We start from the raw sequence: 178,715 nt of genomic DNA on the forward strand, positions 1-178,715 counted from the left end.
TATTGTAAAAATATTAAAGAAATTAAAATAACTAGGTGTTAGCATAATAATACTTTTACCTAGTTATTCTTAAATAATTTAATTCTAAAATTTTTATGGAAGTTTACACAAAATTCTTGACAGACTCGATTATTCACATTGTGTTTAATTTATTTTATATAATATTTTTGATTCTTATTAGGAATTTCAATATTTATCTTCATGTTTTTTTCAAGATAATCCCATGGTTCATCTTCTGGTGATTTCTTTTCTGTAATATCTCTATAGGCTTCCTTAATTCCATTTTTAACAGACCATTTAATAACAAAATATAATGCAATTAAAATTATAATAGCAGTTCCACCACTAATGCCCAATTCTTCCCAGATAATAATACCTTCCTACTAAATTTCATTTAGTAATTAAATTCATTCATAGTTTGTTTTAAAAGAATGTAAATATATATTCGCTAAAACTTTATTTAGTACTTAAGTACAAAGTATTAAACTAACTGATTATTAACTTTTAGAAGATAATTTGTAAATTAATTTTTATGTAACAAACTTACTTTTTATATTTATAGCTAATAAGTTTTAACTGGGATAGTACATCATCTGTGAAATTATCTAATTCATTATTGTTCAATTCATTTATATTAATTCCACAGAAACTTGTTATTACAGGATGTTTTAATATAAATTTTATAATAATTTCTGGAGTTTCAAATAAATTATTTAAAGAACTATATTGAGATTTAATATAATCATGTATGTAATTTATTTTAACATCAGGATCTTCTTTTATTGCCTCTCTTATATCGCGAATTTCTTCTTTACTTAAACCTGTAATTTGCAGTTTTATGAATCTTTCTATCTCTTCATTAATTTTATCTTTATCCTGAAAAAAAGCCATTGGTACACCACAAACAGAGGCTATTGAATTTAAAATTACAAAACTAGGATAAGTTCTTCCAGATTCAATATCTCCAATGTAGCTTTGAGATTTACCTATGTCATTTGCTAGCATTTGTTGAGTATACCTTCTACCAATTGTATCTGATTTTATTGTTCTTGCCTGTTTTACTAATTCTCCAAGTTCCTTTTTGGTAAGAGCCATAATAATCACCACCTTTTGGAATATGTTTTTGGAACATATAATATGTTCATTATAACGTCATTAACGTTTGAGTGTCAATAGAATAACGTAAACACAAATGAAAACAAGAGTAAATTGAGTGAATTTAAGGATAATTTGCAAAAATTACAAAATATGCTTGCTAAATAGATTGTAAAAAAATAGGTGAAATGTTATATTGAAGTCAACGCAAATAACGTTTGAAATTTAACGTAGCTATAATTTAAAGGGAGGGTAGCTTACTAATGGATAATATAATTAAAGGTTTACCATGGAATAAAAAGTTAGAGATTTTAAGGGCTGTTAAAGGATGGACGCAAGTAGAAGCAGCTAAAAGATGTAATACACATCAAAAATTATATTGGAGTTGGGAAAAAGGTAAGACTCATCCTAGTAAAAAAAGCCAAGCCGCTATAGCAAGTGCATACGATGTTGAGGTTGAAGACATATTTCAAGTTTAGAAAATATTTATATTGGAGGAGAAATATGATGCAGGAATATTTGTATACAGTTGAAGAAGTAGCAACTATTTTAAAAGTAAATAAAAATACTGTATACGACTTGATAAGAAGTGGACTTTTGATAGCTCTTAAATTAGGAAGACTCAAAGTTACAAAGACAACATTGTTGAAATTTTTAAGTGATTATGATGGAAAGGATCTATCAGATTTAGATAATATAAAAGAGTTAAGTTTTTGATAATCTTTTGTTTATGCCAGAAAGCTGTATGTTAATTTACATAGAAAACATTAAAGACTAAATAAATTATTGGGGGATGAGAACTATGATAAAGAAACAAGTTGATAAGTTTGGTGTATTGTTAACAGTAGAAGAAATGGCAGGTGCATTAGGTATAAGAGAAGAGCAAGCTTATAGGTTAATATGTCAAAATGCTTTTGAAGTCCTGAGGGTGGGGACTATTATAAGAGTTCCCAAAGTAAAACTAGTACAGTGGAGTAGTAATCATATAAGTAATTACGAAGCTAAGTAAATAAAACTAAGTAGGAGTTTTAGTAAGTATTTTAAAGGGGTGATTAAAATTAGTTACAACAGAGCTTGGAGAAAAAACACTAATTATATAATAGGGATGATATGCAAAGCGGTTAATGACTATAGAGCACCTAGATATGAAATTTATAAAATTGTACAAGCTAGAACTAACCGTAATTTAAGAACTGAACTAAAAAGATTCAAGGATAAAGCATTAATAAAAGGAATGGCTCCACCACATGCAAAACAGCTTAATTTTTTAGATTTAATTGAAAGAGACTGTGAGCTTAGGGAAGTATACAGTCAAGCAGTTAATGAAATAGCAGTTAAGTATGGAGTTAGTATTTAAATTTTTTAGTTATGCAAGTTCCTTAATTAGTTATTTATTATTTATATTTAATTGGAGGTAGAGTTAATGGCTAAGTATAGACAAATTTATACTGAATTTTGGAATGATGGTTTTATTTTAGATCTTACGCCAGAAGAAAAGTATTTTTACCTTTATTTAATGACAAATCAAAAGACAAGTCAATGTGGCGTTTTTGAACTTCCAAAGAGAATAATAGAAACTGAAACTGGATACAACAGAGATACTGTAGATAAATTATTGAAAAGGTTTACTGAGCATGGAAAGATTCAGTATTGTAACGAAACTAAAGAAATAATGATATTAAATTGGGTTAAATATAACCAGCCTAATAATACTAATGCAATAAAATGTGTTAATAAGGAGCTTAAAAATATAAAAAATAAGAGGTTTATTAATGCATTTTATCTGCAATGTAAGAAGCAAAATTTAGATGTTGTAAGTATCTTTGAAGGAACTGAAGATGAAGCCAATAAAGTTGATGCTGAGTATTATGAAGAATGTCAGGTTGATGATGGTGAGTTTGAGGATATTTGTGATGAAGACTATGAAAGTGAGGAAAATCAACAGGTTGAAGATTTAAAAGGCTCTTTTGAAAGGGGCTTAGTAGGGGCTTGTAAGGGGCTACCAAGTAATAAAGTAATAAGTAATAAAGAAGAAATAATAAGTAATAAACAAAAAATAAAGAATAAAAAACACAAAATAAAAAACAATAAACAAAAAGTAAAAAGTAATAGTAATAAGAGTAATAAAGAAAAACAGAGATGCGATTATGAAATTGAAAATAAAGAACATGAAGAAGCAAAATACAGTGAAGCAAAACATAGTGATTGTGAAGAAACTAAAGATACAACTATAACTGCAACCTCAACTGCGGCTAGTAAAGCCGAGTTTAAAGATATAATAAGTGTTTTTGAAAATAACATACACCCCATGGTTCCTATGGAGTATGAGAAAATTATAGATTGGAGTAGCAAGTTTAGTTGCGATGTAATTATTATGGCGATAGAGGAGGCAGTAAGTAATAACGTTAGAAACATGAGGTACATAGAGAGAATCTTACATGCTTGGCTTTCTAATGGCATAACTACCATAGAGGAGATTAAATCATGCAAGAGAGAGTGGGAGAATCGAAAAAAGTTTAATTCTAAAAACAGTTTTGTGGATCAGTGGAATTATTCTGGACAGAGAAATTATGATTATGATGAACTGGAGAAGAAGCTACTAGGGCTAGATAGTACAGAAGATGAAGAGTGTGGATAAGAATTAGAAGTTAATATTACATAAGGGCTAAAAAATATGGATTATATTATAATTTTAGACAATAAATTGGTTAATATGATATAATATTACTGGAATATTACGTTAAAAATGTATTAACATCCATATGGTTTAACTTATGAGCAAGTAATAGAGATATTAAATAGTTTAAAAGAAGCAGGATTTCAGTGGGATAGCAAAAGTTAATGTATGTTTATGTGGAATTGGTCTAATCATTATTAATACAAATAAATAAAGTAATAATATTTACATAGATAGGTTGGACTAGCTTTCTATCCGATGTCTAACCATTCTAATACTCCCATCGCACTCTGTGAAAGCGATTCGCACCAAATCGAAGATTTGGACTCTCTGCTTTTCTTTAAAGTGGGAGTAAAGGATGGTATGCGACCCTGGATAACGGTTTACCCTAAAGGATAACGACTTCTAAGGAGTAAAACTCCTAAGAATTCTGTTAATATATTTCAGATGGAGTAAAAACTCCACCTGAAACCAAGAACCATGTTTATGACAAGGCATTGTGATAAAGAAAGCTTGTCCAACCTTTAGACCCTAGAGGAATACCTAAGAATACCCCAACGGAATGCCTAGCTGATGTAAGTTTAACCTGGAGAGCAGCGGAAGCTTATATTTGCATGAGCGGAGATAGGACCTAAAAGGAATACTGCTTGGGGATTGCGTGAAAAGCTGGGGCTTTTGACGCAGATGGTATACATATTACATTATGGTTTATAGGTGGGGTATGTCTATAATGGGAAGTTCGTAGAGACCCAAGACTTTAATAATTATGAATACCTTTAAGAAGTATAGAGGGATAAATAATGAGTAACGAATTAATGAAAAAAGAATTTGAGAATGCAATTCAGCTAAAGTATAAAATAAGTTCCAATAGATAATGCAAATGCTGAAAGCAAATACATAGTTTATCATTCTTCAGTTAGATATAAATATGAAGATCGGCTGAAATTGAAACATCCTGATGCAGATAATATGTACATAGAAAAAATGTAGATGAAAATATAAAGGGGGGGAGATCATATGGGACTATCAGATGCACATAAGGGGTATGAATATCAAGACTTACTAACTTCATATTTTATTATTAATGACCTTCTCAAAGGCAATTCTTCACAGTTCAAGGTTGACATCAAGGAATACGATGATGATAAATTCGATGACCTTACCGTTATTAATAATAATGAGGTAGTCAAACGACAGATCAAGTATAGTGATGATAAAATGATAGCAAAAGGTGATTTCTCATCTATAGATTATGACCTTGCGCTAGATGTATTATACAATTCATGGAAAAAATTAGATTGTGAAAAAGATGTAACAATAAAAATACTCCTTGCATGGGATTATAATGATGATATTGATTTTTTAGAAGAGGTAGGAAAAAGCAACGATTTTACATCTTCAAACGTGAAACAATACAGGATTAATATAGAGAAAATTTGGTTTGTGGGCGAAGAAAGACCAATAAGTTCTTGGAGACGGTTAAGAAATAATGTGGCCAATATATCTAGGGATAATTTTAAAGAATTTCTCCAAGACTTGAAAGTAGAGCTATGCCTACCAAAAGCAAGCTTAGATATAGTAAATAAAGGTGAAATGGAAAGGATTACTGTCGAATGTCTAAAGGATTTTGGAATAGGAACTTATCCGAACCATGAAATATCTCCAGAGGGTGTTCTTCTGAAGTTGATGAATATAGTTAAGAATGCAAGGGCTAACCAGAGAACACTAAAAACGGATCAGGTAGTTAGTGCTTTGGGTTTAGTTATTGGTTATGGAAACATAGAGCAACTATTTCCTGTTGATTCAAGTAGTAATATCTATGACGAAAATGCATTTGGAGAGTTCTACTCAAACATCTGCAAGAACAACAAGACTATATTAATTGGTGAGCCAGGATCGGGGAAATCATGGTTTGTTACTAATTTTATCGAGTACCTTAAATCACAAAATATTCTATTTGCTAGGCATTATTGCTATACAAGTTTGGATGATATATTTTACACAGGCAGAATCACTTCTAATATATTCCTGGCAAATCTGATTAATGATATTATGCTAGTCTGTCCAGATTTAAAGAAAATAAAGACATCGAGGTTTGGTGTTGACGAAAACGAACTTCAATCACTAATTGATCATATTGATAAAGAGATTGTCTTAATAATAGACGGTCTTGATCACATCGAGAGGATCAAGTCATCTCATGAATCTACCGTTGCGTCAAATAAGACTGATATCATAGAGATAATCAAGAGAATTAATGTGCCTACAAAAGTGAAAATTGTCGTTGTATCACAACCTATTTCAGAAGTATTAGAATTATGTGAGCAAAACTATAAACTCATTGAAATTGAAAACTGGGATACAAATACAATTGGTAGATACCTTGAAATTAGAGGTGTTGATAGGTATGAAGAAGCAGGTGAAGTGTCATTAAGTAGTTATTTGTTTAATAAGAGTAATGGTAATCCTCTGTACGTTACTTATTTGGTCAATGAACTTTCAAAGTCCGGTGTTCTAGATTCATGGGTGGATACTCTTGCTTCAATTCCAGACTATAATGATGATTTAAAGGGTTACTACGGCTATTTGTTAGAACAGATTGATGAAGATCATAAAGTAGTATATGTATTATCGGGAGCATCTTTCTATTTGAGTATTGGGGAACTAAGGGCTATAACTGGTTTAGGCAATTATGTTGAAAAGAGGATAAAGATACTACGCAGCATACTTAAGGAAAGTGCTGTAAACGGTGGATTCATAATTTACCATGAAAGTTTCCGACGATATATACTAGAATTGCTCGATGGGAATGGGCTCTCAATTTATGACAATATATATAAAGACCTTATCGTGTGGCTTGAGAGTACAGGTGTATATAGCAATATTAAGGCGTTCAACAATCTATTCAGGCTGTTATACGAATCAGGCCAGTATGAGAGGCTATTGGAATATGCTGACATGGAGTTTGTTAGTGAAAGTTTCTTTAGAGGTTATGGATTTGATGTAATAAAGAAAAATTCGGATTATTTTGTGAAAGCCGCTGCTAAGGAAAAGTCATTTTCAAAATTGGTGGTGCTTTCAGAGTTATCCAATATAGTGCTGAATGCAGAATTCGACTATGAGATATACGAGGAAAAGTTCTCAAGGTGCATTGGACAAATACATGGATTTCAATGGTTAAGTAAAATGCTTATCTATGAAGGAAAAGCGAGCATGCCTTTGAAGGAAGGATTGAGAGTTTGTTACTCCTGCTCACGTAACTTTGTTACTCCACTGTGGGAAAAATATATAAATGGATTGCTAGAGAAGAATAAATCTCACAAAAACCTCAATGCGGATGAACGAAAAGAACAACTGAAATATTTGACAGCTGCAGCGATTGATATGGATAGGAACCAAAATGGTGTAGTTCGTTATGCAACTGATAGTGAATATATAGAATACATGAAAATTGTACTGGATGAGTATGCCCATAGAGGCAGATTAGATGAACTCATCTCACTTCTTACAGATATGGAATTAATGGAACAATGGCGTGGGTTGATAGAGGGGACTGACAAAGGGAGGTTAAATGAAGAATATGTAAAAGATATTCTCAATACAGTCAAAACCGCTGATAGTATTTATGGTGATACAGAAAGTAAAGTTAAATACTTAGTTGCAAATGCTATGAAGATTTATGAAGCATATTCTAGTGATGTAGATGCACTGGTTGAAGAAATCGCTGATTTAAGTTGGTTTCACAATTGGATTATCTTTGTATTTCAAGCCAGTGTGCTTGAGGAAGAAAGCGAAATCAAGGGAGATAAATTAGTAGAACTTTATTCGAATTTAAACCGGGTAACAGCGGTAGCAAATCATGGGATACGCACCATGGACTTATATGGTCTAAGACAAGAAATTTATGATACTATCCAGAAACCATTGAGAAGTGTCATTTTATGCAAGACTGAATGGGAGAAAATTCTTAGTATAATTGTTGAATCTTCAAGTGATACAATGGTAACTTTTCAAAATGCAATGATGGGTCCATTAACGACTGATAGGTTATTTGAACTGGTTACAGAGATATCTAATAATGAAAACTATGACTTTGTGTTAAAGCATTTTGGTGAGGTGACTGAAGAGCAGAAGACAAGAAGAATACATATGGATTTAGCCGATTATTATATGCAGAAGTCCATTTTCTTGTATAAGAATAGAAATGAACAACAGGGAATCCATGAATTTCGCAATGCTATAAGAATGATAATGTCATATGGCCAACATGGAGATAGAACACTTAGCAGGTTAATGGATACAGTTGAAGATATTTACGGCATAGATTCAGAAAAAGGCAGAAAATGCATAAAGCGATTAGGTGCAATGTCCGTTGCGGTAGTAAGACAAACTGATGGAAAAGAAACAAGTGATTATCAGAATGAGTGGTCACAATTGTTGTGTAAATATGAGCCAGAACTGGCATTGAAGAAATTCATTGTAGATTCGGAAATTTATAAACGATCTTGGCTATGTGAGAATACACTAGAGACAATACTTACTGATTGGCTAACGCCAAGGTACTCAAGAATTGGGAACGCACTGCTTAAGACTATGCCCGATAAAAGTAGCAGTGATTTTATACAGGCTTACCTTAATAATATTGCAGTGATAGACAAGGAAGAAGAGGTGCTTTTGGCAAGAACTTCCGTTGTTGATCTGATAAGCAAATTTAAGTTTAACGATGATGCATATGAAGTTGAAGAACGGTTTATAGAAACTGTAACAAGTTTATGCGAAAAATATGGTATTGATTGTAATTTGATTGAGTCTAAAGGGTATCCAGTAACATCTTCTACTGATAAAGATAATCACACCCAAATCACAGAATCGTTTGGTGATAAAGGTGTAGATGAGAAGAACATATATGAAGTTTTAGGCTTTATGAAATCATATGGATATTCTGAAGAGGTAAACAGTGTTGTAAAGACATATTTGGTAAATAACGAAGAAGTATCGCAAGAGGTTATGTTTGTTATTAATAAACTTGTTAATTTTGCTTTTGAAAGTCCTGTATCTAGAAAGTATTCGAATATTCAAGAGAGAGTAATCTGTCTAGGGGAAATGGATGAAATTATAGATGGTGTAAGGGCATATTTAAATCTACGAATATATCTTACTCAAAAGGACGGATGGTACCATAAATATAGAGGTTATGAGTTTTTCATGAAGGCTTATGATCTAGATAAAAAGTTGACTATTGATTTATATTTTGAGTATTTTGGGAGTATGTATAAGCCTTTTGAAGGTGTTAACGGATTATCTGATAACATTATAAATATGCTATCAGATATTGATGAGTGGAGAGAAGAAGTACCAGCCTTGTGGGACTTGGTTTGTGACGTAATTGATTTACGATTGAGTTGCAGAGAAGAGATTGAATGGGAGAAAATTGAAGAGGAATTTGAAGGATACTGCATTGATGAGTTGTTACATCATGTATTATTAACGAGATTGAGATATGGAACAGCAGATATACATAAGTCGGTTTTTGCCTCTCTCGAAACATTACTTATGCAAGATGCTGAGCGGGCTATGTTTATAAAACCATTTAAGCGGGTTTTGGAGAATCATTCTAAGTATATTAATTTGAGCATTGCTATGTTGATTCAATTAGTTGAAAATATGTACTCTTATGAGGAAAGAGAGGAATATCAATTAGTGAATCTTGATGATTACATTTGCATCAATGCATATGGAGATGATGGATTCCTATTAAAGCTCTTGGTGAGTGGCGAGATGGAGAAAAGAGTAAAACCAAAGGTTCAGGCTATTGATCAAGGATTTAATGATTTTATTCTGCGAGACTTCAAAAGTATAGACCCAAGATATAAGTTGCTTGAAGATAGGGGCGTATCGGTTGACGAATATATTCTGGGATTCTTTAGTGAACTTCATAGTGAAAGCAATATGAGGATTTTATCTGACACATATATGGATAGCACATCTAGTTTATTGATGGATAATATCCAGATTCATAGTGATTACCTAAAGGCCATTGGGAATGCGGTTATAAATTTTTTATGTTGCGGAAAAGAAGATGGGAATGTTTTTGCAAGATTGAGAAGTCTTGAAGATAAAGAATATTTTTATCACAGTATAAGAGAAGATGTATTACTGCTAAATGCAATTAGTAATTCAGCAATAGCAAGGCCTAATGAAATCCCACACCCGACGGATGTAAAGAATAGCATGTCTTGTGTAGATGAAGGAGACTGGATTAGGTTAGCATATATTGAACGAGAATATGTGTATGCGGAAGATTTATGGAGAGCTAAGCGTATTGGTGATAACTGCAAGATCTACCAGACATGTTCTGCTGTGGGTTTTGGTAAAAGTAAAAGGCTGCCTTTATATTATGATTCCTATAGAGGTTCTGTTCTTGATCATATATATCCTAAATATAAGTGTAATCCAATGGGTCTTAAGGGCAAAAAGGTCGTTGTTTTTACTGATGCGAGTTTAGGATATAACCCATTTATGACATATTATCGATATGATTATTTAGCACTTACTTTTGAAGTTCTTAGTTTATTGGAAATAACAATGACAAGTACTGATAAAGGGTTAATTGGAACAGATTCAGAGGGAAAATGCGTTCTTAAGTATCAAAATTGGTGTACGCATAAACATTTGACTGGTGAACAGGAAAGAACTCCTGTATTAAGAGGAAGTCAACTCCTCGTATCAAAAGAGATTTTTGATAAGTTGATAAGTGAAATTGCACATGAACCATATTGTCATACCATAAGTGAATTAATTTTTGGCGAATAAGTTTATGGATATTGTTATGAAAACTATTTTTAAAATTGGCGCATTTATTATTACTCTCTTATTTTCGATTTAATGTTTGGATAGGTTACACTTAATGGGACAATTATATTATGGTCATTTAAAATATATTTCCCCTTCCACCAAGGAACCAGTGGGTCTTAACACATAATTTTTGTCTAGTCAAGGCATCCTGTAAGTGGAAACATAAAAACATTTAAACTGCATGAAATGAGTATCGGGTATAGATAATATCTAAAGTTACAAATTTCCAATTATCCATATAATTATAGATGGTTTGGAAAATGAGATAGAAAGCTAATTGAACATCAAAGCTAACGGGTTAGAGTTTACTGCAGATTGTAGTTGATGATCATCAATATGCGTATATATTTCAGTTGTAGCAACACTTTCATGACCAAGGATTTGTTGTAGGGAACGGATATCTACTCTACCATACTTATACATAAGGGTAGCTGCTGTATGTCTTAGTTTATGGGTTGATATAGCTTTTGGGTCAAGCCCAGAAGAGATAACATATTTTTTTACAATATTTTGGATAGCCCTTGTAGTAATGCGGTTATTATTTCTAGATATAAATAAAGCATTATCAGAAATATTGATGGAACTTCTAATATTTAGCCAATCATTAATAGCTTTGTTAGCAGCAGGTGTTAGAAAAATTTTACGTTCTTTATTCCCTTTACCGACTACAGATAAAATATCATTGTTTACTTGGTCTATGTTTAAGCTAACTAATTCAGATAATCTTAATGCACAATTAAGAAAAATAGTTATTAATGATCTCTAGGAGACTTTCTACATTCAAGTAATAAGCGAACAGATTCTTCTAAGGTAAGATATTTAGGTATTCGCTTTGGTAATTTTGGTGTTTCTAATTCTTCAGCAATATTATTATCAATAACATGCGCTTTAGTTTTGAGATATTTCCAGAATTGTCGAATAGAAACTATTTTTCTTGCACGGGTTCCAGCAGAAGCATTTAATGTTTTTTGACAATATGTAATAAAAGAATACATTTCATTAAGAGTAATAGATTTTATAAATTCTAAATCTACTTGAGAAAAGTTTTTGTTGATAACATTAATATTACGAGAATCTAGAATATAACTGAAAAACATAAGTAAATCGGTACGATATTCCAAGAGCGTGTTTTCAGAACGATTTTTTATAACAGAAAGATAGCCTAGAGACTGTTCAATTAATGAACAAGTTTTATTTGATTGCATATTTAACACCTCGGTAGGTATTATTGACATAAATAATATGGAATAAACAGTGAAAGTTTTTTTGAGGTAAATAACGATTGGAGGTACCCATAAATGAAATCGCAATTATACCTATACCACGATTTAAGAAAAAAATATACTAGGGATTTAAAACAAATAAAAGAACTGTTTTTTGAGAGAATTCAGCCCATTTTCTCAGACGCAGAAAAAGAGGCAACTGCGTACCAGAATCAGCTATGGGATAATCTAATGAATCAGCCATGTTACGATGAAGAAAGTATAATTGATCCCTCAAATTTTGTTGAAACAGTTCAAGAAGCTGGTTTTGAGAAGTACGAAATACTTTCTTTAATGCAGTATCGGAATATCAGCATATGGATATGTTGCATGTGTCAAGTATGGGAACAACAGCTGTTTTCTTTCATATATCATGAAGCTCTAAGTGAAGGAATTAAATATGCTGAGTCTGATTTGAAACGGGGCTTTGCGTTTTCAAAATATGTATTTGAATGGCATCAGCAACCATTTGAAACACTTGCTTGCTGGCCAAAGATAAAAGAATTAAGGGCCCTTGTAAATGTAATTAAGCATTCTGAAGGTGATTCAGAACAAAAACTTAGGAAAATTAGACCGGATTATTTTGTGCATGATACAGGAATTGATAAATATGATCTGTTGTCGCTGTACCATTCCACGCTGTTGGAAGCTACGTTACAAATAAAAGAAAAAGATCTTGTTGAATATTATGATGCTCTTATTGCATTTTGGAATGAACTGCCTGAGCGGATGTATACGAAGGATGAACTTTGAAGTTTAGCTAAGTGATTTTGAGTTACATGAGTCTTTCTTTCATACACATTAGGCAAATATGTCTTATTTGTTTTATGTAGAGGTGATTAAATGAGTGATACAAGCGATTTGATGAATGTTATTGTAGATTATATTAAAGGATATAAGGATTATAATGTACCAAGCGTATGTAAAAAGTATAATATTGAGTGTGATAGCAATTTAGATCCTATGAATAGCAGGAGAGTTTATATTGAAAGTGGGTTAATAAAAATTTCTTTTAGTAAGCTACGGGAACTGGCTAAAACAATTATATTAGAAGAGTGTGATCCTGTTTTTGTTAAAAAGGTTGATCCATATTTGAATGATAATTTTTTTTCTATCTCTATGATAACAAGACGGAAAATCATTAATTGGCTGTCAAATCAATCGTTAATTGAAGGAAAGTTGCGTATTGATGAGATGCTTTCTTTATCATGGAATTTAGAGTGTATACCATCTTCTTATGGACATAAAAATGCTAATGAAGATATACTTCAACATATGGTTAGGAATGATGATTTGAGTTACAAAGAAATGTTTGAAGTTGTTTTAAGTGCTATGTATGTTTCAGATAAAAAGTTTATTGATTTGATTCAAACAATAGTTCATCCAAGAATTAGAGAAGGTTTTGAACAAAAAACGTATGTTGATAAATTAAATAATTTTTTAATAAAAGACGGATACAAACTAATTAATACTAAATCTATTTCAGGAGAACCAATTTTTACAGTTGAGAAAATTTCACAAGGAATAGATGGTAAAATAAAAAATTTGATTTTTGCTGCATACGGAACAAAACCAGATATTGTAATAGAAGACTCCTTAACTAATGATGTTAAAATTATCGGTGAAGAAAATAAATGCTTAGTTTATACATTGCCTATTTCAAATGAAGGCTTAAGTTGGCATGATTTAGTTACATGGTGGAACAAAGGAAATGAAGAATATGAACTATGTGTGGAACAAGAACTGTTTAAGAGAATGGAGTTATCTTTAGATTCTGAACCAGAGAAGATGTTTATGAAAACTTATTATAATAACTTACATAAATTAAAAAATAATAAATTACCCGCCCTCATTCCTCAAATATATTGCCACTATGATCCTAAATCTGCAAAAATGAGAAATGGGCAAATATACGTTCATCAAAGAATGGATTTCTTGTTGTTGATTTCAAACAATAGAAGAGTTGTAATAGAAATTGATGGTAAACAACACTATTCTGTTGGTGATAAGTCTTCTCCTGAATTGTATAGTAAAATGGTAGAAGATGATAGAAAATTAAAATTTTATGGATATGACGTTTTTCGATTTGGCGGTTTTGAATTTGTAAACACTTCTGAAATACAGAGAAAAATAGTGCAATTTATTCAAGACTTATACAAATATTACGATTTGATATAAGGGTTTTTGATTTATATTGTTGGTTATATACTTAAAAGTATATTGTACGTTGAAGATGAATTTAAAGAATTATTTATGTAAAAAATACATTTTAATCAAAGGATTAATTTTCTTGTAGAGTATTAGCATTTAAGAATAAATCTAGGAAATATAAGTAAAGAATACTATGAAGAAGAAGTAATAGGGAAGCTTAAAGAAAAAATATCAAAAGAGAGAAAGTTTGATTAATTCTAGCGCTAAACTGTAGAACGCTACTGTTTGAAAAATGATAAATAATAAAGATAAAAAATCTTAACACTTTTCCTTAGTCTAAATACCTATTAGGCTAATAATGAGAATTTGAGAACAAAGAGGAAAACGGAGGATATTTTTATGTGCAATGTTAAATCAGATATTGGAGCAAAAGCTGCTTGGAAAGGGTTCTCTTCTCAGACAACCTATATTGCATATAGGTTAATGCTGTTAAATGATAAATATAACTTTTACCCAGAAAAAGTTGAAGATTTGATGGTTAAGAATGGTGATTCAATTGCTGAGCTAGTTCAAATTAAAAATTTGAGCAACAAGTTGGCTTTATCAAGTTTTTCACCTAAAGCTGATGATTCTTTTTTTAGAAGAGCATTAGCAAACAAAAAAAACAATGAAAGCTTTACTTTGAAAGTTGTATCATTTGGGGAGATTGGGGATGAGCTCCAAGGACTTATTAATAAAGATGAAGACCACATAAGTAGTATCAAGGCTAAATTACTAAGTTACAAATACAGTGAAGAAGATATAAACTGGATATTTTCAAAATTATTGATTGAAAAAGTTGATGAAGCTGATTTAAAAAAGGAAATATACAAAGTACTGGAAGAGAAAATAGAAACGATGGCGGCACCTCAAGTAGCTTTTGATACACTGATTTGTTATGTTTCTGATCTTTCACGATATTCAAAATATACTTCAAAGGAAGAATGGAACAAAAAAATTGATAATTATGTGAATGATATTGTTGCTATTAAAGGAATGTGCTCTCAGTATGGAAGAACTATAATTAATTTAGCGGAGTATAAGACTCAACAATCCACTGAGGAACTCACTTCTGAATACCAATTAGGTGTAAATACTCATCCTCAGCACATAAGAAATAATTTAGATATAATTAGAGATAAGTGGTTAGATAGAATAGAAAATTGTTTTCAAAGAAATAACAATGTTGTAATCATAAAAGGTGCCTCTGGACAAGGGAAATCCTCTTTGGCATATAGGTATTTAATCGATAACTATCCTGAAAATTATGTTTTTGTGGTTGAAAAAGTTGTTGATTCGCAACAAGCTATTGATATTGTAGCAGCATTAAATGGACTATCTGTGAGTAAGCAAGGTAATAGCATTGTTTATATGGACGTTTATCCTTATGATAAAGAATGGTTATGGATTGCTGAAGAGATTAGTAAACGGGGAATAAATATAAAACTACTTATAACAATTAGAGAAGAGGACTATAATCGATCGGATATTGATTTTAATAAGATTAGATTAGAAGTGATTGACCTTTATTTTGGAGAAGCTGAAGCAAGAGAAATATTTACAAAATACAACTCGCCGTATTTCCTTAATTTTGAACAAGCATGGGAAAAATTCGGTGAGATAGGTCCATTTATGGAGTTTATGTACCTATTAAATCAATCAGATACTCTAACAAACAAACTTAAAGCTCAGATTAATAGAATTGCAACAAATGAGGAGAACGCTGATGAATGGTTAAATGTTTTGCAAGTAATATGTTATGTTAGTAAGAATAATTTAAAGATTAACTTACAGAGATTGCTTAGTGATTTGACTTGTAAACAAACAAGAAAAATGCTACAGCAATTTGAAAATGAATATTTAATCAAAATAAGCAGTGATAATAGGTATGTTGAGTGTTTACACGCGGTTAGGGCAGAAATTTTATATGAAATTTTAATTAAAAACAGCCTGATGGATGAAGAAATTATGCTAATTCACTCGCTTAACTCAGTAGACGAATTTTGTCAATCAATGCTTGTTAGATACTTTTTTAATCATAGTAACATTGATGAGTTCATTGATAAACTAGATGAGATTAAAGTGTATTCATGGACTAGTTGTGCGAGCCTGTTGAGTGGATTCTTGTGGTTAGATACTTATAAATTTTATAGAAAAAATAAGGAGAGCTTTAAACAAGGTAATAAGCTAACTTCAGATAATTTTACTATATTCCTAGGTGACACAACTGGCTATTTAGAATTTGATTATTCAGAAATTATCAATCCACTCAGAGCAATTAATCCAGTTAGAGCTCAAAAGATAGAAGAGTTAATTAATAATTTACCTGAAAATAAAATTAACTATCATTACACTGATTCTTTTATAAACAATATTAAAGCTCAATTAAATACACTAGATGTGTTATCAACAGATAATTTATCTGAAGTTGGCTTTGTTTTATTTTGGCTAGCACAAAGGAATGTTTTTATAGAAGATGCATCGTATAAAAATATAGTAAATAATTTATCAAAATACTCAGTTGATAGTCTTTTGGATTTTCTAGTTGGAGTTCAAGTACAAAATAGAATGCAACTGTATGATACAATAGTAGAATATTTAGCTCCAATAATATGTAATAGATATAGTATTATTCGATTGCAAGATGATAAGACCTGTATTGAAGCTGACTTTATTGAAAATGTTTTTGTAGGAAACTTGGAATCAAATAGCATTGGAATGAATGAAAGAGTCATGACTGTTGTAGGGATATTACGTAGATTATTCTTTAATAGGGAGAGCTATAAAGTTCAAGCTATAGGCACGGAGATTATAGAAGGGATTAAAGTCCCAGATACACATAAAAATATATCTTCTAGAAATTTACCTTTAGTTTGGATTACGCAAATGAATGGGTGGATTATTAAACTTGACGATTATGAGAAAAGAACTGGCAACTGGAACGATTTTATAAGTGTGGTAAACACTGATCGCAACAGTATATTAAGTTTCGCCAAAATGGTATCTGATGCTATTTGTTATTTTTATAAAAAAGAGGGGAGTCTTGAAAAATTCTTATCTTGTGAATTTAAGGAAAAACATAGATTGATGGAGCAAATATCAACTAAAGTTTATAAAACACCAAAGTGTGCAAATGATAGGTATGGATTAACCTTAAGCAAAAATAAAGTAGACTTACCTGAGGTTCTTAAAATGTATAATGCAGGTGACTCAGAAAAAGATATTACTTCATACGTAAATAAGTATAAAACTTCCTTTACAAATTTCTCAAACCAAATGGTTACTCTTGTGAAATCACGTCATGAGAGAGGTATAATAGATGAGAATGGTAGACTATCATTGATTAATATAAATGCATCTGTATCTGACTTAGTTAAAATGCAAAAAAAATTTTCTGAATTATTAGTGCAGAATGATGGTACTATAAACATCGAAGAGGAGTATGAGCAGTTACTTTTGCTATCTGTTATTTGGGACTTTTTATATAATAATGAAGTGAGAAAAGAAAGTTCTCTTTTATATGACTGTAAGCAAATAATCAAGAAAAGCCGTAGGAAGATGAACAATTTCTTTAGTAAAATTTTTGGAACTTATACAAGTAGAGAAATTAATCGTGTTGGTTCAAGAATATATATTTCTTTAAATGCAGAATTAGCTGAAAAATTTTCTGAGCAATTATATCTTCAATTTAAAAAGGAATTTTTCGATACAAAAGTACTCTCGATTGGAAGTTTGTTTTTAGAAGACTTTGCTGATTCGATTATCGTTACAATACCATTAACTAAAGATACTATCGTTGGAGGATTTAAAATCGATCTTCAGAGTTTAATTAATTGCCAGAACGTTGAAAAATTTCTACTCTTTAGACAGCCCTTAGATAAAAGTGAGATAAGCGCAATAAATAAGAATTCCTTTGACGAAGAAAACGTAATGTTTAATTCATACAGAGTTATCGGTAACCTTAGCGCTTTATCATTATTTTATAATCACACTACTGCTGTTATAAAATATTTAAAATCATTAAGCCAAGATACAATTATACAAGAAAAAACTTTTTATAGTTGGCAAGAAGAGGGTTCAAAATTTCATCGTCAGGTTCTACAAGAAGTTGTCGATTCGCTTGACAAATTAAAAAATATTGTTCCTGATCAGTCGTACGAATCATATCTGGTCATTCTAACGTTGTTGAATGATTATAAAGAAACAAGTGATAGCATTGTTTTAACAGAAGATATAGAATCTGTTAGTGATTTATTAAATTCAGCCATTGAATCAATTACAGAAGTACTGGAGAGTTGCACTTTATGATAATAAAAGTGTTTTGTATAAAATAACTTCCTATTATTCATAAAATTGGACATGTTATATTTATAGTAATTAGGCTAATAATGTACAGCTAATATGGATAATAGGAAAAATTAAATTTAAGAAATGTAGTGCTAAAGCTTAAAATAAACTAGCTATGATTTAGAATTATGTAGAAAATGCTTAAATAATTTTGTTACATTAGAATCATAAATATTAATTGTGAGGTGTAAAAAAATGACAATGCCATATGAAATTAAGATTGCTATAAATAATGTATTAGCTTGTGAAGAACCAATTGAAGCATTGTATACATATGTTAACAATCAAGATTTTCTTCGTGATTGTAGATTTATTTTCTTTTCGGATGAATACGGTGCGGATATTCCGTATTTTCTTAAAAGTCAAAAAATAAATAATTTTAATATACATTGCTTAACAGCTTCTAGTAAGATGTTAGTAATTGATAGAGATACATGTGATGAAATGTTTAGAACGGGTAAAACAACATATGCTATTGATACATGTATTGCACTAGATACACAAACAGTTAGTTATTTAAAAGATATTTTTACAGAAAATCCAACAATAATAAATGAAAAGTCAAAGTATTTTATTGATTATCTATTAAGAAATGATATTAATTTTGACTATTCTTTGTACATGTTGGAAAATTCAAAAAAGTTAAACAATAAAGAAGAAATTATAAAAACTTATGGGAATTTACTAGCTTGTGAGCGATTTAAAAATTTAGATATGCAAAAGTTTTTAAATCAAGGGTTAATTAGTTATACAAAAACAAATGATGAGTTGAAATTATTAACTGATGAGATATTTTATACTATGAATAATAAAGGTAAATCTCTAGAGTCAACACCTTTTGATGAGCGTTATAACGCAATAAAGGCATTATTGTTAAAAGTAGCTATTATTGAGTTAGCATATTCTAAAAAGGGAATAAAGTATAAGATTAACTTGTTATTTGAATTTATTAACAATGAAATAGGGGTTATTTTTGAAAGAGAAATTGCAATCAGTTATTTATTCTTTTCACATGATAAAAGAGTTGAAAAGTTCTTTAAAAAAGTCAAAATTAATTGTTTAGATATTGTTAAACATATATCTGGAATGGCGTGGGATCTGTATCATTTGCGACATTTAGAATATTTAATGGCAACACTTAGACCGTTAAATGCAAGATATGAGTTATACTCAATTATTACATTTGATTATGGATTACAGGAAGTGTTAGAAGTATATCCAATAAAAAAATGTGCAATTTATAATGGAATGTTTCTACCTGTATTTGAAAATCCTCTATATGAATTAATCAAAGAAATAGATAATTTACAAAGTTTTATTCGTTCTACGAAAGCAGTTCGAATCACCGCATTTAAGAAAGCAAATTACAAAAATCTAATAAATAATTTAGAAAAAGAGTTAACTGAATTAATACGAATATAATTAGTCTTGAAAAAACAATTAACACACAATAATAAAAAAAGTCTATGGTATATCTATTGCGGTAAAATGTATCATATATAATGCGAATTTTTTAAGTAGACTAGAACTTGCCATTATCCATATTAGGTACAAGCTTTTAATATCTATAATGAGAAGTTAGTTAATTAGTTAATATTATTTTAATTAAGTCAGATTTTACAGGAGGTAATTATATTGGGAAGCATAATAATTAAATAGAAACAGAAGATTCAGTTACTGCATTACTTGGGGAAAAAGAATTAGAAATATTGGATTGCTGTGACGATTATATACTAGCTGAATGTAATATTAACGATTTAAATAATATAGAAATAAAGAATTTTCCAGAAAAATTATCTCTTAAATTACATGATTCACACGGGTTTGGAACATTTCTTTTTTATGAAGTGCAAGCTAGAAAATATAATGAAAAAATAAGTTTAGAATTTATTTGTCATACTCCTAATAAATATTGGGATGGTAAATGGGGGCTTGCAACATATTTAGAAGCAATAAGGAAACAAGTAGATTTTGAGGAGTGCATTGATATAAGTGACATTGAACTAAAGGATGATTGGAAAACATTATCATTAATTGTTTACTATGATTTACCGAATAGAATGGATTCATGTATAACAGATGCAAGTAATAAAATTAAAGCTTTAGTTAGAACAGCAGAAATAAGTCTTGGAAGATTTACTTGGAAAAATGAATATGAACAAGATGAGATATTATTTTGTAAAGAGATAATAACACCATTGTTACGAAGAATGAAATTTTTAAATGTTCGTTTTAATCATGGAACTAAGGAATATGGAAAGGATTATACCTTTTCTGAGTTGACACCTTTTGGCGATTTAAGGCACTATGGATTACAAGCAAAAGCAGGAAATTTGAGTGGCGGAGTAAATTCTCAAATTGATGAAATTATTGGACAAATTGAGGATGCGTTTAATATGCCCTATCATGAAATAGGTTCAAAGGATGAAAGATTTATATCAACATTCATAGTAACGATAAGTGGGAGATTTACAGAAAATGCAAAGGAAAAAATAGTACAAAAAATTAAAAAAGGATTAATTGGATCTGTATATTTCTTTGATAAAGAAAAGATATTTGAGCTTATTGAAAAATATTGGACTACGGTTTAGGAAAAATTAAGTATATTTAAATGATTTGTAGGTAAGAACCCAAGAAAAGAGTTTTTAATACTCTTTTCTTCAAATTACGAGATGTTAATATTTTTAATAATCCTAATCCACATTAGGCTAGTAATTAGAAGTTAAAGCACATAAAAGATTTATAATTTTTAATATTTTATTTAAAAAGTGTTGTCAATGTAAGAAAAAATGTATTAAAGATATTGGAGAAAAATTTATAATAAAATTTTAGTAACTTTAAAAATAGCCTAAGAAATTGTTTTGATATTTAAATATAAAATTATTCAAGTGAAATGCACTATTATAGTTAAGTAAAATTAGTATGACTAGGGAGAATATATATGAGAAAACTCATTACCATAATGAAAATTCAAATTTCTTTATTTTCAATTTTTATGTTTGGTATAATGATACAAAAGTTAAATTTAAAATTTATAAATTTATACGGAGTAAAAATACCAATTGATTATAATCAAATATATACATTGTCTATGGGGCTTTTAACAATCCATGCTACAATATCCATTTTAGTATTAGCTATTTATCAAATTACTTTAACATTAAAAAATGAAAAAGTTAATATTTCCAATTATTATAACTACATTTTTTTAAAAAAAAAATTAGTTTTATTTTATAGGTTCTACGAAATATTTATAATAATTTTAGGTTCTATATTTATAAACATTTTTTTTGCTTTGACCAATAATCTATCAGCACTAATTTCAACACTTTGCTTATCAACTATTCTAATAGTTACTTTATTTTATAAGACTGTAAATATAATAAGTGATGAGAGAAATTTGAGAAATGGAATTTTAAATAGCATCAGTAGTGATTTTCTTAGTCTTTTAAGTAAAGAAATGACCCCAAAGATCAATGTGTTTGAAGAGAATGAATTAATAAAAGTATTTGAAGAACACAGTCATATATTATTTACAGCGATAAATGATATAAAACTGTATAAAGAAAAGAAAGAAATAAAAAAAATTAAGGAAACTTTTGATTTTTTAATAAGATTTAAAATAAACCAAAAAGATAATTTAGAGTATAAGTTTCTTACTAAACTAAAGAAGGTATCAAATAATAGATACAATTTTCATGAATATAAGGAAATTTTTATTCTGCTGCATGATGGTTTTTTAAAATATTTTGTTTTTAGTCTACATGAAGAATATGAAGAGGGACTTATCATACTGTGGGAAGAGTTGAGAAAGTATGAAGATTTATTTTTTAAGCTTAATAGTTTCGATAGTAAATTCTTCGATAAAAATACTATGTATGATAATTATGATTTAATAGAAAGAATAATCGAACCTTATAAAAATGAACATCTTGTAGTAGTTGTAAGAATTGATGATGAGGAAATATCTGATAATTATGACAAAGTACGTAGTTTAAAAGAAAGAATGAAAATCTTAAAAAAGATAAATTGGGAACAGTTAAATAGTTTCAGTTATTATCATATATCTAAAAAAATAATTACTTACTTATTTTACGGATTAGATAGGAATAAATCAAAATACATATTGGAGAATTTGGGTTTTATACTTGATATGGAATTAAAGGGTAATAAAATAATAAAAAATGAGGAATATGTAGATTTTTATACTGAGTACATCTTAAAAGTGATTGATTTTAATAAGGAAAATCCAGAAGAACATATATATATTCACAACTGCTTAACACATATTGCATATCATTGCTGCAGAGAGAGAAAAGAAATAATAATTGGAATAGCATTGAATTTAATCAAAAATCAACATGAAAAGCATCTTTATGTAATAGTTGAGTATTTACAGAAATATCTTAGTTATGAAGATACAAGTGATATTTTTATGTATATTATCTTCTTTTTATTTGAAGAATATTTAAAAAATAGCAACAAAGAGGCATATCAATATAAACAATTAATGGAATATAAAATTAAGCATCATGTTAGTAAATTTGATAAGAATCCCATTATGTCTATATATGAATTAATAAATAATAGGAAGATAATGAAACTAATAATTGATAAAGAAATTAGTAAAATAAATATTAATACAGATGAAGAATACCTATCATCTCTTATAAAATTTTATGTTTATTATATTAGTATGTATGATGAAAAGGCAATAAGTAATTATTTGGTAAAAATTAAAAATGACTCTGAGAAGGTATATATTTTATTAAAAAATGTATTATATGAGAAAGAATTAATCGATATACTTAAAGAGATTAGCTCATGGTGTAGTGGGGATGTACTTAAACAAGATAATTTAAATTCGAATAATATTGAAGTTAATTTAAGCCAAGTAAAACATGCTTTTCAGAAAGTTGAGAGTAACCCACAGAGAAATTTAAATAAATCTAAAAGAAAGAGAAATGGTTCTAAAAAATAAGAAGTATGCTCTTTCAATGAACTATATTTTAAAATTGTGACATTCATTATATATTAAAAGTAAAACTATTCAAGACAATGTGTTAAATTCCCATTATCCATACTAGGTACAAGCTTTTAATATCCATAATGAGAAGTTGGTTAATTAGTTAATATTATTTTGATTAAGTGAGATTTTACAGGAGGTAATTATATTGGGAAACATAATAGTTAAAGATGTTGAGGAAAATAATTTATCTTATATTAGTTATCCGAAAGATAATACTGTATATATTCTTGCAAGTCGAGAAGGTAAAGGTGAGAATATTGAAAGTTTTACAAGTGAATCTTTTGATTTTTATAAATATATTAAGAATTATAAAGATGATATTGATATAGAGTTGTACTCAGATAGCAACGAAAAAAATATTCGAATACTTCATTCAAAAGAAATATGGTTACCAATACTATATTTTGTATTGCATGATGTAAGTTTACCTTTGACTATTAATTATGTTTTTGATTATTTAAAACATAAATACGGAAATCAGTTAAAAGAAGATAATATAATTCATTTTTGTGCAGTAGTAGAAGATAGAAAAACTGGTAAAAGAAAAGAAATCAAATATGATGGTCCAGAGAATGTTTTTAAATCAAATTTCGATAAAATAGATATTACAAAAATTATGGGTGATTAATAATGAATGTAGAATACAAAATGTTAAATATGAAATTTAAATTACTTTATTATTATGCTAATCGAAATTTATATAATGAACTTATGCAATTATTGAAAGAATTTATTGATATATCTAAAAAAATAAAAGAAAAATTTATCAAAGAACGTAATGAAGAACAAGCTAATAGTTGGTATTTGCATGAAATATACTTTGAAATGTTTAAATTTTATGGACAAACATTAAAATTAATAAATAATAATGAATTTATTGAATCGTGGAATCAATTGCAAAATGCATTGGATTGCTTGGAAATTCTCGAAAAATTTGAAGATGATTACACTCTCCCTGATTTATTATTTTTTAAAAATCAGTTAATTGAATTAGAAAAATTATATACTTTTAGAGTATTTTTTAGCGTAGGAGCTATTTTTAAAAGTATTAAGTGTTCAATATGTGGTTATCAGGTATATGATATACGTTGTAAACATATAACTGGACAATTATATATGGGAAAGTTAGCACAAAGAGTTCTTGCTGAGGCTGTCTTAGATGAAGTATCAATAGTAACAAATCCATATGACAAAAGGTGTATAGCTATACCAGAAAATGGATATGAAAACTCTCAGTTCGAAATTCTAAAAATGTTTATTTCAAATCATAAACATATTTTATTATGTTTTAAAGCTACAGTTTACATTAAATATAAAAAAGAAGTATTAAGTAGAAATGTCCAGTGTACTTGCGGAAGTGATAAAAAATATAAGTATTGTTGTGGTTCTTTAGACAAGAGAAAATATAATCATTTACATATTGATTTTTTAGATATTCATAAACTAAATGATGAGTTTTGCTTTGATTAAGACAATGAATTTAATTTTATTCTTACTAATTGAGGTGAATTACATAAAGTATCAAAAGTATACTTTGATAAGTATAGTTATATAATTGAATATTGATTTGTGTATGAAATGTAATGAGAGGAATAAAAATTTCGTGATACATTGTTAAATAAAGTTTTTGCAATTATCCATATTTGGTACAAGTCCTAATATCTAATAATGTATAGTTAAATACATATAGTTGGTATTTATTGTTGAGTAAAATTAGAATGAGTTGCGGTTAAAAGAGTAGAAAATGATTTATAAAGATAAATCATTTTCTAGAGTTTAATGGTGATCCTCTCATTCATCTGTCTTTTATAGTGATAAGAGGATATTCACTACACTTGTCTTGAATACCATAGTTAGTCAAAGTACATAAAAATATTCGATAGTTGAGGAGGATTATATGAACGATAAAATTTGCTATTGGTGCGGTGAAAAAGCTACTTCAGAGAGCATGTTCCGCCTAAATGTTTGTTTCCAGAAAATAAAGATGTAGGTAATATATTAAAGCAATCATATAGGGATAATTTAATTACTGTTCCTTCTTGTGACAAGCATAATAGTAAGAAAGCACATAATGATGAATATTTAATGGCATGTTTAAGTGGTAGAGTAGGTAACAATTCTGTAGCATATATTCATAATAAGACTAAAGTTAAGCGTGCATTGGAAAGAAACACTTCTTTATATAAAATAGAAAAAGATGATGTATTAAAAATTGCTAATAAGAGTTTTCCTATTCAGTGTGTTACTGTAGATAATTTAAGACTAATACAGTCTTTTGAAGCTATAGCAAGGGCATTGTATTATTATGAAAAAAATAAAATTTTTATAGGTGAATGCACAATGGTATCAGATATATTTATTGATTGTAATGATAAACGGAGTGCATATTATATGAAGCAAATGATAGCACTGATTGAAAAGGAGCAAATAAGCTGGGAAACAAAAGTAAAGGGAAGTAACAGAGATGTATTTGCCTACCAGTTTAGTCCTATGGACGGATTTAAATGTCAAACATTAGCATTAACCTTTTATAAAGGAACAAAAGTCTATGTAGCAATGTCAGAAATGGACAAAGAGCTTAAAAAGAAAACAAAACCACAATTCGATTTTCTCATTGATGCAATTTTAGGAGATTATCAAGAATAATTGATGGGTGGGCATTTAAAAGAATAAAACCATGGTTAGATGCCTTGCCAAGCAATAAATTGGTAGAGAATATATAAATTGATGGGAAAATGAAGAAGTAGTAGTTGAAGAATATCAGTAATGGAAAAAGGTAGTGTGTATTTGCTTTACATAACAACATGTTTACGATACCGTCTTAGTAACCGAGTCGGTGTCGTGAACAAAAATCGTTATAAGATATTAAAGAAAGTGAAGTGGAGGAGTTAAAGTGAAATATAAAATTCGCTCAGTTGCAGAATATCTTTCATTAATTGAGCAAAAGGGATTAACAAATTATATTTTTAGAGGTCAGAATGAACCATATTGGGGAATACAGGCAAGTGGATTCAGGCCTTATATGGGAAGTTGGTCAACTGATAGGTTTTATGACTTAGATCAAATGACTACGGATTTTTATAATAAAGTTACTCGACATCTCACAGAAGAAGAGAAGAGGCACTTTCTCGCTTATTCTCAACATCACGGCTTACCAACAAACTTAGTTGATTTTTCGTACTCACCATTAATAGCATTATTTTTTGCGTGTTATGGAAAATCTAGTCCAAAGTTTTCACTTGAAGAACTTGTTAATAAAAATGCTTATGAAGCTATTGAAGATTTAAAAAATAACAAGTCTACACAAGGTATGTTAATCCATAATATTATAAATCTACTACAAAAAGATTATTATTCACAATATTCTCAGATTTACCTTATTTTAAAAGAAAAACTAATAGATGCTACAGAAATCATGGTGGAATATAACAATAAGAATATATTTGATTTGATTGAGAATAATAGCAATGTACAAGTTTGGCTATGCAATGAGCTTGAGAAAAAATTATTTAAAAATCCAGACCTAGTAACTGAGTGGTTAACTAATATTATCACAGTATACGAAGAGAATAAGATTTCTGTTATCGAAGGAGTTCATCAACTACCACCTTTATCAGATGAGAAGCATAAGAATGATTTAAAAAAATACAAAATAAAAATTAAAAGCCAGAAATCTAAGAATAATTCAATCAAAGAATTATTCATTTATCTAAAAGATAAAATTTATGATGAATCTATCACTCATGCTGACATGTATCATATGGAATCTTATCAGATTGAATATGCAAAAGTTGAGAGCTTGGCTGCTAAAATATATTTAGCTTTAATAATCAATATGATTCAAGTAATTAAGAATTCTCATTTGAAAGTTTGGTTTAAACTAGACGTGTACTTTTCATATAATCCGCCAGAAATTTTCGATAGAATATCAAATCAAAAGGGAATTTTCATTAATCAACCTTATGTTTATGAAATTGATGATATGTATAATTATGGGAACTTAATTTATCAATATATCGAGCCCGATATTACTATCGAAGTTGATGAATACAATAAGATACTTGCGGAGTTAAATTATTTAGGAGTTAATTCTGGAAGTGTGTATAACGATCTTGATAATGTAGCAAGAGCTGTGAAGTACACGCATGATCAAAATCTTTACAATTACAAAGTTAAAGTTGAGAAATTTGACTAATCAGGTTCCCGTTATCCATATAACTGGACAAGTTATGACTATACCCATTAGTCTAATAACAAGAAGTCAAAGTATATAAAGATTTTATTTAAAAAGTGTCGTCGATATAAAAAACTGTAAAATAAAGAGTGTTTGTATAATATGCAGACAAATAGTAATTTATTTAAGATATGGTTAGAGGAAGCAAGGATAAAGTTAAGGGACTAGAAGATGAATTTGATAAGGATATTTTACATAATAGAACATATAATTTTTGATAAATATTATATAATGGGAATATACATGAGAGGAGATAATAGAAAATGTTATTAGGATTATTCAAAAAGAAAAATAATATAATATCAAAATCGCATGAACAGAAAATTGAAGCTCAATCAAAATCTAAAATTTATGATCAAATGTTGAAATTTGAACAAGAATTTGAAAGAAAATATAACTTAACAGAAAAAGTTGACTTCCAATTACTAAATGATAAGCTAGATAGAGAAAGCGTAACTCAATTTATAGATCAGAAATGTTATGTAAAGGTTGGAATAAAAGACTATGAAGATCAAGAGTATTTAACAGATAAGCAATGTAATCACATCAGAAATACAATAGTACATGAACTTATACATTGTAGGAATTATTTTAGTTTATCAGTAGATACCAGAGTAAAAATAAGCCAAAATCTTAGAACAATAAATCATTGGGCTAGAATGCTTTTAGATGAATATAGTGCATATAAAGAAGCTAATGAAATATATCCTGAAACAGTGGATGAATTAAATTGTTCAGAGGGAAAATTGTTTACTGCTTTTAAACGAATGTATGCAGGAATATTAATTAAAGCAACTGATGAACAATTTTTTGAAGCATTTTATGATAATTGCAGTGCATTGATAACAATAAGTATAGTTAATAAGGAGTTTCCAACTATAAAAGTAGAAAATAGAAATTACAATAGAGCTTGTGAAAGTTTTCTTAATGCTCTCAAAGAAGCCTATTTAAAAATGCCTTTGAATTTTGATGAATATAAGGTATTGGGAGAAGAGTTGCTTAAATGTTTAAGCAGTATGGCTCCTAAAAATGAAATAGAAACATTTAAATTAAATACACATATAAAATTTTAGTAATAAACCTAATATGGTACGTCATAAAACAAATTCCAATTTAAGGTTGAGTATTATAAATAGTAAATTTATCAAGTTGTTTAGTATTAAATTATGAAGAAAATTTATAAACTATACAATGTACAAATCAGAATTTAGATAGGAGGAGAACAGATTGTATTTGTGGACGGTTCAAAGAAAAGAAGTAATAGAAACACTTATAAAAATTGGAGAATATTATCCTGATATAGAGAAGTCAAAAGGCTATAGTGAAATGAAACTTGTCTATCCAACATTACTGGAAAGTTTTAATGTTTTGAATAATAGTTCTTCTAAAGGGATAATATTTGGGTTTTATAAGATAAATGGCGGAAAAATTTTTGAAACTATAGAAGATTTATATAACTATTTGTATAACAATCAAGAAGTATCTGCTGCGTTTAATTTTTGGAATGCTAATTCCACGATTTTGCGTATTAAAGTAGATGATAATATAAATATTATGCCTATGGAATTTAATGATATTATAAAACTAAGCATGGGTAAAACCAAGGATATTGAAAGAATTTCTATGCTATATAACTCAATAAATGATTTTAATGCCGATATATATAACATCATAACCTATATGAATAAAGGTAGGAGTAACCCGTATACATTATTTAAAAGTTTTATAGAGGGGCATTATCCATACTTAAAGATAGAAAATATTTTAGGAGTATATCCCAACTTAGATTTACAAACAAGTATGAAAGAGCATGATATTAAATTATTTAATTTATCTGATGAATCAAAGAAATTAAAAGAATTAATTTGCAATCATTAGATAGATGTATTTGAATACAAATTCCAATTTGTTTGATGGAACAAAACTAGTAAAATGTGTGGTTTAGTTAATGAATATTTTTCTTAATTTGTGACATTTTCCATATTGGGGATGTACATAATATCTATATTTATTAACTTCCCATTATCCATATAATAGGAATGGGAATAGCATATTTATTTGAACATCTAAAGTATAGATTAAATGCATAAATAAAATCCCAGTAAGTTTACTTAGTGGGATTTTTTATAATAATAAAGAATTTGATAGCAACCATCTTCTCAAAAGTGGAATACCTTCTCCACTTTAGCATTTTCAAGGTCTATATCTTCTCCCATCAAAACCTCTACATCACCATCAAAGAAACTTTCATCATAAGCAGTTTTATCTTCTCTACTATCACATATTTCTGAATAAGGTAGAGAAGATTTTTTATGTACTTTTACAGTTTCTAAATTTTTATCTTGTTTCATTTTAAAAATCACCTTTCTTTTAAATTATTTAAAACAAAATGCCGTACAATATATACGGCATTTTATTTTATGGGGATGGAACTATATTTCAAGCTCTTCTACAGTAGTTTCAACTATGCTGGCAGCATCTTTTCTTTCAAGCTCTCCGTTTTTAGTTGCAAAAATGTTCTTGGCTATAATTGTATCCATAGCTTTTGATACTTCCTCAGCATCTAATACATCTTTTACATTACCAACTCTTATTGAAGCTTTAGATCCATTCTTAGTTAAAAAATTCATTACTAATACTTTCATTTAAATTCCTCCTCTCCAATATTAAATTAACTAAATTTCAGTTTTGTTTTAAAATAGTGTTGTTTTTTACACTCTTTTAAAACTTCATTTAGTATTCCTAAGGCTATGTTTTAAATTGTTGAATCATTATAATGAAAATCTACAATTCTTATTTAGTATAACTTTTGTAGCGTTAAAAGCTTTATATGTTTGAGCGTTAGAGAGTTTATAAAAGCTTAGCTGCTTAAGTTATACTAAATCTAGAATTGTTTTTGAAATTATACGAATTCAAGAATTTATTAAATATAGCCTAGCTTTCAGTAATTAAGTGAGTATTCTTTCTGAATATCTCAACAACAGGGTCAGGTAGAAGACTTCCAAGTGCCATTCCAACACTATAGATATCTTCATCAGCAGCCATAGTTCTTACATTGTTAAAAGTTTGAGTCTTAAAAACCTCTTTTCCTTTATCATCTTGTCCCAAATGATATTTTAGGAATAAAGAAGATTTTATGTTTGTTGATTTAGCCATATTTTAGCAGCTCCTTTCTTTTATTTAGTTGTTTCAATTAGTATATATGTCTTTGTAAGTGGTATTTACTGGTCGCATATAAAAAAGTTGTTTTTCTATGTTAAAAGAGTTTATTACTTCTGCTAAATCTCTAATAGTAGCTGTAAGAGCATCTATCTTTTTTTCAAAGTGTAGAAGTAGGTAGATTGATAGTGTCATTGGAAAACCTATATTATTGATTATATTTATAATTTCATCCATATTTATCACCTCTTATATTTATATATGAAGAAGAAGGATATGTTTAATAAATTGTTTAGGTCGTATAATTTCAAAAATATATTAAATAAATGGTTTCCACAGATATAGAAAAATACAAAAAAGTATAAATTAATACATATTAAGATATTAATTTAATCATTAAGGCGTGAAAATAAAGATAATTTAAGAAAATGTAAAATACTATTTAACAAAATGTGGTATTGTAGTATAATATAGTTAAAGAATTGCAAAAAAGGTGGTGTTTTAGGTGGAAGAGTTTATAAGGAAAGCAAAAAAAGGGGATAGGGCAGCTATGGTTGACATCATAAGTAAATATAAGAATCTTATTTTAAAAAGGGCCTCTTATTATAAAGTACCTGGATATAATTTTGAAGACCTTGTTCAGCATGGTTATCTTTCGGTTATTAAAGCAGTAAGAATGTACAAGCTTGGATCTAATTCTTATAATGGATATATTATAAATGCTATTAATCTAAACTTCGCTGCTCTCTTAAAAGGAAATATAAAACACTATAGAGAAGTTCCAGATGAAAATATATTAAACAAAGTTAAAGAGTATGAATTTACTATAGAAGATGAAGTTATAGCTTATGATGAAGTTAAAAGGATTTATAAAGCAATAGACAAACTAGAACCACTAGAAAGAGAAATTTTAGAAGGATACTACTTAAATGATAAGAGGATTAAAGATATTGCAGAAGATAAGGAAATAAAGTATCAAAAGGGCATTAAGATTAAAAGACAAGCATTGAAAAAACTTAAACATATATTAAATGAAGAAAGCACATAAGCAAGCAGCTTATAGGCTTTAGAAATTTTGGTGCCCTTTTAGGGTATATAGTTATAATGTAGTAAAAATTAATATAGTTAGATAAAATTGACAAGCTTATAACTTGTCTTGCTATTTTTTATAGCGTGCAGGTTATAAGCTTGTATTTATTTAATCCTCAAAACTTGATTTGAATATATTATATCTGATGATAGAGCATTTAGTTTTTTTAATCTAGACACACTTAAATTATATTTTTTAGATATAGCCCATAAAGTGTCATCTTTTTTTACAGTATAGCTTAAAGCTTTAGAGCCTAAAGTAGCATTTTTTATTTCAGTTAATGGGTAGTTAGTTCCAGGGCAATCTGTTGAAGCAATTTCGTTATGTCCTTTAATAATGCCTATATTATATTTTTGGCATAAGTATCTACATAAGTTTATTACAGATTGTTTTTGTGAGTTTGGCATATGTTCTTTCATGTAATCTCCTTGAACAGAAATTCCAAGAGTATAATGATTATGATGTAAACAGTGAGCACCTAAAGTGTCTTCGGGTCTTCCTCTAAATATCTTACCTCTCTTATCTACTAAGAAATGATATCCTATACCGCTCCAGCCTCTTTCATTTTTGTGGAAGTTATGCACGTCAAATACATTCCAAGTTTTATGTTGGGTATGATGAAGCACTATTGCTTTTGTTGATGATCTGGGACTTAGTGGTCTAAAATTTAAATTGGTTTCGATAATGTTCATGTAATTACCTCCATCATTAATTAAAGTTTGTGGTTCTAAACTTATATATGGTTGGGAAAGTGAGAGTGTAAATGAAAGATTAGATTTAGAGGATAGATATAAATTATAGAAAGGTTAAAGAATTTTATAAGATGATTTTTTTCAATATTGTTATGATATTTATATTATTTTATAAATTATTTTCCCAGTTACAATTTCATATAAAATCCTGTTAAAGCTTGATATTAAAGAGCTTACGAGCTCTTTAATAATTTTTTTGAAAAATTCATAAACGCCTGGTAAAAAAATAGGTAATCCATTGAAAATACAGGCATTTAGGTATATAATAAATTTAAAGAATGGCTTATTTACAGTGGTTGAACCTTAACATAGGATGTATTTAAATGAGAACATAAAAGTCATACCACACATGCAAGAAGATGTTGAACCTTAACATAGGATGTATTTAAATATAGTTGATAATAAATTAGCGCTAGGTGTATATGTGTTGAACCTTAACATAGGATGTATTTAAATGAGATTTTTAGGATCGGGGGATATAGATTGGCAATGGTTGAACCTTAACATAGGATGTATTTAAATCTACTATAGCAGTTCATGATGGTAGAAAACATGTTCCTGTTGAACCTTAACATAGGATGTATTTAAATAGAAATTATTGGAAGAAATTTTAAATAAAATGGGTGTTGAACCTTAACATAGGATGTATTTAAATTAATTTGATTCAACCCCATTATAATTAAATTTAATTGTTGAACCTTAACATAGGATGTATTTAAATTCTAAACTCATCCTTCCAAATAGGTATAATTTCCTCGTTGAACCTTAACATAGGATGTATTTAAATTCATCTAACACATATTTATATTCATACTTTGTTTGTTGAACCTTAACATAGGATGTATTTAAATTGGGAAGGATGGGTTATAAAACTGATTATCCACTTGGTTGAACCTTAACATAGGATGTATTTAAATATGATATAAAGTTTATTATTATGAAAGTATGATTTGTTGAACCTTAACATAGGATGTATTTAAATAATATTTCAGTTGTTGTCATAAGATCTCTGGCTATGTTGAACCTTAACATGAGATGTATTAAATATAAGAAATAAAAGTGTCACCACCTCTATTTCTAAAGAATCACTAAGGTAATTAAAAACCGCTCACCATGCAAAAACACCCATCGTGAGTATTTTTTAATTTATAATGGGCTAAAGCCTAATTGTTCCAGTCGAAACCTTCTCCAGTACAAATATTAATAAGGGCAAAAGTTATTTATTCTAAAATAAAAATCAAACAGTATTTAGGGAGTTTCCGCTTCCACTTAAGAGAAGTAATAATGAGTTAAAATGGACAAGCTTTTCACCTATATGCTCTGGAGCAATAACAATGCAGTTAGGTCAAAAGCTTATCCATTTTTTATTTATCCGTTGTCTAGGTGCTCTAACACTTTAACTTTTATAAGTTAAGGTGAAGAGCACCACGACACTGGATTAGTTCAGCTAAACTAAATAGGAATTTACAAATCCTATTTAGTAAGATTCACTTTATCCGCCTGTAGGCGATGTTAGCGTCATGAGCCACGTCTTGGACTTATGACTTATCATATAAACAATAGTTTATTTTTGGCATAGTAAATTTTTATGTATAAAAATATATCATTAATATGCAATTAGAATCAAGATTTGATTTAATTAGTTTTAATATAGTTTATTTAAGAAACGGACGAAAAAGTGGTTGAAAATTATAATTAAAATTTATTATTACAACCTAAATATATAAGGTTAGTGGTTTTAGTTTATTATAAGATCTCTATACGAAATATATTGAGTGTTTAATTTAGAATGAATTTTGTTATATAACAATAAAAATTTAAAGTTTAATATTGAAATTCATAGTATAATATAGAAATTACTACACAGTTTAAATAAAGTGCGTAGCAAATATGGTACAACAAGTTATGACAAAATCGTACCATGTTATGACTTACAACTAAAGTTACAATACCTGTTTTTTATATGAATTTACATGTTAAATATGATATTTATGGAGGTAGTATAATGAAAGTATTGGGGATAGTAGGGAGTAGAAGAAAAAATGGTAATACAGCATATTTGGTGCAGCAAGCACTAGATGCAATTGAATGCAAAAAAATTGAAACTGAATTGATTTTTCTTGGAAATTATAATATTAGAGGGTGTACTGGGTGTGAAGGATGTAAGGACACATACAAATGCGTAATAATGGATGATATGCAGAAATTATATCCACGTATACTAGAGGCAGATGCTATTATTATAGGTTCACCTACATACTTTTATAATATAACCTCAGATATGAAGGCTTTTATTGAAAGGTTTTATTGTTTTCAAGTCTTTGCAGAAGATGACCGTTCAGTTTGGTCAAGTATCAATGAAGTATTAGGAGGAAAATATGCTGTAGTTATATCTATCTGTGAACAAAATGATGAAAAAGATATGGGATTTACTGCTGAAGCTATGAGTAAACCTCTTGAAGGTTTAGGGTATAGAGTAGTAGAGACTGTTAAAATTCTAAAATTGTTTAAAAAGGGAGATGTACTGCAAAATCAAGATGCTTTAGATCAAGTAAAAAGGGCTGGAAAAAAGCTAGAAAAAACGATTAGGCTAAGAAAAGAAACAGAGGAAAAACTTAAATTATATGTAGAGTAGATTAAAAAATGAAGCAGCAAAGACTATATTTAAAGGAGAAAATTTAATAGATTTATATTACTATGTGAACGAATTTAATTTATACAAATATCAAGATTATGTTCATTTTATTGATGAAGTTTATAAATCGGAAGCTAAATATATATCTAAGTTTTTGCTTTAATAATTATATAAAGAACAAACTGTGCAATAGTGTGTAAGATAATTACACACTTTTTTTGTTGTAAAAGATTGATTTTGCATACATATGTAATGGCATACAATTTGCTGTGAAATATATAACAAATGTTTATTAAATAATTCATAGTTGACTGTAAAATTATTAGTAAAAAAACTTATATTAAATTCTAAAATAAATTATGTATTAAATAATAATTAATATTTTTATAAAAACTTATTTTATTCTAGGATTAATAGAGATAATTTTTTGATGAATTAAAATTTAAGATTTATATAATTTATATATTTTTTTGTGGATTGTGGAATTTTATTATCTCAAAATGCTCTAAATAGGGTTATCTATGCACATAAAGGAAATGAAAATATAGCAGTATTAGGATATTTATATGGATTTGATGAATATTCAGAGAATACATACATTATATGTTCTCAAAATTAATAGAAGAGTATAAGCATGGAAACATTAAGCCAGAGGCTCAAGAATGTTTTTGTTATATGGATAGGAGAAGTAAAATGAAAGTTTTAGTTAGTGATTTGGATGGTACATTAATATCCACTGTAACCAAACAAATAGAGTTAAATGATATTAAAGGAATAAAGAAATTTCAAAATAGAGGGAATGTGTTTATTCCTGCTACTGGTAGAGGAGTAGTAAATTATAGTAAAGCAATATCAAAATATAATATTCCGCCACATGATTATGCAATTTTATCTAATGGTTCGGTTATTATTGATAAAGAATTTCATGTTATAAGAAGTAAAGGCTTGAATATACAAATAATTAATAAAGTTATTCCAATATTATTATCTATAGATTTTTCTAAAATAGTTGAAATTACAATGGTTGAAATAAATCATAATTATACATTTAACACCTTAAAAGATCTAGAATATGGAATAAGTAATTTAAACAAAGAAAAAGTATTAACAATTAGTTTAGAATTCAAGTCAACAACTCACCGAAGAAATGCTGAAACTAAATTTCGTAGTCTTAATAATTTGTATTTTGAATTATTATGTAATAATCAATTTATAGATATATTGCCCAAAAATGTTAATAAAGCAGAGGCCATTAAATTTCTTTTAGATAATTATATAGTGGGGCATAAAGAACTTTATACAATAGGTGACGGAGAAAATGACCTCTGTATGTTTAAAATGACTAAAAATAGTTATACATTTAATAGAGTAGATACTATTATAAAAGAAGAGGCGAATAATATAATAGATAATTTCTCTGATATAATGAAACTTATTATGTAGTAATAAATTTTATTATATTTTAATAGTAGAAATACAAAAAATGCAAGGGATTCCTTGTGTTTTTTAATTGTCTAAAATTTGTGTTTTTTATTGGAAAGAAAGCTAAATACCTATGTTTGTAATGGTTGTGAAACTATTGGTAAATGCTTTTCAATTTACAAAGTGGCATCTCGTGTTACTATTGAGGCAGAAAACATTTACCTGGATATTAATGTATAAAAAAGTATTCATCTATTGACAAAATGTAATCAGTAGATTACAATACAAATGTAAACAATTGATTACATTTTGTTAAGGAGGTAATACCTTGATACGGAATCGAATTAAGGTTTTGAGAGCAGAGCGTGATTGGACTCAAGCTGATTTAGCTGAAAAGGTAGGTATTTCTCGCCAAGCAGTTATATCAATTGAGAAGTATAAATATACTCCCTCATTAGAATTAGCTTTCAAAATTGCAGAAGTTTTTAATGTTTCAATCAATGAAGTTTTTGAACACAAGGAGGGTGAAAACGATGAATGAACAAACTACTATAGTATTTTTCCTTATTGTTGGTACTATCATTACTCTTTTTCTTTATATATGGAAAGCTAAAAAGGAGATTAATTATAAAAAAGATGAACGTTGGCAATTTATCCAGAACAAAGCTAATAATGTGGCAAATTATTCAAACCAAATCTTGATAGTATTTGTAGTTGTTATAGATATAATAGCAGCATTTTCTGATGTTCAAATGACCTTTACATTAGATAGAATTATAACATATGTTATAATATTCATAGGGTTGCGAAATGCGATAGAATTATTTGCATTAAAATATTTTGATAAGCGAATGTAAACATATTAGTATTAACTAATTAACCTTGTTTGCACTGTGAAATCTAAAATGATATACTAAAGAAAATACTTTAATAAAGTATAGAGGTGTATGATGACAAAAAAAGAAGTTAATAACATGGAAGTAAAAAAGAACAATAGAAATCGTATCTTCCGATATATTTGTAAGTGTGACAAGACATCCAATCCAGAGATTTCTTACGAGTTGAAGATGAGTCTGCCTACAGTGACCCAGAATACAAAAGAGTTAATGGAACGCGGGCTAATTGAAGAAGTAGGAGAGTTTCAATCTACTGGTGGAAGGAGAGCAAAGGCGTTATCTGTTGTTGCTGATTCCAGATTAGCGGTTGGTCTTGATATTACTAAAAATCATGTTGAATTGCTGTTGACGAATCTTACAGGAAAGATTCTAAAATATGATCGTTTCGATTATCCATATAGTGTTGAGGATGAGTATTATCGTGAGATAAACAAAAGGCTGGAGGGCTTTTTGGATGAGAGTGTCAAGGAACGGGAAAAAATCCTTGGGATCGGAATTTCATTTCCGGGAATTGTAAATTTACAGGAGAAAGTGGTTTCATATTCTCATATGTTGGGTTTGAAAGCATTACCTCTTGCGGAAGTAAGTCGTTTTTTCGCTTATCCTTGCTGTTTTCTTAATGATGCTAATGCGGGAGCATATGCGGAAGGTATTAATAAGGAAATCCAAGAGAGATTTTTCTATTTATCATTAAGCAACACAGTGGGAGGTGCGATTTTTAATTGTAATGAGTTGATTCAGGGAAAAAATTTCCGATGTGGAGAGGTTGGGCATATGACAATTGTTCCAGATGGAGTTAACTGTTATTGTGGAAAATCAGGTTGTCTGGATGTATATTGCTCAGCAAGATATCTTTCTGATGCTACGGGTGGAAATTTGGCTCTTTTTTTTGCAGAATTGGAAAGAGGAGAAAAGGAAATCACAGATATATGGGAAAGATATACTACATATCTATCAGTAGCTATTAATAATATACATATGGTTTTAGATTGTGACATTATTCTAGGAGGATATGTAGGCAGCTATATAGAAAGCCATATTCAGGACATAAGGCAGAAAGTTTCGCAAAGAAATACATTTGCAGAGGATGGTATGTTTGTAAGAGGATGTAATTATAAAATTGGTGCGGCAGCTTTAGGGGCAGCGCTAAAGGTAATAGAATCATTTGTTGAACAGGTGTAAGGTTAAAAATAGTGGTTCAAAGAGAGAGCTTGGAATAAAGGGCTCTCTTTTTTTATTGCACAATATGCTAATAGAAGCATAGAATTTTTTGTATATATAGAAAAAATTTAAAAAGGGTTCTATTGACAAACGTTTACATATAATATAATATAAACACATAATAAAAGTGTTTTATTAAGTATAAATAAAAGTAGGAAAATAAGGGGGATACATCATGAAAGGTAAAATGAAAGTTGCAGTTATGCCTGAAATTGGAAAGATTCAATTAGAGGAGCGTGACATTCCTAAACCAAAAGATGATGAGGTGCTAGTTAAATTAGAATATGTAGGTATTTGTGGAAGTGATCTACATTATTATGAAACAGGGGCTATTGGTGATTTTATTGTTGAACCACCTTTTGTTCTAGGGCATGAGCCAGGTGGAACTGTGGTGGAAGTAGGGGAAAATGTAAAACATTTAAAGATTGGAGACCGCGTTGCACTAGAACCGGGAAAGACTTGCGGACACTGTGAATTTTGTAAAACAGGTCGTTATAATCTTTGTCCAGATGTGGTTTTCTTTGCTACTCCTCCTGTAGATGGAGTTTTTCAGGAATATGTTGCTCATGAGGCGGAGCTTTGTTTTAAATTACCAAACAATGTAAGTACCATGGAGGGAGCACTAATTGAACCTTTAGCAGTAGGATTTCATGCAGCTATGCAGGGAAATGCTAAGGCTGGACAAATAGCGGTGGTTATGGGAGCAGGTTGTATAGGATTAGTAACGATGATGGCATTGAAGGCAATGGGAGTTTCTAAAGTGTACGTTGTGGACATTATGGGAAAACGTCTTCAAAAAGCGCTAGAATTGGGAGCAGATGGGGTTATTAACGGAAGCACAACAGATGTGGTTCAAAAAATCATGGAACTAACAGATGGAAAGGGCTGTGATTTAGCAATTGAAACGGCAGGAACACAGGTTACAACGATACAAGCTATGCACATGATTAAGAAGGGCTCTACAATTGTGCTTGTGGGTTACAGCAAAAATGGAGAGATGAACCTGCCTATGGGCCTTGCACTGGATAAGGAACTCACATTTAAAACTGTATTTCGTTATCGTCACATCTACCCAATGGCTATTGATGCAGTTGCTGCGGGAAAAGTAAATCTGAAAGGCATTGTGACAGACGTATTTAAATTAGATGAAGCACAGAAAGCTATGGATTACAGCGTGAATAATAAATCAGATATTGTAAAGGCAGTCATTCGCATTTCTGAAGAAAAATAGGCATAGTATTTGAAATTTTATGAAAACACCTTCGGAATAATGCTTTATGATATGTTCGGGGGTGTTTTTAAAGAGAAAGGGCGGTATTTTGTACCATAGATGAAAAGGCAAATCGAGCGGCATTTATAAACGAGGAGGATTAAAATGGAAAGCAAACAAACTAATATAAAAGTACCATTAATCAGTAAAATTGCTTATGGCATGGGAGATGTGGGATGTAATTTCAGTTGGATGTTTGTAGGAAATTTTCTTATGATTTTCTATACAGATGTGTTTGGTATTAGTATGAGTGCTGTGGCAGGTCTTATGTTGTTTTCTAGATTTTGGGATGCTATTAATGATCCGATAATTGGAAGGTTAAGCGATAAAACAAATACCAGATGGGGAAGATACCGACCATGGCTTTTATTTGCGGCACCATTGACTGCGGTTGTATTGATGTTGACGTTTTGGGCTCATCCTGACTGGTCTTCAACGAATAAAATTATTTATATGGCAGTAACTTATTGCATCTTGGTATTGGGATATACTTGCGTAAACATTCCTTATGGGACATTGTGCGGAGCAATGACGCAGAATATTGAAGAACGTGCAAAAATTAATACATCTCGTTCTGTTAGTGCCATGGCTGCTATTGGTGTTATTAATATTATAACGGTTCCACTGATTGATGCGCTTGGCAAAGGAAGTGATAAAAAAGGATATCTTCTGACTGCTGTTTTATACGGATGCATTTTTGCTCTTTGCCATATTTTCTGTTTTGCTAAAACAAAAGAAGTGTTGGAGATACCGGAGAAGCAAAAAATATCATTAAAAACACAATTGGTAGCTGTAGTAAAAAACAGACCATACATGATTGCGCTTGCTGGACAGTTCCTCTTTGGTATGACCTTTTACGGAAGAAATGCAGATATGTTGTACTACTTCACTTATGTGGAAGGAAATAAGGCATTATTTAGCACTTATTCTTTCTGCATTATTATTCCGTCTATTATTGGTGCAGCTTGTTTTCCAATTTTGTTTAAGCTTACAAATAACAAAGGTAGATCAGCATCTATATTTGCGCTACTGACAGGAATTAGCATGTTTTCTATGTACTTCTTTACAGTAGGAGAGTCACCTTTTCTATTTTATGTGTTTTCATGTATTTCACAGTTTTTCTTTTCAGGGTTTAATACTTCTATTTATGCCATTATTCCAGACTGTGTGGAATATGGGGAATGGAAAACGGGGCTACGCAATGACGGATTTCAATATGCATTTATATCATTAGGAAATAAAGTCGGAATGGCGATAGGAACATCTTTATTAGCAGGCGCTATGGGAATGTGTGGATATGTGGCAAATCAGCAGCAGAATCAGGAAGTGATTGCAGTAATAAAGCATTCATTTACAACAGTTCCTGGGGTTTTATGGATTGTGACATCTGCTGTTTTATTTTTCTATCGTCTAAATAAGGACTCTTATAACAACATTTTAAGTGAAATTAAGCAGAAAAAGGAAGAAATACATTGTGAATAATATGTCAGAATTGAAAACTATTATTTTGGAGGTATCATATGTTATATATTGGAGTTGATCTCGGTACATCAGCCGTAAAGTTGCTGTTAATGGATGAAACAGGAAAAATCCATAATATTGTTTCGAAGGAATATCCGCTGTATTTTGTGCATCCAGGATGGTCAGAACAGAAACCTGAGGATTGGTATGCACAGACACTAGCGGGAATCGAAGAGTTGATTTCAAACTGCAAGAAGGGAGATATTGCTGGCATCAGTTTTGGAGGACAGATGCACGGCTTGGTTGCCCTTGATGCGAAGGATAATGTTATTCGTCCGGCGATTTTATGGAATGACGGAAGAACTGGAAAAGAGACGGATTACCTGAATCAGGTAATTGGAAAGGAAAAACTTTCCGAGTATACGGCGAATATTGCGTTTGCTGGATTTACTGCACCGAAAATCCTATGGATGAAGGAACAGGAGCCAGAAAACTTTGTACGGATAGCGAAAATTATGTTACCAAAGGATTATTTGGCGTATCGCTTAAGTGGAGTGCATTGCACGGATTATTCTGATGCTTCTGGAATGTTGCTTCTTGATGTAAAAAATAAATGCTGGTCAAAAGAAATGATGGAAATATGCGGTGTGTCTGAAGAACAATTACCGAAGTTGTATGAGAGTTACGAGGTTGTGGGAACGTTACAGCCAGATATTGCAGGAAAACTGGGATTGTCATCAGATGTAAAAATTATTGCAGGAGCTGGGGACAATGCGGCTGCCGCTGTCGGAACCGGAACGGTGGGTGACGGTATGTGCAATATTTCCTTGGGAACCTCTGGAACGATTTTTATTTCTAGTAAGACTTTTGGTGTAGATAAGAATAATGCATTGCACTCTTTTGCTCATGCAGATGGATATTACCATCTGATGGGGTGTATGCTGAGTGCTGCCTCATGTAATAGGTGGTGGATGGAACAGATTTTGAAGACAACGGAATATGTAAAAGAACAAGAAAATATTGTAAAATTGGGTGAAAACAAGGTGTTCTATTTGCCGTATCTGATGGGAGAACGCTCACCGCATAATGATCCCAAAGCGAGGGCAACTTTTACCGGAATGACGATGGATACCACCCGTGAGGAAATGACACAGGCAGTGTTGGAAGGTGTGACATTCGGTCTGCGGGATTCCCTAGAAGTTGCAAGAAGTTTGGGAATTAAGATTGAGCGCACAAAAATTTGCGGTGGCGGAGCTAAAAGTATGCTGTGGAAAAAGATTATTGCAAATGTGATGAATCTTACAGTAGATGTGATTGAGAGTGAGGAAGGACCGGGTTATGGTGGTGCCATTCTTGCGGCAGTAGGATGTGGTGAATTTTCTTCTGTGGAAGAAGCAGCAGGAAAACTTGTAAAAATCATTGATACCATAGAGCCGGAACCGAAGTTGGTAGAAAAATACGAGGAACGGTATCAAAAATTCCGTCGGATTTATCCTACAATGAAAGAACTGTTTCATACACTAGCAGAAAATAAATAAAAAACTGTGTATAAAAATATTAGTATAATAGTACAAAAAAATGTTCACATCAATAAGTTATTTTGATATAATTTTCAACAGTTGGTATTTAACACACGTTGAGACGGTAATAAGGCTTAAAAAGAAACACAGCTAGAAGTATTGGTATAACTAGGGTTACAAAATGGTGAAAATAGTATATGTTTCTTGATACGTGGTTAGGAAACAGAGAGAAAAGAAAATATAGCTGGGGAAAGCCCTTGAGTGTAGAGGACGCACTTGAGGGCTTTATTTTTTTAAGAAAATATATTTATGAGAAATATAGGAAATTTTTATGGTAAAATCTATATTATACTAATTTTATATAAATATAAATTATATTACCATTAGATATGCAGAGGGTGCAGTCAAATCTGTATTAGTTAATGCTTATGAGAGAAATAGAAGGGCACGCCAAAAGTGTTTAGACTATTATGGATGTAAATGTAGTGTATGTGGCATTGTATTTGATAATGTATATGGGGATATTGGAAATGGATTTATGCATGTCCATCATTTAAAAAAGGGAAACGGCGGTTTTGATTGTTATTTCAAAACCGCCACATGGCCATATTGAGGCCGCAAAACATCATCTGCTACAACTACGTTTTTTTATTACCACAGGACAGCATTAATTTGTAATTTAAATTACTTCTGTAGAGTGGATTCCGTATTTTCAATGTCTAAATTGCCTTTTGGGGCCATTACGAATCACTTGAAACCAATCACGCAGATGTTTTTTAAAAAATTTATATCAACTCAATATCAGTTTTAAATCAAGACATATCATCTCGAAGTGCGTCAATGATATTTTCTTTTTTTATCTTTCGAGTGGCATAAAGCATTGTAATGAACACTACAAGGAATACGCTGAATATGCTGATTCCGATACTACCCCAGGGTAACACAAAATCGATATCGTTGGCACCGCCGCTGACCATCCCTTTGTAAATCAGCCAAGAAGAAATTATCGCTATGGGAAGACCCAAGAGCAACGCCTTCATACCATAAAAGGCACACTCGAAATTCATCATCTTTTGGAAGTCCCTTTCAGACATTCCAACAGAGCGGAGCATAGCAAGTTCTCTCCTGCGTAGTTTAATATTTGTTGAAATCGTGTTGAACACATTGGCAATTGCAATCAGCGAAATCATAATTATAAAAGTATATGCAAACACGTTGGCAATGAATATCATATTGCGGTTATCATCAAGCATTTTACACATATTGTACAGGTTGTAGTTGGCTGTAATTCCCTCAGATTGAAGCATCCTTTTCATTTTAACCACCGACTGTGTGGCATTCTTTGACTTAAAGGTTAAGCCCTTAATAGCCACATGGGTATCATTGGTTTCAAACTTCTCTTTTAGCGAATAGGGAGCCATCATCCTAAAAAAGAACGGATTCTTCGCCTTGGAGTTTTCTAGGATCGGGAGTGTATCAGGTGGCACGGTTTCCACAAACTTAATCCTCACGTTTTGCCCCTGTTCCATCTTCGGCTTGCCATTTATTTCGGGAGCTATGGTAAAATTCATGGAAGAACTTTTGAACATATCAATAGATGTGTCAACCTCCTCCTTCCGATTGCCTGCCATGTGGCGTGGCATTTTGGCAACGGCGATCATTTTTGCGTTTTTACCAGTATATTCCTCTGAGGGCAAGCCCAAGTTTTTAATAATATTCAGATAGGTGCTGTTATCAAGAAACTGGATTTCCATTGGCAGATTAACCGTTTCCTCCGGCGAATGTGAACCCGCGTATTCCCAGTAATAGTCTGAAAGATCCTTTGCTTTGGCAGCACATGAATACTTCATAAGCGCTTGATATGAGCTTTCGTAAATCCCGTCAGCGGTTTTTAGTTTGTCGTAAAGCTGCAACATTTTGCTATCGTCCATGTCCTGCGTGGCCAAACCGATGTCATAGGTAGTAAATGCTACTGCCCGCTCCGACGCCTGTTTCAAATCCGTTACAAAAGCACTGGCTGATATAAACAGCACTACGCTTAAAACAAGCGATAACACAATGCTGCGATAGCGTTTCTTGTTTCTTTTAAAATTCTTTAGAGCAAGGGTTCCCTCCAAACCATAAATACGCTGAGCAAATTTTGATATTTTTATGGCCTTGGCTTCAACTTTGACCTCGTTTGTTTGACGAATACATTCCATCACAGGGGTGCTTGCGGCCTTCCTTGCTGGAATATAAGCTGAAATTAAAATAGTAACCATACTGACTACTGCTGCAGCTACAATGGCTGGGACAGATACCGTCAAGGTTAAAGGTACGGTGTCGTATAGAATGCCCCCAAAATTTTTGGCTACAACGGAAAGCACAAGTCCAATGCTGCCTATGCCAACGATAACGCCAATGGGTATGCCGACTGCACTGATACAAAGCCCTTCAAACAATACTGAATTTCTCAGCTGTTTTTCCGTAGCTCCCACCGACGATAGAATCCCGAACTGGTGTGTGCGTTCATTTAGTGAAATATTAAACGCGTTATAAATCAAAAAAATGGACCCAATCATGATAATGACCACTACAATGCCGCCAACGGAGTACAGAAGCGTGTTGAATATATTATCATCGGAAAGGCCCATGAATCGTAGAACATTATCGTTGAAGGCGTAAGTATAGTTTTTAGCTGTGCTGCTTGCGTAAGCGTGAACACCACGGGGCTTTTTAAGACTAATAAATAGACTAAAGTTGTCCCCTTTATATTGTGAATCTGCTTTCGTTATCAAGGTATATCCAGGTGAAGAAGATTCCTCAAAACTGGGTCTTTGGCAGATACCCACAACTGTGTAAGTTCTCTTATTTTGTGGCACAAGAGTTTCGCCTTTGGAAGTGTAAGGGTCATGTTGACCAAGATTTTTGTTGCCATTCATACGACTTCCAACAGCAAGTGAAAGGGTCTGGCCTACCGAAAGTTTGACTCCACCGTTTGCTGCCACGCTGCCGGAAACAAGAATTTCCCTACTGTTTTTTGGCAATCTACCTGAAACAAGGGTTATAGGCAATGTATCAAAGGCTTTCTTGTTAAATCCAGCTATAAAAAGATAGGGCTTTTTGGGGTTTTTCCCTTGGTCAAGTTTTGCATAACCGATATTTTCAAATGCCGCCGCGTTAGCTACTTCCTCGTCGTTGGTTCGTTCCTGCACGAAAGAAGAAGGGACGTTCAAAAACTCAACGTGCCAATTGCCGTATTTTTGAGCCGCACCATTTGCCATATAGTTCAGTAGGGAAATTCCAAAGGTAGCCACTGCTGTAATCATGGCAGCAGACAAAATAACTCCGATAATCGTTACAAGGGTTCGTGTGCGGTTCTTTTTCAGTCCTTGCAGAGCGACTTTGTTAAAAATGTTCATTATTGTGTCACCTGTCTTTCATCTCGAACTACTTTACCGTCTGTTATACCGATAATACGGTCTGCCTGTAGGGCAATATCTTCATCATGTGTAACAATGATAAGGGTCTGATGATATTTTTTATGGCTTTCTTTTAGTAGACGGATGATCTCCTTCCCATTGCGGCTGTCCAAACTGCCAGTTGGTTCATCCGCCAGCATGACTGCCGGTGCGTTCATCAAAGCGCGACCGATTGCAATACGTTGTTGCTGGCCCCCGGAAAGTTGATTCGGCAAATGAGTTTTACGATTTTCTAGTCCAAGCAATTTCAACAAATCATTTAGTCGTTCCTCGTTGATCTTTCGTTTGTCCATCAGAATGGGCAAGGTGATATTTTCTATTACATTTAAAGTAGGAATCAGATTATGAAACTGGTAAATCAGTCCCACCTGACGCCTGCGAAAAATGGCAAGTTTTTCATTGCTTTGGGCATATATATCCTGCCCGTCCAAATACACTTTTCCGCTTGTTGGAACATCTACACCGGCGATGGCGTGAAGCAGTGTGGATTTACCGGAGCCAGAGGAACCAATGATTGCGGTAAACTCTCCCTTTTCGATTGTAAGCGAAACATGATCAAGCGCGGTGACCTGGTTTTCGTCCTTACCGTAGACTTTGCATAAATCTTCAATTTTTAAAAACTCCATTATGTGAGCCTCCTTTTTTTATGTCTTACCCATATAATAGAACTTTAAGCTTACGTTTCAGTGACTTTTAGGTGAGAGATTTGTCACTTTGGGAAACGAATGGAAAATATGGCGCCGCCTTGAGGGTGATTTTTGGCGGTAATAGTCCCTCCCTGCCGTGTTATAATCATCTTGCAAAGAGCCAATCCGATTCCATATCCTGTGGCGTCTGAGTTTTTTCCACGATAGAACCTTTGAAACAGGCAGGGTAAATCTTCTTTTTTAAAACCCGGGCCGCTGTCGTGGATGTTAATATGGGTAAATAGGGGATTGTCTTCACAAATAATATCAAGTTTCCCGTTATCGCCTGCACTTTCCATACAATTTTTCAGGACATTTTGAATTGCTTCTGAAAGCCAGTTTAAATCTCCTAAAATCTTGATACCTTTTGGCACATCAATTTGCAAATCAATATTGTGCAGTTCCATGGGAATTAGAAGCGGGTGAAGTGCGGTATTTATCAAGTGGTTCACATGGATTTCTTCTCTTTTAAAAGCCACAATGCCCGCGTCCAAACGGGATAATTTCAAAAGTGAAGTAATCAGCCAATCCATTCGTACAAGTAATTCCTCCATTTCCCTTAGTAAATTTTTACGCTCATTTTCATCAGGGTGATTCTCTAACAATGACAGAATGAGGTTCACTGATGTGAGTGGGGTTCGGAGTTGGTGAGCTATGTCAGCCAGTGAATCGGCAAGATGTTCTTTTTCTTTTTTCAGTGCATGGTTTTGCTCTCGAATACGTAGCGTCATTTTTGTTATCTCGCTTTGCAGAATGGAAAGTTCCCCTTCCTCCGATTCACCAATATACAGATGCTCAGCATTATGAAGCACAAGATCAATTTGATCTGAAATCTGCGCAATGCTTTTATAGCGGGCTTTGGTAAAGGCAAAAAACGCTGTGCCAAAGGCGGTGGCAGAAGCAATGGAAAGGATTCCCGCCGCCACATTGATTACAAATCCAAGCATTACAACGGCAGCGGTCATTAAAGAGAATAAAATGACAAACTTCCGAAACTCTCTATTCCGAAGCATACTCGCCCCCCAATCTATACCCAGTCCCGCGAACGGTCAGAATGATTTGCGGGTTTGCTGGGTCGTCCTCTATCTTCTGCCGCAAACGCTTGATGTACACGGTTAGTGTATTGTCATTGACAAACTCGCCCGCTGCATCCCACAATTCGTCAAGTAGCCTGCCCCTGGTGATAATGCTTTTTGGGTTGCTAATAAACACCAGCAACAAGCGGTATTCTAGTGCTGAAAGAAAAACCTCTCTGCGGTCCTTTTTCACGACGCCACTTGCTGTATCGACATGAAGCCCGCCAATTTGAAAATCCGATGGAGAACGTCCGCTTTTTCGCAGGGCGGTTCCGATTCGCGCAATCAATTCACGCGGACGAAAAGGCTTGGTGATATAGTCGTCCGCGCCCATGTTCAGCCCGGTAACAACACTAGCCTCATCACCAGAAGCCGTGAGAAAGATAACGGGAATATCTTGTGTTTCTTTGATTTCCGTGCAAACCGTAAAGCCATTTCCGTCAGGCAAAGAAATATCTATAAGCGCCAAGTCAAACTTATTTCCACCAAGGGCGGCAAGGGCGTCAGCCTTTGTAGGAGCGTGAGTGACCGTAAATCCCTCCGATTGGAGCAAAAGTATAAGGTTTTTAGCGATTGCCTTATCGTCCTCAACCAAAAATATCCGTTTCATTTATTTTCACCATCCTTTAATTTACTGCTCCTATATCGTCCGTCAGCTGGTTTTTCAGCGTCAATCGGAACAAGCCATGTATTCCCCATTTTTTTAGCTCCCTTAATCCGTCCAGCAGAGCAATAGTACACTACCATTCTGTCTGTAATTCCCCAGTTTTTCGCTGCTTCTTTTGTTGTTATATAATCCACGCATAACACCTCCATAATTTTATTATATTTCTTTTGACGGAAATATACAAGTTAAGGTATAAAACAAAAAAAGAGCAAGCTCAGCCAAGTCTTGGCAACGCCCTCAGGGGTTATTAACAATTTGTTTTGCTAATTGATTTGATGTTTTTCTAATAATCTTTGTTATCTAGCAATGAAATATCATTAACTATAAATTAAATGTACACGGGAAATTTTTGACGCTTACAAAACTATATGTCTAAACGGGACTAAACAATGTCAATATAGAGCGTACAAATTAATTATTATGGTCTAAACTAATATTAAAGATAAAAAGATAATGATTCTCATTTAAAAGTATTAAGGAAGAGTTTATTTTATTAAAGATGATTAATTATTTTATATATATAACTTTAAAATAATGAATGAAAGTAGAGGCGGTAATATTATGAACTTAGTTATTAATTAAAAATAAAAAAGTAGATTATTAATTTACGATAATTAAAAATTAGAAAAATTTAAATAAAGAGGAGATTAAAATGAATAATAGAACAAAATTACTTACAGAATCACCATTTAAACTTATGATTTCATTAAGTATACCAGCTGTTTTAGGTATGCTGGTAGTAGGTCTTTATAATTTGATGGATGCGGTATTTGCAGGGCAATTGATTGGTTCAACTGCGATGGGAGCTATCTCAATTTCATATCCATTCACATTAATTAATAGTGGAGTGGCAACGCTTATAGGAGTTGGTTCTGCATCAGTATTATCAAGAGCTATTGGTAAAAAAGATAAAAAAACAATTGATTCAATTATGGGAAATCTTATAATGGTTGTATCTATATTGTCACTTATAATTACTGTAGCTGGCATTATTTTTACAAAACAAATACTCTCAGTTACTGGTGCTGAAGGTGAGATTTTAAATAGTGCTATTCGCTATCTTAGAATTATATTTATCGGTTCAATATTTGTGAATCTTTTCCAAAGCGCTAATATGGTAATGAGAGGAGAAGGAGCATTAAAACAATCAATGATGATTGTAGGTAGTGGAGCTGTTTTAAATATAATTCTTGATCCAATCTTAATAAGCATATTTAATAAAATCAATATGGGAATTGAAGGTGCTGCTTATGCTACTATAATTTCACAATTTATACAAGCTGTTATTACTTTAATGTATTTTATAAGAAAAAGTGAAAATTTAAAAATTAATAAAATTAAATTGGATATAAATATTTTACCTGAGATATTTGCAGTTGGACTTTCAGCAATGCTTATGCAAGTAATGACATTATTATATCAAACATTTATTTTTAATAGTGCTGCAAAATATGGTGGAGGAACTTCTCAAATTTTATTAGGAGCTGCATTAAGAGTTCAAACATTTGCGTTTATTCCATTATGGGGAATCAGTCAAGGTTTCCAACCAGTTGCAGGTACTAATTACGGTGCTGGAAAATATGATAGAGTAAAAACTATGACATTAGTGTTTATTGCAAGTGCACTTGTATTATCTTTAGTTTTCTATTTACCAGTTGAAATTGCACCAGGAGCAGTTTTATCATTATTTATTAAAGAACCTGATATAATTCAACAAGGAGTATCTAATTTTAGAATTATGTTTAGTACTTATATTTTTCTTGGAATTTTCATAATGGTTGTTACTTTATTTCAATCATTAGGAAAAGCTAAAAAAGCAAGTATTGTAGTACTATTACGTCAAGTAATACTTTTTATTCCTCTTATTATGACTTTACCAAAATGGATGGGTATTAAAGGGATTTGGATGGCAATTGGATTAAATGATGGTATACTTGTTTTAATTACTGTTTGTATGATGATGTTTGAATTTAAATCTTTATCATCAAAAACAAATACTGAAGCAAATGCTGAGGTCGTTTAAGGAATATGAAAGAAAATAGTAGACGTAAGATATGATTCATATTTTAAGGAGAATGTATAATGCAAGGAATAGATATTGTTCAAGATCATGAATTTTTAAATAGAGTCTCCTCAGTTGAAAAATGTGATAACGATGGTTATAGAACTATATATAAAATGGATTGTAATGATGGCCTGGGATTAATGACAGTATACAAAGTATTTACAGGTATTGAATTAGTATATAATGAATTTGAAGCAACAACTTGTTTGTGTGATTTACCAGTATACGACAATATAATTGAAATAAATCATTGCAAAGAAGGAAGAGAAGAATGTAAATTACTTGATGGAAGTTCTTTATATATGGGTGAAGGTGATCTTTCTATTAATATGATGAGTAACCATGCAGATACAATTGGTTTCCCACTTAAGCATTATAAAGGAATTTCTGTTGTTATATATATGGATGAAATTATTAATGAAGTACCTGAAATTTTAAAAGATGTTAATATTGACATATATAGTTTAAAAGAGAAATTTTGTAATAATAATAAATGCTTTATTATGAGAGCTAAAGATAAAATTGAACATATATTTTCTGAGTTGTATTCAGTACCAGAATCAGTACAAAAGGCTTACTTTAAGTTAAAAGTTTTAGAGCTTTTAGTGTTTTTAAGTATTACAGATACTTCAGAAGAGAAAGAGAAAGAATATTATTCCAATGAGCAAGTAGAGCGAATTAAGCAAATAAAGAAATTTATTACAGAAAACCTACAACACAGATATACAATTGAAGAATTAGCGAAAATGTATTGTATAAGTTCTACAACTTTAAAAACATATTTTAAAGGAATATATGGAATTTCAATTGCAGCATATATTAAAGAGTATCGTATTAAAAATGCAGCAATAAGTTTACGACAAACTAAAAATAGCATAGCAGATGTGGCTTTAAGTGTCGGATATGAAAGTCAAAGTAAATTTGCAGCTGCTTTTAAAAAAATTATGGGTATAAGTCCTTTGGAATATAGAAAAAAATGTTTAGAAGATATATTATCACAGCGCTAGTATTTATTTGTTTTAGAAAAAAGTGGTGGTACTTAACTATAAGGTCAATTCTAAAAAATGAAAAGTATATTGGGGATGCACTTATGCAAAAATCATTAACTTAAATCGGGGTTGTTATGATTAAAGTTAGCAAGGTTATATTAAATGTGTAACTTTGCTTTTTTTATATTCAAATTTAAATGGCAGTAAGTAATAGATTGATATGCATTCTTGACAAGAAAACTTTCAAACTAATGGACTTAGAGTTCTAGATGAAGTTATAAGTTGCTTTATTACAGAAAAACTTAATGTAAATACAGGATTAGATGCGGAAGCCTATGATGGAGAGTATGCAAGAATTGCGAAGAAAATAGAAATCTTAAGGGAAAAAAGCAAAGAATTCAGGAAGCAAAATTTAATTTATTTATAATATAGGATATAATATAAATAAAGTAGGTATATTTGGAGGTGTTGTAATGGATGAGAAAAAATTAGAATTTGCCATATTTTGTATTGAAAGTTTAGCAGAAAAACTAGAAATGAATTCTGCAAAAATATATGAAATTATTAAAAATACAAATACTTTGGATGAGTATATTATCCCTTGTTATGAGCCATTACATTCTCAAAGCAAACGATATATAGTAGAAGATTTAATAGAAGTATTAAAAGAAAGGGGAGCATTAAGTTGAGAGTATATCATGGATCTTACTTGATAGTAGATAATCCCCACATATCTTTTTCAAGAGATGCATTGGATTTTGGGAAAGGTTTTTATGTAACAAGAATTAAAGAGCAAGCAATTAATTGGACAAACAAATTTAAAAGAAGAGGGAAAAAAGGATATTTAAATATATATGAATTAGATATAGAAAAAGTTAAGGAAGCGTATAAAGTTAAAGAGTTTTTGAGTTATGATTTAGAATGGCTAGATTTTATATTGGAATGTAGAGCTGAGAGTCATATTTATTTAAAATATGACATGGTAGTAGGTGGAATAGCTGATGATAGGGTATATAATACAATAGAGCTTTATCAGGATAAATTAATAGAGAAAGATGAAGCATTAAAGAGATTAAAGTATTATAAACCTAATCAACAGATGTGTATAATAAATCAAGAGATTATTAATAAATATTTAATTTATGAAGGAAATAAGGAAGTGTAGAATATGTTAGCCAATAAAATATTATTACAGTCTTTATATAAAAATATAATCCTAGAATTTTCAAAGAGAACTAATAAAGATTTAGAAGAAAGTATGAATTGTTTTTATGAATCAGAGCTTTATCAATTGGTAAGCGAAGGTGTAGGAGATTTACATTGCAAAGGGGTTAAATATCTAACAGATGAATTAATGTTAGAGTATGGAATTATTAATCATAAGAGTTATCCAAAGGATTTAATTCACTAATATTTAATCTTAAATAACAATTGAAAAAGCCATTACTTAGAAAAATTCTAAGTAATGGCTTTTTTTAGTGTATAAATTTAATTGTTATTAACACAAAACTTAAAAAATATATAATAGTAAAATATTATGAAGAAAAGAATATAAATAAAATAAACTTATAGAGAAGATATGTTATTTATTGACATTATACTTATATAGTGATAACATGAAGAAGACTTCATGTGAAGCTTGCTTCATGTTATTTGGAGGTGTATAGGTGAAAAATAGAGTAAAAGAACTGCGAACAGCTGCAAATATGACACAACAGCAGCTTGCTGATTTAGTTTTTGTTTCTTCGAGAACGATTATTTCACTTGAAAGGGGGCAGTACAATCCGTCAATTATGCTGGCATATAAGATAGCTTGTGTTTTTAATACAACTATTGAGGACTTATATTGTTTAAAGGAGAATTTAGAAAATGAAAAAAAGAATATATAATAAAAAGAAATTCTGGAGTGGTATAGTATTTCTAATATTAGCAGCAATAAGTATTCCATGTACAATTACACGTTTTAATAATTTAAATACTTTAAGAATCATCAAGTCTGTTGTACTGGATACATTTTGTATTCTATTTGGAGTAACAGAAGTATATAGAAGTTTGAGTAGCAAGTGTACAAAAGAAGATGAGCAAAATGATGACGAGCGAGAAAATTTAATTAATATGAAATCAAAAAGCAGGGCTTTTGATATTATATTTTTTATTTGTGCTGCAATTACAATACTATGTGCAATTGCGTTGGGAGTAACAAAGAATAATATGTGGGGCGGTATTTTTATTGGTATATGATGATGGATTATTTAAAAATGACTTACCCTATGTTATAATTTTGAATATAGATAAAGCATTAAGGAGGTGGCAATTTGGCTCAGCAATATACCAGAAAAATGATTCGTGAGGTATTTATAAAGATGTTGAATGAGCGTCCACTTAGCAAGATTACAGTTAAGGATATTGCTACAGCATGTGAGATAAATAGAAATACTTTTTATTATTACTACACAGACATATATACACTTTTGTCAGAGATATTCCAAACAGAACTTCAGATAGTAATTGATGAATATAATGATACACTTTCCTGGGAGGAGAGTTTTATTGTAGCTGCCAGATTTGCTTTGGAAAACAAAATAGCCATTTATCATGTATATAATTCCATGCAGAGAGAAGAACTAGTGAACTATATATATAATGTATCAGGAAATGTGATGATTCGGTATATTGAAAAAGTAAGCGAGGGCATATCAGCTTCTTTGGAAGATAGAAAACTGATTGCTTCCTTTTATCAGTGTGCCCTCACTGAAATGGTAGTACGCTGGATTGCTGCCGGAATGAAGGAAGACCCTGATACTATCGTTAGACGAATTGGACAGCTCTTCAATGGAAACATCGAATTGTCCCTTAAGCGAAGTGCTGATTTAAATGATGTCTAGTAAAAAGGAATAGGAGATCCCTTTTTACTAGGCATTTCTATATAAATGCCTAAAAATTAGACGAATAAGCTGCGGTGTTTAAATTTCGAACACCGCAGTTTTTTTATCTAATGAAAAAGACACAAAAAAACTATATTATAGACTTATACAGATCCTATAGATATAATAAGTATTCGCAAAATAAAGGGGGAGTTAATAATGAAATTAAAGACACATGATGATAGACTTACACTTACAAATGGAAGTTATCACGCTTTAGTAAATGCAAGAAAACCTAAAGGAATTGAAGATAAAAAAGCTTATTTAATCGGTACTGGAATTGGAGCTTTAGCTGCTGGTTGTTTTTTAATTCGTGATGCTCACATGGATGGAAGTAAAATTACCTTCTTAGAACAATTGGACATTCCTGGTGGATCTTTGGATGGAGAGGTTCGTCGAAATATGAATTATGTATCACGTGGCGGACGTGAAATGGGTCATCATTTTGAGGTTTTATGGAGTTTATTTAGTTCATTACCATCTACAGAAGACCCTAATATGACTGTTTTAGATCATTTTTATTATACAAACTATGATGATCCAAACTTTAGCAATTGTCGTATTACTAAAAAACAAGGTCAGCGTCATGATAATGGAAAATTCAATTTAGGTCAAGACTTGGCAAAAGAATTAGCTGCTTTTGTAAATATAACAGATGAAGAACTTGAAGATAAAGCTATTGAAGATATTCTTTCTGAAGAACTTTTAAACACTGATTTCTGGACATATTGGAGAACAATGTTTGCTTTTGAAAATTGGCATAGTGCTTTAGAAATGAAATTATATATGACTCGTTTTATTCACCATGTTGGCGGATTACCAAATCTTGAGGCTTTACAATTTTCAAGACATGATCAATACACTTCATTTGTAAAACCTATGGTTAAATATTTACAAGATCATGGTGCTAAATTTGAATATGGAGTTACTGTTGATAATGTTGAGTTTTCAATTTCAGATGATAAAAAGGTTGCAAAGAGAATAGTTGCAACAGATAAAACTGGAAAGAATATCTCTATTGATTTAACAGAAAACGACTTAGTATTTATCACTAATGGTTCTATGACTGAAGGTTCAGGATATGGTGATGACAACACTCCTGCACCATTTAATAGAGAGCCAAAAGGATGCTGGAATCTGTGGAGAAACATAGCAAAACAATCAGATGAATTTGGAAAACCAGATAAGTTCTGTACAAATACAGAAAAATCTAATTGGGAGTCTTGTACAGTAACTTGTCATGATGAACGTGTTCCTGAGTACATTGAAAAGATTACAAAACGTTCACCATATGGTGGAGGCACTGTAACAGGCGGAATAGTTACAGCTGTTGACTCTTCATGGTTGATGAGTTGGACAATAAACCGTCAAGAACAATATTACGGACAACCAGAAAAAGATGTTGTTGTTTGGGTATATGGTTTATTCTCTGATGTTCCTGGAGATTATATTAAAAAACCTATGAGAGATTGTACTGGTAAAGAAATTACAAAAGAATGGTTATATCATATAGGTGTTCCTACAGATAAAATTGAAGAATTAGCAGGATCATGTAGCGCAGTTCCTGTTATGATGCCATTTATCACATCCCAATTTATGCCTCGTGCAGCTGGAGATCGCCCATATGTTGTACCAAAGAATGCAGTAAACTTTGCTTTCCTTGGACAATTTGCTGAAACATTGGATGATCCAGGCCGTGATACTGTATTTACTATAGAATACTCAGGACGTACAGCTATGGAAGCAGTATATGTTTTAACTGGAGTTGAAAAAGGAGTTCCTGAGGTGTTTTCTTCAAGATATGATGTCCGCTATTTATTAAATGCAGGTGTATGTTTATTAGATGGAGAAAAACCAAAACTTGATTTACCACCAATGACTAAACGTAAAATTTTAAAACAAGTAGCAGGAACAGACATTGAAAAGTTATTAAAAGAATATGGAATTATTTAACAACATTTACAGTTAGATAATTTGATTAAAATCCCGATTTTTTAAAAAAGTCGGGATTTTATTTATTGTAGTTATTATTCATTTAAGAGTAAATGTAGTTGAAGTAGAGAGATTAACAGGAACAGAACGTGGAAATGGTGGATTTGGATCTACAGGAGTTTAAAATATATAAAAGAGCAATAAAACTTGTCCAGTTTTTGAAAGATGTTTAATATATTACAAAACTGGACAGGTTTGTGCTGCTATTTATGTCCTTCTTCTGGGACAATGCAAATGAATTCTAGGTCTGTATTGCTAATATTCATAAATTGATGTGTTTTTCCTGCTGGTACATATGCAAATGAGCCAGATTCTATAGAATTATCTTTTCCATCAAGATGAAGAGTCCCATTGCCGCTAATAATATAATTTATATGAGGCCAGGGATGAGCATGTTTTGGAGTGAAACCGCCTGCTTTTAGTTTGAATAATCTCATTACATAACCTTCCCAGCCTTCTTTAGGAGAAATAAGGACTTTCATAAATGCATTTTTAACACCAACATTATCAATTTCAATTTCTTCCACCATAGATTTATGTGAAACTATCATGAAATTACCTCCTTGTTTAATGTAATTGTGGTAATGTTTGTATTTATTATAACTACAGCTTAATTATATCATTAAATAAAAAGCTATTAAAGTGATTATTACCATTGCTTTACATAATTGTAATAAGATTAAGAATAAATTAAAAACATGTCCGATTTTTACAATGAACCTTCAGTAGCTTATGAAACAGAGATTAAAAGATACAAAAGGAGCATATGAAAAGCCTTTAGAAAATAAGGTTCCTAAATGTTAGTTAAAAAGAAATATGACAGCTTTGATGTAGGTCAATTAGGTTTTATTGTAAACTGCATAATATTATTTATAGGGATGCTGTTAATATGAAATTTAATAGAAACATATTATGAGGCTACAACTGCTTCATTAGAAAATAAGAGTATGTTTTATAAATTTATGATCACATAGCATATATAGAAAACATGCATTCAAATTATTTATATAATAGGGTATAATAATTATATAAATAGTTTAAGGTGGTGTTTTTATGAATACGGCTAAGGAGATACTATTTAATCTTATTGAAGAAATACCAGAAAATGAAATATCAGAGGTTATAGATTTTATAGGATACTTAAAATTAAAGAGAGAAAAAGAATTATATAAAGATTTGCAGAGAGCAAGCGAGAGTAGTTTGGATTTTTGGAATAATGATATAGATGATGAGGTGTGGAGTGATGTATAAGCAAGGAGATATATTACTTATACCTATTCCTTTCAGCGATTTAACATCAAGTAAGAAAAGACCTGTTCTAGTATTATCTAATTACCAGTATAATTGTAAAACAGAGGATATAGTTGTTGCAGCAATAACTTCTAATTTGCAATCAAAAGACTACTCAATTCAATTTACAAATAATGATTTAATAGAAGGATCGCTTAAGGTTACTTCTTGTATTAGAGTAGATAAAATATATACATTATCTAAATATATAGTAGTTAAAAAATTTGGAAGTGTGAAAAAAGAAATAATTGATAAGATTAAAATTCAAATCGGTGATTTATTAAAAGAAGAGATTAAATAAAGTGTTATTTATAACAAAGAACATCTATCTATAAATGGTAGGTGTTTTTGTTATTGATAAAAAGCAAAAATTATATTTAATCGTAAGCGTCAAAAATTAAGTACCTAGAAAACACGTCCTCTCATTGATAAACTTAAGTAAAAGATTATCAATGGGAGGTTTACTTATGTATAGAAAATTAGATAATGATACCTGGGAGGAATATTTAAATAAATTTAACTCTATTAAAGATACAATAACAGTGAAAGATTTCTGTGCTGAAAATAACCTTAATAAGAGTCAATTTATAAATAACTTTATTGATTATGTTGAAAGAGAAATAAAAGATGCTCTTCCAAGAAGTCCGTTAGGTAAAGCACTTGATTATGCTAAAAAGCATTTACCAGGATTAAAAAATGTATTATTTAGATGGTTCTTTGGAAGTTGATAATAATGCTGCTGAAAGAGCTATTAAACCTTTTGTAATAGGCAGAAAAAACTTCCTTTTTGCAAATACTGCTAAAGGTGCAACTGCAAGTAGCAATATTTATAGTATTGTTGAAACTGCCAAGGCTAATAATTTAGTTGTAGAAAGGTACTTAGTCTATCTATTTGACAATCTATTAAAGATAGATATACACGATAGCGAAAGCTTGGAGAATCTTATGCCTTGGAATGATAAGATTCCTGAAAATATGAAAATTAAAGATAAGAAATAAAATTAAGCCTAGTAAAGTTTTTGTATTGCCTTACTAGGATATTTTAATACTATTTTTGAAATTATTGAAGGTGCTAAAACTTTGACGCTTACGTAAAAACTTACTAAAACTAGCAATGTAATAAAAGATATATTGACTAGAGAGGTTGGAATGAACTTGATAGCGTGGGTAAACTTGTTCCATTAGGAATATTGACCACGAAGCTACCATCTTCTATAAGTGGTGATAGTTCACAAAATATATTAAATTTCTATTGAAATGAAATTAGCATATGTTATAATTATACCTATGAGGGGTATGATGAAAAAGAGGTGAAGATTATGAAAACTTAAAGTAGTTAAGAGTATTTTTATAAAAGTAATCTTATTTATAGATAAGAATATATCTGGTGAATTTTTATAAGCAAGTAACTTTTGATGTATCTATTGTTCTAGAAGATAAGTATATTAAATATGGAAATGTATAAGATATTAATTTATGGGATAAATATAATTTATAGCAGAGTAAAAATAACTTTAATAATTAGTTTATATATGGATAACGTTAAGTCGGTTAATGATAATTATCACAGTATGTATATGAAAGTGTAAATGAAAGTCTTTAATTAAATTTTAATTCTATAGTAACAAATATAATAAAAGATTTGGAGGAAGAGTAATGATTAAAACAGATATACTAGTAATTGGAGGAAGTGCAGGGGGAATACTTACTGCTACAACAGCTAAAAAAGTATATGCAGATAAAAAAGTAGTACTTGTAAGAAAAAATAAAACAGTGATGGTTCCTTGTGGGATACCATATATATTTGGAACATTAAAGGATACTAGTAAAAACAGAATACCAGATGCAATGCTTATAAATGCAGGGGTAGAACTTTTAGTAGATGAAATTATAAAAATTGATAAGGAAAACAAAATTGCAATTTTAGCAGAAAATGAAGAAATAGCTTACGATAAGTTAATAATTGCAACAGGTTCACTTCCGATTATACCTAAATTTATTAACGGATATGATTTAAATAATGTATTTGCAATTTTAAAAGATGAAGAGTATTTAAATGATATTTTAAATAAATTAGTAAATATGAAGGATATAGTAGTTATAGGTGGAGGGTTTATAGGCGTAGAATTTGCTGAGCAATTAAAAAAGGATGGTAAAAATGTAACTATTGTTGAAGTAGCTGAAAAATGTTTATGGCAGGCTTTTGATAATGAGATTTGTGATATTGCTGAGCAAGAGATGAAAGATAATAATATTGATGTTAAGAGCGGTATTAGAGTAAAAAGCATATTAGGAAATGATAAAGTTGAAGAAGTTGAACTTGAAAATGGAGAAAAAATAAAAGCTGATGCAGTTATTTTAGGTATGGGTGTTGTTCCTAATTCAAGTATTGCAAAAGAAGTAGGTATAATGGTCAATGAAAAAGGTGCAATAGTTGTAGATGAATATATGAGAACTAGTGAAAAAGATATTTTTGCAGTAGGAGATTGTGCTGAAAAGAGATGTTTCTTTACTAATAAAAATATTCCAATATTACTTGCATCTACTGCAGCTATGGAAGCAAAAGTAGCAGCTTCCAATTTATATGGGTTGAGGTATGTAAGAGAAAATAAAGGAATAATTAGTGCATTTTCAACAAAAGTATTTAATAAATCCTTTGCGGCTGCTGGGTTTACAGAAAGAAGGGCAAAAGAAGAGGGGTTTGAAGTAATTATAGGAAAATCTACAACTATGGATAAACATCCAGGTTCACTTCCAGAAACAAGTAAATTAGATTTAACTCTAATATTTGTAAAAACTTCTGGAGTATTAATAGGGGCACAAATATCTGGAGGAGAAAGTGTTGGTGAAATGATTAATATATTAAGTTTAGCAATACAGAAAGGTTTAACAGCGAATGAACTTAATACTTTCCAAGTTGCTACTCATCCATTACTTACAGCATCACCTGTTTCATATCCAATAAATGCAGCAGCTCTCGATGCATTAATAAATATAAAATAGAAGTATATCCTATAAATTGGAGATTAGTTAAATGAAACAATTTTGGAATTTAATAATGTTAATGCAGAAAAAATTAGTAATAAGTATACCAATATTTATGATACTAGGAATAACAGTAGGTAGCATATTTAATGTATCCTTTTTAAAACAATTGATAATGCCTTTTACATTTTTAATGGTATATCCTATGATGGTTACGTTAAACATAAAAAGCTTATTTAAACAATCAAATAATAAATTACAAATAATAACACAAGTAGTTAATTTTATAATAATGCCTCTTGTTGGATACTCAATAGCAAAGATTTTTTTTGGAGATAATATATATCTTATATTAGGCTTATTATTAACTTCGTTGTTACCAACATCTGGAATGACTATTTCTTGGACTGGAATGGCTAAAGGTAATATTAATGAAGCAATAAAGATGACAGTTATAGGGTTATTATTAGGAGCAGTTTTAACACCAATTTATTTAAAGGTATTTTTAGGAACTTCTATAGATATACCATTAACAGATATATTTAATCAAATTATAATGGTAATTTTATTACCAATGGTAGCTGGATATATTACTCAACATTTTCTTATTAAAAAATTTGGTAAGGAAAAATATGAAAAAGAATATAAATCAAAATTCCCTTTATTATCTACATTAGGAGTTGTACTAATAGTTTTTATAGCTATGGCATTAAAGGCACAAGCTTTATTAGGAAATCCAATGCTTATTTTAAAAGTTTTAGTACCATTGATACTTTTATATTTATTTAATTTTATTTTTAGTACAGTAATTGCAAGAATGATATTTAAAAAAGAAGATGGAATTGCATTTATTTATGGAACTGTTATGAGAAATCTTTCAGTTTGTTTAGCGATAGCTATGACTGCATTTAAGGAGCAAGGAACAGAAGCGGTAATAATTATATCCTTAGCATATGTAATACAAGTACAGTCAGCGGCTTGGTATGTAAAATTAACTGATAAATTATTTAGTAAAAGAAATTTAAAGGGGAAATAATTAAATAGTAAAATATTATGAAGAAAAGAATATAAATAAAATAAACTTATAGAGAAGATATACTTAGAGTATAATTTTAGTATGCAAAGATAGTAGTAATTACTGCTTAGAAAAATTAAAAGGAGATACAAAAAGTATCTCCTATGTACATAATATACCCATTATAATATAAGTTGAGAAGATTATATTATAATGGGTATATTATGTACATTACAAGTTTAAACGATAAAGAGATAACTTTCAATGATTTAGAGAAAAAAATAGTAGACAATGCAGCTAATGTATCCTATAGAAATACTTCAAGTAATATTAAAGAGTTAACAAATCAAGTAGCTTGGGCTAGTTTTGATAGTAGTAAAAAATTTAAAGAGCTTAGTGATGTTAGTATTGCTGAAATGTATATGCAAAAATTGAATTTAGTATGAGAAAAGATGCTAACTCTGAACGATACATAGATTATAAAAGGAATTTTACAAATACAGATATGAAATATAACTTTTCTGTGATGTAGTTCTATGATTTGTCTTAATAGTAATTGTTTAATATGTTTCAGAATAGATTTTACTCAGTTGGAAAAACTAATGTAAATGAAACAAAAGCATAATAAGGAGGGTTTGATTATGGAAAATTCAATGTTTTGTTATCAATGTGAGCAAACATTAGGTGCTAAAGGCTGTGTAAAATCAGGTGTATGTGGAAAAAATCCTACTGTTGCTAATTTACAGGATGTACTGATTCATGAATTAAAAGGTATTGGTTTTTATGGTCAAAAAAATTTAGAGAAAGGGTTAAAGATTAGAAGTGAAATAAATAAATTTGTGGTAGATACTATGTTTGCTACTCTTACTAATGTTAATTTTGACCCAACTAGATTTGTAGAGTATATTAAAAAAGCTGAAGAAATAAAAGAAGAACTTAAAAATGCAGTTGGTGAAATTGAAAATGTGCCTGAAGGAGCAAAATACAAAGCACCAAACACTATGGAAGAAATGGTAGAAGATGCGAAGAATGTAGGTATAATGTCTGATGAAAATTTAGATATGGATATACGTTCTTTAAGAGAACTGTTAATATATGCATTTAAAGGAATGGCTGCTTATGCCCATCATGCTTACATACTAGGTAAATTTGATGATGAAGTTAATAACTTCTTTTATAAAGGCTTAGCTGGTACTATTGATGATAGCTTAACTGTTGAAGATTTATTTAATCTAAACATGGAGCTTGGTAAAACAAATTTTAAATGCATGGAAGTATTAGATTCTGCTGTTACCAGTTCTTTTGGTAATCCTGAACCTACAGAAGTATTAGTTACAAAGAAAAAAGGGCCTTTTATTATAGTATCAGGCCATGATTATAAGGATTTAAAGGAACTTTTAGAACAAACAGAAGGCAAAGGTATAAATATATATACCCACTGTGAAATGCTTCCTGCAAATGCATACCCAGAATTGAAAAAATATAAGCATTTAGTTGGAAACTTTGGGGGTGCATGGCAGAAACAACAGGAAGAATTTGACGGAATTCCAGGATGTATATTAATGACTACTAACTGTATACAAAAACCAAGAGATAGCTATAAAGATAGATTGTTTACAACAAGTATAGTTGGAATGCCTGAATGTCCGCATATTGAAGAAGTTAATGGTAAAAAAGATTTTACTCCTCTTATTGAAAAAGCATTAGAATTAGGCGGATGGCAAGAAGATGAACATGAAAAGAGAATTCCAATTGGCTTTGCACACAATACTATTTTAAGTCATGCAAATGAAATTGTAGAGGCAGTTAAAGATGGTAAAATCAAACACTTCTTTTTGATAGGAGGCTGTGACGGTGCAAGGCCAGGCAGAAATTACTACACAGAATTTGCAGAAAAAACTCCAAAGGATACTATTATTTTAACTTTAGCCTGTGGTAAATTCCGTTTCAATAAACTTGATTTAGGAACAGTAGCAGGTTTTCCAAGAATACTTGATTGTGGTCAATGTAGTGATTCATATTCAGCTATTAAGGTTGCTGTTGCATTAGCAGAAGCATTTAACTGTGGAGTAAATGACTTACCACTTTCATTAGTTCTTTCTTGGTATGAACAAAAGGCAGTTGGTATACTTCTTACATTATTATCTTTGGGAATTAAAGATATTCGTCTTGGACCAACACTACCTGCATTTATTACACCAAATATATTGCAAGTATTAGTTGACAAATTCGATTTAAAACCTATTTCAACCGCTGAACAAGATTTAGAAGTGATTTTAGGACAACAAAGTTAATTACTATTATAGTTTGGTGCTGTTGTATTAAGAAATTTATTTACAATATATTATAGAGTTTATTAGGGAGCTTCAAAAAATTCATTAGTCTATTTTTATAGTCTATTTACTGATAAATTGAGTATTTTTGAAGCTTCGTTGGATTTATTATTTATTTTACCATGACTTATTAATTCGACAACTTCATATTTTTGTGGGTAATTTATGTATTAGTTAATGCATCCATATCTAATATTGTTATAGAATTTGCGTCATATTGTATTAAGCCATCTGTTTTCATTTTACTTAATTCTCTAGAAAGAGAAGTTCTTTGTATTCCAAATTTTTCAGCTAAGTCTTTCTTAGTAAATTCTAATTGAATCACATTACTTTTTTGGACATGACTTTCATAAATTAGAAAATCAATTATACACTGTCTTATAGATTTGAAAGATAGTGTTTTTATTTTATCTGTTAAGATTAGCGTTTTATCTGAGAGTGACTGAAGAAAATTAGTTAGAAAAGTGGTATTGCTTTGGCAGATCTTTATGATTAAGTTCTTTTTTAGATGAAGAATCGTTACATCAGTTTTTGATAAAACTGTCATTGGATAAAAGTTTTTATGTGCAAAGAGTAAATTTCCACCTATTGTATGATTATTAGTAAAATCGCTTATTGATATATAATTTCCTTTAGTATCGATTCCTTGGATTGAAACAGTGCCCTTTAGAATGATATCCAAAGTTGTACATTTTTCATTTTGAAAGTGTATAATAGAGTTTTTTTTATAGTCTTTAAGAAAGTAAGTATTTTTTGAAAATAAATCATGAATTTCTTGAGATGAAAGTGATCCGAATAACTCTGTATGTTTAAGTATCTGAATAAAGTCTAACATAAATTATTTCTCCTTTTTTAAGATTAGTTACACTGGTAACTGATTTTAATTTTAAAGCACTTTATAATATAAGTAAAGATATTGAAAGGAGAAAATAAAATGGATTTTATTACGTTGGGTCTTTGGATATTTACAGTGATTTGGTTTATAAGTTCTATCATAAAAGATAAAAATAAAACTTTCAATGCTATTAAAATGTCAAGTGGATTAATGAGAAATATGATAGGAGAAATTATAGGAATACTTTTTTTTATCGGTCTAATACTTACTTTTATTCCACCCGATACGATTAAGTATTATTTAGGACAATCAAATACTATTGTATCAACAATTGTGGCAGCGTTTGTAGGAAGTATTACTTTAATACCTGCTTTTGTTGCATTTCCATTAGTTGGATCTTTTGTAAATGCAGGAGCAAGTATCATTCCTATAGTGGCATTTTTAACAACTTTAACAATGGTTGGATTTGTTACGTTTCCCCTTGAAAAGAGAGAGTTTGGGGTTGAATTTGCATTAACAAGAAATATATTAAGTTTTGGATTTGCAGTTATTATAGCATTTTTAATGGGGGTGATTATGTGATTTTAATTATAAAAAAAATTAAAAACAATATGTTTTTGACTTTAGTTTTTATAGTCTATGTATTGTTAACAATCTTTATACCTGAGAAAGCATTTCAATCTTTTAATAATAGCTTATATTATATGAAAGAAATGCTCATAATAATGCCTGTAATATTATTATTGACTTCCCTCATTGAAGCATGGGTTCCTAAAAAAACAATAGAAAATGCATTAGGGGAAAAGTCAGGGGCTAAAGGAATATTATTTTCTTTTTTACTTGGAAGTTTTTCCGCAGGACCTATCTATGCAGCTTTTCCTGTTTGTAAAACGCTTCTGAAAAAAGGAGCTAATGTTTTAAATATTGTAATTATTTTAAGTGCTTGGGCTGTTATTAAGGTTCCTATGCTTGCTAATGAATCTAAATTTTTGGGTCCGAAATTTATGGCAGTTAGATGGGGACTTACCACAATAGCTATTTTGATAATAGCATGGATTTCTTCAAAAATAGTAAAAAAAGAAGAAATTCCCGTAAAGGAATCAATGGAAAAAGAAGAAGCAGTTCTTAATGTTAATAATAAGTTTTGTATTGGATGTGGTTTATGCACAAAGGTATCACCAAATCATTTTATAATGGAAGATAAAAAAGCAAAAGTAAATAAAAAAATTTTAAAAACACAAGAAGACGAAAAAATTAGATACGTAATAGACAAATGTCCTGCAAAAGCAATCGAGTATAGTTAAAAAAAATATAAAATCTGTTGAAAATAAAAAAGGCATCAAAAACAATTGTTACGTATATATGTTTGCTTATATGATAATATATATAAGATAAAAAATTTCAAGAGAGAAGGAGGAACCTAAGTGGTAGAAAAGGTTTACAATATGACGAATAGCAATGATAGAACAGTGGAAATGCTTATTACAGATGAAAATGTACATTACTTACACATGATTTTTAATAAAGAGGAAGGACTTCCAGAACATTTTTCAAATTCTACTGTGTATATGACTGTACTGAAAGGAACATTATCTATAGGACTAGATGAACAGGAAGTTCATGAGTATAAGCAGGGAAGTGTTTTAAAGATTCCATTTAAAACTAAAATGAATGTTGGCAATAAGCATGATGAAATTTTAGAGTTAATTGTTGTGAAAGCACCAGCTCCAGTTAAGTAAAAAGGCAATTAATAATGGAATTTGGTAAAGTAAAATTAGAATAGAAACAAAAGGGGTATCCAAAAACAAAAATAGTTTTTAGATACCTTTTATTGTTAGATACTTAAGAATAATTAAAAGTGTAACAAAGGATACCGAATTAAAAAATGCTTAATGGTAAACTAATAGTGTATAAAGGATGTTACAGGAATAGGAGATGGATTAATATGAGTAATAAATACTTTAATATAAAAGATACATTATATGATATAACGGAAAAATATAATGAAGCCATAGAATTACTAGTGTCTTTAGGCTTTAGTAATTTAAAAGATGAAAATATGAGAAAAGTTTTTGGAAAATCTATTTCATTAGAAGAGGCTTTAAAACTAAAAAAAATAAATGTAGAAATTTTTGTGGCTGAACTTGTGGATAAGATTAAAAAGAATGAAGATAAATTATCCATTAAAAAAGATACTGTGAAAATTTCAGGAGTATTACCTTGTCCTGTTAGAGTTCCATTAACAGAAGCTTTTGAAGAATGGTTAGCTGATAAAAATTTGAATTTAGATTATGAATTGAAGGCGGCTTCTATGGGGATTGATTGGTTAAAAGATACTTTAATAAATCAATCAAAAGAAGAATTGCCAGATATATTTATATCCGCAGGTTTCGATTTATTCTTTGACAAAAAATTATTTGGTAAATATAAAGCAGAAAATATTTTTGAAGATATAACAGACATAGAACAGTATAATGATGATTTTCATAATGAATATATAAAATTAGAAGATCCTAATAAACAATATTCAATTATAGGTGTTGTACCGGCTGTTTTTTTAGTAAATGAGAAAGAATTAAAAGGAAGACAGATGCCATCAAGCTGGGAAGATATATTAAAAAAAGAATTCCAAAACAGTGTGAGCTTGCCAGTTGGAGATTTTGATTTATTTAATGCAATTCTACTTAATATATATAAAAACTATGGTGAGGATGGGGTGAAAAAATTAGGAAGGTGTTTACAAAGAAGTATGCATCCATCAGAAATGGTTAAATCCCATATAAAAAAATATGATAAACCAGTAGTTACTATAATGCCGTATTTCTTTACTAAGATGATTAAAAAAGGAGAACCTATGATTCCAGTATGGCCTAAAGATGGAGCTATTATTAGTCCAATATTTATGTTAAGTAAGAATGAGAAAAAGAAAGCATTAAAGCCAATTGTTGATTTTTTTGCTTCAAAGGAAGTAGGAGAAATTTTATCTCATAATGGAAAATTCCCCAGTGTTAATCCTAAAGTTAATAATATGATAACAAAAGAAAACAAATATATGTGGCTTGGTTGGGATTATATAAAAGAACATGATATAAGTAGTTTAATAAAAAAATGTGAAAATATATTTAATAGTGCTGTAAAAGGAGATGAGCGTGTATGAATTTAGTAACCATATCAGGGCCTCCTTCTTCAGGAAAGACTTCTGTAATATTAAAAACCATAGAAGCTGTTAAAAAGAGAGGCTTAAAAATAGGAGTAGTTAAGTTTGATTGTCTGTATACAGATGATGATATTTTATATAAAAAAGCCGGAATACCGGTTAAAAAAGGATTATCAGGTTCATTATGTCCAGATCATTATTTTGCAAGTAACATAGAAGAAGTTGTTAATTGGGGAATAAAAGAAAAACTAGATTTACTTATAACTGAAAGTGCTGGATTGTGTAATAGATGCTCTCCTTATATAAAAGGTATAAAAGCAATATGTGTTATAGATAATTTAAGTGGTATAAATACGCCAAAGAAAATAGGACCTATGCTAAAAACTGCTGACATTATAGTTATAACAAAAGGTGATATTGTATCTCAGGCTGAAAGAGAGGTTTTTGCTTCTAGAGTCAATTCAGTAAATCCTCAAGCAATAATTATCTTTGTCAATGGGCTTACAGGACAAGGTGCTTTTGAACTTAGTACTCTTATGTATGATAAAGAGTTAAATATTGAAACTGTTAAGGGACGAGAATTAAAATTCCCAATGCCATCTGCACTATGCTCATATTGCTTAGGAGAAACAAGAATAGGAGAAGAATATCAAATGGGTAATATAAGAAAGATGAAAATAGGTGATGACAATGATTAGAATAAATGAATTAGAAACAAAAAAAATTAAAGATCTTGAGAAAAAATACCCTTTTATATTATCTTTCTTTGAAAATAATAAATTGGATGTAAAAGGTTATGAAGAATATACGTTTCAAGAATATTTAAATCATTTTACTCAAGAAGATATTGAAGAATGGGCAATAGATATACAAAAGATGAAATTAGATTTAGAAGTTTATATTAATCAAATGCTTGAATTTTTAGGGTTAGATAAAGATAAGGTAGATTCAATAACCATATTAGCAGGAAAAGATAAATACGGGAATCAAGAGAATTTTGATAAATTAATCATAAATAAAAGTGAAATAGTATCCATAGTAGGTCCAACAGGTTCAGGTAAAAGTAGAGTATTAGCAGATATAGAATGGGTTGCTAATAAAGATACACCTACTGAAAGAGTGATTTTAATTAATGATAAGCTACCAGATAAAACTATTAGATTTTCCACAAGTAATAAATTAGTGGCACAATTATCACAAAATATGAATTTTGTCATGGATTTAACTGTAAAAGAATTCCTAGAGTTACATGCAGAAAGTAGGATGATTGATAATAAAGAAGAGATTATAAAAAAAATAATAGAAGCTGCAAATGAATTAGCAGGTGAAAAGTTTAATTTAGATACACCTATAACGGGCTTAAGTGGAGGTCAATCAAGAGCATTAATGATAGCAGATACTGCAATACTAAGCACTTCTCCCATAGTGCTCATTGATGAAATAGAAAATGCAGGGATAGATAGAAAGAGGGCTTTGAATCTTTTAGTTAGTGAAGAAAAAATAGTTTTAATGGCAACTCACGATCCAAGCTTAGCTCTTATGGCAGATAAAAGAATTATAATAAAAAATGGTGGGATTTATAAAATTATAGAAACAAATAGTGAGGAAAAAAGCATATTAAAGGACTTGGAAAAAATGGATCAGATTATTAATGAAATGAGGACAAAACTCAGAAAAGGTGAAATTTTAAAGAAGAAATAATAACTCTATGGAGTAACACTTTGTGCTTCTTTTGATATAGAAAAATATCAAAAGTATCAGGTGAAAATTATTAAATGAAGAAATTTCAATATAGGATGTTAAATAATTAGTTTTAGGGGAGAATAAAATCGAATATAATAATAAAATAACTCGTGAAAAGAAAACCGTAGTAGTTATGATTAAAGTAATGCGATATTCTGGTAATAATGGCTATTGAACACTTAATATCTAAATTTAAAGAGTGATGGAATTATTGATTTTGAAAAAATATTTTCATTTATTAAAAAAGCATATAAGTGAGAGATATTCAACTTTTTTATTTAGCATTAAACCTTTATTGGATATTACTTTTATAAAATTCCCAAGCATTAAAGTATGCCAAGAACAATTTTTACCGCACCTAGCTATAAGACTTGAATTGGTAAGAAATAAAATCTTACAAGATGATTGTGCCACTACTGTTACTGGCCATATTTTACGGCTTGAAAATACAAACATTTCACCAAATAAATCGCCTTTTTTTATTATAGACATTACAACTCTGTCTCCTTTGGCATTTTCTTTAGTGATAATTACTTCCCCTTCTAAAACTAAACCAAATCTATCAATTATTTCACCAGAATTTATTATAAACTCATTCTTACTATAATCATATATCTGGGGCATTAAGCAGCGAAAAAGCATAAATATTTCGTCAGTATCTATACCATAAAACAAAGGCGATTTTTTAATTATATTAATATATTGATCTATCATATAAATCCCATCCTTTTGTATCTTCAGATACCGAATTGTCTTAATAATTATAATATAATAATCACATAGAAATAACAAGACTTCAATTCGAAGTAAGATAATAAATTAGGAGGTATATCATGTCAAATATATTTTGTTTTCAATGCCAAGAAGTTGCAGGGGGAAAAGGCTGTACAATTAGAGGTATCTGTGGAAAGACAGACAAGGTTGCAAATTTACAAGATTTAATGATCTATACCCTAAAAGGAATTGCTATACTTCAAGAAAAGGGATTAGAAAAAGGGATTAGATTTTCTAAAGCGAATCATTTTATGTTAAATGGATTATTTATGACAATTACCAATGCAAATTTTGATGATACTGTATTTGTTGAAAAAATAAAAGAAGCTATAATACTTAGAGAAGAAGTAAAGAAAGAATTAATAGATCAGGGAGTAACTTTAGGAGAGTTATGTGATGCGGCTACTTTTGAAGTGAAATCGGATTCAGAAATTTTTGCAAAGGCAGATGCTATTGAAGTAGGCGTATTAGCAACAGAAAATGAAGATGTACGTTCTTTAAGAGAATTAATTATTTATGGACTTAAAGGTATGGCAGCTTATGCTGAACATGCACTTAATTTAGGAAAAGAAGATGAAGAAATTTATGATTTTATTGTAAAGGCTTTAGCTTCTACATTAAATGATGCATTGAGTGTAGATGATTTAGTAGCACTTACTTTAGAAACAGGAAAATTTGGAGTGGATACTATGGCTATGTTAGATGTAGCCAATACAGGTGCATATGGAAACCCAGAAATCACAGAAGTAAATATAGGAGTTAGAAGTAATCCTGCTATATTAATCTCAGGACATGATTTGAAAGATTTAGAAGAACTCTTAGAACAAACAAAGGATACAGGCGTAGATGTTTATACCCATGGGGAAATGCTACCAGCTCATTATTATCCATTCTTTAAGAAATATTCAAATTTTGTAGGAAATTATGGAAATGCATGGTGGAAACAAAATGAAGAATTTGAATCCTTCAACGGACCAATATTATTTACAACAAACTGTATTATACCACCAAGAGAAAGCTATGCGGATCGAGTTTATACTACAGGTGCTACTGGATATCCAGGATTTAAATATATAAAGGATAGAGAAGATGGTAAAGCGAAGGATTTTAGTGAAATTATAGCATATGCAAAAAAATTGCCAGCACCTAAAGAAATTGAAAAGGGTAAAATCGTAGGAGGATTTGCTCATGCACAAGTATTTGCTTTAGCAGATAAGGTAGTAGAAGCCGTGAAATCTGGAGCCATTAAAAAATTCTTTGTTATGGCTGGCTGTGATGGAAGGATGAAATCAAGAAACTATTATACAGAATTTGCAGAAAAGCTACCAAAAGATACAGTCATATTAACAGCAGGATGTGCTAAATATCGCTATAATAAGCTTAATTTAGGTGATATTAGTGGAATTCCAAGAGTTTTAGATGCAGGTCAATGTAATGATTCCTATTCACTGGCAGTAATTGCTCTAAAGTTAAAAGAAGTCTTTGAATTAAACGATATAAATGAATTACCTATTGCTTATAATATTGCATGGTATGAGCAAAAAGCTGTTATTGTGCTTTTAGCATTACTTTATTTAGGTGTAAAAAATATTCATTTAGGACCAACGTTACCAGCATTCTTATCACCAAATGTAGCTAAAGTTTTAGTAGAGAATTTTGGGATAGCAGGAATAGGAACTGTTGATGAAGATTTAAAAATGTTTTTAGGATAATATATTGAGTAAACATAAAATTTATTTTACAAAAGGCGGAGCCAACATAAAATCTCCTACTTTAATTATTGTTAAGCCATTAAGCGTGAGTTTTTATGTAACATATTATTTGTGGACACAGTGATATTATAGATGGATTTATTGCTAGAAAGACAGGTAAAACAAGCAGTTTTGGTGCAAAGATAGATTCTGTAGCTGACATGATAATGATAGGTGTGTTATTATTTTTATTAAGCTTTGAAGGTTTTCAAGTAAATATTGAACTGTGTTTTATATCCCCTTAGACTACGTAAAATATACCCTATAGAGTAGACAGTATTAAATGTCCACCCTATAGGTTTTTTTGAGTTAGGGGGTTGTATAAATTACCTTACATCAATTGTAAGTGTTTTTAGATTTCTACATTTGATATAATTTAAATAAATGGCTATGTTTTAAGAAATTGTAACTTTTCATTATAATGAACTCAACAATTTAAAACACAGCCTTAGGACTACTAAAGGAAGTTTACACTAGGTTGTGTACACTCTTTTAAAACAAAGCCAAATAAATCAATGATCAACTCTAGGGTTATTTCAATAAAATTATAAAATATGAAATTTAAAAAGGGGAGTTATATTGTGATTAGTCGAAGAAAATTATTAGAAGTCCAAAGCTTACAAAAAAACTATGGAAAGCATAATAACATAACCAAAGCTATACAAGGGATTAGTTTTGACGTTTTTTCAGGGGAGTTTTTAGGAATAATGGGGCCAAGTGGATCTGGAAAAACTACATTATTAAACTGCATTGCAACAATAATAAAACCAACATCTGGACGTATACTTTTAAACGGTAAAAACATAAGTGCTTTTGGAAGTAAAGATTTAGCTGAGTATCGTGGTAGTCGAATTGGATATTTGTTTCAAGACTTTGAATTACTTGATAACCTAACTGGACAAGAAAATATATTATTACCATTATCTATTCATGGGGTAGATTTTGCAAAAGCACAAGCTAAATTAGATGAGTTAGCAAGTTTTTTAGAAATTACAGATATTCTTAATAAATTCCCATCTCAAATGTCTGGGGGACAGAAGCAAAGGGTATCTTTTGCACGTAGTTTGATTTTTGATCCAGATATCGTTCTTGCAGATGAACCTACAGGAGCATTGGATACACGCTCTGCAAGGGTTTTAATGAATAAGCTAGAAGGTATTAATAGAAGTAGGGAAAGAACTATATTAATGGTTACCCATGATCCTAATGCAGCAAGCTTTTGCTCAAGAATCCTTTTTATTCAAGATGGGGTAATATTTCATGAACTGCGCTGCAAACAAGATGAGTCTCGTGAGAAGTTTTATGAAAGAATTTTAAAGTTATTGTCTCAGTTTGGAGGAGGAAGTGCAAATGTTCTATAGGCTGATTTATCGTAATGCTAGTAGAAGTCGTAAGGAGAATTTAATCTACTTTGCAACACTTGTAACAGCAGTGGCTTCGTTTTATATAATTCTCTCTCTTGGAAGACAGGATGTTATTTTGTTTTTAAAGGAGTTTGAAAGTGATGCAATCGATAAATTTTTAGCTAGAATGCCAATTGTTTATGTATTTGCATTATTTTTATTATTTTTCTTGATTTTATTTGCTAATAGGTACCAATTAAATAGGAGAAGTAAAGAGTTTGGACTTTATCTTATGTTAGGAATGCGCAAAGAACGCCTTGTTTTTCAACTTTTAGCAGAGGCATTAATTACTTCTATTTTAGCACTTATTGGAGGCATTTTAATAGGCGGATTTTTAGCAGAAATAATTAGCTTAACGGTTTCTAAATTGGTTGGTCAGGGAATTGTCGGTCATCAATTAACCTTGTCGTTAGATGCGATTTTCTTTACGATAATGGGTTTTTTATTCATCCAGTTTATAGCATTAACCATTCTTGGTGGAAGATTATTTAATCAGGACTTACATCAATTATTTTATGAGCAAATGGATAAGAAACAAGATATGGGGAATTTTAAAGGCAATATACTCAATATTTTAATAGGTTCTATATTACTAGGTGTTGCATATTGGATTGTTTTATATCATTTTACGGACTTTGCAGGAATTGTTCCATTCTTAGCAATAGCTCTCGGAAGTTTAGGAACTATATTTTTTATGAAGGGATTTGGAAAATTACTAGGTTTATTAGCAGGATTGTCTGAGCATAAATCTACTAAAGGGTTGCACACATTTACATTAAGACAGCTTCAAGAGAACATAGCTAATAGGTCTACATCTGTTGCGGTAACATCTATTTTAATCACATTATCCATTATTTTGATAGCAAATGGTGCTTCAACTATTTTGAATTCAGGAAGTAGGTTATATAATAGAAAAAATTCCTCCTTATATGATTTTACTGTTAATCTAGATAAACCAAAAGTTAAGGAGTATCTTACTTCAAAAAAAATGGCACCATATGTAGAGGATTTAAATCTATTGAAGCTTGGCAGAATGAAACATCAAGGCACTTATGGGGAAGATGGGATGGCGTTGTCATTAGTTGATTGGTCTAAGTTAAGAAATCAAATTATTATGGCTTTGCCAAGTAAGTATAAAGATGAAGTTTTATCAGGAGAAATTCAGTCTTATGAGATTAGTGAAGAAAATCCTGAAGTAGTTAATCTGTTTGGTATCCTAGAGACAGGTACAAGAACACCTTATCTTATTCCTGAATCATCTTATAATGGAGTTTTAGAAGCTATAGGAGAAAAGCCTTTGAACCTACAGTCACATGAAATTGTCTTATACTTTAATCCAGACTTTGTGCCTATGGATAATTCAGATAAAATGCCTGTACTAGATAACATTTTGGAAAAGGCTTCAAAAGAAGGGCAAAGCTTGATGAATATTAATAATCAGAAAGTATTTATACGTCCATCAATTCCAATGAGAGGATTAGTAGCAGACCGTTCAGCAGAAATTTTTTCAGCATTTATAGTTCCTGATGATATGTTTGAACAATTAATAGATACAGAAAATTATGTGTCATATTGGAATTTTCGAATCCCTCAAAAAATGCAAGAGCAGCAGGGGTTAATAAAACCAATGATGGAGGCTAGAGATTTATTAAAATTTTCAGGATTTAGGTTTGAAAGTTATTTGCAAAACTTTGGACGCCAACTCTTTGGTGTTGTTGCTACAACTTATACAGTTTTATATATGGGATTCTTATTTTTGATTATTGCTTGTACGGTATTGTCTTTGCAATTTTTGACACAAATGAAACAGACTGGACAACGCTATTTAACACTTTCAATCTTAGGTGCAAAACGTAATCAAATGAAAAAATCTATGTATAGACAGGTGTTATGGACCTTTTTGTTACCTATAGCTCTTGCATGCATCAGTGGAGCTGTTGGAATAAGGGCTATGGCTTCATTTGTTGATATTTACATTGAAAATCAAGCCTCACTTTACCCTATTGCATTTACTTTTGCATTTATTATAATAGTAACAGTAGCAATTTATGGAGTAGCAGTTGCTCGTTCAGCAGATCATGAGATAGATAAGTTACGCTGGAAGCCCAATATAGATTAGGCGCATTAAAATAAATAACAAGTCAAAGAGGCTACGGATATTTTGTTAATATGACTAAAGAACTATTAAATTTTACATGGAAGGAGGTGCTGAAGTGGCTAGGATTACAATTGTTGAAGATGATTTATTCATGAGAGAAGAATTAATGGATGTATTGAAAAAAGCTGGTTATGAAGTAACAGCAATTTCAGACTTCCATGATGTGGTTGCTCAAATAGCTGCTTTGACACCCGGTTTAGTATTGTTAGACATTAATTTACCAGAACAATCAGGATTTGAAGTATGCAAAAATTTAAAATTAAAAGGGATTGGTCCAATATTGATTCTTACATCTAGAGATAAGTTAAAAGATGAATTACACGGTCTTAATTTAGGTGCAGATGATTATCTCACAAAACCATGTAATCGAGATAGATTATTAGCACGTATTCAGAACCTTCTAAGAAGATTTGAAGGACAACCACAATTGATAGATGTTGGCAGTTTTTTGCTAGATCCCAATACTTTTACTTTGTATAAGGGATCTGAATCCTTATTATTATCAGCTAATGAAGGAAGAATTTTATTGGCTTTAGTACAGAATAGACCTGAGATTGTATCCAAATCAACACTGAGTGAACTTTTATGGGGAATGGACCAATATATAGACGAAAATGCACTTCAGGTGAATATCACTCGCTTACGAAAAACATTGCGTCAATTGAATTTAGATCATCAAATAGAAACAATAAGGGGTAAAGGGTATAGACTTAGGGGGTATATGAAGCCATGAAATGGATAAAGCAAATATATGATTGTTTTCATGCTTATAAACAATGGTTTCTTATGTTGATAGCTACCAGTATCCTATTTAGTTTTTTAGCTTGGCTGGCTTATCCAGAAACATTTAAGGTGCTAGTAGGATTAATGATTATTTTTACTCTAGCAATGATATGGGTGTCTGTATTTATTATAATTAGAAAGCAAAAAATAATAGAAGAAGCTTTTGAAGATTTTTTATTAGAAGCAAGTGAGACAAATGAAGAAATATTATGCCATGTATCTCCTAAGAATCATTGGGAGTTTATCCATAGGGTGGGGAACGTTATAAGATCATATCAATCGGAGCTTAATGATCAAGTCATTGAATTGGGCGATTATGAAAATTATATAGAGGGATGGGTTCATGAAATTAAAAAGCCTCTATCATTAATGACATTGGTATTGGATAATCGTACTGATGAAATGTCTCCCCTTGTTAGACAGCGTATGCTACATATTAGAGATCAAATGCTTGGAGATGTAGAGCAAATTTTGTATTTTGCAAGACTTGGGGCTATTCATAAAGATTATATTTTTGATTCTATAAACTTACTAGCATTTTGTAAACAAACAATTGAAGACCATCAAACATTACTAGACGAATCTAGTTTTCAAATACAATTTATAGGTGAAGAAATGGAAGTTTTTTCTGACCGCAAAGGATTAGCTTTTATATTAGAACAAATAATCACTAATAGTACGAAACACATTTCACAGAATCAGGATATTCCAATTTTGAAGTTTGAAACGCTTTATGACAAAGTGAGAGATAAAGTTATCTTAAATATTAGTGATAATGGACCTGGTGTATCTCAAGAAGATTTACCATTTATTTTCGATAAGGGCTTTACTGGAAGAAGAGGTACTTATACTAGACAAGCAACAGGCATGGGACTTTTCTTAGTAAGCAAGATGGCTTATGATTTAGCAATTCAGTTGGATGCAAAATCAGATTTAGGCTCAGGGTTGATTATATCGCTAATATTTCCAAATGTGAAACGATAATCTATCAACTACACATTAATCTTATGTTTTTTGATTCTTTGGTTGGGGTTATGTGGTTGTAGAAGTGCTAATTTCTATAATTATGACAATTTTTATAGTTAGATTACAAAAGAATGTGGATTTGTAAATTTCATTGAGAATCAGGTTTATTAGTTATTATCATATACTTCCTATGTAATTCAATTATTTAAGATAAAAAGGATTTAGATGTTTTTTTAAATATGTACTTCTTATCTAATAAAATAAATAAGATAGATATGATATTTAGCAGCTTAATTATTTGGGCTATTTTAGGAATAGCTACAAGTGTATTATTGAAGGGATTAAGTTATTATTTTATTATTTCATTTCTAGTTTGGTCTTAGCTCAATGCCCCATTTTTCAATTATAGTTCTTTAAAATTTTCAATGTAATAATGCAGTAAACTGTAGCTAAAAGATAAGATAAATATATATTATAGCAATGATAATAGCTAATGTTTCAAGTAAGAAACATTAGCTATTTTTGTATAAAGAATACCACAGGCTATGCCTGTGGTTGAAGAAAGCTTACAGCTATGAGTAGAAAAAAATAAAACCTTTGATGTGAAATGGAAGTAGGTTTGTCGACCACACCCATTAAATAAAGGAGGTATATCTAATATGGATAATAGTAGTTTACCACAAGGAAGGTTAAATTAGTTTTATATCACTTTTGGTTACTAATTACATATATGGGAATGCAATAAAGATTTTACTTAATTTTAACGAGAATATTAATGTAGAGTATAAAAAAGACATTACATACAAAGTTTGAAATTAAGGGGATGGTTATATGTTTAGAATAGCTGTGTGTGACGATGAAAAATATTTTTTAAGTACTTTAGAAAATTTTTTATGTAAGTATCTAAATAAACATGAAATACAGTATGAAATAGACACTTTTAAATCAGGAATGGAATTTTTAGAATTAGGGATTGATATGGTTAAATATACTGTTATATTTTTAGATATAAATATGGATGAGATAGATGGTATTATGACTGCTCAAAAAGTTCGAGAATTTAGCAAGGAAGTATTTATTGTATTTGTCACTGCATATATTAATTATACTCTTGAAGGTTACAAAGTAGATGCAGTAAGATATTTATTAAAAAGTAATGAAAATTTTGAAGAAGTAATTAATGAGTGTATGGATGCAATTGTTGAGAAGATGAATTATGCGATTATAAAAAAGGTATTTAAATTTAGCCAGGGAGTTAAGGAAATTCGTTTAGATAGAATTCTATATATTGAAAGTAGATTACATAAGTTACAATTCCATATTATGCAAGACAAAGTAAGGATTTATACATTATATGGAACTTTAAACAAAATAGAAAATGAATTAGAAGGCAATGGATTTGTTCGAATACATCAGAGTTTTTTAGTTAACATAAAGCATATAATGAGTATTTCAGGAAATTCAGTTATATTGAGTAATGGTGTAAAGTTAAGTATATCTAAATCAAGATACAAAGGTGTAAAAAAAATATTTATTGAGTATATAGGAGAAATATAATGTTTGTTTATATACAAAGTTTTTTAATTATTGTTCTAGAAATCTTTTGTTGCAAAATATTTTTTGAGGCTTTTGGAGAAAAACGTACTGAAAAGAATATTTATAGAAATTACGGAATAATAGCAACACTAATGTTATCAGTATATTTTTTTGCATTATTTTTTGCAAATTATTTTACGTTCAAACAGGTATCAATTATTGTTGTAAGTACAATATTAATGTATTTATATCTAAATATTAATATTATAAAATCATTGATAGTATCTATGTTATTCCAGGGATTACTTCTTGTTGTAGATTATTTTGCATTTTCAATAAATACTATGTCTTTATTTAATGGTGAGACAGCAGGGCAAGCTTATATTTTTGAAAGCTTTTTAGTTATTATTTTTGGAAAAGCACTACTTTTTTTTGTTGTTATAGTTATAAAGAAGAATATAGGCAATAAATATCCAACAATTTTGAAAGATACTGAATGGATAAGGTTTATATTTTTCCCATTATTTACAATTTGTGTGATAATAGCGATACTTTCAATATCTGATTGTGTTACCAGTAAAAAACAGGCAGATATTTTTTTTATTATAGCATTTGGACTAGCTGGAATGAATATAGTGGTATTTTACTTAATTAATGATATATTAGAACGTGAAATGAAAATACATAAAAATAAGATTTTTGAAATGCAAGTAAAAAGTCAGACAAATATGTATCTTTCTATTTCAGAAAATTTTAATAAGCAAAATAAAAAAACCCATGAATATAAAAATCAAATAATATGTATTAATTCTTTGGTAAAGAAAAAACACTATACAGAACTGGAAGAATATTTAAAAAATATAAGTGACAATTTAAATAAGGAGCTAGACGCAATTAATACAAATAATGTTATTGTTAATGCTATTTTAAACACAAAATATCAAGAAGCAATAAATAAAAATATTATTTTTGTACTTAAAGTTAACGACCTATCTAATATAAAAATTAGTAATGAAGATGTTGTTGTAATATTATCTAATTTGTTAGATAATGCCATTGAAGCCTGTGAAAAATGTTCAGATAATAAAATATTAAAATTTAAATTTATAAATAAGGATGATTTTATTGTTATATCAGTAAAAAATACATATACCAATAATATTTTATATAGTAATGGAAGAGTATTAACTTCAAAAGAAAACAAAGAAGAGCATGGTGTAGGAATAAGTAATGTAGTAAATATAATAGAAAAATATGGTGGATCTTATATTATAAAGAGTAATGGAAATGAGTTCTATTTTTCAATTCTAATTTCCCAATAATACATAATAAACAGCAATTTGCATTATATGAGTTAATATTTATCCATTTCTGCAATAAAAAGTCATTTTATGCAATGGGTATTGTATACAAAAAATTAAAAGTTATACTAATATTAGAAGGTGTGATTTATGATTGAGAAAATGACAAATGATTTAGTAAAACAGATGTCTAATGAAAAATTAATTGATGTAAAAAAAGAGAAGGATTATGTTTATGCTTTTACATGTATGATAGAAAAAATTTTAACTTTAGGAACTATTATAATAATTAGTATATGTTTAAATTTATTTATAAATACTTTGATTTTTCTTATATTTTTTCTTTCATTAAGAAAGAGGACAGGTGGCTATCACGCTAATACATTTTTACAATGTTATTTGGGCACAGTCAGCACTTATATGTTAATTGTATTTGTAGATAATTTCTTATTAAGAAATTTTAGGAGTTTAGAAGTTTTTCTTATAATATCTATTGTTATCATATGGATGATAGGAACAATTAATCATCCTAATATGAATATGAATTCTTATGAATTATTAGAATCTAAGAAAGCTGCAAGACTTATTCTTATGTTGGAAAGTGGGATAATATATTTTTCGATTTTTGCTGGTGTAAATCCAATTAGTATAAACTACATGTCAATTTCTATTATATTATGTGCAGTTTTACTTTTAATAGCAAAAATATTAAATCAGGAGGTAAAAAAATATGAAGAAGGTTAACAAGTATTTACTAAAAATAGTTGAACGTATTACAAGAGTTGAGGTAGATAAAAATTCACGTACATGGCCACCATTTTGCTCTGGTATTTATCATCAACCTAAGAGACCTCAAAAGTAATGAGACAATTATCATAAGATTTTAATTATGTCTATGTTTAAGAAAGATACTATAGGAAGTGAGGATATATTTATGGAAATTATGCCAGTATATAGTATGGATGGTATGAGGTCTGCAAATAGCATACAAAAATTTGCAAACCACAGCACTCAATTTAGTAATATACTTAATAAAGAAATTAGTGAGCAATCTACATATAGTATTCAAAATGAGCTTATAAGTAAATATAATGCAAATCTGCATGTATGTTCCTTTGATTCTTATAATCATATGATGAATTCTATAGATAGTAATTCATTAAATAATGTAATAATCTCAAATGAAACACTTGAAAAAATGGGCAAAGATGCAAAGTTTAAAGATAAAATTTGTAAAATTATTAATGATAATTGTAGTACAGAAGCTCAGAAGGAATTAAGAAGTCTTGCTCCACCAGTTAAAAGTTCAGGTGTTGTTATATATCCTGATGGAACATATATCTGCTGGGTAGAGAGTGTTTATAGTAAAAATGATATAGATAAAGACAAAGTAGAGAAAGAAACAGAAAATCTTCTTACAACTTCCTTTGATAGAATTTGGAAACCAACTAATAATCAATATATTAATTTGCCTAATGTTATTAATGTACAAGCAGTAGGACATACCAAACGTAAAAAGAATCAAGAAGATTAGCTATATGCTAATTTTAATTGATAAATATTTTGATGAAGGGGGGTAAATAAAATGAAAAAGTTAAATAAAAAGAATCATAATTTACAGGGTACATTGGAATCTTATTCTTGCAACTGCCCTACTAGCTGCTATTGCAATACACAAGCTAAGAAAAATTCTAATTATGTAGAATTAGTTAGATTTTCTTATTCCTACATTGTATTAGGATAAAATGTATAAAAAGATGTTTCTGATGGCTGTTATAAATATATGTTTAATAATGAGCTATTAAAGAAACATCTTTTTTTCAAAAGGAGAGACTATATATGAGAAATACAATAATTCATTTATTTGAAACCCATGGACATTATTATTTATATGATGTAAATGTTAACGATATTGTAGAGATAAATAATAAGGCATATTGTGATTTAATGGATAATAATTATGAAAATAATAAAGATATAAAAAAATTAATAGAGCAAGGATTTCTAATGCAAAGAAGAGAATTTATTATGCAGCATCCGTTAGATAAACAATTAGAAGGCTTACTAAAAAGAAATTTAAAAAGTATGACATTACAGGTAACAAAAAACTGTAATTTAAGATGTAAATATTGTGTATATTCGGGAACTTATACAAACAGAACACATAAAAATGAGAGAATGTCAGAAACTATTGCATATAAGTCAATAGACTTTTTCTTAGAACATGCAATAGATTCAGAATATCTTAATTTAGGTTTTTATGGAGGAGAGCCAATACTTGAATTTGATTTAATAAAGAAATGTATTGAATATATGGAAAATAATAAAGGTGACAAAACTGTGACTTATAGTATGACGACAAATGCAACATTACTGACTAAAGAAATGATAGAATTTCTAAATAAATATAGTGTAGAATTGACAATTAGCTTGGATGGGCCAAAAGACATACATAATTTAAATCGAATAAGTGCAGATGAAAAGGTAGGAAGCTTCAACAAAGTAATAAATTCCATACAATTAGTTGAAAAAGAATGTCCAGAATATTCAAAATTCATTAATTTTAATGCAGTTATGACACCAGAATATGGATTTGAAATATATAATAAGTTTTTTTGTGAGGATGATTTAATTAAACATTATGTATCAGTTGTAAATTTACCAAGTAATAATTATGCAAAAAATAAATATACGCTTAATGAGGAATTTATTGAAGAATTTAATTATGAGCTTTTTAAATATTATTTTTCTACAATTAGAAATGATGCAGATATTAAGGTGTCTAAACTACTTAAAATGCATTATCAAAGATTACATGATGATATTCATGAAGGATTAAAAATTTCTACAGATAATTTGAAAATTGAACACCCATCAGGGCCTTGTGTAGTTGGGAGGCATAGGTTGTTTGTGGAAACAGGAGGAGATTTTTATCCTTGTGAGAGGGTAAGTGAGTGTTCAGAAATTATGAAAATAGGAAATATTTATAGAGGATTCGATTTAACTAATATTAGGAACATGCTTAATATAGGTAAGATAACTGAAGAAAAGTGTAGGAATTGTTGGGCTTTTAGATTTTGTACAATTTGTGCAGTTAAAGCTGATGGAGGGGATAAATTGTCAGCAGAAATGAAAGCTAGCCATTGCGAAGAAATAAAACGTAGTGTAGATGATAGAATGAAAGATTATTGTATGTTTAAAGAAATGGGATATGATTTTGAAAAGGAGAATTAATAGTATGATTAAAAGAAAAGCAATTTTGTTTCCATATAATATTGACAATTATCCGTTAATTAGATTTAAAGAGCTACTTTCTCAGGTTGATATCATCAATATTGATACAAGAAATAATAAATTTTTATTAGGAAAGGATTTTGCTGAATTATATATGGGAGAAAGTACTGGAGGGTTAGTACAAAAAGTAGAAACTAATGATTATGATATTCTTATTATAGGTGATGGCAATCCATTAACAAATGAAACGTATATATATAATAAAGTAGAAAATGATGCTAAAAGTGGTAAAGATATTATTTCATTATACATTCTACAAGATATACAGAGAGAAGAATTAAAGAGAATATGTAAAAAATATTCTGTAGAAATAAAATTTTTAGATGGACAAAATGCGAATGTTGCTGAAATAGAGATTGATAATCAGAAATTATATCAGATGAATGTGCCAATAATATTAATTACAGGTATTACGGAAAGAACTAAAAAAATAGATTCAGTGTTGGTACTAAAAGAAGAATTTGAAAAAAAAGGATATAAAGTTAGTGTGATAGGGAGTAAAAGTTACAGTGAATTATTTGGGATTCATTCATTTCCTCAATTTATGTTTGACAATATATTAGAAGAACATAAAATTTTATACTTTAATTCATTGTGTAAGAATATTGAATATTATGAAAGACCAGATGCATTCATTATCGCAATACCAGGAAGTTTGATTCCATATAACGATATGTTTACAAATCACTTTGGGATAACTGCGTTTGAAGTAGGACAAGCAGTTCCACCAGATGCTGTTATTGTGAATATAGGGTATGGAGAGTATGATAAAAACTTTTTTGAAAATATATCTAATATGGTTAAATATAAAATTGGAGAAAATCCTACTTGTTATGTAATGTCTAATTCACTTGTTGATATTAATAGTAGTAAAGAAGAAGGTAAAATGCAATATTATAATGTAGATATGTACGAGATTGATAAAAAAATTAAGTTAATGAATTTAACTATTGACAAACCAATTTTTAATGGATTAAGGAATAGTGATTTAAAGAATATGTCTGATACTTTATTAAACTTATTGGAATCTAATTAAATTATGTAAAGTAGAGGTGGAATATGGATAAAAAGACTGTAATTTATGAAGAGATAAAAGATATAATGAAAAAAGAATTTAATATTATAGTACATGATAAAACTTTTTTTAGTGAAAATATATTTGGATCAAAAATCAAATTAATGCCAAGAGATTTGATTTATTTACTTAAAATTATTGAAAAGAAATACAATTTTCATATTTTGGGTAGAGATATTGAGAAGTATAAATTAAGAACTTTTGAAAATATTGTTGATTTGTTATTAGAAAAAGATTTAATGCTGTGATTGTAAGCTCTTTATGAAATTAAATAAATATTTTAAGTTTGGAGTTGTTAAAAAAATGGAGTCCAAAATTAGAATTGCTATTATAGATAATGGAATAGATTCAGTACTATTAAAGGATAATATTGAAAATAACATATATGTAAATAATACTGGCATAACTATAAGTGAAAAAAATAATATCAATAAACAACAATTTCAACATGGAACAATATGTGCATTAATTATTAGAAAGTATTGTCCTATGTGTGACTTAACTAGTATTCGCTTATTAGATTGTAAAGGGAAAGGCAGAGTTAGTAATTTAGAGGCGGCATTACAATGGTGTCAAGATAATAATATTAAAATTGTTAATTTGAGTTTTGGAACAACACATTTTGCTGATAAAAGAAAAATACAAAAAATTATCAATTATTTTGCAAACAGAGATATGATTTTAATTTCTGCGACTTCTAATGATGGATATGTAACATATCCTGCATCATTTTCAAAAGTAATAGGTGTAGATTCAGGGAATAGTTTTGAATTTAATAGGAAAATGTTATTAAAAAAAGGTATAGAAATTGAGTGCCTATCTGAACATGAAATTGTGTTGAATAATTGCAATATTTTAACACCAAGAAGTAGTAGTTATGCTGCACCATATGTTACTGCAAAAATAGGAAATATTTTTTTATTGCAAGAAATTCTTAATAAGAAGCTCTTGCTTAAAGAGTTGGATAAAGAAAATTTTAATATAAATAGTAGCTATGAATTAATATTTGAACCAGATTGGATATCTAAAGCATGGATAGCTGATTTTCAAAATAAATCTGCATCAAAATATTATTTTGATGTCATCACAGGTGATTATGAAAAAATTAAAGAAAAAATTGATACTATTATTGTAAAGTCAAAAATTGCATTAAATGGTTTAGATTTAAAAGGTAAAAACATAGTATATTTGGGTGAAAAAAATTTATCTACATCAAATATTGATGGGTACGTTTGGACTAAAAAAAATAGAATAGAACAAATTGAGGAAATAGGTAAAAATAGATATGTAATAGATATACCTCTTATTCTGTTCAAAATACATAATGAAATTGACGAATATGAGTGGTTAAATAAATTAAATATTAATTTTGGTAAAGACAATTATAATGCATATGTAGCAAGCTTTCATGAAGAAAGTATTTTATATGGTTTAGAATATATTCCACGAGAAGTTTTAGTAAAAGGGGCAAATGAAATTCTATATAATTTCTTAGGGTCGCAAATATATTATTTAAAAAGTGATGTGATAGTAATTTCTATAGGAAATGAATTTTATACTGATGAATCATTTATACAATGGGATATGTTAATTAATATTGAAAAATATAAGGGTAAAGTGAATGTGTGTATTGTTTGCGGTGAATATGAAGAATATAATTTGCAATATGATAGTATAGATTCAACAATTATTTATGATGTCTACCGAAATATTATAAAAGGCTTTTCGGAGGGGAAAAATGTCTGATAAAGAGATAATTAAAAAATTATTAAAACTTTTAGAAAAATATAAAAAGATAATAATTTTTATATTTTTATGTTTAATGATTTCAACTGCGTTGAATCTTTGTATACCGTTAATCAGTAAACATATTATGGATGATGGTTTTATAGGTGGAGATAAGAATTTAGTAATTATTTTAGCGCTGTCTATGACAGGAATTTATTTTGTAAGTTATGTTCTTGATATAATGAAAGAAAAAGCAAGAATTGAAATAGCTGCTAAAATTCAATATTCTTTATCAGAGGAATCATTTTTTCATCTAATGAAAATTAATAGTAAGTATTTTACAAGTATCAATTATGCTGAAATTTTAAATAATATTAATTTTGATATTAATACTATAGCATCAATAGCAGATGGAAATTTGTTTTTTGTATTGACACAGGGGTTTAGTATGTTAGGTGGAATTATTGGATTATTTATAATAGATTATAGAATGGCTATTATGGTTTTAATTTTCATTCCATTAAAATATATAGTTATGAAATCTCTTGCAAAAAAAAGAAAATTTTTAATGGACAATTATATTGAAAGTAGCCAGATGTATGCTAATTGGTTTGGCGATTCAGTTGGTGGGATAAATGAAATAAAAATATTTAATTTATTATTGTATAAGTGGAGAGAGTTTTCAACCTTACAAAAAAGAATTATAGATAAGCATAAGAAAATGGATATGCTTGGGCAATGGAATACAATAATAGACAAAATGATTATTCAAATTCTCATAATGTTTATCTATATTATAGGAGCTAATCTAGTATTTAATATGGAACTTTCAGTGGGAAGTGTTTTTGCATTTATAACATATAGTGCATATGTTACAGGACCTATTTCCGCAATTTTAAACGTAGGTTATTTTTTATCTGGAATTATACCATCGACCAAAAGATATTATGAGTTTTTGAACTTTGAAGAAGAAAGTAATATTGGGTATGAAAATAAGCCAGACAATGGAGATATAGCATTTAAAAACGTTTCATTTCAGTATGAAAAAGAGAAAAATGTCCTAAAAAATGTTGATTTTGTGTTCAGAAAAGGGATGAAATATGCGTTGATTGGTAAGAATGGTTCTGGTAAGTCAACTATGATAAATCTAATAACAAGGATACTTGAACCAACGAATGGATATATTGAGATTAATGATGTGGATATTACTAAATATAAAATATATTTATATAGAGACATGATATCTGGTGTAAGTCAACAAGTATATTTGTTTAATGACACTATACGAAATAATATTTGCTTATACAAGGAAGTTAACGAATCTATTCTATTAAAGGCAATTCAAGATAGTGGATTAGAAGATTTCATTAATGAAGTCTCTTTAGAATATGTAGTTGGTCAGAATGGTTCTATGTTGTCAGGAGGACAGAAACAAAAAATTGCTATGGCAAGAGCATTAGTTCACGATAAACCTATTATTATTTTTGATGAAGCAACTTCTAATATGGATGCATATACAGATAAACAGATAAATTCGCTTATTAATACTAGCTTAAAAGGTAAAACAGTAATAGTAGTAACTCATAAGCAAGAGATATTAAAAGATGTTGATAATATTGTTATGTTAGATAATGGTAACATATATGAAGGGGATTATGAGGAGTTAAACATGACGAGTGCTATTTTTAGAGAAATGATCAATATAAGAGGGTAAATAGTTTTTATAATTCTTATTTGTGAATGTATGAAGAAAGATGCTGTTGTGCGGTAAATAAAAAACCGCTAATTTAGCAATATTATATTATTTTGCGCAGATTTAATTGTAACTATACTGCGGTTTTGAATAATCAAAGCTGTCGTATTTTTTTATTGAAAATTTCGAAGGCATAATCAATGAGAAAATGAATTTTGTAGGTGGCGGCTCATAGGACTTGGTTAATATTGAAATTCATTTTTATAAAATTATCAAGAAATGAAGGAATGATATATCCTCCTTATATTGTACAGGATATGGAAGATGCAGTAGGCTTGGAATTTCGTAAGCGTCAAAGTTTTAGCACCTTTAATAATTCCAAGAATAGTATTAAAATATCCTAGTAAGGCAATACAAAAGCTTTACTAGGATTAATTTTATTTTTTTCTTTAATTTTCATATTTTCAGGGATATTATCAGACCAAGGCATGCAGCAACAATCTCAACAAATGGCTAATCAGCTTTCACAGCAGATACAGAGTTTTAGACAGCAACTTCAACAACAACAACAGCAATCAGAAAACCAGTTACAGCAATCTGTTCAACAAGCTCTAAATTCATTAAGTCAAGCTAATGAACAAATTGTATCAAACCAAGTTCTTTCTCAAATGAGTCAAACTATAAATCAGGCTCAACAACAATTAAATCAGATGAGTCAACAAACACAACAAGTACAACAAGCACAACAACAAGTCCAACAAGCCCAAAGTAATCAAATGAATCAAATGAGCAATCAACAACAAAAGAAATAATGAGATAAAGACAAACCTCGAAGAATTTCGAGGTTTTTTTATGAAAACAAATTTAAATAATTTTTTATGTAAATTACCCTTGGGTAATCGCTTTTTTTGTTTTAGGAAAAATATACATAATGATTAAATTTAAATAGTATAGGGTAAAAAATGGGTAAAAAATTGAAATATCAAAAAACGTTATGGCTAAACAAAAATAAATAGATATGGAGTGATGACAATAAATGAATCAAGATCTAAAAACGAATGGTTTGGAAAAAAATATAACATAATTATTTTAAAATATAACTTACAATTCAATTTGTAAAAAATAAAATAAAATGTTATATTATCTAGTGGTTCATTATTTTAGAATCTATAAAATTGAATCCAAAGCCTAGCTTTATAATAAATAGGATTCTTGTCTTCAGATGGAGTTTTAAACTCCACCTGAAGATTATTAACAGAATTCTTAGGAGTTTTACTCCTTAGAAGTTGTTATCCTTTAGGGTAAACCATTATCCAGGGTCGTAGCGCCACTTATCTCCAACCTATAGAAAAGCAGAGAACCCAAATCTCTGATTTGGTGTGAATCGCTTTCACAGAGTGTATTGGAGTATTAGTGGCGGTAGACATCGGATAAAAAATTAAAATTTAAATTTGAAATATGAGGGGAGGAATGTCTAAGCTTTTCTAGGCTTTTATTAGGCAAGAAAGAATATGAAAAATACAATAGCTACAGCAGAAATGATGGAAAAAGAGAGTATATCAAAGGTGCTTTTAAAGTTATCAGTACCGGCAATAATAGCTATGCTAATTACTGCTATTTATAATATAGTAGATACTATGTTTGTTGGTATGTTAAATAATACTAGTGCTATTGCTGCCGTATCTATAGTATATCCACTATTTATGTTTATTGGAGCTATAGGAGTTATGTTTGGTGCAGGAGGTGCTTCCTATCTATCAAGATTGTTAGGAGAAAAGAGAAAAGAGGAAGCTAATAGGTCTCTAACATCTACTATAATAATTGGATGTATATTCAGTTTGATTTTTACTGTTATTTGTATAACATTTTTAGAACAATTTTTATTGATGTATGGAGTCACAGAAACTACGATGCCCTATGCTAAAGAATATGGATATACAATAGTAGCAGGATCTATTTTTACAATTGGAACAGCAATAATGAGTAATACCATTAGAGCAGAAGGAAATTCAAAATATAGTATGGTATCTACTTGCATAGGAGGAGTTATAAACATAATATTAGATCCTATATTTATGTTTAGCTTTGGTATGGGTATAAAAGGTGCCGCAGTTGCTACGGTTATATCACAAATAGTATCTTTTATTTTTCTTTTAAGATATTATTATTCTAAAAAAAGTTATATAAAATTAGAATTGAAGTTTTTAAAACCAACTTTTAATATGTTTGGGGAAATACTTAAGATAGGTATTCCTATTTTTGTAACTCAAGTATTAGCGAGTTTTGCTTTAGGTTTCATGAATATAGGAGCAAAACCTTATGGAGATGCAGCGGTAGCTGCTATGGGTGTAGTATTTAGAGTTATGTCTATAGGATTTTACATAGTGTTTGGAATTGGACAAGGATTTCAACCAGTTGCAGGATATAATTATGGATCTAAAAATTTTACTAGATTAAAAGAAGCTGTAAAAATATCTATTAAATGGAGTACTATAGCCGGTATTATTATATCTATTTTATTTATAGTTTTTGCAAAAGGCTGTATGATGATATTTACAAAAGACAAAGAAGTTATAGATATAGGAGTAAAGGCTTTTAGAGCAGCAAGTTTATTGTTTCCTCTTTTTGGATATGTAAACACTTATTCGGTATTATGTCAAGCTCTAGGTAGGGGGTTAGGAGCATTTATATTATCTATTTCTAGACAGGGAATATTCTATATACCTTTAATGTTTATATTATCTAAATTTATAGGATTAGAAGGAATAATATTTTGTCAAACTGCAGCGGATGGATTAGCATTTATAGAAACGGTTATAATAGCTATTTGGATAAAGAAAAGTTTGAAAAATGAGATGCTTGAAGAATCTTATTTAGACTCAACCAGAAGAGTTTCATCTTTTTAAAGTATGGTTAGTAGTATACAAAACAACTATATAAATAATTATAAGTAAAAGTCTAAAAGGGGCTGCCGCACTAATAATAAATCCTACAATATATTGTGTTGAATTTAAACTTTTAAAACAGTATATTGTATGTAAATTTTTTAATGTGACAGCCCCCTTTTTAAAATTATTTAAGTTTTTTTAAGTAAAGAATCAAACAATTATTGTATTTGCAGAAGAAATAATAAAAAAACATCTGAATTAGGAATTTAAAATTATACTTTCAGCTTTTTAGAAAGTGGAATATACAAAAAAAGTGGATAGATAATTTAAGATAAACTAAATTAGTAATTATGGAAAATTATATCTTTAACATTCAAATTTATTATTCGATATATAAAGTATATTCAATGAATGAGAGGTAATTATTATGGATTCAATTAAAATTAATAAAACAATCTCCTACCAAATAAATTTAGATGTTAATGAACATAAAACTAAAGACAATGATAAAAATATGGGGAAAAATTCTAATAATCAAGTTTGCAAGAATACAAAGTCTTCAGTTATATCAAAGGATGCTGCAATAGGGTATGAGTTTTTGAATCGTATTGAAGCTTCATTTAAAGATGTTAACAAAGTACATTTTATAGAAAAATATGCTTATGAATACAAAAAGATTAAAGGTGAAATTGATTCTGGTAAGTATGGAAATGATACAAAAAAATATATGAAATTATTAGATAATGCATTTAGAGACTCATTAGAAAATGCTGCTAATATTTTAAAGAAAACACTGGAAAAAACAAATATTAAAGATAACAAAATAAAGTTTTCAGGAGCAAATGCAATTAAGTATCAAAAGCAGTACGAAACAGCTACAGGGATTGCTTGGATACTTAGAGCAGAAAACAAAAGGATTTCACAGGAAATAGAGAAGTATAGGAAGAAAAAAGATCACAGAAAGGTAACTTCTCTAACTCAATTAAGAAATAGTTATAAACGTATAATAAACAATGTTTCTGATATAGCAACTAATATAAAAAGTGATATTGATGATAATTACAGTGAAGATAAAACTAAAGAAAGCCTTTATATGAGTAATAAATAAAATTCAGTACTTGAAGGAATGAAGGAATTTTCTTATCCTGCTGCAACATGGGCAATTTTTGAAGCTAATGGAGAATTACCTTATTATTTATTAAAGAAGTCATCGTTTAAGGTGTCTTCTTTTTTTATTAGAAAGTTCTATCTTACAATATATTGGACAAATAAGATTTTATTTAGTAATATTATAGTAGACATAGTGACGTCGTATATATGAAATAGAGGTGAAAAGATGGCTAAAGAATATAGTTTAGATAAAAACTCAGAAATCCCTTTATATTCTCAATTAAAAAATGATATTATAGCTAGAATTGATAGTGGAGAATACGAAGTTGGTTATAAATTGCCTTCTGAAAAAGAACTGATGGAGCTTTTTGATGTTAGCAGAACAACGGTAAGACAGGCGGTAGATGTATTAATAAGGGAAGGTTATTTAGAGATTAGACGTGGAATAGGAACTTTTGTTAAGAAACAGAAAAAATATAATGTTTGGGGATTAGAAGAGTTAAGAAGCTTTGAAGATGAGGCTTTTAGACAGGGGTTAGAAACTAGAACAGAAGGGTTAAGTATAAATATAGTAGATTTAAATGGAAAATTAGAAAATATTTTTGGAGATAAGTATGATAAGTTCTATAAATTAGTTAGACTCAGGTACGTAGAAGATGAGCCATCAGTATTAGTAGATACTTATATTCCCTGTGATATAGCACCAGATTTGGATAAGTATAATTTTTCAGAGGTATCTTTATTTTTTACATTAAAGAAGGATTACAATATTATAATAAATTATGCTAAAAAAAATTTTAGGGCAGTAAATGTAGATAAAAAATCTGCTGAGTTATTGAAAATAGAAGAAGGAACAGCCATACAATTAGTTAAAACTGTAACTTATAATGATTTAGATAAGCCTTTTGAATATTCTATTTCAAGAGATAGAGGAGATATGACTAGATTTAGTGCAATTTTAAAATATAAGGGTTGATTAAGACAATTAGATTAATTAGCAATAGACATTTTTATTTTTTTATAATGTCTATTATAATAATATAGAGATTTTTTAAGGCATATTCCATTGGGAATATGTTTTTGTTTTTAAAACATTTTTTTTAACTGTCATGGGGGGATTAGTATAAATAACTCTTCTAATTTATTTTAGCTACATTTGAAGTAAGTTTATATATGCGATTGTTTTTCATTTGATAGATAATGGATTACTTTTTCACAGTATTAGTCTGACATAATAAAATATAATAATACATTATTATAAAAACTATTGACAAAATATTTAGAATTTAGATATAATATAATAAAAATAGACATCACGACGTGGTGATGTCGTAAGGAGGGGGTAATAAAATGATGTTAAAAGGTAAAGTAGCTGTAGTTACAGGTGGTGCAAGTGGTATAGGAGAAGGGATATGTTTAGAATTAGCTAAACAAGGAGCAAAGGTAGCTGTAACAGATATTAATAAAGAAGCAGCAGAGAGAGTAACTAATGCTATTAAGGAAAATGGTGGTATTGCTAGTGCTTATAAGTTAGATGTTACAGATGTAAAGAACATTAAAGAAGTAGGTAGTTTAGTTAAAAATGAGTTTGGATTAGTTGATATTTGGGTTAATTCTGCAGGTATATCTATAATAACTCCGTTCTTTGAACATACTGAAAAAATTTGGGACATGACAATGGATATTAATTTAAAAGGTCAGTTTCTATGTTGCAAGGAAGCAGTTAGTCAGATGTTAGAAAAAGGCGGTGGAAGCATCATAAATATGTCGTCTCAATCAGGAAAAGTAGGAACAAATAATTATCAGGCGTATTGTGCTAGTAAGTTTGGAATAATAGGATTAACTCAATCACTTTCTAAGGAATTTGCTAAGGAAGGAATTAAGGTGAATGCAATTTGTCCAGGTGTAGTTAATACTCCTATGTGGGAGAAACAAGCAGCTGATTATGGGAAGAAGAGAAATTTAAAGGGAGATGAGGTAATGGATTACTTTAAATCTAAAATTCCAGCTCATCGAATAGGAACAGTAGAAGATATAGCAAAATTAGTAGTATTTTTATCAACAACAGATTCAGACTATATAACAGGTCAAGCATTGAATGTTAATGGAGGAGACTATATGGCTTAAGTTTTATTTAAATAAGGTGAGGAGGAGGAAGGTCAATGGATATTAAAGTAAAAATACAAAAATTTGGAGGATTCTTAGCGGGAATGGTAATTCCCAATATAGGAGCTTTTATAGCATGGGGGCTTATAACAGCGTTTTTCATTCCTACTGGATGGCTTCCAAATAAAGAATTAGGAACTATGGTTCAGCCAATGATAAGATTTTTACTACCTATATTAATAGCTTTTACAGGTGGTAAGATGGTTTATGATCAAAGAGGAGGAGTGGCAGGAGCTGTTGCTGCCATGGGGGCTATAGTAGGTGCAGATATACCTATGTTTATGGCAGCTATGATTTTAGGACCATTGGGAGCTGTTTGTATTAAGAAGATAGATAAGTTTCTAGAAGGTAAAGTAAAATCAGGTTTCGAAATGTTAATCAGTAACTTTACCATAGGAATTTTAGGGATGATATTAGCTATATTTTCTTTTAAGATAATAGGACCTATAATAAGCTCAGCAACAAATGTAGCTGTAGCAGGGATAAATGTATTTATAAAAGCTAAATTATTGCCATTATTAGCAGTTATTATAGAACCAGCAAAAGTTATATTCTTAAATAACGCTATAGATCAAGGAATCTTCGTCCCACTAGGTGTTCAAGATATATCCCAACATGGTCAGACCATATTCTTTATGCTGGTTTCAAGTCCAGCACCAGGAGCAGGAATATTGTTAGCTTATTCAATATTTGGTAAGGGAAATAGTAAAAAATCAGCACCATCAGCATTATTGATTGAATTTATTGGTGGTATCCATGAAGTTTATTTTCCATATGTATTAATGAAACCAATTATGTTTTTGGCAGTAATATTTGGAGGTGTAGCACAGGCTTTTGTCTGGAATTTAGTTGGAGCAGGGTTAGCAGGATATCCTCACCCAGGTAGTATAGTATCATTTTTAATAATGTTACCTAAAGGTGGATTTATTAAAGTCATGCTAGGTATATTAGCAGGTATAGTAGGATCTTTCTCACTAGCATCTTTCTTTTTAAAGGCAGGTAATAGTGAAGAAGATAGTGAAGAAATGGGATTAAGTGATGAAATTGGTAGTATGTTAGGATTAGAAAAAGAAGACTCTGCTTTATTTACAAAAGATATAGATACTATAGTGTTTGCTTGTGATGCAGGAATAGGTTCAAGTGCTATGGGAGCAGGTATTTTGAGAAATAAGATAAAAGAAGTAGGATTAGATATAAAAGTAGAAAATTATGCAGTAGATAAGGTACCAAAAGGAATAAAATTAGTAGTTTGTCATAAAAACTTATATGACAGGGCAAGAAAAAATTTACCAAAGGCAAAAATTAGAACAGTAGAGTCCTTTTTAAATGATCCAGTTTATGATATTCTTATAAAAGAACTTAAGAAGGGAGAAGTTGAATAATGAATATAGATAAGGATATTTTATACTTTGATTTGCATAAGATGAAAAAAGAAGATGCTATTAAACTAGCAGGAGAGAAATTGTTAGAACATGGATTAATTGATCCAGAGTATATAGACTCTATGTTAGAAAAAGAAAAGACAGATCAGACATATATAGGAAATAATGTAGCCATTCCTCATGGAAAATTAGAAGGAAAGAAATATGTTAAAAAATCTGGAGTAGTTATATTACATTTTAGAGATAGTATAGATTATAGTGGAAATGATGTAAACCTTGTCATAGGCATAGCTGGTTTAGAGGGAGACCATCTACAGATATTATCTGAAATAGCCATAAAACTTTCTTCTGTGGAAAGAGTAGAGAATTTAATAAATGCAGGTTCACCAGAAGAATTTATAGATATATTTAAAAATTAAGTAAGATTAAGATAATTATTTTATTTCTTATTTCACAAGTTTCAATGAAAGATATGTTACATTGGTTAATAATTTATTAGAGCATAGTCTCTAAGTGTAAATTAGGTTAATAGCCATAATTTCCTAAAATTTTCTTCTCTAGAAGTAAATTTTAAAATTTAGAGAAGATTCAATAAATAGGATATCACTTAAAGCTTTAAAGCTAGTGTGATAAGATCCATAGACCTAGAATGTCCTCGAAAAAACTAACAACCATAATTATGGTTAATTATGGTTAAAACTTTAGTTTGATAGGTGGTGAGATTTATTTGATGGTTCTTTAAGGAAACCAATCACCTAAAACAGTGTTTTAATTATTAAAATAAGAAATAAACCAATTTTAGTGTTTTCTAAAATTGTAGGATTGAGCTGTTGATAAATATAATTTGTAAGTGGAATGAGCTCCTGATATACTTCAGGAGTTTTTTCTGTATCTGTAGTCCACTAAAAAAATTTTAAAATTTATTAAAAAACTATGTGGCAAAAAGATATTGCTTAGAATATGAACAATACAAAAATTAGAAGTTTTTTCTTCATTATGTTATAATTAGTTCAATTAAAAATAGCTGATGATAATTATACTTTTATCATTAAAATTAAATGTATTAATTGATGGGAGAATGATAATAATGAACAATCAAGAGCAAAAACAAAAAAAGGAAAATCCAAGTTTAGTACTAGAAAAATTATTAAAATCTAGATCAATTATAATTTCTGGAGAGATCAATCAAGAGTTAGCAGAAAAAGTAACTACACAACTCTTAATTCTACAAGAAATGGGAGATGAACCGATAAAATTATTTATCAACAGCCAAGGCGGTCATGTGGAAGCTGGTGATACTATTCATGATATGATTAAGTTTATTAAACCACGTGTTATTGTAATTGGTACTGGTTGGGTTGCAAGTGCTGCTATAACAATTTACCTTGGAGCTGAAAAACAAGATCGTTATTCTTTACCAAACACAAGATATATGATACATCAGCCATTAGGTGGATTTAATGGTCAAGCTACAGATATTGGTATTGAGGCAGAGGAGATAATGAGAGTACGTAAGAGAATTAATAACATAATAAGCGAAGCTACTGGTCAACCGTTAGAAAAAGTAGAAAAAGATACAGACAGAAATTATTGGTTAAATGCTTGCGAAGCAGTTGATTATGGAATAGTAAATAAAGTTATTTCAAAATATGAGGAATTAGAGAATTTATAATTGTATAAATAGAATTTGAAGTATGTTTTGCATACTTCAAATTCTATTTTTTTTCGTTTTAAAAGTCGGAAACGTTTTTGTAGGTATCACATCTTGATAAAAATAAACAAAAAGTCCTATAATTAACTTAAGAAAAACGTTTTCAAAAGTAAAATAATAAAGATATGGGGGTGCTTTTATGCATAAAAAATTAAAAAAATTTAAATTGTCTTACATGCTGTTTAGTTTAACTGTAGCTATTAGTATGCTATTTTCTCCTTTAAGCTATAATTCAAAAACTTTAGCAGCAGATTCTTATCCACAAGATGCATCAGTAAATAATAAAGTAAATTTCAATACTGATGTTATTTATCAAATAGTAATTGATAGATTTTCTGATGGAGATACTTCTAATAATCCTAAAGGAGGACTATATGATTCCACCAAAACTAATTTGAAAAAATATTTTGGTGGTGATTGGCAAGGTATAATAAACAAAATTAACGATGGCTATCTATCTGATATGGGTATTACAGCTATATGGGTTTCACAACCAGTAGAAAACATTTACAGTGTTTTCCCTGATGGAAGTACATCTTATCATGGATATTGGGCTAGAGATTTTAAAAAGACAAATCCTGCTTTTGGTAGTATGAAAGACTTTAAAAATATGGTTAATGCAGCTCATGCCAAAAATATAAAAGTAGTAATTGATTTTGCACCTAATCATACATCACCAGCAGATAGAGACAATAGTTCATATGCTGAAAATGGAAGATTATATGATAATGGAAATTTAATTGGTGGGTATACAAATGATACAAAAAAATTATTTCATCATAATGGAGGAACAGATTTTTCATCAATAGAGGATGGTATATACAGGAATCTTTATGATTTAGCAGATTTAGATCATCAAAATAGTATTGTAGATTCTTATATGAAAGATGCAATAAAAGTATGGCTTGATACAGGAATAGATGGTATAAGAATGGATGCTGTTAAACATATGCCACAGGGATGGCAAAAGAGTTTTATGGATACAGTATATGGATATAAACCTGTGTTTACTTTTGGAGAGTGGTTTTTAGGACAGGGAGAAAGCGATCCTAAAAATTCATATTTTGCAAATAACAGTGGAATGAGTTTACTTGATTTTAGATATGCACAAAAAGTTAGACAAGTATTGAGAGATGGCAATGATAATATGTATGGCTTAGATTCAGTGATTTCAAGTACAGCTAATGATTATGAACATGTTAATGATCAAGTAACTTTTATAGATAATCATGATATGGATAGATTCCAAAAGAGTGGAGCAAATACAAAAAATGTAGATGAAGCATTAGTTTTAACATTAACATCTAGAGGAGTACCAGCTATATATTATGGAACTGAACAATATATGACAGGTAATGGAGATCCCAATAATAGAGCTATGATGTCAGGCTTTAACAAAACAACAAATGCTTATAAAATAATCCAAAAGCTAGCTCCTTTAAGAAAAACAAATCCTGCTATAGCTTATGGAACAACACAACAAAGATGGATTAACAATGATGTTTATATATATGAAAGAAAGTTCGGAAATAATGTAGCATTAGTTGCAATTAATAAGAACCAACTATCAAGTTACAATATTTCAAATGCTATAACAGCTTTGCCACAAGGAAATTACAAAGATGTACTAGGAGGATTAGTTTCAGGAAATAATATTTCAGTAGATTCAAAAGGAACAGTTTCAACATTTACTTTAGCACCAGGTGCATGTGCAGTATGGAGTTATGTAGCAACTTCTAATAGTCCTATGATTGGTAACGTAGGAAATCCTATGGCTGAACCAGGAGAAATAGTTACTATAGATGGAAGAGGTTTTGGAGCTACAAAAGGAAGTGTACTATTTGGAAATAAAACTGCAAGCATAGTATCTTGGTCTGATAGACAAGTAAAGGTTAAGGTACCTAATGTATCAGCAGGTAAAATAAATGTATCATTAAAAACATCATCAGGAATACAATCAAACATATTTGAAAATTATGATGTATTGACAGGAAAACAGGTTTCAGTAAGATTTGTGGTTAACAATGCAAATACACAATTAGGAGAAAATGTATATTTAGTAGGAGACGTAAATGAACTTGGAAGTTGGGATACATCAAAAGCATTAGGAGCTATGTATAATCAAGTTGAATATAAATATCCTACTTGGTATTTTGATGTTAGTGTTCCAGCAGGAAAAACTATAAATTTTAAATTTATAAAGAAAAATGGCAGTAAAGTTACTTGGGAGAGTGGAAATAATCATGTATATACTACACCAACAAATAGTACAGACAGTGTAATAGTTGATTGGCAGAATTAGTATAGCTTAAAGAGATCTACTCTATTAAGATATTCAATTAATTTAAGAGATGTATCATAATGATTTTTAGATTATTATGATATATCTTTTTTATAGAGAATAGATACAATACAAAATCGGAAACGTTTTCGAAGTGCTTTATACATGTAATATGTTGTAAAGAAAATGGCAAAAGATTATACTATAAGTAAAGTAAAAACTACATAAAATATCCAAATTTATATACTTATGGCTGTAACATATAGGAATGATAGTCTTTTATTAGTTCTCATCCATTTTAAAAAATAATGTATTTGTGGTGAATATATTATATTTCAATAGGCTGGAAAAGTCAACGTTGTATGACTTAAGGCAACTTTGCTATAAATAAGGAGAGACGTATATGAGTACTATTAGAGATGTTGCAAAAGCATGTCATGTTTCTATATCTACAGTTTCTAGAGCTTTGAATGGATATAATGATATAAGTAATGAAACAAAAAAGCTAGTAATAGACGTTGCTAGAAAATTAGAATATGTACCTAATCGAAATGCTGTAGAATTAGTTAAAAAGAATAATAAGAAATTAGTTATTATAGCTAGAACATTAGATGAAGAGTACAATTTATTTGATATTTTAAGAGGATTGTACAATTATGCAGAAGAGATTGACTATGAAGTACTTCTATTTACTTTAGTAACTTCAATAAAAAAAGGAAAAAGTTATTATGAATTTTGTAAAGAGAATAATATTGAAGGTGCGTTAATGTATGGAATACATACAAATGATCCATTTATGGAAGAATTAATCAGGAAAGATTTTCCTTCAGTGTTCATTGATTGTGATGTAGTTAGTCGAAACACTGGAAATATAAGTATTGATAATTATGAAGCAGCTTATGAGGAAGTAAGTTATCTAATAAGTAGAGGTTGCAAGAATATAGTGACAATACAAGGTGGCAAGGACTCTTATGTTACTAAAGAAAGAGTCAAAGGGTACAAGGATGCTTTAATTGATGGAGGTATATTGTTAGACGAAACTAACATATTTTATAGTGATTTTAGTGAGTCTGTTGCAGAAAGTATAACTTTAAATATTATGAAGAATAAGAAGATTGATTCAATATTTTGTGGTGCAGATAGTATTGCAATAGGTGTTTATAGTGCATTAAAGAAACTAAATATAGTAGTGCCTAATGACGTAAGTGTAGTAGGATTTGGGGATAACAGTATAGCAAAAAATTTAACGCCATCTTTGACAACAATAAGACAGAATATGTATGAGTTTGGATATAGTGGTGGAAAATTGTTATATAAGTTAATTAACAATAAAAAAGCATCAAATGTTATAAGAATTAAATATGAATTTATAAAAAGAGAATCTGTTATATAAGATGTAATATATGGAGCTAAAACACTTAAAAGGAGATGAATAAACCATTTAATATGTATCAATGTTGGACAACTTATGTGGTGATGTAACATGGGTTCAGCATAATAAAATAATAAAAGCTATAGAGGTATGTGGAAGTCATAAAATATTGTTTGCAAACGATATACCAATAAATTTAAATAAAACTTATAAATTTTATGAAAATTATTTCAACAAAAAAATATAAATGATGAAGATTTTAAGAATATAATGTATAAAAATTATATGAAGGTATTTAAATTAAATGACATAGAAAAGGAGTAGAAAAGAATGCATAAAAAAATTACCAGAGCGGCAGTACATCATATGCCTAAAAGTAATTATTCATATGGATATGATAATGAAACATTACATATTAGAGTTAAAACTAAAAAAGGAGAAGTTAAAAGAGCTAGTATTAGAATTGGAGACCCATATATATGGGATGCAGGTGGTTGTGATGGTGGAAATATGAATGCAAAAGGAGGAGTGTGGATAGGTGGTAAAACTTATCCAATGCGAAAAGAGTTAGAAACAGAATATTTTGATCATTGGATAGTTGAATATAAACCAGATAAAAAGCGAGCTAGATATGCATTCATATTAGAAGGAGAAGAAGAAACCATACTCTTTACTGAAAAAAAGGTATATGAGTTAGATGGTAAAGAGGATGAAAAAAAATTCTGCAAAATAGAAGATTTTTATTGTTTCCCTTATTTAAATTCAGCAGATGTTGCAAAGCCTCCTAAGTGGGTTAAAGATACAGTTTGGTATCAGATATTTCCAGATAGATTTTGCAATGGAGATCATTCTATAGATCCAGTTAATGTAGAACCATGGGGAACAGAGCCAACAGGAGATAATTTTATGGGAGGAGATCTCCAAGGTGTAATAAATAAACTTGATTATTTAAGTGATTTGGGTATTACAGGTTTGTACTTTTGTCCAATTTTTAATGCTACATCTAATCATAGATATGATACTATTGATTATTTACAAATAGATCCTAGATTAGGGGATAAAGAAGTTTTTAAAAAATTAGTTAAAGAAGCACATAGTAGAGGCATGAAAATAATGTTAGATGCTGTTTTTAACCACTTAGGGTATTTTTCTCCTCAATGGCAAGACGTAGTTAAAAATGGAATAAATTCAAAATATAAAGACTGGTTTTATATAAATAAATACCCAGTTATTGATAGACCATTAGATAAGTTAGATTCTGACAATTTGAATTATGAGACCTTTGGAAGAACACCTAAGATGCCTAAGTTAAATACAGAGAACCCTGAGGTAATAGAGCATTTACTAAAAGTTGGGCGATACTGGGTTGGAGAAATGGATATTGATGGTTGGAGATTGGATGTATGTAATGAAGTTGACCATGTTTTCTGGAGAAAGTTTAGAGAAGAAGTTAAAAAAATTAAACCAGAAGTATATATCATAGGTGAAGTATGGCATGATGGATTACCATGGCTAATGGGTGATCAATTAGATGCAGTAATGAACTACCCTTTAACTGAAGCATTAGAAAGTTTTTTTTGTACAAATGAGATAGATGCAGAAGAGTTCAAATATATGGTTAATAGCATAGCAGTAAGTTATCCTATGCAAGTCAATGAATCGAATTTCAATCTTTTAGATAGTCATGATACTCCAAGAATATTGACAACTGCAAAGCAGATAAAAGAGAAAGTGAAATTAGCATTTTTATTTATGTTTACACAAGCTGGATGTCCTTGCGTATATTATGGTGATGAAATTGGAATGGAAGGAAATCAAGGAATGGGAATGGAATTCCATCGCAGATGTATGATATGGGATGAAGAAAAACAGGATAAAGACATGTTTAACTTTATTAAGAAATTGATAAAGTTAAAAAAAGATAATGATGAATTTAAATTATTAAAGAATATTTGGGTAATGGCTGAAAGTAACAATAATAGCTTAATCTATTTAAAAGGGGATATAGCGATAATAATTAACAATAATGATTATGAAGCTGTGATGGACATACCTAATGATTTCAAAAACAGAGAAGTTTTAGACTTATATAATTCTAAAAAGATTATATTGAGAGAACAGGTAAAATTAAAACCATATGAATTTAAAATAATAAAATAAATCTCCAGGGTTAGACATCGGATAAATAATAAGGAGGAGTTTTTTATGAAGAAAAAAGGATTATTAGCAGCTTTAATGGTGGCATTAGTTACAACAAGTTTATTTACAGGCTGTGGAAAATCTAAGGGGGCAGACCAGTTAACAATATGGACTAAACTTCCAGAAAAGGAGGTTCCAGTTTTACAGAAAGCAGCAGATAAATGGGCAGAAAAAGCTGGGAAAAAGGTAAATGTAATTAGAGATGATGGTGACTTTCAAGCATTCTTACAAGCAGCAAATTCATCACAAGGACCAGATATCTATTTTGGATCAGCTCACAATCAATTAGCATCATATCAAAAAGCTGGATTGCTAACAGAAATACCAGAAAAGTACATAGAAAAAAGTAAATATATAAATGATAGAGTATGGGATGCCGTATCATTAGAGGGGAAGACATATGCAATTCCTATTTCATTTGAAACAACAGCATTATATTACAATAAGGATTTAGTTAAGGAAGCTCCTAAAACAATGGAAGATTTAATAAAACTTGCAGCAGCAAAAGGAAAAAATTCATTTCAATTTAATATTACAGATCAATATACAGATTTAGGTTTTCCATTAACTAATGGTGGGTATATATTTAAAAAAGAGGGAGATAAGTTCAATGTTAATGATATAGGATTGGCAAATGAAGGGGCAAAACAAGGATTTAAAATGCTTCAAGATTTTGTTGTTAAATATAAGTTTATGCCGGCCGATATAAAGGGAGATATTGCTTTAACAAACTTTAAAGAAGGAAAGACAATGTTTTATATTTCAGGTCCATGGGATATTGCAGGGTTGAAAGAAAAAGGTGTAAACTTTGGTGTGATAGAAATTCCAAGTATTGCTGGAAAGCCATTTACGCCAATGTCAGGTGTACAATGTGGATTTGTTAGTGCAAAATCTTCTAAACAAGATTTAGCATTGGAATGTTTAAATTACTTAGTAGGAGAAACACAACAAGGTTTATATGAGAAAGGAAAGATTCCAGTAACAAAAGAAATGCTAAATAAAGATGAAGTAAAGAAGAATGAGTATGTTCAAGCATTTGTTAATTCAGCAAAGAATGCAATCCCAATGCCAAATATTGAAGAGTTGAATGCAGTATGGAAACCTATGGAAAACATTCAAAGGATTTTAAAAGGAGAAGATGTAAATAAAGTAGCTAAGGACATAGTAGATGGAATTAAGAAGGGGATACAAGTACAAAATCAATAGAGATAAGAAATATAAAAATCTCCTTTTATACACAAATAGGGGTGAAGATAAATGAGAGCTATTAAGGAAAATTCTAATCGTTTACCATTTGAAAGAAGAAAATATACATCATTTAAAATGAAATCAAAGAAGAAAAATTCTAATAAAGAAAACTTAAAAGCATTTAAATTTTTAGCACCGTCATTAATTAGTATGTTTATTTTATCGATTATTCCAATATTATTAACAATTTTTATAGCATTTACAAATTATAATTTAAAAACTGTTAATACAGGTTGGAAATTTGTTGGCCTAGACAATTTTAAGAATATTATAAATGGACCATTAAAAGAAATTTTTATGCCTGTATTTGGCTGGACATTAGTATCAGCTACTCTTATTACAATAGGAAGTTTTGCTTTAGGATTGATATTTGCAAAGATAGTTTCAAATAAAAATTTGAAAGAAGCTTCAATATATAAAGCACTCCTAATAATTCCATGGGCATTACCAGCATCAATAATTATTATAGCATTTGAGGGTCTTTTAAATAGTCAATATGGAGCAATAAATGAATGTTTAATGCAATTACATTTGATTAAAGAACCTATAATGTGGTTAACAGAAGCTGGACCTGCAAGAATAGCTGTTATTTTAATTAGCATATGGATAGGTTTCCCTTATATGATGAATGTTTGTATTGGAGGTCTATCAGCAATCCCAGATACATATTATGAGGCGGCAGATATAGATGGGGCTTCTAGAATGCAAAAGTTTTTTAAAATAACACTTCCTTGTTTAGCTAAAACTACATATCCTTTATTAATAGGTTCATGGTCAATGAGTTTTGGTAATGCAGGAGTAGCATTATTACTATTTAAAGGGGGACCGGTAAGAGCAAATTCCCCTTTTGCTGGATATACAGATATACTAGCATCTTCTGCATATAGTATGTCTACTAAGTTTGGAAGATTTGAACTTGCAGCAACACTTTCTATAATAATGTTTGTTATTGTTGGTGTAATTTCATTTATTCAAATGAGAGCATCTGGTCAATTTAAAGAGGTGGATTAATATGTTGAAGAACAGTAATAAAGATATTTTTAAAAAAAAGTTAACTAAGCGTGAAAAGATAGAGGTATGGGTAAGTAGGGTATTTATCTGGGGGGCAATATTAGTGATTATGTTTCCTATTGTAGCTATAATAACTGCATCCTTATCTTCAGGAACAAGTTTTATTCAAAATGGAATTTTACCTAAAGAAATTACATTTAGTAACTATAAGCATGTTATAGAAGAAACTGATTTTTTAGTATGGATAAAGAATAGTTTAATTGTTTGTACAGCTGTTGCAGCAGTACAAGTTATTATGACTTTACCAGCTGCTTATGCATTTAGTAGGTTAAGATTTACAGGTAGAAAGTATGGATTAATGACATTATTGATATTGCAGATGTTTCCAGCTACCATGGCAATTCCAGCAATATTATCTATAGCTTATAGAGTGCCATTTGGCATGGATAACCTAGCGTTTTTAATTGTAGTGTTATGTGGTTCAAGTGCCTATAATATATGGCTTATGAAGGGCTTTGTAGATGGGATACCAAAGGAATTAGATGAATCGGCATTTGTTGATGGTGCTACTAATTGGAAAATATTCACTAAAATAATAATGCCTTTATCAAAGCCTATCTTAGTAGTTATATTCTTCTTTTCATTTATAGCAATGTTCGGTGAATTTATGATTTCAGGTGCATTGTTAAAATCACCTGAAGTAAAAACTTTAGTGCTAGGGTTAAATGGATTAATGGTTAGTGGAAATTCAACAAACTGGCCAGTTTATGCAGCAGCATCTGTAATGGCAACTGTACCATTAGCCATATTATTCGTATTTATTCAAAAGTTTATTACTAAAGGCTTAGTAGCAGGAGCTGTTAAGGAATAGATTTAATAAGACTTAAACAATTAAGAATTATAAAAGAACTATCACAGCACAGTTAGCTTATCGCTAATGTGCTGTGATAGTTCTTTTATTTTTTTATATTAGGCTAATTTTTATTTTAAATATAAGAATATAAAAAATTTAATATTACTATTGCATATAATGTTATATGATGTTATATTATGTATTAAGAAAGATGTTAATAAATAAGTGTAACATTTATGTGTTAAGGGGAGATGCTAATGAATAGGTGTAACATTAATGTAATTCTAAGATCAAAGAATATTTTTACGGGAACATCTGACAACATAATTGATGGTTATATCGCTATTGATGGTAACAAAATTGTTGCTGTAGAGGAAGGGGATGGTTATAAAGAGTTACTATCTAATGAAACTAATTTTATTGATCTTGGAAAAAACGTTATTACTTCAGGTTTTGTAGATACTCACACATTTTTCACTGGATATGTTATTTTTAATATTGGAGTTGATGTTAGCAAAGCAAACTCAATTGATGGATGTATAGAAATTCTAAAAGAATATGAGAGTACAATTGATAATAATGCTACTATATTTGGACATGGATGGAATCCTGAGGTCTTTGAAAATTCAATGGCAATAGAAAAGTTAGATGAAATATTTCCGGATAAAAGAGTTATTATATTTTCAGTTAATAGAGATACTTGTCTTATGAATACAAAAGCAATTGAAACATATCAGTTTACTCCAGATGAATGTTATCCAGAAGCATATTGGAGGATAATGAAGGAATATTTAAATGATAAGAACTTTATAGATAAGCAATTCAAAGAGTATATGCAAATGATGAATAGTAGGGGAGTTACTTCGGTAAAAGAGATGGGTTTTGATGATTATTATGGTTTTACTGATTACCTAGAAAAAGTAGAAAAAAATAAGGAATTATCTCTTAGAGTTTCTTTTATGTCTCAACCGGTAGGACAGGAAATAAATATTGCATACGGGCTAAAAATGAGAGAAAAATTCAATAGTGATTTTGTTAGATTTTCAGGGTTTAATAGAATGACAGATGGTACAGTTGCAAGCCTAAAAGCAGACTTACTTAAACCATATGAATGTCTAAAAAATGTAAATTGTATTATGAATATTGATTATGATCTCATTGAAAAAGAAGTTTTATTAGCTGACAAATATAATTTTAGATATTCTCTGCATGCCCAAGGTGATGGAGCAGTCCATAAAGTTTTAAATATTTATGAAAAATGTAAACGAGATCAAGGAAAGTGTATTAATAAACATGCAATTACAGATATGGAATTTACTCATCCAGATGATTTGGAAAGAATGGGTAGACTAGGGATAATAGCAGAAATATATCCACAAATAATGTCATTAGATTTAGAAGATGAAACAAAAAAAATGATTGAGAAAAATGTTGGCATTGAACGTGGAAAATACTTTTGGAATCGTAGAAAAATGCTAGACAGTGGTGTGGTTGTATCCTGTGGAACTGATTTACCCCTTATGATAACGGATATACCAGAATCTATATATCATGCTTGTGGTGGATATTTTGTAGATGGTGGACAACCTTATAATAAGCAAAATACTATATCAATTAAAGAATTATTAAAAGCATGGACATTAGGTGGTCAATATAATTGTGGATTTGAAGATAAGTTAGGAACTTTAGAAGTAGGGAAGTTAGCAGATATTACTGTATTAGACAGAAACATATTTGAAACTTCAATGGAAGAAATGAGAGATGTAAAAGTTTGTTTAACTATTGTTGATGGAAATATTGTATATAATAATTTTTGATTTCTTAGGGGAAAATCTTTTGGGATTAATAACTATGGGCAAGAGAATAATGTTTTTAGTTCATTAGACTCTGATTAAAAGCATTCTATTCTTTATTTATTTTAATAAAAGTAATTGTATTAGCTACTAATACGTTATAATACGTATTGTAAGATGAATGGTTAAAATAAGGCTTTAGTCAAAAACTATAGTTGATCACGTAAGTTTTATGAAGATAAATTAATTTATTAATAGGAGTGATTAATATGATTAATAAAAAATTAAAAATGCCGCACACTTATACTTTACTCTTCGGATTAATAATTTTAATAGCAATATTAACATGGATTATACCTAGTGGACAGTTTAAAAAAGAAGATCAAGTTGTATCAGGAATGACTAAAAGCGTAATAGTAGCAGATACGTACAAACAAGTTCCTAAAATTGATGATGAAGGAAATGATTTAAGACAAGGACCTTTTGATGTATTAATGGCTCCAAGTAAAGGAGTACAAAAATCAGCAGAAGTTATAGCGTTTATTTTTGTATTAGGTGGAGCATTTTCCATATTAATGAAAACAGGAGCAATTGATTCAGGGATTTCAGTTGTAGCAAAAAAATTTCAAGGAAAAGAAAAATTAATTATAGTATTTATGATGATTCTTATTGGAATTGGTGGATCAGTAATAGGAACTAGTGAAGAGACAATACCTTTTTATATGGTATTTATACCTCTAATGATGAGTTTTGGATATGATTCACTAACAGCTATTATGATGATATTTTTAGCATCTCAGGTTGGATATGTTGGAGCAACATTAAATCCATTTTCAGTACTTGTAGCTCAAGGAGTAGCAGGAATACAAGGGAATCCACAATTATGGTTTAGACTGATTCAATTTATTGTTTACATGATAATTACAATAACGTTTGTATTGATGTATGCAAAAAAAGTTAAGAATGATCCAAAAAAATCTTTGGTTTATGAAGATGACTTGAAAAATAGAGATTTCTTTTTAGCAGATAGAGAGTCATTAGATAAAGTTGAATTTACTGGTAGACATAAGGTTATACTTATTGGATTTGCTGTGGGTATGGGAATAATGATCTGGGGATTACTTAAAAAAGGATTTTATATGAATGAAATTGCAGCAATTTTTCTTTTAATTGGTTTGTTTTCAGGTATTGTTGCTAAATTCTCAGAAAGAGATATGGCTGAAACTTTCGTAGAAGGATGTAAAGATTTTGCATATCCAGCAGTGATAATAGGTATTGCAAGTGCAATTCTTGTAATAGCGGAAGATGGCATGATAATTGATACTATTTTAAATTCATTAGCAAATAGTTTAAGAGGAATGCCAGTAGCAGTATTTACAACAATAATGCTTTTCGTTCAAAACATAATTGCATTATTTGTCCCATCTTCATCTGGTCAAGCAGCTTTAACAATGCCTCTTATGGCTCCACTTGGAGATTTAATACATGTTAATAAGGAAGCAATTGTTACTGCATACCAAGCTGGAAATGGCTTGACTAATATGATATCACCAACTGGTGGAGTATTAATGGCTGCATTAGGAATTGGAAGAATAAGTTTTTCAAAATGGATAAAATCTGTAGCAAAAATAGTAATTGTATTAGAAATAACTGCAGCAGTATTTTGTGCAATATCAGCATATTTACCAATGTAATAAAAGTTAAATATCATAAAACCATAAAATGATTTAATTATAAAATTTAAGAAATATTAGGGGGAACAAAAATGAACGTTAAAGAAATCGTAGAAAAGATTAATTCAAGTAAGGAAAATGGAATAAAAGAAGTATTTTTAGTAGCATGTGGGGGATCTTTAGTAGATATGTATGCATCACAATATTTTTTACAAAGTGAAGCAAAGGAATTAAGGGTTCTATCATATACAAGTAATGAATTTGTTTATGCCACACCAAAATCATTAGGAGAAAACTCGGTTGTAATAGTGTGTTCACATGGCGGAAATACTCCGGAAACTGTTGAAGCTGCAAGAGTGGCTAGAGAAAATGGAGCAGCAACTATAACATTAACACATAATAAAGATGCAGATATAATTAAGCATGCAGATTATAACATACTTTATGTATGGGGAAATGATACAAGTGTAGAAGATAATCCAATGGCAATAATTCTTAATATAGTAGTGGAAGTATTAAATCAAACAGAAGGCTATGAAAATTATGATAAATTTATAGAAGGACTAGGGATAGTAAATGATGTTGTAAAAAGGGGACAAAAATTGGTTGCAGAAAGAGCAAAGAGATATGCAGAAAAATATAAGGATGAGCCAATAACATATATTTTAGGAAGCGGGGCATCATATGGACATGCATATGGATTTTCAATATGTTCTTTAATGGAAATGCAATGGATGAATGCATCATCAATACATTCAGGTGAATATTTCCATGGACCATTTGAAGTAACTGATAAGGAAACATTATATTTATTATTAATGAATGAAGGTAGAACTAGAGAATTAGATGAAAGAGCACTTAAATTTTTAAATAAATATGGCTCAAAAGTTGAAGTGGTTGATTGTAAAGAACTTGGAATTAGTGTAATAGATAGTTCAGTGGTTGAATTCTTTAATCCTGTAGTGTTTTATAGCATTTTATGTGTATACAGAGGCGAATTAGCTAAGATCAGAAACCATGATTTAGATACAAGAAGATATATGGGAAAAGTTGAATATTAAAATGTTTAAAGATAGGAGAAGATATTATGGTTAAAGTTATTGGGTTAGGAGATAATGTTGTAGATAAGTATGAACATATTAGAACTATGTATCCAGGTGGAAATGCTTTGAATTTTGCAGTTTATGCAAAAAGATTAGGAGTAAGTTCAGCATTTTTAGGTGCATTTGGATCAGATAAGGAATCAGAACACGTTCAAAATACAATTCATGAACTTGGCTTAGATATTTCAAAGTGTAGGCATTTCAATGGTGAAAATGGCTGTGCAAGAGTAACCTTAGAAAATGGAGATAGAGTTTTTCTAGGAAGTAATGAGGGTGGAGTTTTAAGAGAAAATGGTTTAAATCTTACACAAGATGATTTAGAGTATATTAAAAACTTTGATTTACTACATGCAGGTTTATATGGATATACTGAACCAGAACTTGACAAGGTGAAAGCATTAAATATTCCAATATCTTTTGATTTCTCTGATGATTTTACTATGGAAGAAGTTGAAAGAATCGCTCCAAAAGTCAATTTTAGTTTTTTCTCATGTAGCCATTTAAATGCTGATGAAATACTCAGTTTGATAATTAAGACGTATAAACTAGGAAGTAAAATTGTATTAGCTACAATGGGAGAAAAAGGAGCATTATTATATGATGGGGATAAGTTTTACAAGCAAAAACCAGAACTTGTTGAGGCTATAGATACAATGGGGGCTGGGGATTCATTTATAACAGCATTTTTAGTGAATTATATAAGCAAAACTAAAGAAAATAAATTAGAAAAAGGAACAATAATTAAAGAAAGTCTAAATGAAGCTGCCATTTTTTCAGCTAAAACCTGCTTAATAGAAGGTTCATTTGGATATGGCAAGAAATATTAAATTATAATAGTGGCTACTCTATAATAATTTATTAATTGAGAAAATTATACAATACATTATGTTTAGCTTATCAATTGGTTAATTTGTAATTATTTTCAATGGGGAATTTTCTAAATTATCATTATAGAGTAGCTGATTTATTTAGTATAATATATTAACTTAATATATATCATTATATAATGACTTGATTGAAATTTTTATATTAGTGTGATAGTATATAGGAAATATTATGTATTTATAAAAGGAGTTTTCATATGCTAATACAAGACAGTATTAATCCTCTATATCAACAATTAGCAGATATTATACGTAATTCTATAATAAATGGAGAATTAAGATGTGGAGATAAAATTCCAACTGAAGTAGAATTAAGTGAAAAATATGATGTTAGTAGGATAACTGTACGTGCAGCTATTTCTGAATTAGTTGAGTTGGGATATCTTGTGAAAAAACAAGGTAAAGGAACATTTGTAACTAAGCCAAAAGTTCAGCGTAAAATTGAATATTTATCTAGTTTTACTGCCGCTTGTGAAGCTAATGGATTAAAAGTAACTAATGAGGTTATTAAAAGAGAGATAGTAGAACCAGAAATAGAAGATAAAAAAGATCTTGAATTGGAGGATGATGATAAACTAATATATATCCAAAGATTAAGATTTGCTGATGGAGAGCCTTTAATGTTAGAGAATAATTATTTTTCTTGTAAAAGGTTTAATTTTTTACTTACAGAAGATTTAAATGGTTCTTTATATGAATTATTGAAAAAAAAATATGATATTAATCCATCTGATTCTCATGATTCAGGATATGACCGTACTACAATAGAAATTGCGAAAGCTGTTGATGAAGAGGCAGAATTATTAAAAGTTCAAAATGGAGAGCCATTATTCTATATAAAAACTGTAATATATGATGATAAAAATAGGCCAGTACATATAGGAAAGCAGTATGTTATAGGAGACAGGTATAAGTTTGTTATATCATAAGGTATAAAGTGTTAAAAAAGAACTTACTATTTGAGGTAGGTTCTTTTTTATGTTTAAATACCTTATTCTATATAAAAAAATTTAGTGTGTTGGTAAAGAAGATAGAATTCTTAAGCCAACGCATTTTGTTTTTGTATTGGAAAATAATATGAGGATTGAGAAAAAACTTTGATAACAAATATAATTTGTGTACAAATTTATTATAGAATTATTTATGAACTAGATAAATTATAGAATATAAGGTTATAATTTAATTAGAAAATTAGTTGAAAAATAGTTTAAATTATGTATATTTTATGGAGGAAAAGTTATAATGATAAAACAAAATTTAAAAATAGAGAATATACCTGCAATTTTATGGGGAGAAAAATCAGATAAGTTATTTATAGCAGTACATGGATATATGTCTAGCAAGGCAGATGAAGCAATTGTTATATTGGCAGAGGAAGCAATAGCAAGGGGGTATCAAGTGCTTAGTTTTGATTTGCCTGAGCATGGTGATCGTAAGAATGAAAACTATCCTTGCAAAGTTCAAAACTGTGTTCAAGATCTTAATACTATTATGAATTATGCACATTCATTGTCAAATAATATAAGTTTATTTGCATGTAGTCTGGGAGCATATTTTAGCCTACTAACATATAGTGATGAGCAGCTGAGACAATGTTTGTTTCTCTCTCCTGTAGTAAATATGGAACGTATTATAAATAATATGATGACATGGTTTAATGTAAGTGAGGATAGACTAAAAGCAGAAAAAGAAATTCCTACTCCTAGTGGACAAACATTATACTGGGATTACTACTCTTATGTAAAAGAACATCCTATTGTTAATTGGAATAATCAAACTTCAATTCTTTATGGTTCAAAAGATGATTTATGTGAGTTTGATGTAGTATCTACATTTGTAAAACAATTTGATTGTGATTTTCAAGTAATGGAGAATGCAGAGCACTATTTTCATACGGAGGAACAACTTGAGTTTTTTAGACAATGGGTAAAAAAACATATTTACGTTAAATAACTTTTATTGTGATAATAGTTTATTATGGGCTTGGATTTATTTTAGGGACTGAGTTTAAGAGATTTTATATACCTGTATTAAAATAGATAAATTATTAATCAAGAGGTGTTTTTAATGAAAGAGATGAAAGTTAAGAATGAACAAATAATAATTAGAGAAGCAAAGAAGTCTGATGCTAAAGCATTAATAGAGTATCTTAATATTATTGGAGGAGAATCAGATTTTTTAACATTTGGAATAGGGGAGTTTGGGAGAAGTGTGAATCAAGAAGAAGAATTTATTGAGAATGCCCTAAAAAAGAGAAATGCATTGTTCATTATAGCAGAAATCAATGGTAAGATAGTTGGAAACTTGAATTTTTCAGGAGGTCCAAGGCAAAGAAATGCTCATGTTGGAGGATTTGGAGTAAGCATTCTTAAAGAATATTGGGGAAATGGTCTTGGTGAAGAATTGATAAAATATTTAATTGGTTGGAGTAAAAGTTCAGGTATAATTAGAAAAATTAATTTAAGAGTTAGAACTGATAATACAAAAGGTATTAATTTATATAAGAAACTTGGTTTTTCAGAGGAAGGAATAGTAAAAAGAGATTTTTTAATTAATGGTGAATTTTATGATTCTTTATTAATGGGATTATTTATTGATTAAAACATATATTAAACTTTAATTATGAATTTATAGAAATAAAAAGCCTACAAATATAGGAAAAAACTATATTGGTAGGCTTCACTTTTAATATTATGGGATTGAAACTTAATTATAACTATTCAATCTTTATTAGTTTAACTTCTTCAGGTTGATTCTTGTCTAAGTGAGTCATTTCAGCTGATAATTCTAAGACTTCAGTAAATTTAGAAATATATTCATCAGGTATTTCGTCTAGAATTTCAAACATTTTTTTTAATGATGTTTCATATGCATATTCTGAATATATTTTATATATTTCTTTTCCAAAATCAGATACTTTTATAATTACATCCTTACGGTTGTCACTAGTATGAAATTTTTCTAGTAGCCCTTTTTTTACCATTTTATTAATGTTTTTTGAAAAAGCACTGGGAGAAATACCTAGACGAGAAGCAATTTCTGACATGTTTTGGTGATTCTCTTCGTTTTCTAAAATGTATTCCACTACCTGAAGTTGTGATGCTGAAAATTTTATTGGAGTATTGTAATTATATTCAGTTTTATATGATTGTGCATAAGAATTACCAAATTTAATTATCTTTTCAACGAAGTTTCGATATTTTCTCATCCATTCAAGTTCCATGTATAAATTCCCCCAAAAGTTTGTTGATGTAAGTATATCATACTCATATTTTGAATTCAATATAACAACACAAAGAGTTAAACGGAGTAAGCAAGCTATTTTACAAATACAAAACCTTGAAATTATGACTAGAAAAATTGCCAACATGTTTATAGATAAAATAATAATAGGTGAAAACCAAGAAATTAAAATTATTATAAAGTAGTCACCAAATAAAGCTTACTGATTCCAACTAATTCCTAACAAAATAACGATAACCATATATTGACAAGTTAATCTGATTAACTTATAATAGGTTTAGTTAATTGAATTAACTTTTGAAATTTTAGTCTTAAAGGGGGATAAAATATATGCCACGACAAGGATTATCAAAGGAAAAAGTTGTGCAAGCAGCTATAAAATATATGGAGGAAACAGGGAACCGGGACTTCACATTAAAAGAACTTGCGGCTTATTTATCAATCAAATCAGCCGCTTTTTATAAGCACATCACTAATCTAGCTGAATTAAATTATGAGATTGAAAAAGTTGCAATTAAAAAATTGAGCGAAGCTATGGAAGAAGCAAGCGTTGAAAAACATGGAAAAGATGCGTTGATAGCACTTGCAGATACTTATCGAAACTATGCAAAAACAAATCCTATATTCTATCAAATTCTTTTAACATCACCGGCTGCTAACGAAAAGCTATTAAAAGATACGAAGCGTTCTATTGGGGGAATTTACCGACAAATATTGCAATATTATCCTTTATCTGATGAGGAAACTTTCCACTTAGCTCGTATGCTCAGAAGTGCCATACATGGATTTATTACATTTGAACATGCTGATTATTTTCAAGCAGAAGTATCTACAGATGATAGCTTCCATTATATGATTGAGCATTTGACGGACTTACTCCCTAAAAAGACTATTGATTCAAAGGGGGGTCTTGAAAGTGAAAGTACATCAGACTGATTTTGGTTCTGGAAGTGTGGCAAAAAGCATTTTAGATGTTGCACTTCCTATTACTCTCGCCCAAATTTTGAATTTACTTTACAATATCGTTGATCGTATTTATATTGGACACATACCAGAAAGTGGTGATTTAGCATTAACAGGTGTAGGGGTATGTTTTCCTATTATCACGTTAATTATGGCTTTTGGCATGCTATTTGGCTCTAATGGTGGTGCACCATTATGTTCTGTACAGATGGGAAAAGGTGATAATGAAGAAGCTGAAAAAATTATGGGAACTTCATTTAGCTTATTATTATTAACTGGTTTTATCATTACTGTAATTGGATTGATTTTTGCAAAAACAATCTTATATACTTTTGGAGCAAGTGAAATAACTTATAGCTATGCTCATGATTATCTGAAAATTTATCTGTTGGGAAGCATAGCTGTTACGATAACTTTGGGAATGAACCCCTTTATCAATAGCCAGGGTTTTGGAAGAACTGGTATGATGACAGTAGTAATTGGTGCAGCTTTAAATATTGTATTAGACCCTATTTTTATTTTTGTTTTACACATGGGGATCAAAGGAGCCGCTATTGCAACGGTTATTTCGCAAATGGTTTCTGCTATTTGGATTATTAGATTTTTAACAGGTAAGTATGCACTACTTAAACTAAATTGGATTAGCATGAAAATTGAATGGGAAAGAGTGAAGCAGATTACTAAGTTAGGTTTTTCTGGATTTGTTATGGGGATTACTACCAGTATCGGACAGGTAGTTTGCAACAAAATGGCATTTTTGTATGGCGGCGATTTGTATGTTGGTATTATGACCGTCTTAAATTCTGTGAGAGAAATTTTTTCAACACCTTTGATGGGATTTGGTGGTGGTGCTGTTCCAGTTATGAGTTTTAATTATGGAAAAGGAGCATATTTCCGTGTAAAAAAGGCAATCAGTTTTGTTACATGGTGTGGTGTTGTTTTTGCTTGTATCGTTTGGTTGCTTGTAATTTGTTTCCCTGCTATGTTTATACAGGTATTCAACAATACACCTGAATTAATACAGGCTGGCATTCCCGCCATTCGTATATACTTTTTCGGCTTTTTCTTGATGGCACTTCACTCAACAGGACAGAATACATTTATAGCTTTATGTATGGCAAAGGAAGCTACTTTCTATTCGTTATTGCGAAAGGTTTTTATTGTTATTCCATTGACAATATTACTACCCCATTTGTGGAATCTTGGTGTACAAGGTGTATTTTTAGCAGAACCAATTTCAAATGTTATTGGCGGCTTAGCTTGTTATCTTGCTATGAGGCGTAAAGTTCAAGTTAAATTAAAAGAACCTATTCAAGGTAAACTTAAAGCCTAGCAAAGAAAAAGACTATAACTTGAAATTTCCTATGCCATAATATTAATGTCAGCACTAAGCTGATTAATGTGTTTAATTCCACACATTTTATTTTTTTATTGTTATAAAATATATTCATATGTAAATAATGGTATAATTGCTTTAGAAAACTAAAGATAAGAAGTGATTTCGCATTAGAAGTATATAAAATGCTATGATAAGGAAGATGATAATGGTTTATTTAAATGTTTTTACATTTCCAAATGATGATATGGAATTTGATTTTTTAATAGAGGAAAAAAGAACGTGCTACGATTCGTTTTACCCATTTAAGATATTATCAAAACATGGTTTTGAGAGAATTGATTTTGAGCCAGTTACGATTTTATATGGTGGAAATGGTTCAGGAAAATCAACGGCATTAAATGTGATAGCAGAAAAAACAGGAATCAATCGAGATTCTATCTATAATAAATCTAATTTCTATTCTGACTATGTTAATATGTGTCAGATGCAGCTTGAAGATGACATTCCTAAAAATAGTAGAATAATAACAAGTGATGATGTATTTGATTATATGTTGAATATCCGTAACCTCAATGAAGGAATTGACCAAAAACGGGAAAAACTTTTTGAAGAATATTTGGATGCGAAATATTCTCAATTCCAAATGAAGTCTATAGCAGATTACGAGCAACTAAAAAAAGTGAATATTGCCAGAAGTAAAACGCAGTCACGATTTGTGAGAGATGAATTGATAGATAATGTGAGGGAATATTCGAATGGGGAAAGTGCATTCCGATATTTTATTGAAAAAATTGGGGAAAATGGACTATATATATTGGATGAGCCTGAAAATAGTCTTTCTCCAAAACGCCAGATGGAATTAATGAAATTTATTGAGGACTCTGCGCGATTTTTAGGTTGTCAATTTATTATATCAACACATTCGCCGTTTCTGCTTGCTATGCGTGGAGCAAAAATATATGATCTTGATGAAAATCCAGTTGATGTGAAAAAGTGGACAGAATTAGAAAATGTACGTACATATTATGAATTTTTTAAAAGATATGAAAATGAGTTTTGATGTTGTTGAGAGTAGATAGATTATTTTTATTTGGAATGGTTTTAGATTATAAAGCTGACTTTGAATTTTTAGTTATGAAAATATTATGAAAAATGTATATATAATTATAATGTGTATATTTAAACTAAATATACATTTTCAACTCACAGGCTTTGCCTGTGGGTTTTTTACTTATTCAAAATTAAGATATTTTTTAAAAGAAATAAAAGATAACTTTGAAGAAACTTACAAGATAAATATTTGAAAATGCTTATTTGCTATTGGAGCAAAAGGATTTATTTTATATACGGAATACAATTTTAATATTAATGCGTGATAATATTTATGTGTTGATAAACTTACGAATATAATTTTAGATACAAATGATTTTAATAGATACTAAAACCCAAAGTATAAGTTTGAAAACAGGCATTTGTGGGCAGAAGGATATTATGTGAGAAGGTTGGGGGAATGAAGCAACAATAGAAAAAATCGATTTATTATATATTTTGTGAACCGAAACACTAATATTTTTGTCTAATATATGTAAACAGAAACTTCGAAGTGGATTTGTTTTACAACAAGGGGTAAATGCAGAGTGGAGGTGTTATTTTGGATTTAGAATTTGAGATTAGGCAAGCTATAGAAGGACATAAAGACTCATTTGTAAATCTAATTAAGTATTATGAAATTTCAATGTATAAAGTAGCAAAATCAATGCTTCAGTCAGATGATGATTGTGCAGATGCAATTCAAGAGACTATACTTAAAGCTTATAAAGCAATTAGCAACTTAAAACAGCCTCAATTTTTTAAAACATGGCTTATAAGAATCTTGATTAATGAGTGTAATAATATTTACAAGCTTAAAGGTAAAGTAATTCCAATCCAAGAGATTGAAGTAACTTCTTTTGAAAAGTCAGCGGTTAATAGAATTGATGACAATATCATAGTAGAAGAAATGCTTAATTCTTTAGATAATGAGCTTAAAAATATAGTTATTCTTTTTTACTTTGAGGGATTTTCTATAAAAGATATTTCATATTTATTAGAGATACCTGAAGGTACAGTAAAGTCAAGACTTTCAAGGTCAAGGGGGAAACTTAGAAACGCATTTAAAAATGATTTTATGGGGAGTGAATGCTATGAATAATGAAGTTTTCGATAGGGAGTTTACAAGTCAATTTGGAAGCTATAAGCCTGAAATTCCTCATGGGGTTTTAGAGAGGATAGATAGAACTTTAGCTTGTTTGCCTGAAAAAGAAGTAGTAGGCAGAAATAGAAAACATAGATTTGCAATTAATAAGATATTAAAGCACAGTATAGTTGCGGCAACTATTGCAATAACAGTTTTAACTGTTTCAGCTACAGTGTCGCCAAGCATTGCTAATGCTTTAACTAATATTCCTGTAGTTGGTTCTGTTTTTAAGTTGTTTGGGGATATGGGATTGAAGCTTGCAAATGACAAGGGTATATCTACTTTAGTAGATAAAACAAAGATAGATAAGGATATAAAGGTTACAATTACTGATATACTTTTTGATGGCTCAAGGATTTCTATCGGATATAATGTGGAAGCCAATAACCTTGGAGAAATTGGTAAACCTAATTTATTGGTTAATGGTAAGCCTATTGATTTTTCAATGTCTACTTATGGAAGCCCATTAACAGAAAATTCATATGCAGGAGTAATGAATATCAATCCAACAAGTGAACTTCCTAAACATTTTAAACTTACAGTATCATTTAATAAAATAGGAACTATAGAAGGAAACTGGAAATTTGAAAATATTGAAGTGAAAAATCAAGCTAATATGCTTAATGGAAAGCTTATAACTCCAATGTTAACTAAATCTCTATCAGGAGGAAAAAGCATAACCATAGAGAAGATATTTATGTCAGATTCTACAATAAAGCTACATGCAATCGAAACTAATATACCAAAAGGAACGTTTTATGATTATCAGTTAATTGATAATTATGGCAATGTATTAGAACCTACGGGAGGCAGTGGCCATGAGGAAAATGGTATTGACAATAAAGAATATACCTTTATACCATGGAATAATAATCCACAGCAATTTGTTGTAAAGGTATTAGAAGATAAAATAGTTTCCGGAAGAACACTTAAAGATATAAAAACAGACGTAAAAGGAAATTTTCCCGTTACCATTTCACAAGGCGAAGGGGGAGAAATTTCTTTAAATAAGATAGAGTACCTAAACAATAAAACATTAGTTCACTATATTTATAAAGGAAATGACCCATATGGTAATGGAATGTGTGTTTGGGTAGAAGATGAAAAAGGTAATGAACTTGACAACCCTCAAAAGGCTACTAAAAGAAATATAGATGGCTCTTATATATTAGAGTGTTTTCCTATAGACAAAAATAAAAAAATAAAGATAGCTACAAGAGAACTTCCAGATATAAAGAGCATTTTAGAGTTTGAGATACCATTAAAATAACCACATATTTAAGACCAAGTTCAGATTTAATAAATAAATTAGTAAGTATTTAACAGGGAATAAAAACCCTGTTTTTTTTTAGGGGCATAATCAAGTTTCCTGTAAGTTAACTTTTTCTACTAAAGTCAACTACAAATCCATTTACAGGAAGTGAGTCAACGCATAAAATGTTATTAGAGGTGATAGATATGAAAAAATTAAATATAGGTAAATCCATCGTTCAGAAGAGAAAAGAGAAGGGAATAACCCAGGAACAGTTGGCAGATTACATTGGAGTTTCTAAAGCATCTGTTTCCAAATGGGAATCTGGATTAAGTTATCCTGATATTTTAATTCTTCCTGAGCTTGCAACTTATTTTAATATTTCAGTGGATGAGTTATTGGGATATTCTCCACAGCTCACAAAGGAAGACATTAAAAAAATTTATAATAAACTTTCACATGAATTTGCTGTAAGGCCATTTGATGAAGTAATGAAACAGTGTAACGAATTAATAAAGAAGTACTATTCCTGTTTTCCTTTTTTACTTTCTATCATTCAATTATTATTAAACTATTCTGCTTTGGTAAAAACTGAGGAAATAAAAAAAGAAATTTTTGAGAAATGTATATTGTTAAGTAAAAGAATAAAAGAGGAATCAGAGAACATTTCATATATAAAAAGTGCTAATACTATGGAAGCATTGGCAGAGATGGCACTAGGAAATATCGAAGAAGTTATTCGCTTATTGGATAATAAATTAACTCCATATAGTGGAGATGATGTCATACTGATTAATGCATATAATATGCAGGGGAAAACTGATCAAGCAAATGAAGTGAATCAAATACTACTTTACAACAATGTAATAAACACATTAACACTTATAAACAATTATCTTTCATTAAACATGATGGAACCAGTTTTGTTTGAAAAGATTTATTCTCAGGGCATTCAGATTATTAATTCTTTTCAACTCACAGATATTTGTACCAATGATGTTTTTGGAATTCATATAGTTGCTGCACAAGGGTATTTAATTCAACAAAATAAAGAAAAGGCAATAGATGCATTAGAGCAATATGTGAATACTGTTTGCAACATGCAATTCCCATTGAGTTTTAAAGGAAATGAGTATTTTAGTAAGGTAGATAAATGGTTTGAGGATAATAATTGTATTGGCACAAACACTCCTATAGATGAGACAACAATCAAGGAAAATCTTGTTAATATAGTTGTTGAAAATCCTGCATTTATATCATTAAGAGAAGATGAACGTTATAATTTGCTTGTTAAAAAATTGAAAAGAAAGTTAGGGGAAAAAAATGAATGCAATAAATATAGAAAATCTTAAGAAATCCTATGATGGCCAGATTAATGCGTTAAGTAATATAAGTTTAAGCATACCAAAAGGTGAGATATTTGGCTTTCTTGGTCCTAATGGTTCAGGGAAAACCACTACAGTTAGAATTCTTAATGGCGTTCTTTCAGCAACATCAGGATATGCTGAAATTTTAGGAATACCTGTGGGAAAAAGTAACCTTGAGATTCATAGATTGTGTGGGGTTATGACCGAAAGTTCCTCCTGTTATGAAAATCTTACTGCAGAGCAAAATCTAATGTTTTTTGGGAAAATGCATGGAATGGATGGAAAATCCCTTAATGAACGTGCTGATTTTATATTGAAAAGGCTGGAGTTACTAGATGTAAAGGACAAAAAGGTAAAATCTTTCAGTACAGGAATGAGAAAAAGAATTTCCTTGGCTATAGCATTAATTCACAATCCTCAGATTTTATTTCTTGATGAACCTACTTCTGGATTAGATCCAGAAAATGCACGTAATGTTACAAGGCTTATAAAAGAACTTGCAGAGGAAAACCAGGTTACAATCTTTCTTTGTACCCATCAATTAAAATATGCTGAAGATATTTGTACACTATATGGTTTTATAAATAATGGCAATATCCTTGGTTTAGGTACATTTGATGAACTTGCTTCAAGGAAAAATGCAATTCTTCAATTAAAAATTAGAGGGAAAAACATTTCAGAGAGACTTGGATTTATCCATGAAGATGATGGTTTATATAGCAAGTCCATTTTAGGAGATAAAGAGGCTAATGCTCTAATACAAAGCATATTGACAAACGGTGGGGAAATTTATGAGGCTGTGCAGCAGAAATGGTCTTTGGAAGAACTGTATTTTAAATATGTAAAAGGTACGTCTGCTGATGTAACATTATAAGGCTGGAGGGGGTTAGAATATGAATAGAAATGAAAAAGGATTGATATACAAAGATATAAATGAAATAACAAGTTCAAAACGAGTTATTATGCCTATGACTATTGTACCAATTATTCTGGTTGTAATAATACCCCTAGGAATATTGATAGGTGCGAACTTTATTGGAAATGATTCAAGTATGTTTACAAAGATGGTTCCTCTTTTAAAAAAATTGCCTTCTGAATATGCAGCATATACTCCAGCCCAACTTTTAATAAAAGTAACGCTGAACGTTATGTTTCCTTCATATTTTCTTATAATTCCAATAATGTGTTCAGGAGTTATTGGAGCCAGTAGTTTTGTAGGAGAAAAGGAGCATAAAACTATGGAGACTCTGCTATACACTCCAATATCTATGGAACAATTGCTTAGAGCCAAGATTTTAGGAGTTTTTGTGCCATCTTATGTGGTGACTTTGATTTCATTTATAGTCTTTGGCATCATATTTAATGTAGGTGGTTTTATATATTTTGGAGGACTTATTTTCCCAAATATAAAATGGCTTATAATCATACTTTGGATTTCACCTGCAATAAATTTATTGTCGCTGACATTTACTGTGATGGTATCGGCAAAGTCAGAAACCTTTCAGGAAGCACAGCAGGTAAGTGGCCTTCTTGTCATTCCAGTGATTCTTGTATTAGTAGGCCAGATGACAGGTGTACTTTTGCTCAATAGCCTTGCTATGTTTATAGTGGGTGGTGTTCTTTTCATACTTGATTATATATTGATAAAGAGGATTTCTTCTAGGTTTATTCCTGAAAAACTGATTTAAATACCTGTTATTATGCCATGACAGAGTATTCTTAATTGATAAAATTGCATAATTCAAAAACAATATAGCTACATGCAAGTTTTATCCGATGTTTCCAACCCTGGATAACGGTTTCTAACCTTCAGTTGGAGCAAAAACTCCACCTGAAGCCAAGAATCCTGTTTATTGTTTTCTGCTTCGAAAATTTCTCTTTTTAGGTTCATAATAAGCTCGAAACCTAGTGAAAGAGAAATTTTAAGGCGTTGTTCACAATGAAACTTGCATTTCACATTTATAATTGGTAATTATGCAATTTACTCACTAAACAAAGACAGGTTTTATAATCAAAATATAGTAGTAAAATCACATACATAATTTGAATTAAATATAATAAAAGCACTATCAAAAATTATTGAAAATCAGTAATGGTGATAGTGCTTATTTTAATTTTATGAAAGTAGTATATATCGCTATAATTCATTTATTTAAGACGAATTAGGGAACTATTTTCAAATCAATCTGGAAACATTTGCAATCTTTATTTTTACGTTATATGATGGTTATATTGGTATATATTTTAATGATACATATCATAGTGACAACTTAATTGGTTAGGGGAGATAAAAATGAATAAAACCGTAAAGTATATTTTTTGTATAGGTTTAATAGTTTCAATAACTTTAAATATATTTACTATAAACTTACTAAAGAAGCAATCTTTTAAGATTGCAACAATAAATGATGAATTGAATATGATTGTCAATTCAACTAATACAATAAAAAATAATATATCAAATACCTCAAAAGCTGGCAAATCTGAAAAATTAAATGATATTATGACTCCTTCAGAATTAGCAGAATATCTAAATATAGACATTCAGCAAGTTTATAAATCAATTATTGAAAATCCTAGTTCTAAATTTCCATCTATGAATATTAATGGAGAACTGCGTTTTAGTAAAAAAGCTATTAATGAATATGTGATAAATGGAAAGAAGGATTCTAAATAAAATTATTTTGCCAACAAAAAAATACTTTTATGAAAAGAACCTTTCTTATAGTATTCAGAAATGAGGTGTATAATATGAGTAATTGGGCAGCAACAACCGAGGAAAGTAAAAAAAGATGTGATTAATATTTAGTTAATATACTAAGAAGAAAAAATATTGTATTTAAGGAGGAGTGACAATGAATTTAAAATATAATTTATAAATTATGTATTAAACACAGAAAATAATATCGCAACTGGGATTAAATGTACTTTCTATAGATTATGGTTTTCAAATCCCATGCAAAACTTTTGAGATTAACATAAAATTTGATGTTTGTGAATATTAAAATAAAGGAGTTGTGAGGTATGGCATTTAGTATTGCTCTTGTAATATTCGCAATTATAGGCATAATCTATGGAATAATTAACAAAAATAAGTCTTTAGGAATAGTTTCCGCAATTGGGTTGATTATGATTATTGCTGCATGGGTATATTCTTATAATAACCCTTATTAAATATAATTATAATTCTTAAATTTAATATTATTAAGAGTAACTAGCCCATTAGGATTTACTTTAAATAGTAAGTCCTTTTGTTGAGTAAAGGAGAGTGGAAGCATGAAAGCCACAGATATTAAAGGAAAGGATGATTTAAATGAAAGATATAAGAAGTTATACAATTTTAAATAACGAAGTAAAAATGCCTTGGCTTGGATTTGGTACTTATAAGGTTGAAAATGGGAATACAGTTATTGAATCAGTAAAAGAAGCACTTAAAATAGGATACCGTCATATAGATACTGCTTCTTATTATGGTAATGAAGATGGCGTTGGTACTGCAATAAAAGAGAGTGGAGTGCCTAGAGAAAAAATATTTTTAGTAAGCAAGGTTTGGAACACAGATCAAGGTTATGAAAAAACTTTAAAAGCTTTTGAAACTTCTATAAAAAAACTTGGTACAGATTATCTTGATTTATATTTAATTCATTGGCCACAACCTTTAAGTAAAGAAACATGGAAGGCATTAGAAAAACTATATAAAGAAGGACGTGTAAAAGCTATTGGAGTAAGTAATTTTTTAGTTAACCATCTAGAGTATTTACTAGAAGATGCTGAAGTTATACCAATGGTAAATCAAGTTGAATTTCATCCCTATCTTATTCAAAATGACTTAATAGAATTTTGTGAAAAAAATAATATACAACTAGAAGCATGGTCTCCATTGATGAGAGGAAAAATCTTTGAAATTGAACTTTTACAGGAGCTTGCAAAAAAATATGGAAAGACAATACCTCAGATTGTTTTAAGATGGGATCTTCAAATGGGGATTGTCACTATTCCTAAATCAGTAACTCCATCAAGAATAAAAGAGAATTCAGATATATTTGATTTTGAAATAAGCAAAGAGGACGTAGATAAAATTAAACAATTAAATAAGGAGATAAGAGTAGGTTCAAATCCTGATAAAGTCTATACATGTCCAGATATATTTAATAGATAAAGGAAGCATGTAAATCTTGTGTGAATTTAAAAAAGTATAAAAGTGGTACACTATTTTGGATGTAGTCACTTTTTATGCTTTTTTTATTAAATATAAATCATAGTATGGAAAAGTGTGAGAGGTTAACTTTACAGCTCTATCAAAAAAATGCCCGTGCAGTACAATTTTATTTAAGAGAGGGCTTCTCTATTTCCAAAGAACAGGTGGATGAAGAAACCGGAGAAATAGAATATTTCATGGAATGGAGACAATTTGCCTAAGCTGATTCCGCTTGATAAGCTAGAAGAAGTATTTGGTCAATGATTTGCTTCAACAACTTAAAGCAATAGTCGATCAGCAATCCGCCCAACGGAAATAAAAAAACGTTGTTTCGGCGGCTGGGTATCTATGCGTATAAATAAATCACAGTAGATAAATGGTAGTTTTGAAATAGTATAAGGTAATGAATTTGACAACCCTCAAAAGGCTACTAAAAGAAATATAGATGGCTCTTATATATTAGAGTGTTTTCTATAGTGGTTTAGAACCCTTGAGTGCAGGTGATGCACTTGAGGGTTTTTAATAATGGATGGTATTACAAAAATTGAAATTGGTAGTTTTAAGCAAGGAATATATATATATAATAAAATATAAACAAACTTAGCTAAGCCAGTGATTATTATGAAAATTAAGATTGAAAGATATAGTAAAATTCCTTTATATTTTCAAATAAAAAACAAATAAGGAACATGATTTATTCTAAAATAATTCCAATGGACTATGTGTTACCATCGGAAAGAGAACTTGCAAAGATTTTACATGTTAACAGAAGTACAGTTGTTAAGTCTTATGAGGAGCTTAAGATTGTAAATTTGAATTTTAAGGTATATGACCATATAATATGATTACATAAATATTTCATTAATAAGAAAATAATATTAAATTATACAATTATTATGGAGGTTTTGAAATGGCAAATATTTTATTAGTAGAGGATGACGAAGCTTTAAACAGGGGTATAAGCTTTAAATTAAAAAAAGAAGGATACAATGTTTTTAAAGTAGCTTATCTGATGGAGGCTAGAAAAATAATCCATAGTGAGAATATAGATCTTGTTTTGTTAGATGTTAATTTGCCAGATGGAAATGGTTTTGAATTTTGTAACGAGATAAGAAATATTAATAATAATATTTTGGTTATATTTTTAACTGTTTGTGATCAAGAAGTGGACATAGTTACAGGGTATGACATTGGAGCAGATGATTATATTACAAAACCTTTTAGTCTTATGGTACTTATGTTAAAAGTAAAAGCTGTCCTTAGAAGAAAGGTAAAGGTAAGAAGTAAAAAAATTATTTTTTCTGGAGATATAGTGTTTCATGATGAAGAACTTAAAGTTTTTAAAAGTGATAAAGAATTGTTTTTGAGCAAAACAGAATTTAAATTATTAAAATGTCTTATATGTAATTATAATCAAATTGTAACAAAGGATCAGATTTTAAATGAACTATGGGATATAGATGGGAACTTTATAAATGAAAATACTTTGGCAGTAAATATAAGAAGGCTTAGAGAAAAAATAGAAGATGATCCATCTAAGCCCAAATATATTAAGAATATACGAGGAATAGGATATACTTGGGGACAGGGGTGCAAGTTAAATGATTAAATATATAAAAAGAGAACCTCTTTTAAAAAAAATATTTTTAATTGTATTTGGAAGTTTGTTTTTTTCGTCTCTTATTATTTTTTATTTTCATTTTAATGTTATTCAGTCTATTCATGATGATCATATTAAGTTATATCAAGAGATAACAGGAAAAATGATAAAGATTGCTCCAGAAAAAGAGAATGATATTGTAAAAGCTTTACTTTATGAAAGAGATGAGGACTGTCTTAATGAAGGCAAAGCTGTACTAAATAAATATAGCTTTAGAGATGAAATAAGGATGTGGGAAGATCACACCTTTAAAAGTCAGTTTTCAAGATTTTTATCAAATGAAGTAATAAGCATTATTTTTATATTAGCAATTGTCATAGTAGCACTTCTTATTAGTTTTAATCATTTCATGAATAAGTTACATAAATTTTCTAAAGCATTAGATTTGATAATAGATGGAAATTTTAAATTACAATTAGAAGAGACTAATGAAGGAATATTCTCTGAAATTTTTTCAAGGTTAAATCAAATGTCTAGAATATTGAATTTAAGTCTTATAAGTTTAAAAAAAGAAAAAGAAAATATTAAATCACTGGTTACGGATATAGCACATCAAGTTAAAACCCCGCTTTCATCAATTAAGCTATTTAATTCTTTGTTAATGGAAGAGGACTTGAGTAAGGATGAAAAGGATGAATTTTTATCTAGAAGTAGGAATGAAATAAACAAATTAGAGTGGCTATTTAATTCTCTTGTTAAAATTTCAAGAATGGAAGTAGGCATGATTGAGTTAAAAACAGAGCTTAATGATTTAAAGGACACTTTAATGGAAGCAGTTAAGGATATATATATGAGGGCTTGTGAAAAAGGAATAGAGATAGTTGTTAAAAAAGTAGAGTCTTCTTTTGTCTATCATGATTCTAAATGGACAAAGGAAGCTATATTTAATGTGCTTGAAAATGCAGTAAAATACACAGATGAAAAAGGGAAATTAGTTATATCTATGGAAAAAATGCAAAGTTATACAAGAATCGATATACAGGACACAGGTATAGGAATACCAAGAGAAGAGTTTAATAATGTTTTTAAAAGGTTTTATAGAGGCAAATTGGACAAGGTTAAAAAATTGGAAGGTTCAGGTGTGGGATTATATCTTACAAGGAAAATTTTAGAAGAGCAGGAAGGAAGTATAATGGTAGATTCAGAGCTGGAAAAAGGAACGAAATTTAGTCTATACTTACAAAACTGTAAGTATAGATGAAAGATTAATGTAATAATAGAATGATATTCTTTAAGTATAGAGTAGTTTCAATATATTTAAGCTAAGAATTAGCAGGGGGAAATGAAATTATGAAAGTGTTAGAAACAAAATTCTTAAAGAAATATTATGGCAAAGGTGAGAATCTTGTAAAGGCTTTAGATGGAATAAGCTTATCTATGGATGAAGGTGAGTTTGTTGCAATAGTAGGGGCTTCAGGTTCTGGAAAAAGTACATTACTTCATATGCTTGGGGGACTGGATAGACCTACTGAAGGAAAGGTATATATAAATGAAAAAGACATATTTTCTATGAGCAATGATAAACTAGCAGTGTTTAGAAGAAGAAAAATAGGTTTTATTTTTCAATCATACAATCTTATACCTGTTTTAAATGTATGGGAGAATATAACTTTCCCAATTGGACTAGATGAGAAGAAAGTGGATGAAGATTATATTAAAGATTTAATGGAAACTCTTGGAATATACGAAAAAAGAAAATCACTTCCTAATGCACTATCAGGAGGGCAACAGCAGAGGACTGCTATAGCAAGAGCATTGGCTAATAAACCAGCAATAATTTTTGCAGATGAGCCTACTGGAAATTTAGATTCAAAAAATAGTGCAGAAGTAATTAATTTACTTAAATTATCTATAAGAAAGTATCATCAAACTTTAGTTATGATAACTCATGATGATAAGATAGCACAAATGGCAGATAGAGTTATAAGAATAACGGATGGGAAAATATTAAAGGAAGAAGGGGTGGGCATTGAATAGTATATCAAATCTTGCTAAGAAAAATTTTAAGAGAAACAAGATTAAAAGTTTACTTGTAATTATTACAATAGTTTTAACTACCGCCCTTTTAACTTCAATGGGAATTTTATGTGCTACTATTAAAAATGCAAATATTAAAGATATAGAGGATACAATTGGAAACTATCATTGTATTTTTTCAATACAAAATGATAAACAATTTCAAACTTTAAAAAACAATGTTCAGCTTGAAAAAGCAGGAGAATATATGTATTTAGGAAATTGTAATAATAAAGAATTAGGTGTAAATAGACTAGAATTAAGATATATGGACAAGAATGTAGCAGATTTAAACAATATTAAATTGGAAAAAGGTCAGTTTCCACAAAATTCTAATGAAATTGTTTTGAATAAATGGATAATAGAGAAATTAAATAAAAAACCTAAATTAGGAGAAAAGATACATTTAAGTTTTATACCACCTATATCTAAGGAAGAGGAGTGGGAAAATAAAAAACCTAATGTTATTGAAAAAGATTTTGCTATTTGTGGAATTTTAAAAGAAAGTGAAGAAGAAAAAAAATATAATACTTCAAAGGGACTAGTATCAAAAGATGCAATATATAAAAGTTTAGATAAAAAAAATATAGACCGAGAAATATATCTAAGGTTTAAAGATGATAAAAATATTACAAAAGATATATATAGCCTTGCAGATAGCATGAATATATTGCGTAAAGATATTATGTTAAATAAATTTTATTTAAATGAACTACATCCTAGCGCTGGAAATTTAATTCCTTTTATCATTATAGGGTTAATATTAATGTTAGTAGCTATTGCAGTAATATATAATATTTTCTGTGTATCTATTTCACAGAAAATACAAGCTTTTGGGCTATTGGCGGCATTAGGATCTACAAGAAAGCAGATGAGAAAGGTAATAATTATAGATGGGCTTTATAATTGTATTATTGGAATACCATTAGGACTACTTTTAGGTTATGGGTTAAGTTACTTTATATGTGGTTTTGTAATGCAAAGCTTACATGTAGGAAAGTATTTTGTAATTAATGTACCTTTTTCAGTGATAATTGTATCTTCACTTGTAAGTGTAGTTACTGTAGTTATTGCACTTATTAGACCAGCTAGAACTGCTTCTAAGATATCTCCAATTGAGGCTATAAGATTTAGTGGTTATAAAACAGAAATTAAAAAGAAAGAGAAAAAAATTTCTGGTGATATAAATATGAAAAAATTGTCTTACCTAAATTTGTGGAGAAATAAAAAACGTACTTTAATGACTCTATTTTCTTTAAGTATGAGTGGAATGATTTTTATCATAGTATCTTCTGTAATATTTAGCATGGATATTAACTTAAATTTAAAAGAAGATATACAGAATGATTTTCTTATTTCATCCTCGCATATAATCAAGGACAATGGAATAGTAAATCCTTTAAATGAGGATTTTATAAAAAAAGTAAAGAATATAGATGGCGTTACTAAGGTACAAAAGGTAAATCACAGCTATGTTTGGTTTGATAATGTGGTTTTGTCAAAGAATGATACTAAAGTAGCTAGTAGTAAGGAATGTTTTAACTTTTATGGATTTGATGATGAAATGATAGATAAATTAAAAGATAATTTATCTCTTGGAGAAATATCACTGGAAAATTTAAAAAATAAAAATGAGGTGATTTTAGTTGCAAATCACAAGGGAAAATATAAGTTTAATGTTGGAGATAAGGTTTTATTAAAGAAAGCTAAGCTTTATAAAGAAGACCTTCCTCAAAATGAAAATCAAACTCTTGATGAAATTTATGATAAAGAGAATGACAATAATTACAAATTTAATGAATATAAGATAGTGGCAATAGTAGATAAAAATGTAGAAGGATTAGATATGGGATTAGATACAAATGGAACTTTTATTGCTTGTGAGGATATATTTAATAGAACGATTAAAGATAATAGGCCTATCCAGATTCGTATAGATATACAAAAAGCTAAATATGAAGGAGTAAAAGCTTCTTTAAAAAATATTATTGAAAAAAATGAAGAAATAGTATATAAATCCTATGTAGAAACTAGGGAAGATCTGCAAAGCCAATTTAAATCAACGAATATTATTTGCTATGGAGTTGTTTCCATAATAGCATTAATAGGTATGTTAAATCTAATTAATACTAGAATTACAGGTATCATGGCAAGAAAAAATGAAATGGGAATGATTGAAGCTATTGGTGCTTCAAATAAGGATATAAGTAAAATGTTACAGCTAGAAGGATTCTATTATTCTTTTATAAGTTTAGTTGTAGCTGTAGGTTTTGGATTAGGAATAGGATATTTATGTTTTAGATTAATAAAGAAAACTGCTACGTATATGATATATAGATTTCCATTAATTCCAATAATAATTCTTATTAGTATGTTTGTACTTTTACAAATAATAATAACTTATTTAATTCAAAGAATTTTAAATAAGAATTCCATAATAGATAAAATTAGAGTTAATGAGTAAATATTATATAGGGGAGAGGGAAAATGAAAAAAATTTTTGTGATTATAGTTAGTATTTTTCTTCTAATTAGTATTTCAGGTTGTAGTGGAAATGATGTTGAAAAGGAGAAAAACATTTTATCAGGCAAAACTTTGAGCTTTTCAGGTAAAGATTTAAATGGAAACAAAATAACAAAGGATTTACTTAAAGATTATGATTTGATTGTCATAAATAAATGGGGGACATCTTGTAATCCTTGTGTACAGGAAATGCCTGATCTTCAAAAAATCCAAGATGAGTTTAAAAACAGAAAGGTAAAAGTAATAGGAGTAATTTCTATGGATAAGGAGAAAAATGATGAAAAATCTTTAATAGATGATGCAAAGAAAATCACTAGTATTAAAAAAATAAATTATCTTAATATATTACCTGATAAAAAGTTTAATGAGCAATTAAACAAATTTGATTTTGTACCAGTAACTTTATTTGTTAAGCCTGATGGTAAAGTATTAGACACTTATATTACTGGAGCTACTAAATATGACTATTTTAAGAAGTTAATAGATTCAGCATTAAAGGGTGAGCTAAAATGAAGCAGAAACTTATAAGAAGGACCGTGTTATTACAATCTTTTATATTTATAGCATTAGGTATATATAGAAGTGAAGTTTTAATAGCCTTCAATAAGGCTATCAATATATGTTTGGAGTGCATAGGAATTGGCTAAAGTAAATAGAAAAATTATTCAGATTATAAGTACTTTAATTACTAATGCTAATATAAAAGGAGTTATGGGGTACGGAATATACAAAGGTCCACTAAAAAAAAGCTGTGTTCCAGGACTTAATTGTTATTCTTGTCCCTTGGCTGTAAGTTCTTGTCCAATAGGGTCCATTCAGGCTATTTTGGGAAGTGCAAAGTATAAATTTTCTTTTTATATTTTAGGAATACTAATGTTAATAGGAGTGGTATTAGGAAGGGTAGTATGTGGATTCTTATGTCCATTTGGACTTGTTCAAGAGTTTTTAAATAAGATAAGAACACCTAAATTTAAGCTACCTAATTGGACGAAGTATATAAAATATGTTGTATTAATAATTTTTGTAATTTTACTTCCGATTTTGTGGGCTAATGAACTAGGTATGGGTGATCCTACATTTTGTAAATATATTTGTCCTGCTGGAATGTTGGAAGGGGGCATACCTCTTGTACTTATGAATAATTCGCTAAGAAGTATTGTGGGATTTTTGTTTAAATGGAAAATGGCCATACTAATATTTACAATAATTTTATCAATTTATACTTTTAGGCCATTTTGTAAGGCTATTTGTCCATTAGGAGCTATATACTCATTTTTTAATCCTATAAGTATTTATAAATTGGAAATAGACAAAGATAAATGTATATACTGTAAAAAATGTTCTGAGGTATGTGGTATGGGCGTAGAAGTTTATAAGAGTCCTAATAGCTTAGAGTGCATAAGATGTGGAGAATGTAAAACAGTCTGTCCAACTAAGGCAATAAAAACTGCAATAAAATTATAAATGTGTTTATTAAAAAAGCTTTTATGAAAGTAATAGTAAAATAGTTTTAAAAGCTTCAGTATGGAAAATAAGGAAAAATTTGTCTATTAAATATAAATAATATAGTATGGAAAAATGTGAGAAACTATGATAATCTTATTATAAAATTAGGTTATGTTTTAGAAAATTGTTGATTTCGTATAAATTTAAAAACAATTCTAAAGCTAGTTTAAGTACTATGACTAAAATTTCATAACTCCCATAACTCAAACAATGAGATTTTTCAACGCTCAATTACTTAAACTAAATAACAATTGTTGAGTTCATTCTAATGAACTCAACAATTTAAAACATAGCCTTAGGATTACTAAAGGAAGTGTACACTAGGGTGTTTACACTCTTTTAAAACAGATCTTAAAATTAAAAGTGGGATTTATAAAAAGGAGGGACTTGGCTTTAGAGTCAGGGAAAATGAATGAATAATAAGATTAGAGTAGGTATTGTAGGGTATGGAAATCTTGGGAAAGGTGTAGAATTATCTTTAGCACAAAATCCAGATTTTCAGTTAGAAGCTATTTTTACAAGAAGAAATCCTGATAAATTACTATCTGCTTCAAAAATGGTACATATTTCAGAAATTATGAATTATAAAGACAAAATTGATGTTATGATTCTTTGTGGAGGCTCTGCTACTGATTTGCCACAACAGGCGCCGGAGATTGCAGAAATGTTTAATACAGTAGATAGTTTCGATACTCATGCCAAGATACCAGAATATTTTAATAGGTTAGACGAGGTAACAAAAAATGCTGGTACTATTGGACTTATATCAGTTGGTTGGGATCCAGGACTATTTTCATTAAATCGTCTTCTAGGAGAGGTAGTACTTCCAAGTGGGAAAGATTATACTTTCTGGGGAAGAGGTGTAAGCCAAGGACATTCAGATGCTATTAGAAGAGTAGAAGGCGTTAAAGATGGGGTTCAATATACGGTACCTATTGAAAGTGCTATTGATATGGTGCGTACAGGAAAAAATATAGAGCTTTCAACCAAAGAAAAACATGAGAGAGTTTGCTATGTTGTACCAGAAGTTGCAGCTGATTTAGATGATATTAAAAGTAAAATTAAATATATGCCAAATTATTTTGAAGAATATGATACAACAGTAAATTTCATAACTGAGGAAGAGTTGAAGACAAATCATAAGGGTATGCCTCATGGTGGATTTGTTATTCGTACAGGAGTTACTGGAGAGGGTACAAATCAGAGAATGGAGTTTAGTTTAAAGCTTGATAGTAATCCAGAGTTTACTTCTAGTGTGTTAGTAGCTTATGCAAGAGCAGTTTATAGATTACATAAAGAAGGTCAAACAGGAGCACGTACAGTATTAGATATACCATTTAGTTATTTATCTCCAAAATCAGGAGCAGAATTAAGAAAAGAGTTGTTATAAATAGAATTTTTAGTTTATGTAAGTTTTCATTTAATTTCAGGCCATGTTTTAGGAAAGTGTTGATTTTGTATAAATTTAAAAACAATATTCTTTTAAAACAGAGCCTAATTTTAAAGTTGTTTGATAAGAAGTTAATATAAATATTAAGTAGAAGTGGCTGTCTTAAAATGATTTTTAAATAATTTTAAGATAGCCACTTATTTTATGTATCTTACCTTCACTTAAACAAATAGTTTGTGGATACTGTGGTAGTGCCTTATAAAAATTATTGACATATGTCGAAAAAATAGTACAATAACATTAAAATGATATATTTTAATAACTAGAATGAAGTAATGAGATATTAATATAATAAAACTGTATTAAATGAGGTGAAGGATTTATGGCTAGACCAAGAAAATGCAGAAAAGTATGTTGTTTGCCTAAAAATGATATATATGGACCGCTTAATGATCCGGTTAATGAGGATCATTTTGTTACTATGACTATTGATGAGTATGAAACTATACGTCTGATTGACTTAGAGGGGTTTACGCAGGAAGAGTGTGCTAGTCAAATGAATATTGCACGCACAACTGTTCAGGGGATTTATAACGATGCGAGAAGAAAACTTGCCGACTCTTTAGTTAATGGAAAAGTGCTGAAGATTAAGGGGGGAGATTACAAACTTTGTAGTAACTCTGAAAGATTCTGCGATAGTGGCGAATGTTGCATACATAGACGAGGCAGAAGTTTTATAGAAGGTGAAGATAAGGATGGGTGAAAATAAAAATATAAATTCTATTGCATGTCATTTCCTTGAATATGGAGTGCAAATAGGGGGAAGGGTGCTATATAATACAAAAGGCCATGCATAAATAAGAAAAATCCTTATTAGCATGACTTTTATTTATGAAAACTTATAAATATTTTTTAAACTATTTGGGTAAATAAGAATTAGCTATGATGGCATCCATGTTCATGTTCATGGCAGCAGTCACCAGAATCTACAAGAGAGCCTTCAAGCCATTTAAGAGCTACGGCTTTTACATCACCTGAACATCCACGAAGAACATCAATTCCACAGTTATTTAGTACACTTACTGCTCCTTCACCCATGTTACCTGCAATCATAAGTTTAACATCCATTTCTGCAAGAATATGTGCGATGTTTGATTTGCAGCCACAGCCTTCTGGTGATGGAACGATTTGTGAATCAATTATTGTTTTTGCAGTTGTATCAACTGTAAAAACAGTGAAATATTCACAATGACCGAAATGGTCATCGATTTTATTTCCACGAGATGGTAATGCAATTTTCATATAATAAACCCTTCTTTCTAAATTATTTAATAGAATAGCATTTTTAATACATATGAGTTATTACCATATGACCTTTATATATTATAATAAGCTTATAAATGACATATGTCAATAACTATATTGTTAGGGAGAAGAAAAACACCAATAACTAGATAATGAAAAAAAGAATGATTGAAATTTTATATTTAATTAAATTATTAAAAAAGAAAGATAAATAATATAGAAGTAGTTTAGAGTTCTTGAATGTAATTAGTTACATTTAAGGGCTTTTTTATATAGAAAAATAGCAAATAAGTAATCAAAAAAATATTTTAATTAACGGCTTTATGCATAACTTGGGTTGCAATCTGATCAGTTTGAGAATGAGGTGCGATATACTATGATTTAAAATAAGTGTTACTAATATAACTTTAGATAGTAAAATGGAAGAAGTAATAAAGTATAGTTGGCTTATGTTATAATATATAAAGATTCGCTATGTTTTAATAAATTGTTGATGAACTATAATTTCAAAAACAATTTAAAATATGGCTTTAGGAAGACTAAAGGAAGTTTTAAAATAGTGTAAAAAACAACATTCTTTTAAGACATAACCTTAAATTTAAAGTTAATAGGTGAGAATATGTTAAGCGAAAATATGTTATTACAAATATTCAATGAAGAGACTAGTGGTAAAAATTACGATAAAGGAAAAAGAGTTCTTAGTAATGATTTAGTTTCTTCTTTGGATATTACTAGTGAAGATAATTTAATATGTATAGACGGTAACGTGATTTCGGAAAATTTACTTAGTGAATATCACACAAAAATTGAGATGGATAGGGATAGTATTTTTTCTACTTCTTGTAATTGTTTAGATTATGAAAAGAATGAGTTTAAAAGAAAAAATTATTGTTGTAAGCACTTAGTAGCTACCTTTTACAAGGCGGTAGGAGAGTTAGTTATGCATCCTGCTTTAAAGCAATCAGATGGGTTAAAAGAAGTCATATTTAAGAATAAAAATAATGTTTTATCCATGCTTCTAGGAGATGAAAAGAATAAGGATGAAGTTAAAATAGAAGTTTATATAAACAAAAATCAATGGAATGATAAGATATCAGCTGAGTTTAAAATAGGACTAAAATATATGCCTTCAAGGAATCTATATATTTTAAAAGATATTGACCATTTTTTAGTATCATATCATAATGGATTTCCTATAAAATATAGTAAGAATTTTACTTTTAATATAAAAAATCAAAAGTTAAGTATAAAAGATAGAAAACTTATTGATTTTATTGAAATGTTAAAGGAAATGGATACAACTCAAATGTCCTTTGGTAGAAATAGAGATAAGAATGTAGAAGGCAAATATATAAATATTCCTAAATACTTAGTTAGAGAATTTTTTGAGATTATAAAACAGCATAGAGTGTACTTAAGTGATGGATTTTTTTATAGAGATGTTGAGACTGAAATTTTAAATGATCTGCCACCTATAAATTTTGATTTAAAGACTATAAAAGGGAATTATGTTCTAAAATCTTTAGGTGGGATGCCTAAAGTTCTAGGTTCTAAAAATAATGTTTTCTTGTATGGTTCAACAATATATATTCCAGAGTATGAGTTTTGTTATAAGATAAGCCCATATCTTCAAGTATTTAATGAAGGAGATACTATAACTATGGGGGGAGAAGATGAGAAAACAATATTAAGAGAATTAATTCCAGACATTAATAGGTTAAGTGATAATGTTACTTTGTCTAGGTCTATAAAAAATAAAGTGGTTATGGCTGATTGTGAATTTAATTTTTACTTTGACCAAAAAAGTAAAGACATTACAATGATACTAAAGGTGAAATATGGAAATTATGAGTTTAATATTTTTGATGATTGCAAGGAGAAAATAATATATAGGAATTCTAAAAAGGAAGCTGAAGTAATTAATTTTGTCAGTTCATTAGGCTTTCAAGAGATAAATGAAAAATTTTATTTTACAAGGGGAGATGACTATATATTCAGGTTCTTTAAAAGTGAAATATCAAAATTTCAAGAAATAGGAGAGGTCTATTACTCAGAAAATTTTAAAGGGTTAAAATCTTTAGGTACAAAGGGAATTAAGGGAGATATTAAATCAGGAAAATATAACTATTTTGAAATGAACTTCACAATAGGAAATATTCCAGCACAAGAAACCACAGAGATATTAAAGGCATTTAGAGATAATCTTAAATATTACAAGCTTAAAAGTGGGGAATATCTTGATATAGAGGAATTAGAGGTTAATAAGTTTTTAAATCTTTTAGATATGATTTCTCCTAATAATATAAATGATAATCATATTGAGATAGCTAAGAATAAAGCTTCTTTTATACATAGTTATTTAGAAGAAAACAATATTAGATATATAAAAGGGAAAAAAGAGCTAAAAGAAATAAAAAATAAGCTTAATAATATAAATAAATTGAAATTTGAAGAGCCGGCAGAGTTAAATGGAAAACTTAGAAAGTATCAAAGAATTGGTTATAACTGGTTTAAGACATTAGATTATCTAGGATTTGGTGGAATTTTAGGAGATGAAATGGGGCTTGGTAAAACCCTGCAGACCATTACATTTTTATTATCCAATAAGGGTAGCAAATCTTTGATTGTAGCTCCAACATCATTAATATATAACTGGGCACAAGAGTTTGAAAGATTTGCACCAACTTTAAAGGTATTGGCTATAAGTGGGTCAAAAGAAGAGAGAGAAGAGCTAATAAAGAATGTAGAAAATTATGATGTTATTGTAACAACCTATAATTTAGCAAAGAGAGATTTAGAAGAATATAAGAAGATAGACTTTGATTATTGCATATTAGATGAAGCGCAATATATAAAAAATCCACACTCCCAAAATGCACAAGCAATGAAGGAGATAAAAGCAAGAAATAGATTTGCTTTGTCAGGTACCCCTATAGAAAATTCTCTTATAGAATTATGGTCTATATTTGATTTTATAATGCCAGGATATTTGTATGATGAGAAGAGATTTAGCGTACGATATCATAAAAAATTTAAAGAGAATCCAGAGGTATTATCAGAATTAAATAAACTTATAAAACCTTTTATTCTTAGAAGAAGAAAAAATGAGGTTTTAAAGGAATTACCTGATAAGATAGAAAAAACACTTATGGTTACTATGAATAATGAACAGAAAAAAATTTACAAAACTTATGCAAATTATGCAGTAGAGCTTATTGAGAAGAGAGTAAAAGAAAATGAGTTTAAAAGTAGCAAGATAGAAATACTTGCCTACATAACTAAGCTAAGACAATTGTGTTTAGATCCTTCTGTATTGATGAATGATTATACTGGTGGTAGCGGAAAAATAGAAGCTTTAGTGGAACTTCTTTATAAGAATATAGAACAAGGTCATAGAGTACTTGTTTTTTCCCAATTTACATCAGTTCTTAAGAATATAAATAAAAGACTTGATAAAGAAAGAATATCTTGTAGTTATCTAGATGGTTCGGTTCCTTCAACAAAGAGAATGGATATGGTGAAAGATTTCAATGAAGGGGAAAATTCTATATTTTTAATAAGCTTAAAAGCTGGAGGAACAGGACTTAATCTAACATCAGCAGATGTAGTAATACATTTTGATCCTTGGTGGAACCCAGCTGTAGAAGAGCAGGCTACAGATAGAGCTCACAGAATAGGACAAAAGAATGTTGTAGAAGTAATAAAGATCATAGCTAAAGGGACTATTGAAGAAAAAATTATAGCATTGCAAGAAGAAAAGAAAAAGCTTATATCAGAATTAATGGGAGATGAATTATCTAATGGTAAGAGTTTTGCAACTTTAAGTGAAGAAGAGATTCTTCAGTTGTTTGAGATGGATTAAAGGACAAGTATGCAAAATACATTAAATAAAGGTGATATTATGAAAAAGTTAAATATATTAGTTGCAGAAGACGATTTGAATATAAATAATATGATAAAAGAAGCATTGGTAAAAGAAGGTTATGATGCTCATCAAGCGTTTCATGGTGAGGAAGCAGTGAAGAAATTTCTAGCTGGAGAATACCATATGGTAATTATGGATATTATGATGCCTGTCATGGATGGCATTGAGGCAATGAGGAGAATTAGGGAAAAAAGCAAAGTACCTATTATAATACTTTCTGCAAAGGGAGAGGATAGTGATAAAATAATAGGACTAGGTATGGGGGCTGATGATTATATTGTAAAGCCTTTTTCAGTACCAGAGCTTATAGCAAGAGTTAAGTCCAATATAAGAAGAGCAATCTATTATAATGAAACTAAAAATGATGGAGAAAATAGGATATATCAGTATGGCAATGTGAAATTTGATATGAATAATTACACAGTTACAAAAAAAGGTGAAGAACTTACACTTACTGCAAAGGAAATAAAAATTCTTAAGCTTTTCTTTGAAAATCCAAATAGAGTATTTACTAAAGTTCAGATATATGACAGTGTATGGGGAGAAGAGTTTTTATCAGATTATAATACAGTAACGGTACATATGCGAAGACTTAGAAGTAAGATAGAAGATGACCCTAATAACCCTAAACTTATAGAAACTGTTTGGGGTATAGGATATAAATTGGTAGGTAATAGAGTATGATATGGTTATTAGTAATTGTTATTATAATATTGTCTATGCTTTTATTTAATGATAAAAGAAAAACTAAAATGATTACTGGAAAGTTAAGAGATATCTTAGAAAATCATTCAAGGGAAAGAATAAAGTTTTATAATTTAAGTGGAAATAAAAAAGAATTGGTGAAGCAAATTAATATTTTTCTTGATAGATATCAGCATATTTCTATTGATAATAAAAACTATAAAGAACAACACCAAAAGATGATTTCAAATATTTCTCATGATATAAGAACGCCACTTACTGCTCTTATGGGGTATGTTGACCTTCTCTCAGATAATTCTATTATAGAAGAAAAGAAAGAAGAATATATTAATATTATCAGAGAAAGAGGAGTTAATTTAAAAGAGCTTATGGAAGAGTTTTTTCAAATGGCAAAGCTTGAATGTAATGATGTAGAGATAGTTATTGAAAAGTTTAATATATCTGAAATAGTAAGACAAAATATAATTACTTTTATGAATGAAATAAATGAAAGAAACATAACTCCAAAGATAAATATAGGAGATGAAGAGGTTTTCGCTCTTGGAGATAAAAGCAGTACAAATAGAATTATAACTAATCTTATCTCAAATAGTTTGAAATATGGATATGAAGGAAAAGTAATAGGAATTGATTTAACAGTGGATGACCAATGGGTAAAGCTTAGTGTATGGGATAAAGGAAAAGGTATTAATAAAAATGGACTTCCTTATGTTTTTGATAGACTGTACACAGCAGAAAAGTCTAGAAACAGAAATCTTCAAGGAAGTGGTCTTGGACTTAGTATAGCAAAAAAGCTGGCTGAGGATATGAAGGGAAGTATAGAGGTTGAAAGTACACCTTATGAAAAAACAATTTTTACGGTAAAGCTGCCAGTTAGTAAGGGTTAAGAGTTAATAGAAAGAATAAATATTTAAAAATTAAATGTATAGTTAGTACTAAATATCCTATATATGGCTCGTAATATAGCTAAAACAAATACTTTGCTACAATAAATACTTTACAGAAATAAAGTATTTATTGTAGCATTATTATATAATTTATTTAGTATATAATTGAAAAATCATTTATTCATATAAAGTTTTTTAGTTATAAATACAAAAATACTATTTTATAGTTTTTATTAAATAGCTGAAAAAGATTTAATAAATTTGTAATAATTACGTAGCTTGTATTTAAGGATTATCTCTTATTATGTATATCAGTAAGGGATAATCTTTTGTTTATATTAAAGGGGAGGAAAATCAATGGAAAATATATTAAAAACTTATAATCTTACAAAACGATACGGTGCTACAGCTGTAGTTGATAATATTAGTATGAATATTAAAAAAGGTGAGATATATGGATTTTTAGGGAGAAATGGTGCAGGAAAGACGACAACTTTAAGAATGTTAATGGGACTTATTTCTCCAACAAAAGGTGAATATGAGCTTTTTGGGAAAAAGATGAGAGATAGATCTGTGTTCGGAAGAATAGGGGCAATAATTGAAACCCCAGGTTTTTATCCAAATTTAACAGCCAGAGAGAACCTTGATATTCATAGAAGATTAATGGGCATTCCTAATAAGGAATATATAGATGAAGCCTTAGAGATTGTTGGGCTTACTAATTATGATATTAAAAAGAAAAAGGTTCATAAATATTCTTTAGGCATGAAGCAAAGATTGGGAGTTGCAAGGGCTCTTCTTCATAAACCAGAATTTCTTATCTTAGACGAGCCAACTAATGGTCTTGATCCTGTGGGAATTAAAGAGATGAGAGAAACTTTGTTAGAGCTTAATAAAAAGAAAGAGATAACAATACTTATATCAAGTCATATACTTGGAGAGATACAGCAGCTTGCAACAAAGATTGGAATTATTCATAAGGGAAAGCTTTTAGAAGAGATTGATTATAGTAGCTTTGAGAAGAAGAATAGGCATTATATTAATTTAAAAGTTAGCGATGATAAAAAAGCAGTAACTATTTTAGAGAAGGACATGAACATTAAAGATTATGAGGTAATAGATAACAATATAATCAGAGTATATGAAATGCTTGATAAATCAAATGCTGTTGCAAAGAATATGATTTCACAAGGCATAGAAGTTTATGAGGTTAATGTTATGAATGATACCCTTGAAGACTATTTTGTAAGACTTACTGGGGGTGGACAAGGTGATTGACGGATTATATAGTGAATTTTTGAAACTAAAAAGAACGGGATATTATATCACTATTTTACTTGTTGGCTTAATTTGTTTAATGTTTACTACAATGAATAAACAAATGGTATCTTCTTTAAATTGGTATGGATACTTTTTTAAATTTGAATTTATAGCCTTTGGCATATTTTTTACTTTAGTGATTCCAAATATTATTGCTATTATATTTGTTCGAGAATTTAGATATAAAACAGCCCCTATAGAATTTTCTTATCCTAATGGTAGATTTGGAGCTTTAATTAATAAATTTTTAATGAGTATAATAGTTGTGGCTATCATTTATGGGATAAGTTATATTTTAGTAATTTTGGGAGGAGTCATTTTTTTAAAAACTCCTTTGACGACAGAACCTCTTATAAATCATTTTAAAATATTTACAATTTCATTTGTTTTTCAAGTTGCTTTGACTCCACTGGCAATTCTAATAGCCTTGATAGGTAAAAGCATGATTATTTCATTAATTTACTCAATGGTATTAATAACGGGAAATGCCCACTATCTTTTAGAAAGTAAGTATAGTGATTATATATTTTCAATTTTACCAGCATCACCTATTGCAAAGCTTAGGACAACTGTATGTCAAGTTCCTATACCAGTAAATATGGTAATAAGCAATAGTGATATATATTTAGGAATTTTTATATTTATTATAGGCGTTGTAGGATGTATTCTATTTTACAGAAAAGCTAACATTTATTAGGAATATGATATTACATTTGAGTGTGTAAGTAATTATGAAAAATAGTTTTTAATATTACATAATTACTTTGGTATTCTTTAATCAGGAGGTTGTTATGTTAAATATTGTAATGTGTGAATTGAAAAAGTTTAAAAGAATTTGGATTCCATTAATTGTGGGAGTGTTTATTGTAATTCAAATCAGTTTAGTACCTATAAGTCCGGCAGCTATGAAAAATGCTGATGGATTATTCACTTGGGTGAACTTAGCGGTGTTTTCTTATGGATTTCTTGCAGCTACAAATATATTTACTGCCTATATGTTTATGTGGGAATTTAAAAATAATACAATGCTATCAATGATGATATACAAGCATGAAAGATGGAAAATATATATAGGAAAGATCATAGCTATAATATTAATATCATTACTATTGTATATTGTGGAATTTGGTATGCTTACATTGGACAGTTATATATTTTTTAGAGATACTCTTAGTTCAGCAGTTATGATTAAACATTTAATAATAACTTTAAAGGCATTTTTCTTTCAGATGCTTATGATTACAGTAACAGCATGTATTACACTTGTAAGTAAAAAGATTATTGCTCCGGTGATATATATTGGTATTCAACTTGTAGCTAGTTTTATATTTTTAAGTGAACCAATGGTAAGAGCATTTATACCATTTCCACTGCCAGTAGTGTCTAACCTTATGTTGATAAGTGGTAATTATAAAATTATTAAGGATATTTCAATTATGCCAAGTCAAGTTATGATAGCTATTGCAATGTTTATTGTAGGTATTGTGTATGGATGCTGGTATATAAATAAAATGGAAGTAGAATAATAGAATAATGTTGCGACGCAACATTACAGTAGCGATTAGTGAACAGAGAATAGTGAATAGTAAAGGAGGATTTTCCTCCTAGTGTCAGAAAATCTTTAAACTAAGTAAAAAATAAGAGCATAATGAAAAATTGATTTTTCATTATGCTCTTTGTCGTTGTTCCAAACAAAAGAGCTGGTAAGCTCTTAAAAGCGATAGCTTAAGGGAGTCATCTCTTAACTTAAGATTAAAAGATAGTTGCTATAAAATACTAAATAAACATACATACTACCGCTAAAAGGCTGAAAAAACAGTTTAGTTTAAAGATTTTCTGACGTTAGGAGGAAAATCATCCTTTAGTCTTCCTATTCTCCCCAATGTGCATGTTAAGCTGTATTAATTATAAAAAAATCAAGGCATAGGAATAAGATTTTCTTATATATGTAGTTAGCCGATTAAACTTTGAAGTAGCAATTAGAAGTACTTAAAGTGTAGAATTCTAAAAATCCGTAATTGCAGGAATGGACTCCTGCAGCCGAACTGCGTCATGGACGACGCATAGTGAGGGTAGGGTTTTTAGAAGGCTACGCCTTTAGTACTTCTTTGCGTACTGAAGGTTTAATGGATAACTACATATATTTAGAAAAATCTATTTCTATGCCGTTATTCATTAAGTCGCAACATTATTCTAATGTAATTTCAAATAGATGTATTAAAAAAAACGTATTGTAAAAAATACTATAGAAATCTAAGTGAAAAGAGGTGAATATATTATGGCTAAGAAAGGAACTGAAAAACGTTCTGGTTCTAAGGAAACTAATCAAAAACATCAAGCAAATACTAAAAAGGCAAAAACTACAAAATAACATATAGTATTTTATAAGAATTGTTGATTTTATAGTAAGTTTGTTTTATAAATCAACCAATGGAAATTTAGATTTATAAATAAAGGAGAGCAATTTATGTCAACTAAATCAAAAAAGAAAAAAGAAAATGATAGTAAAAATAAAAAATCTAAAACTCCAAATCCAGTCATTATGGATGGAGATTCAGATATGACAAAACCAGTAAGAGGATTAAAGTAAAGAGTATATAAAATCTCAAAAAAGGCTTGTATATGTTTAAATTGGAGACCTTTATCAAGTGCTATCCTCAGAAGCTTTCAATAAAGATTGGCTTAATGTACATGGAGTTATCTTTGATGAATTACATGTATAATCTAATAGAGGATTATTTGATATTATAATAAGGGGCAGTGGTGATGTTAGAACTCAACCACTGTTCTTTTTAATTATGACATAGGAATAGTTTCCCTAAATATATGTAGTTATCCGTTTTAGAATTTTACTTTTTAAATATTTCTAAGCGCTACTTCATTCAAAGTTTAATCAGTGTTAATTTGAATGTTTTTACAGCGTTCTATTGTTACATTTTTATATCGAATACCTAATAAGTATTTTGCAATTGATAGTTTTCTTAAAATTTTATACAAAAAAATACTTAATATAATAGAGAGTATAGATACAACTGGCGCAATTAGTCCTGAAATATATAATCCTTGTGATTTTATCAATAACGAAATTTTACTTATAAAATATGGTTCATGAAATAAGAATATATAAAATGAATATTTGCCTAAAATTAAAAATAACTTATTATTTTTAATGTATATTGAAATATAATAAAAAGCCATTACTGAAATAGGATTTAATACTATTATTGTAAACAAGGAACTATGAGTCTTATTTTTTATTAAACTTGATAATAGTAAAGTAATTACATAAAGCAGTATTATTTTTTTACCATCTTTTAAATACATCTTATTTAAACAAAATAACGAGCCTATTTCATATAAGTAAAGGTAACAAATAAAATTAAAAGCAGGAAAACTTAGTAGGCGGGATATAATAGGAATATGTATATGTCCTACTATAATCGGCCAAGTGATTAATAAAAAAATAAGAAGTGATAGTCTTAATCTTATATTTTTAATATATTTTAGTAAAAAAGGATATGTTAATATTAAAAACAAAAACATTGGTATATACCATAATTGATAAGCTACATTTATGCCAAAAAAAATAAGAATAAATTGTTTAAAAAAATCATAAATGATTAATTTAAGACTAGTATTTGTTTTAAAAATTAAGTACTTACCACAATGTACAGATAAACAAAATATACTAATTGTAAGAAAAGGCAGTAGTATAGCTTGTACTTTCTTTATTAGAAAATCTAGAAACTTTTCATTTTTATTATTCATTGTAAATTTATATCCAGCTATAAATATAAACATGGGAACTGCAACATGGACAATTTTATCAATAAAATTGAAGAATATCCCAGCATCAATATATGATTTTAATTGTAGTATTTGCGTTAAATAGTATGCATTACTATGAATAAATGTAACGAATAATATTGCTATTCCACTATATACTTGTAATTCACTTAAATGTTTTTTCATTATAAGTCCTCCTGTTAACTTAATTATGAACAATATAAATGAGACATCAAATTCATAATTATTAAATTGAAAACAATTTATCCAAAACTTTCATTATATGAATATTATATACAAATAAGTTTTACTTTTCAATTTAATTGCTATTCATAGTTGTATAAAGAATATATTATGGACTATTAATAAACCAATCATGTTGTACACATAAATTTTGTTATATAATAAAGGGTAGACAAACCTTGTAAACTAAGGTTAATCTACCCTTTATTTGATTGATATTGGAACAGTTGAATGTTAAAATGATATTCGTTTGATAAAATAAGTGGTTAAAGTTTTATATGATAAGAATTTTAATAAGGAAAAAGTTAAGAAATGGTTTTTCACTTCGTTATGTAATATTTATGTGAACATATGATTAAAAGAAAGAAGATGATACTTTTGGCTGCAAATATTTTGATAGTTGATGATGAACAAGCTATTGCGGATTTGATAGAAGTTTATCTCAAAAACGAGAACTATAATGTATTCAAATTTTATAATGGCGAGGATGCTCTTAATTGTATTGAAAATGAAAAGCTAGATCTTGTTATTTTAGATGTAATGCTTCCTGATGTAGATGGTTTTTCAATCTGTCAGCAAATAAGGGAAAAGTATAATTTCCCAGTTATTATGCTGACGGCTAAGGAAGAAGAGATTGATAAGATTACTGGGCTTACGTTAGGTGCGGACGATTATATTACCAAGCCATTTCGCCCATTGGAGCTGATTGCCCGTGTAAAGGCGCAGCTTCGGAGATTTACCAAGTATAATTCTACAAAGTCAAGCAAAGAAGAGCATTTGATTGCTTTTTCTGGGCTGGTGCTAGACATGGATAACCATGAATGTATGCTGAATGAGAGAAAACTTTCTCTCACTCCTAAAGAGTTTTCAATTCTTTGGGTTTTGTGTTCAAATCGTGGACGGGTAGTTAGTTTGGAAGAATTATTCCATGAGGTATGGGGAGATAAATATTTTACCAACAACAATAATACAGTAATGGTTCATATCCGGCATTTAAGAGAAAAAATGCATGATAGCGCAGAGCATCCTAAATATATCAAAACGGTATGGGGGGTTGGTTATAAAATTGAAAAATGATTTTAGCAAATTAAAAAGTAAGATATTTATTCGAGTCCTTTTAATTGGAGGAATTACAATTTTTATAGGATTGGGAATAGAATATATTCTTTTGGATGGGTTTTTACAGAATTTTTTTATTGAAAATTTTATTGATTTCTGTAAAAGTGGGTTGCATCTTGACTCAAATGCTTCAAGTAAAATTTACCAATATTTACTCAGAAACAACAAAGGTTTACTGATGTCAATTGGTTTATATGTATTATTGCTATTTATTTTTTATCAATCTCTCTCACGATTTATAAAATATTTTAGCGAAGTTAGTGATGGACTGGACCAACTGTTAGAGGAATCAGTTGATGAAATTACTCTATCTCCTGAGATGGCTTTTATGGAGGCGAAACTAAATAAAATAAAAATCACTTTGGAAAAAAGAAAAAAATCTGCTCAGGAATCAGAGCAACGAAAAAATGAATTAGTGGTATATTTAGCACATGATATCAAAACACCCTTGACATCTGTAATTGGCTATCTCAACCTTTTGGATGAGGCTAAGGATATGCCCGTAGAGCAAAAAGCAAGGTATGTTGGTATTACTCTTGAAAAAGCCTACCACTTAGAGCAACTCATTAATGAGTTTTTTGAAATTACAAGGTTTAATATGACAACCATTGTACTAAATAAGAAAGAGATCAATCTACAGTTTATGCTTTTGCAGATGGCAGATGAGTTTTATCCCATGCTTGTACCAAAAGGGAAAAAAGTGGAAGTAAATGTGCAAGATGATCTTAAAGTATATGGGGATGTAGACAAGATAGCACGGGTTTTTAATAATATTCTCAAGAATGCGATTGCTTATAGTTATGAGAATAGTACGATCCAAATTTCAGCAGAGCGGCAACAGTGCAGTATAGTTATTGTCTTTATCAATCAGGGAAAAATTATCTCAAAAAATAAATTGGACAAGATTTTTGAAAAGTTTTACCGTTTAGACACTGCTCGTTCTACCAGTACGGGTGGAGCAGGTTTGGGGCTTGCTATTGCAAAAGAAATTATCGATGCTCATGGTGGTACTATTTCGGCTGAAAGTAATGAGGAATCTACTAAATTTATAGTTACCCTTCCTTTTAATATATAAACCAGATTGTTGTGTGTTTACAAATTGTTTTTAACTTAATATATAAAAGTTTAAATGAGAAAAAAATTTGTATTTTGCAAAAAAAGCTTCTTTACCTATATCGTAATTGTATAGATAAAGAAGCTTTTATGTATAAAGAAAAAAATATTAAGAATAAACTCTATTCTTAAGTAAATCTTAAGACTTTAATAAGATGAAATTAAACAATAATATATTTGAAATTGATAGTATAGAAGTGAAATTAAATAAGTTACTTTAATTATTAAGACGTGAGGGGGAATATTTATGAAATTCATAAAAAAGAAAGTAGCTTTTATATTGCTGTTTGCTTTAATAGTTCAGTGTGCCAATTTCAGTTTGGTTTTTGCTGCATCTGTAAATAGTGATAGCACAAAATATGGCTTTAAACTTGTCAAGCAAACTTATATTAATAGTATTAAAACCACAGTAATGGAATATATTCATGTAAAAAGTGGTGCTAAGCTAGTATTTTTAAAGAATGCTGATCCCAATAAAGCTTTTTCCATCAGTTTTCGTACGCAACCATCTGATAATACAGGAGTTAATCACGTACTTGAACACTGTATACTGGGCGGATCAAAAAAATATCCAGTTAATAATGCTTTAATGACAATGGCCAACCAATCATTATGCAGTAAGGCAAATGCAGGTACTGCTGATGATCATACAGATTTTTATATACAAACCTCTAATAATAAGGATTATATGAATCTTATGGGAGTAATCTGTGATGCAGTATTTTACCCAAATTTTCTAAATAACCGCAATATATTTCTTCAGGAAGGAGGACATTATGAACTAGATGGGAATAAATCAAAGGTTAGGTATACTGGTGTAGTATATGGCGAAGTGGGTGCACAAAATTCGGAGGAGACTCTAGTAGACAAATCCATTGAGTCAGTGTTACCAGATACTATATATAAATGGAATACAGGGGGAAATAAAGAAGATATTCCAAATGTTACATATGATAAAGTATTGAATACCTACAAAAAATACTATCATCCATCAAACAGTTATATATATCTTTATGGAAATTTAAATATAGATGAAGCGCTTGAGTATATAGACAGCAACTATCTAAGTAAATTTACTAGTAAAAAATTCGATATTAAAGTGAATTTGCAAAAACCTTTTGAAAAGAGTGTTGAAAAGACATATTATTATACAATTGATGGTACTCCAGATAAAAACAGTACTTATTTTTCGCAGAGTTATGTAATTGATAAAGCTACAAACACAGAGGTAGTAAATGCTCTTGAGGTAATTAGTGATATTCTGATTCCAAAGCTAAATAAATCAGCCGCAGATAAGGGACTTAGTTTAGGAAACTGTGGATTGCTTAAAGAATTCGCACAGCCAATTTTTTATATTTCATGCAATCAGACAGATGAAAGTCAAAAAAAGGTATTCCAAAAAATTATTAATGATACATTAAAAGATATTGTAACAAACGGAATAGATAAGGAAGTTATAAAATCCTTAATGATGACCTATGAAACTCAAAAAAGTGATGATAACTTAGATCCAAACCTTGGTACCAAATCAATTCGTCGTAATATTATGTTTTCTTGGATAAATGGGGGTGACCCAAAAGCATATCTTGATGGGGACAGATTGATCAATGTTTTAAAGAAAGAGCAGGACGAAAGATATCTTGAAAATATTATTCAGAAATATCTTATAGATAATAACCATAAATCTCTTGTTACATTAAAAGCAAAGCAGAATGATAGTGTGAGGAATAATGGTGTTATTGATGTTAATACTTTATCTAAAAGTCAGCTTGATAAAATAATTTCAGACACAAATGAATTAAAAAAATGGCAGAAAGAAGCTAGTTCCGAAAAAGCTATTTCTACATTGCCTTTATTAGATGTTTCCGATATTAAACTTGATAAACCAGCTATTAATATCAGTTCATTAAATGGTGCAAAAATGATGTATACACCATTTGAAACAAAGGGTTCTGCTTATTACAATTTATATTTTGATACTTCTATGATAAAACAACAGCAAATTCCATACTTGGATCTTTTGTGCTCTATTCTTACAAATGGTAGCAACAACATATATGATAAATTTAAGAAGACAAGTGGAGTGAATAATGCTACATATGGCAACATCGATTTTTCAGCAGATGCTTATGGAAGGTTTGATTCAACTTCAAAATATTCTCCTAAAATCAAAGCAAGTGTGATTGCACCAGATGACAATATAGACAAATCGCTAGAATTATTGAAGGAAATAATTACTAACTTTGATTTTAAGAACAAAGATGAAATAAAAGGTTTTATTAATGAATCAAAGAGTTCAGCGAAAAATTATATTATATATTATCGCTTCCCAGGATATTTTTCTGAAAAAAACAGATACATTGAAAATTTAAAGGGATTGCGTTGTTATTATTTTTTAAGTGATATTCATAGTAACTTTGATTCGAAGTGGAGTGAAATTCAAAAAAATCTTATAGATGTATATAATACAGTATTTAATAAAAATAATATTACTGTTGGATTTATAGGTACAAATGATTCATACGCACGTTTTAAAAAGTATCTTCCTGACTTTTTAAGATATGGTAAGTCAATAAAGTTTGAACCAATTAATTATACATTTAAAGATACTACAAGAAATGAGGCCTTTATTACGAACTCCCCAAATATAAATGCAGTGATTAAAGGATATAACTTCAAAAAGCTAGGTTATAGTTACAGTGGAAGCATGAAGGTTCTTGAAGCTATATTGAACAACTATCTGTTTGAAAAGTCACGTACAAACGGTGGCTATGGTGGAAATGCAATCATAAACCAAGATGGTAACATTTATTTTGATATTGCTAGAATGCCTGATATTCCTAAATCTTTGGAGATATTTGATAATTTAACCTCCTATTTAAAAAATTTTAAGGCGAATAATTATGAGTTGATGAAATATAAAATAGGGGCCATTAAAAAAATTACAGGGTCTAACTCACAAGTGGTAAATGCAATGGAAAATCAAGAACAGATGATAATGGGAAAAACTCAAAAGGACTATGAAAAAGAATTAAATGAAATATTAGGCACTACTCAAGAAGATATAAATAAAATGGCTAAAATGGTAGATGATGTTATTAAGCAAAATATTTTTTTAGTCATGGGAAATAAAGATAAAATTAATAAACAAAAGAAGATTTTCAACAGAATAGTAGATATATCACAATAATAATAAAATTTTAAAAGTTCATAAATTGGAATTCAAACATAACTCTTTGTTCTGTGGTTGCTTAATGTAAGCTTAGAATAAGGAGTTATTTTATTATTATCAAATAATCTTCTTACATATAAATTTTTCATATAAAATCCTTCCGTATTCTTTATATTTTTATTTAATTATATAGGATATTATTTCTTATTTTAAGTACTTATGCAAAATTATATAAAAATAAGGCTGTTATTTCTGAAGGGGTGTAGTTGTATGATTTGTATTAATTACTATTATTCAAATAATTAGGTTTAGACTTAAACGCTCTAATACAATTGGTATTTAGAAGTTACAATAAAAATGCACAGGATTTTTAAAAAGCTAAGGAATATATTGTTAGAACTTATGAGATGAATTGATTAATTTTTATAACCAATGGTAATTTATATGATAAAATATGTTTAATAAGGTATTTTAAAGAAAGTCAAAGTGACTTTTACTAAAGATTCATGTTTAAATTTTAAATTAGGAGGTATAAATATGGCTTCAAATATAGAGTTTGTAGAATATGTTTGTGATCAAATAAGTGGGGCTGGCAATATAACTTATAGGAAAATGTTTGGAGACTATGGAGTCTATTGTAATGAAAAAATAATAGGACTAATATGTGATAATCAATTTTTTTTAAAGATAACGAAGAATGGTAAAGAATTATTGCATGAAGCTATAGAAGCTCCTGCTTATAAAGGTGCAAAGCCCTCATTTCTCATTGAATCTTTAGATGATAGGGAATATTTGAGTGAAATTGTATCTGTAACTTATAAAGAGTTGCCAATGTCAAAACCTAAAAAGAAAAAAATTAAAAATAAATAGCTTGAGTATATTAAAAGAGACTATATAACACCATAAATACAATGAACAATCTCCTTAAATAGTGTAATAAATTATATTTTTATTCATCCATGAGTTTGATTCATTTGTTTGTTGAATTTTGGAAATCAATATGATACAATTAAAAAAACATGATGATTGGAGTTGAAAAGATGAGTAATTTTTCTTGCTAATTTTACAAAGCATAATAAAATTGTGGGTGCGGGCAATTCCGCTTGTTTTGTTGTGCTTATGCAAGAAAGTTACTAATTTTTCACTCAGATAATATATTCTCGTCATGCCCTAATATGGGTTTGGCTTTGCTGTATTTATGAGCTGCAAGAATTGACTTTCTTGCAGCTTATATTTTTATACAGGAGGATAAAATTATGTCTTTAATAAATGTTAAAAATCTAACCTTTAGTTATGATGGTAGTTACGATAACATATTTGAAAATGTAAGTTTCCAAATAGATACAGATTGGAAATTAGGGTTTACAGGGAGAAATGGTAGAGGAAAAACAACATTTTTTAATTTGCTGCTTGGTAAATATAACTACAGCGGTAATATTTCTGCAAATGTTAATTTTGAGTATTTTCCTTTCTATGTAGCACATAAGGAAAACCTTACAATTGATGTAATCAGTGATATTTTCCCAGACTATCTTAACTGGAAATTGATACGTGAATTTTCATTATTGGAACTTTCTCAAGATATTTTATATCGACCATTTGATTCATTATCATACGGAGAGCAAACGAAAGTACTGCTTGCAACTTTGTTTCTTAAAGAAAACAGTTTTTTACTGATTGATGAACCAACTAATCACCTTGATATGAATGCAAGAAAACTTGTTAGTGACTATCTCAATACTAAAAGTGGTTTTATTTTGGTATCACATGACAGAATTTTTCTTGATAACTGTATTGACCATATTCTTTCTATTAACAAAACAAATATAGAAATTGAAAAAGGCAATTTTTCCTGTTGGTGGGAAAATAAAAAAAGACAGGATAACTTTCAGCTTGCAGAAAATGAAAAGCTTAGAAAAGATATTAATCGCTTATCAAAATCTGCTAAACGAATGGGTAATTGGTCACAAGAAGTAGAAAAATCAAAACAAGGAACAACAAACTCTGGTTCTAAATTGGATAAAGGTTATGTTGGTCATAAATCCGCTAAAATGATGAAACGATCCAAGTCAATCCAAAGAAGACAACAATCTGCTATTGAAGAAAAGTCTAAACTTCTTAAAAATATTGAGAGTTCTGACAGCCTAAAAATTTCTCAACTTACTTATCATAAAAGCCGGTTTGTGGAACTTGAAAATGTTTCGATTTTTTATGGTGATAAGATGGTTTGTGAAAATATGGGATTTACTATTGAGCAAGGTGACAGAATTGCCCTTATAGGCAAAAATGGTTCAGGAAAATCAAGTATTATCAAACTTATTTGTGATGAGAATATAAACTATACAGGAACTTTTAGAAAAGGAAGTAACCTTAAAATATCTTATGTATCTCAGGATACATCACATCTTCAGGGCAATTTGACTGACTATGCTTTAAATAATGGCATTGATCAAAGTCTTTTTAAATCCATTTTAAGAAAACTTGATTTTTCTAGAGTTCAATTTGAAAAAGATATGTCATCTTTTAGCGGTGGTCAAAAGAAAAAAGTGTTGATTGCAAAAAGTCTTTGTGAGAAAGTTCATTTGCATATATGGGATGAACCCCTTAACTTTATTGATATTATCTCCCGTATGCAAATAGAAGAGTTACTTCTTGAATATTCACCAACTTTACTGTTTGTAGAGCATGACATGGATTTTTACAAAACTATTGCAACAAAAATTGTTGAACTTTAAAATACATTATAAACTTATATAAGAAATATTAAACTTCAGAATAATAAATTATTATAAATACCTAAAGCCACTTTAGGTAGAAAGGAGCGAACTATGAGATATAGTATTACAGATTTAGCAGAAATTCTTGGATGCACTACAAGTGCTATTCACTATTTTGAAAAACAACATTTGATTGAAGTGCAGAAAGGGAAAAATGGTCATCGCTATTATAATGTTGTAGATGTATTTCGATTGCTTTCTTATACAAAGTATCGTTCCATGGAAATACCTATGAAAACTATTATCACACAGTTCGGTGGTGAGGAAAATGATTATAAATTAATAGAAGAAAGAGAACAAAGGTATCAATTAGAGGCATTAAGAAAGGCCAAGTATTACATGAAGCTAGCAGATGCTATTGAGGAGCATCTTGTTAGCATACGAAAAATAGAAAAATTATTGGATAAATATGAATTTGCACAGTCACCTGAAATGACGATTATGTGTGATGATGGGTGTGGATGGCTTTCAAAAAAGCGAAGTTCTCAAAAGATAATTCATGAATGGGTGAAAGCAATACCAGTAGTTCAACTAGGGGTGATTGATGAGAAAATGGGAATGAGTAACTTGGGATATTTGGTAAATACCAAGTATCTAGAAGAATTACAATTGCCCCTAGGATTATATACTAAACAATTAAAAAGTACATCTTGTATACATACAATTGTAGTTGCAGATGAGGATTTTACACAGTATCCTCAGAAGGTCTTTAGAAAGGCTTCTGAATATGCAATAAGCAAAGGACTTGAAGTAGGCGAAATTGCTTGGGGAAAGATATTATTAGTTGAGGTTGAAAAGGGAGCCAAATTGCATCCATATGTAGAATTATGGATTTCGATAAAAATATAACAATATCCTCTTGCAAGTAAAGTTCCTTTATGTTCTATACTGAATTTAACATCGAAATTTAGACATGAAATATTAAATGAGAAATCGTTATCTAGTGTTGAGCCATCCTTTACTACTACTTTAAAGAAAAGCAGAGAGTCCAAATCTTCGATTTGGTGCGAATCGCTTTCACAGAGTGCGATAGGAGTATTAGGATGGTTAGACATCAGGTAAAGGTAAATTCAGAAGGGAGAACAAAATGAAGGAAAATTATAAGGTGCTTTATGAACCAATCAAAATTGGAAAATTGGAGATTAAAAACAGATATGTTCTTGCTCCGATGGGACCAGGTGGAATGTGTAATGCAGATGGTAGCTTTAATAAAAGAGGGATTGAGTTCTATGTAGAACGTGCAAAAGGCGGAACTGGATTAATTATGACAGGAGTAACAATGGTGGAAAATAACATTGAAAAATGTGCCCTACCATCTATGCCATGCCCAACAATTAATCCTTTGAACTTCATTACAACAGCTAATGAAATGACAGAAAGAGTACATGCATATGGATCAAAAATCTTTTTACAATTATCAGCAGGATTTGGACGAGTTAGTATTCCTTCTATTGTAGGAAAAGTAGCAGTAGCACCTTCACCAATTCCACATAGATTTTTACCAGGAGTGACATGTCGTGAATTAACTAATGGGGAAGTAAAAGAATATGTAAAAGCATTTGGTGAGTCAGCATTTATTGCAAAAAAAGCTGGATTTGATGGTGTTGAAATTCACGCAGTACATGAAGGATATTTATTAGATCAATTTGCTATTTCTTTCTTTAATCATCGTACTGACGAATACGGTGGATCATTAGAAAATCGTTTAAGATTTGCTTGTGAAATCGTACAAGAAATCAAAAAACGTTGTGGAGAAGACTTCCCAGTATCACTTAGATATAGTATTAAGAGTTTCATTAAGGATTGGTGTAAAGGCGGTTTACCAGGTGAAGAGTTTGAGGAAAAAGGAAGAGATATTCCAGAAGGAATTGAAGCAGCAAAAATCCTTGTTAAAGCAGGCTATGATGCTTTAAATGGAGATGTTGGTTCTTATGATTCATGGTACTGGAGTCATCCACCAATGTATCAAAAGAAGGGACTATACCTTCCATTTAACGAAATTCTTAAAAATGCAGTAGACGTGCCTATTATTACAGCAGGAAGAATGGAAGATCCAGAACTTGCAAGTGAGGCAATTTTATCAGGAAAAACAGATATGGTTGCTTTAGGAAGACCACTTCTTGCAGATGCAGAAATTCCAAATAAGATTTTTGAAGATAAGTATGATAGAGTTAGACCATGTTTATCCTGTCAAGAAGGATGTATGGGAAGATTACAGAATTTTGCAACAGTATCTTGTGCAGTAAACCCTGCCTGTGGACGTGAAAAAGATTATGGATTAGAAAAAGCGGAACACATTAAGAAAGTTCTTATTATAGGTGGTGGTGTTGCAGGAATGGAAGCTGCAAGAGTTGCAGCTATTCGTGGACATAAAGTAACACTAATTGAAAAAAATAGTTATCTTGGTGGAAATATTGTTCCAGGAGGAGTTCCAGATTTCAAAGATGACGATCGTGCACTTATTAAGTGGTATGAAGTTGCATTGAAAGAGTTGGGTGTTGAAGTAAAATTAAATGTGGCTGCATCAAAAGAAGGTATTAAAAAATTTGGAGCTGATGAGATAATTTTAGCAACAGGTTCTAATCCAAGAGAATTGAAGATTGAAGGAACTGATAATGTTTATTCAGCAGAAGATATTTTAATGGAAAGAAAAGTTGTAGGTGAAAAAGTTGTTGTGATTGGTGGAGGGTTAGTTGGATGTGAAACAGCTCTTTGGTTAAAGAAACAAGGTAAAGAGGTTACTATTATAGAAATGGAAAAGGACATTCTACAAGTAGGAGGACCTTTATGCCATGCCAACCACGATATGCTTCATGATTTGATTAAATTTAATAAGATTGATGTTAAAACAGGTTCTTATATTAGCAAGAAAACAGATAAAGGCTTTGTTTTAAACACAAATGGACAGGAATCAACCATTGATGCTGATAGTGTCGTTGTTGCTATTGGATATTTATCTCAAAAAGATTTGTATAATGAAATTAAATTTGATATTCCAAATATAAGATTAATTGGAGATGCTAACAAAGTTCAAAATATTATGTACGCTATTTGGAATGCATATGAAGTAGCTAGAAATATTTAATTTCAATGGTTTTTCATTTAATTAAAGTATAAACAAGCTTTATAAAATAAGGCTTGTTTATACTTATTTTTTGATAATGAGATATAATATATATTGTGCAGATATTAATACAATTTTATAACAACTATATAAAGTTTGGTATAATAATTTATAAAATTTGCACACAACATTATATAATAGTGTATTTGAGCTTATATTGATTATGGATAATCTTTTTAGAATACAAGATTTTAAATGATGGAGGATAGAATGAATTTTAAAGTAAAAGAGGTTAGATTGCATGGAAATAAGAAATTATCTATATATATTCCTATAGAGGTACCTAAACAGCTTACGGCAATAGATCCGTTAGTGGGGGATAAATCTGTATTAGCAAATTCAATTGCATATAAATTTTTAAGGAAGTTATTTATTTTAGCATCAAGTCTTAATTTTCAAGAAATAATATATATTCCAACGAATTCTATAGCTTTAAATGAATATAGAGACATATTTAAATATGGTATATTTGATATGGATATTGTACTTGTAAATTATCATGCAACACAACTTAAATCAAAAGAAATATTAAAAGCGATTAAAATGAAAAGAGGTTTTACTGAATATTTTAAAGAAATCTTTGTTGAAGACAATAATTTAATATATCCAGATTATTGGTTAACTGACCAAAAATTAAGTACAAAGCGTCTAAAAAATATTTTAATAATCTCAACTAATCGAGATGTATTTTTAAAGTTTGCATGCGATGTTGATTCTATGATAGAAACAGAAGATAGTGAACAATATAACTTTGATTATCATCTTCATGAGGACTTTATAGGTACATCTAAGGATAATGGATTTAATTTTTTGTATTATCACAGGAAAGAAAATTCATGATGTTAGGTAAAAAGAATAATAATGTAGTTTTTGTTAATAGCAAGTTTTTAAATGGAAGTTATATATTTAAAAGCATTCTTAATAAAAGTCTATAAAGCAAAGGAGATATGGATATGCAGAAAGCAATCACATTAGTACATAATAAAATGATATTGCGGGGGATGGAGCATGTACCAGAGTCCAATAAAAAACTTCCTGCTGTCATTTTGTTTCATGGATTTACAGGAAACAAACTTGAAAAGCACCAAATGTTCTTAAAGATTTCAAGGAGTCTAGAAATGATTGGCATTGCAAGTTTTAGGTTTGATTTTTTAGGAAGTGGGGAAAGTGATGGTCATTTTAAAGATATGACTGTATCAGGTGAATTAGCAGAGGCTAATACAATATTAGATTTTGTTCGAAAGGATAATCGAATTGATTCTGATCGTATAATTATATTAGGATTTAGTATGGGTGGGCTTGTGGCAAGTTTACTTGCAGGGGAGCGTTCTAAAGATATATATAAACTAATATTAATTTCAGCAGCAGGTACAATAAAAGATAGTGTTAATGAGGTTTCAAAGCAGGTTTTAAAAGATCGTAATATAACTACTTTTGATTGTGGAGGAAATATAGTAGGAGTACAATTTGCAGCAGATTTGAATAAAATTGATGTATTTAATAGGGCAAGTAATTATAAAGGAGATGTTCTTTTAGTTCATGGTACAAAGGATGAAACAGTACCTTGTAATGTATCTAGTATTTATAATGAAAAATCCTATGAAAATAGAGCTATACTAAAACTTATCGAAGGGGCAGGTCATACATTTGACAAATTTGAATGGGAGAATGAAGTTATAGATTTAGTTGGTGGATTTTTAAAATAGTATCATAATATAACAAAAACCAAGGTGAAATATATTATAAAGTAAAAATAACACAGAAAAGAAACATTAATGCTGTTTTATTGGACTTTTTATTTATTAACATAAGTATATAGAAAAATAAGACTTAGAAATAATTTTGTGGTAAAATCATATATGTTAATTTATATAGAGGTGTTGAATAAAGTGGAATATAAAAAAATACTAATTATTGAAGACGAAAAACCTATAGCTGAACTTTTAGCATATCGACTTAAAAAGGAATTATTTGAAATTAGAATAGCAAGTAAAGGTGCTGAAGGAATAAAACTTGTTGAGAAATTCAAACCTAATATAATACTTCTTGATTTAATGCTGCCTGATATCAGTGGACTTGAGGTTTGTAAACAAATAACAATAACAAATAATAATATTCCCATAGTAATGATAACTGCAAAATCTGATATTACCGATAAGATTGTTGGGCTTGAGTTTGGTGCTGATGATTATATTACAAAACCATTTGATCTAAGAGAAGTTGTGGCAAGAGTAAAATCCATATTGCGTAGAATTGATCAAATGAATAAGCCATTAGAAGAAAAAGATAAAAATGTAATATGTCTAGGAGATATAAAAATACTCAAAAATGAGCATATCGTAAAGAATAAAAATGAATCTATAAAACTAACTCCAAAAGAATATGATCTTTTGGTAGTTTTATATGAAAGTAAAGGAAAAGTTTTGACGCGTTCGCAAATTCTTGATACTATTTGGGGATATGACTACGTAGGTGGTACTAGAACGGTAGATATTCATGTGCAAAGACTAAGGAAAAAACTTGGAAATAATGATTTGATTATAACTGTATTTGGAGTAGGATATAAAATTAACTTAGGGAGTTGAGTGCATGAAAACAACTATAAGATTTAAGTTCCCAATAGGTTTTTTTATTATATTTTCAGTTTCATTTTTAATACTTATTTTTGCAACAAATAATATACTTGAGAAAAATAATGAAGCAACTATTACACGAGAGATGAAAGCTTTTAAAAAGAATAGTAATGCATATATAAAACAGTCTTTTATGATAAGTCATTTGAATAATGATAAAATGATAAGTCAGTTAAATAATGATGATATATATTTTTCACAAATTGCTAAGGATACTGCAAAAGAACTTAGGGTAATTACTGAAAGTGAAGTATGTGCATATAATATAGATGGAAAGTTGATACATAACACTAGTAAGATTAAACCAAATGAATATGAAGATTTAATTAATGCAATAAGTGGTAGTACAAGCTATGTTGTAAGGAAAGATAAGAATAAAACCATGGTATACTTTTCATATCCTGTAGTTATTGATAATAATAAAGTAGGTATTTTAAGATTTATTAAAGATTATTCACTTTTATATGCACAAAGTAGCCATATCAGTGAAGTGGTTTTTTATACTGCTTTAGTAGTCTTTATTATAGCATTTATTTTTTCTTATCTTTTATCAAGAAATATATCCATTCCTTTATTAAAACTCAATCAAGCAGCAAATAAAGTTGCAGTAGGAGATCTTGATGTTAGTTTAGACATTAAAAGAAGAGATGAGCTAGGTGAACTCACTAGAAATTTCAATAAGATGGTGAAGAAAATATCTGACCAGATAGTTACAATTCAGAAAGACAGAGACAGTCTTATAGAAATTAACAATTATAAAAAAGATTTTTTTGATAATGTTACCCATGAATTGAAAACACCGCTAACTACCATACTTGGATATGCAGAAATGATACAGGAAAATGCTTTTACTGATAAGGAGTTTTTTAACATTGGAATTAATCATATAATCAATGAAAGTAATCGACTTCATAATATGGTGCTTAAGCTTTTGGAGTTATCAAAGGATTCTTTTGTAATTGAGGATGAACTTAAAGACATAGATATTGGTTATTTGTTAAAAGATACCTGTGAGGGTATAAAACTAAAAGCAGAAAGATATAAAAATACAATATTATATGAGGTAAATAAAAAAATATATATATATGGAAACAGTGATAAGCTAAGACAAGTATTTATCAATATAATTGATAACGCAATAAAATATGGATATTCTGATTCACCAATAAAAGTTAGTGTAGAAGAAAAGGGGAGTTTTGCAGAAATTAGTATAACTAATAATGGAGATGGTATTGCAGAAGAACATATTAGTCAGATATTCACTCCTTTTTATAGAATCGACAAAATCAAATCCAGAGAATTGGGAAGTTGTGGACTAGGATTGTCAATTTCGAATACTATTATTGAAAAACATAAAGGGAAAATAGAAATTGTTAGTCAACCTTACAAGGAAACTACAGTTATTGTAAGGTTACCCTTATGCTAATGTTTTTATGTATATAAGATGAAGAGGGGTTGTTGTATGGACGATTTTGCCAAAGATAATAATGTCTTGTTAAATAATGTTAGTATGAAAGTAATACTAACATTATTTGTATGTATGATATTTATATGTATAATTTTTACGGGATGTATTAAATCAGTTAAAAACAAAGTTGTAATAATTCCTGAAGATAATAATGAAGAAGATCAGATTAAAAATAAAGTTAATGAGGACTTTAGTATAAAAAAAATTTACAAGTATAAAGTAAAAGAGGAATCAGATGATAAGCAATTTGAGTTTGTAAATTTTGGGTGGATTGATTATAATAACATCATTTCATTAAAAAATGGCAAAGAGCTAAATAAAATTGATTACAGATATAATATTTTACATAATATAAATAATGATAATAATGTGCTTATGGGTGTTCTATCTCCTAAAGGTTCAAGTCTAGTTTATTATACAGAAGATAAAAGTAATATAAATAATAAAATAGATATTAAGATTTATTTGTTAGATATTAATTCACAAAAAACAAAGCTTATTTATAATTATCAATTTGATGGATCACCCTATACAAAATTTAAGTGGTCTAAACAAAGTAAATATATTTCATTTATTGTAGAAAAAAAACGTGAGAACTATTTAGTAGTATATGATACTGTAAGCAATGTTATTCATGAAACTAAAATTAAAACTATTAACCCTAATTTCTTGGTTTTTATTGATGCAATTGTTTCAGATGATGGCAAAGAGGTATCGTTGGTTTATTATTACAATAGATTGTATTATTTCTGTCACAAATATCTTAATAATAAAAATATATTAATAGATAATACTGATTCAATAAATTTGACAGATCAATTTTCTTATCGTAATTACAGTTACTTAAAGGAAAATAGTTTAATTTATTTAGATGAAAATCATAATTTGTATAAGTATGATAGTAATATGAAAAAAATAATAAAAATTGCTGAAAATATTGATAAATTTGAAGTATCACGGAATTCAATGTATATAGCATACACAGAGTATGATTTAAAATCTAAATTTCAGGATATATATGTTGGTAAACTCACAAACTATGGAATAATAAAAAGAAAATTAGTATATAAGAATATTGGACGTGCTAATATGAAATGGAGTCCTGATAATAAAAAGTTACTACTTGATGGGGAATATATAAATATTAATGACCAGAGGAAAAACTATCTTCAAAGAGGTGAAAAATATATTATAACAGTGGAATTTGATGATGAGTACGCTAGCCATTCTAAAGAAAAAAGTAAGTAGTTTATTTATTTCTGAAACATATTGTTTACATCTTTGAAAAAAAATATATATATGAGTATTGTATTATTATATTATCCACTAGGAGAAAAAATAATATAATAGTTGGATAATATTAATAGCAGGGAAAGCGAGCTAAATATACAATTTCATATTTAAGGAGAGATGTGGACATGAAAAATAAAAAGTTGATAAATGCAGTGATAGTAGTTGCATTTATATTGGGGACAGTAGCTACAGGATGTTCAAATAAGTCTATTGCTGGTATAGAAAAATCTAATACAAATGAGGAGACTAAATTAGTAGAAGGTGATAAAGAGATGACTAATCCTCAGCCTTTAGAAAAAAAGACTGAGACTGCTAGTAAAGATGAGGTTAATGTAACTAAAAAGACTAATAGTATAAGTAACAATTATGTAACTAAAAAGACTAATAGCACTAATAAAACAGATGTAGCTAAAAAGACTAATAAAAATGAAGATGCAGTAGAAAATGAACGCTTGATTTTTGGTACAATTAAGAGCGTTGATAAGAGTAGTGGTGTAATAGGGTTTGATGATTTAGAGTTGATAACTGCAGATAAAAAAGAAAGGATGAAGAAAATAGGAATTACAGATAAGGATTTTTCGAATTTTTATCTGTATAATGCATCAAATAAAATAAGATATTATAAAATTACTGATAAAACTTCTATAACTATTTATAGCAAAAATAATGGGAACAAAATGTCAACAGATATAAAGGGACTTTACAATCAATTTGTAAGTGGCTATGAGAATCATTATAATATAAAGGTGAAAGGGAAGTATATTACAAGTATATCTCAAAAAATATTAGGTGAATAAGCTATTAGATATTAGTATGGAACAAAATAATCAAAGTTCTTATACTATAAAAAGAAAGGCTAATATTTACGGAATAGTGTAAAAATGCAAAATAGACTAGCTGTGTGGGAGGAGCTAGTCTATTTTTTTATCAGAAAAATTATTTGCTTTAGAAATCAGAGATATTCTATTATTTACATTAACTTTTTTAAATATATTTTCTACATGGGTTTTCACAGTATGGGGACTTATAAATAATTTACTAGATATTTCTTTATTAGTATAACCTTCTAAAATAAGGGAAGTGATTTCTGATTCTCGTTTTGTTAAGTTATATTTTTGTGGAAACATTTCTTCGAAATTTGAAATTTTATCAACATATACTATATAAAAAGTTTCAAATCTATTTATAACACTAGGAAGTGCTGTTGATATTATTTTTAAGTTATATGAATTAAGTTGTATATCCATATAGTTATTATTAGTCATAGAATTGATAGTATTTGCTGCTATTATAGTTTTAAGCTTTTGTAGTGCATTAGAAAATGACATTTCTTTAGTTATTTTACAGCAAATTTCTTTTAAACTGTTATTATAATGAAAAATCTTATATTCGCTGTCTAGTATTATTATGGCAGAGGATGGTTGCTTCATACATTCTTTTAATATTTGTTTTTCCATAGCCATTTTATCAATAGTTAAAATATTAACTAACTTATATGAAATTAGTTTGTTAATAGTATTTAATATAGAAACTTCTTGCTTAGTGAAAAATTTATCATCTTTCCCTTTAAATATACCAATGCCTCCTAATAATTTATTATTGCTTTTTAAGGGAAGGGCAATTTCAAAATAAAGATTTTGATTACTTAAAAAGTCCCTATAATATTCAGTTTTTTCATATTCTTTATAAGGCATTAAATCTGTAATTAATATAGATGAGTTTGAATGATAATTTATATATTTTTCAGGGTAGAATATGTCTGTTTTGTGATAATAGTCTTTATAAGTTAAAAATAAACTATCATTCATATTAAGTCCTTCTAAACTTTTAATATTAAGATTTCTATCAAATAACAAGAAAGTAAGATGATAAAATTCAAATATCTGAGATAATGAACTTAGTACATTGCCTGTAAAGTTGTAGTTCATTTCTTGTAGTTGGAAAGTAAATTCCAATATTTTATCATAATCTTTATTAGAAATTTGAGTGTTCATTATACATTCTCCTCTTTAGTTAATCATATATCAAAAGTATATCATAAAGAACTCTATATTTTAATAAGTGAAAGTGAAAAATTTATCAAATTGTGTCTATAGAAATACGGATAAAAATAGGTAAAAAGTATTAGATTTTTAATAAATATGACCGATAGTAATAAGATGAAATTTTTAAGATAATTTAAGTAGGATGAAAGATATCTGAAATTAAATTTGTCTTAGAAAGGATTGATACTATATGGGAAATAGAAATTTAGAAAATCAAATTGCAATAGTTACAGGTGCAGGTTCAGGTATTGGTAGAGAACTTTGTTTAAGCTTAGCTAAAAGAGGGGCTAAGATAATGGTTACTGATATTAATGAAAAGGGAATTGAGGAAACTAAAAAGCTTATTGAAGCACAGAATGGATATGCAGAAACATATAAACTAGATGTTGTAGATAGTGATATGGTGAAAAATGTAATGGATGAAATATATAAAAAACATAATAGAATAGATATCCTTATTAGTAATGCTGGTATTTCAACACCTCCTTCTTTAGCAACTAAAATGCCAGAAGAACATTGGGATAAGCTTCTTAAAGTTCACTTATATGGAACATTTAATTGTGTAAAAGCATGTGGTGAGTACATGAAAGCCAATAATTATGGAAGAATTGTTTTATCTTCATCTTTAGGTGGAGTGTTCGGATTTGCAGGGAATGTAAATTATGCCGTTGCTAAAACAGGAATGGTAGGCATGACATATACTCTTGCAAAAGAATTGGGTCCTTATGGAATAACTGTAAATGCTGTTCAACCAGGAATAATAAGAACTCCAATGACAAAGGATGCACTAAAAGCGTTTGAAGAAGGGTTTATAAAAGAAACACCTGTTAGAAGAATTGGAGAAGTTGATGATGTGTCTAATGCTATAGCATTTTTCTGTATGCCAGAATCTAGTTTTGTTACTGGGGTTGTAATGAGAATAGATGGAGGATATATTCTACAATCAAGTATGGATCAAATTATGATGGATGTTTGTTCAAAATAGAGAAGAATTAAAAATTAATCAATAGATTTAAAGCTCTTTAGTGTAATTAAGTACATTGAAGGGCTTTTTTATATTTTCATAGGGTATTGACAAAATAAAATTCAATAATTTATTTAAATACTTAAATTTACACAATTATCAAGTATAAAATTTATAAAATCTACCAGTATATTTCGTCACATGTATTGATGTTTTTAAGTTTTTAAGAATTAATATTCGTAAAAAATATTGACTTAAAAGGTTAATTTTGATAATATCATGTTACAAATTCTTTTATTTTACTTGATTTGATTTTATTTAAAGAGTCTGCAGAGGGACATATTAAGCTATGTTTTAATAAATTGTTGATTTAGTATAATTTTAAAAATAACATTTTAAAACAGAGCTATATTAAACATAATTAAATAATTGCTCATATAATTCTCTAATATGGAGGGAAGTTTCTACCGGACGACCTTAAAATGTCTGACTATGAGTGGAATCCTACTTACAGTTATTTTAAATATTTATTTTTTGTTATCTAAAATAATAGACGATGAGGTTTTCATTTATAGTATGAATACCTCATCGTTTTTTTAGTATTATGAGCAGGAAACTTATCAGGAGGATTTTATAATGAAAAACACTAAAGATACTAATTTAATTGTTGGAATTGATGAAAAAATCAGTGTGAAATATGCCTTTTTCCTAGGTTTACAACACGTTTTTGCTATGGATTTGTACATAGTACCTATAATTTTGGCAGGTATTTTATCTCTAGATGCCCAAAATACAGCTTACTTTATCCAAATGAGTTTTATTGCTGCTGGAGTTGCAACACTAATACAAACTGGCTTATGTATGCGCTTGCCTATTATGCAGGGACCTTCCTATATTCCTATTGGTGCCTTAGCTGCTATCGGAAGCAAGTTAGGCTTGCAAGCTATGGTTGGTAGTTTAATACCAGGTTCCCTATTTTTAATGATACTTGGTTATCCATTACGTTTTCTCTCAAAAATAATTTCTAAATTTATTCCACATATTGTTGGAGGCACTGTTATTGTCATAGTAGGTATCTCTTTAATGCCAGTTGCTATGACGAATATCTTTACTGCACCTGGTGATTTAAAAACAAATTGTATCCTTGCTCTTATTTCATCATCCTTATTAGTTACTTGTATGATGATTGGACGTAGAACAAATAAGTTCAGTAAATTTGTTAAACTTACATCTGTAATGATTTCATTAGTTGGGGGAACTATAGCAGCTTCGTTATTAGGTGTGTCAGATTTTACACCTGTTGCAAGTGCATCTTGGTTTTCATTCCCTAAATTATTACCTTTCGGAAAGCCAGTATTTGATTTAAAAGCAGTTTTAACTATGTTATTTATTTATGCAGTTATTTTAGTTGAAACATCAGGAACTTGGTTTGCAGTTTCTGCTGTTACTGGAAGTAAATTGACTGACAAAGGATTAAATAGAGGGGCTGTAGGTGAAGGAATTGGGTGTTTCATAGGTGCATTATTTGGAGGTACTCCAATGACTGGTTATTCAACAAATGCAGGTATTATTGCAGTAACAGGTGTTGGTAGTAGAATGGCTATTATTGCTGGAGGAATTATATTAATCGCACTTGGGATGTTACCTAAATTAATGAATGTAATTGCTTGTATACCTGGTGCGGTTGTTAGTGGAGTTTTTGCAGTGGTTTGTGTAATTATTGCTATGAACGGTTTTAAATCAATTCAACATGAAAATCTTGATGAAAGGAATATGTTGTTAATTGGACTACCTATACTTTTAGCTCTTGGAACTACTGGTTTACCTAAAGATATATTAAATAGTTTGCCAAGTCTTGCCAATTATATTTTCTCTTCTGGAATAACAGTAGGGGCTTTGGCGGCAGTAATATTAAATATACTTTTACCTAGAACATCTACAAAAGTACCTAAAATACAAGAATATGAAGAGGCTATATAAATTTTTTATCCTATGTATAATGATTTCAATATTCCCATCTTCTTTAAAGTTGGAGTGAAGAATGGTGTAATTTTGGATAGCGTTTTTTAAAAAAATAACGACTTCTAAGGAGTGAAACTCCTTGGAAGTCTGTTAATAACTTTAAGATGGAGTAAGAACTACACCTGAAATTAAGAAACCTGTTTATATTTAAGTTTTACTATGTTTGAAATTACATATGCAAAAATAGATAGAGATACATAAAGGAGATTATATTATGAGTCAAATTTTAATAAGAAACGGCTATGTTATTACAATGGATTGTTCAAAGAAAATATTTCAACAGGGTGATATTTTAATTGAGGATTCTAAAATTATTGCTTTAGGTGATGTGAATCCTGAATTAATTAAATCAAATGTTGAAGTTATAGATGCTAATGGAAAAATTATAATGCCTGGTTTGGTAAATACTCATGTCCATTTATCTCAACAATTAGCTAGGGGATTGGCTGACGATGTGGACCTTTTAACTTGGCTTCGTAAACGTATATGGCCTTATGAAAGTAATATGGATTTAGAGGATTCTTACATTTCTTCACTAGCTTGTTGTGCAGAACTAATACGTTCAGGTGTTACTACTTTTTGTGAAGCTGGCGGACAAGAAGTAGATGGTATGGGAAAAGCAGTAACAGAAGCAGGAATTAGAGGAGTTCTTTGTCGTTCTACTATGGACTCAGGTGATGGGTTACCATTAAAATGGCAAGAAACTACAGAGGAATCTTTAGAGAAACAAGTAGAGTTACTTGAAAAGTGGAATGGCAAAGCAGATGGTCGTATTAAATATTGGTTTGGACTAAGAACTATATTTAATACTACTGATAAGTTGATAACTAAAACTAAAGAACTAGCTGATAAGTATAAAGTAGGTATTCATATGCATGTTGCTGAAATAGAAGAGGAAGTTAGATATGCAGAAGCAACTCGTGGGGAGACTACTGTTCAGCATTTAGCTAAATTAGGAGTATTAGATAAAAACTTTTTAGCTGTGCACACTGTATGGCTTACAGAACAAGAAATTGATTTATTTAAGCTTCATAATGTAAAAGTGTCTCATAATCCTGGTGCGGCAATGAAAGTTGTTTTAGGCTTTGCGCGTATTCCAGAAATGCTAGAAAAAGGAATTAATGTTTCAATTGGAACTGATGGTGCTCCTTCTAATAATAGAATGGATATGTTTGATGAAATGCATCTAACTTCATTAATACATAAAGGTAGAAGATTAAATCCACAGGTTGTGCCTGCTGATCAAGTATTAGAGATGGCTACAATAAATGGTGCTACTTGTGCCCTTTGGGAAGATGAAATAGGATCTTTAGAAGTAGGAAAAAAAGCAGATTTAATAATTATTAACCCTAAATCTATTGGTAGCCTTCCTATGCATGACCCAATTGGAAATATAGTATATTCAATGCACTCTAGTGATGTAGAATCTACCATGTGTAATGGTAAATGGTTAATGAAGAATAAAGTATTATTAACTATAAATGAAGAGGATATTATTAAAGAAGCGCAAGAAAAGGCAACAGCATTAGTTAAAAAAGCAGGTATTATTTTACCTAGACGTTTCTAGTTTTTATTTCATGAAAAATAATTTCAAGGTAAAGCTCTCCACATTATGAGGGCTTTCTGTGAATACTTTAAATTCTTTTGTTTGTCAGTTTTACCTTAAAATAAGTTTTGCATCTGTATAAAAAGAAAAATATTTTATGATCTATGTCAGTAAAATTATTGTATAGTGGTATAAAATGTATTGTGTAGATAAGCTATATATTATAATACTTAATGAAAATAAAAATAGAGTGTTACATATCACAAGTAGATTTTTTATTATGGTATAATTAGGCATTATGAAATCATAATTGTATAAGGATATATTTACATTTGTAGTGAAAGGAATAATGATAAATGAAATTATTTATACATGATTTAGAAAAGGGGAATTTTCAAAAATTATTACCTAATTTATTAGACGAGAACATAATTATTTCAGATGATGGAACAATACAACATTGTATAGGTTGCTTTGGGTGTTGGGTAAAAACTCCAGCAGCCTGTGTAATACGTGACAAATATGGAGATATGGGAGAATATCTATCAAAATGTAAAGAAGTTGTTATTATAAGTAAGTGTTGTTATGGAGGATTTAGTCCATTTGTGAAAAATGTGCTAGACAGAAGTATTTCTTATATACATCCTTATTTTGTAATAAGGAATGGAGAAATGCACCATAGAAGGCGATATGAAAACCACATAGATATGCAGGTTTGGTTTTATGGTGAAAGTATAACAAAAAAAGAAAAACAAACTGCTCAAAAGTTGTTAAAGGCAAATTCTATTAATTTAGATTGTAACGTTAGTAGAGTTACATTTGTTCATAGTATTGAGGAGATGGAGGGACAAATATAATGAAAATAGCATTTATCAATGGAAGTCCCAAAATGAAAGATAGTGCTTCTAATTGTATTTTAAAAGAATTGAAGGCTTTTTTAGAGCCGGATATTAATATAATCTATGAATATTACTTTAGAAAGTCACAAGTGGATATAAAAGAAATGGAACAACTGTCAGAATGTGATGTTATAGTATTTGCCTTTCCTTTATATGTAGATGCAATTCCATCTCATTTGTTAAGTTGCCTTATTCAATTAGAAATGTTTTTTGCACCCATAGAGGAAAAGAACATTATAGTTTATTCTTTAGTAAACTGTGGATTTTATGAAGGTCATCAGAATAAATTAGCAATTGAAATAATGGAGAATTGGTGTGTAAAAGCAGGACTTAAGTGGGGACAAGGAGTTGGAATTGGGGCAGGTGGGATGATTCCAGGGTTAAAAGATGTTCCAATTGGACGCGGACCTAAGAAAAATTTAGAGAAAACATTTAAACAACTTTCAAATAATATATTAAAGTGTACTTCAGAAGAAAATATATTTATTACAGCAAATTTTCCAAGGTTTTTGTATAAACTTGCTGCAGAAATGGGATGGAGAAAATTTATTAAGGCAAATGGGTTAAAAAGAAAAGATTTGTTTTTAAGAAAATAAACATAAAAAATAATACAATAAAACAAAAGAAATCACCATTTTTACACTTAAAAATACAAAAGGAGACGATAATATGTTTAATAAGTTTGATACAAAACCTCTTTGGGAGGTAAGTAAAACTTTATCAAGTATAGCACAGGGATTTGAACCAGCTGATATGGTAATTACAAATTCAAAGCTTATAAATGTTTGTACAAGAGAAGTTATAAAAAATACAGATGTAGCAATTAGTTGTGGGAGAATTGCATTAGTAGGTGATGCAAAACATTGTATAGGAGAAAATACAGAAGTAATAGATGCCAAAGGTCAATATATTGCACCAGGTTTTTTAGATGGACATATTCATGTTGAATCATCAATGTTAAGTGTAAGTGAATATGCTCGTTCAGTAGTTCCACATGGTACTGTTGGAATATATATGGATCCACATGAAATTTGTAATGTACTTGGATTAAATGGTGTACGTTATATGATTGAAGACGGCAAGGGTACTCCACTTAAAAATATGGTAACTACACCTTCCTGTGTACCAGCAGTTCCAGGTTTTGAAGATACAGGAGCAGCTGTAGGACCAGAAGATGTTAGAGAAACAATGAAATGGGATGAAGTAGTTGGTCTAGGAGAAATGATGAATTTCCCAGGTATACTTTATTCTACAGATCATGCTCATGGAGTGGTAGGAGAAACTTTAAAAGCTAATAAAACGGTAACGGGACATTATTCTTTACCTGAAACAGGAAAAGGGTTAAATGGATATATTGCATCAGGTGTAAGATGTTGTCATGAATCTACAAGAGCTGAAGACGCCCTTGCTAAAATGCGTCTTGGAATGTATGCAATGTTTAGAGAGGGTTCTGCATGGCATGATTTAAAGGAAGTAAGTAAGTCAATTACAGAAAATAAAGTAGATAGTAGATTTGCTGTTTTAATATCTGATGATACTCATCCACATACATTGCTTAAGGATGGACATTTAGATCATATTATAAAACGTGCTATAGAAGAAGGGATAGACCCATTAACTGCAATCCAAATGGTAACAATAAACTGTGCGCAATGTTTCCAAATGGATCATGAAGTAGGTTCTATAACCCCTGGAAAATGTGCAGATATTGTATTTATAGAAGATTTAAATAATGTAAAGATAACAAAAGTTATTATAGATGGAAATTTAGTTGCAAAAGATGGAGTATTAACTACATCAATAGCTAAATATGATTATCCTGAAGATGCTATGCATTCTATGCATATTAAAGATAAAATAACACCAGATTCCTTTAATATTATGGCTGAGAATAAAGAAGAGGTAACTGCAAGGGTTATTGAAATTATACCTGAAAGAGTTGGTACCTATGAGAGACATATTCAGCTTAAGGTTAAAGATAATAAAGTTCAATGTGACCCAAGTAAAGATGTTTTAAAAGCAGTTGTTTTTGAAAGACATCATGAAACGGGAACAGCAGGATATGGATTTGTTAAAGGATTTGGTATTAAAAGAGGGGCTATGGCAGCAACAGTTGCTCATGATGCTCACAACTTATTAGTTATAGGAACAAATGATGAGGATATGGCATTAGCTGCTAATACATTAATAGAATGTGGTGGAGGAATGGTAGCTGTACAAGATGGCAAAGTATTAGGTTTAGTTCCTTTACCAATAGCAGGACTTATGAGTAATAAACCTTTAGAAGAAATGGCTGAAATGGTAGAAAAATTAGATAGTGCATGGAAAGAAATCGGATGTGATATAGTTTCACCATTTATGACAATGGCACTTATTCCACTTGCTTGTCTACCAGAGCTAAGATTAACCAATAGGGGATTGGTTGATTGTAATAAGTTTGAATTTGTATCATTGCTTGTGGAAGAATAATTATAGAAATTAATAAAATTTTAGTATATTAGAAATTTATTTGGCATACTGATATTATTTTAATTAGCTAGTAACTTTTATATAGCAGAGAGATATTCAGTATGCCATATTTATAATTCTATTAAAGTTGTTGACAAAGAAATACTTCTAGTATAGAATAAAAATATATTTCGAGAAGAGAACTATTTATGGGAGAGCAGATATGGAAAAAAAAGACGATGTGTTTTTTGAAAGTTTATTTTATAATTATCTAGATCAAATAAAATTTTTGTTTTTTCCAGATAAATGGAGTAGTATTTCATTAGACTATTCAAAAAATGAATTACTTTCTATAGTATTTATCTATAGAAAAGAAAGTGTAAATATGAGTGAAGTTGCTGAGTATATTAATGCTCCTTTAAATACAGTTACAGGCGTAATTAATAGATTAGAAAAAAAACAAGTAGTTGAAAGAAAAAGAGACTTAAAAGATAAAAGGGTAGTAAATATCACTTTAACCCAAAAAGGTAAAGAATTATATGAAAAAGAAAAAAAGGAAATTATATATTATGTTAAAGAAGTCTACAAGTCTTTAACAGAAGAAGAAAAAAAATCACTTATGGCTATTATAGGTAAAATAATTTCAATATTAAAGTCTGACAAAATTAGAGAAAATGGTCAAAGGAAAAAAGAAAAAAGGGTAAGAAGGATAACAATAGAATAACTTAGATCTCTAAGTTATTTTTTAAAAAAATACTTCTGCATACGAACTATTCTTGTGTAGAACAAAAGGAGGAGCATTATGGGAAGAATAATTATATTTACTGGTAAAGGTGGAGTAGGAAAGACAAGTACTGCAGCAGCGCATGGAGTAAAAGCGGCAAAGGCAGGATTAAAAACACTCATAGTTAGTACAGATATGGCCCATAATTTAAGTGACGTATTTATGACAAAAATAAAAGAAGAGCCAGTAAGGATTGTTAACAATCTTTATGCACTGGAAATAGATCCTAATTATGAAATGGATAAACATTATAACAATATTTCAACAGCATTAAAAAATATGTTGCCAACTACTAAAGAGGAAGATAATGATTCTTTAGAAGATATAGTTGTATTTCCAGGTATAGAAGAACTATTTTCTCTAATAAAAATTAAAGAATTATATGAAAAAAACATATATGATTTAATAATAGTTGACTGTGCACCAACTGGAGAAACACTATCTTTATTAAAATTTCCAGAACTGCTTTCATGGTATATGGAAAAATTCTTTCCTATAGGTAAAGTTGCATTAAAGGTTTTAAGACCAATATCTAAGGCGGTGTTTAAAATAGACATGCCGGATAAAAAAGCTATGAATGATATAGAAAAATTATATATAAATCTTATAAGACTACAAGAACTATTAAGAGATAGAGAGGTATGTAGTATAAGGCTTGTAACAATACCAGAAAAAATGGTGGTAGAAGAAACAAAGCGAAATTATATGTACCTAAATCTATATAATTTTAATGTAGATGGGTTGTATATAAATAGAATAATTCCAGATGAAGTGGATAATAACTTCTTTAATGAGTGGAAGAGTATGCAAAAAAAGTACTTAGAGGAATTAAAATCAGCGTTTGTAGATATACCAAGTTTTCAAATTAAATGGTATGAAATGGACATAAATGGTTTAGAAGGTTTAGATAGAATTGTAGTTGATTCTTTGAAAAGAGAAGATATTTTTAAGGTATTAAAAACAACACAAAGTGAATCCTTTATCAAATTAGAAAAAGGATATTTGTTAGAATTAAGTATACCTTTTGCCAATAAAACGGATTTTGATTTATATCAATCAGATACAGAAGTGATAATTAAAATAAGAAATTTTAAAAGAAATATACCTTTACCAGATGTGATAAGAAAATATTCTATAGCATCGGCAAAGCTACAAGATCAAAAGTTAAGTATTACTTTTCAGTAGGAGAGGGTTTTATGAATAAAAATTTTATAAAAAAAATGATAAAAGCTAAAAAATTAGAATATGAAGCAATACAAGAATTGATGCCAAATAGTTTGAAATCTATAATAAGCAATACAGAAAAGGAAGCATTCAAATTTTTAAAGGATTTATCATTAGAGTTACTAAAAGATGAAGAATTAGAAAAAACAGAAAGTAATACTAAACAAGTTAAAAAAATAGGGGTAGATTTTAAGTGAAAAGGGGGAAACACGTATGAGAATTATATTATATACAGGTAAAGGTGGAGTAGGAAAAACAAGTATTGCAGCAGCTACTGCTTGTAAAATAGCAAGTTCTGGGAAAAAAGTAATGGTTATTAGTACAGATCAAGCTCACAGCTTAAGTGATTCTTTTAATGTTAAGTTGGGTAACAAACCATCGAAAATAGTTGATAATCTTTATGGCATGGAAATAGATACAGTATTGGAAAATGAAAAAACATGGGGTAATTTAAAAACATATTTTAAAGAGTTATTATTATTTAAAGCAGAAGAAAATATTGAAAGTGAAGAATTATTAGTTTTTCCGGCTTTTGAAGAGCTATTATCATTAATAAAAATAAAGGAAATACATGATAAAGGAGAATATGATGTTTTAATAGTAGATTGTGCACCTACAGGTGAAACAATGTCTCTATTAAAGTTTCCAGATATTTTTAAATGGTGGATGGAAAAAATATTTCCTATTAAGAAAAAAGGAGCTAAAGTTGTAAAACCTATAATTGACGCAACAATAAAGATTCCCATGCCTACAGATAGTACTTTTGATGAAATTGAAAGTTTATACGAAAAGGTTGATGAACTTCATAAACTAATATTGGATAAAGAAAAGGTAAGTTTGAGAATAGTTACAACACCAGAAAAGATAGTAGTAAAAGAAGCAAAAAGAAATTTTTCTTACCTTCATCTCTTTGATTATAATGTAGATGCAGTTATTATAAATAAAATTTTTCCACAGGAATCAACAAAAGGTTATTTTGAGAAGTGGGATGCTATTCAAAAAGAGAGCATAGAAGAAATAAATAACAGTTTTAAGGACATTGAAGTTTTAAAATTACCATTAATGAATAAGGAATTAAGGGAATATTCAACACTAAAATTGGTTGGAGACATAATTTATAAAGATATTAATCCGGAAGAAGTTCTTTTTATAGAAAAGATATTTGAATTAAAAAGAGACGGAGATAAATATGTATTTAGTATAAATATGCCTTTTATAGATAAAGATCAATTAAACCTTTCACAAAGGGGAGATGAAATAATTATATCTATAAAGAATGAAAGAAGATCCATCGTATTACCAAAAAAATTACAAGCTAAAGAAATAGTAAGTGCAAAATATGATGAAGGAAGATTAAATATATTTTTTATTTAATTATTAATAACAAAAAAATGCGTTATTTTGTTCATTGATTTCTCTTTACGTTTTGGGAGATAATGTGTTTGTGATGAATGTATCATATTTTAATAGGCTGAAAGAAATCAATGTTCATATAACTTAAGAGAGATGATAATAAATTATGGAGAAACTTATGAAAATTATTAATTATTGTTAAACATAGAAAAACGCAAAGATAAGGAATAGTAGAATTAAGGATTAACTTAATATCTAGTATTCCTTTTTTTTGTCTATAAATAAAACCACCTGCTATGCAGGTGTGTTCAGAAAAGCTTAAGCGTTGAAAAAAAATACCTCGCTTTGATAGAATAGATATGGTTTCGTCAGCCAATCTAAAATCAAAGGAGGCATTG

General features: G+C 29.4%; 156 protein-coding genes, 5 pseudogenes, 1 CRISPR repeat array and 1 riboswitch. Of the genes and pseudogenes, 141 read left to right on the top strand and 20 right to left on the bottom strand.

Going from position 1 to position 178,715, the window contains the following annotated elements; all coding sequences use genetic code 11:
• Nucleotides 1-149 precede the first annotated feature (149 nt).
• Entirely contained in the window at nt 150-356 is a 207-nt protein-coding gene (locus OW729_RS07305; RefSeq protein ID WP_268060827.1) for a DUF6019 family protein, read from the bottom strand.
• 187 nt (nt 357-543) lie between these two features.
• Complete coding sequence (locus OW729_RS07310; RefSeq protein WP_268060828.1) at nt 544-1,095, bottom strand: helix-turn-helix domain-containing protein; 552 nt, start codon at nt 1,093-1,095, stop codon at nt 544-546.
• A 263-nt stretch (nt 1,096-1,358) separates the two neighbouring features.
• On the opposite strand from OW729_RS07310, the gene OW729_RS07315 reads away from it, so the two are divergent.
• The 6 genes from OW729_RS07315 (at nt 1,359) to OW729_RS07340 (ending at nt 10,585) form a co-directional block, all read left to right on the top strand.
• A complete protein-coding gene (locus OW729_RS07315) occupies nt 1,359-1,574 on the top strand; it encodes a helix-turn-helix transcriptional regulator (protein ID WP_268060829.1) in 216 nt (71 codons plus the stop codon).
• A 28-nt stretch (nt 1,575-1,602) separates the two neighbouring features.
• Nucleotides 1,603-1,812 carry a helix-turn-helix domain-containing protein gene (locus OW729_RS07320; RefSeq protein ID WP_268060978.1) on the top strand — a complete coding sequence of 70 codons (210 nt, stop codon included), beginning with the start codon at nt 1,603-1,605 and terminating at the stop codon, nt 1,810-1,812.
• A gap of 85 nt (nt 1,813-1,897) precedes the next feature.
• Nucleotides 1,898-2,104: a helix-turn-helix domain-containing protein gene (locus tag OW729_RS07325; protein WP_268060830.1), complete on the top strand. Its 207-nt coding sequence runs from the start codon at nt 1,898-1,900 to the stop codon at nt 2,102-2,104.
• A gap of 39 nt (nt 2,105-2,143) precedes the next feature.
• The gene (locus OW729_RS07330; RefSeq protein ID WP_268060831.1) at nt 2,144-2,452 is read left to right on the top strand and encodes a hypothetical protein; all 309 of its coding nucleotides are present in this window, start codon (nt 2,144-2,146) and stop codon (nt 2,450-2,452) included.
• 66 nt (nt 2,453-2,518) lie between these two features.
• Nucleotides 2,519-3,733 carry a DnaD domain-containing protein gene (locus tag OW729_RS07335; protein ID WP_268060832.1) on the top strand — a complete coding sequence of 405 codons (1,215 nt, stop codon included), beginning with the start codon at nt 2,519-2,521 and terminating at the stop codon, nt 3,731-3,733.
• Nucleotides 3,734-4,789: 1,056 nt separating this feature from the next.
• Nucleotides 4,790-10,585 carry a P-loop domain-containing protein gene (locus OW729_RS07340; protein WP_268060834.1) on the top strand — a complete coding sequence of 1,932 codons (5,796 nt, stop codon included), beginning with the start codon at nt 4,790-4,792 and terminating at the stop codon, nt 10,583-10,585.
• A 315-nt stretch (nt 10,586-10,900) separates the two neighbouring features.
• On the opposite strand, the pseudogene OW729_RS19405 reads toward OW729_RS07340, so the two are convergent.
• Nucleotides 10,901-11,832 (bottom strand): annotated as a pseudogene (locus OW729_RS19405) (tyrosine recombinase XerC).
• Nucleotides 11,833-11,925: 93 nt separating this feature from the next.
• On the opposite strand from OW729_RS19405, the gene OW729_RS07355 reads away from it, so the two are divergent.
• The 12 genes from OW729_RS07355 (at nt 11,926) to OW729_RS07410 (ending at nt 29,567) form a co-directional block, all read left to right on the top strand.
• Nucleotides 11,926-12,642, top strand: coding sequence for a hypothetical protein (locus OW729_RS07355; RefSeq protein ID WP_268060836.1), 717 nt, complete (start codon nt 11,926-11,928; stop codon nt 12,640-12,642).
• A 90-nt stretch (nt 12,643-12,732) separates the two neighbouring features.
• A complete protein-coding gene (locus tag OW729_RS07360) occupies nt 12,733-14,067 on the top strand; it encodes an AbiJ-related protein (RefSeq protein WP_268060837.1) in 1,335 nt (444 codons plus the stop codon).
• A 372-nt stretch (nt 14,068-14,439) separates the two neighbouring features.
• Complete coding sequence (locus OW729_RS07365) at nt 14,440-18,387, top strand: hypothetical protein (protein WP_268060838.1); 3,948 nt, start codon at nt 14,440-14,442, stop codon at nt 18,385-18,387.
• 234 nt (nt 18,388-18,621) lie between these two features.
• Nucleotides 18,622-19,848, top strand: coding sequence for a hypothetical protein (locus OW729_RS07370; RefSeq protein ID WP_268060839.1), 1,227 nt, complete (start codon nt 18,622-18,624; stop codon nt 19,846-19,848).
• A gap of 287 nt (nt 19,849-20,135) precedes the next feature.
• Nucleotides 20,136-21,017 (top strand): hypothetical protein, encoded by an 882-nt coding sequence (locus tag OW729_RS07375; protein ID WP_268060840.1) that lies wholly within the window; start codon nt 20,136-20,138, stop codon nt 21,015-21,017.
• 350 nt (nt 21,018-21,367) lie between these two features.
• Nucleotides 21,368-23,407: a hypothetical protein gene (locus OW729_RS07380; protein WP_268060841.1), complete on the top strand. Its 2,040-nt coding sequence runs from the start codon at nt 21,368-21,370 to the stop codon at nt 23,405-23,407.
• 193 nt (nt 23,408-23,600) lie between these two features.
• A complete protein-coding gene (locus OW729_RS07385; RefSeq protein ID WP_268060842.1) occupies nt 23,601-24,083 on the top strand; it encodes a hypothetical protein in 483 nt (160 codons plus the stop codon).
• 2 nt (nt 24,084-24,085) lie between these two features.
• A complete protein-coding gene (locus tag OW729_RS07390; RefSeq protein ID WP_268060843.1) occupies nt 24,086-24,925 on the top strand; it encodes an SEC-C domain-containing protein in 840 nt (279 codons plus the stop codon).
• Nucleotides 24,926-25,420: 495 nt separating this feature from the next.
• Nucleotides 25,421-26,101: a hypothetical protein gene (locus OW729_RS07395; RefSeq protein ID WP_268060844.1), complete on the top strand. Its 681-nt coding sequence runs from the start codon at nt 25,421-25,423 to the stop codon at nt 26,099-26,101.
• A 247-nt stretch (nt 26,102-26,348) separates the two neighbouring features.
• The gene (locus OW729_RS07400) at nt 26,349-27,650 is read left to right on the top strand and encodes an FRG domain-containing protein (protein WP_268060845.1); all 1,302 of its coding nucleotides are present in this window, start codon (nt 26,349-26,351) and stop codon (nt 27,648-27,650) included.
• A gap of 302 nt (nt 27,651-27,952) precedes the next feature.
• Complete coding sequence (locus OW729_RS07405) at nt 27,953-28,762, top strand: hypothetical protein (RefSeq protein WP_268060846.1); 810 nt, start codon at nt 27,953-27,955, stop codon at nt 28,760-28,762.
• 154 nt (nt 28,763-28,916) lie between these two features.
• Complete coding sequence (locus OW729_RS07410; protein ID WP_268060847.1) at nt 28,917-29,567, top strand: hypothetical protein; 651 nt, start codon at nt 28,917-28,919, stop codon at nt 29,565-29,567.
• Between the two features lie 281 nt (nt 29,568-29,848).
• Here OW729_RS07410 and OW729_RS07415 read toward each other — a convergent pair whose 3' ends face one another.
• The 4 genes from OW729_RS07415 to OW729_RS07430 form a co-directional block, all read right to left on the bottom strand.
• A complete protein-coding gene (locus OW729_RS07415; RefSeq protein ID WP_268060848.1) occupies nt 29,849-30,040 on the bottom strand; it encodes a hypothetical protein in 192 nt (63 codons plus the stop codon).
• Between the two features lie 81 nt (nt 30,041-30,121).
• Entirely contained in the window at nt 30,122-30,334 is a 213-nt protein-coding gene (locus OW729_RS07420) for a DUF2922 domain-containing protein (RefSeq protein ID WP_268060849.1), read from the bottom strand.
• 289 nt (nt 30,335-30,623) lie between these two features.
• Nucleotides 30,624-30,845 (bottom strand): DUF1659 domain-containing protein, encoded by a 222-nt coding sequence (locus OW729_RS07425; RefSeq protein ID WP_268060850.1) that lies wholly within the window; start codon nt 30,843-30,845, stop codon nt 30,624-30,626.
• Nucleotides 30,846-30,878: 33 nt separating this feature from the next.
• Nucleotides 30,879-31,085, bottom strand: coding sequence for a YvrJ family protein (locus OW729_RS07430; RefSeq protein WP_268060851.1), 207 nt, complete (start codon nt 31,083-31,085; stop codon nt 30,879-30,881).
• Between the two features lie 268 nt (nt 31,086-31,353).
• Between OW729_RS07430 and OW729_RS07435 the strand changes: the two genes are divergently transcribed.
• On the top strand, nt 31,354-31,896 hold the full coding sequence (locus OW729_RS07435) for a sigma-70 family RNA polymerase sigma factor (RefSeq protein ID WP_268060852.1): 543 nt from the start codon (nt 31,354-31,356) through the stop codon (nt 31,894-31,896).
• Nucleotides 31,897-32,042: 146 nt separating this feature from the next.
• Here the strand turns inward: OW729_RS07435 and OW729_RS07440 are convergent, their stop codons facing one another.
• On the bottom strand, nt 32,043-32,630 hold the full coding sequence (locus OW729_RS07440) for an N-acetylmuramoyl-L-alanine amidase (RefSeq protein WP_268060853.1): 588 nt from the start codon (nt 32,628-32,630) through the stop codon (nt 32,043-32,045).
• A 355-nt stretch (nt 32,631-32,985) separates the two neighbouring features.
• A CRISPR array of direct repeats spans nt 32,986-33,737; the repeat unit is 30 nt; unit sequence GTTGAACCTTAACATAGGATGTATTTAAAT.
• A 958-nt stretch (nt 33,738-34,695) separates the two neighbouring features.
• On the opposite strand from OW729_RS07440, the gene OW729_RS07445 reads away from it, so the two are divergent.
• The 8 genes from OW729_RS07445 to xylB all read left to right on the top strand — a co-directional run bounded on the left by OW729_RS07445 (nt 34,696) and on the right by xylB (nt 43,133).
• Nucleotides 34,696-35,325, top strand: a complete 630-nt coding sequence (locus OW729_RS07445; protein ID WP_268060854.1) for a flavodoxin family protein — start codon at nt 34,696-34,698, stop codon at nt 35,323-35,325.
• 693 nt (nt 35,326-36,018) lie between these two features.
• A complete protein-coding gene (locus tag OW729_RS07450; protein WP_268060855.1) occupies nt 36,019-36,768 on the top strand; it encodes an HAD-IIB family hydrolase in 750 nt (249 codons plus the stop codon).
• Nucleotides 36,769-37,075: 307 nt separating this feature from the next.
• A complete protein-coding gene (locus OW729_RS07455) occupies nt 37,076-37,288 on the top strand; it encodes a helix-turn-helix transcriptional regulator (RefSeq protein ID WP_268060856.1) in 213 nt (70 codons plus the stop codon).
• Nucleotides 37,281-37,604 carry a hypothetical protein gene (locus OW729_RS07460; RefSeq protein WP_268060857.1) on the top strand — a complete coding sequence of 108 codons (324 nt, stop codon included), beginning with the start codon at nt 37,281-37,283 and terminating at the stop codon, nt 37,602-37,604. The genes OW729_RS07455 and OW729_RS07460 overlap by 8 nt, the downstream gene beginning before the upstream one ends.
• Nucleotides 37,605-37,721: 117 nt before the next feature.
• Nucleotides 37,722-38,825: an ROK family transcriptional regulator gene (locus OW729_RS07465; protein ID WP_268060980.1), complete on the top strand. Its 1,104-nt coding sequence runs from the start codon at nt 37,722-37,724 to the stop codon at nt 38,823-38,825.
• Between the two features lie 214 nt (nt 38,826-39,039).
• On the top strand, nt 39,040-40,095 hold the full coding sequence (locus tag OW729_RS07470) for an NAD(P)-dependent alcohol dehydrogenase (RefSeq protein ID WP_268060858.1): 1,056 nt from the start codon (nt 39,040-39,042) through the stop codon (nt 40,093-40,095).
• 144 nt (nt 40,096-40,239) lie between these two features.
• Nucleotides 40,240-41,616, top strand: a complete 1,377-nt coding sequence (locus OW729_RS07475) for an MFS transporter (RefSeq protein WP_268060859.1) — start codon at nt 40,240-40,242, stop codon at nt 41,614-41,616.
• 38 nt (nt 41,617-41,654) lie between these two features.
• Nucleotides 41,655-43,133 (top strand): xylulokinase, encoded by a 1,479-nt coding sequence (gene xylB / locus OW729_RS07480; RefSeq protein WP_268060860.1) that lies wholly within the window; start codon nt 41,655-41,657, stop codon nt 43,131-43,133.
• Between the two features lie 794 nt (nt 43,134-43,927).
• Here the strand turns inward: xylB and OW729_RS07485 are convergent.
• From OW729_RS07485 to OW729_RS07505, 5 genes are all read right to left on the bottom strand, one after another.
• Nucleotides 43,928-46,516 (bottom strand): ABC transporter permease, encoded by a 2,589-nt coding sequence (locus tag OW729_RS07485; protein ID WP_268060861.1) that lies wholly within the window; start codon nt 46,514-46,516, stop codon nt 43,928-43,930.
• Nucleotides 46,516-47,202: an ABC transporter ATP-binding protein gene (locus OW729_RS07490; RefSeq protein WP_268060862.1), complete on the bottom strand. Its 687-nt coding sequence runs from the start codon at nt 47,200-47,202 to the stop codon at nt 46,516-46,518. The genes OW729_RS07485 and OW729_RS07490 overlap by 1 nt, the downstream gene beginning before the upstream one ends.
• Nucleotides 47,203-47,285: 83 nt before the next feature.
• Nucleotides 47,286-48,275 carry a sensor histidine kinase gene (locus OW729_RS07495; RefSeq protein WP_268060863.1) on the bottom strand — a complete coding sequence of 330 codons (990 nt, stop codon included), beginning with the start codon at nt 48,273-48,275 and terminating at the stop codon, nt 47,286-47,288.
• Nucleotides 48,262-48,948, bottom strand: a complete 687-nt coding sequence (locus tag OW729_RS07500) for a response regulator transcription factor (protein WP_268060864.1) — start codon at nt 48,946-48,948, stop codon at nt 48,262-48,264. The genes OW729_RS07495 and OW729_RS07500 overlap by 14 nt, the downstream gene beginning before the upstream one ends.
• The gene (locus OW729_RS07505) at nt 48,945-49,154 is read right to left on the bottom strand and encodes a helix-turn-helix domain-containing protein (RefSeq protein ID WP_456064449.1); all 210 of its coding nucleotides are present in this window, start codon (nt 49,152-49,154) and stop codon (nt 48,945-48,947) included. Before OW729_RS07505 ends, OW729_RS07500 begins: the two co-directional genes overlap by 4 nt.
• A 503-nt stretch (nt 49,155-49,657) precedes the next feature.
• On the opposite strand from OW729_RS07505, the gene OW729_RS07510 reads away from it, so the two are divergent.
• The 9 genes from OW729_RS07510 (at nt 49,658) to OW729_RS07550 (ending at nt 56,936) form a co-directional block, all read left to right on the top strand.
• Complete coding sequence (locus OW729_RS07510) at nt 49,658-51,028, top strand: MATE family efflux transporter (protein ID WP_268060865.1); 1,371 nt, start codon at nt 49,658-49,660, stop codon at nt 51,026-51,028.
• Between the two features lie 59 nt (nt 51,029-51,087).
• Nucleotides 51,088-52,077, top strand: a complete 990-nt coding sequence (locus tag OW729_RS07515; protein ID WP_268060866.1) for a helix-turn-helix domain-containing protein — start codon at nt 51,088-51,090, stop codon at nt 52,075-52,077.
• A gap of 455 nt (nt 52,078-52,532) precedes the next feature.
• A complete protein-coding gene (locus OW729_RS07520; RefSeq protein ID WP_268060867.1) occupies nt 52,533-52,748 on the top strand; it encodes a DUF3791 domain-containing protein in 216 nt (71 codons plus the stop codon).
• The gene (locus tag OW729_RS07525) at nt 52,745-53,224 is read left to right on the top strand and encodes a DUF3990 domain-containing protein (RefSeq protein WP_268060868.1); all 480 of its coding nucleotides are present in this window, start codon (nt 52,745-52,747) and stop codon (nt 53,222-53,224) included. The genes OW729_RS07520 and OW729_RS07525 overlap by 4 nt, the downstream gene beginning before the upstream one ends.
• Nucleotides 53,225-53,227: 3 nt before the next feature.
• Entirely contained in the window at nt 53,228-53,470 is a 243-nt protein-coding gene (locus OW729_RS07530; protein ID WP_268060869.1) for a hypothetical protein, read from the top strand.
• 256 nt (nt 53,471-53,726) lie between these two features.
• Nucleotides 53,727-53,948, top strand: a complete 222-nt coding sequence (locus tag OW729_RS07535; protein ID WP_268060870.1) for a helix-turn-helix transcriptional regulator — start codon at nt 53,727-53,729, stop codon at nt 53,946-53,948.
• A complete protein-coding gene (locus OW729_RS07540; protein ID WP_268060871.1) occupies nt 53,929-54,300 on the top strand; it encodes a hypothetical protein in 372 nt (123 codons plus the stop codon). The genes OW729_RS07535 and OW729_RS07540 overlap by 20 nt, the downstream gene beginning before the upstream one ends.
• 74 nt (nt 54,301-54,374) lie before the next feature.
• Nucleotides 54,375-54,944: a TetR/AcrR family transcriptional regulator C-terminal domain-containing protein gene (locus OW729_RS07545; RefSeq protein ID WP_268060872.1), complete on the top strand. Its 570-nt coding sequence runs from the start codon at nt 54,375-54,377 to the stop codon at nt 54,942-54,944.
• A gap of 198 nt (nt 54,945-55,142) precedes the next feature.
• Nucleotides 55,143-56,936: an oleate hydratase gene (locus OW729_RS07550; RefSeq protein WP_268060873.1), complete on the top strand. Its 1,794-nt coding sequence runs from the start codon at nt 55,143-55,145 to the stop codon at nt 56,934-56,936.
• Nucleotides 56,937-57,178: 242 nt separating this feature from the next.
• On the opposite strand, the gene OW729_RS07555 is transcribed toward OW729_RS07550, so the two are convergent.
• Complete coding sequence (locus OW729_RS07555) at nt 57,179-57,526, bottom strand: cupin domain-containing protein (protein WP_268060874.1); 348 nt, start codon at nt 57,524-57,526, stop codon at nt 57,179-57,181.
• A gap of 502 nt (nt 57,527-58,028) precedes the next feature.
• Between OW729_RS07555 and OW729_RS07560 the strand changes: the two genes are divergently transcribed.
• The 9 genes and pseudogenes from OW729_RS07560 to hcp (OW729_RS07595) all read left to right on the top strand — a co-directional run bounded on the left by OW729_RS07560 (nt 58,029) and on the right by hcp (OW729_RS07595) (nt 64,559).
• The gene (locus OW729_RS07560) at nt 58,029-58,226 is read left to right on the top strand and encodes a DUF2281 domain-containing protein (protein WP_268060875.1); all 198 of its coding nucleotides are present in this window, start codon (nt 58,029-58,031) and stop codon (nt 58,224-58,226) included.
• Nucleotides 58,219-58,566, top strand: coding sequence for a type II toxin-antitoxin system PemK/MazF family toxin (locus OW729_RS07565; protein ID WP_268060876.1), 348 nt, complete (start codon nt 58,219-58,221; stop codon nt 58,564-58,566). Before OW729_RS07560 ends, OW729_RS07565 begins: the two co-directional genes overlap by 8 nt.
• Nucleotides 58,567-58,732: 166 nt before the next feature.
• Complete coding sequence (locus tag OW729_RS07570) at nt 58,733-58,993, top strand: hypothetical protein (protein ID WP_268060877.1); 261 nt, start codon at nt 58,733-58,735, stop codon at nt 58,991-58,993.
• Nucleotides 58,965-59,139: pseudogene (locus OW729_RS19470) on the top strand (IS66 family transposase); the annotation flags it as partial. The gene OW729_RS07570 and the pseudogene OW729_RS19470, both read left to right, overlap by 29 nt.
• Nucleotides 59,140-59,150: 11 nt before the next feature.
• A pseudogene (locus tag OW729_RS19475) lies at nt 59,151-59,264 on the top strand (hypothetical protein); the annotation flags it as partial.
• Nucleotides 59,265-59,921: 657 nt separating this feature from the next.
• Nucleotides 59,922-61,268, top strand: a complete 1,347-nt coding sequence (locus OW729_RS07580; protein ID WP_268060878.1) for an FAD-dependent oxidoreductase — start codon at nt 59,922-59,924, stop codon at nt 61,266-61,268.
• Between the two features lie 31 nt (nt 61,269-61,299).
• Complete coding sequence (locus OW729_RS07585) at nt 61,300-62,286, top strand: arsenic resistance protein (protein WP_268060879.1); 987 nt, start codon at nt 61,300-61,302, stop codon at nt 62,284-62,286.
• Between the two features lie 203 nt (nt 62,287-62,489).
• The gene (locus OW729_RS07590) at nt 62,490-62,711 is read left to right on the top strand and encodes a hypothetical protein (RefSeq protein WP_268060880.1); all 222 of its coding nucleotides are present in this window, start codon (nt 62,490-62,492) and stop codon (nt 62,709-62,711) included.
• Nucleotides 62,712-62,906: 195 nt separating this feature from the next.
• A complete protein-coding gene (hcp, locus tag OW729_RS07595; RefSeq protein WP_268060881.1) occupies nt 62,907-64,559 on the top strand; it encodes a hydroxylamine reductase in 1,653 nt (550 codons plus the stop codon).
• Between the two features lie 202 nt (nt 64,560-64,761).
• Here hcp (OW729_RS07595) and OW729_RS07600 read toward each other — a convergent pair whose 3' ends face one another.
• The gene (locus OW729_RS07600; RefSeq protein ID WP_268060882.1) at nt 64,762-65,433 is read right to left on the bottom strand and encodes a Crp/Fnr family transcriptional regulator; all 672 of its coding nucleotides are present in this window, start codon (nt 65,431-65,433) and stop codon (nt 64,762-64,764) included.
• 99 nt (nt 65,434-65,532) lie between these two features.
• Here OW729_RS07600 and OW729_RS07605 point away from each other — a divergent pair, with 99 nt between their 5' ends.
• The 6 genes from OW729_RS07605 to OW729_RS07630 all read left to right on the top strand — a co-directional run bounded on the left by OW729_RS07605 (nt 65,533) and on the right by OW729_RS07630 (nt 70,291).
• Nucleotides 65,533-66,015 (top strand): permease, encoded by a 483-nt coding sequence (locus OW729_RS07605; protein ID WP_268060883.1) that lies wholly within the window; start codon nt 65,533-65,535, stop codon nt 66,013-66,015.
• A complete protein-coding gene (locus OW729_RS07610) occupies nt 66,012-66,737 on the top strand; it encodes a permease (RefSeq protein WP_326498364.1) in 726 nt (241 codons plus the stop codon). The genes OW729_RS07605 and OW729_RS07610 overlap by 4 nt, the downstream gene beginning before the upstream one ends.
• A 120-nt stretch (nt 66,738-66,857) precedes the next feature.
• Entirely contained in the window at nt 66,858-67,172 is a 315-nt protein-coding gene (locus tag OW729_RS07615; RefSeq protein ID WP_268060884.1) for a cupin domain-containing protein, read from the top strand.
• 206 nt (nt 67,173-67,378) lie between these two features.
• Nucleotides 67,379-68,590 carry an ABC transporter substrate-binding protein gene (locus OW729_RS07620; protein ID WP_268060885.1) on the top strand — a complete coding sequence of 404 codons (1,212 nt, stop codon included), beginning with the start codon at nt 67,379-67,381 and terminating at the stop codon, nt 68,588-68,590.
• A complete protein-coding gene (locus OW729_RS07625) occupies nt 68,587-69,288 on the top strand; it encodes a GTP-binding protein (protein WP_268060886.1) in 702 nt (233 codons plus the stop codon). The genes OW729_RS07620 and OW729_RS07625 overlap by 4 nt, the downstream gene beginning before the upstream one ends.
• Nucleotides 69,281-70,291 (top strand): ATP-binding cassette domain-containing protein, encoded by a 1,011-nt coding sequence (locus tag OW729_RS07630; protein WP_268060887.1) that lies wholly within the window; start codon nt 69,281-69,283, stop codon nt 70,289-70,291. The genes OW729_RS07625 and OW729_RS07630 overlap by 8 nt, the downstream gene beginning before the upstream one ends.
• Before the next feature lie 273 nt (nt 70,292-70,564).
• Here the strand turns inward: OW729_RS07630 and OW729_RS07635 are convergent, their stop codons facing one another.
• The gene (locus OW729_RS07635) at nt 70,565-71,047 is read right to left on the bottom strand and encodes a Crp/Fnr family transcriptional regulator (RefSeq protein ID WP_268060888.1); all 483 of its coding nucleotides are present in this window, start codon (nt 71,045-71,047) and stop codon (nt 70,565-70,567) included.
• Between the two features lie 119 nt (nt 71,048-71,166).
• Between OW729_RS07635 and hcp (OW729_RS07640) the strand changes: the two genes are divergently transcribed.
• From hcp (OW729_RS07640) to OW729_RS07820, 38 genes and pseudogenes are all read left to right on the top strand, one after another.
• Nucleotides 71,167-72,819: a hydroxylamine reductase gene (hcp, locus tag OW729_RS07640; protein WP_268060889.1), complete on the top strand. Its 1,653-nt coding sequence runs from the start codon at nt 71,167-71,169 to the stop codon at nt 72,817-72,819.
• Nucleotides 72,820-72,838: 19 nt separating this feature from the next.
• Nucleotides 72,839-73,052 (top strand): annotated as a pseudogene (locus OW729_RS07645) (CDP-alcohol phosphatidyltransferase family protein); the annotation flags it as partial.
• 390 nt (nt 73,053-73,442) lie between these two features.
• Nucleotides 73,443-74,219 carry an ABC transporter ATP-binding protein gene (locus tag OW729_RS07650; protein ID WP_456064450.1) on the top strand — a complete coding sequence of 259 codons (777 nt, stop codon included), beginning with the start codon at nt 73,443-73,445 and terminating at the stop codon, nt 74,217-74,219.
• Nucleotides 74,209-76,380 (top strand): ABC transporter permease, encoded by a 2,172-nt coding sequence (locus OW729_RS07655; RefSeq protein ID WP_268060891.1) that lies wholly within the window; start codon nt 74,209-74,211, stop codon nt 76,378-76,380. Before OW729_RS07650 ends, OW729_RS07655 begins: the two co-directional genes overlap by 11 nt.
• 94 nt (nt 76,381-76,474) lie before the next feature.
• The gene (locus OW729_RS07660) at nt 76,475-77,152 is read left to right on the top strand and encodes a response regulator transcription factor (protein WP_268060892.1); all 678 of its coding nucleotides are present in this window, start codon (nt 76,475-76,477) and stop codon (nt 77,150-77,152) included.
• Nucleotides 77,153-77,205: 53 nt separating this feature from the next.
• On the top strand, nt 77,206-78,186 hold the full coding sequence (locus tag OW729_RS07665) for a sensor histidine kinase (protein ID WP_268060893.1): 981 nt from the start codon (nt 77,206-77,208) through the stop codon (nt 78,184-78,186).
• 813 nt (nt 78,187-78,999) lie between these two features.
• Nucleotides 79,000-79,725: a LytR/AlgR family response regulator transcription factor gene (locus OW729_RS07670; RefSeq protein ID WP_268060894.1), complete on the top strand. Its 726-nt coding sequence runs from the start codon at nt 79,000-79,002 to the stop codon at nt 79,723-79,725.
• On the top strand, nt 79,725-81,026 hold the full coding sequence (locus OW729_RS07675) for a sensor histidine kinase (RefSeq protein WP_268060895.1): 1,302 nt from the start codon (nt 79,725-79,727) through the stop codon (nt 81,024-81,026). Before OW729_RS07670 ends, OW729_RS07675 begins: the two co-directional genes overlap by 1 nt.
• Before the next feature lie 129 nt (nt 81,027-81,155).
• The gene (locus tag OW729_RS07680; RefSeq protein ID WP_268060896.1) at nt 81,156-81,749 is read left to right on the top strand and encodes an accessory gene regulator B family protein; all 594 of its coding nucleotides are present in this window, start codon (nt 81,156-81,158) and stop codon (nt 81,747-81,749) included.
• Nucleotides 81,736-81,867, top strand: coding sequence for an AgrD family cyclic lactone autoinducer peptide (locus tag OW729_RS07685; RefSeq protein WP_268060897.1), 132 nt, complete (start codon nt 81,736-81,738; stop codon nt 81,865-81,867). The genes OW729_RS07680 and OW729_RS07685 overlap by 14 nt, the downstream gene beginning before the upstream one ends.
• 27 nt (nt 81,868-81,894) lie before the next feature.
• The gene (locus tag OW729_RS07690; RefSeq protein ID WP_268060898.1) at nt 81,895-82,539 is read left to right on the top strand and encodes a DUF6033 family protein; all 645 of its coding nucleotides are present in this window, start codon (nt 81,895-81,897) and stop codon (nt 82,537-82,539) included.
• Between the two features lie 51 nt (nt 82,540-82,590).
• Nucleotides 82,591-82,749, top strand: coding sequence for a CLI_3235 family bacteriocin precursor (locus tag OW729_RS19480; protein WP_407647649.1), 159 nt, complete (start codon nt 82,591-82,593; stop codon nt 82,747-82,749).
• Nucleotides 82,750-82,844: 95 nt separating this feature from the next.
• Nucleotides 82,845-84,239 carry a Cys-rich peptide radical SAM maturase CcpM gene (gene ccpM / locus OW729_RS07695; protein WP_268060899.1) on the top strand — a complete coding sequence of 465 codons (1,395 nt, stop codon included), beginning with the start codon at nt 82,845-82,847 and terminating at the stop codon, nt 84,237-84,239.
• 4 nt (nt 84,240-84,243) lie between these two features.
• Nucleotides 84,244-85,335 carry a TIGR04066 family peptide maturation system protein gene (locus OW729_RS07700; RefSeq protein ID WP_268060900.1) on the top strand — a complete coding sequence of 364 codons (1,092 nt, stop codon included), beginning with the start codon at nt 84,244-84,246 and terminating at the stop codon, nt 85,333-85,335.
• A gap of 23 nt (nt 85,336-85,358) precedes the next feature.
• Nucleotides 85,359-85,622 carry a hypothetical protein gene (locus OW729_RS07705; RefSeq protein ID WP_268060901.1) on the top strand — a complete coding sequence of 88 codons (264 nt, stop codon included), beginning with the start codon at nt 85,359-85,361 and terminating at the stop codon, nt 85,620-85,622.
• 55 nt (nt 85,623-85,677) lie between these two features.
• Nucleotides 85,678-87,120: a S8 family serine peptidase gene (locus OW729_RS07710; protein ID WP_268060902.1), complete on the top strand. Its 1,443-nt coding sequence runs from the start codon at nt 85,678-85,680 to the stop codon at nt 87,118-87,120.
• Nucleotides 87,113-88,816: an ABC transporter ATP-binding protein gene (locus OW729_RS07715; RefSeq protein ID WP_268060903.1), complete on the top strand. Its 1,704-nt coding sequence runs from the start codon at nt 87,113-87,115 to the stop codon at nt 88,814-88,816. The genes OW729_RS07710 and OW729_RS07715 overlap by 8 nt, the downstream gene beginning before the upstream one ends.
• 467 nt (nt 88,817-89,283) lie before the next feature.
• Nucleotides 89,284-89,607 carry a hypothetical protein gene (locus OW729_RS07720; protein WP_268060904.1) on the top strand — a complete coding sequence of 108 codons (324 nt, stop codon included), beginning with the start codon at nt 89,284-89,286 and terminating at the stop codon, nt 89,605-89,607.
• A gap of 699 nt (nt 89,608-90,306) precedes the next feature.
• Nucleotides 90,307-91,701, top strand: a complete 1,395-nt coding sequence (locus OW729_RS07725; protein WP_268060905.1) for an MATE family efflux transporter — start codon at nt 90,307-90,309, stop codon at nt 91,699-91,701.
• A 409-nt stretch (nt 91,702-92,110) separates the two neighbouring features.
• Nucleotides 92,111-92,791, top strand: coding sequence for a hypothetical protein (locus tag OW729_RS07730; protein ID WP_268060906.1), 681 nt, complete (start codon nt 92,111-92,113; stop codon nt 92,789-92,791).
• 228 nt (nt 92,792-93,019) lie between these two features.
• Nucleotides 93,020-93,769 (top strand): GntR family transcriptional regulator, encoded by a 750-nt coding sequence (locus OW729_RS07735; RefSeq protein ID WP_268060907.1) that lies wholly within the window; start codon nt 93,020-93,022, stop codon nt 93,767-93,769.
• Between the two features lie 374 nt (nt 93,770-94,143).
• Entirely contained in the window at nt 94,144-94,920 is a 777-nt protein-coding gene (locus OW729_RS07740) for an SDR family NAD(P)-dependent oxidoreductase (protein ID WP_268060908.1), read from the top strand.
• 35 nt (nt 94,921-94,955) lie between these two features.
• Nucleotides 94,956-96,341 carry a PTS mannitol transporter subunit IICB gene (locus OW729_RS07745; RefSeq protein ID WP_268060909.1) on the top strand — a complete coding sequence of 462 codons (1,386 nt, stop codon included), beginning with the start codon at nt 94,956-94,958 and terminating at the stop codon, nt 96,339-96,341.
• The gene (locus tag OW729_RS07750; protein WP_268060910.1) at nt 96,341-96,760 is read left to right on the top strand and encodes a PTS sugar transporter subunit IIA; all 420 of its coding nucleotides are present in this window, start codon (nt 96,341-96,343) and stop codon (nt 96,758-96,760) included. The genes OW729_RS07745 and OW729_RS07750 overlap by 1 nt, the downstream gene beginning before the upstream one ends.
• Nucleotides 96,761-97,428: 668 nt before the next feature.
• A complete protein-coding gene (locus tag OW729_RS07755; RefSeq protein ID WP_268060911.1) occupies nt 97,429-98,013 on the top strand; it encodes an ATP-dependent Clp protease proteolytic subunit in 585 nt (194 codons plus the stop codon).
• 178 nt (nt 98,014-98,191) lie between these two features.
• A complete protein-coding gene (locus tag OW729_RS07760; protein ID WP_268060912.1) occupies nt 98,192-100,354 on the top strand; it encodes an alpha-amylase family glycosyl hydrolase in 2,163 nt (720 codons plus the stop codon).
• A 382-nt stretch (nt 100,355-100,736) separates the two neighbouring features.
• Entirely contained in the window at nt 100,737-101,726 is a 990-nt protein-coding gene (locus tag OW729_RS07765; RefSeq protein ID WP_268060913.1) for a LacI family DNA-binding transcriptional regulator, read from the top strand.
• Nucleotides 101,727-102,035: 309 nt separating this feature from the next.
• Nucleotides 102,036-103,865: a glycoside hydrolase family 13 protein gene (locus OW729_RS07770; protein WP_268060914.1), complete on the top strand. Its 1,830-nt coding sequence runs from the start codon at nt 102,036-102,038 to the stop codon at nt 103,863-103,865.
• A 45-nt stretch (nt 103,866-103,910) separates the two neighbouring features.
• Nucleotides 103,911-105,110 (top strand): sugar ABC transporter substrate-binding protein, encoded by a 1,200-nt coding sequence (locus OW729_RS07775; RefSeq protein WP_268060915.1) that lies wholly within the window; start codon nt 103,911-103,913, stop codon nt 105,108-105,110.
• 117 nt (nt 105,111-105,227) lie between these two features.
• Complete coding sequence (locus tag OW729_RS07780; protein ID WP_268060983.1) at nt 105,228-106,163, top strand: carbohydrate ABC transporter permease; 936 nt, start codon at nt 105,228-105,230, stop codon at nt 106,161-106,163.
• Between the two features lies 1 nt (nt 106,164).
• Nucleotides 106,165-107,034 (top strand): sugar ABC transporter permease, encoded by an 870-nt coding sequence (locus OW729_RS07785; protein ID WP_268060916.1) that lies wholly within the window; start codon nt 106,165-106,167, stop codon nt 107,032-107,034.
• A gap of 239 nt (nt 107,035-107,273) precedes the next feature.
• Entirely contained in the window at nt 107,274-108,833 is a 1,560-nt protein-coding gene (locus OW729_RS07790) for an amidohydrolase (protein ID WP_268060917.1), read from the top strand.
• A gap of 245 nt (nt 108,834-109,078) precedes the next feature.
• On the top strand, nt 109,079-110,503 hold the full coding sequence (locus OW729_RS07795; RefSeq protein WP_268060918.1) for a YfcC family protein: 1,425 nt from the start codon (nt 109,079-109,081) through the stop codon (nt 110,501-110,503).
• 71 nt (nt 110,504-110,574) lie between these two features.
• Complete coding sequence (locus OW729_RS07800) at nt 110,575-111,543, top strand: SIS domain-containing protein (protein WP_268060919.1); 969 nt, start codon at nt 110,575-110,577, stop codon at nt 111,541-111,543.
• 11 nt (nt 111,544-111,554) lie between these two features.
• The gene (locus OW729_RS07805; protein ID WP_268060984.1) at nt 111,555-112,412 is read left to right on the top strand and encodes a fructoselysine 6-kinase; all 858 of its coding nucleotides are present in this window, start codon (nt 111,555-111,557) and stop codon (nt 112,410-112,412) included.
• A gap of 254 nt (nt 112,413-112,666) precedes the next feature.
• Nucleotides 112,667-113,398 (top strand): GntR family transcriptional regulator, encoded by a 732-nt coding sequence (locus OW729_RS07810; protein ID WP_268060920.1) that lies wholly within the window; start codon nt 112,667-112,669, stop codon nt 113,396-113,398.
• A gap of 313 nt (nt 113,399-113,711) precedes the next feature.
• Nucleotides 113,712-114,422 carry an alpha/beta hydrolase gene (locus OW729_RS07815; RefSeq protein WP_268060921.1) on the top strand — a complete coding sequence of 237 codons (711 nt, stop codon included), beginning with the start codon at nt 113,712-113,714 and terminating at the stop codon, nt 114,420-114,422.
• 114 nt (nt 114,423-114,536) lie between these two features.
• Nucleotides 114,537-115,070, top strand: coding sequence for a GNAT family N-acetyltransferase (locus OW729_RS07820; RefSeq protein WP_268060922.1), 534 nt, complete (start codon nt 114,537-114,539; stop codon nt 115,068-115,070).
• 115 nt (nt 115,071-115,185) lie between these two features.
• On the opposite strand, the gene OW729_RS07825 is transcribed toward OW729_RS07820, so the two are convergent.
• Complete coding sequence (locus OW729_RS07825) at nt 115,186-115,692, bottom strand: MarR family winged helix-turn-helix transcriptional regulator (protein WP_268060923.1); 507 nt, start codon at nt 115,690-115,692, stop codon at nt 115,186-115,188.
• 350 nt (nt 115,693-116,042) lie between these two features.
• Between OW729_RS07825 and OW729_RS07830 the strand changes: the two genes are divergently transcribed.
• The 21 genes from OW729_RS07830 to OW729_RS07935 all read left to right on the top strand — a co-directional run bounded on the left by OW729_RS07830 (nt 116,043) and on the right by OW729_RS07935 (nt 136,925).
• Nucleotides 116,043-116,648 (top strand): TetR/AcrR family transcriptional regulator, encoded by a 606-nt coding sequence (locus OW729_RS07830; protein ID WP_268060924.1) that lies wholly within the window; start codon nt 116,043-116,045, stop codon nt 116,646-116,648.
• On the top strand, nt 116,629-118,008 hold the full coding sequence (locus tag OW729_RS07835; protein ID WP_268060925.1) for an MATE family efflux transporter: 1,380 nt from the start codon (nt 116,629-116,631) through the stop codon (nt 118,006-118,008). The genes OW729_RS07830 and OW729_RS07835 overlap by 20 nt, the downstream gene beginning before the upstream one ends.
• 211 nt (nt 118,009-118,219) lie before the next feature.
• Nucleotides 118,220-119,074, top strand: a complete 855-nt coding sequence (locus OW729_RS07840) for an AAA family ATPase (RefSeq protein ID WP_268060926.1) — start codon at nt 118,220-118,222, stop codon at nt 119,072-119,074.
• A 591-nt stretch (nt 119,075-119,665) separates the two neighbouring features.
• A complete protein-coding gene (locus OW729_RS07850; protein WP_268060927.1) occupies nt 119,666-120,205 on the top strand; it encodes a sigma-70 family RNA polymerase sigma factor in 540 nt (179 codons plus the stop codon).
• A complete protein-coding gene (locus OW729_RS07855; protein WP_268060928.1) occupies nt 120,198-121,520 on the top strand; it encodes a DUF4179 domain-containing protein in 1,323 nt (440 codons plus the stop codon). Before OW729_RS07850 ends, OW729_RS07855 begins: the two co-directional genes overlap by 8 nt.
• Nucleotides 121,521-121,708: 188 nt before the next feature.
• Nucleotides 121,709-122,854 carry a helix-turn-helix domain-containing protein gene (locus tag OW729_RS07860; RefSeq protein WP_268060929.1) on the top strand — a complete coding sequence of 382 codons (1,146 nt, stop codon included), beginning with the start codon at nt 121,709-121,711 and terminating at the stop codon, nt 122,852-122,854.
• Nucleotides 122,826-123,743 carry an ABC transporter ATP-binding protein gene (locus OW729_RS07865; protein ID WP_268060930.1) on the top strand — a complete coding sequence of 306 codons (918 nt, stop codon included), beginning with the start codon at nt 122,826-122,828 and terminating at the stop codon, nt 123,741-123,743. The genes OW729_RS07860 and OW729_RS07865 overlap by 29 nt, the downstream gene beginning before the upstream one ends.
• Nucleotides 123,744-123,762: 19 nt before the next feature.
• Nucleotides 123,763-124,557 carry an ABC transporter permease subunit gene (locus OW729_RS07870; protein ID WP_268060931.1) on the top strand — a complete coding sequence of 265 codons (795 nt, stop codon included), beginning with the start codon at nt 123,763-123,765 and terminating at the stop codon, nt 124,555-124,557.
• 605 nt (nt 124,558-125,162) lie between these two features.
• Nucleotides 125,163-125,546: a helix-turn-helix domain-containing protein gene (locus OW729_RS07875; protein ID WP_268060932.1), complete on the top strand. Its 384-nt coding sequence runs from the start codon at nt 125,163-125,165 to the stop codon at nt 125,544-125,546.
• 347 nt (nt 125,547-125,893) lie between these two features.
• Complete coding sequence (locus tag OW729_RS07880; protein WP_268060933.1) at nt 125,894-126,043, top strand: hypothetical protein; 150 nt, start codon at nt 125,894-125,896, stop codon at nt 126,041-126,043.
• A 139-nt stretch (nt 126,044-126,182) separates the two neighbouring features.
• Complete coding sequence (locus OW729_RS07885) at nt 126,183-127,028, top strand: aldo/keto reductase (RefSeq protein ID WP_268060934.1); 846 nt, start codon at nt 126,183-126,185, stop codon at nt 127,026-127,028.
• Between the two features lie 752 nt (nt 127,029-127,780).
• A complete protein-coding gene (locus OW729_RS07890; protein WP_268060985.1) occupies nt 127,781-127,912 on the top strand; it encodes a GntR family transcriptional regulator in 132 nt (43 codons plus the stop codon).
• 65 nt (nt 127,913-127,977) lie between these two features.
• Complete coding sequence (locus OW729_RS07895) at nt 127,978-128,676, top strand: response regulator transcription factor (RefSeq protein ID WP_268060936.1); 699 nt, start codon at nt 127,978-127,980, stop codon at nt 128,674-128,676.
• Complete coding sequence (locus tag OW729_RS07900) at nt 128,669-129,928, top strand: sensor histidine kinase (RefSeq protein WP_268060937.1); 1,260 nt, start codon at nt 128,669-128,671, stop codon at nt 129,926-129,928. Before OW729_RS07895 ends, OW729_RS07900 begins: the two co-directional genes overlap by 8 nt.
• 89 nt (nt 129,929-130,017) lie before the next feature.
• A complete protein-coding gene (locus tag OW729_RS07905) occupies nt 130,018-130,704 on the top strand; it encodes an ABC transporter ATP-binding protein (RefSeq protein WP_268060938.1) in 687 nt (228 codons plus the stop codon).
• A complete protein-coding gene (locus OW729_RS07910) occupies nt 130,697-133,207 on the top strand; it encodes an ABC transporter permease (protein WP_268060939.1) in 2,511 nt (836 codons plus the stop codon). Before OW729_RS07905 ends, OW729_RS07910 begins: the two co-directional genes overlap by 8 nt.
• Before the next feature lie 23 nt (nt 133,208-133,230).
• Nucleotides 133,231-133,779, top strand: a complete 549-nt coding sequence (locus OW729_RS07915; RefSeq protein WP_268060940.1) for a TlpA family protein disulfide reductase — start codon at nt 133,231-133,233, stop codon at nt 133,777-133,779.
• A complete protein-coding gene (locus tag OW729_RS07920; protein WP_268060941.1) occupies nt 133,776-133,913 on the top strand; it encodes a CD1871A family CXXC motif-containing protein in 138 nt (45 codons plus the stop codon). The genes OW729_RS07915 and OW729_RS07920 overlap by 4 nt, the downstream gene beginning before the upstream one ends.
• The gene (locus tag OW729_RS07925) at nt 133,906-134,730 is read left to right on the top strand and encodes a 4Fe-4S binding protein (RefSeq protein WP_268060942.1); all 825 of its coding nucleotides are present in this window, start codon (nt 133,906-133,908) and stop codon (nt 134,728-134,730) included. Before OW729_RS07920 ends, OW729_RS07925 begins: the two co-directional genes overlap by 8 nt.
• 454 nt (nt 134,731-135,184) lie before the next feature.
• Nucleotides 135,185-136,162, top strand: coding sequence for a diaminopimelate dehydrogenase (locus OW729_RS07930; RefSeq protein WP_268060943.1), 978 nt, complete (start codon nt 135,185-135,187; stop codon nt 136,160-136,162).
• Nucleotides 136,163-136,544: 382 nt separating this feature from the next.
• A complete protein-coding gene (locus tag OW729_RS07935; protein ID WP_268060944.1) occupies nt 136,545-136,925 on the top strand; it encodes a DUF134 domain-containing protein in 381 nt (126 codons plus the stop codon).
• Nucleotides 136,926-137,098: 173 nt separating this feature from the next.
• Here the strand turns inward: OW729_RS07935 and OW729_RS07940 are convergent, their stop codons facing one another.
• A complete protein-coding gene (locus OW729_RS07940; protein WP_268060945.1) occupies nt 137,099-137,464 on the bottom strand; it encodes a NifB/NifX family molybdenum-iron cluster-binding protein in 366 nt (121 codons plus the stop codon).
• A gap of 622 nt (nt 137,465-138,086) precedes the next feature.
• On the opposite strand from OW729_RS07940, the gene OW729_RS07945 reads away from it, so the two are divergent.
• The 8 genes and pseudogenes from OW729_RS07945 to OW729_RS07980 form a co-directional block, all read left to right on the top strand.
• On the top strand, nt 138,087-141,329 hold the full coding sequence (locus OW729_RS07945; RefSeq protein ID WP_268060946.1) for a DEAD/DEAH box helicase: 3,243 nt from the start codon (nt 138,087-138,089) through the stop codon (nt 141,327-141,329).
• Between the two features lie 39 nt (nt 141,330-141,368).
• Nucleotides 141,369-142,076 (top strand): response regulator transcription factor, encoded by a 708-nt coding sequence (locus OW729_RS07950; protein ID WP_268060947.1) that lies wholly within the window; start codon nt 141,369-141,371, stop codon nt 142,074-142,076.
• Nucleotides 142,073-142,984 (top strand): sensor histidine kinase, encoded by a 912-nt coding sequence (locus OW729_RS07955; RefSeq protein ID WP_268060948.1) that lies wholly within the window; start codon nt 142,073-142,075, stop codon nt 142,982-142,984. The genes OW729_RS07950 and OW729_RS07955 overlap by 4 nt, the downstream gene beginning before the upstream one ends.
• A 357-nt stretch (nt 142,985-143,341) precedes the next feature.
• The gene (locus OW729_RS07960; RefSeq protein ID WP_268060949.1) at nt 143,342-144,262 is read left to right on the top strand and encodes an ABC transporter ATP-binding protein; all 921 of its coding nucleotides are present in this window, start codon (nt 143,342-143,344) and stop codon (nt 144,260-144,262) included.
• On the top strand, nt 144,255-145,001 hold the full coding sequence (locus tag OW729_RS07965) for an ABC transporter permease (RefSeq protein WP_268060950.1): 747 nt from the start codon (nt 144,255-144,257) through the stop codon (nt 144,999-145,001). Before OW729_RS07960 ends, OW729_RS07965 begins: the two co-directional genes overlap by 8 nt.
• Nucleotides 145,002-145,095: 94 nt before the next feature.
• The gene (locus tag OW729_RS07970; protein ID WP_268060951.1) at nt 145,096-145,830 is read left to right on the top strand and encodes an ABC transporter permease; all 735 of its coding nucleotides are present in this window, start codon (nt 145,096-145,098) and stop codon (nt 145,828-145,830) included.
• A 941-nt stretch (nt 145,831-146,771) separates the two neighbouring features.
• A complete protein-coding gene (locus OW729_RS07975) occupies nt 146,772-146,894 on the top strand; it encodes a hypothetical protein (RefSeq protein ID WP_268060952.1) in 123 nt (40 codons plus the stop codon).
• Between the two features lie 7 nt (nt 146,895-146,901).
• A pseudogene (locus OW729_RS07980) lies at nt 146,902-147,108 on the top strand (terminase large subunit); the annotation flags it as partial.
• An 85-nt stretch (nt 147,109-147,193) separates the two neighbouring features.
• On the opposite strand, the gene OW729_RS07985 reads toward OW729_RS07980, so the two are convergent.
• Nucleotides 147,194-148,276 carry an acyltransferase family protein gene (locus tag OW729_RS07985; protein ID WP_268060953.1) on the bottom strand — a complete coding sequence of 361 codons (1,083 nt, stop codon included), beginning with the start codon at nt 148,274-148,276 and terminating at the stop codon, nt 147,194-147,196.
• A 435-nt stretch (nt 148,277-148,711) separates the two neighbouring features.
• Between OW729_RS07985 and vanR the strand changes: the two genes are divergently transcribed.
• From vanR to OW729_RS08050, 13 genes are all read left to right on the top strand, one after another.
• Nucleotides 148,712-149,410 (top strand): VanR-ABDEGLN family response regulator transcription factor, encoded by a 699-nt coding sequence (vanR, locus tag OW729_RS07990; protein ID WP_268060954.1) that lies wholly within the window; start codon nt 148,712-148,714, stop codon nt 149,408-149,410.
• Complete coding sequence (locus OW729_RS07995; protein WP_407647650.1) at nt 149,388-150,527, top strand: sensor histidine kinase; 1,140 nt, start codon at nt 149,388-149,390, stop codon at nt 150,525-150,527. The genes vanR and OW729_RS07995 overlap by 23 nt, the downstream gene beginning before the upstream one ends.
• A 285-nt stretch (nt 150,528-150,812) precedes the next feature.
• Nucleotides 150,813-153,755, top strand: coding sequence for an insulinase family protein (locus OW729_RS08000; protein WP_268060956.1), 2,943 nt, complete (start codon nt 150,813-150,815; stop codon nt 153,753-153,755).
• A gap of 519 nt (nt 153,756-154,274) precedes the next feature.
• Nucleotides 154,275-154,607 carry a TfoX/Sxy family protein gene (locus tag OW729_RS08005; protein WP_268060957.1) on the top strand — a complete coding sequence of 111 codons (333 nt, stop codon included), beginning with the start codon at nt 154,275-154,277 and terminating at the stop codon, nt 154,605-154,607.
• Nucleotides 154,608-154,993: 386 nt separating this feature from the next.
• Nucleotides 154,994-156,472, top strand: coding sequence for an Lsa family ABC-F type ribosomal protection protein (locus OW729_RS08010; protein WP_268060958.1), 1,479 nt, complete (start codon nt 154,994-154,996; stop codon nt 156,470-156,472).
• Between the two features lie 93 nt (nt 156,473-156,565).
• Nucleotides 156,566-157,363, top strand: coding sequence for a MerR family transcriptional regulator (locus OW729_RS08015; RefSeq protein ID WP_268060959.1), 798 nt, complete (start codon nt 156,566-156,568; stop codon nt 157,361-157,363).
• Nucleotides 157,364-157,601: 238 nt separating this feature from the next.
• Nucleotides 157,602-159,599 carry an FAD-dependent oxidoreductase gene (locus OW729_RS08020; RefSeq protein WP_268060960.1) on the top strand — a complete coding sequence of 666 codons (1,998 nt, stop codon included), beginning with the start codon at nt 157,602-157,604 and terminating at the stop codon, nt 159,597-159,599.
• Nucleotides 159,600-159,848: 249 nt separating this feature from the next.
• On the top strand, nt 159,849-160,478 hold the full coding sequence (locus OW729_RS08025) for a hypothetical protein (protein WP_268060961.1): 630 nt from the start codon (nt 159,849-159,851) through the stop codon (nt 160,476-160,478).
• 113 nt (nt 160,479-160,591) lie between these two features.
• Nucleotides 160,592-161,344, top strand: coding sequence for an alpha/beta hydrolase family protein (locus tag OW729_RS08030; protein WP_268060962.1), 753 nt, complete (start codon nt 160,592-160,594; stop codon nt 161,342-161,344).
• Nucleotides 161,345-161,527: 183 nt separating this feature from the next.
• Nucleotides 161,528-162,223, top strand: coding sequence for a response regulator transcription factor (locus OW729_RS08035; protein ID WP_268060963.1), 696 nt, complete (start codon nt 161,528-161,530; stop codon nt 162,221-162,223).
• A 4-nt stretch (nt 162,224-162,227) separates the two neighbouring features.
• Entirely contained in the window at nt 162,228-163,697 is a 1,470-nt protein-coding gene (locus OW729_RS08040) for a sensor histidine kinase (protein ID WP_268060964.1), read from the top strand.
• Between the two features lie 36 nt (nt 163,698-163,733).
• Nucleotides 163,734-164,987: a hypothetical protein gene (locus OW729_RS08045; protein WP_268060965.1), complete on the top strand. Its 1,254-nt coding sequence runs from the start codon at nt 163,734-163,736 to the stop codon at nt 164,985-164,987.
• A 170-nt stretch (nt 164,988-165,157) separates the two neighbouring features.
• The gene (locus OW729_RS08050) at nt 165,158-165,829 is read left to right on the top strand and encodes a hypothetical protein (protein ID WP_268060966.1); all 672 of its coding nucleotides are present in this window, start codon (nt 165,158-165,160) and stop codon (nt 165,827-165,829) included.
• A 114-nt stretch (nt 165,830-165,943) separates the two neighbouring features.
• Here OW729_RS08050 and OW729_RS08055 read toward each other — a convergent pair whose 3' ends face one another.
• Entirely contained in the window at nt 165,944-167,026 is a 1,083-nt protein-coding gene (locus tag OW729_RS08055) for a LuxR C-terminal-related transcriptional regulator (protein WP_268060967.1), read from the bottom strand.
• Nucleotides 167,027-167,267: 241 nt separating this feature from the next.
• Between OW729_RS08055 and OW729_RS08060 the strand changes: the two genes are divergently transcribed.
• The 10 genes from OW729_RS08060 (at nt 167,268) to OW729_RS08105 (ending at nt 178,338) form a co-directional block, all read left to right on the top strand.
• Nucleotides 167,268-168,062, top strand: a complete 795-nt coding sequence (locus OW729_RS08060) for an SDR family NAD(P)-dependent oxidoreductase (protein ID WP_268060968.1) — start codon at nt 167,268-167,270, stop codon at nt 168,060-168,062.
• Nucleotides 168,063-168,454: 392 nt separating this feature from the next.
• Nucleotides 168,455-168,554: riboswitch (purine riboswitch) on the top strand.
• Nucleotides 168,555-168,677: 123 nt separating this feature from the next.
• Entirely contained in the window at nt 168,678-170,021 is a 1,344-nt protein-coding gene (locus OW729_RS08065; RefSeq protein WP_268060969.1) for a nucleobase:cation symporter-2 family protein, read from the top strand.
• A 256-nt stretch (nt 170,022-170,277) separates the two neighbouring features.
• Nucleotides 170,278-171,630, top strand: a complete 1,353-nt coding sequence (locus OW729_RS08070; RefSeq protein ID WP_268060970.1) for an amidohydrolase — start codon at nt 170,278-170,280, stop codon at nt 171,628-171,630.
• Between the two features lie 335 nt (nt 171,631-171,965).
• Nucleotides 171,966-172,466, top strand: coding sequence for a flavodoxin family protein (locus OW729_RS08075; protein ID WP_268060971.1), 501 nt, complete (start codon nt 171,966-171,968; stop codon nt 172,464-172,466).
• Nucleotides 172,466-173,104 (top strand): NADPH-dependent FMN reductase family protein, encoded by a 639-nt coding sequence (locus tag OW729_RS08080; RefSeq protein WP_268060972.1) that lies wholly within the window; start codon nt 172,466-172,468, stop codon nt 173,102-173,104. The genes OW729_RS08075 and OW729_RS08080 overlap by 1 nt, the downstream gene beginning before the upstream one ends.
• Nucleotides 173,105-173,177: 73 nt before the next feature.
• Nucleotides 173,178-174,977, top strand: coding sequence for an adenine deaminase (gene ade, locus OW729_RS08085; RefSeq protein WP_268060973.1), 1,800 nt, complete (start codon nt 173,178-173,180; stop codon nt 174,975-174,977).
• 202 nt (nt 174,978-175,179) lie between these two features.
• Nucleotides 175,180-175,680, top strand: coding sequence for a MarR family transcriptional regulator (locus OW729_RS08090; protein ID WP_268060974.1), 501 nt, complete (start codon nt 175,180-175,182; stop codon nt 175,678-175,680).
• 78 nt (nt 175,681-175,758) lie between these two features.
• A complete protein-coding gene (locus OW729_RS08095; protein WP_268060975.1) occupies nt 175,759-176,925 on the top strand; it encodes an ArsA family ATPase in 1,167 nt (388 codons plus the stop codon).
• An 11-nt stretch (nt 176,926-176,936) separates the two neighbouring features.
• On the top strand, nt 176,937-177,161 hold the full coding sequence (locus tag OW729_RS08100) for a hypothetical protein (protein ID WP_268060976.1): 225 nt from the start codon (nt 176,937-176,939) through the stop codon (nt 177,159-177,161).
• A gap of 16 nt (nt 177,162-177,177) precedes the next feature.
• The gene (locus OW729_RS08105; protein ID WP_268060977.1) at nt 177,178-178,338 is read left to right on the top strand and encodes an ArsA family ATPase; all 1,161 of its coding nucleotides are present in this window, start codon (nt 177,178-177,180) and stop codon (nt 178,336-178,338) included.
• The last annotated feature ends 377 nt before the right edge of the window (nt 178,339-178,715 follow it).

This window comes from Clostridium brassicae, assembly GCF_026738875.1.
Lineage (GTDB): Bacteria > Bacillota > Clostridia > Clostridiales > Clostridiaceae > Clostridium_H > Clostridium_H brassicae.

Coding starts and splice junctions, on each gene's coding strand:
- OW729_RS07310 (WP_268060828.1), bottom strand. CDS start 1,095: ATGGCTCTTACCAAAAAGGAACTTGGAGAATTAGTAAAACAGGCAAGA.
- OW729_RS07315 (WP_268060829.1), top strand. CDS start 1,359: ATGGATAATATAATTAAAGGTTTACCATGGAATAAAAAGTTAGAGATT.
- OW729_RS07320 (WP_268060978.1), top strand. CDS start 1,603: ATGCAGGAATATTTGTATACAGTTGAAGAAGTAGCAACTATTTTAAAA.
- OW729_RS07325 (WP_268060830.1), top strand. CDS start 1,898: ATGATAAAGAAACAAGTTGATAAGTTTGGTGTATTGTTAACAGTAGAA.
- OW729_RS07335 (WP_268060832.1), top strand. CDS start 2,519: ATGGCTAAGTATAGACAAATTTATACTGAATTTTGGAATGATGGTTTT.
- OW729_RS07340 (WP_268060834.1), top strand. CDS start 4,790: ATGGGACTATCAGATGCACATAAGGGGTATGAATATCAAGACTTACTA.
- OW729_RS07355 (WP_268060836.1), top strand. CDS start 11,926: ATGAAATCGCAATTATACCTATACCACGATTTAAGAAAAAAATATACT.
- OW729_RS07360 (WP_268060837.1), top strand. CDS start 12,733: ATGAGTGATACAAGCGATTTGATGAATGTTATTGTAGATTATATTAAA.
- OW729_RS07365 (WP_268060838.1), top strand. CDS start 14,440: ATGTGCAATGTTAAATCAGATATTGGAGCAAAAGCTGCTTGGAAAGGG.
- OW729_RS07370 (WP_268060839.1), top strand. CDS start 18,622: ATGACAATGCCATATGAAATTAAGATTGCTATAAATAATGTATTAGCT.
- OW729_RS07380 (WP_268060841.1), top strand. CDS start 21,368: ATGAGAAAACTCATTACCATAATGAAAATTCAAATTTCTTTATTTTCA.
- OW729_RS07390 (WP_268060843.1), top strand. CDS start 24,086: ATGAATGTAGAATACAAAATGTTAAATATGAAATTTAAATTACTTTAT.
- OW729_RS07405 (WP_268060846.1), top strand. CDS start 27,953: ATGTTATTAGGATTATTCAAAAAGAAAAATAATATAATATCAAAATCG.
- OW729_RS07415 (WP_268060848.1), bottom strand. CDS start 30,040: ATGAAACAAGATAAAAATTTAGAAACTGTAAAAGTACATAAAAAATCT.
- OW729_RS07420 (WP_268060849.1), bottom strand. CDS start 30,334: ATGAAAGTATTAGTAATGAATTTTTTAACTAAGAATGGATCTAAAGCT.
- OW729_RS07425 (WP_268060850.1), bottom strand. CDS start 30,845: ATGGCTAAATCAACAAACATAAAATCTTCTTTATTCCTAAAATATCAT.
- OW729_RS07430 (WP_268060851.1), bottom strand. CDS start 31,085: ATGGATGAAATTATAAATATAATCAATAATATAGGTTTTCCAATGACA.
- OW729_RS07440 (WP_268060853.1), bottom strand. CDS start 32,630: ATGAACATTATCGAAACCAATTTAAATTTTAGACCACTAAGTCCCAGA.
- OW729_RS07445 (WP_268060854.1), top strand. CDS start 34,696: ATGAAAGTATTGGGGATAGTAGGGAGTAGAAGAAAAAATGGTAATACA.
- OW729_RS07450 (WP_268060855.1), top strand. CDS start 36,019: ATGAAAGTTTTAGTTAGTGATTTGGATGGTACATTAATATCCACTGTA.
- OW729_RS07460 (WP_268060857.1), top strand. CDS start 37,281: ATGAATGAACAAACTACTATAGTATTTTTCCTTATTGTTGGTACTATC.
- OW729_RS07465 (WP_268060980.1), top strand. CDS start 37,722: ATGGAAGTAAAAAAGAACAATAGAAATCGTATCTTCCGATATATTTGT.
- OW729_RS07470 (WP_268060858.1), top strand. CDS start 39,040: ATGAAAGGTAAAATGAAAGTTGCAGTTATGCCTGAAATTGGAAAGATT.
- OW729_RS07475 (WP_268060859.1), top strand. CDS start 40,240: ATGGAAAGCAAACAAACTAATATAAAAGTACCATTAATCAGTAAAATT.
- xylB (WP_268060860.1), top strand. CDS start 41,655: ATGTTATATATTGGAGTTGATCTCGGTACATCAGCCGTAAAGTTGCTG.
- OW729_RS07485 (WP_268060861.1), bottom strand. CDS start 46,516: ATGAACATTTTTAACAAAGTCGCTCTGCAAGGACTGAAAAAGAACCGC.
- OW729_RS07490 (WP_268060862.1), bottom strand. CDS start 47,202: ATGGAGTTTTTAAAAATTGAAGATTTATGCAAAGTCTACGGTAAGGAC.
- OW729_RS07495 (WP_268060863.1), bottom strand. CDS start 48,275: ATGCTTCGGAATAGAGAGTTTCGGAAGTTTGTCATTTTATTCTCTTTA.
- OW729_RS07500 (WP_268060864.1), bottom strand. CDS start 48,948: ATGAAACGGATATTTTTGGTTGAGGACGATAAGGCAATCGCTAAAAAC.
- OW729_RS07505 (WP_456064449.1), bottom strand. CDS start 49,154: ATGGAGGTGTTATGCGTGGATTATATAACAACAAAAGAAGCAGCGAAA.
- OW729_RS07510 (WP_268060865.1), top strand. CDS start 49,658: ATGAATAATAGAACAAAATTACTTACAGAATCACCATTTAAACTTATG.
- OW729_RS07515 (WP_268060866.1), top strand. CDS start 51,088: ATGCAAGGAATAGATATTGTTCAAGATCATGAATTTTTAAATAGAGTC.
- OW729_RS07520 (WP_268060867.1), top strand. CDS start 52,533: ATGGATGAGAAAAAATTAGAATTTGCCATATTTTGTATTGAAAGTTTA.
- OW729_RS07530 (WP_268060869.1), top strand. CDS start 53,228: ATGTTAGCCAATAAAATATTATTACAGTCTTTATATAAAAATATAATC.
- OW729_RS07540 (WP_268060871.1), top strand. CDS start 53,929: ATGAAAAAAAGAATATATAATAAAAAGAAATTCTGGAGTGGTATAGTA.
- OW729_RS07550 (WP_268060873.1), top strand. CDS start 55,143: ATGAAATTAAAGACACATGATGATAGACTTACACTTACAAATGGAAGT.
- OW729_RS07555 (WP_268060874.1), bottom strand. CDS start 57,526: ATGATAGTTTCACATAAATCTATGGTGGAAGAAATTGAAATTGATAAT.
- OW729_RS07560 (WP_268060875.1), top strand. CDS start 58,029: ATGAATACGGCTAAGGAGATACTATTTAATCTTATTGAAGAAATACCA.
- OW729_RS07565 (WP_268060876.1), top strand. CDS start 58,219: ATGTATAAGCAAGGAGATATATTACTTATACCTATTCCTTTCAGCGAT.
- OW729_RS07570 (WP_268060877.1), top strand. CDS start 58,733: ATGTATAGAAAATTAGATAATGATACCTGGGAGGAATATTTAAATAAA.
- OW729_RS07580 (WP_268060878.1), top strand. CDS start 59,922: ATGATTAAAACAGATATACTAGTAATTGGAGGAAGTGCAGGGGGAATA.
- OW729_RS07585 (WP_268060879.1), top strand. CDS start 61,300: ATGAAACAATTTTGGAATTTAATAATGTTAATGCAGAAAAAATTAGTA.
- OW729_RS07590 (WP_268060880.1), top strand. CDS start 62,490: ATGTACATTACAAGTTTAAACGATAAAGAGATAACTTTCAATGATTTA.
- hcp (WP_268060881.1), top strand. CDS start 62,907: ATGGAAAATTCAATGTTTTGTTATCAATGTGAGCAAACATTAGGTGCT.
- OW729_RS07600 (WP_268060882.1), bottom strand. CDS start 65,433: ATGTTAGACTTTATTCAGATACTTAAACATACAGAGTTATTCGGATCA.
- OW729_RS07605 (WP_268060883.1), top strand. CDS start 65,533: ATGGATTTTATTACGTTGGGTCTTTGGATATTTACAGTGATTTGGTTT.
- OW729_RS07620 (WP_268060885.1), top strand. CDS start 67,379: ATGAGTAATAAATACTTTAATATAAAAGATACATTATATGATATAACG.
- OW729_RS07625 (WP_268060886.1), top strand. CDS start 68,587: ATGAATTTAGTAACCATATCAGGGCCTCCTTCTTCAGGAAAGACTTCT.
- OW729_RS07630 (WP_268060887.1), top strand. CDS start 69,281: ATGATTAGAATAAATGAATTAGAAACAAAAAAAATTAAAGATCTTGAG.
- OW729_RS07635 (WP_268060888.1), bottom strand. CDS start 71,047: ATGATAGATCAATATATTAATATAATTAAAAAATCGCCTTTGTTTTAT.
- hcp (WP_268060889.1), top strand. CDS start 71,167: ATGTCAAATATATTTTGTTTTCAATGCCAAGAAGTTGCAGGGGGAAAA.
- OW729_RS07655 (WP_268060891.1), top strand. CDS start 74,209: ATGTTCTATAGGCTGATTTATCGTAATGCTAGTAGAAGTCGTAAGGAG.
- OW729_RS07665 (WP_268060893.1), top strand. CDS start 77,206: ATGTTGATAGCTACCAGTATCCTATTTAGTTTTTTAGCTTGGCTGGCT.
- OW729_RS07670 (WP_268060894.1), top strand. CDS start 79,000: ATGTTTAGAATAGCTGTGTGTGACGATGAAAAATATTTTTTAAGTACT.
- OW729_RS07675 (WP_268060895.1), top strand. CDS start 79,725: ATGTTTGTTTATATACAAAGTTTTTTAATTATTGTTCTAGAAATCTTT.
- OW729_RS07680 (WP_268060896.1), top strand. CDS start 81,156: ATGATTGAGAAAATGACAAATGATTTAGTAAAACAGATGTCTAATGAA.
- OW729_RS07685 (WP_268060897.1), top strand. CDS start 81,736: ATGAAGAAGGTTAACAAGTATTTACTAAAAATAGTTGAACGTATTACA.
- OW729_RS07690 (WP_268060898.1), top strand. CDS start 81,895: ATGTCTATGTTTAAGAAAGATACTATAGGAAGTGAGGATATATTTATG.
- OW729_RS19480 (WP_407647649.1), top strand. CDS start 82,591: ATGAAAAAGTTAAATAAAAAGAATCATAATTTACAGGGTACATTGGAA.
- ccpM (WP_268060899.1), top strand. CDS start 82,845: ATGAGAAATACAATAATTCATTTATTTGAAACCCATGGACATTATTAT.
- OW729_RS07700 (WP_268060900.1), top strand. CDS start 84,244: ATGATTAAAAGAAAAGCAATTTTGTTTCCATATAATATTGACAATTAT.
- OW729_RS07705 (WP_268060901.1), top strand. CDS start 85,359: ATGGATAAAAAGACTGTAATTTATGAAGAGATAAAAGATATAATGAAA.
- OW729_RS07710 (WP_268060902.1), top strand. CDS start 85,678: ATGGAGTCCAAAATTAGAATTGCTATTATAGATAATGGAATAGATTCA.
- OW729_RS07715 (WP_268060903.1), top strand. CDS start 87,113: ATGTCTGATAAAGAGATAATTAAAAAATTATTAAAACTTTTAGAAAAA.
- OW729_RS07720 (WP_268060904.1), top strand. CDS start 89,284: ATGCAGCAACAATCTCAACAAATGGCTAATCAGCTTTCACAGCAGATA.
- OW729_RS07725 (WP_268060905.1), top strand. CDS start 90,307: ATGAAAAATACAATAGCTACAGCAGAAATGATGGAAAAAGAGAGTATA.
- OW729_RS07730 (WP_268060906.1), top strand. CDS start 92,111: ATGGATTCAATTAAAATTAATAAAACAATCTCCTACCAAATAAATTTA.
- OW729_RS07735 (WP_268060907.1), top strand. CDS start 93,020: ATGGCTAAAGAATATAGTTTAGATAAAAACTCAGAAATCCCTTTATAT.
- OW729_RS07740 (WP_268060908.1), top strand. CDS start 94,144: ATGATGTTAAAAGGTAAAGTAGCTGTAGTTACAGGTGGTGCAAGTGGT.
- OW729_RS07745 (WP_268060909.1), top strand. CDS start 94,956: ATGGATATTAAAGTAAAAATACAAAAATTTGGAGGATTCTTAGCGGGA.
- OW729_RS07750 (WP_268060910.1), top strand. CDS start 96,341: ATGAATATAGATAAGGATATTTTATACTTTGATTTGCATAAGATGAAA.
- OW729_RS07755 (WP_268060911.1), top strand. CDS start 97,429: ATGAACAATCAAGAGCAAAAACAAAAAAAGGAAAATCCAAGTTTAGTA.
- OW729_RS07760 (WP_268060912.1), top strand. CDS start 98,192: ATGCATAAAAAATTAAAAAAATTTAAATTGTCTTACATGCTGTTTAGT.
- OW729_RS07765 (WP_268060913.1), top strand. CDS start 100,737: ATGAGTACTATTAGAGATGTTGCAAAAGCATGTCATGTTTCTATATCT.
- OW729_RS07770 (WP_268060914.1), top strand. CDS start 102,036: ATGCATAAAAAAATTACCAGAGCGGCAGTACATCATATGCCTAAAAGT.
- OW729_RS07775 (WP_268060915.1), top strand. CDS start 103,911: ATGAAGAAAAAAGGATTATTAGCAGCTTTAATGGTGGCATTAGTTACA.
- OW729_RS07780 (WP_268060983.1), top strand. CDS start 105,228: ATGAAATCAAAGAAGAAAAATTCTAATAAAGAAAACTTAAAAGCATTT.
- OW729_RS07785 (WP_268060916.1), top strand. CDS start 106,165: ATGTTGAAGAACAGTAATAAAGATATTTTTAAAAAAAAGTTAACTAAG.
- OW729_RS07790 (WP_268060917.1), top strand. CDS start 107,274: ATGAATAGGTGTAACATTAATGTAATTCTAAGATCAAAGAATATTTTT.
- OW729_RS07795 (WP_268060918.1), top strand. CDS start 109,079: ATGATTAATAAAAAATTAAAAATGCCGCACACTTATACTTTACTCTTC.
- OW729_RS07800 (WP_268060919.1), top strand. CDS start 110,575: ATGAACGTTAAAGAAATCGTAGAAAAGATTAATTCAAGTAAGGAAAAT.
- OW729_RS07810 (WP_268060920.1), top strand. CDS start 112,667: ATGCTAATACAAGACAGTATTAATCCTCTATATCAACAATTAGCAGAT.
- OW729_RS07815 (WP_268060921.1), top strand. CDS start 113,712: ATGATAAAACAAAATTTAAAAATAGAGAATATACCTGCAATTTTATGG.
- OW729_RS07820 (WP_268060922.1), top strand. CDS start 114,537: ATGAAAGAGATGAAAGTTAAGAATGAACAAATAATAATTAGAGAAGCA.
- OW729_RS07825 (WP_268060923.1), bottom strand. CDS start 115,692: ATGGAACTTGAATGGATGAGAAAATATCGAAACTTCGTTGAAAAGATA.
- OW729_RS07830 (WP_268060924.1), top strand. CDS start 116,043: ATGCCACGACAAGGATTATCAAAGGAAAAAGTTGTGCAAGCAGCTATA.
- OW729_RS07840 (WP_268060926.1), top strand. CDS start 118,220: ATGGTTTATTTAAATGTTTTTACATTTCCAAATGATGATATGGAATTT.
- OW729_RS07855 (WP_268060928.1), top strand. CDS start 120,198: ATGAATAATGAAGTTTTCGATAGGGAGTTTACAAGTCAATTTGGAAGC.
- OW729_RS07860 (WP_268060929.1), top strand. CDS start 121,709: ATGAAAAAATTAAATATAGGTAAATCCATCGTTCAGAAGAGAAAAGAG.
- OW729_RS07865 (WP_268060930.1), top strand. CDS start 122,826: ATGAATGCAATAAATATAGAAAATCTTAAGAAATCCTATGATGGCCAG.
- OW729_RS07870 (WP_268060931.1), top strand. CDS start 123,763: ATGAATAGAAATGAAAAAGGATTGATATACAAAGATATAAATGAAATA.
- OW729_RS07875 (WP_268060932.1), top strand. CDS start 125,163: ATGAATAAAACCGTAAAGTATATTTTTTGTATAGGTTTAATAGTTTCA.
- OW729_RS07880 (WP_268060933.1), top strand. CDS start 125,894: ATGGCATTTAGTATTGCTCTTGTAATATTCGCAATTATAGGCATAATC.
- OW729_RS07885 (WP_268060934.1), top strand. CDS start 126,183: ATGAAAGATATAAGAAGTTATACAATTTTAAATAACGAAGTAAAAATG.
- OW729_RS07890 (WP_268060985.1), top strand. CDS start 127,781: ATGGACTATGTGTTACCATCGGAAAGAGAACTTGCAAAGATTTTACAT.
- OW729_RS07895 (WP_268060936.1), top strand. CDS start 127,978: ATGGCAAATATTTTATTAGTAGAGGATGACGAAGCTTTAAACAGGGGT.
- OW729_RS07900 (WP_268060937.1), top strand. CDS start 128,669: ATGATTAAATATATAAAAAGAGAACCTCTTTTAAAAAAAATATTTTTA.
- OW729_RS07905 (WP_268060938.1), top strand. CDS start 130,018: ATGAAAGTGTTAGAAACAAAATTCTTAAAGAAATATTATGGCAAAGGT.
- OW729_RS07915 (WP_268060940.1), top strand. CDS start 133,231: ATGAAAAAAATTTTTGTGATTATAGTTAGTATTTTTCTTCTAATTAGT.
- OW729_RS07920 (WP_268060941.1), top strand. CDS start 133,776: ATGAAGCAGAAACTTATAAGAAGGACCGTGTTATTACAATCTTTTATA.
- OW729_RS07930 (WP_268060943.1), top strand. CDS start 135,185: ATGAATAATAAGATTAGAGTAGGTATTGTAGGGTATGGAAATCTTGGG.
- OW729_RS07935 (WP_268060944.1), top strand. CDS start 136,545: ATGGCTAGACCAAGAAAATGCAGAAAAGTATGTTGTTTGCCTAAAAAT.
- OW729_RS07940 (WP_268060945.1), bottom strand. CDS start 137,464: ATGAAAATTGCATTACCATCTCGTGGAAATAAAATCGATGACCATTTC.
- OW729_RS07945 (WP_268060946.1), top strand. CDS start 138,087: ATGTTAAGCGAAAATATGTTATTACAAATATTCAATGAAGAGACTAGT.
- OW729_RS07950 (WP_268060947.1), top strand. CDS start 141,369: ATGAAAAAGTTAAATATATTAGTTGCAGAAGACGATTTGAATATAAAT.
- OW729_RS07955 (WP_268060948.1), top strand. CDS start 142,073: ATGATATGGTTATTAGTAATTGTTATTATAATATTGTCTATGCTTTTA.
- OW729_RS07960 (WP_268060949.1), top strand. CDS start 143,342: ATGGAAAATATATTAAAAACTTATAATCTTACAAAACGATACGGTGCT.
- OW729_RS07970 (WP_268060951.1), top strand. CDS start 145,096: ATGTTAAATATTGTAATGTGTGAATTGAAAAAGTTTAAAAGAATTTGG.
- OW729_RS07975 (WP_268060952.1), top strand. CDS start 146,772: ATGTCAACTAAATCAAAAAAGAAAAAAGAAAATGATAGTAAAAATAAA.
- OW729_RS07985 (WP_268060953.1), bottom strand. CDS start 148,276: ATGAAAAAACATTTAAGTGAATTACAAGTATATAGTGGAATAGCAATA.
- OW729_RS08000 (WP_268060956.1), top strand. CDS start 150,813: ATGAAATTCATAAAAAAGAAAGTAGCTTTTATATTGCTGTTTGCTTTA.
- OW729_RS08005 (WP_268060957.1), top strand. CDS start 154,275: ATGGCTTCAAATATAGAGTTTGTAGAATATGTTTGTGATCAAATAAGT.
- OW729_RS08010 (WP_268060958.1), top strand. CDS start 154,994: ATGTCTTTAATAAATGTTAAAAATCTAACCTTTAGTTATGATGGTAGT.
- OW729_RS08015 (WP_268060959.1), top strand. CDS start 156,566: ATGAGATATAGTATTACAGATTTAGCAGAAATTCTTGGATGCACTACA.
- OW729_RS08020 (WP_268060960.1), top strand. CDS start 157,602: ATGAAGGAAAATTATAAGGTGCTTTATGAACCAATCAAAATTGGAAAA.
- OW729_RS08025 (WP_268060961.1), top strand. CDS start 159,849: ATGAATTTTAAAGTAAAAGAGGTTAGATTGCATGGAAATAAGAAATTA.
- OW729_RS08030 (WP_268060962.1), top strand. CDS start 160,592: ATGCAGAAAGCAATCACATTAGTACATAATAAAATGATATTGCGGGGG.
- OW729_RS08040 (WP_268060964.1), top strand. CDS start 162,228: ATGAAAACAACTATAAGATTTAAGTTCCCAATAGGTTTTTTTATTATA.
- OW729_RS08045 (WP_268060965.1), top strand. CDS start 163,734: ATGGACGATTTTGCCAAAGATAATAATGTCTTGTTAAATAATGTTAGT.
- OW729_RS08050 (WP_268060966.1), top strand. CDS start 165,158: ATGAAAAATAAAAAGTTGATAAATGCAGTGATAGTAGTTGCATTTATA.
- OW729_RS08055 (WP_268060967.1), bottom strand. CDS start 167,026: ATGAACACTCAAATTTCTAATAAAGATTATGATAAAATATTGGAATTT.
- OW729_RS08060 (WP_268060968.1), top strand. CDS start 167,268: ATGGGAAATAGAAATTTAGAAAATCAAATTGCAATAGTTACAGGTGCA.
- OW729_RS08065 (WP_268060969.1), top strand. CDS start 168,678: ATGAAAAACACTAAAGATACTAATTTAATTGTTGGAATTGATGAAAAA.
- OW729_RS08070 (WP_268060970.1), top strand. CDS start 170,278: ATGAGTCAAATTTTAATAAGAAACGGCTATGTTATTACAATGGATTGT.
- OW729_RS08075 (WP_268060971.1), top strand. CDS start 171,966: ATGAAATTATTTATACATGATTTAGAAAAGGGGAATTTTCAAAAATTA.
- OW729_RS08080 (WP_268060972.1), top strand. CDS start 172,466: ATGAAAATAGCATTTATCAATGGAAGTCCCAAAATGAAAGATAGTGCT.
- ade (WP_268060973.1), top strand. CDS start 173,178: ATGTTTAATAAGTTTGATACAAAACCTCTTTGGGAGGTAAGTAAAACT.
- OW729_RS08090 (WP_268060974.1), top strand. CDS start 175,180: ATGGAAAAAAAAGACGATGTGTTTTTTGAAAGTTTATTTTATAATTAT.
- OW729_RS08095 (WP_268060975.1), top strand. CDS start 175,759: ATGGGAAGAATAATTATATTTACTGGTAAAGGTGGAGTAGGAAAGACA.
- OW729_RS08100 (WP_268060976.1), top strand. CDS start 176,937: ATGAATAAAAATTTTATAAAAAAAATGATAAAAGCTAAAAAATTAGAA.
- OW729_RS08105 (WP_268060977.1), top strand. CDS start 177,178: ATGAGAATTATATTATATACAGGTAAAGGTGGAGTAGGAAAAACAAGT.